Below are 230,686 nucleotides of genomic sequence, written 5' to 3' on the forward strand. Positions count from 1 at the left end.
CCCCCCATGCGTCGCCGCCGCCCCGCCAAGGGCGCCTACGGCGAGGACTACACCGGCCCCAACGCGGATGGTGGCACCGGCCGCTGAGGCGGCCCCACCGCTCCGCTCCCGAGAGCGCCTCAACGCCCGGCCACCGCAGCCGGTTTCCCGAAGGACGAGGGGAACACCGCGACGACGGCCGGGCGTTCGGCGTCCATGGCCACCCCGGCCTCCCCCCGAGTCGCACCGTGTGGCAGCATGCTGGCCACCCCACCGGCACGCCCTCACAGGAGAGGCTCCTCGTGCAGCACCCCGTCGTTCCGGAGCTCGCGCACGCCCGCCCTCGCGCCTTCCACTGGGTCGTCACCGCCACGGCCGTCGCCGCTGTGGTGGCCCTCTCCTCCCTGCTCCGGCCCGACGCCGTGACGACCGCGCACGCGGCCGACCGCGCGCCCCGGGGCGAGGCGGGAGCCCCCGATCCGGCCGCGGTCGACTTCCCGCTGGACTGCGGCCCGGTCGAGGTGGCGGTGGTGCGGAAGGCCGTCGGAGACATCGACGGCGACGGGCACCCCGAGACCGCGGCCGTCGTCCACTGCGACGCTCCCATGGGCACGCCACCGCAGGGTCTGTACGTCCTCGCCGAGGGCGCCGGCGGGCCCCGGACCGTCGCCACCCTCGTGGACCCCGCCGAGCTTCGAACCGTCTCCGAGCTGACCATCCGCGGGGGGGACGTCACCGCGACGCTCCTCGGCTATTCATCGGCCGACGTGCCCCGTTGCTGTCCCGACACCGAGGACGAGCTGAACTGGCGTTGGGAGGGCGGCGCGTTCGTGCGCACCGCGGCCGGGCCTTCCCCGGTTCTCCGCACCGTGGTGTCCTGACGATCCGAGCCGAGAGTGAACGACACGACCGAGATTGGTCACTCAAAGTGAGCGAATGGCGGTTTTTCGGTCACTCCGAGTTCGGGGCGGACGTACCGGCGCTGTCCTGAAAGCGACCCGCGGTCCGGAGCGCTCGTGTCGACGGCTCGGCGCGAGGAGCCACCCGGACGGCGCGGAGAGGGAGCGGTTCGACGTGCGCCGCGGGCGTCCGACGTCCGTGTCCCGTCGCTCCGACCTGGGCTGGGCCACCCCCGTCGGTTCGGACGGCCGCGCGCCGGCGGGTCGCCGACTCCGGGACCCGGTGGTCCACTCGGGATGTCGCCGGACTCGTCCCGCCTCCCGGAATCCGGCCGGATCGGGCGGGTGTTGAACGGATCCGCCCGTCCCCGGCCGGGGTTCCCGGCAATTTCCCTGGGTATTTCCCTGGCGTGAGGGAGAGCGCAAGGGTGAAGATCGGACACACCCCGACCGTCTTTGTGATCTAGGGGTTTCAATCGACACCCGCCCAGGTAGGGTCTGGAAGCGTCCAGCTCCCCTTGGAGGAGGTGAGGACCGTGGCAGCCCACGACGACGACATGAACCGCGGCATCCGCCCGGGACACGGGTCCGACGACCCGACCGGGCAGATCGCCTACCTTGAGCAGGAGATCGCCGTCCTGCGGCGCAAGCTCGCCGACTCTCCGCGACACACGAGAATCCTCGAAGAGCGGATCGTCGAGTTGCAGACCAACCTGGCCGGCGTGTCCGCCCAGAACGAGCGGCTCGCCAACACACTCCGTGAGGCCCGCGATCAGATCGTGGCGCTCAAGGAGGAGGTCGACCGTCTCGCCCAGCCTCCGGCCGGCTTCGGCGTCTTCCTCGAAGCCGCCCAGGACGGCACCGCCGACATCTTCACCGGCGGTCGCAAACTCCGAGTCAACGTGAGCCCCGGGGTGGACACGGCCGAGCTACGGCGGGGGCAGGAGGTGATGCTCAACGAAGCGCTCAACGTGGTCGAGGCCATGGAATTCGAGCGGATCGGCGAGATCGTCACGCTCAAGGAGATCCTCGAGGACGGCCAGCGGGCCCTCGTCCTCGGGCACACGGACGAGGAGCGGGTGGTGCGCCTCGCGGAGCCGCTCCTGGACGTCACCATCCGTGCCGGCGACGCCCTGCTGCTGGAGCCGCGCTCCGGGTACGTCTACGAGGTGGTGCCCAAGAGCGAGGTCGAGGAACTCGTTCTCGAAGAGGTCCCCGACATCGGATACGAGCAGATCGGTGGTCTGGGAAACCAGATCGAGATGATCCGCGACGCCGTCGAGCTTCCCTACCTCTATCCGGACCTGTTCAAGGAGCACGAGCTGCGCCCGCCCAAGGGCGTCCTGCTCTACGGCCCCCCCGGGTGCGGCAAGACTCTCATCGCCAAGGCCGTCGCCAACTCCCTGGCGAAGAAGGTCGCCGAGGTCACCGGCCAGGCCGCCGGCAAGAGCTTCTTCCTCAACATCAAGGGTCCCGAGCTGCTCAACAAGTACGTGGGCGAGACCGAGCGCCAGATTCGCCTGGTCTTCCAGCGGGCCCGTGAGAAGGCGGGGGAGGGCACGCCGGTCATCGTTTTCTTCGACGAGATGGAGTCGCTCTTCCGTACCCGGGGATCCGGGGTCAGCTCGGATGTGGAGAACACCATCGTCCCGCAGCTTCTCGCCGAGATCGACGGGGTCGAGGGGCTGGAGAACGTGGTCGTGATCGGTGCCTCCAACCGCGAGGACATGATCGACCCGGCGATCCTGCGGCCCGGTCGCCTCGATGTGAAGATCAAGATCGAGCGTCCGGACGCGGAGGCGGCCCAGGACATCTTCGGCAAGTACCTCACCGAGCGTCTCCCGCTGCACGAGGACGACCTCAAGGAACACGCCGGAGACAAGGGATCCACCGTTCAGCGGATGATCCAGACGGCGGTGGAACAAATGTACGCCGAGAGCGAGGAGAACCGCTTCCTCGAGGTCACCTACGCCAACGGCGACAAGGAAGTCCTGTACTTCAAGGACTTCAATTCCGGCGCTATGATCGAGAACATCGTCGGGCGCGCCAAGAAGATGGCGATCAAGGACTTCCTGGAAAAGAATCAGAAGGGCCTTCGCGTCTCCCATCTCCTCCAGGCATGCGTGGACGAGTTCAAGGAGAACGAGGACCTGCCCAACACCACCAACCCGGACGACTGGGCCCGGATCTCCGGAAAGAAGGGCGAGCGGATCGTCTACATCCGTACGCTCGTCACCGGAAAGCAGGGCGCGGACACGGGGCGCTCCATCGACACGGTGGCGAACACCGGTCAGTACCTGTAAACGGCAGGTGGCTGCGGGTGCCCCCGGCGGGTACCCGCAGTCGGCGTTTTCAGGGCACGGTTGGAGCAAGGCAATGACGCAAATGATCTCCCCACCGGCGCAGCGGCGTTCTAGGCTCTTCGGTACCGCCGAGTCGCGCAGTGCGGGGACGGGCACCGCACACGCAACCGAGCGCCAGCGGTACTTGAGCGGCGTCCACGACCGAGGTCGCCGCCGGGCAAGGAGGGCCGCATGACCGTACGCCGAGTGATGGGCATCGAGACGGAGTACGGGATCTCCGTCCCCGGTCACCCGAACGCCAATGCCATGCTCACCTCGTCCCAGATCGTCAACGCCTACGCGGCGGCGATGCACCGGGCCCGCCGGGCCCGCTGGGACTTCGAGGAGGAGAATCCGCTGAGGGACGCGCGCGGCTTCGACCTCGCACGCGAGGCCGCCGACGCGACTCAGCTGACCGACGAGGACATCGGGCTGGCCAACGTCATCCTCACCAACGGCGCGCGGCTCTACGTCGACCACGCGCATCCCGAGTACAGCGCCCCGGAGGTCACCAACCCGAGGGACGCGGTGCTCTGGGACAAGGCCGGCGAGCGGATCATGGCGGAGGCCGCCGACCGGGCGGGCCGGCTGCCCGGCGCGCAGCCGATCCACCTCTACAAGAACAACACCGACAACAAGGGCGCCTCGTACGGCACGCACGAGAACTACCTGATGCGACGGGAGACCCCGTTCTCCGACATCGTGCGGCACCTGACCCCGTTCTTCGTGTCGCGCCAGGTCTTCGCCGGTGCCGGGCGGGTCGGTGTCGGTCAGGACGGTCGCGAGAACGGATTCCAGCTCAGCCAGCGTGCCGACTACTTCGAGGTCGAGGTCGGGCTGGAGACCACTCTCAAGCGCCCCATCATCAACACCCGGGACGAGCCGCACGCCGACGCCGAGAAGTACCGACGACTTCATGTGATCATCGGCGACGCCAATCTCTCCGAGATCTCGACCTACCTCAAGCTGGGCACCACCGCCCTCGTCCTCTCCATGATCGAGGACGGCTTCATCGCCGTGGACCTCGCGGTGGACCAGCCGGTGCGCACCCTCCACCGCGTCTCCCACGACCCCACGCTCCGACGACTGGTCACCCTGCGCAGTGGCCGCACGCTCACCGCCGTCCAGCTCCAGATGGAGTACTACGAGCTGTCGCGCAAGTACGTCGAGGACCGGTTCGGTGCCGACGCCGACGACCAGACCAAGGACGTGCTGACCCGCTGGGAGGACACCCTCAACCGACTGGAGAACGACCCCATGAGCCTGGCGGGCGAGCTCGACTGGGTCGCCAAGCGGGAACTCCTGGAGGGATACCGGCGCCGCGACGGGCTCGACTGGGACGCCCCGCGCCTCCATCTCGTGGACCTTCAGTACGCCGACGTCCGTCCCGACAAGGGCCTCTACAACCGTCTGGCGTCCCGAGGACGGATCCGGCGCATCCTGGAGGAGTCGGAGGTGGAGCGGGCTCGCACCCGGCCTCCCGAGGACACCCGGGCCTACTTCCGAGGTCGATGCCTCGACCAGTACGCGGACGACGTCGCGGCGGCATCCTGGGACTCCGTGATCTTCGACCTGCCGGGTCGGGACTCGCTCCAGAGGGTCCCCACCCTGGAGCCCCTGCGCGGGACACGCGAGCACGTCAAGACGCTCCTGGACCGGTGCCGTACCGCGGAGGACCTGGTCAAGGTGTTGTCGGGGAACTGAGGTCCCCGGGTCCGCGGGCGGCCGGGTGACGGACGTCGTGGGCGGGAATCATGGAGACGGTCCCCGTGCGTCGGAGCGACAGCGGGGCCATCGTCGGATCGGACGAGTAGGGTCTGATCTCGACCTAGCAAGTGTGTGTCGGGCGAACCGAGCGGGGTGAGGGTGATGGCGACCAAGGACACCGGCGGCGGCCAGCAGAAGGCGACGCGTTCCACCGAGGAGGTCGAGGAGCAGGCCCAGGAGGCGCAGGCCGCGGAGGACCTCAAGGAGCGCCAGGAGAAGCTCAGCGACGACGTGGACTCCGTCCTGGACGAGATCGACGACGTGCTGGAGGAGAACGCGGAGGACTTCGTGCGGAGCTTTGTCCAGAAGGGCGGAGAGTAGCGCTCATCGAGCGTCGGGGCGGGGCTCGCGCGACCCCACCCCGACCCGTCCGTCCCCCGGGCCCGCGCCCCGGGGGAGATCCGGGGCGCGGGCGGGGCGTCTTCGGGAGCCCCGACACCCACGACCTCGTGCCCGAGGTCACCGGCCGATGCCCGGGTCCTCTCCCGTGGATCACGGTCTTCGGGCGGGTAGGGTCCCACACAGCAGCGTGCCGCACCGGCGCCCCGGCGTCCGGGGTGTCGGTCGGCGGAGACCAGGCCCCGACGCAGCCGATCCGGCTGCCGACCCTTCGGAAGGAAACTCGTGGAAGCCGACACTCGTAGCTCCGGGCGGCTGCCGACCGCCTTCCTGGCGCCGGGCTCCTCCTCCTTCATGGACTTCCTCGGGGAACACCGCCCGGGGTTGCTCCCCGGGAACCGGCCACTGCCCCCGACGCGCGGAGCCGTCGAGGCCCCGCACGGGACGACGATCCTGGCGGTCACCTTTCCCGGAGGCGTGGTGCTCGCCGGAGACCGTCGGGCCACCATGGGCAACATCATCGCCCAGCGCGACATGGAGAAGGTGTTCCCGGCGGACGAGTACTCCGCGGTGGGCATCGCCGGCACGGCGGGGCTGGCCGTGGAGATGGTCAAGCTCTTCCAGTTGGAGCTGGAACACTTCGAGAAGGTCGAGGGGGCCCAGCTCTCCCTGGAGGGCAAGGCGAACCGTCTGTCGACGATGATCCGGTCGAACCTCGGCATGGCGATGCAGGGGCTCGCGGTGGTCCCGCTCTTCGCGGGATACGACCTCGACCGGGACCGGGGTCGCATCTTCTCGTACGACGTGACGGGGGGCCGCTCGGAGGAGCACAGCTTCGCGGCGACCGGCTCCGGTTCGCTGTTCGCGCGTGGCGCGATGAAGAAGCTGTTCCGCGAGGACCTGAGCGAGCAACAGGCGACCACGCTGGTCGTCCAGGCCCTCTACGACGCGGCCGACGACGACTCGGCCACCGGCGGGCCCGACGTCGCGCGGCGGATCTACCCCGTCATCACCGTGATCACCGACGAGGGGGTCCGGCGGCTGACGGAGGAGGAGTCGTCACGCCTGGCCAGGGAGGTGCTGGAGCGCAGGCTCCGGGAGCCGGACGGCCCGCGGGCGGCGCTCCTCTAGCGGCGAAGGCCGTGATTGTCTTGTCAGGTGGTCCAATCGTTCCGACGGAAAAGGACGGGTAACCGGTGTCGACGCCGTTCTATGTCTCACCTCAGCAGGCGATGGCCGATCGCGCGGAGTACGCGAGAAAGGGCATCGCACGGGGGCGCAGCCTGGTAGTGATGCAGTACGCCGACGGCATCGTGTTCGTCGGGGAGAACCCGTCCCGCGCACTGCACAAGTTCAGCGAGATCTACGACCGGATCGGCTTCGCCGCCGCCGGCAAGTACAACGAGTACGAGAACCTGCGCATCGGTGGCGTCCGCTACGCCGACCTGCGGGGGTACACGTACGACCGGGAGGACGTGACCGCCCGCGGGCTGGCCAACGTCTACGCCCAGACGCTGGGCACGATCTTCTCCAGCGCCGGCGAGAAGCCCTACGAGGTGGAACTGGTCGTCGCCGAGGTGGGGGAGACCCCCGAGGGCGATCAGATCTACCGTCTGCCCCACGACGGGTCGATCGTGGACGAGCACGGCTCGGTGGCCGTGGGGGGCAACGCCGAGCAGATCAGCGGGTTCCTGGACCAGCGCCACCAGGACGGCATGACGCTGGCCGAGGCGCTTCGGCTGGCCGTGCAGGCGTTGTCGCGGGACACCAACGGCGGGCAGCGGGACATCCCGGCGGAGCGACTGGAAGTCGCCGTCCTGGACCGGACGCGGCCCCGCAAGCGGAAGTTCAAGCGGATCGTGGGGCCCCGGTTGTCGAGGTTGCTGTCCTCCGACACGACCGCGGACTCCACTCCGGGCGGCGACGCCGACGACGCCGAGTCCCCGGAGGACTGACGCACCCCCGGTCGCCCGATGGCGACCGGGGCCCGCGCGCGCCGGGCCGCCGACGCGCACGGGCCCACCCGACGCCGGCCCCCGCGCGGCCGGGGCGCGCCATCACGCCGCCGCGCCCCGCGGGGGGCCGGTCGAACCTCGGACGACCAGCTCGACCGGGATGTCCCCACCCTCGGGGACACGGCCGTTCAGGACCGCCAGGAGAGCCTCCATGCCTCGCTCCCCGAACGACTCCGCGTCCAGCCGGACGGTGGTCAGCTCGGGGTCCAGGGCGGTCGCCAGAGCGAGATCGTCCAGTCCGCTGACCGAGACGTCGTCGGGGACGCGCAGGCCGTGGCGCCGCAGGGCCTTGTAGGCCCCCGCGGCGAGCTTGTCGTCGTCGCAGATCACCGCCGTGGGCGGCGGCGCGGGCTCGGCCAACGCGCGTTCCACGGCCCGGCGGGCGCCGTCCATCGAGATGGGGGCGTGCGCGGTGCGCAGCTCGGTTCCCGCCACCCCGGCCAGACGGGCGGACAGCTCGCGGGCACGGATCTCGAAGGTCCATGAGGCCACGTCGGCCGCGAGGTGAAGGAACCGCCGGTGGCCCAGGTCCAGCAGGTGGTCCGCGACCTGCCGGATCCCGTCCGAGATGTCCAGGTTCACGGTGGCCGCCCCCGGACTCCCGCGTGGGTCGCTGTCGAGCATGACGAGCGGGAGCTGGTCGCCCCGGATCGCGGTGAGCGCGTCGGCGGCCATGGAGGAGGCGATGACACCGTCCAGCGCGGCGCGGGCGGAGTGGAAGGGGTCCCGGGCGGGCCCGATGCCTTCCGGTGACGGATAGAGGACCACGCCGAAGCCGTGCTCGGCCGCGACGCGCGCGGCGCCGGTGTACACGCCCGCGAAGAACTCCGTCGTCAGGGCGGGGACGACGAGCAGGACGGTACGGGTGCGACCCAGGCGCAGGTTCCGGGCCGCCAGGTTGGGCCGATAGGCGAGATCCTCCGCGGCCTGGCGCACCCGTCGTGCCGTGGCCTCGGAGACCCGTCCGCGCCACTTGTCGCCGAGGACGAGGGAGACCGCCGTCTGCGACACCCCGGCCGCCTGGGCGACGTCTCGACTCGTCGGGCGTGTGCTGCCGTGTGTCAACGTGGGGAAACTCCTTCGTCTGGACTGCCGAACAGCGGACATGGTACGTATGAGCCCGGAAGTAATACGTATAACGCATGGTCGACGACAGGAGTGCCGCGTGGTCACGGGGTATCTGGAGATCCTCCGGGCGCGGCACGCCGCCAGGCTGCTCGTCGGGACACTGGTGGGGCGGCTGCCGAACGCCACCGCCGCCATCGCCCTGGTGCTGTTCGTGCGGGCGGAGGGCGGGTCCTACAGTCTCGCCGGTGCGCTGGCGGCCGTGTACGGCGTCGCCAACGCCGTGGGGCAGCCGGTCCTCGGGCGCGCCGTCGACCTCCTCGGTCAGCCCCGCGTGCAACTCCCCGCGGCCGTCGTCTCGGCCATGGGCATGTCCGCCTTCGCGCTCCTCGGGATCGGCGACCTCGGCGCGGCCTACGCGTCGGTCACCTTGGCCGGACTGGCGACCCCGCCGCTGGAGGGGGGGCTGCGGGCCCTGTGGCCCAGCGTGCTGCGGCGTGAGGACCAGGTGCACACCGCCTACGCGATGGACGCGGTGGCGCAGGAGGTCATGTACACGGTCGGGCCGTTGTTGGTGACGGTGTGCGTGTCCCTGTGGTCGCCGCAGTCCGCGCTGCTCGTGCTGAGCGCCCTCGGGGTCGTCGGCGCGCTGTCCGTCGTCGTCTCCGCGCCCTCGCGCGCCTGGCGCTCGGCGCCGCGCGAGGCGCACTGGCTCGGTGCGTTGCGTTCCCCCGGTCTGGTGGCCCTGCTGGTGGCGTTCCTCTTCGTGGGCAGCGCCCTGGGGGCCATGACCGTCGCCGCGCTCTCCTACGCGGAGGACCGCGGGGGCGACGTGGTGTACGGCTGGCTCATGGCGGCCGTGGGGCTGGGCGCGCTGCTGGGCGGCCTGGTGTACGGTGCGCGGCCCCGGCTCGGCGAGCCCGCCCGGCGACTGCGCCTGCTGGTGGCGCTGCTGGCGGCCTGTCACCTTCCGCTCGTCCTCGTCCCGGACGTGGTGCCCATGGTGCTGTCCACGGTGCTGGCGGGGGTGTTCCTGGCGCCGGCGATCGCCTGCGCGTTCGTCCTGGTGGACCGGCACGCCCCGGCGGGCACCGTCACGGAGGCGTTCTCCTGGCTGGTGACGACGTTCACCGTGGGCGCCTCGCTGGGCACCGGGCTGGCCGGTCCGGTCGTCGAGGCGGGTGGCGCGCCCTGGGGGTTCGCGCTGCCGGCCGCCGCGGGCGCGGTCTCCTTGCTCGTGCTCGTCGGCACCCGTGGGGTGCTCACGGTCCCGGTCGGACCGGTCCCGTCGGTGCCCCTGCCGGAAAATGATCCGAACCAGGCCCTCGAACCCCGTTTCAGTTCGGTGGATCGGGCGTAATGTTCCTTCATGGACCGCCGCATTTTCGGGCTGGAGAACGAGTACGGCGTCACGTGCACGTTCAGGGGACAGCGCCGCCTGTCGCCTGACGAGGTGGCGCGGTACCTCTTCCGTCGTGTCGTGTCATGGGGCCGCAGCAGCAATGTCTTCCTGCGCAACGGCGCCCGCCTCTACCTGGACGTGGGATCCCACCCGGAGTACGCCACACCGGAGTGCGACAACGTGATCGAGTTGGTCACGCACGACAAGGCCGGCGAGCGCATCCTGGAGGGTCTCCTCGTCGACGCCGAGCGGCGCCTCCACGAGGAGGGAATCGCCGGCGACGTCTACCTCTTCAAGAACAACACCGACTCCGCGGGGAACTCCTACGGCTGCCACGAGAACTACCTCGTCGCCCGCCACGGGGAGTTCTCGCGCCTCGCGGACATCCTCATCCCGTTCCTGGTGACCCGGCAGTTGCTGTGCGGCGCGGGCAAGGTGCTGCAGACACCACGGGGAGCGGTGTACTGCGTCAGCCAGCGAGCCGAGCACATCTGGGAGGGCGTCTCCTCGGCCACCACCCGATCCCGTCCGATCATCAACACCAGGGACGAGCCGCACGCCGACGCCGAGCGCTACCGTCGGCTCCACGTGATCGTGGGCGACTCGAACATGTCGGAGACGACCATGCTCCTCAAGGTCGGTGCCACCGACCTGGTGCTCCGCATGATCGAGGCCGGCACGGTGATGCGCGACCTCACCCTGGAGAATCCGATCCGCGCCATTCGCGAGGTCAGCCACGACATCACCGGGCGTCGCCGGGTGAGGCTCGCCAGTGGTCGCGAGGCCTCGGCGCTGGAGGTGCAGCGCGAGTACTACGAGAAGGCCGTGGACTTCTGCGAGCGGCGCGGCATCCGCACCGGCACCGTGGAGCGTGTGCTGGAGCTGTGGGGGCGCACGCTGGACGCCGTGGAGACGGAGGACCTGGACCGGATCGACACCGAGATCGACTGGGTCATGAAGTACAAGCTGCTGGAGCGCTACCGTGCCAAGCACGACCTGACCATGTCGCACCCGCGGGTCGCCCAGATAGACCTCGCCTACCACGACATCCACCGCCGGCGCGGCCTCTACTACCTCCTGGAACGGAAGGGCCAGGCCGTGCGGGTGTGCGACGACCTGAAGATCTTCGAGGGCAAGTCCGTGCCGCCCCAGACCACTCGGGCCAGGCTCCGCGGCGACTTCATTCGGCGGGCCCAGGAACAGCGCCGCGACTTCACGGTCGACTGGGTGCACCTCAAGCTCAACGACCAGGCGCAGCGGACGGTGCTCTGCAAGGACCCGTTCCGCGCGGTGGACGATCGGGTGGAGAAACTCATCGCCGGCATGTGAGTTCGCGCCAGGCGGGGTGGACGCCTGTTCGGCGAACGCGGGTCCGGATCATCACACGGGCGCCGTACGCGTGCCGTGCGGTGCCCGCACGCGTCGTAGAGTTGCGCGGACACCGTCTCCCCGCACCGATCGATTACGAGGCCTCCACCGTGCGCCGACGCTCACTCCTCATCGCCGTTCCCGCCGGATTGATCACACTCGCCGCCTGCGGGGACGACGGGAACGCGGACACCGCCGGGGACAATCCCTCGCCCTCCGCCCCGGCGACCTCGTCGCCGCCCGCCCCGGAGATCGTGGACGGTCCGCTGCCCGCCATCACCGCGGGCACGGACTTCGGCCAGAAGCCCACGGTGGCCAAGGGCAGCGGGGACCCCTCCGATCGGCTCGCGGTGCGGACGGTCATCGCGGGCAACGGCCGCACGGTCGCCGAGAACGACTACATTCTGGCCGACTACCTGGGACAGGTCTGGTCCACCGCCGAGGTGTTCGACAACTCCTACGACCGCGGCGCGCCGATCGCCATCCAACTGAGTGCCGGCAGCGTCATCGACGGTTGGCGTTACGCGCTCAGCGGCAAGAAGGTCGACAGTCGGGTGGAGTTCTCCGTTCCGCCCACGTGGGGCTACGGTGACCAGGGCAACGAGAACGCGGGCATCGCCGGAGACGACACGCTGGTGTTCGTCGTGGACTTGGTGGACGCCTTCGACGCCGAGAGTTCCGCCGAGGGTACCGAGGTCCCCCAGGACGACGCGGCCCTGCCGCGGGTAGGGACCAACACCGACGGCAAGGCGCCGGCCATCCAAGTCCCGGATGTGGCGCCTCCCGAGGATCTGGTGGCCGACTACATCCTGGAGGGCGACGGGCCCGAGGTCGGCGCCGACGACAACGTGCTGGTCCAGTACGAGGGTGTCCTCTGGGACGGCGGTGAGGTGTTCGACTCGACCTACTCGCGGGGCCAGTTGGCGTCCTTCTCGCTGCAGCAGGTCGTGAAGGGCTGGTCGCAGGGGCTGACGGGCAAGAAGGTCGGCAGTCGGGTCCTCGTCGTCGTGCCGCCCGACCTCGGCTACGGGGACGACCCGCCGCAGGGAAGCGCCATCCAGAAGGACTCCACCCTGGTCTTCTCCGTCGACATCCTGGCGAAGATGTGACGCCCCCGGGATGAAAGACTGGCCGGCGTTGCCCTTCCACAGACGAGCAGGAGCTGAAGACGTGAGCATCGACAAGCCCGAGGTCGACTTCCCTGGTGGCGAGCCCCCGGCGGATCTGGAGATCAAGGACATCTGGGAGGGCGACGGCGAGGTGGCGCGGGCCGGACAGACGGTCACCGTCCACTACGTGGGTGTCGCCTTCAGCACCGGCGAGGAGTTCGACGCCAGTTGGAACCGCGGTACGCCGTTCCGCTTCCCGCTGGGTGGCGGTCGGGTCATCGCGGGCTGGGACCGAGGCGTGCAGGGCATGAGGGTCGGTGGCCGGCGTCAGCTGACCATCCCGGCCCACCTGGCCTACGGTGACCAGAGCCCCACTCCGGCGATCAAGCCCGGAGAGACGTTGATCTTCGTGGTGGACCTTCTGGGCGTCTGATCCGATCCGACGAGAACCATCGGTCGAGGGCTCGTCCCTGTCCGGGTGCGAGCCCTCGACCGGGTCCGGACGGGCCGGAGCGAGCCGGTCGCCGGTGAGGCGGGCGGCGAAGGTCCCACGTTCGAGACGAACCGACCGTGGTCAGCAACACAGGGAGCAGGGTGTCGATGGCGATCGCCAAGGCCGAGCGACTGATGAGCCTGGCGCTGTGCCTGCTCGGGACGCGGCGACCGCTCAGCAAGCACGAGCTTCGCGAGTCCCTGGAGGCCTATCGGGCGGCGGGGTCGGACGAGGGTTTCAACCGGATGTTCGAGCGCGACAAAGACGATCTGCGCGAACTCGGCCTCGTCATCGAGACCGTCGAGAGCCCGGACGGCGACATCGGCTACCTCGCCCGCCGCGACAGCAACCGGCTGCCCCCCATCACCCTGGACGCCGAGGAGGCCGCCGCGCTGGGCCTGGCCGCGAAGGTCTGGCAGCACGCCCGGCTCGCGGGAGCCGCGAGCGGCGCGCTGCAGAAGCTGCGCGCCGCGGGCCTGCCCGAGGGCGTGGACCCCTACGAGCCCCACGGCGCCCTGGAGCCGCGCATCCCCGTGCACGAGGCCGCCTTCGAACCCCTGATGCTCGCCTGCCGGGACCGGCGCCCCGTGGTCTTCGCCTACCGAAAGGCCACCGCCTCGCGCCCGGAGACCCGGCACGTCGAACCCTGGGCTCTGGAGTGCTGGCGCGGTCACTGGTATCTCGCGGGTTTCGACCGGGACCGCGGCGCCGAGCGGGTGTTCCGCCTGTCCCGCATCACCGGGCGGGTGCGCTCACCGGGTGGGCGGTTCGCGGCGTCCGTGCCCGACGTGGTCGCCATCCGCGACACGGTCGAGCGGTGGGCGGGCGAGACGGCGGACCGTTCCGCGGTGATCCGCCTGCGCTCGGGGGCGGGGTACCCGCTGCGTTCCAGGGCCACCCGGGTGCGGGAACTCGACGCGGGATGGGACGAGTTGGAGATCCCGTACGGGCACGGCCTGGACGCCTGGTTGGTGGAGTTCGGTCCGGACGTGGTGGTCCTGGCACCCCCGGAGCTACGGGCCGACGTGACGAACCGGCTGCGTGCCGTGGCCGAGGGCTGAGGGGGAAGGCGGACAGGGTGGCAGGCGGACCGAGCAAGGCGCCGGGCAAGGCGCCGAGCGCCATCGACCAGACCCGGCGGATGCTCTCGCTGGTGACGTACCTCCGGGAACGCCCCGGCGCGCGGATCGAGGACGTGGCACGCGCCTTCGGGATCACGGAGGAGGAACTCGTCTCCGACCTGGACGTGCTGCCGATGTGCGGCACCAGCTTCCGGGGCGGCGACCTGCTCGACATCGACACCGACGGCGAGCGCATCTGGTGGCACAACCCGGCAGCCCTCGGGGCGGACGCGGCCGAGCCCCTTCGTCTCGCCGCCGACGAGGCCACCGCGTTGCTCGTGGCGGCCAGGGCCGTGGCCACGCTCCCCGGCCTGCGTGAGAGCGACCGACAGGCCCTGCTGCGCGCCACCGCCAAGGTCGAGGCGGCGGCGGGGGAGGCGGCCGAGGCGAGCGCGAGGCTCTCCGTCACCTTCGAGTCGGAGGGCGGAGTGTTCGCCGACGTCGACCGGGCGATCTCCGAGCGTCGTCGGCTGTGGATCCGCTACTACTCCCCGGCTCGCGACGAGGTGACCGAGCGGGAGATCGACCCGATCAGGCTGGTGAGCGTGGGCCACACATACGTCGAGGCGTGGTGCCGCCGCTCCGAGGCGCGGCGTACTTTCCGACTGGATCGGGTCGCCGAGATCAAGATCCTGGACGAGCCCTCGGACCCGCCGGCCGTCGAACCGCGCGACCTCTCGGGTGGACTGGTGCAGCCCGCGGCCGAGGATCCGGAGGTCGTGGTCGAGGTGGGGCCCGGCGGCAGGTGGGTCGCCGAGTACTACCCGCACGACAGCGCCGAGGAGCTGTCCGACGGGGGCCTGCGGATCACGCTGAGGGCCCCCGACCCGGCCTCGCTGGGGCGGCTGGCGCTCCGGCTCGGCCGGGACGGCCGGATCGTCGCGCCGACGGCCCTCGCCGACGGGGCGCGGGCCGCCGCGCGCGAGGCCCTCGTGGCCTACGGCGTCGCGGGTTCCCCGTCGCGGGCGACGACAGAAGCGGAGCGGGACGAGGCGGAGGGGCGGGAAGGGTGAGCGGAGGTATGGGGTCCGGGGGGCCGCGCACGGCCGTGGAGACGGCGTTCGCCGGGATGAGGCAGGTCACACCGGTGGTGTTCAAGGCGGGGTGTCCCGACTGCCGGGGACGTTTCGAGTTGGCCGCGAGCGCCCTGCTCCTGGCCGTCGGTGCCAGCAGCCGCACCACGTTCTACTCGTTCACCTGTCCCGAGTGCGGTGCCGCCGTGCGCAAGCCCGCCGGTGAGCGGATCGTCGAACTGCTGACCGGGGGCGGGGTCCGGACCCTCCGGCTGCACTCCGCCCGGTAGGGGCCGATGCCGGGGTGTCCCGGAGGCGCGCGCCCGGGGTGCGACCTCGGCCCCTGGGTCGCGTTCCCGTCCGACGGTCGCGCGGGCCCCGACGCCTCCGTGGGCCTACGGGGCAGGGCGCACCCCGTTCGCCGCGGCACTAGGCTCAAGGCCATGTTCTGGCCGATGTTCGCGGTTTTCCTGGGGTTCGCGGGTCTCGTCGTCGTCGCGGTGCCCGCGGTGGCGGTGTACCTGGCGGTCCGACGGTTGGGAGAGCAGGTGGCCGAGTCCGCGCGCCGTGTCGAGCGAGCCTCGGCGGATCTGGAGCGGGCGGCCTCGGGGGTCGCCCGCTCGGCTCGGGGCGGGTGAGAGCGCCGCCGGTCCGCGCCCGGCTGCCCCCGGGCGCCGCCGGGTACGCTGCTGTCGCGGCCCGAAGCGAGGCCCGGTCGCGGCGAGAGCGGATGCGCGCGTACGCCAGGGGATTGCCTGACGTTTACCCCTTAGCGTTACGATCGCTGCACAACCGGATTGATCGGACGTATGTCCGAGGTCCGGACAGGACTCCACCAGTCGCCTCGGTGAGAAGGAAAAGACCTATGCTCTTCGGAAGGCTCGGACCTGCCGAGATCATTCTCATTCTCGTCGTCATCATTCTGTTGTTCGGCGCCAAGAAGCTTCCGGACATGGCCCGGTCGCTCGGCAAGTCCGCTCGGATTCTCAAGAGCGAGGCCAAGGCGATGAAGGAGGACGGCAAGGCCTCCGCGCCGGCGGACCCGCCGAACCCCGGCGAGCAGCCCCCGGCCCAGCGCACCATCCAGGCGGCCCCCGGGGACGTCACCAGCGCCCGGCCCGTCGCCGAGCCGACGGACACGACGAAGCGCTGACGCCGGGCCGGGTGACCTCCGGCCCGCCGCACGAGATGGGAACGTGGGTTGCTGAAGCCTGCCCGCAACAAGGAGAAGGATCCGCAGGGGCGGATGCCGCTGGCGGAGCACCTCAGAGAGCTGCGCAACCGGCTGGCGAAGGCCCTGCTCGGGGTCGTGGTCGTCGCGGTGGCCGCCGCCTTCTTCTACAACGACATCATCAACTTCATCACCGAGCCGATCCTCGACTCGGTGGGCTGCCGGGAGTCCTTCGCGGAACTGGCCAGGACCGCCGACGAGAAGAGCTGCGCGCAGATCACGATCAATGGTCTGTTGACGCCCTTCACCCTGGCCCTGAAGGTCTCCCTGATGGCCGGTGTGGTGCTGGCCTCGCCGGTCTGGCTCTACCAGCTCTGGGCCTTCGTCGCGCCCGGGCTGCACCGTCACGAACGCAAGTACGCCTACGCCTTCGTCGGCACCGGAGTGCCGCTGTTCCTCGCCGGCGCCTACTTCGCCTACTCGGTGCTGCCGACGACGGCCAAGGTGCTGATCGAGTTCACCCCGTTCGGCGTGGACAACCTCCTCCCGTTGGACGACCTGCTCGACCTCGTGACGCGCATGGTCGTGGTGTTCGGCCTCTCCTTCGAACTGCCGCTGCTGCTGGTGATGCTCAACTTCACCGGGGTCCTCAGCGGACGCCGGATGCTCGGTTGGTGGCGCGGGATGATCCTGGGCATCACCTTGTTCTCGGCCTTCGCCACTCCCAGCACCGACCCGGTGACCATGTTGGCCCTCGCCGTGCCGATCTGGCTCCTGTTCTTCGGGGCCGTCGTCGTGGCGCTCCTCAACGATCGGCGCAGAAAGCGCCGGGAGGAAGCCGGGCCCTCCGACGACGAGGCCTCCGACCTGGATCTCACGCCCGCGCCCATCGGGGAGGTCGAGCCCGCCGCCACCAGGGCCGCGCCCGAGCGGAACGGGAACGACCGGGTCAACGGCTACGACGACGTGACCTGACGCCGACGCGGGCCGGGCAGCCGGCCCGCGTCCGCGCCGTCCGACCGAGCCCCCGTACCACCCGGATATCGATCGTCCGCTGTCGGCCCGGCCCGGTACGCTCGAAGGCACGATGACAGAGGATCTCTCTCCGGCCCAGCGGTACGCGGCGGCCCGCAGGCACACGGCCGAGCGGGCCACCGCCCTCGCCTCCTTCCGCGAGTTGTACGACTTCGAGCTCGATCCCTTCCAGATCGAGGCCTGCCGGGCACTGGAGGCGGGCAAGGGCGTCCTGGTCGCGGCCCCCACAGGTTCGGGCAAGACGATCGTCGGCGAGTTCGCCGTGCACCTCGCCCTTCTCCAGGGCAGGAAGTGCTTCTACACGACGCCGATCAAGGCACTGTCCAACCAGAAGTACGCGGATCTGTGCCGCCGCTACGGAAACGACCGGGTCGGTCTGCTCACCGGCGACAACTCCGTGAACCCAGAGGCCCCGGTGATCGTGATGACCACCGAGGTCCTGCGCAACATGCTCTACGCGGGATCGCGCGCCCTGCTCGGTCTCGGGCACGTCGTGATGGACGAGGTGCACTACCTCTCCGACCGGTTCCGCGGCGCCGTCTGGGAGGAGGTGATCATCCACCTCCCGGAGTCGGTCACCCTGGTCTCGCTCTCGGCGACGGTCTCCAACGCGGAGGAGTTCGGCGACTGGCTCGACACGGTTCGTGGCGACACGGAGGTGGTCGTCTCCGAGCACCGTCCCGTTCCGCTCTTCCAGCACGTCCTGGCCGGACGCCGGATGTACGACCTGTTCGAGGAGGGCGAGGGGCGACGGCGGGCCGTCAACCCGGACCTGACACGCATGGCCCGCCTGGAGGCGAGTCGCCCGTCCTACCAGGACCGTAGGCGGGGCCGGTCCTCGCGCGAGGCCGACCGGGAGCGGGAGCGCAGACAGCGCTCCCGCGTCTGGACTCCGAGCCGACCCGAGGTCGTCGCGCGTCTGGACGGCGAGGGGCTGCTTCCCGCGATCACCTTCATCTTCAGCCGGGCGGGCTGCGAGACGGCCGTCCAGCAGTGTCTGCGTGCCGGGCTGAGACTCAACGACCAGGCCGAGCGCGAGCGGGTCCGCGCTCTGGTGGAGGAGCGCACGGCCACGCTGCCCTCCGAGGACCTGCACGTCCTGGGGTACTACGAGTGGCTGGAGGGCCTCGAACGCGGTCTGGCGGCGCACCACGCCGGCATGTTGCCGACCTTCAAGGAGGTCGTCGAGGAACTGTTCGTCCGAGGTCTGGTCAAGGCGGTCTTCGCCACCGAGACGCTCGCCCTCGGCATCAACATGCCCGCCCGCTCGGTGGTCCTGGAGAAGCTCGTCAAGTGGAACGGCGAGCAGCACGCCGACATCACCCCGGGGGAGTTCACCCAGCTGACCGGCCGGGCCGGCCGTCGGGGCATCGACGTGGAGGGCCACGCCGTGGTGCTGTGGCAGCGCGGCATGAACCCCGAGCACCTCGCGGGTCTGGCCGGGACCCGCACGTATCCGCTGCGTTCCAGCTTCCGCCCCTCGTACAACATGGCGGTCAATCTGGTCTCGCAGTTCGGCCGGCACCGTTCCCGGGAACTCCTGGAGACCTCCTTCGCGCAGTTCCAGGCGGACCGTTCGGTGGTCGGCATCTCCCGGAAGGTCCAACGCAACGAGGAGGGGCTGGAGGGCTACCGGGCGTCCATGACCTGCCACCTCGGTGATTTCGAGGAGTACGCGGGCCTGCGCCGTGAGTTGAAGGACCGCGAGGCGGAGTTGGCCCGCCGGGGCGTCGCGCACCGGCGGGTCGAGGCGACCACCTCGCTGGAGCGGCTCAGGCCCGGCGACGTCATCCACGTCCCCGCCGGCAAGTACGCCGGTCTCGCTCTGGTGTTGGACCCGGGTTTCCCGGCGGGGCGGTCCAACGGCCACCGAGGCCACGAGCACCACGACGGCCCGCGCCCCCTGGTGCTGACCGCCGAGCGTCAGGTCAAGCGGCTCGCGGCGATGGACTTCCCGGTGCCCGTGGAGCCGTTGGAGCGCATGCGGATCCCGAAGGCCTTCAACCCGCGCTCTCCGCAATCGCGCAGGGACCTGGCGTCCGCGTTGCGAGCCAAGGCCGGACACGTCCCGCCCGAGCGACACCGCAAGAGGCGCTCCGAGGCGGCCGACGATCAGGAGATCACCCGCCTGCGGAAGGCACTGCGCGCGCATCCCTGCCACGGGTGCGACGATCGCGAGGACCATGCCCGTTGGGCGGAGCGCTACCATCGCCTGCTCAGGGACACCTCGCAACTGGAGCGCCGGATCGAGGGCAGGACCAACACCGTCGCCCGCACCTTCGACCGGGTGGTCGGCCTCCTGACGGAGCTGGACTACCTCCGTGAGGACGAGGTCACCGAGCACGGTCGACGACTCGCGCGTCTCTACGGAGAGTTGGACCTGTTGGCGAGCGAGTGCCTGCGCGAGCGCGTGTGGGAGGGGCTCGGCCCCGCCGAACTCGCCGCCTGCGTGTCGGCGTTGGTATACGAGTCGCGGGTCTCCGACGACGCGGCGCCGCCCAGGCTCCCCTCCGGGCGGGCGAAGGCGGCGCTCGGCGAGACCGTCCGCATCTGGGGACGGCTGGACGCCTTGGAAGAGGACTTCCGGATCACCCAGAGCGAGGGCGTCGGCCAGCGCGAACCCGACCTCGGCTTCGCATGGGCGGCCTACATGTGGGCGTCGGGCCGAGGCCTGGACGAGGTCCTGCGCGAGGTGGAGATGCCCGCCGGGGACTTCGTCCGCTGGTGCAAGCAGGTCATCGACGTGCTGGGGCAGATCGCCGCCGCGCCCGCCGAGGACTCGACCGTCCCCCGCAGTGCCCGGAGGGCGATCGACGGTCTGCTCCGGGGCGTGGTGGCCTACTCCTCCGTCGCCTAGGGCGGCGCTGGGACCGTCGGGGACAGAGACGGGGCGGTCCGCGATCCCTCGACGTGGGCCCGGGGTGACCGCGTGGTCGTCGGCGGTCCGGGCGGAAGGAGAGCGGCGCGCCGGTCGTACCCCGCGTCGATCCGGGTGAGGCGGTGCCGAGTGCCGCAGGGCGGCGGCGCCGCCATTCCTTTCGGATCCGCGACGCGTGTTCGAGGGGCGTGTGGTGGGGGGACGCGACGAGAATACCGCTGCCGCGCGCCCCGATTCAGGCGGTTCGGCAACATGACGTGCCGATGATCCGCTCGGACTAGGCTCGCCCGCGGCGCGGCGAGTCGCGGTGAATCCGTGTACTTGCTCGCAGGTGTGCCGCGGAGTCCGATCCGTCCTCGGGACACCCCGCCGCGAGCTCCGCCACCCCGGTCGAGCCGTCCCCGCCGATCCGTACGCAGAGGGCCCCATGGTGAGTGTTGCCTCCCCCGCACGCAGCCGCGAACTCCCCTACACGAGAGTGCTCCTGCCCCCCGCGATACTGATGGGGGCCGCGACCGGGGCGGCCGTGGCGGTGGTGGCCGAACCGGCGAGGATCGCCGTGGGTGTCCTCGGCGCTCTCGCCACCCTCCTGGTCACCGTCACGGTCGCCGACGCGGCCCGTCGCGTTCGTGCGCTCCGGATCGGCCAGGCCGCGCGAACCCGCCACGTCGCCGACCTCGAACGCCGGATCTCCCGGAACGACGCGGACCTGTCACGCCTCGGCCGCGAGATCCTCCCCGCGGCCGTCGCCTACCTGCGACAGGGCAACGCGCCACGCGACGTGCTGGCCCGACTGGGCGATCTCGACCCCTCCTACGGCGCGCTCGGCGAGCCTCAGCGCGCCTTGCTCCGCTCCGTCCTCGAACTCGTCGACCTGGAGGACACCGCCTGGGAGGCCTCCCAACGCTCCTTCGTCGACATCGCGCGCCGGGTGCAGGCCATCGTCCACCAGCAGGCCAACGAGCTGCGCGAGATGGAGGAGGACCACGGCCGCAACCCCGAGGTCTTCCACGACCTGCTGCGCATCGACCACGGCAACGCCCTCATCGGTCGGCTCGCCGACTCCATCGCCGTCATCGGCGGCGGCCGGCCCGGCCGGCAGTGGCCCGCTCCGGTCGCGCTGTACAGCGTGCTGCGCGGCGCGATGTCCCGCATCCTGGAGTACCGCCGCATCGATCTGTCCTCCATCGCCAAGATCAGCGTTCGCGGCACCGCCGTCGAACCCGTGATCCATGCCGCGGCCGAGCTGCTCGACAACGCCACCCGCTACTCGCCGCCCAACACCGACGTCCACGTCACGGCCACCGAGGTGCAGACGGGTGTGGCCATCGAGATCGAGGACGCCGGTGTCAACCTGAGCGAGGACGCGCGCACGCGGATCGAGGGAATGCTGGAGAGCGCTCGGCAGGGCACCGACCTGGCGGACATCGCCGGCAACCCGCGCCTCGGCCTCGCCGTCGTCGGCCGGTTGTGCGCCGCGTTCGACATGCGCGTCTCCCTGCGCGCCTCCGCCTACGGCGGTGTGCGCGCCATCCTGGTCGTCCCCCGGGACATGCTCACCGACGACCCCGGCGTGGGCCTCGCGCACGGGATCGGAGCGGCCTCGCTGCCCGCCCAGGGCCCCGACGCGTTGCCGGGCCCACGACGTCGTCCCAAGAAGCGACGACCCACCAGCCCACCCTCCGGGGCTCCGACGCGGGTCTCCGACGACGTCCCCGAGGTCACCGAGTGGACGGCTGGAGGACTTCCCCAACGGCGCAGCAGAGTGCGGACCCCGCTCAGTCGACGGATCGCCGAACAGGCCGCCGACGAGAGGGAGCACGCCCGGCGGGAGGCGCTCACGGACTCCGGTCCGCCCCGCGTCGTCGGTGCGACGACCGACGGCCGAGCGGGCGAGGGGGCGCAGGAGGACCCGCCGGGACTTTGGGTCGAGGCCTTCTGGGAGGGCCTGAAGGGAGAGCCCGATCCGACCGCCTTCACCCAGCCGCCCAATGAGACCCGTGACCGGGCCGACGACGAGGGGGACCCCCAGTGATCCAGCAGCAGGGCCAGTTCGACTGGATGTTGAAGCAGCTCCACGACGGTGTCCCGGGCATCGAGATGATCGTGGTGCTGTCCGCGGACGGTCTTCGGATCGCGCGCTACGCGGGCGATCCGGACGCGGCCGACCGGGTGGCGGCGGCCTGTGCGGGCCTGCAGAGCCTCGCCGGCGCCGTGGCCGAGGAGATCCCCGCGAGCGAGGGCAGGATGAAGCTCGTCATCATCGAGATCGACGGCGGCTACTTCTATCTGATGGCCGCCGGCGCCAACGCCTATCTCGCCGTACTCTCCGACGTCCGCTGCGAGCCGGGCATGATGAGCAACCGCATGCGCGACCTGGTGGCCCGGATCGGCCCGCATCTCACCAGCCCGGCCCGCCGGGAAGGGCAGCCCCGGTGACGCCGTCCCGACGTCGGCGACGACCGGACGGCCCGGAACCCCCTCCCTCGCCCCCCGCCACGTCCTCCGCGGACGTCGCGGCCACGGAGGCCGAGGACACGCGGAACCCGGAGCGTCTCTACGTGATCGGCGACGGGGACGGCGAGCGTACCGGGATCGACCTGGTCACGCTCATCGTGGCGCTTCGCGACACGCCTCCCGCGTCCGCCACGCCCGAGCAAGCGGCTCTGCTCCGCCTCTGCGTCGCGCCGCTCTCCGTCGCGGAGTTGTCGGCCTACCTGGGCCTGCCCTTCGGCGTCGTGACGGTGTTGCTCTCCGACCTGCTCGCGGCGGAGCTGGTACAGGCGCGCTCCCCGGTCGTCCGCCGACAGGTCGCCGACCGATCCCTTCTCGAAGCGGTGATGCATGGACTTCAGAAACTCTGACCCCGTCCCCGGACCTCGCGGACGGGACCGGCTCCCCCCCTCGGCCGAGGCGGCGGTGAAGCTCGTGGTCGTGGGCGGTTTCGGGGTCGGAAAGACCACCATGGTCGGTTCGGTCAGCGAAATCAGGCCGCTGACCACCGAGGAGACCATGACCGAGGCCGGGATCGGGGTCGACGACGACTTCGGCTCCGCGTCCAAGACCGCCACCACGGTCGCCATGGACTTCGGTCGGATCAGCATCACCGACCGGCTGGTGCTGTACCTCTTCGGCACCCCCGGGCAGGAGCGCTTCTGGTTCCTCTGGAACGGGCTGTTCGAAGGCGCGCTCGGCGCCGTGGTGCTGGTGGACACGCGCAGACTGGAGGTCAGTTTCGACGTGATGGGCCGGCTCGAAGAGCGGGGAGTGCCCTTCGTCGTGGCCGTCAACTCCTTTCCCGACGCGCCGTGCTACCCGCTCGCCGAGTTGCGCGCCGCTCTCGACCTGGCCGAGGAGATCCCGATCGTCGAGTGCGACGTGCGCCGCCGGACCTCCAGTCGCGATGTCCTGATGACGCTGATGACCTTCCTTTACTCCCTGGCTTCGACGGGGGTGCCGCGCTGACCGCGCCCCCCGCCCGCGGCTCCCGACCCCGACGCGCCGCCCCCCGGCGGCCGTGTCCGCCGCACCCGCCACCGGCGCGCGAGTCCCCGGGCCGCTCCGGAACGGGGCGGGCGCCCGTCCCCGACCGGCCCGGTAGCCGCGCGCACGGCCTGGCACGACACCAGCGGGGGGCCGGCGAGACCCTCCGCACGACGAAGGACCCCACCCCGTGAACAACGAACCCATCGAGTCGGCGCCCGGTGCCGCCGCGACCGACGCGTCCGTCCGGGACCAGGAGGACACGGGCGCGGCCCCCCGCCGCCCGACCGGGCAGGGACCGGTCCCCACCCCGCCGCCCGGCTGCCCCGCCGGCGGACCAGGGGCGGCGGGGCCGCGCCGGCTGCACGAGGCCGCCGAGCCAAACGACCTCTACGTGGAACTGCGGGCGGAGCACGGTCCCGTGGCCCCCGTCCTCATCCACGACGACGTGCCGGTCTGGGTGGTGCTGGGGCACGCCGAGAACCTCCGACTCGTCTCCACCCCCGCCGTGTTCAGCCGCGACAGCCGGATCTGGACGCCACTCGCCGAGGGGATGGTCAAGCCCGACCACCCGCTCATGCCGCACATCGCCTGGCAACCCATCGCCTCGCACGCCGAGGGCGAGGAACACAAGCGGCTGCGCGCCGCCGTCGCGGGCGCCATGGCCACCATCGACTATCGCGGTCTGCGCCGCTACGTCCGCCGACACAGCAGGATCCTGGTCAACCGCTTCTGCGAACGCGGGCGCGCCGATCTCGTCGGCGGATTCGCCGAGCATCTGCCGATGGCCGTGCTCTGCGAGATCTTCGGCATGCCCGAGGAGTACGGCGACCGGCTGGTCGGCGCCGCCCGCGACGCGCTCAAGGGCACCGACACGGCGATCGAGAGCCACGCCCACGTCATGGAGATCCTGGAGCGACACACCGCGCGGCGCCGCGCTCAGCCCGCCGAGGACTTCACCTCCCACCTGGTCGACCATCCCGCGCGGCTCACCGACGACGAGGTCCGAGAGCACCTGCGGCTGGTCCTGTTCGCGGCCTACGAGGCCACGGTCAACCTCATCTCCAACGTTCTGCGGGTGGTGCTCACCGACCCTCGATTCCGGGCCCGCCTGAGCGGCGGCGAGATGACCGTGCCGGAGGCGGTGGAGCAGTCCCTCTGGGACGAGCCGCCGTTCAGCACCGTCTTCGCGTACTTCGCCAAGCAGGACACCGAGTTGGGGGGACGGCGCATCCGTCGGGGCGACGGCCTGCTGTTCGGCATCGCCCCCGGCAACGTGGACCCGCGCATCCGTCCCGATCTCAGTGCCGGGATGCGCGGCAACCGATCCCACCTCGCCTTCGGGGGAGGCCCGCACGAGTGCCCCGGTCAGGACATCGGCCGGGTCATCGCCGACGCGGGGGTGGACGCCCTGCTGATGCGGCTCCCCGACGTTCGACTCGACTGCCCCGAGGAGGTGCTGCGTTGGCGGTCCTCGATCGCCTCGCGGCAACTGGTCTCCCTGCCTGTGCGGTTCGAGCCCAGGCAGCCGGAACCGGTCTCGACACCGCCCGGCCGATCCCCGGTGCCCAGAGGAGAGGGACTCTGGCACCGCGGCGAGCGCCCGGCCGCCGATCCGACCGAGCGGGTCTTCGTGTCGCCCGCGGAGACGGGCGACGACCTCCTGCGCCCGCCCTCGAAGGACCCGGAGGACGCCGTCCCGCCACGCGGCGTCTGGCACCGTCTCCTGCGCTGGTGGCGGGGCTACGAATGATCCCGACCGGGGTCGCCCCACCCTCGGGCGGAAGCGCCCCGGCAGGTATCCCGACACGTCACGCGCGGGCGGAGTCCCGCGAACCGTCCCCGGCCGACCCGCCGCGCGCCGCCAGGACCTCGGGTGGCCGCCGCCACCGGAAGGAGTCAGTCGGAAGCGCACCACGTCCCGTACGAGGACCACGCCTCCAACGTCCGCCCGGTCCGGAAACGATGCCGTCGCCCGCTCCACGGATCGGTGAACGCGAGGCCGGTCGCCAGCAGTTGCAGAGGACGGCGGAAGTCGCCCGGTGGTGCCGGGTCGGTCACCACGGGGTAGAGCGGATCCCCCAGGATCGGCACGCCCAACCCGCTCAGATGCACCCGGAGTTGATGCGTGCGACCGGTCGTGGGGAGCAGGCGATAGCGACCGAGATCCACCGCCCCCGCCCGCCGCTCCACCAACTCGACCCGGCTCTCGGCGTTGGGGGTCCCCGGCTCCTGCCGGGCGGCCGGCACGCCCCTTTCCTTCACGATGCGACCGCGGACCGTGCGGGGCAGGTCCAGTTCCGGATCGTAGGGGGCGACGGCCTCGTACTCCTTGCGTACCAGCCGGTCGCGGAACAGGGTCTGGTACGCGCCGCGCTCCTCCGGCCGGACGGTGAACAGCACCAGACCGGCCGTGAGCCGGTCCAGACGGTGCGCCGCCGTGAGCGTCGGGATGCCCAGGTCGCGGCGGAGACGGGTCAGCGCCGTCTCGACCACGTGTCCACCGCGTGGTGTGGTGGCCAGGAAGTGGGGCTTGTCGGCGACGACGATGTGCGCGTCCCGGTAGACCACGTCGAGGGCGAAGGGCACCGGGTGCTCGGCGGGCCGCTCCCGGTGGAACCACACGTACGCCCCCGGTCGAAAGGGGTCCCGGGCCGTCACCGCCCGCCCGTCGGCGTCCACCACGAGGCCGTCGTCCATCAGCGTGGCCACCGCCCCGGCGGGCGCTCCGGACAGCCGCCACACCAGGTAGTCGCGTACCGTCGACCACGGCCCGGTGACGGGCAGCCGGACCCTGACCGGGTCCACTCCGTCGCGCTGAGGCAGCGGTGCCGGTGGCGGGGGGGTGCGTCGACGTCTCATCGCCGGCAGCCTACGCGGCCTAGCCGGTTGGCCCACACCGATACCGAGCACAGGAAAGCGGCCACGACGGCACGGGGCGGGCCGGTCGCCGCCCCACCCGAGGGCGCCGCGTGGTGCGCGTGATCGGTCCGCTAGGCCGCCGACACCTTGGCGCGGCGCTCCTGCTCCGCCTCGATCCGGGCGTTCCACTCCGGCTTGCACGCCTGCCAGCCGTCCTCGTCGCAGCCCAGGCGCCAGTAGCCGGAGATCGAGAGGGCTTCGCGGGGCAGCCCGTGCTCGACCCGCAGCAGCTTGCGCAGCTCCTTCACCCAGCCTGCCTCGCCGTGGACGAAGGCGTGGACCCGCCCCTCCGGGAAGTCCAGCCCCCGCACCGCCTCGACCACCGCCTCGCCGACCGGACGACTTCCCCGGTGCAGCCAGACGATCTCCGCGTCGGAGTCGACCTTCTGCTCCTCCTCCGGGCCCGCCACCTCCACGAAGGCGTGGACCCGGGTGCCGCGCGGCATGGCCTCCAGCGACCGGGCGATGGCGGGCAGCGCGCTCTCGTCGCCGGCGAGGAGGTGCCAGTCGGCGGTGGGATCCGGGGCGTAGGCGCCGCCCGGCCCCAGGAAGTGCACGGTCTCCCCCGGCCGGGCGCGCACCGCCCACGGACCCGCGAGGCCCTCGTCTCCGTGCACCACGAAGTCCAGGGTCAGTTCGAGGTGCTCGGGATCCCAACGGCGCACCGTGTAGGTACGGGTCACCGGCCACTGCTCACGGGGGAACTCCGCCCGGATGCGATCCATGTCGAACGGTTCCGGATAGCGGGCGCCCCCGGAGGGGAACAGGAGCTTGACGTAGTGGTCGGTGCAGGTGTCCGCCGCCAACCCCGCGAGGGTGTCGCCGCCCAGGACCACGCGCTGCATGTGCGGCGTCAGTCGCTCGGTGTGGATCACCCGGGCCGAGCGCGGCGTGCGCGTCGGCTTGCGTCCCCGTCGGTCTGCCATCACGGCCTCCCTGGTCCTGTGGTCAGGATTCCCTGAGTTAGGTTTACCTAAGCTAACATCTCCCGCTCTTGTGACGCCCCACGCGCACGAACGAATCCGCCACGGCGCGCCGCCCGCGTCCGCCCCGTGGGCCCCTCGCGCGGCGGAGGCCACCGACGGGCGGGTCGGCCCGCCACCCCGTGCGCCCCCGGCGGGCCCGTGTCCCCCGGGTGCCCGAGGCCGGCCCTCCGACGCGTCGCTCGATCGACGGGCACACCCCGCCGCGACCACCACCGGACGACACCCCGTCACTCCCGCAGCGTGCCGAGCAGCCGCTCCAGCGACCCACCCAGACCCCAGCGGGTCGCCAGCGCCGCCAGTGTCGCGGGATCGCGCGGGGAGCGCGGCAGCGTCGTGTCGACGGCCGGCAGGGGAAGGTCCGCCGCCACCCGCACCACCTTCGGCGCCACCTGCAGATACGGCCGGGCCTCGGTCAGCCGGCGGCGCTGGGTGGCGGTGAGCCGCGCCCCCGGATCGTCCGCGGCGGCCAGGATGCCCGCCAGGTCCCCGAAGTCGGCGAGCAGTTTCGCCGCCGTCTTCTCCCCGACCCCGGGCACGCCCGGCAGGCCGTCGCTGGGGTCGCCGCGCAGCAGGGCCAGATCCGCGTATCCCGCGCCGCCGACACCGTACTTCTCCCGCAGTACCGCCTCGTCGGTGACCTGAAGCGTGCCCACTCCCTTGATCGGGTACAGGACCCGGACGTCGCGGGCGTCGTCGACGAGCTGGTACAGGTCCCGGTCCCCGGTCACGATGTCGACGGGCCCGGTGCCTCGTGCCGCGTACCCGCCGATGACGTCGTCCGCCTCGTAGCCCGGCACGCCCACCCTGGCGATCCCCAGCGCGTCGAGCACGGCCTCGATCACCGGCACTTGCGGGGTCAGGGTGTCCGGGACCTCCTCCTCGTCCGGACCGGCCTCCACCTCCCGGGCGACGCGGTGTGCCTTGTACGACGGGATCAGCTCGACGCGCCACTGCGGGCGCCAGTCCGCGTCCACGCACGCCACGAGGTGCGTCGGCCGGTGATCCCGGACCAGGCGGTCGACGAAGTCGAGGAGGCCCCGCACCGCGTTCACCGGCGTGCCGTCGGGAGCGCGCACGGACTCCGGGACGCCGAAGTAGGCGCGAAAGTAGAGGGAGGCGGTGTCGAGGAGCATCAGTCGTCCGGTCACGTCCCGCATCATGCCGCAGTCCCCGCGGTATCCGGGGGGTCGGCTCGTGGCACGTTCGGCACCGCGAGAGGTCGTCGGCCGGTCCGCGCGTGTCCCCCGGGAGACGAGGGGCGACGGTATGGATCCGGACAACCACGGAGCGCGACACCGGGGGTCCCTCTCCGCTCCGTTCGGGCACATCGGCGGGGAACGGGGCACTCGGGCGGGGTCCCGGGAGCGCCCCGTGCTCGCGGGTGCGCGACCCTGGGAGTGGCGTGAAGTACGACATCGGTGCCGGCGCGGACGCGGGCGCACGGGACACGCGCGGGGTTCGGCGCGCCGAACCTGCGTAGGCTGCGGAGAAAGCGGAGAGTCCGCGCGCGGTCCGGGGCGGACTCGGGACGGCGCGGTCGACGGAGAAGGAGGGAGCCGGAGCGATGGGCGACCACAAGGAACGGCCTCTCCGGGTCGGCGCGGCCGTGCGCCGCCGGCGTCGGGCCCTCGACCTCACCCTCGCCGTCGTGGCCGAGCGGAGCGGGCTGTCCGTTCCCTTCCTCAGCCAGGTCGAGAACGACCGGGCCCGGCCCAGTCCCGGCTCCCTGGAGAAGATGGCCGACGCGCTGCGCACCACCGCCGTGGAGCTCCTGGCGGCGGCCGACCCCGCCTGCAGCGTCGACGTGGTCCGGGCCGAGGAGGACGGTGCGGGCGACGAGGCGCGGGTACGGTCGCTGGTCCGCGGTCACCACCAGATGCACGCGTCGGAGTTCGTGGGCGACCACGACGTGGGCCGGGAGCTCCGCCACCGCAACGACCAGCTAATGTACGTGGTCGAGGGCGCGGTGGAGATCGAGGCGGAGGGCCGCGCCCACAGGTTGGGGCGTGGCGACACCATGTACCTGACCGGCGGGGTACGGCACCGCTGGCGGGCGACGGAGCCGGACACCCGGTTCCTCGTCGTCACCGTGGCCGAGCACATCGAGGCTGTCGGCGACCGGCGGCGGCGGGGGTGAGCGGCCCGGTCCGGGTGGTGTCCCTCGTGCCGTCGCTCACCGAGTCCGTGGCCCTCACGGTGCCCGACGCCCTGGTCGGCGTCACCGACTGGTGCACCCATCCCGCCGGGCTCGACGCCGTCCGCGTGGGCGGGACCAAGAACCCCGACGTCGCGAGGATCCTCGCGCTCGGCCCCGATGTGGTGATCGCCAACGAGGAGGAGAACCGCGAGGCGGATCTCGCCGCGCTGCGTGCGGCGGGTATCGAGGTCCTGGTCACCGAGGTGCGGACCGTTTCCGCGGCCTTCGACGGGCTGGCCTCGGTTCTGGAGGCGTGCGGGGCGCGAACCCGGCCCCGCTGGCTGGACGAGGCCGAGGCGGCCTGGTCCACGCGGCCGGTGCCGGATCGGCGGCTCACGGCGGCCGTCGCGATCTGGCGGCGGCCGTGGATGTTCCTGGGCAGGGACACCTTCGCCGGCGACGTGCTCGCCCGGCTCGGCGTGGACCACCTGTGGACGGGGCACGCCGAGCGGTATCCGAGGATTCCCGTCGAGGAGGTGCGCGCCGAGCGTCCGGACGCGGTCGTCCTCCCGGACGAGCCGTACCGGTTCACCGCCGACGACGGCCCGGAGGCGTTCCCCGGCCTGACGTCCGTCCTGGTCAGCGGGCGCCACCTGACCTGGTACGGACCGTCGCTCGCCTCGGCGCCCCGAGTGCTCGACACCGCGCTGCGGACCGTGCGCGGCTGAAGGCCGGATCGCGGTGCGGCGGGGCCGACACGCCGCCCACCGGCCCGACCGGGAGGCCCGCCCGCTCGCCCGGGGGCCCGCTCAGAGGAACGCCCGGCCCTCGCCCCGATACGTCGGCACCACCCCCGTCACCACGTCGCCCCTCACCAGGTGCAGCGTGTCGAAGCGTTCGCACAACTCGCCGGCCTTGGCGTGGCGGAACCAGACGCGGTCGCCCAGCCGCAAGGCGGCGGCGGCCGGACCCCGCAGCGGGGTCTGCACCTCGCCCGCGCCTTCCAGCGGCAGGTACCGCAGCCCCGCCGGGAGCCAGGGGACGGGCAGCCGGTCCGTGCCCGGGGGGCCGGACGCGGGGTAGCCTCCGCCCAGCACGGTCACCGAGTCGACACCGGGGCGGCGCACCACGGGCAGGGCGAACAGGGCGGCGGGGCGACCCCGGAACGACGTGTAGTGGTCGAACAGCCGCGGGAGGTAGAGGCCCGAGCCCGCGGTCACCTCCGTCACGGCCCCCTCCGCGGCGGTGTGCGGCAGACTCCCCGTGCCGCCGCCGTTGACGAACTCCAGGGCGGGCGCCACCGCCCGAACCGCGCGCACGACTCGGGCCCGACGCTCCGTCAGATCCCTACGGGCCAGGTCCTGCGCGGCTCGGATCGCCCGCGACCGGAGCGGGTGGCCCGCCACCGCGTCCCCGACACCGGCCAGGTGACTCTCGTACGCCATGAGCCCCACGAGCCGGAACCCCGGGCGACGGTCCACCGATCGGGCCAGGCCGGTGAGGTCCGCGGGGGAGCGCAGCGGAGACCGTCGTGCGCCGATCCGTATCCGCCCGCCGAGCAGCCACGGCGACGTGTCCCAGTCGAGGCAGACCCGGACGACCTCCCGACCGCCGCCGCGGGCCCCCTCGATCAGGCGCAGTTGCGCGGGATCGTCGACCATGACCGTGACGGCGGCGGCGAGCAGCGGGTCCGCGGCCAGCTCGGCGAAGCCGGCCCGATCCGCGGACGGGTACGCCAGCAGCACGTCCGCCACCCCGGAACGGGCCAGCCACAGGGATTCCGCGAGCGTGAAGGACAGGACGCCCGCGAAACCCTCCCGGGCCAGGGCGCGCTCGATCAGACCCCGGCAGCGAAGTGACTTGCTGGCGACCCGGATCGGCTTGCCAGAGGCCGCGCGTGTCAGGGTGTCCGCGTTGGAGTCGAAGGCGTCCAGATCCACGATCGCCAGCGGCGCTTCCACGCCGGCGGTCGCTCGGTCGTATCGGGCACGGTCCCGGGCGCGCGCGGTCATGGCGGGAGCCTGGCAGACGCGGACGCCGCCGGGTAGGGGACGTTTCCGGCCCAATACCCCGCGGGCGCGGACCGAGTCCCCCCGCCGACCGGGCACGTCGTAAAGTGACGCCGACGGACGACGGAACGGTCCGGTCGCGTCGGCACCGGGATGGCGGGACGTCCACGCTGGTCGACCCGCCCCGGCGGCGAGTGCGCGGCGGTCCGACGGGATCGGGGCACGGGAATTGGGGGCGCATGGGCACGGAAGCGTCGCGCGGCCCCGTGCCCCCTCCTCCCAGGACACCTCACGGGTTCCCGGCGTCCGCGCCGGCACGGCACGTCGAACACGCGCCGGGGCGCGCCGCTCCCGTTCCGTTCGAAGTCCTCGGGCGGGGGTCCTCGGGGGCGACCGACGGGGCGTCGGAGCCGTTCCACCCCTGGTACGACCTTCCCACGCCGCCCGACGGGCCGACGGCCGACGGTCTTCCGCCACCGCCGACTGTCTCCTCCGGCGGGCGCTTCCGCGGCCGGGCCGTGGCCGCCGGCGTCTGCCTCGTCCTCGGTCTCGGCCTGATCGGTGGCGCGGTCGCCGGCGGTTGGTACGGCCGAGGCGCGCACGAGGCGGCGAGCCCCGACGCCTTCTCCGCCGCTCGGGGCCTGTGGCACACGGTGCCGGTCGACGACTTGTTCCCGCCCGTCGTCCAGGGGGGCGGCGCCGGTCCCGGGGGCGCCGACCGCACCTGGGTCAGAGTCGGCGTCGCGCCGGACGACGACTGCGCGGGCGCCTTCGACCCGTTGCTGGCCAGGGCTCTCGCTCCCGTCGGTTGTGCCCGCCTGTTGAGGGCCACCTACACCGACGTCACCCGGAGCCATGTCACCACGGTCGGGCTCGTGTTCACGGAGGCGGACCGGGCGGCGACCGACGCGCTGGCCACCAGGTTCGACGCGGAGGGGCTGGGGATGCGCGCGGATCTCATGCCGTTGCCCTACGCGGTGGCGGACACGGTGGCGGCCGGGTTCGGAGCCGCGCAGCGGGCGACTTGGACGGTGTCCGTGCTGACCGACGCCCCGGTGGTCGTCTACTCCGTCACCGGATGGGCGGACGGCCGGATCGTGGCGGATCCGACGCCCGCGGAGGAGGACGCGGAGTCCGAGGCGACCGCCGCTCCCGCCCAGGCCGGCCTCGGCCACGACGCGCGAGGACTGGCCGACCGGCTGGAGCGCGGCGTGCGCCGCGCCGTCGGAGAGCCGCCCGCGACGAGGGCTTCGTCGTGACCGCCGCCCGGGTCGGTCGGGGTCTGTCTCGGGCCCTCCCGCTCGCCCTCGCCCTGACGTTCCTCTCCCCGTCCGCCGCTCACGCCGACGGCATCCGGGACCGGCAGTGGTCCCTGGACGCCCTCCGCCTCGAAGACGCCTGGCGGACCAGCCGCGGCGCGGGAGTCACCGTGGCCGTGTTGGACACCGGGGTCGACGCCGACCATCCCGACCTCGTCGGCAACGTCCTCGACGGGCGGGACCTGATCGGCTTCGGTGCCGCCGAGGGCGACCGTGCCTGGGCGCGGCACGGCACCGCCATGGCGGGGATCATCGCCGCCCACGGGCACGGTCCCGATCGGGGCGACGGGGTCGTGGGGGTCGCTCCCGAGGCGGGCATCCTGCCCGTGCGAGTCATCCTGGAGGACGGCGACCCCGCGCGCGCCAAGGCCCGGAAGGCGCGTGCCGACGCCCTCGCCCAGGGCATCCGGTGGGCCGTCGACAACGGGGCCGACGTCATCAATCTCTCCCTCGGCGACGACTCGGCCTCGGCCCATCCCGAGGCCGCCGAGGACGAGGCGATCCAGTACGCGCTCGGCGAGGGAGTCGTGGTCGTCGCCTCCGCCGGAAACGGCGGCGAGAAGGGCGACCGCGTCTCCTACCCGGCCGCCTACCCCGGCGTCATCGCCGCGACCGCCGTCGACCGCTACGGCACCCGGGCCCCGTTCTCCACACGACGCTGGTACGCGACGGTGAGCGCCCCGGGTGTGGACGTGATCATCATCGATCCCGACCGCACCTACTACGAGGGGTGGGGCACCAGCGCGGCGGCGGCCTTCGTCTCCGGGGTCGTCGCGCTGCTCAGGTCCGCGCACCCGGACCTCACTCCGGCGCAGGTGAAGCGGGTCCTGGAGGACACCGCGCGCAACACGCCCGAGGGCGGCCGGGACGACTCCCGAGGCGCCGGTTTCGTCGACCCCGGCGCCGCGCTGGCGGCGGCGGGGAGCCTCCGGGACGAGGACCCGAAACCGACGGGAGACGGGGAGCGGTTCTTCGGCCCCGGGCCGGGCCCCGGCGAGGGCACGAACGTCGACACCGCATGGGCCGCCCCGCTCGCCGTGGGCGCCGGCTCCGTGCTGCTGGTCGGCTCCCTCGCGCTCTGGCGTGGCCGCTCCGGCCGCGCCGGCCGCTGCGATCACCCCGGGTGAGCACCGAACGGCCGAGGGGCGGGGAGACCGGCCGGGCCCGGCCGATGGGGGTGGCGCGATCGGCGCCACCGCTCGGCGGGCCGCTCGCGACCCGGCCCCGGGCGGCTCATCCGTGACGGGGCCGTCCGGGGCGGTCGGTGCCCGCGGAGGTCCCCGGCCTCCGGGGACGACCGCCCCACCGCTCTCGCCAGGGCCCCGGATAGGGTCGGGGCCGTGGCGAACAAGAACATCCCCGACCCCGGTTTCCGCGACGACGACGGTTCCGCCGACCCGAGGGTCAGCGCGGCGTTGGCGGCCTGGGCGGACGACCGCACCGCCGTGGGGCCGGTGCTGACGGCGCTGCGTGACGCCCGGTTGCTGGTCCCCGTGGTCGCCGTGCTGGGCGAGGTCACCGAGGAACCGGGCGGAGTGCGCCGGGAGAAGACCAGCGACATGGCGGTGCCCACGCTCAAGGCCGGGGGCCGCACCGCCCTCCCGGCGTTCACCTCCACCGACGCGCTGGCACGGTGGGACCCGACCGCCCGTCCCGTGGCCGTCCCGCTCCGGCAGGCCCTGCGGGCGGCTGCCCACGAAAAGGCCGACACCGTCGTGCTGGATCTCGCCGGTCCGGTGCCCTTCGAGCTGACGGGGCCGACCCTGTTGGCGCTCGCCGAGGGCCGGACCAGCACGGAGCCGCTCGCCGACCCGGCCGTCACGGAGGCGCTGCGGGGTGCCCTGGCCGACGAGCCGGCGGTGCTCCGCGCCCACCTGGGGCCGGGGCGCGCCGACGGCACGCTGGCGTTGGTGTTGGCGGCCGACGCGGCGGCCGGTCAGGTGATTCGCGCCGTCGCCGAGCGCCTGGCGGCCGACGAGACGCTGAGGGCGCGCCTGGTGCGCGGGCTCGATCTGGCGGTGCTTCCGGCCGACGCGACACCGCCGGGGGAGCCCGTCTACGTCCGTTGAGCCTCCGGGAGCAGGCGCTCCCGGCCCCCGGCGACCGGACGGCCGCCGCGGACACGCGCGTGGGCGAGTCCGGCGGTCATCCGGGCGAGCGGGCCGGGCGGGTGTCCGCCGGTCGATCAGCCGAAGACGGGCCCGGTGTACTTCTCACCGGGCCCCTGGCCCGGATCGTCCGCGACGAGGGACGCCTCGCGGAAGGCCAGCTGGAGCGACTTCAGACCGTCCCGCAGGGGTGCGGCGTGGAAGGAGCTGATCTCCGTGGCGCCGGCGTCCAGCAGCCCGGCCAGCGCGTGCACCAGCTTGCGGGCCTCGTCCAGGTCCTTGTGTCGGTCACCCTCCTCGGTGAGGCCGAGCTTCACGGCTGCGGCGCTCATCAGGTTGACCGCGACGGTCACGATCACCTCCACCGCCGGCACCTCGGCGATGTCGCGGGTCATGGTGTCGAAGTCGGGGGACTCGGCGGGGGTCTCACTCATGTCGGACACGATAGGCGCCCGCGGTGGCGCGGCCGTACCCGGTCGCGCGTTGGCTCCCCGTCCGGCGAGCTGTTAAAGTGGGCGAACGACCGGTCGGACACGTCTGCCTCATGGTAGCGAGTGCGACCCACGAAGTGGAGGCTGTCGAACTCCCACCTGGCCGTTCCCCGAGGACGGCGGGTCACCGGTCTGGCCGTATCGCCCCCGTGGCGATGATCGGCCCGAAATCGCGCCCCGCGTTCACGGCGGCGGTGCTCCGGTAGTAGTTCGAGGAGCCCCGCTGGTGATCGTCCGGGGCGTTTCGTGTGTCTCGGCGCGGTCAGGTCCAACGGACACAGACGTTACGCGGCTGTCGGCCAGACCGTCGCGTGGTGCTTATCGAGGAGGATCCATCAGCGCCGAGCCCCGCATCAACGACCGGATTCGCGTTCCCGAGGTGCGACTTGTCGGTCCCAGCGGCGAGCAGGTCGGGATTGTCCCGCTTGCCAAGGCCCTGGAGCTTGCGCAGGAGTACGACCTCGACCTCGTCGAGGTCGCGGCGAACGCCCGTCCGCCCGTGTGCAAGCTCATGGACTACGGGAAGTTCAAGTACGAGTCGGCCATGAAGGCCCGTGAGGCGCGCAAGAACCAGGCGCACACGGTCATCAAGGAGATGAAGCTCCGGCCGAAGATCGATCCGCACGACTACGACACCAAGAAGGGTCACGTCGTCCGGTTCCTCAAGCAGGGCGACAAGGTCAAGATCACGATCATGTTCCGCGGTCGCGAGCAGTCCCGGCCCGAGCTGGGCTACCGGCTGTTGCAGCGCCTCGCGGAGGACGTCCAGGACCTGGGCTTCGTGGAGTCCAATCCGAAGCAGGACGGCCGGAACATGATCATGGTTCTCGGTCCGCACAAGAAGAAGACCGAGGCGATGGCCGAGGCCCGTCAGGCCCAGGAGGCCCGCAAGGCGTCCGCGAAGGCCAACCCCGGTCGGTCGCAGAACCCCGCGGACGCCGAGGAGCCCGCCGAGGCGTGATCACGTGGGATCGCGGTCCCGCGCAGTGAAGGAAACACGAGCGACGCTTCACCGTGCCCGGTCTCACGGCCGGGCGCCGGAGCGCCACCCAGAGGAGAGAACGGCGCTATGCCGAAGAACAAGACGCACAGCGGTGCCAGCAAGCGTTTCAAGATCACCGGCTCCGGCAAGGTGCTCCGGGAGCGTTCCGGCAAGCGCCACCTGCTCGAGCACAAGTCGTCCCGTGTGACGCGTCGCCTCACCGGCAACGCCGAGATGGCCCCGGGCGACGCCAAGAAGATCAAGAAGCTTCTCGGCAAGTGACGCGCGGCGTGACGTGATCGACCGATCATCTCGCGCCCCACGTCGACACCGGGACCCAATCGTTTTCCGGGCCGTGTGAGGACACCACGGCCCCGCTACAAGGAGTCAACAAGTGGCACGCGTCAAGCGGGCGGTCAACGCCCACAAGAAGCGCCGGGCGATCCTCGAGCAGGCCTCCGGCTACCGCGGTCAGCGCTCGCGCCTGTACCGCAAGGCCAAGGAGCAGGTCACCCACTCCCTGGTCTACAACTACAACGACCGCAAGAAGCGCAAGGGCGACTTCCGTCAGCTCTGGATCCAGCGCATCAACGCCGCCGCCCGCGCCAACGGCATCACCTACAACCGCTTCATCCAGGGCCTCAAGGCGGCCAACGTCGAGGTGGACCGCAAGATCCTCGCCGAGCTGGCGGTCAACGACCCGACCGCGTTCGCCGCGCTCGTCGAGGTCGCCCAGAAGGCGCTCCCGAGCGACGTGAACGCGCCGAAGGCCGCGTGAGACCACACCGGTCGTGAGCCCGGCGCGCGGACCCGTGGGCACGCCCCACGGGTCCGCCGTGCCGTGCGCGTGCGCGGCCCTCGTCGGCCCGCCTCGAATCGCGCCGGGCGTTCGGACGGCGCCCCTCCTTGGAAAGTGACCCCGCATGCCCGCCGCCGAGTCGATCTCCCCTCGCTCCCCCCGGGTCGCCGCGGCCCGAAGGCTGGCCAGGCGGAGCCTCCGCGCCAGGGAGCGGCTCTTCCTGGCCGAGGGGCCGCAGGCCGTACGCGAGGCCGCGGAGCATCGGAGCGACGGCACGGCGACGCTGGTCGAGTTGTTCGTCACCGAGGAGGCCGCCGACCGCCACGCGGACATCGTGGGCGCCGCCCGCTCGGCGGGCGCCCGCGTCCACCTGGCCTCCGAGCAGGTGGTCGCCGACATCTCCACCACCGTCACCCCCCAGGGCCTGGTCGGCGTCTGCCGCTTCCTCGACACGGCGTTCGAAGAGGTCATGGCCGCCCGGCCGAGGCTGGTGGCGGTCCTGGCGCACGTCCGCGACCCGGGCAACGCCGGCACGGTGTTGCGCTGCGCCGATGCCGCGGGAGCCGACGCCGTCGTCCTCACCGACGCCTCGGTCGACCTGTACAACCCCAAGGCCGTGCGGGCGTCCGTCGGTTCCCTTTTCCATCTTCCGGTGGCCGTGGGAGTCCCGGTCGAGCACGCGGTGGACCGACTGCGGGCGGCCGGCGTCCGCGTCCTCGCCGCCGACGGCGCGGGCGAGCACGACCTCGACGCCGAACTCGACGCGGGAAGCATGGGCGGCCCCACCGCGTGGGTCTTCGGCAACGAGGCGTGGGGCCTTCCACCCGAGACTCTCTCCCTCGCCGACGCCGCGGTCCGGGTCCCGATCCACGGCAGGGCCGAGAGCCTGAACCTCGCCACCGCCGCGGCCGTATGTCTCTACGCGTCGGCGCGTGCACAGCGCGCCGCCACGGGGTGCCGCTCCGTCACCGACAGCTAGTAGGGTGACCTGCTCGGGGCCCCCGGCACGGTCGAGAGGTGGGGTACGGCGATGAGTGTCGGCACGAGCAGCGCGCCGGGAGCACACGGGGCACGCCGTGCTGCCGCGGGCCTGTCCGACCCCGTGGACGCGCACACCGGCGTCCACCCCGACGAACTCCCGGACGGCCTCGTCGTCGCCGACGCGCGCGGGCGTGTCATCTGCTTCAACACCGCCGCCGCGCGGATCACCACCCGCGAGCCCGCCGAGGTCGTCGGCCTCCCTCTCGACACCGCGCTGCCGCTTGAGGACCTGGAGGGCAGGCGCTGGTGGCAGCTGACCGATCCCTACGGGGGGCTGGCGATCCGGCGTCGACAGCCGGAACGCAACCTCCTGCTGCCCGGGGGGCGCGAGGTCCTGGTCTCCGCCCGCTACGTCCGCGCGCGCCCCGCCGGCCCCCTCCACCGCCTCGTCGTCACACTCCGCGACACGGAGGCACGCCGCCGCACGGAGCGAGGTCACGCCGAGCTGATCGCCACCGTCGCCCACGAGCTGCGGTCCCCGCTGACCTCGGTCAAGGGGTTCACCGCCACGCTCCTCGCCAAGTGGGAGAGGTTCACCGACGATCAGAAGCGGCTGATGCTGGAGACGGTCGACGCCGACGCGGACCGGGTCACCCGCCTCATCGCCGAGTTGCTCGACATCTCCCGCATCGACTCGGGCCGGCTGGAGGTCCGCCGGCAGCCGGTGGACATCGGCGCCGCGGTCGGACGGCACATCCAGGCGCACGTCGCCGCCGGACTCCCGGCCGACCGGTTCCTCCTCCGCCTCGCCCAGCCCCTGCCCCCGCTCTGGGCGGACCCGGACAAGATCGACCAGGTGCTCGGCAACCTCGTCGAAAACGCGGTGCGCCACGGCGAGGGAACCGTCACCATCGATGTCACGGCCGCCGCCTCCCCCCGCGAGGGCGAGGACACCGGTACGTCGGTCACGGTGAGCGACGAGGGGCCCGGCATTCCGGAGGAGTCCATGAATCGCGTCTTCACCCGCTTCTGGCGGGGCAGCAGGCGAGGCGGCACCGGGCTGGGGCTGTACATCGTCAAGGGCATCGTCGAGGCCCACGGTGGCGCGATCACGGTCGGCAGGGCAGGCGGGGGCGGCGCGGAGTTCCGATTCACCCTGCCCGTGGCGGCACCGGCCTATCTCGATTGAGAGCCGGCGGCCCCCGCGGGCGCCTCCGCCTTCGCCCGCCCCGCTAGACTCGACCCCTGGCACCTTCGTGGCCCGAGCCCGGCCCGCGCCAGCGCGGCTCGTCGTGCGGGGACCATCAGCCAGCCAATCGGAAGCACGGGAAGAGATGTCGGCACCCAATAAGTCCTACGACCCTGTCGAGGTCGAGTCCTTGAAACCGGAAGAGATCGAGCGCGTGCGGGACGAGGCGCTCGCCGCGTTCGCCGCCGCGGACTCCCTCGACGCACTCCAGGAGGCCAAGGTCGCCCACTCCGGGGGCACGTCCCCGCTGGCCCTGGCCAACCGCGAGATCGGTGCCCTGCCGCCGCAGGCCAAGGCGGAGGCGGGCAAACGGGTCGGTCGGGCCAGGGGCGAGGTGAACAAGGCTCTCGCCGCCCGGCAGGCCGAGCTGGAGGAGGAGCGGGACGCCCGGGTGCTGGTCGAGGAGGCGGTCGACGTCACGCTGCCCTACGACCGCGTGCCGGCCGGCGCGCGGCACCCGCTCACCACCCTCTCGGAGCGGATCGAGGACGTCTTCACGTCCATGGGCTACGCCGTCGCCGAAGGCCCCGAGGTGGAGGCCGAGTGGTTCAACTTCGACGCTCTCAACATCGGACCGGACCATCCCGCCCGGGGTGAGGCCGACACCTTCTTCGTCGAGCGTCCCGACGGATCGGGCGACTCCGGTGTGGTCCTGCGCACCCACACCTCTCCCGTGCAGATCCGCTCGCTGCTGGACCGGGAGCCGCCGGTCTACGTCATCTGCCCCGGTCGTGTGTACCGCACCGACGAACTGGACGCCACCCACACGCCCGTCTTCCACCAGGTCGAGCTGCTCGCCGTGGACGAGGGGCTGACCATGGCCGATCTGAAGGGCACACTGGATCACCTGGTGCAGTCGCTGTTCGGCCCGGACATGACGACGCGCCTGCGGCCGAACTTCTTCCCCTTCACCGAGCCCTCGGCCGAGATGGACATGGTCTGCTACGTCTGCCGAGGCGCGTCGGTCGGCGACCCCGACCGGCCTTGTCGCACCTGTTCCTCCGAGGGGTGGATCGAGCTGGGCGGGTGCGGCATGGTCAACCCGCGCGTCCTGCGGGCCTGCGGGGTCGACCCCGAGAGGTACAGCGGCTTCGCCTTCGGTTTCGGTATCGAACGGATGCTGATGTTCCGCCACAACGTGAGAGACATGCGAGACATGGTCGAGGGTGACGTGCGGTTCACCCGGCCGTTCGGGATGGAGATCTGATGCGGGTCCCGCTTTCCTGGCTTCGGGAGTACGTCGACCTGCCGGAGACCGAGACCGGCCGCGACGTCCAGGCCAAGCTGATCTCGGCCGGTCTGGAGGTCGACACCGTCGAACGCCTCGGCGCCGACCTCAAGGGGCCGTTGGTCGTCGGACGGGTGCTGAGCATCGAGGAGCTGGAGGGCTTCAAGAAGCCCATCCGCTTCTGCACCGTGGACGTGGGTCGGGCCAACGGCACGGGTGAGCCACAGGAGATCGTCTGCGGCGCGCGAAACTTCGCCGTCGGCGACAAGGTCGTCGTGGTCCTCCCCGGTGCCACTCTCCCGGGTGGCTTCTCGATCTCGGCGCGCAAGACCTACGGCAAGGTCTCGCACGGCATGATCTGCTCCTCCGACGAGTTGGGGATGGGCGACGACGGAGGGCACGGCATCATCGTGCTCCCCCCGGAGACCGAGGTCGGTCGGGACGCCGTCGAACTGCTGGAGCTGGTCGACGAGGTGCTGGACATCGCCGTCACGGCCAACCGCGGCGACTGCCTCTCCCTGAGAGGTGTCGCCCGGGAGACGGCGATCGCCTACGGCCTGCCCCTGCGGGACCCGGCGCTGCTCGACGTGCCGACGCCGAACGGCCACGGCCACCCGGTGAAGGTCGGCGACCCGGCCGGCTGCGACCGTTTCACGGCGCGGACGGTGACCGGTCTCGATCCCGAGGCCCGCTCGCCGATCTGGCTGCGGCGCCGGCTGCAGAAGGTCGGTGTCCGGCCGGTCTCCCTCGCCGTCGACGTCACCAATTACGTGATGATGGAACTGGGCCAGCCGCTCCACGCCTACGACCGCGGCAGGGTGCGCGGTGCCATCGGCGTGCGCCGCGCCCGGGAGGGCGAGCGCGTCGTCACCTTGGACGGTGTCGAGCGGAAGCCGCACGCCGAGGATCTGGTCATCGCCGACGAGCGCGGGCCGATTGGCCTGGCCGGTGTCATGGGCGGCGAGGACACCGAGATCGCCGACCATCCGGCGGGTCCCGAGGGGGGGACCGCCACCACGGACGTGGTCGTGGAGGCCGCGCACTTCGACCCGGTCGCCATCGCCCGGACCGCGCGCCGTCACAAGCTGTCCACCGAGGCGTCCCGCCGCTTCGAGCGCGGCGTCGATCCGCAGGCCGCGTCCGCCGCGGCGCAGCGCACCGTCGATCTCCTGGTGCTGCTCGCGGGCGGCACCGCCGAGGCGGGGGTGACCGAGGTCAGCGCCCCACCGGTGCCGCGCACCGTCACGCTCGCCGCCGACCACCCGGACCGCGTGGCGGGGGTGCGCTACGGGCGCGAGGTCGTCGTGCGGCGTTTGCAGCAGGTCGGCTGCGACGTGTACGGGCAGGACGAGCTGATCGTCACCGTGCCCTCCTGGCGTCCCGACCTGACCGATCCGAACGACCTCGCCGAGGAGGTCATTCGCCTGGAGGGGTACGAGAACCTCCCGGCGACGCTGCCGAGGCCGCCGGCAGGGCGGGGCACGACCCCCCGGCAACGGCTGCACCGCAGGGTCGGTCGCGCGCTGGCCGGCTCCGGCTACGTCGAGGCGCCGAACTATCCGTTCCTGGACGAGCGGGTTCTGGACCGGCTCGGGCTGGCGCCCGACGATCCGGCGCGGCGTGTCGTGAGGTTGGTCAACCCGCTCAGCGACGAGGAGCCCGCGCTCCGGACAACCTTGCTGCCGGGCCTGCTCGGCGCGCTGCGTCGCAACGTGGGCCGCGGCGGCCAGGACCTCGCGCTCTTCGAGACCGGGCTGGTCTTCCACCCGCGCCGGACATCCGAGGCCGCCGTGCGGCCGTCCGTCGACCGGCGCCCCGGAGAGGACGAACTGGCCGCGCTGAACCGGTCGCTGCCCGACCAGCCGCGCCACGTGGCGGTCGTGCTGGCCGGTGCCCGCGAGCAGGCCGGTTGGTGGGGCGGGGGACGGCCCGCGGACTGGGCCGACGCCGTGCAGGCGGCTCGGGTCGTGGCCCGCGAGGCGGGTGCCGAACTCATCGTCCGCAAGGGGCAGTACGGGCCGTGGCATCCGGGCCGCTGCGCCGAACTCGTCGTCCGGGTCGACGGGGAGCCGAGAGTCGTCGGCCACGCCGGCGAGTTGCACCCGCGCGTGCTGAAGGCGCTCGGGCTGCCCGCCCGCTGTTGCGCGATGGAGCTGGACCTCGACGGGGTGGAGCGCGCCGGCGACATCACCCCGCAGGCGCCGGACATCTCGTCCTTCCCGGTCGCCACCCAGGATGTCGCCCTGGTCGTCGAGGCGTCGATCGCCGCGGCGGAGGTCGAGGAGGCGTTGCGGGAAGGCGCGGGCGAGCTGCTGGAGGCGATCCGGCTCTTCGATGTGTACGAGAACGCCGAGCAACTGGGGGAGGGACGCAAGTCCCTCGCCTACGCGCTGCGCTTCCGGGCCGACGACCGGACGCTCACGGCGGACGAGGCGTCCGCCGCGCGCGACGCCGCGGTGGCCCTCGCGGGGGAGCGCACCGGGGCGGTGTTGCGCGGCTAGGGCGTGCGCCCTCCGGTGCCCGGTCGTCCGACGTGATGCCGGGCCCGCCGGGGACGCGGGCCCTCCGCCCCCGCTTCCCGGCGGCGGATCCCCGGCGTGTCACTCGTACGAGTGGCGATACTGGGCGATCCGGACGTTACCGGCCTTCTTGTGGACAGAATCGGACCGGCCCCTGGGGGCCGGTCCGATTCTGTCTGGGCCCGACGGGGGGTCACCGGCATGATCCACATCAAGGCGCCGCCTCGCGGCACGCTTCCTCTCGGGGTGCCCGCGCTGTTGGGCGCCACGGCCGCGACCTACCGGCTGACCTGTCCCATCGCACGGCAGGAGGGGCCTGGCGCCCGCGTCGTGACCGGCGGCGTCCTCGTCGCCGTCGGCACCGGCCTGGTGCTGCACGTAGGGCGCACACTGCTACGAGACCTGCGCGGGGCGCGTCGCGCGGCGGAGGCGGCGCAGCGAGCCCTGCTACGACCACCGCCGCCCCGGGTCGGCGGCCTCCGCGTGGCCGCGGCCCAGCTCTCCGCCGACCACGGTGCCCGGATCGGGGGCGACCTGTACGACGTCGCCCGCACCGAGCACGGTGTCCGCGTGGTGATGGGGGATGCCCGGGGCCACGGACTGGCCGCGCTCGCGACCGCCGCCGCGGTCCTCGGCTGCTTCCGCGAGGCCGTGCACGACGAACGGGCCCTCGGTGACGTGTTGCGTCGACTGGACCGGTCGCTCGCACGGCACCTGCGGAACGGCGAGGGAGGAGCGGCGGCCGAGGAGTTCGTGACGGTCCTCTTGCTGGAGATCCACGCCGACGGCAGTGTGCTGGCGCTCAACTGTGGCCATCCCTGGCCCCACCTGATACGCGACGGCACGGTGGAGCAGGTGGCCCGGGAGGCGCCCATGCCGCCGATGGGCCCCTTCCCCCTGCCCGGCGACCTGACCGCACGGGCCTGCGCGCGGCTGGGGCCGGGAGAGATGCTCGTCCTGCACACCGACGGCGCCGAAGACGCCCGTGACCGACGCGGCAGGACCTTCCCGTTGCCCGAGGCGCTGGCCGAAGCCGGCCGCGCCGAGCCGGCCGACCCCGCCGAGGTGCTGCGGCGGACGCTCACGTCACTCGCGCAACACGCGCGTGGCACCTCCCGCGACGACATCGCCCTGCTTGTGCTGCGCAGGGACGGGGACGGGGAAGACGGCGCCCCCGGCGTGTCCGGCGGGTGGGAAGCGCCCCCCGTCGGTTCCCGGCGTGGGACGCCGGGAACCGGCCCCACCACGACCTGAGGCGCGGACCGGGAGCCACCACCGCCACCCGCCGGGGCCGCTCGCCCCTCCCGGCTCAGGCGTAGGCGTAGAAGCCCGAACCGCTCTTGGGGCCTGGGCGAAACGGTCGCCGCGGCTCTGCCCGCCCTGACCCACCTGGCGGAACTCGGGGTCGAGGCCAGACGGCAAGGCCCAGTCCAGACCGCCCGCCGGTCGGCGCTTCTCCCGCGCCACCGTCTACCGCCACCTCAGGGCGAAGTCCCCAGCCGGTCCCAGAGCACCGTGTAGCGCGCATCACCGAGGCCCAGGGGCTGCTTTGTTGGTTCTTGGGCGAGTGCTACCGGAACCCCGTCGAGTGCGGGTGGGAACGCGAGGTCGGATTCCCGCCAGACGGGTGGGACTCAGGGAGCTTTGATTGACGCAATGACTCTGCTGCGCAATTGGGCGGGCGGCCACGCGCCGCGTTCGAGGGCCCTACCTCCGCCCGGTATGCCCGCTTGTGCGGTGCGCTCCGAACGCTGGATCGGCACGGTTACGTCACGCTCGGCAATTGCGCAGCAGAGTCCGCAGTCAATCGATGCGGGAGGAACGGCATGGACGGTAACGCAGTGGTGCTGGTGACCGGTGGGAGCCGTGGGATCGGGGCGGCGGTCGCGCTGCAGCTCGCCGAGGACGGTTTCGACATCGCGTTCACTTATGTGCGCGGCGAGGAGGCTGCGGCCTCGGTGGCGGGGAAGGTGGAGGCGCTGGGAAGGCGGGCTCTGGCCGTGCGGGCTGACTCCGCGGATCCGGCGGCTGCCGGCGCGGCGGTGGAACGGACCGTGCGGGAGTTCGGGCGGCTCGACGTGCTGGTCAACAATGCCGGTGTGGGGGTACTCGGGCCGCTGGAGGCACTGACCGCAGCTGATGTGGAGCACGTCCTCGCGGTCAACGCGCGCGGAGTATTCCTCACGACACGGGCAGCGGCCCCGCACCTGGGCCCCGGTGGACGAATCATCACCATCGGCAGTTGTGTGACCCAGCGGGCGTCGACCCCGGGCGGGACGCTCTACGCGATGAGCAAGTCGGCGCTGATCGGGCTGAACAAGGCGTTGGCCTGGGAGCTGGGCGGGCGCGGAATCACCGCGAACATCGTCCACCCGGGTCCCGTGGACACCGACATGAACCCCGCCGACGGGCCGTACGCCGGGCCACAGGCCGCGATGACGGCCCTAGGGCGGTTCGGCGCACCTCGGGAGGTGGCGTCCCTGGTGGCCTTCCTTGCGGGACCGGAGGCCGCATACGTCACGGGCGCCGAGTTCGCCGTGGACGGCGGGCACTCCGCTTAGCCCTCCGGCCGGGCGTGATCATCGGGCAGGACACAGGCGTCCCCGGCTGACCACCGAGGCATCCGGTCGGCGTCCCAGTGAGCAGGATCCCGGCCCCCGACTCAGTCAGTGCGCTCCGCGACGTGAGGCCACCCAGTCCGATGATCTTCGCCATGGACAGCCTCCCCGCACCTGGCCGAGTCTCCCGACGCCTACGTATACCAGACCGACTGCCTCGCACTTACCACCAAGCACCCTGCGCAGTGAGGCTTTCTCAACGGTGATCACTTCCAGATTCCGTTGAGGACGAGGGCCGCGCGCGCCACTAGCGCCGCCTGTCTGAACGGGTCCAGCGCGCGAGAGCCCTTCGGTGTGCCGATCCGCTGCCGCTGGGAGGCCGGCGGCCGGGCCAGGAACTCGACGACGTGGTGCGGGACGTCGAGCGTGGCAACAAGGTGACCAATGTGGAGCCTCTGGTGGCTATGGACATGGTCTTGTGGTGAGACCTGTCCTACCAGGGGCTTCACGCTTGTCCGCGACCAGAGCCCGCCTGCCTGATTCACGCCGAAACGGCAGTTCGCTCAACTTCGCGAAGATCATTTCCGGGAGGGAGCCTCAGTGGCGTATCCGAAGCCTGGCGGGTCAGGTGCTGAGAGTGTGTCCGGTTGTCGAGTCGACGTGCCCTGGGATCTCGTCGTGGCGATCGCCCACGGTCGGTGTCCCGGTGGGCTCGAACATGAGGATTGCGGCGCCGGACGGAGAGTGCGGCTTGTGCTCTGTGCCTCGGGGCACGGTGAAGACCGCCCCCTGCGGGAGTAGGACCGTGCGTTCCCCGTCGGGCTCGCGCAGGGAGATGCGCAACTCGCCGTCGAGCACCAGGAAGAACTCGTCAGTATCATTGTGTACATGCCAGATGTGATCGCCCTCGACTTTGGCGATGCGGACGTCGTAGTCGTTGACGCGCGTGACGATGCGGGGGCTCCACAAGGCATCGAAGGTGGTCAGGGCCTTGCTGAGGGGGATGGGTTCGCTGCTCATGTGCTCATCCTGAGCCGTTTCGCCCGACCGGGTGAGTGCTACAAATTGCATATGGCGAAAGAATCCTCGCACGCAGCTCACGCGGCGGGCGCACACAGGGTTGTCGTGATCGTGGACGAGAACTCGAACCCCTTCGAGCTCGGCTGCGCGACCGAGGTCTTCGGTCTGCGCAGACCGGAGATCGGCCGTGATCTGTACGACTTCAGGCTCTGTTCGCCCGAGCCCCGCACCCTGATGCGAGACGGATTCTTCACCCTCACGGGCGTCGCCGACCTGGAAGCGGCCGACACGGCGGACACCTTGATCGTCCCCAACCGTCCGGACGTCGAAGTGCCCCGCCGTCCCGACGTGCTCGATGCCGTTCGCCGGGCACGCGCCCGCAGTGCGCGCCTGGTCGGCTTCTGCAGCGGCGCCTTCACGCTGGCCGAGGCCGGCGTCCTCGACGGGCGGCGGGCCACCGCGCACTGGCAGTGGGCGGATTCCTTCCGGGCCCGCTTCCCCTCTGTCCGGCTGGAAGCAGACGTGCTGTTCGTGGACGACGGTGACATCCTCACCGCGGCAGGCAGTGCAGCTGCGCTCGATCTTGGGCTGCATGTGGTCCGCCGCGACTACGGCGCCGAGGTCGCCAACTCCGTGAGCCGGCGGCTGGTCTTCGCGGCGCACCGGGACGGCGGGCAGCGTCAGTTCGTGGAGCGCCCCATCCCTGACCTGCCTGACGAGTCCTTGGCACCTGTCCTGTCCTGGGCCCAGGAGCGGCTGGACTCACCGCTCACCGTGTCCGGCCTAGCGGCGCGTGCGGCGGTCAGTCCGGCGACTCTGCATCGCCGCTTCCAGGCGCAGCTGGGCACGACGCCACTGGCGTGGCTGACGGGGGAACGGCTTGCTCTGGCGTGCCGGTTGATCGAGCGAGGTGAGTCCCGCTTCGAGGTCGTGGCGCGACGCAGCGGGCTCGGCACCGCTGCCAATCTGCGTACGCTGATGCGCCGCGAAACCGGTATCACACCATCGGCGTACAAGCGCCGGTTCGGGCCGGAGACGAACTGACGGTGGGCATGCCCTGCCTACGAACCACGTGTGCTTCATCGTCCACTACTGAGCATCCCCTGACGTGCCGACCTCCCACCGAACCCCCCATAGCCCCTCGACTCCAGAATGATCACTGAAGGCCGCTCACCGGGGCGTCGGAGAGCGGCCTTCAGTGTTGTGCGGAGAACTGCTCTGTTCTTCGGTGAGCAGTACGTTTGCCCAGGTCAGGCGTAGGCGTAGAAGCCCGAACCGCTCTTGCGGCCCAGGCGTCCCGCGTCGACCATGCGCTGCAGCAGCGGCGGAGCCGCGTACAGCGGCTCCTTGTACTCCTCGTACATGGAATAGGCGACCGAGGAGACGGTGTCCAGGCCGATCAGGTCCGCCAGCTTCAGCGGTCCCATCGGATGGGCGCACCCCATCTCCATGCCGTTGTCGATGTCCTCGCGGCTTGCGATCCCCGACTCGAACATCCTGATCGCGGACAGCAAGTACGGGATGAGCAGCGCGTTGACCACGAATCCCGAACGGTCCTGGGCCTGGATGGCGTGCTTGCCGAGCACCTTCTCCGCGAAGAGCCGGGTCCGTCCCAGGGTGCCCTCGGAGGTGGTGAGAGCCGGGATCAACTCGACCAGCTTCTGCACCGGGGCCGGATTGAAGAAGTGGATGCCAATGACATGGTCCGGCCGCGAGGTGGCGACCGCCAGCTTCACCAGAGGGATGGAGGACGTGTTGGACGCCAGGATCGCGTCCGGTCGGCTCACGATCTGGTCGAGCACCTGGAAAATCTCGGTCTTCACCTGCTCGTTCTCCACGACGGCCTCGATCACCAGATCACGGTTCGCGAACTCGCCGAGGTCCGTGGTGAAGCCGAGCCGAGCCTGTGCGGAGTCCCGCTGCTCCTCGGTGATCTTCCCGCGCTCGGCCGCCTTGGCGAGCGAGTTGAACAGACGGGTCCGACCGATCTCCAGGGCCTCGCCGGTGGTCTCGGCGACCATGACCTCCAGGCCGGCGCGGGCGCACACCTCGGCGATTCCCGCGCCCATCTGCCCGCAGCCGACCACACCGACGCGCGTGATATCTCCCGAGATGCCGGTCACATCGTCCCTTTCGCTGTACTCCGTCGGCGGCGACCCCCGGGGTCGCCGATGGGCCGCCTAGACCGAGCAGGTTACCCCCGGGTCGCCAGGGCACGGGTCGCCGGGTCGGGTCGCCGGCGCCTGGGGGCCCGGGCGTGCCTTGTCACCGCCCGGGGCCCCGGGCGCCCCCTCGTGGACGGCGACACGTCCGGCGGGTCGTGGGGCGCCGAGCCACGGAACGGGTCGTGGGGCGGCGCGTCCCTGAGTTTCCCGTCGCCCCGGGGCGGGGGTTCCCCGCTGGAAAGGGCTCCGGGAGCGGCGGAGGACGTGCCATGGAGGAGCCGAGACGGGAGCGGCGGCGGAGACGAGTGACCACGAGACCCGGGGCAGGGGAAAAGGCCCACGACGTGGCGTCGGGCACAAGGGCCCTCTCCGGGGGAAAGCCGGGGGAGTCGCCCGCGCGGTGTTCGGGCGGGCAGGGGGTCGTCGGGCCCGGGCGCGGCGGACCGGCCGCCTCACCCGGGCGCGGCGCGCCTACCGCTCGGTCGTCTCGCGGTGCCGGATCTCCGAGTCCGGCCCCGGGGAGCAGACGGCCTCGTGCCCATCCTCGAAGCGCACGCGGTAGGGCGGGTTGCCCTCCTCGCCCATCACCTCGACGATCTCGGCGACCTTGTCCTGTTGCCCGACCACGCGACCGTGCTGCACCAGCCGGTCGCCCTTGGTTGCGCGCATCTGCGGGGGCCTCCTCACCCTGTACGGAGCGGTGGTGTCCATGGCCGGGGGTCGCGGCACCGGGGACCGGGGTGTCCCGGCGGGCGTGCCACGGCCCGACCCGCCGGGCGGTGGCGGCGGATGTGCCACCAGGGTCCGCGACGGGAGACCATCGCCGGAGCCGTTCGCGAGTGACCCCGACCACACCAGTGTGGGCAGCGTCCGATCCGGGTGCAAGCGACTCCGTCGCCCAAGGCCGCTGCTTCAGGCCCCGGCTGCGGGCTCCGTCGCCTCGCGCCCGCGATGCCCGCGCCGGGTGCCCATGACGAGGGTGGGGTCAGCGGTCCCGGGTGTACTCGGTGGTGAGCGACAGGTCCTTGGCGGGGCCCCGGACCCTCCACACGGCGCGCCACCGGTCCGCGTCCAACACGGTGAACTCGCCCCGGTAGTGGTCGGCGGCGCAGGGGTGTTCCGCCCGGTGTAGTCCACTTCGCAGGTCGAGGTCGTGGAAGGGACGGCCGTCGGCGAAGAACACCTCGGCGGCGCCGGGGTCGGCGGCGGGACGGAACCACAGTGTCCGCTCGGCCCGGCGAGTCGTGCCCCGCCAGGCGAATCGGCCGGTCTCGCGGTACAGCAACCCGGCGCTTGCGTCGGCGGGAGGCGAGAGCAGTGCCGTCCCCTCGAATCGGCCGGTGATGTCGGCGGCGACGTCCCGGACGTGCCGTTCGGCCCGCCAGCGGCCGGTCAGGTACTCCAGAGTGTCGGGTATCGGTCCGATCTCGGGCATGTGTCCTCCTCCCGTCCGCCGTCCTCGGCAGCGGAGCGCGCACCTCACGAGGGACCCTCGTGCGAACCCTGCCATGCCGTGTCGTCGGCCGTCCGGCCGGGGCGCGGCTCGGGCACGAGCCCCGGCGGAAGGGGCCCACCTCCAGGCCCCGGCCTCGCGCGCCGTCGGCCTGCCGCGAAGGGTCGTGCCGAACGGCGGGCCCGAGCGTCGCGGCCTCGGGCGGGGTGGGTCAGATGCCGTCCCGTCCGAGGTCCGCGACGAATCCGGCCCACGCAGCGTGGGTGAAGGCGAGCTGCGGACCGGTGCCCTGTTCCTTGGTGTCCCGTACGCGTACGGCGGCCCGGTCGGCGGCGATCTCGACACACTCCCCGCCTTCACCGCTGCTGTACGTACTCTTGAACCAGATGAGGCGCATGGGCTGTTTGGTGATCATAGATCTCCCAGCAACCTTTCGATAAGGGCCAGGGACTCTCGCGGAGTGAGGGCCTGGGCGCGGATGCTGCCGTAGCGCGCCGCAAGCATACGGACCTCCTCGGCATCGGTCACCAGCCTGCTGACGTTCTGCACTTCCAGGTAGCCGACTTGAGGCCTCCCCTTTGGAGTGAGCAGTGTGAACGGGCCGCCCAGACTCGGGTGGTCCGAACGGTCGGTCGGCATCACCTGAAGCTCCACGTTCCGCAGTGGGGCGACCTCCAGCAGGTGCTTCAACTGCACCCGATGCACCTCCCGGCTGCCGATCGGCCGTTGCAGGACGGACTGCTCCACGGTGAACGTCACGAGAGGCGGCGGCCACCGCGTCAGGAGCTCCTGTCGAGCCAGCCGGGCAATCAACCGCTGTCCGATTGTCTCCTCGTCGAGCAGGGGCCTGCGCGCGGTGAAGACGGCGCGGGCGTGCCCCTCGGTCTGAAGCAGGCCGGGCAGCGACAGTGCGCCGTAGTAGTGGAGTTCAACCGCCTCCCCCTCCAGCCGTGCGTAGTCGCGAAACCACTCCGGATGCCGCACCCTCCTGCGTGTTCGCGCCCGCCGCACGTCGTCGGCGGCCGAGGCCAGCAGGCCACCGCACTCCAGCAGTTCATCGACCGCGAGCAGTAGTTCGGGCTGCGGGGTTCGGCGTCCCCGTTCCACGGACGAGATGGTCTCCTCCCCGTAGCCGAGTCGGTCGCCCAACTCCTTCTGGCTCATCCCGGCTCGTACTCGCGCGACCTTGATCTGTCGTCCGAGTGCACGGAAGAGGTCGGCGACCTCGTCGGTGCCGTCCGCCTCACCGCCGGTGGGAGTCCCCGAACCGCTCGCCTGTGCCACCATCCCGTACCACCACCCAGTTCCGTCGTACCAGGGGCTAACCGCTGGACGTCCGGCCAGGTCACGGCCGTACGCCCGGACAGCCCGGCCTTCGCGCCGGGACAGTCGTCCGCCGTACTGTCTCGCGTTCTCCACACGGTAGAGCCATTCCGTCACCCTCGGTGAGGTGATCCAACGAACCGTCACCGGCACCGGTGAACCGCCCGCCACCATCCGTCACTTCCGTCTCGCGTTCCCCACCAGCAGACGCGGCGCCCACATCGCCCGCCACGCCGCCGAACGCTGGCTCGTCGACCAGCGGGACCGCCCGGAGGCCGTGGCCGCGACCGAAGACCCGGACACGGCCTCCCTTCTCATCGCGGAACTCACCGCCAACGCCGTCCTGCACGGCCGCGTACGGGGCCGTGCCGCCCGCCTCGCCCTGACCCTCGCGGGCGGCACCCTGCGCATCGAGGTCACGGACGCCCGGGGTGACCGCCTGCCCGAACCGGCATCGGGCGGATGCGGTGACGAGGACAGGGGCGGGGAGTCCGGGCGCGGTCTGCTCCTCGTCGCCTCACTCGCCGATGCCTGGGGCTGCGAACCCCACCATCCCGGCGGCAAAACGGTCTGGGCCGAGTGCGTCCGGCGGTCGATCGCGACCGGTCGGCCGTCCGGGACCTCGCCCGCGGCGAAGCCCGACATCGGGCGGTAGGTGTTCGCTCCCATCAGATGGGTGGCCTTGGGCTGCTCGCCGAGCCATGCGAGGTACTCCGGGCCCCGGGGCTTGGGCGTGTTCCGGGGTCGGGCGGTTGGTCGGGCCGTGGCTGCTTGGGGTGCATCGCAGAGCAGGCGCGGGCTTCGTGATCATTGGAGACCTGCGTGGCGCAGCACGGCGTGCCGCTTCCGCTGCCGGCCAAGCTGCGGTCGTCGCACACGTCGCCGCCCACGAACTGGGCGCGGCTGCCTATGCGATCAAGGCCGCGCGTGCCGCCGCGCAGGAAGACGAGGGCGAAGCGTCCGGGCGACTTGAGAGTGCGGAACGTAAGCTCTTGTCCGTTTCGTGATTGAGGGTTGGGGAAGGACCGCTGGTCGTGGGTTCGGGGTGGCCTTCAGGTCTCGGGGCGGGTGAACAAGCCGGGTTCAGGTTCGACGAGGATGCCGCGGCTGACCAGGCGTTTCAGTTTGGAGCGGATGCCTTCGGTGTTCTTCGGGAGGGTCGGCAGGTCGAGGGCCTGGCAGAGGTCGCGGGCGCGCATCGGTCGGCCCTCGTCGGCCAGGGCGGTGAGGATCTGCTGGTAGGCGGGGTGGTCCGGGATGTCGGGGCGGTCCGGCTCAGTGGCGGGTGTGGGCAGTGGGAGAGCGAGGAGGGTCTTGCGGGTGATGCGCAGGTTCTCGCTCTCCGCGTCGATCTCGCCGAGCCGCACTCTGAGCTCCTCGATGCGGTCCCGGAACTGCCCGGCCTGGTCGGCTAGTTCACGCTCGCGGGTTTCGATGTGTTCCAGGATGGCTTTGACCTGTGGGTTCTCGCTCACGTGGTCCTCCAGGAAGCGAGGGTGGCTCCGGTGAGTCGGCGGCTCATCACGGAGGTCATCGCCCAGAAGACGCGGGATCGGGAGGAGGCGGGCCGGTGTTCGTAGTCGCGTACGAGACGGCGGTAGAACATCAGGATCCCGTTCGTCTGCTCCACGATCCACCGCTTGGCCTGCACGACGAAGCCCTTGCCGGCCGGGTTGCGCTCGACGATCTCGACGTCGATGCCCACGTTCTTGCCGTGATCGACGACCTTCTTCTTGAAGCCCTGGTCGACCAGGGCTTTGGCCACGGTGTCGCACTGCCCGGCGACACCGTCCAGCAGGGCGATGCCGGCGGTGTTCTCGTGCGCGGAGGCGGGCAGGACGACGCAGTCCACGACCAGGCCCAGTACGTCCACGGCCAGGCATCTCTTCCTCCCCGGCACCCTTTTCGCGGCACCCTTCTCGCGGCGTCCTTGCCGGTCGTCGTGGCCGGGACACCGACTGCGGCGTGGATGCTCTGCGTGTCCAGGATCACCAGGCTCGGGTCGGCTAATCGTTTCCGCTTCTCTCGCAGATGCCAGCGCAGCAGGTCGTGAATGTCCTGGTCGGTGCCCTCGTCGCGCCAGAGGTAGAAGTAGTACTTCACCGCTCCGGGCGGGGGCATGTCGTGGGGCAGGAACTCCCACTGACACCCCGTGCGATTCTGGTAGAGGATGGCGTTCACGATCTCCCGCATCGCGTACTTCCCCTGATGCCCGCTGACCGACGGATGCCGGGCCTTCCACGCCGTGATCACGGGTTCGACGAGCTCCCACTGCTCATCGGTGAGATCACTCGGGTACGGCTTGCGCATGCTCATGCCACAACCCAAGCGAACCCCGAACGCCTGACCGGCAACGATGCCCCAACGTCACACCATCGAGCGACGACAAGACCGACAGAACGCCACATACCGCACTCTGAGATCGTGGACGCGCTCACCCAGGTGACCGCCGGTACAGGTGCGGCCTTCAAGACCGCACCGAGCCGCTACCCCCACATGTCGCTCGCCTACGCTTCGGACGGGGCTCAGCAAGTCGATGCGGTCCCTCTCCGGGCCGCCCTGGCGGCCATCGAGCAGCCGTTGTCCGGGACCGTAGTCGTGGACCGCCTACACCTTGTCGAGCAGTGGCACGACGGCGCGCACATCATGTGGCGGCCGATCGCTGAAGTTCCTCTGGCGGGGGTGGAGGCGTGACCTCGTTCCCCGGGCCCCGGCCGATGCATGGTGACCTTGTTAAGATCACCACCGGCGCCACCTCAATGATCCTCACCGGAAGCATCACGTCCCAGGGCGTTCTGCGCGACGGTCGCGGGTTCGTTGAACTCACCTTGCCGGATGCCGATCCGCAGCAGCGGCGAGACCTGGAGCGGGCCCAGCGGTACGCACCGTCGGCAGCCTGGAACGATTACGCAGGGCGGGGTACAACGCCGGACTGCAGGCGCTGGACCTGTGGGACGCCGTACGGGGCAGGGAGCACCCGCTGCTGCCGCCCCGACGCTACCGCCGCTTCATCGGCAACGGTGATTTCCTCGAAGTGGGCCGCCGGATCACCGCGTACGTGCGGGACGAACTCGGCATGGGACCCGGTCACGATGTACTGGACGCGGGATGCGGCGCGGGGCGCATCGCGGTGCCGCTCACGGACGTGCTCACCGAGGGCTCCTACCTCGGCTTCGACATCGTGCCGCACGCCATCGAATGGTGCTCCCGCACGATCACTCCCCGCCATCCGACCTTCCGTTTCGCCCACGTCGACATCCGCCAGGAGATCTACAACCCGGAAGGGACGCTCTCTGCGGCCGACTGCCGGTTCCTGGCCGGTGACGCGGCCTTCGACATCGCCGCGCTGGTGGGGCTCATCAGCCATCTACGCCCGGCCGAGATGGAGAACTACCTCGCGGAGTCCTCCCGGGTCCTGCGGCCCGGGGGGCAGTGTTTCGACACGGCCTATCTGGTGGACGACGCGGTCGCCGCGAACATCGCGCGCGGAGCGACCGCCTTCAGTTTCACGCAGGATCACGGGGGCTACTACGTGCACTCCGCCTGGATCCACCGCGTGAATTCTCGTCTCCGGTATCCGGCGGGCTCGGGGTGATCTTTCGGGGTGCGGGCAGCACGATGGGCCGGGTGGCCGTCCGGTGCGGGGTCTCCGAGGTTTTTCAGGTCGTGGGTGGTCAGGTCGGCTGCGTGGTTCAGGTGAGCATGCGCTGGCCGGTGGCGGTCCACAGGTCGGTGAAGTCGTCACACCAGCGCCAGCGTTCGGGCAGGTGGAGGGTGAGGCGGCGGGCTCCGGTGGCGATCCGGGCGGGGATGTTGATGAGGTGGCGGCGGATGGTGCCGGTCCTCGCCTTGGCGTGGAAGGCGGAGGCGAGGTGGCCGCTCGCACGGGTGAGGTTGTAGGCGGTGGCGGCCAGGGTCAACCAGGCGGCGTTCGCGGTGAACTTCCCCGAGGGCAGGTGGGCGAGGGCGGAGTCTTCCAGGTCGGCGAAGACCTGCTCGATGACGGCGTGTTCGCGGTGCATCGGCTCGGCCTGAGCGAGGACGAAGGGGCTGTCGGTGAAGATCACATGGTGGCGCCAGACCCCGAACAGTTCGGCCTGGCCGGCGGGCACGCCGGTGGGGTTCAGCCGCTTCACGCGGCGCACGATGAGCCGTGCGGTGGTGTGGAACGCCTTCTTCTTGCTGGTGAACGCGGTGAAGGGGATCTCGGTGATCTCGGCGTCGGAGATCCAGCGTTCCTCCTCGGCGTCCCAGACGGCGCTGGCGTACTTGATCGGCGTCCAAGCGTCCTCGGGGATGCCCGCGATGGCCTCGCGGATGGTCTTCTTGACCGCGACGGCCAGAGAGAACGCGGCGCCGGCCTTGCGGCACACATCGACGACCTTGTGGGAGAAGTACGCCGAGTCCGCGCGGACGACGACTTGGGCGGTGATGCCCATGGCCCGGACCGTGGCCAGTGCCTCGCGCAGCAGACTCGCCGCGCCCTTGCCGGAGCCTGCCGAACCCTTGCGCAGCCTGGTGGCCACGATCACGGGGGCGCAGGTGGACGTCTTCACGGTGACGATCTGGAAGTGCAGCCCGCGCTGCTTGGTGTAGCCGAAGGAGGCGCCCTGCTTGGCAGGGCCGTAGACCTGCTTGACCTTGGAGTCGATGTCCACGAACACCACCTCGTCCCGCTTCGGGATGAGGCCGGTGTGCGCGGCCAGGCGGCAGGTGAACGCCCGTGCAGCGGACTCCAGTTGGCGCACATGCCCCCAGGTGAAGGCACGCAGGAAACTGCCCAGCGTGGAGGGCGCCCGCACCCCGCCGAACAGGCGCGGCAGCCCGCCGTGACGCAGTATGTCCAGGTCGTCGATGCTGTCCGCCCCGGCGACCATGCCGCCCACGATCGACATCGCTTTCGCGTCGGCGGCCGTACCGGCCCCGTTCTTCGCAGTGGTCAGGTGGACCTTCTCGGCCACCAGAGCGGGCAGACCGCACCGCTCGGCCAGCCGGAACGTCGGGACCAGCCCGGCGTGCGCGATCAGGTCAGGGTCGTCGAACGCGGCGAAGAGCTCCGCGGGCCTGTGGGAGACTTTCACTTACGAGGTGCCTTGCTTCGTGGGACTGGTGTGGGCGTAGGAACTCCCATCGTCCCAGGTCAGCAGGCACCTCTTCTCTTTTCATCGCCCGCAGGCCGAGTATCACGCGGTGGATCCAGGCTCCGAGGAGGAGCCCACGTACGCCATCGCCTACCGGTTGGAGTACCTCCTGTCGGTGGCGGCACGGCACGGTCTGCGTATGCGCCGGGATCCCCAACCGGGTACCTGGGGCGTTTCCACGCGGCGTCCGGCTTCGATGGACCTGGTGGTCCTCGAACGCGCCTGAAGGCGGCCGACGTCGCCCGGGCTGCCGCACGCGGTGTCCATGTCCACGCACAAGAGAGGAATCCCGCCCGTCCATGACCGACACAACCAGTCCCGCCTCCGTCCCCGGTGACGAAACCCCCGGCGTCATCGTCATCTCGGGTATTTCCGCCGCGGGCAAGTCCACCGTCGCGCAGGCCCTCGCCGAGCGCCTGCCCCGTTCGGCACACGTGCGGGGCGACACGTTCCGCCGCATGATCGTCAACGGCCAGGCGCACATGACCGCCGAGGCTCCGCCGGAGGCCGTCGCGCAACTCCGTCTGCGGCACCGTTTGGCCGCGGCGTCCGCGGACGCCTACGCCGAAGCGGGTTTCACAGCCGTCCTGCAGGACATCCTTCTCGGCGAGCACCTGGCGGAGATCACCGAGATGATCCGGAGCCGTCCGCTGGCCGTGGTGGTGCTGGCACCCGACCCGGACGTCGTGGCCCGCCTGGAGGAGAAGCGCTCCAAGACCGGCTACGGCCCCGACTGGCAGCCCAAGGACCTGGACAAGGTACTCAAGGACGACACGCCCCGCATCGGGCTGTGGCTCGACACCTCGCACCAGACGGTCGACGAGACCGTCGACGAGATCCTCAAGCGCGCCTGGACCGAAGGCGCCGTCTCCTGACCGTGCCGAGGGGCTCCCGGGGCTGTGTCCCGGGAGCCCGGTCCGGCCCGTGACCGCCCGCCCGACACCCGAGGAAGGACAGCACACGTTGCGTACCCTACGGATCGGTCCCGAAGGCGCTCCGGTGGGAATCGTCGGCTTGGGCTGCATGGGCATGTCCTACGCCTACGACCCCGGCGGTCGCGACGACGACGCCTCGGCCGCCGTGCTCCACCGCGCTCTCGACCTCGGCGCCGATCTCATCGACACCGCCGACGTCTACGGCCCCCACACCAACGAGGAGCTGGTGGGCCGGGCACTCGCCGACCGCCGTGAGGAGGCGTTCCTCGCCACGAAGGTGGGATTCGTCACCGGTGAGACGCGCCTGCGCCGCGACGGCCGGCCCGAGCACATCCGCGCCGCCATCGACGCGAGTCTGCGCCGGCTGCGCACCGACCACGTGGCCCTCTGCCAGCTGCACCGGGTCGATCCCGAGGTGCCGCTGGAGGAGACCTGGGGTGCCATGGCGGAGACCGTGAAAGCCGGCAAGGCCCGGATGCTCGGGCTGTCCGACGTGACCGTCCAACAGATACACGTCGCCCAGAGCGTGCATCCCGTGGCCGCCGTCCAGGCGGAACTGTCGCTGTGGACCCGGGGCGCCACGGCGGAACTGCTGCCCTTCACCGCACGGGAGGGCATCGCGCTCATCGCCTACTCGCCACTCGGCCGCGGCTTCCTGGCAGGCCGCTTCGACTCCCCCGACGACGTGCCGGACGGCGACTACCGGCGCCACAACCCGCGCTTCCGGGAGGAGAACTTCGCGGCCAACCTCCGCCTCCTGGAAGGCGTCCGCACCGTGGCTCCCCGGCCGAAGCGCCGCACTTTCAGCCCCGAGTACAAGCTGCGGATCGTGGCCGAGTACGACGCCGCGCCCAAGAACGAGAAGGGCGCAATCCTGCGCCGCGAGCGGCTGTACCACTCGCACGTCAAGGAATGGCGGGCCGCGCGGGATGCCGGGGCTCTGGAGAAGCTGGTCGACAAGCGCACCAGCCCGGCGAGGCCGAAGAAGTCTGCTGCCGAGGCGGAGAACGAGAGACTGCGCCGCCAGGTGGAACGGCTGGAGAAGGAACTGGCCCGCAACAAGGCCGCGTTGGAGGAAATGGGAAAAGCTTCCGCGCTCTTGGAAATGATCTCCGAGGGCGCGGACTGAAGGCTGCAGCCGACCCGGTGGTCGACGACGCGTTCACCGGCGTCGAGGGCAGGCTGGGCGTGACGGCCGCGTGCCGGCTGACCGGCCGATCGAGGGCCACCCACTACCGCCGGCTGCAGCCCCCGCCACCGCGCAGGCCTCGCTCGCCGCGGGTCCAGCCCGCGGCTCTGACGGCCGAAGAGCGGGCTGCGGTACTGGAGTTGATGAACCGCGACGAATACGCCGAGCTGCCGCCCGCGCAGATCTGGGCCCGCGAGCTGGATGCCGGGCGCTATCAGAGTGCGGGATGTGGCGCTCTGTCGGTCTTGTCGTCGCTCGATGGTGTGACGTTGGGGCATCGTTGCCGGTCAGGCGTTCGGGGTTCGCTTGGGTTGTGGCATGAGCATGCGCAAGCCGTACCCGAGTGATCTCACCGATGAGCAGTGGGAGCTCGTCGAACCCGTGATCACGGCGTGGAAGGCCCGGCATCCGTCGGTCAGCGGGCATCAGGGGAAGTACGCGATGCGGGAGATCGTGAACGCCATCCTCTACCAGAATCGCACGGGGTGTCAGTGGGAGTTCCTGCCCCACGACATGCCCCCGCCCGGAGCGGTGAAGTACTACTTCTACCTCTGGCGCGACGAGGGCACCGACCAGGACATTCACGACCTGCTGCGCTGGCAGCTGCGAGAGAAGCGGAAACGATTAGCCGACCCGAGCCTGGTGATCCTGGACACGCAGAGCATCCACGCCGCAGTCGGTGTCCCCAGGGCCCCGGCGAGTGCCTGGATCGTCCGGTTTGATCATGTGATGCCGTAGAGGGCGAGGACGCGGGGGCGTTCGGTGTGGGCTCGTCGTCCGGCGGCGGTGTTGACATAGCCGGCGAGCTTGAGCGCGCTGCGGATCAGGTCGCGCAGGGCAGCGAGTACGGCGGGTGTGTTGTGGGTCCTGACCTGGGACTTGTCCTCGTTGAAGGTGACATCTCGGCACCAGTGGACGGTGTTTTCCACCGTCCAGTGCCCGCGAGCCCAGGACGCGATCTCGGCTGCGTTCGCTTCCTCGGCGGGCAGGTCGGTGATGGCGTAGACGGTCTCGCTGGACCACTTCTTGGCCCCGTAGAGACGGCGACGGCGCTGGATCCGCAGGACCTGGGCCGCGTGGGGGAAGAGCAGGCCGTTGACGGTGACGACCTGGACGAGACGCTGTTCGTGACGGCCGTGGCCGCGGGCGTCGTCGCGGTGGATGACGGGGATCTCCTTCCAGGGCAGGGCGTGGAGTTGACGGGCCTGGCCGCGCTGGTTGTTCTTGATGGTCAGCAGGTAGTGAGCGCCGCGTTCGTGCAGGTAGGTGGCGTGGTCGCGCTGGGCGTGGAGGGCATCGGCGGTCACGACCACCCCCGCGAGATCCGCGTCGTCGATTCTGTCGAGCAAGGGCTGGAACTCGGGGATTTCGTTGGTCTTCGCGCCGATCTCGCGGGAGGCGAGCGTGACACCGTCGCCGTGGCGGACGGCGGACAGGGCGAAGACCCGGCTGCCGTCCGGGCGCCTGGCGCCCCGCAGGCACTTGCCGTCCACCGCGATCGCCCGGCGCCGGATCCGTACCGGCCCGGCATGGGCGGCCGCCCGGTGGGCCCGGCGCTGTTAACGCTCGGTGCCACCGTCGGGCATGACCGGCTCCGGCCGGCGGGGCTGTGCGGACAGCAAGGGCCGCAGGTAGTCGTAAGCCGCCGCACAGATCTCACCGTGATCCAGGCGTCCCAGGACGCTGCGGAGGGTCTTCTCGCTCGGCACCCGGTAGCGGCCGAGGAGCGGGTGGTAGGGCAGGCCGAAGGCGGCCAGTTCCTCCGGCGTCGCACGTCGGCACCACTCCGCCGCCGCGGTGATCGAGTCGTGGCCGGACGGGGTCATCGCGCAGACCATCAGGGCCAGCAGTGAGGAGAGCCGGTAGCGCACCCCGCAAGTCCCTCTCGGGTCGGTGACCGACTCGAACTCGGCGACCAGGCGGCGGACTTGGTCCTTGGCGGCCCCCTCGCCAAGGGCTTCCAGGCGGGGCACCGCGCAAGCGGGGGCAGCGACAGGGGATGATGGAGGAACGAACACGGCACCTTCGTGGATCTTGAAGCGTAGAGAACTCCATGATCCACAGGTGCCGTGTTCGCCTGCTTCCGGGGCCCACCACCGAGATCAACACCCCAAGCTGGGGCAATTCAGGCACTCGCCGGGGCCCTGTCGGTGTCCCGGCCACGACGACCGGCAAGGACGCCGCGAGAAGGGTGCCGCGAAAAGGGTGCCGGGGAGGAAGAGATGCCTGGCCGTGGACGTACTGGGCCTGGTCGTGGACTGCGTCGTCCTGCCCGCCTCCGCGCACGAGAACACCGCCGGCATCGCCCTGCTGGACGGTGTCGCCGGGCAGTGCGACACCGTGGCCAAAGCCCTGGTCGACCAGGGCTTCAAGAAGAAGGTCGTCGATCACGGCAAGAACGTGGGCATCGACGTCGAGATCGTCGAGCGCAACCCGGCCGGCAAGGGCTTCGTCGTGCAGGCCAAGCGGTGGATCGTGGAGCAGACGAACGGGATCCTGATGTTCTACCGCCGTCTCGTACGCGACTACGAACACCGGCCCGCCTCCTCCCGATCCCGCGTCTTCTGGGCGATGACCTCCGTGATGAGCCGCCGACTCACCGGAGCCACCCTCGCTTCCTGGAGGACCACGTGAGCGAGAACCCACAGGTCAAAGCCATCCTGGAACACATCGAAACCCGCGAGCGTGAACTAGCCGACCAGGCCGGGCAGTTCCGGGACCGCATCGAGGAGCTCAGAGTGCGGCTCGGCGAGATCGACGCGGAGAGCGAGAACCTGCGCATCACCCGCAAGACCCTTTCCTCGCTCTCCCACTGCCCTCACCCGCCACTGAGCCGGACCGCCCCGACATCCCGGACCACCCCGCCTACCAGCAGATCCTCACCGCCCTGGCCTACGAGGGCCGACCGATGCGCGCCCGCGACCTCTGCCAGGCCCTCGACCTGCCGACCCTCCCGAAGAACACCGAAGGCATCCGCTCCAAACTGAAACGCCTGGTCAGCCGCGGCATCCTCGTCGAACCTGAACCCGGCTTGTTCACCCGCCCCGAGACCTGAAGGCCACCCCGAACCCACGACCAGCGGTCCTTCCCCAACCCTCAATCACGAAACGGACAAGAGCTCACGTTCCGCACTCTGAGTGCCAGTGGCAGCGTGACCAGCTCCCGGAAGCGATCCGCGAGCTCGTACTTGACGATCAGCGATTGCGGAACGACATCTGCTGGTCGGTGTTCGTCTGCTGAGCGTGAGCCGGGGCGCCAGCTACCCCGGCATCTTCCGCTACTACCTCTTCACCGGCTGCTTCGAGCGTCAGCGGTGGACCTCCACGAACCCGTGCGCTGATTCGCGGGCCACCCTGTGACCGAGAATTTTAGTTGGCGGATCATGATCTGAACCGTGCAGGTCAGGAGTGCCTGGAGGATTCTTGTTGGCGGATCTTGAGGGTGATAGTTGGCGGATCATGGCGATGGACGTTCACTGTGCGTGAAGTCCTCTCAGTAACGTGACGAATACGATGCGTAACGACCCGTCAGTGGGTGTGACTGAGCACTTGAACTGGCGGGTAGTCAAGGCGCTCCCCGGCGGGACAGCCCGTTAGCTGTCTGTGCACGAGGGCCAGTGGTCTACCGCCCACTCCGTCCAGCCTGGCCAGCCCGTCGGCGGGGCGGGGATCTCGCCCCCGGCGAGTTCGGCGGCGTCAGGCACCTGGAACTGCTCCCGCCATTGGTCCACGTCGGTCTCGCTCATGGGAAACGTCTGATGCGGTGTCGTCGCCTGGCGGTGCGCGATGCGGGCGAGCTGGACGTCCTTGTCCACGGGCACGTAGACCACCTGACACACTGCCCCGGCCGAGCGTGCCAGCCAGCGCAGTGCCGACCGTTCATCGCGGCCCCAGAGCCCGTAGTCGAGCACGACGCTGGTCCCCAGCCGCAGAGCCTGGAGGGCGACCGAGATGAGCCGACCTTCGAGCACCCAGCGCTTTCCGTCTGCCATCGAATCGCCGAACAGCGGGATCATCCAGTGGTCTGGGGTCAGCCGCAGTGCCCGGTGTGTGGCGGCGAGCTCTCTGGCCCGGGTGGTTTTCCCGGCTCCGGGGAGTCCGACCATCAGGAACAGGGTGGCGACAGGTGGGTCCTGCGCGACGATGGTGCTGGCTCCATGCGGGCAAGGGGACGGGGTTTCGTGCTGTGAATCGAAGCGTTGCGACATGACTTCCCTGATCAGGCAGGATGGCCCGGCAGCACAGCAATAAGGGAGTGGCTGCCAGCAGGACACTGATCCGGCGGTATGTCGTGGCACTGGCCCCGGCCGGGGCCAGCAACGAGGCCGCGGTTATGGGCAACCGCGGATACCGCCGCTAAGCGGCGGTACGGGTAGTCATGGCGGCGCAGCAGCACATGCCTGCACCATAGCTCACCCGGACGGCGAACCGTCAGCCACATACTCGCAAGCGCACCGGGCTCAGTCCTGAAGCGCCCTGAACGTAGCTCCGCCAACTCAAACGCTCACTTGAGCGGTTCCCCGCTATCGATGTTCCGGGCCAGCTGGGTTGCGTACTCGGTGAGAACCTTCCGTAGGTCGGCGTAGTGAGGGGCGGCATCGGGACGGGTCAGCTGGCACCACGTCGTGTTGCGCCTGAGTGCCCACCTGCGTTGGATGGCCGGTGTCTGCGCAGCCTCAATCGGTCTCGGGGCGAAGACGTGCTCGCCTCGGGTCACTTGAGCCCAGACAAAGACAGACGCTGCTTGCCGCTTGCGGTCGTCAAGCGCTGGCGGGGGCGAGGTGGTTGGGGTGGGCGCCAGCCGCTCGATGATGTTCTCCCAGCCGACTTGATCAAGTGCCCAATCCTGAAGGATCTCTCGACGTCGGCAGTAGTCGACTGGAGATGGCGTTGAGCAAATTTCGCCGACGATACCTTCAAGTGCCTTGTGGAACTCATATGGATCGACCCGACTGGTGACTACTCCTGTATAGAATTTCGCTCCACGACTGGGAATTCCCAAATATGCCGCTGAATCCCCCATGGAACCTCCCATCACCCACTGCACCAGACGAACCGCCGCTGTCCTGCGTAAAAGCTTTGGTGACGCGTCATGAACATCGGGAAGATAGCGCTCGCACCAGTCTTCCTCTAAAAATGCAGGGATTTGCTCGGGCCGGTAGTCATTCCGCGTGGCCGAGCGGATGCTGGAAGCACCTTTAGTCATCCGAAATGCTCGCGTCAGAGGTTCGATAGTGGTTCGTAATCTCTGGGAACAAGTTTCCTCATGCCGGGATACGAGTCCGTTCCAAGATGCCCGGCCAGCCTTGTCCCTGAACCCTTCACGAATAAGGGGGGCCAGGCTTTCGCGAAGATCTTTGGCGTCGAGGAGCGAACGCGATGCCGACAAGAGTGCCGCGCTTGCGACAGTGTCACGAGGGAGCGCATCAACAACCTGGTATTTGCGCATCCCGCCTCCGCCTGTTCGCCGGTAGTCAGTCTGGCCCGAGACGTAAGCGTCAACACTGTCTCTGTATTCAGACTCGATAAGGTGACTGCTTTCTGGCCACGACGCACTGAGGGCAGCGACCACGAGTCGGAGGTCGGTGAAGAAGGACGCGGCATGCTGCTGTGGGACTGTGCCGGTGAGAGCGTTGATGATCTCTTGTTGCAGGGCGAGTAGGGGAGCGGTCGGCTCCAGCTCGTGCGCCGCAGCTTTGAGTTCGTCGAGTCGGTAGCCGCATGCCTGACGCATCCGTTTCCGGACGCCGGGATTCTCAACGGTCCATCGGCATTGCGCGGGATGCAGTGTGTGGTCGTTCGGTCGCGGCATCAGCAGGGCGCTGTCTTGGGCAGGCTGATCACAGCGAGGGCATTTGTGGCCCAAGAATACGCGGTGTTCCGTGCAGGCGAAGACAACAGGGAGGTGCCACTCTTTCTTCCACGGGCCTCCGTGGGGCACTTGCATATTTGCGTTGTCGCTCGCGAGGCACTGCGGGCAGAAGCGAGGAGTGACGAGGAGCCAACTATCCTGACGGAAGGGCTGTGCGGGCCCCGGGAGGGAACGAAGAATTGGAGGATACCGATACTTCCAGGACGACAGTGTGAGTGAACTGACCTCTTCTAGGGTAAGTCGTGTCGCCTGACCAAAAACGACGGTGGTTTCTCTGTCGAGCTCCATCAACGCATGGCGACCCATGCGATTCCGCTGACGGTCGATATCGTGCAGGCCTGTGAGGGTTGCCAGATGTAATGGAGAGATCCCAAGGCGATATGAGAGCCTCCGCAAGTAGCTCCCCACTGATTCATTACGGATCGGGTCCAGGCTGCGGGGCAATGAATGCACGGCTTGTTTCAGCTCCCCGTTGCGCCAGCAGGGCCGTGATCGTCGAAAACGGTGTTCCTGGGCCGTTTTGCCGAACGTCTCTTCTTGCCTGTGGCCGGCGGATTAGCCGGGATCGGGGGCTCGTCGGGTGATTGCTGGGGTTCGTCCCGCCGGAGCACGATCTCGTCCAGCAGACCCTCGTCGATCAGTTCCTTCCCGGACTCCATTGCCTCATGGGCGCCGTCCTCGAGCAGGCGGCCCACCAGACCGACGACGCCACCGGTGCGACGCATCAAGTACTCCGGCATAGTGCCGCCGGTGAGCATGCCCTCCCTCGCGTTCAGCAGCCGCAGGTGCTGCTCGATTCCCTTCAGATGGCCGACGAAGGCCTGGATCTCTTCCGAGGTGGTGTAGCGGAAGCGGTCGATCTCGATGAGTTCGAAGCGGTGCTCCGTCTGGGTGATCTCCAGCCCGTGGATGCGAGTCGACTCCAGCGGTGGCATTTCCCACTGCCGGGTCTTCTTGTTCCATTTCGCCTCTCGCAGCAGCCCGATGCCGGAGATGTTGACGCCGGTGAGGATCAGAGTGACGTCCAGGCTCATGAGAGCCCGCATCAGGTCGAGGACGTCCTGGTCGTCGGCTCTGTGCATCCGCAGTCGGCTGATGTCGTCGAGAATCAGCGCCTTGACGCCGTGGTCTTGGAGGGAGTCGGCGACCTGCCGTACCAGTTCCGGCAGTGTGGCCGACGTGCGGATCGGGGCACGGAAGAAGCCCAGGATCGAGGCGCAAAGGCTCTTCGGGGTCGATGTCACCGGGGTCGAGACATAGACGACCGGCGCGTGGAGATCGCGTGTGCCCGGCAGAGCCCCGGGGTTGAGACATCTGTGCAGTTCCAGCCACTGGTCTTCGAAGACGGCCCCGGCTGAGATGACAGACGCGGTCTTGCCGTAGTTGCCCCAGCCGCTGATCATGACGCCGGCGCGCGTCGGGTCGTCCTTCTTCCTGGTGTTGCAGCTCAACCGGCGCCGGATCAGCTTGCCGACCTTGTCGTGCATCGGGGTGTCCTGCAACGGGAGGTTCGCGTTCGTCAGCTCTCGGTAGAGGTCGTAGTCGTACTGGCGGCTCTCAGGGAGCATCGACCACTGCTGCGGCGAGATGGTCGGGGCGGGGACGAGCAGGCCGCAGTGGGTGCGGTGGTGCTGCCAGCCGACGTAGGTATCGAGGGGCGGGCGGCTGCCCAGGATCAACTCGGCGATCCTGGCCCGTGAAGGCAGGCCCTCCAGCGGATCATCGTGAGAGAGGGCTTGGGTCACCTGTCGTCCTCCCGGACAGTTGTATCGGCATCGGAGCTGTCGTCGGGAGGCGGAAGCCGGAACATGGGGCGCCGGTTCAGGGCCTCGTGCAGTGTTGCCGGGGCGACGGGCCTGGTGCCGACGAGGGCTTCTTCGCGTCGCAGACGACGGTCGGTGTCGACCGCGCGGTCGATCGTGAGGGCGTGCTCGGCCCAGGCCGCGGGCATCTCGGCCGGAGTCGGCTTGTCTGCGGCTGCTGGTGCGGCGGGGCGGTCGGCTGCTGCGGCCTGGGCGCGGGTGATCTCGCGGGCCTTGGCGGCGCGTTGTTTCTTTCCGGCCTTCTTTTTGGCCTGGCTGGGCCACTGGTCGACGGGGGTGACAGAGCCGAGGATCTCCAGCAGATGTTCCAAGAGCTCGCTCTCGGAGTGGATTCTGATGTTGTTCGCCCTCACGTGTGCCAGGAGGGTGTCGGCGGTTTTGTCGGAGAAGGCGGGGATCTCGCCTTCGGGCGGCAGTCCGCGCCAGTGCAGGGTGTGCCAGGTCTCGTGGTCGGCAGGGTCCTGGAAGAACACCTGTCGGCGGTCCCTCCGGTCGCTGCGGATCACCCACTTGCCTGCGTGTTTCCCGCCTCGGGCAGAGGGCTGCAGGAAGCGCGGCTCGTCGAGGACGGGGTGGTGATACCAGAGTCCGAGGATCTTCACTCCGCGTCGCGGATGGACCTTCACGTGGTGCTTGCGCAGGACCTTGTAGTAGAAACTCGGCTCGGGGAAGTCCAGGTCGAAGCCGCCCTGTTCCATCGCCGCGGCGAACAGGGTGTTGGGGCTGTGGTCCTCACCAGGAGCCCAGCTAGGGGCGTATTCGCCTAGTTTGCGGTTCTGCCAGATCTGGACGATCCAAGTGGCGATGATGTGCTCGGCCTGTGCGAGCGTGAGGCTCGCGTCGCGTTCGGGGTCGGCCCCGCGGTCCGCGACGTCGCTGCCGGTGAAGCCCAGCAGGTGCTCGAAGAGCATGGTCTGGACGGTGAGGAACTGGCGCTCGACCGCGAATTTGTCGGTCTGGCGCAGGACGCGGGCGGGCAGGATCCGGCAGCCGATCTCCCGTTCGGCTTCCACCAGGTCGTGGTTCTTGTAGGGGCCGCCGTGGTCGGTGGTGACCGTCTCCGGGGCGAAGAACGGCAGAGCGGCGACCCGGTGCCCGGTGAACTCGGCGATCACGTCGGCCGGGACCCCGGCGTAGGGCCACTCCATGTCCTCGCCCCAGCCGTCCCGCATCGGAAGCGGCAGCATCACGTCCCGCAGCAGCATCGCGATGTCGACCGAGGTGTCGGACTGCAGCGTGAGCCGGAAGGCCGGCAGCCCGTGCGTGTAGAGATCGAGCGCAAGAGTCAGCGTTGCGGTGATCGCGTCACCGAACACGGTCTCGCGCAGCTTCACCGGCATCGGCGTCGAGTCCAGCACCAGAACCTGGCCCGGCCTGTAGACCACCACTCGGCCTGAGACCCCGGCCTCCGCGGCAGCCTCGGCCGTCCGCCCGTAACGCGGCCGGGCGCCGCCGGGCCCGAACCACTCCTCCCAGACGGCCGCGAACGTCCAGCGGGAAGGGATCTTCTCGGTCGGAAACGTCGGGAACCGCTCATGCATGTACTGGTGCATCAACCGGTGCCTGGCGGCCAGACTCACGCGGGCGCGTTCACGGCACTCGGCCTTGACTGCGAAGATCGCCTCACGGATCTCCTCGGTGATGCTGCGGTGCCCACTGCGTCGCCGTGTCCACCGCCCGTCCGCGCAGGCCAGCAGGAGACTCTCGCCTGACAGCCCCGACAAGCGCTCCAGCGTCCGGAAGCTCAGGTGCTGCAGACCGCACCGGATTGCCTCCGGACGGGGCATCGCCTCCATCTCCGCAGCCTTCGCGTACCGACGTTGGGTCAGCGTCGTGCGGTCCGGGTCGTAGGCCGGCCGGGGTTCACCTGGCAGGGCCCGGGCCGGGTGGCCCTCCCTGAACCCCGTCTCGGCTTCCAGCACGTGAGCAACCCGCAACCGGGCCCGCTCCAGCTGGTCCTCGGTCAGGTCAGCCACGGTCCTCGGCTGCCGGGCGACTGGCGACGGGCGCCCCGATGCTTCGACCGTCGGCAGAAGACGCAAGTCAGCATGGTTGATGAGCCAGCGGAACGAGCGGGTCTCCGTGCGGCCTTCGTCATCCGTGAGGACAAGCCGGCCGAGTTGGCCGTGGACCTCTTCGATCGTCCACTCGACGCCGTTGAGCGCGACCCGCCTGCCCGGCGCGATCTGCAAGAACCCCCTCGCTGCCATCACGCCGCCCAGATCAGCGAGCTGTCCCGCAGAGGACTGCCCAGGTCCACGCCGAGCTTGCGCTGCCAGAGCAGCCGGACGATGTTCGCCCGGCCAACGGAAGGCACGCTGGTCGCGTCCGCCAACTCGGCGAACGTCATCACCGGCCCCTGCTGCCCGCCGATGGCGGAGAGCAACTGGTCGCGCATGCCCAGCAGGTCCCTCGCCGGCCGCCGGCGCGAAGACATGTGATCAAGGAGGCTCCAGACATGCGGTCGCCAGCCGGCGACCACTGAGTACCGCCAGCCGCAGGCGGCCGCCACTTCCCTGGCCGCCGCGAACTTCAGCGCGTCCTCTTCCTTGATCAGATTCATTGGGCGGACGTCCAGCAGCCACATCCCGCCGCCGAACACGGCTAGGAAGTCCGGGATGTGCCAGGCATGTCCGCCCGCATGCTCGAAGTCCAGCCGGAACGGCTGCGACAGCACCTCCGATGCCCTCAAGAAGTCCAGCGCGACCAGCAGGCGCGTCTCCTCCAGGGACTCGAAGCCGTGCTGCCTGTCCGTTGAGGCCATCGCCTCCAGGCCGGGGCGGTGCCCCTGCTTCGCCCGCCATGTGAACCCCCGCATCGGGCGGGACGACATCACTGGCACCTGAGCCATGTCCCGGACCGGCCAGCAGGCATCGCCGTCGCCCACGTGCCATGTCGAGCTCCACCGACGTGCCCAGTCATCCCCGAGCCGCAGCCGATCCCGTACCCCGGCATCCCCGTCGTACACCGTGACGAGTTGGCCCAGATGACTTGAATCCGACGGGATCTTCGCGCTCGCTGCATCGCCCATGTACACACAGCAGCACCACCCGGCCGCCGCGGAGGACCAATCTTCGGAACTGATCGCAGCACAGCGTTACGGGATCAAGATCCGCCAACTAGCGCGCTCGTCCGCCAACTAAAATTCTCGGTCACAACACCCTGGGCCACGTGCCGTCGCTAGGCGTTGCATAAAACTGCAAGCATGCGTATAGTCATGCTGTCTCAGGAGGAGGGTTCCCCATGACGGTACGTGCGGCGGTCGCCGGAGCGAGCGGCTACGCGGGCGGAGAGTTGCTGCGTCTCCTGCTCGCCCACCCCGAGGTCGAGATCGGCGCGCTCACCGGCAACACCAACGCCGGGCAGCCGCTCGGCGGGCTCCAGCCGCACCTGATCCCGCTGGCTGAGAGGGTGCTGGAGCCGACCACCCCGGGCGTGCTCGCCGGTCACGACGTCGTCTTCCTGGCGCTGCCCCACGGGCAGTCCGCGGCCGTGGCCTCCGGGCTCGACGCGGCCACGCTGGTCGTCGACCTCGGTGCCGACTTCCGTCTCCGCGACGCCGGGGACTGGGAGGCCTACTACGGCTCCCCGCACGCCGGCACCTGGCCCTACGGCCTGCCCGAACTGCCGGGTGCCCGCGCGGCGCTGGCGGGCGCCAAGCGGGTCGCGGTGCCCGGTTGTTTCCCGACCGCGGTGTCCCTGGCGCTGGCGCCCGCCTACGCGGCGGGGCTGGTCCGGCCCGAGGCCGTGGTCGTCGCCTCCTCGGGCACGTCCGGCGCCGGCAAGGCGCTCAAGCCGGGTCTGCTGGGGAGCGAGGTGATGGGTTCCATGTCGCCCTACGGCGTCGGCGGCGTCCACCGCCACACCCCCGAGATGATCCAGAATCTCTCCGAGGCGGCCGGGGAGCGCGTCACGGTCTCCTTCACGCCCACCCTGGCCCCCATGTCGCGCGGCATCCTGGCGACCTGCAGTGCCGGGGCGACGAGCGGCGTCACGGCCGAGTCGCTGCGCGCGGCCTACCGTCGCGCCTACGCCGACGAGCCCTTCGTCCACCTGCTCCCCGAGGGGCGATGGCCCGCGACCGGGTCCGTCAACGGCTCCAATGCCGTCCAGGTGCAGGTCGTGCACGACGACTCGGCGGACCGCGTGGTCGCGATCTCCGCGATCGACAACCTCGCCAAGGGAACGGCGGGCGGAGCGGTCCAGAGCATGAACCTGGCCCTCGGTCTCGACGAGACCCTGGGGCTGACGACGATCGGAGTCGCGCCGTGAGTGTGACGGCCGCCAAGGGGTTCACGGCGACGGGCGTCGCCGCCGGGATCAAGGAGAGCGGCGACCTCGACCTGGCCCTCGTGGTCAACAACGGTCCTCTGCGGGCCGCGGCGGGTGTCTTCACCTCCAACCGGGTCAAGGCCGCGCCGGTCCTGTGGTCCCGGCAGGTCCTCGCCTCGGGGATGCTCTCCGCGGTCGTCCTCAACTCCGGAGGCGCCAACGCCTGCACGGGCCCGGGAGGGTTCCAGGACACCCACGCGACCGCCGAGCGGGCCGCCGACGTGCTCGATGTCGGCGCGGGCGAGATCGCCGTCTGCTCGACCGGCCTCATCGGTGTGCGCCTCCCCATGGAGCGGCTGCTCGCCGGTGTGGAGACCGCCGCGGCCAGGCTCTCCGAGCACGGCGGCGAAAGGGCCGCCCTGGCCATCAAGACCACCGACACCACGCACAAGACCGCCGTCGTCACCGGGGACGGCTGGACGGTCGGTGGCATGGCCAAGGGGGCGGGCATGCTCGCTCCCGGCCTGGCCACCATGCTCGTCGTCCTCACCACCGACGCCGACGTGTCGGCGGAGGAGCTCGACCGCGTCCTGCGGGACGCCACCAGGGTCACCTTCGACCGGGTCGACTCCGACGGGTGCATGTCCACCAACGACACGGTGCTCCTGCTCGCCTCGGGGTCCTCCGGCCGGACCCCCGTCCCCCGGGCCTTCGCCGAGGCCGTGCGGGCCGTGTGCGCCGATCTGGCCGGGCAGCTCGTCCGGGACGCGGAGGGGGCCGGCAAGGACATCCGGATCGACGTGGTGAACGCCGCCACCGAGGACGACGCCGTTCTGGTGGGCCGTGCCGTCGCCCGCAACAATCTCCTCAAGTGCGCCGTCCACGGCGAGGACCCGAACTGGGGGAGGGTCCTGTCGGCCGTCGGCACGACGACGGCCGCCTTCGAGCCCGACCGGCTGAACGTCGCCATCAACGACGTGTGGGTCTGCCGGAACGGCGGCGTCGGCGAGGACCGCGACCTGGTCGACATGCGCTACCGCGAGGTGCGCATCGTGGTCGACCTTGCCGCCGGCGACGAGTCCGCGACGATCTGGACCAACGACCTCACGGCGGACTACGTCCACGAGAACAGCGCCTACTCCACCTGACGGCCCCGGAGCCGCCCGGGGTACCCGTCCCGAGGTCCGCTCCGCCGACCTTTCCCGTCCCTCACGAGCGGCGGCCCACCGCCCATACCCTCCGAAAGACGGCCATGTCGCTTCCCCGACCGGACGAGTCCCCATCCGCCACCCGCCGACACACCGCCCTGCCCAAAGCACGCACCCTGGTCGAGGCGCTGCCCTGGCTCACCCGGCACCACGGCAAGACCGTCGTCGTCAAGTTCGGCGGCAACGCCATGGTGGACGAGGACCTCAAGGCGGCCTTCGCCCAGGACATCGTCTTCCTCCGACACGCCGGCCTGCGCCCCGTCGTCGTGCACGGCGGTGGCCCCCAGATCAGCAAGGCCCTCGAAACACACGGCATCGTCAGCGAGTTCAAGGCCGGTCTGAGAGTCACCACCGAGGAGGCCATGGACGTGGTGCGGATGGTGCTGGCCGGGCGGGTACAGCGCGAGTTGGTCGGGTTGCTGAACCGACACGGCCCGCTCGCCGTCGGCCTGACCGGCGAAGACGCGCACACGATGACCGCCACCCGGCACCGCCCCCGGGTCGACGGCGAACTCGTCGACATCGGCAGGGTCGGCGAGATCACCGAGATCGACACCGGCGCCGTCGAGGCCCTGCTCGCCGACGGCCGCATCCCGGTGGTCTCCTCCATCGCCCGCTCCCGCGACGACCACCACGTCTACAACGTCAACGCCGACACGGCCGCCGCCGCGCTCGCCGCGGCGCTGGGAGCCGAGACCCTCATGGTCCTCACCGACGTGGAGGGGCTCTACGAGAACTGGCCGAACAGCGACGAGGTGATCAGCCGTCTCACCGCCTCGCAGTTGGAACGGCTGCTGCCCGACCTGGCCAGCGGCATGGTGCCGAAGATGCGGGGGTGCCTGCACGCCGTGCGCAACGGTGTCACGACGGCCCGGGTCATCGACGGGCGCGTGGCCCACTCGATCCTGCTGGAGATCTTCACCGACGAGGGCATCGGCACCATGGTCGTGCCCGACGACCGACATGGAGGCACGGCGTGACGGCCAACCAGGAACTCACCGCCCGGTGGCGGGACGCGCTCATGGACAACTACGGCACGCCCCGGCTCGCGCTGGTGCGCGGCCTCGGGGACAGGGTCTGGGACGCCGACGGCGACGAGTACCTCGACTTCGTCGGCGGAATCGCGGTCAACGCGCTGGGCCATGCCCATCCCGCCGTCGTCTCCGCCGTCGGCCGGCAGATCGGCGAGTTGGGGCACGTGTCGAACCTGTTCGTCGCAGAGCCCGCCGTCGCCCTCGCCGAGCGACTGCTCGGGCTGTTCGAGCGTGAGGGCCGGGTGTACTTCTGCAATTCCGGGGCCGAGGCCAACGAGGCGGCCTTCAAGATCGGTCGGCTGACCGGCCGTACCCACATGGTCGCCACCTCCGGCGGCTTCCACGGACGCACCATGGGCGCCCTGGCCCTGACCGGTCAACCCGCCAAGCGGGAGCCTTTCGGCCCGCTCCCCGGCGATGTCACGCACGTCCCCTACGGCGACGCCCGGGCCCTGGCCGCGGCGGTCACCGAGGAGACGGCCCTGGTGATCATCGAACCGATCCAGGGCGAGAACGGCGTCGTCGTCCCTCCCCCCGGGTACCTCAAGGCCGCCCGGGCGATCACCGCCGCCACCGGGGCCCTGCTGGTGCTGGACGAGGTGCAGACCGGCGTCGGGCGCACCGGCCGGTGGTTCGCCTACCAGTCCCACGAGGGCGTGTTGCCCGACGTCGTCACCCTGGCCAAGGGCCTCGGCGGGGGTCTGCCGATCGGCGCCGCCGTCGCCTTCGGCCGGGCCGCCCACCTGCTCGGACCCGGTTCGCACGGCACCACCTTCGGCGGCAACCCGTTGGCCTGCGCCGCCGGCCTGGCCGTCCTCGACACCATCGAGAAGGACGGGCTGCTGGCCGAGGTCGAGCGGCTGGGGGCCCGCCTGCGGGAAGGGATCACGGCACTGGGGCACCCGTCGATCGTCGAGGTCCGCGGCGCGGGCCTGTTGCTGGGTATCGTGCTCACCGAGCCGCGGGCGCCTCGGGCGCAGCAGGCGGCCCAGGACGCCGGCTTCCTCGTGAACGTGCCCGCGCCCGACGTCGTGCGACTGATGCCGCCGCTGACGCTCGGGGACGCCGCGGTGGACGCCTTCCTGGGGGCACTTCCCGGCATCCTGGACCGAGCCGGCGCGGACGGACCGACCGGAGACTGAGACGACGATGAGCCAGGAGCAGGACCGTGAGGGCCCGGGAGGCCTCGGGCCCGCGGTGCCGCAGACCCGCACGGCGCGTCACCGACGCATCGTGGACATCCTCAACCGCAGGCCGGTGCGCTCGCAGAGCCAACTGGCCAAGGCCCTCGCCGACGACGGGCTGACCGTCACCCAGGCCACGCTCTCCCGGGACCTGGACGAGCTGAACGCGGTGAAGATCCGCAACACCGACGGCGACCTCATCTACGCCGTGCCCAGCGAGGGCGGGTTCCGCACCCCCCGAGCGCCCCTGGGAGAGTCGGCGAAGGAGGAGCGGATGCGCCGGCTCGCCGCCGAGCTGCTGATCTCGGCGGAGGCCTCCGCCAACCTCGTGGTGCTGCGTACCCCGCCGGGTGCCGCGCAGTTCCTCGCCTCCGCGATCGACCAGGCCGAGCTGCACGACATCCTGGGAACCATCGCCGGGGACGACACGCTGCTCCTCATCAGCCGTCGCCCCACGGGAGGCCAGGACCTGGCCGATCACCTGCTGCGGCTGGCGCAGAACGGCCCCTGAGGTCCCACGCGCGACACCGGGCGTCCCCCCGGGGCCCACCCTCCGGGGCGGACGCGAGTCGAGCCGGCCGCCGGCTCAGCCCAGCCAGGCGGCGAGCCCTCGCGTGCACCGTGTCTCGTCTCCCGAGGTGACCATCAGCCCCTCCACGCCGCCCAGCGAGTCCAGCCACGGCAGGCCCTCCCGCGACCCCATCGCCAAGGCCGCGGTGGCCCAGCAGTCCGCCCAGGTCAGCCGCGGGGCCACCACGGTGACCGAGACGAGGTCGGTGGCGGCCGGACGCCCGGTGCGGGGGTCGACGACGTGGGCCCCGCGCTCCGCCGTGCCGGAGGTGGCCACCGCCACGCCCTCCGTGCCGGCCGAGGAGATCACGGCGGCCAGGCCACCGGGTCGGAGGGGGTCCGCGACACCGACCCGCCAGGCTCGCCCCTCGCCCGGCGAGCCGAGCACCTGGACGTCCCCGCCTCCGTTGACGCTGACCCCGCTCGCACCCGCCGCGGCCACCCGCCGGGCCGCGCGCTCGACGGCCCAGCCCTTGACGATCCCGGTCGGATCGATCCGCCCCCCGTAGGACGCGCTGAACCAGCCGCCGCTCACCCGGGTCGCCGCGGTGGCGAGGTCCAGCACCCGCGCCACCTGGGGCGGGCACGCGCCGAGGGCCACCTCCCCCCGGGCCAGCCGACTGATCGGACTGTCGGCGCGAAAGGTGCTGAACATCGAGTCCGACCGGTGGAGTTCGGCCACCGCCTCGGCCACCGCCGCCCCGACGGTGTCGGGTTCGCCGCCGCGGACGTCGAAGGAGAAGACGGTGCCCATCGCCTCCACGGTGTGTCGGATCACCGACCCGCCCCCGACCGCGCCGACCGCCGTCAACCGGCCGCCCGGTCGAGGGCGGACTGCAGGGACTGCCGATACCCCGCGCTGGTGTAGGTGGCCCCGGACACGGCGTCGATGTCGGCGCCGCCCGCCGCCACCGCCGCGCGGTCGAGCCGGGGCACGGCGTCCGAGCTGATTCGGCCCGACTGGCCGCCCTCGGGCGCCTGGACCGCCTCGGAAGCGATGATCAGGCCGTCGCTCACGGTGATCCTCACCTGGACGGCGCCGAACCGGGTGTCGACGACGTCCCCGTCCACCGTGTCGGAGACCGCGTCACGGCCGCCCTGGGCGGACGGGGCGGCCGTCGCGGGCGGCGCCGCCTCGCCCGCCACCGCGGCACCGGGATCCGTCGTCGGTTTCAGCGACAGCAGCAGCACGATCCCGGTGACGGTCGCCGCGCCGGCCAACACCGCGCGGCGCAGGGGATGACTCTTCCTCATGGGCCCTCAGCTCCTGACTGTCGTTCACATCGCGAACGACTCGTGGTGGATGCGACGGGCCGGCACACCCGCCCCGCGCAACGCCTCGTACACCGACCGGGCGAAGCCGGGTGGTCCGCACATGAACACGTCGTGACGGTCGATGTCCGGGATCTTGCTGGTCAGGGTCTCCGCCGAGATGTCGGGGCGCTCCCCGTCCGGGCTGTTCACCGCGTACATCAGCCGGGCCCCCCGTTCGTCGGCGATCGCGGCCAGCTCGCTCCAGAGCGCCAGGTCCCGGGTGCTGTTGGCGCGGTAGAGCAGGGTGATGTCCCCGCCGGAACCCGGCAGCGTCTCGAAGAGGGCGCGCATCGGCGTGATCCCGACCCCGCCCGCCACCAGCAGCACCTTGCCGCGGCTGCGGCGCCGCGCGGTCAGCGCCCCGTAGGGTCCCTCCGCCCAGACCCGGGTGCCGGGCCTCAGCTCCCGCAGTCGCTCGCTGTGGTCGCCCATCGCCTTCACGGTGATCCTCAACGTGTCAGGCCGAGGAGGGGCCGACAGCGAGTACGGGTGCGAGCTGAACCGCATGCCCGGGGCCAGGAACCGCCAGCGGAAGAACTGCCCGGCCTCCGCCCCGATCCGGTGCAGCCGCCGCCCGCCGATCAACACCGACACGACGCCCGGCGCCTCCTCGACGACCGAGTCGACCCGGAGCCGGTGCCGCAGGTTCAGCCGCAGCGGCGTGAGGACGCGATACCAGACGACGAGCGCGGTCACCGACCCGTACAGCGCGTACCAGGCGGTGGTGGCCAGCGGCTCGACCGCGAAGTCGTAGCCTGTGGTCAGCTGGTGCCAGAAGGCCAGGAAGACCGCCGCGTAGGTCAGCAGGTGCAGGTGGTACCAGGCGTCGTAGGGGATCCTTCGGCGCACCGGGCCGGCGGAGGCCGACCCGATGACCGCCAGAAGCGCCGTGCCGACGGCGGCCTTGCCCATGTCGGGAAGTCCCTGGATCGATTCGACGGTCTGGGCGACGACGGTGCCGAGCCCTCCGCCGGCCTGGAGGGCGTACCCCCACATGGTGAGCAGGACGTGGGCGAGGGTGAGGCACAGGGTGTACCGGCCGGACATGGCGTGCCACCGGGCGACACGGTCGGAACCCACGCGGCGCTCCAGGGCGGGTACGCGGGCCATCTGCAGGACCACCAAGGCCATCAGGTAGCCGGCCAGCAGTCCGGTGATCCGGCCGGCGTTCAGGATCCGACCGGCGTCGTCGGAGATGGCGGGCGTGTTGCGCCACCACAGCCACAACACGCCCGCCGCGCCCGCCCACACGGCGAGCAGCAGGGGGACGGCCGGGGAACGTCGCGGCCGGATGCGGCGCATCGTCTGTCGTCGGGCGGCACGGCCGCCGGCGAGCGTGGTGGTCACGGTTTCCTCCGGGGGACAAGACCGTCGGCCCACGTGTACGTGCCGCGCTCCCCGGATGTTCAGTGGCGGACGATCGCGGTCGGGCCGTCCGCCGTGCCGATCGCGATGTGCGGCCGGTGCGCCGGGTCGACCCAGCCGAGGATCCTCCGCATCGCCTCGGCCGGGACCGACACGCATCCGGCGGTCGCGCCCTTCCCGTCCACGTGCAGGAAGATCCCGGCACCGCGTCCTCGCACCGGGCGGTCGTAGTTGAAGCCGACGACGAGGGCGTGGTCGTACTGAGGTCGGTAGGACGACAGGTGTTCGGCCCGGTCGGCGGCGCAGTCGGCGGCGAGCGGTTCGGTCCAGCGGTTGTAGGCGCGGGAGGTGTTGTCCTGGCACCACCAGGAGTTCTCGTGGACCGCCCGGTAGGGATGGCTCGTGCCCGGGGGCGCGGGAAGGGCGCCGAAGGCGTAGGGGAGGTCGTAGATCCCGGTGGGGGTGGTGGAGGTGCCCTGCCGGCGGGTCGTGCCCTCGGTCAGGCCGCGCGCGCCGAAGCGAGCGGGGGCCGAGCCGATCTCCCTCCACCGGCCGTCCTCCCGTTGCCACCAGGTGAGCGTGCCCGTCGTGGAAGCCGTGTCGGGGGCCACGGCGGTGAGGAGTTGCTCGCCGCCTCCGGTGTCGGCCATGCGGTCGGGGAGGAGCGGCGGGGGTTCCGCCCCCCGGGCGGGACCGACCGTGAGGGTGAGGAGGGCCACCGAGACGAGGGTGGCGCGTACGCATCGCATGGCTCGGACGGTAGCCGGCGGCGAGGGATCCGGCAGTCCTGGAAGGCGCGCGACCTTCCGAGGGCGGTGTGCGTCGTTCGGGTGAACCCCCCGGGCGGTCGGCCCGGACGGCCCGAGGCCCGGGCCTCGAAGGTGCTCGTCGGTCGGAGAGTGGGCCGGGGGAGTGGCGTGACCGCTTCGTCGCGCGTGGATCGCCGTTCGCCGGCGGACGGGGCCTCCGTGACGCCCTGGGCGCCTCGATTGACGAATCATGCGGAAGCCTGCATACTCATGCATGTCAAGTGATTGCACTGTGAGGAGAAGCCCGTGACCGAGCGCGTCGTACTCGCCTACTCCGGCGGTCTGGACACCTCCGTCGCCATCGGCTGGATCGCCGAGGAGACGGGCGCCGAGGTCATCGCCGTCGCCGTCGATGTCGGCCAGGGCGGCGAGGACCTGGACGTCATCCGCAAGCGCGCGCTCTCCTGTGGTGCGGTGGAGGCGGAGGTCGCGGACGCCAGGGACGAGTTCGCCGAGGAGTACTGCCTTCCGGCGATCAAGGCCAACGCCCTCTACATGGACCGCTACCCGCTGGTCTCCGCGCTGTCGCGGCCGACGATCGTCAAGCACCTGGTGGCCGCCGCGCGCAAGCACGGAGCCGACACCGTCGCGCACGGGTGCACCGGCAAGGGCAACGACCAGGTCCGGTTCGAGGCGGGCATCGTGGCTCTCGCCCCCGACCTGCGGTGTGTCGCCCCGGTACGGGACTACGCCATGACGCGGGACAAGGCCATCGCTTTCTGCGAGCAGAAGGGCCTGCCGATCGCGACGACCAAGAAGTCCCCGTACTCCATCGACCAGAACGTCTTCGGCCGGGCCATCGAGACCGGCTTCCTCGAGGACATCTGGAACGCCCCGATCGAGGACATCTACGAGTACACCCGGAACCCGGCCGAGTCCCGGGAGCCGGACGAGGTCGTGGTGAGCTTCGAGGCGGGCGTCCCGGTCGCCGTCGACGGCAAGCCGGTCACCGTGCTCCAGGCCGTCCAGCAGCTGAACGAGCGGGCGGGCGCCCAGGGCATCGGCCGCATCGACATGGTCGAGGACCGCCTGGTCGGCATCAAGTCCCGGGAGGTGTACGAGGCTCCCGGCGCCATGGCGCTGATCACCGCGCACCAGGAGTTGGAGAACGTCACCGTCGAGCGGGAGCTGGCCCGGTACAAGCGCGGTGTCGAGCAGCGCTGGAGCGAACTGGTCTACGACGGCCTGTGGTTCTCGCCGCTCAAGCGGGCCCTGGACGGATTCGTGGAGGAGGCCAACCGGCACGTCACCGGAGACGTCCGGATGACCCTGCACGGCGGTCGCGCGGTGGTCACCGGGCGGCGCTCGGAGAAGTCGCTGTACGACTTCAACCTCGCCACCTACGACACCGGCGACACCTACGACCAGTCGGCGGCCAAGGGTTTCATCGACATCTACGCTCTGTCCTCGAAGATCGCCGCCAAGCGCGACCTGGCCTAGCCGCCCCGCCTCCCCCGTCCCGGCGGGGAGGCGGCGCCACCGTCCCGGACCCCGGAATCGACAAGGAGCACAGCAGGTGAGCAACGACAGCGGTGACGTCCGGCTCTGGGGCGGGCGGTTCGCCGACGGCCCCGCCGAGGCGCTGGCGAAGCTGTCCGCGTCCGTCCACTTCGACTGGCGGCTCGCGCCGTACGACATCGCCGGGTCCCGCGCCCACGCCCGCGTGTTGCGCGCGGCAGGTCTGCTCACCGCCGACGAGCTGACCGGCATGCTCGCGGGCCTCGACCGGCTGGAGGCGGACGTGGCGTCGGGGGCCTTCCTCGGCACGGTCGCCGACGAGGACGTGCACACCGCCCTGGAGCGGGGCCTCCTGGAGCGGGTCGGCCCCGACCTCGGGGGCAAGCTTCGGGCCGGGCGCTCCCGGAACGACCAGGTCGCGACCCTGTTTCGGATGTACCTGCGGGACCACGCCCGGATCCTGGGCGGGCTCGTCGCCGACCTCCAGCAGACTCTGATCGGTCTCGCCGAGGCCCATCCGGACGTGGCCATGCCGGGCCGCACACACCTGCAACACGCCCAGCCGGTGCTCTTCGCGCACCACGTCCTCGCGCACGTCCAGGCTCTGTCCCGGGACGCCGAGCGGCTGCGCCAGTGGGACCACCGCACGGCGGTGTCGCCCTACGGCTCCGGGGCGCTCGCCGGTTCCTCCTTCGGCCTGGACCCCGAGGCCGTCGCCGAGGAGCTGGGCTTCGAGCGGGGCAGTTCGGGCAACTCCATCGACGGCACGGCCTCCCGGGACTTCGCCGCGGAGTTCGCCTTCGTGACCGCGATGATCGGGTTGGATCTCTCCCGTCTCGCCGAGGAGATCATCATCTGGAACACGAGGGAGTTCTCCTTCGTGACGCTCCACGATGCCTTCTCCACCGGCTCGTCGATCATGCCGCAGAAGAAGAATCCCGACATCGCCGAGCTGGCCCGGGGCAAGTCGGGGCGCCTGATCGGCAACCTCACGGGGCTGCTGGCCACGCTCAAGGCGCTCCCGCTCGCCTACAACCGCGATCTCCAGGAGGACAAGGAGCCGGTCTTCGACTCCGTCGACCAACTGGAGATCCTGCTCCCGGCCTTCACGGGGATGATGGCGACCCTCACCGTGCACCGGGAGCGTATGGAGGAGCTGGCGCCGGCCGGGTTCTCGCTCGCCACGGACATCGCCGACTGGCTGGTCCGCGACGGCGTGCCCTTCCGCGTCGCGCACGAGGTGGCCGGGGAATGCGTCAAGCTCGCCGAGTCCGAGGGGAAGGAGCTGGACCAGCTCACCGACGCGCAGTTCGCGGCGATCTCCCCCCGACTGACCCCCGAGGTCCGCTCCGTTCTCGACGTCCACGGTGCCATCGCCTCCCGCGGCGCTCGGGGAGGTACCGCGCCGAGCGCGGTGGCCGCCCAACTCGCCGAGGTCACGGCGGACCTGGCCGTTCAGCGGGACTGGGTGGACGCCGGGCGGTGACCCGGTCGCGCGGTCTCCCGTCGGCGACCTCCCGACGGGACGCCGCGCATGAGTCACACATGACCCAAATGAGACTTTCATGTGTCATATGGGCTATCGTCGTCCCATGGCCGTCGACCGTGACCACGTACTGCGCACCTCCGCCGCGCTCCTCTCCAGAAAGCCCACCGCGACGATGGACGAGGTGGCACGGGCCGCGGGGACCAGCCGCGCCACCCTCCACCGCCACTTCGCCGGACGTGACGCGCTCGTACGGGCCTTGGAGGAGCGGGGTATCGCCGAATGCGAGGCGGCGCTCGCGGCGGCCCGCCCCGACGAGGGCCCGGCGGCCGACGCGGTGCGTCGCCTCGTGCGCGAGATCGAGCCCGCCGCCGGACTGCTGGCCTTCCTCTACAGCGAGAACCAGCTCTACGAAGGCGAGGCTCAGAACGCGGGCTGGGCCCGCATGGACGCCCGACTGGCCGCCCTGTTCCGCCGAGGCCAGGAGAGCGGCGAGTTCCGGATCGAACTCACCCCGGTCTGGCTGACCGAGGCGTTGTACGGGCTGCTCGCCTCGGGAGCGTGGGCCGTCGCGGAGGGACGGGTCGCGCCCAAGGACTTCGTGCCCATGGTCACCGAGCTGCTGCTCGGCGGAGTCCGCCGCGGAGCGACCCCTTGAGCGGCGTCCTGCGGGCCGAACCGGCCGATCGGGGCGAACGCACCGCGCCCCCCGGCCGCTGGCCCGCGCTCGGCGTACTCGCCCTGGCCGTCCTGCTGGTGGCGGTCGACGCGACCGTCCTCGGCCTCGCCACCCCCTACATCAGCGAGGACCTGGCACCGTCCGCCACCCAACTGCTGTGGATCGGCGACGTCTACTCCTTCGTGATCGCCGGGCTGCTCGTCTCCATGGGCGGCCTCGGAGACCGCGTGGGCCGCAAACGCGTCCTCCTGGTCGGCGCCACCGCCTTCGGCGCGGTCTCGGTGCTCAACGCCTACGCGCACACGCCCGAGATGATGATCGCGGCCCGAGCCCTGCTCGGCGTGGCCGGAGCGACCCTCATGCCGGCCACGCTGGCCCTGATCCGCACCCTCTTCGACGACCCGCGCGAGCGCAGTCTCGCCATCGGCGTCTGGGGCGCCGCGGCGTCCGCCGGAACGGCCGTCGGCCCGATCGTCGGCGGCTTCCTGTTGGAGCACTTCTGGTGGGGGTCGGTCTTCCTGATCAACCTGCCGGTGATGGCCGTCCTGGTCCTGGTGGGCGGGCGACTGCTCCCCGAGTCACGCGACCCCGCCCCCGGCCCGTGGGACATGACCGGGGTGGCCTTGTCGCTGCTCGGCATGGTCGGCGTGGTGTACGCGGTCAAGGAGACCGCCGCGCACGGATGGGCCTGGCCCACCTCGCTCGCGGGCCTGCTGGGGGCCGCCGCCCTGTACGGCTTCGTGCGACGCCAGCTCACCCTGGCGGTCCCCCTGCTCGACATGCGCCTGTTCCGCGACCGCGGGTTCAGCGCCGCCGTCCTGGCCGACCTGCTGACCATCCTCGGTCTGTCCGGTCTGATCTTCTTCCTCTCCCAGTACCTGCAACTGGTACAAGGCAGAGGCCCGCTGGAGGCCGGACTGGCCGAGCTGCCGGCGGCGGCGGGAGCGGTGGCGGCCGGACTGGTCGCCGGACGGGCGGCCCGGCGCTTCTCGGTCCGATCGGTGGTCTCCGGGGGACTCGCCGCGGTGGGCCTCGCGCTCGCCGTCCTCACCTTCGTCGGCCAAGACACCGCCTACCCCATGCTCGGGGCCGTCCTCCTGGTCGTCGGCGTCGGCGCCGGGCTCTCCTTCACCGTCACCTCCGACGTCATCCTCTCCGGTGTTCCGGAGGAGAAGGCGGGCGCCGCCTCCGCGGTCTCCGAGACGGCCTACGAGTTGGGAGCCGCCTTGGGCATCGCCCTGCTCGGCTCCCTCGTGACCCGCGCCTACCGGGACTTCACCGGACCGCCGGGCACCCCGGACTCCGCGCACGACTCGCTGGGAGCCGCCGTCGAGGCGGCGTCCCACCTGCCCGCCGCTCGGGCGGCGGACCTGTTGGACGCGGCCCGGGGCGCGTTCGTCGAGGGATTGACCCTGGCCACCGGCGCCGGCGCCGCGGTGCTGATCGCCGCGTCCCTGGCCGCCTGGTTCCTCCTCGGCGGCCAGCGACTGGAGGACGGCGCCCGCTGACCGCCCCCGCGGAGACGGCCATCCACCCTCCCGGTCCGGACCCCCTACGGGGCGCGCGGTCCAGTCCGGAGGCCCTACGCGGCCTTCCGCGCCTTGGTGGCGTACATGTCCACGTACTCCTGCCCCGAGAGGCGCATGACCTCGGCCATGACGGAATCCGTCACCGCGCGCAGCACGTAGCGGTCCCGGTCCATCCCCTCGTACCGGGAGAACTCCATCGGCTGGCCGAAGCGGACGGTGACCCGCCCCGGGCGCGGAAGGCCCCTCCCTCCCGGCTGGACCTTGTCGGTGCCGACCATGGCGAACGGCACGACCGGCGCGCCGGTCATCAGCGTCAGTCGGGCGATCCCGGTGCGGCCGCGGTACAGGCGACCGTCGGGGGATCGGGTGCCCTCGGGGTAGATGCCGAACACCCGCCCCTCCCTCAGCACGCGACGGCCGGTCATGAGCGCCGCCACACCGCCGCCCGCGCCGTCCCGATCGACCGGGATCATGCCGACGCCGGTGAAGAACCAGGCCATCGCCCGCCCTTTGAGGCCCTTCCCGGTGACGTACTCGTCCTTGCCGATGAAGACCACCTGACGGCGTGTGACCAGCGGAAGGACGACGGAGTCGATGAAGGTCAGGTGGTTCCCGGCCAGGATCACCGGGCCGTCCGCGGGGATGTGCTCCACGCCCTCCACTCTCGGCCGGAACATCAGGCGCGTGATCGGACCGAGCACTGCCTTGATGAGCGCGAAACGGGACACGGGCCCTCCGATGCTGGTACGACACGGTGCGAGTGAGGACACTACTCCCGACCACTGACCGGGCGCACGCCGGGTCACCGGCCTCTCACCGGGCGTCGACGGGCCGCGCCGGCGCCTGCCTTCGTCGGTGACGGTCGTGGAGGACGCGACCGGACGGCACCTCGCGTCGTTCGTCGTCCGGACCCGCCCCTTCGAGGCGCCGCCGGCACCGGGTCGCTCTCCGAACTGATCGCGGCGGCCGGGCACCGGGTGACCGGGGTGGACTTGGCACCGCGGATGGTCGAGGCCGCCCGTGCCAAGCTGACGACCGCCGGTCTCGCGGGCCGTTTCCTGGTCGGGGACGCCGTCGCGCCGCCCACCGGGCAGGAGGAGTTCGACATCCTGCTCTGCCGTCACCTGGTGTGGACCTTGCCCGACCCGTATACGGCCCTGCGTGCGTGGACGGGGTGCCTGCGCCCGTCCACCACGAATATGACCGCAGGTCGCGCAGCCTGCTCCCCGCGCCCGCGGGGATCGCCCCCGCCTTGGGACGGCCCCCGCTTCACAGGTGGCCTGCTCCCGGAGCGGGGTCGACCGGGACCCCTGCGGCTGGTCTCGATCGACAGGCCGTCCATTCACGCGCCGGCCAAGGGGCCTGTGCGCCAACCGCTCGCCGGTCTGGGGCCTCGGCCGGGAAACCGCCGGCGGCGGCACGGTGCGGCCGGGCGGTGTGACGGGCGGTCCGGACCGCTCCGGCGGGAGATCCGTCGTCAAGGCGTCGGTGTCCCGTTACCCGTGCGTCACCTCGGCGTCCGTAGGATCGCCCCGCCATGGACGAGACGGTGTGGAGGCTACGTATGGGAACGCGCGGGACGGACGAGCGACCGGGTGTGGCGGGGCGGCGCGCCCTGCTCGGGGCGGCGATGCTGGGTGCGGGCGGGGCCGTGCTCGGTCTGCCGGGCACGGCCGCGGCGGCGGGTGCCCGTACCAGCGGCGGGCGGGGCCTGGACGGGCTGCCGACCCCGGCGATCATCGGCCACCGCGGTGCGAGCGGCTACCGACCCGAGCACACCATCGCCGCCTACCAACTGGCCCTGGACCTGGGCGCCGACATCGTCGAGGCGGGCGACCTCGTGCCCACAGCGGACGGTCACCTGGTCTGTCGTCACGAACCGGAGATCGGCGGGACCACCGACGTCGCCGACCACCCCGAGTTCGCGGACCGTCGGTGCACGAAGACGCTCGACGGCGAGTCCGTCACCGGTTGGTTCACCGAGGACTTCACACTCGCGGAGCTGAAGACGCTCCGCGCGACCGAGCGCATCCCGACCAACCGCCCGCACAACACGCTCTACGACGGCCGTTGGGAGATCCCCACCTTCGAGGAGGTGTTGCGCTGGCAGGACGAGCAGACCCGGATCCGGGGCAGGCAAGTGTGGATCTATCCGGAGTTGAAGCACCCCACCTACTTCCGCGGGCTCGGTCTCGATATGGAGGAACTCGTCGCACGGGTGCTCCGCCGCCACCGGCGGGACCGGCGCGACTCGCCGGTGATCCTGCAGTCCTTCGAGCCCACCAGCATCGAGAGGATGAGCGCCCTGGTGGACACCCCGTCGGTCGTGCTGTTGTGGACGGCGGACAGTCGCCCCTGGGACTTCGAGGAGTCCGGCGATCCGCGCACCGTCGCCGATCTCGTCACGCCCGAGGGGCTGGCCGAGATCGCCTCCTACGCCCGCGGCATCGGCCCGACGCTCGACCTGGTCATCCCCCGTGACTCGGCGGGGCGGCTGACCCGGCCCACCACGCTGGTGCGCGACGCCCACCGGGCGGGCCTGATCCTGCACCCCTACACCGTGCGCAACGAGAACCCCTTCCTCCCCGCCGACTTCCGCGAGGGCGACGCCCCCGACGGCTACGGAGACGTCTTCGGTGCCTACCGCGCGTACTTCGCCACCGGGATCGACGGTGTCTTCACCGACCAGCCGGACACCGGGGTGCTGGCCCGGGAGGACTTCGCGAACCGCTGAGTCGCCGGTGGGTCGCGCGGACGGGGCGGGTGCTCTCTCCTTCCCGTCCGCTCGACTCGGGGGATCGGCCGGGCGGGGGCGGTATGGCAGCGAAGGGCGGGGGAGTTGGGTATCTCACAGCGGCGCCTGGGGGTGGAATGCGTGTGATGTCCGAGATGCGCCCGTCGTCCGAGCGTGCCGGAGGTTGCGGCCGGTCGACGGCGGGGATAGGAGTGGGGGTGACCATAGCTGATCAGGTGAGCGGGAGGCATGCGCACATGGGCATGAGTGTGACCATCTCGGCGGCGAACCCCGAGGACGCGGAGCACATCTTCCGGCTGCAGTACCTCTGCTTCCAGGGTGAGGCCGAGCGCTACGGCAACTACCGCATCGATCCGCTGGTCCAGACGCTCGAATCGGTGCGCGCGGAGGTCGCCGCGGACTGTGTGTTCGTCGCGCGCCTCGGCGACGAGGTCGTCGGTTCGGTTCGCGGTCGTACGGACGAGGACGGCGCCGCCGCCATCGGCAAGCTGTGCGTCCACCCCCGACTTCAGGGGCATGGCATCGGCGCGCGACTGCTGCGCGCCGCGGAGTCCGAGCTGTCCGGGCGGCGCGGCGCCACCCGCTTCCGACTGCTCACCGGCAGTCGGGGCGAGCGTGGTCGGGGCCTTTACCGGCGGGTCGGTTACGAGGTGGTGGGAACCGCCCGAGGCGCGGACGGCGTCGAGATGGTCGTCCTGGAGAAGAGCGCGGGAGACTACGCCGCCACGGCCTGAGTCCCCGTGGCGCGGCGTCCTCGGGCCCGTCAGGAGCGTCGGGCCCTACGCAGCCAGTGGAGCGCGGTCAAGGGCAGCAGCAGAGGGATGAACAGATATCCCCTTCCGTACTCCGACCACACCGTCGCGTCCGGGAAGGCCGACGGATCCACCACCGTCCAGGTGCCGACGACCAGGACGCCGACCAGTTCGGCCGCACAGCAGGCCACCGCCGCCCGGCGGGCCCGCTCGCCACCACGCAGCAGCGTGTACGTGATGAAGCCGTAGACGACTCCGGCGACCGCCGAGAGCACGTAGGCGAGCGGAGCGCGATCGAACTCGGTGGCGAGTTGGTAGACGGATCGCGACACCGCGCCCACCACCATCACCCCGTACAGCCAGACCACGAGCACTCCGGGTCCCGCCACGAGGCGCCCCGCGTCCGCGTCTTCGGTCCGATCCGGCGTGGCCACCTCAGCCTCCCCAGATGTCGTGGAGGCGGACCTCCAGCACGGCCAGCACGAAACCGCCGGCAGCCACCGTCGCCGACCCCCAGCGGGTGCGCTCGGCCAGCGACAGCAACCCGGCCGCCGGCACGCAGGCGAGTGCGCCCAACAGGTACGCCACGAAGATCGTCGTCCCCTGCTCGGCCTGTCGACCCCGGGCGAGTTCCACCACGCCGACCACCAACTGCGCCAAGGCCAGCACGGTGACCACCGCCATGCCGATGAAGTGCCAGTCCTTGGTCGGCTGGTCGCGGTAGGCGGCCCAGCCGCACCAGGCGGCGAGCGACAGGGCGGCGACCCCGACCGTCACCATCAGCACAGCAAGCATGCCGGGGAGCCTATTACGGTCCGCGCGGGTGGCCGGAGGCGGCCCCTCGGGCCCGAGCCGCGCGTGGCATCCGTCACATCCGTGCTCGCCCCGGGCCGCGCCCCGGGTGCCTCGCGGGCCCGGCGCCGCCGGCCGAGGCGGGGAATCACGGGCGAGGACGGCCCTCGTGGGCCGGAAGCCGTCGATCGGCGCGCCGTCTTCGAGCTGTCCGGCATCCGGACGGCTTTGTCCGTTCGGGGGTACATGTCTGCTTTACTGGCCGCATGAGCACGACGAGCGACCGCACCCCCGCGACCGAGGCGATTCCGACGCCCGGTGTCCTTCGCGGCCGCGCCCGTCGAATGTGCGCCTGTTAGAGGGCCCCCGCATCGCCTGAGCCTCGCGCCCCGAAGCGAGCCGTCCTTCTCCACGCCTCCGCGCGCGACCCCAGCCCGGCCTCGTGGCCTCTCGCGTCGGCGTCACTCCCGCCCGCGGGCGTACCGCATCTCGTCCCCCGAACACACCCGTGCACGGGCTCGTGCCCGCGCACTCGACAGCGACGGAAATCCACGTGATCACCACCACGGGCCTCACCAAGGTCTACCGATCGCGCGGCCGTGAGGTCACCGCCCTCGCCGGTGTCGACCTGCACGTCCGCGAAGGCGAGGTGTTCGGCGTCATCGGCCAGTCCGGCGCCGGCAAGTCCTCGCTCATCCGCTGCGTCAACCTCCTGGAGCGCCCCACGTCCGGAACGGTCACCGTGGCCGGCAGGGACCTCACGGCCCTCGCCGGGCGTGGCCCCCGGGCCGGCCGCGAACTGCGCCGGGCGCGCGGCCGTATCGGCATGGTCTTCCAGCACTTCAACCTGCTGTCGTCGCGGACCGTACAGGAGAACGTCGAGCTTCCCCTGGAGATCCTGGGCGTCTCCGGACGGGAGAGGTCCCGCAGGGCCCTGGAACTGCTCGACCTGGTGGGCCTCGTGGACAAGGCGTCCGGGTACCCCGCACAGCTCTCCGGCGGACAGAAACAACGCGTCGGCATCGCGCGCGCCCTGGCGGGCGAACCCGACGTGCTCCTCTCCGACGAGGCGACCAGCGCGCTGGACCCCGAGACCACCCGATCCGTGCTGGAGCTGTTGCGCGACCTGAATCGGCGACTCGGGCTCACCGTGCTGTTGATCACCCACGAGATGGACGTGGTCAAGAGCGTCTGCGACTCGGCGGCGCTGATGGCCGAGGGGCGGATCGTCGAGTCCGGCACCGTCGCCGACCTGATGGCGACCCCGGGTTCCGAACTGGCCGCCGCGCTCTTCCCGGTGAGCGGTGAAGCCTCCTCCGACGAACGCACCGTCCTCGACGTCACCTTCCGCGGCGACTCCGCCGCGCAGCCGGTCATCTCCCGATTGGCGCGCACCTACAACATCGACATCTCCATCCTGGGCGCGGCCGTCGACACGGTCGCCGGTCTTCAGATCGGGCGCATGCGCATCGAACTGCCCGGCCGGTACACGGAGAACGTCGTCCCCGTCGGCTTCCTGCGGGAGCAGGGCCTCCAGGTGGACCCCGTGCACGGTGCCCCCGAGCCGGCTCTCGGGGGTGCCCGGTGACCTGGAGCGAGATGCAACCGCTGCTGACACAGGCCGGCGTGGAGACGCTGATCATGGTCGGCTGGTCCACGCTCGTCGCCGTCGTGGTCGGGCTGCCCGTCGGTGTCCTGCTCGTGCTGACGGGCCCGGGCGGACTGTTGCGCGTCCCCTTGGCCCATCGGGTGCTCGGACAACTCGTGAACGTCGGCAGGTCGATGCCGTTCATCATCCTGATGGTCGCCCTGATGGGCTTCACCCGCTGGCTCACCGGCACGACCATCGGCAGCACGGCCGCCATCGTGCCGCTCGCCATCGGTGGCATCCCCTTCTTCGCCCGGCTGGTCGAGACGGCCGTCGGCGAGGTGGACCACGGGCTGGTGGAGGCCGTCCAGTCGATGGGCGCCGGTACCTGGAGCGTGGTCCGCAAGGTCCTCGTCCCCGAGGCACTGCCCTCCCTCGTCGCCGCCACGACGACCACCGTCGTCGCCCTGATCGGCTACTCCGCCATGGCCGGCGCCGTGGGCGGCGGCGGCCTGGGCGACCTCGCCGTCCGCTACGGGTACCAGCGCTTCGAGACCGGGCTCATGTGGGTGACCGTCGCGATCCTCGCGGTCGCCATCTCCCTCGTCCAGTACGCCGGCGACCGGACCGCTCGCTCCCTCCGGGCCCGCGCCGCGCGCCCGAGCCCCCGGGTCGGACGGCGACGGGGGCGCCTCGTGTCCGTCGCGGGGGACGCCGACCCGATTCCCTGAACGCCCCCCAAGATCCCGCGGCATCCTCAACCAGGCCGCGCCCCACACCGGAAAGGGCACTTTTCGTGCGCCACACCACCAAGATCACCACGTCCGTCCTCGCCGCGGCGACCCTGGCCCTCGCGCTCACCGCCTGCGGAGCCGATCAGGACCCCACCACCGACACCTCCGGAGCGCTGGTCGTCGCCGCGAGCCCGGCGCCGCACGCCGAGATCCTCGACTTCGTCCGGGACAACCTCGCGAGCGAGGCGGGACTCGACCTGGAGGTCAAGGAGGTGACGGACTACGTCACCCCGAACACGGCCACCGAGGACGGTTCCGTCGACGCCAACTTCTTCCAGACCCGGCCCTATCTCGACGACTTCAACGAGAAGAACGGCACCCACATAGTCCCCGTGGTCGACGTCCACCTGGAGCCGCAAGGTCTGTACTCCAACACGGTGGAGAGCACAGCCGACCTGGACGAGGGCGCGACCGTCGCCATCCCCAACGACACCGTCAACGAGGGCCGGGCCCTGCACCTGCTCGCCGACGCCGGACTCATCACGCTCGCGGAGGAAGCGGGCACCGACGCCACCCCGTCGGACGTCGCCGACAACCCCAGGAAGCTCCGCTTCGAGGAACTGGAGGCCGCCTCGGTGCCGCGCTCCCTCGACGACGTCGACGCCGCCGTCGTCAACGGCAACTACGCCCTGGACGCCGACCTCACGCCGACCGAGGACGCGCTCTTCCTGGAGTCCGCCGAGGGCAACCCCCACACCAACCTCCTCGCCGTCAAGGAAGGCCGGGAGGACGACCCCCGAGTGGTGAAGCTCGCCGAACTGCTGACCTCCGAGGAGGTCCGCGGGTTCATCGCCGACCACTACGCCGGGGCCGTTATCCCCGCCTTCTGACCGCCCACGCGGGCACCCGCGGGGTCCGTGCCCACCACGGCGCGGACCCCGTGGTGCGTGGCGGTGGTTTCATGCTGCATGCTGGGCAGTTCAGCAGCGCCCGACGGTGTCGACCCCCTCGGGTGCCGACGAGTACCGACGGTATACGGAGCGGCGCATGACGAGCACCCTGCCCGACATCTCCATCAGCACGGAGCGGTTGGTGCTGCGCCCCCTCGACGAGGACGACGTGCCGGCGCTGACCGCGATGATGAACGACGAGCAGGTCACCACCTGGACAGACGTCCCGCGCCCCTTCACCGAGCGGAACGCCCGGACGTGGATCGGCGACGACGCCCCCGCCCTGCGGGCCTCCGGTCGGGGACTCGACCTCGGCGTGGCCGAGTTCCTCACCCAGCGGTTGGTCGGGATCGTCCGCCTGGGGCACGTCGACTGGCGGACCCGCTCCACCGAGCTGGGATACATCGTCGCCCCCTGGGCGCGAGGCGAGGGCTACGCGGCCGAGGCCGCCCTGGCCACAGCCCGATGGCTGTTCCAGGGCCAACGCTTCGAACGCGTCGAACTGCGCACCGCGGCCGGCAACACCGCCTCCCAGCAGGTCGCGCAGAAGATCGGGTGCGTCAGCGAAGGGGTCCTGCGCAACGCCTGTCTGGCACACGCCCGCGCCGAGGACGGCACCTGGAGCGAGTTGCGCACCGACTTCATCGTCTGGAGCCTGCTGCCGGAGGACCTGGACGGGGCGGCCGACCGACCGGTGGAGACCGACTTCGTCTCGTACGGCGACTGGAACTGACGAGGCGGGCGGCGCCCCTCGAACACACGCCGCCCGCACCGGGTACGCTCACCGTGCCGCCCTACCCGAAGGCGCCGACCACCGGCGAGGATCCTGGAGGCTGACGACGATGGCCGACCGGGTCACGGTGATCGGCTGGGACGGTTCGCCGTTGACCGCCTCGGCACGTTCCGCGCTGACCGCCGCCTCCCTCGTGGCCGGCGCGCCGCACCACCTGGCGCTCCCCGAGGTACCGGCCGGCGCGGAACGGGTCCCCCTGGGCAGTGCCACCCTCGCCGCCCGCAGGATCGCCCGGCACCGGGGCTCCGCCGTGGTCCTCGCCGACGGCGACCCCGGATTCTTCGGTGTCGTTCGAGCCCTGCGCGCACCCGAGTTCGGCCTGGAGGTCGAGGTCGTACCGGCCGTGTCGTCCGTCGCCGCCGCCTTCGCGCGGGCCGGCATGCCCTGGGACGACGCGCAGGTCACCGTCGCCCACCCGCGCACGCTGCGCCGGGCGGTCAACGTGTGCCGGGCACACCCCAAGGTCGCCGTCCTCACCACTCCGGGTGCCGGCCCCGCCGAACTCGGACTCCTCCTGGAGGGCGTCCACCGGACCTTCGTGATCTGCGAGGAACTCGGCACCGACCGCGAACGGGTCAGTGTCGTCACCTCCGACCGGGCCGCCGATCACACCTGGCGCGATCCCAACGTCGTCGTCGTGGTGGGCGGGTCGGTCGCCCCCGCCGCAACCGGCGCCTCCTGGATCGCCGGTCGTGACCCCGCCGTCGGCCCACGCGGCTGGACTCTCCCAGGCGAGGTCCACGGCGCTGATCCCGGAGAAGGGGAGACCGAGGTGCTCAGGACAGCTCAACTGGCCCGACTCGGGCCCCGCACCGGCGACCTGGTCTGGGACATCGGGTGTGGCACGGGAGCCTTCACGGTGGAGGCGGCCCGCGCGGGCGCGGCCGTCATCGCCGTCGACCGGTCCGCCGAGGCGTGCCGGCGGACCGCAGCCGCTGCGCGGGAGCGGGGCGTCCTCATCCAGGTCGTGCGGGGTGCCGCGCCCCACGTGTTGGAGGGGCTTCCCGAACCCGACGTCGTCCGGGTCGCGGGCGGGGGAGCGGGGGTGGTCTCGGCGGTCGCGGACCGCCGCCCCCAGCGGGTCGTGGCGCACGCCGTCACCCGCGACGGGGCGGAGGCGATCGGTCGCACGTTGGCCGAGCACGGCTACCGCGTCGCCTGCGAACTGCTCCAGTCCGTCGCCCTCGACACACGGGACTGGACGGAGGCGCGACGGAGCGTCGCGTTTCTGCTCTGCGGAGCCCTGCCTGCTCGTGCCCGATGATCCGGTCACCGCTGTCGGCGCGGTAGGCTGACCGATCGTCGTACCGCACTGCGCCGCGCGGTGTTCCTCGGCCGAGCGCCGCAGGACACCACCTCGTTTCGGCCGGTGCGGTAGGGCGGAACCCGGGGCGCGCGCAGGAGCACGCTCCCCGACGGGCCGACGCGGCCGAACCCCGCGGCGGACCGATGACCGCGAGAACGCCGCTCGACGAGGGCTCGTCCGCCTCTGCCGCGGGCGGTCGTGCCACCGGGCACGCGCGCTCGTTCTCCACCACGGAGGCGTCGGCGAGCCGTTCCGGCGAGCCGGTCGCGGCGGCACCGATCGATGGACGAGGGGTAGGCATGACCGACACCGGCCGGGTCCCGGGCGAGGGACAGCCGGAGAACGCAGGCATGGTCGAGCAGCGAGGCGCCCCCGCGCCCGACGCGTACCCCTACCTCTCCGAGAGCACATCCGAGGACGACGATCTGCTCCTGCTGCCCGGAGCGCGCGGAGCCTGGGGCAACGAGGTCGCGCCGCCCGCCCCCGAACCCGTCGTGGAGGTGCTGCCACCGCCCGCGCCCCGGCCCGCCGAGTCCGGAGCGCCACACGACACGGGCGCGAGCCGACCCGCCTCCCCCGACCCGGCGAACGTGACCCTCCGCCGCCCCCTGCATCTGGGACCCCTCATCCCGGACGCCTCCGCCAGCCCGGTCCGATCGCTCGCCGACCGCGGACCGGCCCGGCAGCCGATACGCGACACGCCGACGTCCGCCGAGCCCCCCACCGCTCCGGACGCCCCCCCCACGCCGCGGGATCCCGCGGAGCCCGGCCCGGATTCGCCCGAGCCCGGAGGACCGAAGGCCGTCGTGACGCGGCCCGAGCCCGTCCCCGGGCCGGTGCCGCCGGCCGCTTCGGGCGACGCGGCCCAGGCCGTCGTCGCGCGGGTGTCGACCGAGGCCGTCGCCGCGACCGGCGGCACGCTGACGGCGCTTCCCATGCCGCCCGGCGACACCTCCGCGCCCGCCGCCCCGGTACCCCAGGAGAAGACGGCCGACGGCGAGGAGGCGCCGCACGGAGCGGAACCTCCGGTACCGGAACGGTCCGCCCCCGCTGCCGCCGACGAGGAGGCGCGGCAGAGGGCGAACGCGGCGCCGCCGCCCGAGGACGTTCCGCCGCCCGAGGCCACGCGGACGGTGCCGGACCGCATGGCGGTCCGTGATCGAGCCCCCTTCGTCGACGTGCCCCCCGCCCTCGAAGCGACGACTCCGGCCAGCGCCCCGGTGGCCCCGCCGGCACCGGACACCGCCGCGCCCGAGGACTCGCGGACGGCGGTGGGTGGTCTCGCCACCCCCGGCACACCGGATGCCGACACCGGTGGCGACGACGCGGCGCCGGACACGGGCGCCGAAGAGCCGACCGGGACCGACGTGGGGGCCGGGGGGCCCGCGCTGCCTCCGGGCGCCGAGGTCCCGCCCGCACACCCCGATACCCGACCCCCCGATCCCGCCGACCCTCTCCCGGTGCCCTCGCGAGAGGAGCCCGAGCCCACCGGGCGCGCCGGGCGCGCCGGGGACACCGAGCGCGCGAGCGAGGCCGAGGAACCGCCGACCGACGAGCCGGCCTTGCCGGAGTCCGGGACGTTCCTCCAGAAGGCTCCCGCCCCGGAGCCCGCGGCGCACCCCGCACCGGGACCGGAGTCCACCTCCGTCCCGCTCGCCGAGACCGCGGCGGGACACGACTCGGGAGCCGATCGGGCCGGCGCGCCCATCGCCTCGACGGATCGGGACCCGGAGAGCCGGGGGGTCGTGCCTCTCGGCTCCAGCGCTTCGGTCGCCTCCCCGTCCTTCCCGGAACCGGCGGCACCCACCACCCTCCCGCAGGAGCAGGAGCAGGAGCAGGAGCAGGAGCACTCGGGCGACGCGGAGAGCGGGCAGGAGGCGCGGGCGCTTCCCGAAGCCGTCCGCGGCCCGGGCGCCGCCCCCGAGAGCGGTCGTCCCGACGACGCCCCACCCTCACCACCGACTTCGCCCGCCGCCCCCCTGCCGTCGGGGGAGCCGTCGTCCGACGCTCTCGACCGCGCCGACCTCCGGCCGCCCACCCCACCGGCCGACCGGACCGCCCCCGAGGGGCCCGATGCCCCGCCGGCCCGACCGGACCCGGAGAACCTCGCCGACCCCGAGGCACCGGATCGTGAGACGGCCTCGGGACCCCGAACCGGCGAGGAGTCGCCCGCCCCGGACGCGGCGGCCGACGATGTGCCGGCCGGTCCCTCCCGCGCCCCCGCCGCGCCCGGGTACGCCGATTCCGAACGCGAGGCGATCCTGCGCGTCATGCGGGAGCGCCGCGATATTCGCAACGGGTTCCGTGACGATCCCGTCCCCCACGAGGTGCTGCTCCGCGTTCTGGAGGCCGCCCACACCGCGCCGTCCGTCGGCCAGTCCCAGCCCTGGGACTTCGTCGTCATCCGATCGCCCGAGACCCGTCGCGCCATGCACGAGCTGGCGGAGCGTCAGCGGGAGGCGTACGCCACGTCCCTGCCCAAGGGGCGAGCCAAGCAGTTCCGGGAACTCAAGATCGAGGCCATCCTCGACACCCCGGTGAACATCGTCGTCACCGCCGATCCCACCCGGGGGGGCCGCCACACTCTGGGCAGGCACACCCAGCCGCAGATGGCCCCGTACTCGGCCGCGCTCGCCGTGGAGAACCTGTGGCTCGCCGCCCGTGCCGAGGGCCTGGGCGTGGGGTGGGTCAGCTTCTTCGACGAGCGCGAAATGGTCCGGGCACTCGATCTGCCCGAGCACCTGGAGGTCGTGGCCTACCTCTGCCTCGGCTATGTCGACGCCTTCCCGGACGAGCCCGAGCTGACGCGCGCGGGCTGGTCCAAGCGCCGACCTCTGTCGTGGGTGGTCCACGAGGAGTCCTACGGCCGCCGGGCGCTGCCCGGCGAGGACCCCCACGACCTCCTCGGCGAGACCGTGGCGCAGATCCGCCCGCTGGACGCGAAGGCGCTCGGCCAGGCGTGGGAGCGACAGAAGCGGATGACCAAGCCCGCCGGAGCCCTCGGCATGCTGGAGATCATCTCGGCCCAGCTCTCCGGGTTGTCCCGGCAGTGCCCGCCGCCGATTCCCGAGCCCGCCGCCGTGGCGATCTTCGCGGGGGACCACGGGGTGCACGCCCAGGGCGTCACACCGTGGGCGCAGGAGGTGACCGGCCAGATGGTCGCCAACTTCCTGAGTGGGGGAGCGGTGTGCAACGCCTTCGCCGCGCAGGTCGGCGCAGAGGTCTGCGTCGTGGACGTCGGTGTCGCCACCGACCTGCCCGCCACCCCCGGGCTGCTGCCCCGGAGGATCAGGCCCGCCACCTCCGACATGACGGCGGGGCCCGCGATGAGCCGCGAAGAGGCGAGGCAGGCGATCGAGATCGGCATCGAGACCGCCCGCGACCTGGTGTCCGCCGGCAACAAGGCGCTCCTGACCGGTGAGATGGGCATCGCCAACACCACCGCTTCCGCCGCTCTGATCGCGGTCTTCACCGGAGCCGACCCCTCGGAGGTGACCGGCCGGGGCACCGGGGTCAACGACGAGACCCTGGCCCGCAAGACCGAGGTGGTCCGGCGCGCGATCGAACTGCACCGTCCCGACCCGGCCGACCCGATCGGTGTGCTCGCGGCGATCGGCGGTTTCGAACACGCGGCCATCGTCGGGTTGTTGCTGGGCGGCGCGGCCTTGCGAACCCCGGTGATCCTGGACGGCGTCAGCGCCGGCGCGGCGGCCCTGGTCGCCCGCGCCATCGCCCCGGAGGTCCTCGCCGCCTGCATCGCCGGGCACCGCAGCGCCGAGCCAGGCCATGTCGCCGCGCTCAACAAGCTGGGGCTGCGACCTCTGGTCGATCTCGACCTCCGGCTCGGCGAGGGCACCGGGGCGCTCTTGGCACTGCCCTTGGTGCAGAGCACCGCGCGGGCCATGCACGAGGTGGCGACGTTCGACTCGGCCGGAGTCACCGAGAGTTGATCCATCCCCGGCCGGCCGGCCCGGTACGGGGCGTGCCCCTCCCCGGCGCGGGAGGGGCGGCGCGTCGGGGCGGTGACCGTCGGCGCGGAGACCCGCCCCTGCCGCGCCGGGGAGACCCGGCGTAAAATCCGCGGGTCAGGGTCGCTCCAGCGCCGTAGCGTCCGCCGCCACCGCTCGGATCAGGAGCAGTCCGCGTATGGCCGAACACCCCGCCTATCCCGTAGGTCTCCGCCTGGCCGGTCGCCGAGTGGTCGTGCTCGGTGGTGGGCAGGTGGCCCAGCGCCGTCTCCCCGCCCTCGTCGCGGCGGGCGCGGACATCCACCTGATCTCGCCGACGGCCACGCCGTCGGTCGAGGCCATGGCGGACGCCGGTGAGATCGTCTGGGAGCGACGGGGCTACCGGGACGGCGACCTCGCCGAGGCCTGGTACGTGCTCGTCGCCACCAGTGACCCGGAGGCCAACGTGGCGGCCTCCGCCGAGGCCGAGCGCCGGAGGGTGTGGTGCGTCCGCTCCGACGACGCCGATCAGGCCACCGCCTGGACCCCCGCGACCGGACACAGCGAGGGCGTCACGGTCGCCGTGCTGACGACCCGCGCGCGGGTTCGGGATCCTCGGCGCACGGCGGCCATCCGAGACGCCGTCGTCGAGGGGCTCCGGGACGGCACCCTCCTCGCGCCCCACCAGCGCGACCGGGCCCCGGGCGTGGCCTTGGTCGGCGGCGGCCCCGGCGACCCCGACCTGATCACCGTCCGCGGGAGGCGCCTGCTCGCGGAGGCCGACGTCGTCATCGCCGACCGTCTCGGTCCACGCGATCTCCTGGACGAACTGCCGGCACACGTCGAGGTGATCGACGCGGCGAAGATCCCCTACGGCCGGTTCATGGCCCAGGAGGCCATCAACGCCGCCCTGGTCGAGCACGCCAGGCGAGGCAGGTTCGTCGTCCGACTCAAGGGGGGCGACCCGTTCGTGTTCGGCCGGGGCATGGAGGAGGTCGAGGCGCTCGCCGCGGCCGGGATCCCGTGCACCGTGGTACCCGGCGTCTCCAGCGCGGTCTCCGTGCCGGGCGCCGCCGGGATCCCCGTGACCCATCGCGGTGTGGCCCACGAATTCACGGTCGTCAGCGGCCATGTCTCCCCCGACGACGAACGGTCCCTGGTGGACTGGCCCTCCATGGCGGGGCTGACCGGCACCCTGGTGATCCTGATGGGTGTCGACAAGATCGGCCGGATCGCGGAGACGCTCGTCGCGCACGGCAAGTCCCCCGACACCCCGGTGGCGTTCGTGCAGGAGGGGACCACGGCGGGGCAGCGCAGGGTCGACGCCACCCTGGGCACGGTCGCCGAGACGGTGCGCACCGCGAACGTGCGACCCCCCGCGGTGATCGTCGTCGGCGCGGTCGTCGAGGCCGGCCCCCCCTCCGGCGGCGCGCCGGCGCGACCTCCGCGACACTGACCGATCCGAGCCGATGGCTCCGTTCCAGGGACGAGGCAGCATCACCCCGTGGCCGATCTCATCACCGTCGACGACCCCGACGATCCACGCCTTTCCGACTACACCGGTCTGACCGACGTCGAGCTGCGTCGCAGACGCGAGCCGGCCGAAGGCCTGTTCATCGCCGAAGGCGAGAAGGTCATCCGACGGGCCGGGGCAGCCGGCTACGCGATGCGGTCGATGCTGCTCTCGGCCAAGTGGGTCGACGCGATGCGCGACGTGATCGACGAGGCTCCCGCGCCCGTCTACGCGGTCTCCCCGGAGCTCGCCGAGCGGGTCACCGGCTACCACGTGCATCGCGGCGCCCTCGCGTCCATGCGGCGCAAACCGTTGCCCGACCCATCCGATCTGCTGCGGACCGCGCGCCGAGTAGCCGTCATGGAGTCCGTCAACGACCACACCAACGTGGGGGCGATCTTCCGTTCGGCCGCGGCCCTCGGCATGGACGCGGTCCTCCTCTCCCCGAGCTGCGCGGACCCTCTGTACCGGCGCAGCCTCAAGGTCTCCATGGGCGCCGTCCTGTCCGTGCCGTACGCCCGCCTCGACATCTGGCCCAAGGGGCTGGAGTGGGTGCGCGCGGCCGGGTTCACGCTGTTGGCCCTCACTCCCGACGGAAAGGCCCGCACGCTCGACGAGGCCGCGCCCCACCACCTGGAGCGGGTGGCGCTGATGCTCGGCGCGGAGGGGGACGGGCTGTCCAGGCAAGCCCTGGTCGCGGCGGACGAGTGGGTCCGCGTGCCGATGGCCCACGGTGTCGACTCGCTCAACGTCGGAGCCGCCGCGGCCGTCGCCTTCTACGCGGTCACCGCGGGGCGCCCCACGGGCTGAAACGGCGCGGCGGGCCGTTCGACGCCGAGGCGGTCCTCGGTGACGATCCGAACCGCCGCCGGCCCGTCGGTTCGCTCCCCCTCCAGACTCCGGGCGTCGCGCCGGCAGCTCTGGGCCAGGGCGATCCCGAGCGCGACGAGAGCGGTCACCACCACGAAGACGAAGAGGCGTTGGCGCAGGAGCCGGGGGTTGGCCGGTCCACGCCACGCCCGCGTCGGGCGGGTCGCGCGGTTGCCCGGGGCACCGCCGCGCGAGGTGTGGCCGCCCAGGCCGGGTCGGGTGTTCCGTCCGGTGCCGCCGGGCGTGGAGCGGGGCGTCGCCGGCGTCGTCCCGTTGCCTCGGCGGCCGGCGCCGTCTTCGAGGGGGGTACTCCGCACGGGCGTGATCCGGCCGCCGCCTCGGGAAGAGCCTTCCCGGCGACGGGCACGCGGCGACGACGTGCCGGGCGGGCGCGTCCGCCCGGGTGTGGGGCGCGTGTCTCGGTCGCCGCGGGGTCCGGGGGTGCCACTCGTCGAGACTCGGACCGATGGCCGGTCGGCCTCCCGGCCACGCTGTGTGGGTGGACGCGCCTCCGTGATGCCCTGGGCCTCCCGTGCCGCGATCTCCTTCAACCGCAGGGACAGCTGAGGCGTGCCGGGCCGCTCCTGTGGGTCCTTGGCCAGGCAGGCGCGGACGAGGGGGGCCAGCGCGTCGGGCACCCCCCGCAGTTGCGGTTCCTCGTGCACCACGCGGTAGAGCATCACCTCCGAACTCCCGTGTCCGAAGGGAGAGTCGCCCATCGACGCGTAGGCGAGCGTGGCGCCCATCGAGAACACGTCCGTCGCGGGGGTGACGGCCGCCCCGCGGACCTGCTCGGGGGCCAGGAAACCGGGGGAGCCGACGGCGGTGCCGACGTGTGTGAGGGTCGAGGCGCCCGTGGCCCAGGCGATGCCGAAGTCGATGATCCTCGGCCCCTTGGGGGAGAGCAGGATGTTCGAGGGCTTCAGGTCCCGGTGGACGACTCCGGCCTCGTGCACGGCCACCAGTCCCTCGAACAGCGCGGCGCCGACCGCGGCGACGTCCGCCGCCGACAGCGGCCCCTCGTCGACCACCTGGTCGTGGAGGGAGGGGCCCGGGACGTACTGCGTCGCGAACCAGGGGCGGTCCGCCTCCAGGTCGGCGGCGACCAGGCGGGCGGTGCAGCCGCCCCGGATCCGTCGCGCGGCCGAGACCTCGCGGGCGAACCGTGAGCGGAATTCCTGATCCTCCGCCAGATCCGGGCGGATCACCTTCAGGGCCACCCGCTGCCCTCGCCTGTCCGAGCCGAGGTAGACCACCCCCATCCCGCCCGCGCCGAGGCGCCGGTGAAGCCTGAACGAGCCGACGACGCGCGGGTCCTCGCGCCTCAGGCGCATCATCGCCATGTCCATCCCCGCTGCCCGGTCCCTGTGACGTGGCACAGCTTACGTTTCCCGGGGCGTCGGCGCGCAGAGGCCGCGCCCGCTCGGTGCCGTCGCCCGCCGGGCGCGCCGCCGCCGCGCCGAGGGCACCGCCGGTGACCGAACGGCGGACGGCGGCGAGGAACGAGTCCCGGATCAACCCCGCGCGGGGGAAGGGTGATTGGTCGTGACGGAAGGCGACTCCGGCGGGTGGGCCCTCCCGCGCGCGGCCTCGACTCGTTCGAGACGGTAGGCGCGACCGTCTCGCGGCGTCGACCGGGCGCGAACCGTGAGGGAAGTCACCGATGTCAGGGTCGCGCCCGCCCGGCCTCCACCCTGGGGAGTACTCCCGGCGGCGCGACTCATCCTCCCGGAGGCCAGGGACGCGGTACGCGGGCATGACGCCCGACGTCTCGCGGCCCGACTAGATTCGGGATCGAGTGGCGGGCGCGCTCGGCCGGACGGTCGGCGCCCCGCCGCCGGCGGTGAGCGACTCGGTCCTACGCCGACCGAGTCCGAAGGAGCCGGACCGTACCGCGGTCATCGGCCCCGGGCCGCCGGCGGCCCCGCTCCCGTGTCGCGGCGACACGGGAGCGGCGGCCCGTGCGGGCGTCGTCCGCGAGTGTGGTGCCGGGGCGTCGAGCGGCGTCCCGGGCCCGGAAGAGCGGTCCGGGCGGAGCACCCACCCGAGAACCCCGTGGGGACGGGGGCGCGGCGGACGGCTCGGGTGCCGGCGTGGCTGGGGAGCCGCGCCGGCACCGCGATCCACCGGCACGACAGGGCTCCTGGAGTAAGACGCCCCTCGACAGCGGGAAACCCCCGGGTCGGTCACGACATCCGGGGGCCTCTCGAAGGGTGGACGATACTGGGATTGAACCAGTGACCTCTTCCGTGTCAGGGAAGCGCTCTCCCGCTGAGCTAATCGTCCTCGCGGCGCCGTCACTCACGGGAGTGGGGCGAGCACGTGGAGTGCGCGATACTGGGATTGAACCAGTGACCTCTTCCGTGTCAGGGAAGCGCTCTCCCGCTGAGCTAATCGCGCGGGGATCCTCGCGGATCAAGGCCCTGAGGGCCGGTGGACGATACTGGGATTGAACCAGTGACCTCTTCCGTGTCAGGGAAGCGCTCTCCCGCTGAGCTAATCGTCCTTGGAGGTGGAGACGGGATTTGAACCCGTGTAGACGGCTTTGCAGGCCGTTGCCTCGCCTCTCGGCCACTCCACCAGGAGCCGGTGAGCCGATGTGGCCCCCTGCTTCCTGGAGCGGACGACGAGGCTCGAACTCGCGACCTCAACCTTGGCAAGGTTGCGCTCTACCAACTGAGCTACGTCCGCCTGTCGTTTCGGTGCGCTCACGCGTCCCGGCGACGTGTTGAACTCTAGCGGATTCCGGGGCCAGGACAAAAACGCGTTCGCGCAGCGTGCTGCCCGCGGGCCGGTGCCCGACGGGACCGGACGGTCCGAGGAGGGACGGCCGGTTCGAGTCCTCGGGCCGGTCATAGACTCGACGACGTGCACGACCTCCCTCCTCTGGCCCGATTCGGCGACCGCCTCGCCACGGGTCTGCGCGACGTCACGAGCGACCCCATGGCCTTGGACTCCCGGGGCTTCTGGGCCGTCTCCCGCGATTTCGAGGGCGCCCTGACCTGCGCCCGCTTCGCCGATGTGCGACGGGAGCCGGTGCCGAGACCACGCCCCGGGGGCTGGATCGGGCCGCCCGTCGACGCCTGGACGTCCTCGCTCGACCGCGCTTCCTACACGAGAGCGGTCCGTCGCGTCCGGGAGCACATCGCGACCGGTGAGGTGTACCAGGCCAACGTCTGCCGGGTGCTGTCGGCGCCCGTCCCGGCGGACGCCGACGTGGACGCGCTGACGGCCCTCCTGGCCCGCGACAACCCGGCGCCCTACGCCGGAACGATCCGGCTTCCGGAGCACGGGGTCGAGACCGCGACGGCGTCGCCGGAGCTGTTCCTGCGCCGCGCCGGCCGCGTGGTGGAGTCCGGTCCCATCAAGGGGACGGGGAGGACCGAGGACGACCTGCTGGAGAAGGACCACGCCGAGAACGTGATGATCGTGGACCTCGTCCGCAACGACCTGGGGCGCGTCTGTGCCACCGGCAGCGTGAGCGTGCCCGAGCTGTGCGTGGTCGAGACCCATCCCGGCCTGGTCCACCTGGTCTCGACCGTGCGCGGCGAGCTGCGCGCCGACGCCACCTGGGGCGACCTGCTGGCCGCGACGTTTCCGCCCGGTTCCGTCACCGGGGCGCCCAAGTCCAGCGCCCTGCGGATCATCGAGGCCCTGGAGACGGCGCCCCGAGGCCCCTACTGCGGCGCGCTCGGCTGGGTCGACGCGGACCGAGGGGTCGGCGAACTGGCCGTGGGCATCCGTACCTTCTGGATCGACCGCTCCGGTGACGGGGGCGCGGTCCTGCGGTTCGGAACCGGCGCGGGCATCACCTGGGGATCGGACCCCGAGGGCGAGTGGCGCGAGACCGAACTGAAGGCGGCCCGGCTGCTCGCGGTAGCGTCGGGTGCGTACGCGGAGCGCGCCACGACGGCCCCGCCGCCCGCAGGTGTGGCGACCGGGTTCCCCGGTCACCGGCGCGAGACGTCCGACGGAACGACGTGAGGTGACGAACGGTGAAACTCTGGCTCGACGGCGCGCTGCGGGATCCCCAGGCCGCCCGCGTCTCGGCTCTCGACCACGGACTGACCGTCGGAGACGGGGTATTCGAGACCGTGAAGTCGGTCGATGGGCGGCCCTTCGCCCTGACCCGGCACCTGGATCGGCTGACCCGCTCCGCCCGCGGCCTCGGGTTGCCGGAGCCCGACACGGACGAGGTCCGTCGTGCCTGCGCCGCCGTGCTCGCGGCCAACCCGATGCCGCTCGGCAGGCTCCGCATCACGTACACCGGTGGGCTGGGACCGCTCGGGTCCGACCGCGGCGAGGACGGTCCGACACTGGTCGTCGCCCTGGGCGAGACGGTGCGTCGCCCGGACGCGACAGCGGTGATCACCGTGCCCTGGACCAGGAACGAACGCGGCGCCCTGACCGGGCTGAAGACCACGTCCTACGCCGAGAACGTCGTCGCCCTCGCCCGGGCGCGGGAGCTGGGGGCCTCGGAGGCGCTGTTCGGCAACACCCTGGGGCGGCTCTGTGAGGGGACCGGGTCGAACGTCTTCGTCGTTCTCGGCGGAGCGGTTCACACACCCCCGCTCGCCTCGGGATGCCTCGCGGGTGTGACCCGCGCCCTCACCGTCGAGTGGACCGGGGCCACGGAGACCGACCTTCCGCTGGAGGTCCTCAGGGAGGCCGACGAGATCTTCCTCACCTCGACTCTGCGCGACGTGCAGGCCGTGCGTCGGGCGGACGCCCGGGAGCTGCCGGGCCCCGGCCCCGTCACCACGAAGGTCGTGCGGATCTTCGAGGAGCGGGCCGCCGGTGACCTCGACCCCTGATCGGGCCCGCGACGACATCGCCGACGCCCGGTGGAAGCGGCAGGAATCGGGTCGTCCGCGCGCGGGTAGAAGCTCCGGGTGACCACCACCCTGCGACCGACCGAGCCGTTGTCGCGCACCGCCGACGGAGGACGCTCCCGTCGCTACCGGATCTGCGTCGACGGTCGCCCCGTGGGCTCGCTCCACCTCGTCACCTCCGCGTCGATCTCCCAAGCCGCCCGGATCGCCTCCCTGAGCGTCGACGCACCCGAGCGCCGGCGCGGCAGGGCCACCGTCGCCGCCCTCGCCGCCGAGGAGGTGACGCGGGAGTGGGGCTGCCGGGTCATCGAGGCGAGCGTCCCCGCGGAGGCAGGGGCGGCGCTTCGCCTGGCCGGCGCCCTCGGCTACACGCCCCGGGCGCGCCGGATGCGCAAACGCCTGGGCGAGACTCCGCCGCCCCTGCCGTCCGGCGTGGAGGGTCGGCCCATGACGGCGCCCGAGTTCGGCCCGTGGCTCGACCGGGCGATGGAGCGCTACACGCGTGCCCTGACGGACCAGGGCATGTCCCCGGCGGAGGCGTCCGCCAAGTCCGCCCTGGACCACGCGGCCCCGCGGGAGCACGGAACGCAGGCCGAGGGCATGCGCTTCGGCGTTCTGGAGAGCGAGGGCGACAGGGTCGCCACGCTCTGGTTGGGGCTTCGGCGGGACGCCGCCTACGTCTTCGACGTTCGGGTGGAGGACGGCCGACGCGGTCGGGGGCACGGGCGGGCCACGATGCTCCTCGCCGAACGTCTGGCCGTCAGCGCCGGCCGCAAGGCCCTCGAACTCAACGTGTTCGCGGGCAACACGCCGGCCGAGCGGCTCTACGACTCCCTCGGGTACGAGCCCGTCACGATCCACCTCGCCAAGCCCTTGGCCTAGCGACCGCGCGGTTCATCGGCGCGCCGGCGGCAACCGTCCTGTCGAGGTGTCAGGCGCTCGGGTCGACCGGCCCGGACGCCGCCGCCCGCGGCAGGCGGTCCGCGATCTCCTCGATCCGGCCCCGGAGACCGTCCTGGCTCCGGCCGCCGTCGAGGCGCTCCCCGCCGATCACGTAGGTGGGGGTACCGGTGACCCCGATCGCCCGGCCCTCCGCGTGGTCCGCGTCGACGATCAGGATGTGCCGCCCGTCGATCAGGGCCGTGTCGAACTCCTCCGTGTCCAGGCCCAGTTCGCCGGCGATCTCCACCAGCACGCGTTCCCCTCCGCGACTCAGCTCCTCGACGCGTGCGAGTACGGCCTCCACGTATTCCCATCCCCGGCCCTGCGCGGCGGCCTCCTCGGCCGCCTGCGCCGCGGCGAAGGCGTGCCGGTGCTTTTCCAGGGGGAAGTGCCGCAGCCGGGGTACCAGTCGGTCGCCGTAGCGGGCGCGCAGCGCCCGGAGGTCGTCCAGCGCGGTCCGGCAGTCCGGGCACTGCAGTTCGCACCAGACGTCCAGCACGATCGGGGCGGGGGTGGGGGAGTCCTTCATGGGGCCAGTCTCCCAGCCGCGTTTCCGGCGGCCGAACCGGTGTCCCGGCCGCCCTCGCCTCCACCGCCCCACGCCTTGGGCGCGTTCCGCGGTGGAGCGATCGCGAAGGGCCGGAACCCGGAGACGCCCCTGATCCCTCGCCGCCGGCGTGGCCCCGAGAGGTCCGGACGGTGCAGGATGGAGGGGACGGGGTGACCGTTCCCGCCATTCGCAGCCTGGAGGACCGGATGATCGCCGAGACCGTGTGTTCCGCCCTGGCCGCCGCGGGCCTGGGCATCGCGGCCGTCACGGCCTATCGCAGACGCTTCCGGGCGGCCACCCGCATCGCGGCCTACGCGCTGATCCCTCTGGGTCTGGTGATGACCGGCGTCGTCGACTGGCTCGCCGGCACCGCCTTCAGCCCCGTCGCCTGGGCCGGCTTCGCGGTGCTGGGCGTTTCCTGGCTGCTGTTCGTGACGCTCCGCCGGTCCGAGCGGCGGAGCGAGACCAGCGGGGCGAGCGGGCGGACGCGCGCTGGGGCTCGGGGCGACACGGTGGCTCCGGGGTCCTCCGCCCCCGCCGTGACACCCGGCGACCGGGGCCGGGCGGCCCCCGACACCGGCGCGTCCGGCGACGACGACTTCGGCGACATCGAGGCGATCCTGAAGAAGCACGGCATCTGACGTCGCCCGCGCCGTGCGGGCGAGTGGTCCGACGCGAGGACAGAGAAGGTCGCCGGCCGGTACGGAAACGATCGCAACCCGAACCGAACAGCGCTGTCGCGTCGAAGTCCGGTATTTTCCGGCTGTGCTGATCGCGCCGGAGGCGTCCGTTGCGCCATCATCACCCGCGAGATGCTGGATACGACACAGCCGAACACGGATGAGAGCCACGCCGCGCCGCAGCGTCACGAGTCGCGCGGCTGTCTCTTCGCCCTCTCCCAACCACCGTTGATGATCTTCCTTGCGGTGATCGGGAGCCTGCTGCTCATGGCTTCGTTGCACGATCTGCTGTTGCTGTGAGCCGTTCCCGCGTGCCCCGGCGACACCCGCCGGGGTCCGTCGGGCGGAGCCGGGAGACCCCCTGGCGCGTCACCCCGTGGCCCCTCTGCGGCGAGCGCGGTACGCCGCGACGTGCAGACGGTTGCCGCAGGTGCGGCTGTCGCAGTAGCGCCGCGAACGGTTTCGCGAGAGATCGACGAAGGCGCGCCGGCAGTCCGGTGCCTCGCAACGCCTCAGTCGCTCCCGCTCGCCCGCGACGAGGAAGAACGCCAAGGCCATCCCGCCGTCGGCGGCCAGATGGTCGGCGATCGAAGCCCCCGGGGCGAAGTAGTGCAGGTGCCAGTCGTACCCGTCGTGGTCGGTCAGCCGGGGAGTGGTGCCGGCGGCGGCCACGAGCCCGTTGACCACCTCGGCGGCGGCGCGTGTGTCGGTCGCCGCGAAGACGGTAGTGAACCGCTCCCGGATCCGACGCACCCCGGCGAGATCGTCTCCGTCCAGTTCGCTCACGTCGCTGATGGCGTGCGCTTCCACGAAGTCCCGCAACGCCGCGACGTCCGGCAGCCCCTCCGCGGGGGCCTCCTCCGGCGCCGTGTTCACCAGATCCACCACGGCGTCCAGCGCGCACCGGGTGTCGTGGGTGATCAGCAACTGTCGCTCCCTGGCCTCGGCCGGCTGGCACCGGCGGTCGCCGGTGGTGGCCGATGGTAATGGCTCCACGCCGCCGACAGCGCGATCCGGGAGGTTGCCGAGAAGGTCCCGCGAGGCCCGGTGGGGGAGCCGCGGGACCTTCTCGTGAGGGACCCCGCTCGCGAGGACGTCCCACGCCTCCTCGCGGAGGGCCCGCGAGGAGGCGTGGGGGACCTGTGCGGTTGTCCCTGCCCGAGCCGTCACCCCGAGTCGACGGCGTCGGGCCGGTCTGGGTGCTAGCTCTCGGCCAGGATGTGCGACAGCTCCTGATCGAGGTCGAAGTGCCGGTGCTCCGTGCCCGGGGGCACGGCGGCGTCGGTGCGCTTCAGGAAGGACTCCAGGGCCCGCGCGGGGGCCTCCAGCAGCGCCTCCCCTTCGGGGGAGCTCAGGGCGATGCAGACGACACCCTGACCGTGGCTGTGGGACGGCCAGACGCGGACGTCTCCGGTGCCGGTGGGGCGGTGGAGTCCCTCGGCGAGGAGGTCGCGGGCGAACACCCACTCGACGGTCTCCTCGGCTCCGGTGTGGAAGGTGGCGTGGACGGCGTAGGGGTCGGCCGTGTCGTACCGCAGGCCTGCGGGGACAGGCAGGGAGGACTCGCTCGAGACAACGAGGCGCAGGTGCAGCTCGCAGCTGACCGTGGTGTTCATAAGCGCCAGGGCCTTTCGCTCAGTGTGCGCTCGGGGATTCGCACGTCGGCGAAATCGACATGCCACCTACGGTGCCGTTGTAAACCCCTCTGAGTGTTTTGTGTGGGTTTACGTGACTCATCCGGCGGAGTGATCGTTGTCTGACCGCGGCCGATCCGGTGACTCGGAGGGCTCGGGTAAAGTTTGGCCGCATGAACACGGGGAGTAGCGAGCCGGGCGAGGTTGCCGTGCCGTGGGAACGCAGTGTGAGGGACCGGTCGGAGGGGGGTCGACCGCTGGGCTCGCGTGCGCCCGCCTTCGTCAAGGCGCACCGGCCCCTGCACGTCGCCTGGCAGGTCGGCGTCTTCGTCGTCGGTCTGGCCGTCGTCGTGACCGGGGTTCTCATGCTCCCCCTGCCGGGGCCGGGGTGGGTTGTGATCTTCTGCGGGATGGCGATCTGGGCGACGGAGTTCACCTGGGCCCAGCTCGTGCTGCGCTGGACGAAGCGCAAGGTGACCGAGGCCGCCCGACGGGCGCTCGACCCCAAGGTCCGCCGCCGGAACCTGATCATCACGGTGGTGTGCCTGGTGGTCGCGGGCGTACTGGCCGGCCTCTACCTCCGGGAGTTCGGTCTCGCGGCGCCGTGGGGGTCGCCCGGTCGGTGACTTGGTGCCTCGGTGTGGGCGTCCCCCATGGTCATCGGAGCCTCTGACATGGGGTAATGTTCTCCCCGTGCCCGGGCGATTAGCTCAGTGGGAGAGCGCTTCGTTCACACCGAAGAGGTCACTGGTTCGAACCCAGTATCGCCCACCGGATCACACGGCGGCCCACCCCGAACCGGGGTGGGCCGCCGCGCGTGTCGTGGATGCGACGCTTGCGCGGAACCCGGGATCGGGGCCGGTGCCGGATCCGTCGGGGGCGGTTTGAACTCCGCCCGCCGGGGCCTGTAATGTTCGGCGCGTGCCCGGGCGATTAGCTCAGTGGGAGAGCGCTTCGTTCACACCGAAGAGGTCACTGGTTCGAACCCAGTATCGCCCACCCCGGAGAGGCCGGACCGTTCCCGACGGTCCGGCCTTCGTGTGTTCCCCATCCCGTGGGCCGCGACGCGGCGAGAGGCGTGGTCGGCCCCGACCTCGTCCCTCCTGGCGTGGTCGACGCGTCGTCCGTCGCCGCGGCCCGGGGGGTTTCCACCCGCGCGGGCGGAGTCCAAGTGACGCCGGTCGCCGCCTGGCCGGCGCGGGACCGCCCGAAGCCTGTGACTCCGGTGCCGGGTCGCGGTGTCGAGGCGCGGCGTGGAGAGGTCCGCCCGGTCCTCCGCGGCGGGGGCGGTCGGTCCGGTGGCCGGGGCGAACCGTTTGGCCGTCGACGGACCCGGGTCGGTACGATCCTGTGCATGCGCGCGCCCCGGTACGGTGCCGCGGCCCCACTTCAGTCAGGAGAGACCGGTGTCAGACGTCCGTGTGATCATCCAACGCGATTCCGAGCGGGAAGAGCGCGTGGTGACGACGGGCACCACGGCCGCCGACCTCTTCACCGGCGAGCGCGCGATCATCGCCGCGCGTGTGGCGGGCGACCTCAAGGACTTGGCGTACGAGGTGACGGACGGCGACGTCGTCGAGGGTGTGGAGATCTCCTCGGCGGACGGCCTGGACATCCTGCGCCACTCCACCGCGCACGTCATGGCCCAGGCGGTGCAGGAACTGTTCCCCGAGGCCAAGCTGGGCATCGGTCCACCCGTCCGGGACGGCTTCTACTACGACTTCGACGTGGCCAGGCCGTTCCACCCTGACGACCTCAAGGCCATCGAGAAGAAGATGCAGGAGATCCAGAAACGCGGCCAGCGCTTCGCGCGCCGTGTCGTCACCGACCAGCAAGCGCGGGAGGAACTGGCCGAGGAGCCCTACAAGTTGGAGCTCATCGGCCTCAAGGGCGCCGCGTCCCACGACGACGGCGCCGACGTCGAGGTCGGCGCGGGCGAGCTGACGATCTACGACAACGTCGATCCCAGGACCGGCGAGGTCTGCTGGAAGGACCTGTGTCGCGGTCCCCACCTGCCCAGCACGCGGAACATCCCCGCGTTCAAGCTGATGCGCAACGCCGCCGCGTACTGGCGCGGCAGCGAGAAGAACCCCATGCTCCAGCGGCTCTACGGCACCGCCTGGCCGTCGAAGGACGAGCTGAAGGCGCACCTGGAGTTCCTCGCCGAGGCCGAGAAGAGGGATCACCGCAGACTGGGCCACGAACTCGACCTGTTCTCCGTGCCCGAGCAGATCGGCTCCGGGCTCGCGGTCTTCCATCCCAAGGGCGGCATCGTGCGTCGGGTCATGGAGGACTACTCCCGCCGTCGCCACGAGGAGGAGGGGTACGAGTTCGTCTACACCCCACACGCGACGAAGGGGCAGCTCTTCGAGACCTCGGGGCACCTCGACTGGTACGCGGACGGGATGTACCCGCCCATGCAGCTCGACGAGGGCGTGGACTACTACCTGAAGCCGATGAACTGCCCGATGCACAATCTGATCTTCGACGCTCGGGGTCGGTCGTACCGGGAACTCCCGCTGAGATTCTTCGAGTTCGGCACCGTCTACCGCTACGAGAAGTCGGGGGTCGTCCACGGCCTGACACGGGCGCGGGGCTTCACCCAGGACGACGCGCACATCTACTGCACCAAGGGCCAGATGGCCGAGGAGCTGGACAGGACGCTGACGTTCGTCCTGAACCTGCTCCGCGACTACGGCCTGGAGGACTTCTACCTGGAGCTGTCGACGAAGGACGAGACGAAGTTCGTCGGCTCCGACGAGGCGTGGGAGGAGGCGACCGCGGTGCTCCGGCAGGTGGCGGAGAAGCAGGGGCTGCCGCTGGTCCCCGATCCCGGTGGCGCCGCCTTCTACGGGCCGAAGATCTCCGTCCAGGCCCGCGACGCCATCGGCCGGACGTGGCAGATGTCGACGGTGCAGCTCGACTTCAACCTGCCGGAGCGCTTCGATCTCGAGTACACCGGTCCGGACGGCGGCAAGCAGCGACCCGTCATGATCCACCGGGCGCTCTTCGGCAGCATCGAGCGCTTCTTCGCCGTGCTCCTGGAGCACTACGCGGGGGCGATGCCGCCCTGGCTCGCCCCGGTGCAGGCGGTCGGCATCCCGGTCGGCGACACGCACGTCGAGTATCTGCGCGGGTTCGCCGCCGAGGCCAAGAGCCGCGGACTGCGGGTCGAGGTCGACGCCTCATCGGACCGGATGCAGAAGAAGATCAGGAATCACCAGAAGCAGAAGGTCCCCTTCATGATCATTGTCGGTGACGACGACATGAACGCGGGCACGGTTTCCTTCCGGTACCGGGACGGCTCCCAGGAGAACGGGCTCGCGCGGGAGCACGCGCTGACCAAGCTCCTGGACGTCGTGGAGCGGCGCGTCCAGGTGTGAGACGAGGCCCCCGGCGCGCCGGGGGCCTTCGCCCGCCGATCGGGTGAAGCCATATGCTTCCCGCATGACGAGTGAGCCGGAGCAGCAGTGGGGAGTCGGAACCCAGGACGCGTTCCAGCGTCTGTGGACGCCCCATCGGATGGCCTACATCCAGGGCGAGGGCAAGCCGAGCGGTCCCGGGGCCGACGACGGATGCCCCTTCTGCTCCATCCCCGCCAAATCGGACGAGGACAGTCTGATCGTCCGACGCGGGGAGCACGCCTACGCGGTGCTCAACCTCTACCCGTACAACGGAGGGCATCTGATGACCGTGCCCTACCGTCACGTGGCCGACTTCACCGAGCTGACCACGGCGGAGACGATCGAGGTCGCGGAGTTGACCAAGCAGGCGATGACGGCTCTCCGCACGGCCTCCGGGGCCCACGGATTCAACATCGGCATGAACCAGGGGGCGGTGGCCGGCGCCGGTATCGCGGCCCATCTGCACCAGCACATCGTCCCCCGATGGGGCGGTGACACGAACTTCCTGCCGGTCGTGGCCCATACCAGGGTCCTGCCGCAGCTCTTGGGCGACACCCGCCGGATGCTCACGGAGGCGTGGCCGACACCATGACCGGGTAGGAGCGCGGGCGGTATCAGGCGTTGTAGACGTCCGCCTTCCTCGGTGACACCTCCTGTACCAGTCCGCTGAGCACCGAGGATCGGGTGCCGAACTTCTCCGTGTCGGCGCCGTTCTCCTCCAGGACACGCAGCGCGGCGGCGTGTACCACCCGGAGCACCGGTGTCGCCGTGCGCAGGGCGTCGTCCGTCATGAAGCGGTGCCGCCAGGGCTGGTCGGCCCACGCGTGCCGGAGCCCGAACGGCTCGGGCAGCGTGATACCGCCACCGAGCCAGTTCAGCAACGGCGGGTACCAGCTCAGCGGCGCCCGCACGGCGAGCCGCACCACCTCCGGGGCGGTGACGAGCGGCAGCATCACCTTGCGGTTCTCCCAGGGCTTGAACGACTTGGCGACCTCCTTGGACGGGGCCTCGGGCTTGCCGGTGAACAGCCCGTTCACCGGCCCCAGCGCGTGTCCGGTGACCTCGATCCGCAGGGTGGAGTGGAGTACTGTCACCGTGATCAACATGGTGACGACCAACTGCCCGTCCCACAGCGTCCACTGCACGCCCAGGTAGTGCCGGTCTCCGGCCCCGAACTGCTGCTTGTTGCAGATCTCCTGAACCGCGTGCGGCTTGACCTGGTAGGCCTCGACGTCCGTGCCCTCCGGGCGGGAGATCGCGGTGGCGTTCTCGCCGATCGGGGTGACGATCCAGTGGCGGACGGAAGGCTTGGGAAATCCTCCCGTGTTCAACGGGCCGCGCTCCAACATGGAGAGCTGGTCCTGGATGGCCCGTACCACGTCCCAGCTCCGGAAGGGATGGATCTCCCGGTCGGGGTCGGCGGGCACGAGGTCCTCGGCCAACTGCCAGTCGCACCAACGTGTGCCCATGCCCAGGATGCCCTTGGGCCCGGCGTAGAAGACCGAGTTGGACTGCTGTTCCGCCCCGAGCCGGGCCAGCGACTGTCGCAACTGCTCGGCAGCGGTCTCGTTCGGGTCGCTGGGCACCGCCTCCGGCACCTTGGCGCCCACGCTCCCGCCCGACAACAGGCCGTCCCAGCGATCCCGCAGATCCGCGGCGCTGCTCTCACAGATCCGCTTGGCCCAGTACCAGCCCACCACCGGCATCACCACCGCGGCGCGCACGTACCAGCCGGCGAGACCGACGAGGGGCAGCTTGAGCACGAACAGGACGGCCAACACCCCCAACCCGACCAGTACGGCCGTGGTCAGCGCCCCCGTCCGCCGGTCGTCGGTCCTGGACACCGTAGCGCGGAGCTGGAAGACCAACAGCCATACCAGTGTGCCCGGGAGAAACAGCAGCCCACAGAGCACGGCGACCCAGGTGAGACGGCGGTCCCGCTCCCGGCGGAGGTGTTGGGCCGCCAGGCAGTGCTCGACCACCACATGCGGCTCGGTGCCGAAGGACTGGACCAGCGGGTCGCGTCCGGCCCCGAGCATCCGGTCGATCACCGCACGGGAGAAGGCCTCGCCGAGGTTGGGCCGGCACAGGCTCGCCCAAGGGCGGCCGGGCTTGACCTTCGTCCGGTGCCACTCGTTGTCGGCCTTCGTGATGTCCTCGACCGGGTTGTCCCGGTAGGCCGCCGACGCAAGGGCGAAGGTGGCCGTCTGGCTCGTGTCGCCCGTGCGTGGCACCTGAGGACCGAAGAAGTCCGCGTAGCCGTTGTCCACGGTCAATCCCGCCCCCGATCGCAGCCGCACCCGCTCCTGCGGGCCTTCCCGATTTCCGCGCTCCGCACACCTGTTGATCAGGTCGACAGGGTATCGGGGACCGCGGGCGCGCGTCGGCCGTCGACCGAAGCCGGCCGTCCTCGCGCCACCCAGGCGGGCCCCGCGTGGCGCGCCACGCCCTCTCCCGCCCGGACCGGTGCTCCGAGGTCTCGGCGTGAGGCACCTCGGGCCCCGCCTGCTCGGACGGCCCCCGTTCCCGTCCCCGGGATCGACCGCCGCGTGGGCCCGGCCCCCGGAGCGGCGGGCGCCTGGCTACCATGGGCCAGCCGGGGGCCAGCAGGGGCCGCACGGCGAAACCGACCGTCGGGAAGGCCATGCTGAACAAGTACGCGCGTGCATTCTTCACGCGTGTCCTCACCCCGTTCGCCGCGTTCTTGGTCCGCCGGGGGGTGAGCCCGGACACGGTCACGCTGATCGGCACCGCCGGGGTGGTGGCGGGCGCGCTGGTCTTCTACCCCAGGGGGGAGTTCTTCTGGGGAACCGTGGTGATCACGCTCTTCGTCTTCTCCGACCTCGTCGACGGGAACATGGCCCGCCAACTGGGCCGGACCAGTCGCTGGGGCGCCTTCCTCGACTCCACGTTGGACCGGGTCGCCGACGGCGCGATCTTCGCCGGGTTCGCTCTGTGGTACGCCGGTCGCGGCGACGACCAGCTGCTGTGCGCCGTGTCGATCTTCTGCCTGGCCGGCGGACAGGTGGTCTCCTACACCAAGGCGCGGGGCGAGTCGATCGGACTGCCAGTCGCCGTGAACGGCCTGGTCGAGCGGGCGGAGCGGTTGGTGATCTCTCTGGTGGCCGCAGGACTCGCCGGGTTGGACGCCTTCGGGGTGCCCGGAATCCGGTACCTGCTGCCCGTCGCCCTGTGGATCGTGGCCATCGGGAGCGCCGTCACGCTGGTCCAACGCGTGGTCACCGTCCGGCGGGAGGCGGCGGAGGCCGAGCCGGCCGCCGGGCGGGAGCCCCGGGGGAGCGAGGCGGCGCAGTGAACGCCCGCGAACGACTGGCCGACGGACTCTACGGGGCCGGCTGGAGCACGGTCAGGCGGCTGCCCGAACCGGTCGCCGACCGGCTGGGACGCGGGGTCGCCGACCTCGCCTGGCGCCGCCGCGGGGCGGGGGTTCGCCGGCTGGAGCGCAACTACGCGCGAGTGCGCCCGGAGGCCGGACCGGAGTCGCTCGCTCGGCTCTCACGTGCCGGGATGCGTTCCTACCTGCGTTACTGGACGGAGTCCTTCCGCCTGCCCGCCTGGAGTGCCGAGCGGATCCGGCGGGGTTTCGCACCCGACGATCTGCACCACCTCACCGAAGGGATGGCCGAGGGCGGGGGCGTGATCCTGGCCCTGCCTCACCTCGCCAACTGGGATCTCGCGGGCGCGTGGGTCACCACGGAGTTGGGGATCCCCTTCACCACCGTCGCCGAGCGCCTCAAGCCGGAGAGCCTCTACGATCGCTTCGTCGCCTATCGCCAGGGGCTGGGGATGGAGGTCCTTCCGCACAGCGGCGGCAGTGCCTTCGGGACCCTGGCGCGGCGACTGCGCGGCGGCGGCCTGGTCTGCCTGGTGGCCGACCGTGATCTGTCCGCGTCCGGGGTGGAGGTCGACTTCTTCGGCTCCACGGCGCGGATGCCCGCCGGGCCGGCGCTGCTGGCCCAGCAGACCGGCGCGCGATTGCTGCCGGTGACGCTGTGGTACGACACCTCGCCCGTCATGCGAGGGCGTGTGCATCCCCCGGTCGAGGTGCCCCGGTCGGGCGGGCGCGTCGCGCGGACGGCGGCGATGACACAGGCCCTGGCCGACGCCTTCGCGACCGGGATCGCCGCGCACCCGGAGGACTGGCACATGCTGCAACGACTGTGGGTCGACGACCTCGACCCGGCCAAGGCGCCGCGGGCGTCCGCCGGGGCCCCCGCTCGGCCGGGGCGGGAGGAGGCGTGAGGATCGGCATCGTCTGCCCGTACTCCTGGGACGTACCGGGTGGGGTGCAGTTCCACATCCGCGATCTCGCCGAGTACTTCATCGGCCTCGGCCACGAGGTGTCCGTTCTCGCTCCGGCGGACGACGACACACCACTGCCGCCCTACGTGGTCTCGGCCGGTCGCGCGGTACCGGTGCCCTACAACGGCTCGGTGGCCCGGCTCAACTTCGGATTCCTCTCGGCGGCCCGGGTGCGCCGCTGGCTCCACGAAGGCGCCTTCGACGTCGTCCACATCCACGAGCCGACGTCACCGTCCCTGGGGCTGCTGACCTGTTGGGCGGCGCAGGGCCCGATCGTCGCCACCTTCCACACGTCCAATCCGCGCTCCCGGGCCATGATCGCCGCGTACTCCATCCTGCAGGCCGCGCTGGAGAAGATCAGCGCCCGCATCGCCGTCAGCGAGTACGCCCGGCGCACGCTCGTCGAACACCTGGGGGGCGACGCGGTGGTGATCCCCAACGGGGTCGACGTCGAGTTCTTCGCCGGTGCGGAACCCGACCCGGCGTGGCAGGGAGGGACCATCGGGTTCGTCGGCCGGATCGACGAACCCCGCAAGGGACTCCCGGTGCTGATGCGCGCACTGCCGAAGATCCTGGCCGACCGTCCGGACACCCGGCTCCTGGTCGCCGGTCGTGGCGACGAGGAGGAGGCGGTCCGGGCCCTGCCCGATGAGCACCGGTCCCGGGTGGAGTTCCTCGGCATGGTCGACGACGCCGACAAGGCCCGCCTCCTGCGCAGCGTGGACCTGTACGTGGCGCCCAACACGGGGGGCGAGAGCTTCGGCATCATCCTGGTCGAGGCCATGTCGGCGGGCGCCCCGGTGCTCGCCTCCGACCTGGACGCCTTCGCCCAGGTCCTGGACGGGGGCGCGGCGGGGGAGCTGTTCCGCGCGGAGGATCCCGAGGCGCTGGCCGTGGCCGCCGTGCGTCTGTTGGGGAGTCCCGGTCGGCGTGCCGAACTCCGTCGGCGGGCGCGTGCCCATGTGCGCCGCTTCGACTGGTCGACTGTCGGTGCGGACATCCTCTCGGTCTACGAGACGGTCACGGCGGGCGCCGCGGCGGTGGCCACGGACGACCGGACCACCGGGCTGCGCGCCCGTCTCGGCCGGGCGAAGGACCGCGACGGCGCCCAGACGGTCCGCGCGGCACCCTCCGTCGCCGAGGACGAGCCCGATCGGAAGGACGACTGAACCGGACAGGCCGGGGAGGGGCGGGGCCGGCCGAGACGCCCCGGTAGATTGCCGTGAGTGAGTGCCACTCTGGTATGGATCCTCGTCGCCCTCGTCGCCCTCGTCGCCGTCGCGCTCTATCTGAGTTGGACGGCCGGCCGGTTGGACCGGCTGCACGCCCGGATCGACGCAGCCCGGGCGGCCCTGGACGCCCAACTGCTGCGGCGCGCCTCCGTCGCGCAGGAACTGGCGACGGCGGGTGTGCTCGATCCGGCCGCCTCGATCGTGTTGTACGGGGCGGCGCACGCCGCGCGGCAGGCCGAGGAGGAGGGGCGCGAGGTCGCCGAGAGCGAGCTGAGCCAGGCGCTGAGGGCGGTCTTCGCTGACCCGCGCCAACTGGAGGCGGTCAGGGCGGAACCGGGAGGGGACGAGGCGGCCGGCGAACTGGCCCAGGCCGTCCGGCGGGTGCCGATGGCCCGGCGGTTCCACAACGACGCGGTGGGAGCCGCCCGGCGGTTGCGGGCGCACCGCAAGGTGCGTTGGTTCCGGCTGGCCGGACACGCGCCCACGCCTCTCGCCTTCGAGATGGACGACGAGCCGCCGGCGGGGCTCGCGGACCGCACCGCGCCGCGATAGACCGGTGGAGGACCGGGGCACCTCACCGGCCGCCTCCGCGCCGTCGCCTGCCATGCCCACGCCGTCCGACGCGACCGGGGCGGGCCTCCGGCTCCACTCTGGCCGCAGGACCCGGGAAAACGGTCCACCGGTCGCGCATTGGCTCTTGCGGTGGCCCGCGTCCCTGGCGTTGTCTCGGTGCTGCAGGAGTCCGTCTTCCCCCCAGTGAGGTCATCCGTGTCCAGCACGCTCTCCGAGAACCAGGCCCCCGAGACCGGCACCGCGCGAGTCAAGCGCGGTATGGCCGAGCAGCTCAAGGGTGGCGTGATCATGGACGTCGTCACACCCGAGCAGGCGAAGATAGCCGAGGACGCGGGCGCCGTGGCCGTGATGGCCCTGGAGCGCGTGCCCGCCGACATCCGCAAGGACGGCGGGGTCGCCCGGATGTCCGATCCGGACATGATCGAGGGGATCATCGGCGCCGTGTCGATCCCGGTGATGGCCAAGTCGCGCATCGGACACTTCGTCGAGGCCCAGGTGCTGCAGGCGCTCGGCGTCGACTACATCGACGAGTCCGAGGTGCTCACCCCGGCCGACGAGGTCAACCACTCCGACAAGTGGGCCTTCACCACGCCCTTCGTCTGCGGCGCGACCAACCTGGGCGAGGCTCTTCGGCGGATCGCCGAGGGAGCGGCCATGATCCGTTCCAAGGGCGAGGCGGGCACCGGCAACGTCGTCGAGGCCGTACGCCACATGCGGCAGATCAAGAACGAGATCGCCCGACTGCGCGGCTTCGACAACCACGAGCTGTACGCCGCGGCCAAGGAACTGCGCGCCCCCTACGAGCTGGTCAAGGAGGTCGCGGAGCTGGGCAAGCTGCCCGTCGTGCTGTTCTCCGCCGGGGGCGTGGCCACCCCGGCCGACGCGGCCCTCATGCGACAGCTTGGCGCCGAGGGCGTGTTCGTCGGCTCCGGCATCTTCAAGTCCGGTGACCCGGCCAAGCGGGCGGCGGCCATCGTGAAGGCCACCACCTTCTTCGACGACCCGAGCGTCGTCGCGGACGCGTCCCGCGACCTCGGCGAGGCGATGGTCGGCATCAACTGCGACACGCTGCCGGAAACCGAGCGCTACGCCCAGCGCGGTTGGTAGTCGGCCGATGGTGAAGGAAAGCCCGCTGATCGGCGTCCTGGCTCTCCAGGGCGACGTGCGCGAGCACGTCGCCGCCCTGACCGCGGCCGGCGCCGCGGCCGGGGCGGTGCGGCGCCCCGCCGAGCTGTCCGAGGTGGACGCCCTGGTCGTCCCGGGCGGCGAGTCCACCACCATCTCGAAACTGGCCGACCTCTTCGGGCTGATGGACCCCCTCCGGCGGCGGATCCGCGAGGGGATGCCCGTGTACGGCACCTGCGCGGGCATGATCATGTTGGCCGACAAGATCCTCGATCCGCGCTCGGGTCAGGAGACGTTCGGCGGCATCGACATGATCGTGCGCCGTAACGCCTTCGGGCGTCAGAACGAGTCCTTCGAGGCGGCGGTGGACGTCCGGGAGATCGCCGGGGAACCCGTGGACGGCGTGTTCATCCGCGCTCCCTGGGTCGAGTCGGTCGGGGCGGAGGTGGAGGTGCTCGCGGAGCACGACGGCCACGTCGTCGCGGTACGGCAGGGCGGCGCCCTGGCCACCTCGTTCCACCCCGAGTTGACCGGGGACCACCGCGTCCACCGCCTTTTCGTGGACATGGTGCGCGCCGGCCGGGCCCCGCGATCCTTGTAGGATTCTGGAGTTCGTACGGAGATGGGTAACGCGAAGGAGACACGCAGATGTCCGGCCACTCCAAATGGGCCACGACGAAGCACAAGAAGGCCGTGATCGACGCCAAACGCGGCAAGCTCTTCGCGAAACTGATCAAGAACATCGAGGTCGCGGCGCGTATGGGCGGCGCCGACCCGGACGGCAACCCGACGCTGTACGACGCCATCCAGAAGGCCAAGAAGCAGTCGGTCCCCAACAAGAACATCGACTCCGCGGTGAAGCGGGGGGCCGGCCTGGAGGCCGGCGGGGCCGATTACGAGACCATCATGTACGAGGGATACGGCCCGAACGGCGTGGCGGTGCTGATCGAGTGCCTCACCGACAACCGCAACCGCGCCGCCTCGGACGTCCGGGTCGCCATGACCCGCAACGGCGGGTCCATGGCCGACCCCGGATCGGTCTCCTACCTCTTCCACCGCAAGGGCGTGGTGATCGTCCCGAAGGGCGAGCTGACCGAGGACGACGTGCTGGCCGCCGTCCTCGACGCCGGTGCCGAGGAGGTGAACGACCTGGGCGAGTCCTTCGAGGTGCTCAGCGAGGCCACCGACCTGGTAGCCGTACGCACCGCCCTTCAGGACGCCGGTGTCGACTACGAGTCGGCGGACGCCAACTTCGTGCCGACCATGCAGGTCGAGCTCGACGAGGAGGGCGCGAGGAAGATCTTCAAGCTGATCGACGCCTTGGAGGACAGCGACGACGTGCAGAACGTCTTCGCCAACTTCGACGTCTCCGACGACGTCATGGAGCGGATCGACGCGTGAGGTGAGGCGATCCGCTCGGGCGGCGGGCCGGTGGGACACGAATCCACCGGCCCGCCGCCGTTGTCGGCGCGGCCCGATAGCCTGTTCCAGGTCGAAGATCGTCGTCGTGTGTTCGGTGTTGGCGAACACGGCTCCGGGCCCGGCCGCGTGGACCGGGCGGTCGGGTCCGAGGGAGCGGCGGCCCGGCCGTCGAGAGGGGAGTGGTCGGTCGTGCGTGTGCTGGGTGTGGACCCGGGGCTGACCCGTTGCGGAGTCGGTGTCGTGGAGGGCGTCGCCGGCCGCCCCCTCGCGATGCTGGGCGTCGGCGTGGTCCGCACCCCCGCCGACGCGGACCTGGGGGCGCGTCTCCTGGCCGTCGAGGACGGCGTGGAGCGGTGGCTCGACGAGCACCGCCCGGAGTGCGTCGCCGTGGAGCGGGTCTTCAGCCAGCACAACGTCCGCACGGTGATGGGCACCGCCCAGGCGGCGGCCGTCGCCGTGCTCTGCGCCACCCGGCGCGGCCTTCCCGTCACCCTGCACACCCCCAGTGAGGTCAAGGCCGCGGTCACCGGCAGCGGCCGGGCCGACAAGGCACAGGTCGGCGCCATGGTCACCCGCCTGTTGCGGCTCACCGGCCCTCCGAGACCGGCCGACGCCGCCGACGCCCTAGCCCTCGCCATCTGCCACATCTGGCGGGCTCCCGCCCAGAACCGACTGCGGCAGGCAGCCGCCCGCCTCTCGTCGAAAGGCCTCACCGCATGATCGCATCCGTCAGCGGCACGGTCGCCGCCCTCGCCCCCGGCTCCGCCGTGGTGGAGGTGGGCGGTGTCGGAGTGGCGGTCCAGTGCGCCCCGGACACGCTGGCCGGTCTCCGGGTCGGCGGCCCCGCGCGCCTGGCCACCTCCCTCGTCGTGCGCGAGGACTCGCTCACCCTCTACGGGTTCGCCGACGACGACGCGCGTCAGGTGTTCGAGCTGCTGCAGACCGCCAGCGGGGTCGGCCCCCGCCTCGCCCAGGCCATGCTCGCCGTGCACAGCCCCGACGACCTGCGCAGAGCCGTCGCCACCGCCGACGAGAAGGCCCTCACCGCCGTGCCCGGCATCGGTAAGAAGGGGGCGCAGAAACTCCTTCTGGAGCTGCGCGACCGGCTCGGCGAGCCCCTCTCCCCGCCCTCCTCCACACTCCGCCCGGCCTCTGCCCGGGCCGACACCGGCTGGCGTGACCAGTTGCACACGGCGCTCGTCGGCCTGGGGTACGCCGCCCGTGAGGCCGACGAGGCCGTGGAGGCGGTGGCGCCGAGAGCGGAGTCCGATGGCACCCCTCAGGTGGGTCCGCTGCTCAAGGCGGCCCTGCAGACGCTGAACCGCGCCCGCTAGCGGGCTTCGGCCCCGCGCGACGAAGCCGGTGCCCGGGCGCCCCCCGCGCACGCCGAGACCAGCAGCCCGCATTCCGGAACCGAGGCACCACGACATGACACGCGACGACACCACCGACACGGACGTCCCCGGCGAGCGGCTCGTCGGTGCCTCCGCCGACCACGAGGACCAGGCCGTCGAGGCCGCGCTGCGCCCGAAGGACCTGGGCGAGTTCATCGGACAACGGAAGGTCCGCGAACAACTCGACCTGGTGTTGCGCGCCGCTCGGGCACGCGGCGCCACCGCCGACCACGTGCTGCTCTCCGGGGCGCCCGGTCTCGGCAAGACCACCCTGTCCATGATCATCGCGGCCGAGATGGGCGCCCCCATCCGGATCACCTCCGGGCCGGCCATCCAGCACGCGGGCGACCTCGCGGCGATCCTCTCCTCCCTCCAGGAGGGTGAGGTCCTCTTCCTCGACGAGATCCACCGCATGTCGCGGCCCGCCGAGGAGATGCTCTACATGGCGATGGAGGACTTCCGGGTCGACGTCATCGTGGGCAAGGGGCCGGGAGCCACCGCCATCCCGCTGGAACTCCCCCCCTTCACCCTGGTCGGCGCCACCACCCGGGCCGGCCTCCTGCCGCCTCCGCTGCGCGACCGGTTCGGCTTCACCGGACACATGGAGTTCTACGAACCGGCCGAACTGGAGCGTGTCGTCCACCGCTCGGCCGCACTCCTCGACGTCGAGATCGACCCGGCGGGGGCCGCCGAGGTGGCCGCGCGCTCCCGAGGCACCCCCCGCATCGCCAACCGGCTGCTCCGGCGCGTTCGCGACTACGCGCAGGTGAAGGCCGACGGAGTGATCACCCGGGAGATCGCGGCGGCGGCGCTGGCGGTGTACGAGGTGGACGCCCGCGGGCTGGACCGGCTGGACCGGGCCGTCCTGGAGGCGCTGCTGAAGCTCTTCGGCGGGGGCCCCGTCGGCCTGTCCACCCTGGCGGTCGCCGTCGGCGAGGAACGCGAGACCGTCGAGGAGGTGGCCGAGCCCTTCCTGGTGCGGGAGGGGATGCTGGCGCGTACCCCACGTGGGCGGGTCGGCACCCCCGCTGCCTGGGCCCACCTGGGTCTGACCCCTCCCGCCCCCGCCGGCGCGCCCGACGGTCAAGGAGATCTGTTCGAGGGGTGATGGCGCCGCCACGGTCGACGTGTCGGCCGGAGCAGGAACCCAGGTGCCATGCTGGGCGTTGTTCCTGCGTGCGGACTCGCCTAGACTCCGCCGACGTCGCCCTTCCTACGGCGTACGACGTCCCCCCCGACCATCAGGCCGCTCACCACCGCGGTCGTGTGAAGGAAGTACCCGCCCGTGAGTATCGTGACCCTCCTCCCGTTCATCGTGCTCATCGGGGCCATGGTCCTGATGACGCGGTCGGCGAAGAAGAAGCAGCAGCAGGCCGTCGAAATGCGGAACCAGATGCAGCCGGGTTCCGGCGTCCGCACCATCGGGGGCATGTACGCCACGGTCAAGGAGGTCGGCGAGGACACGGTCCTGCTGGACGCCGGGCCGGGCGTCGAACTCCTCTTCGCCAAGAACGCGATCGCCGCCGTGCTCCCCGACGAGGAGTACAACAGCATCGTCCACGGTGTCGAACACGACGCGAAGGTCGACGCGGAGGTCGTCCCCGACGACGCCTCCTCCCTCACCGAAGTCGATCTCGCCAAGACCGACTCCCCGGACCCCGAGGCCGTCGACCTCGTCAAGAAGGCCACCGACGCCGAACCGGCCCGTGCCGCCGCCGACGAGGGGTCGAAGCAGCGCGACGGCGAGGCCGAGGCCAAGTAGCCGCGGCTCCGGGCGCGCGGGCCGGGGCCGTGTGACCACGGCCACACGCGGCCGTCGCGGAAGCCCGACACCATGTCATGGCCGTACCTCCGTCGAACCGGCGCGAGGTGGCCCGAGAGGGAGTACGAGAAGGTGGCAGCACCCAAGAAGGGCCGGAAGCCGAGCGCCCAGAGCAAGCCGTGGCGCGCGCTGGTCCTGATTCTGATCGCCCTCGTGGCGCTCACCGGGGGCATGTTCGCCTCCGGGCAGACCACTCCGCGTCTCGGTATCGACCTCGCCGGAGGCACCAGCATCACGCTCCGCGCGGTCTCCGACCCCGGCGAGGAATCCGCGATCAATCCCACCAACATGGCCACCGCCGTCCAGATCATGGAGCGCCGCGTCAACGGTCTCGGCGTGCAGGAGGCCGAGGTCCAGAGCCAGGGCGATCGGAACATCATCGTCAACGTCCCGAAGGGGACGAACTCGCAAGAGGCCCGCGAGCAGGTCGGCACCACGGCCAAGCTCTACTTCCGACCGGTGCTCGCCACCGAGTACTCGGGGCCGGCGGCGGACGACGCCTCCCCGGCACCTTCCGAGAGCGCGGGCGGGGACGCCACCGCCGAGCCGAGCGGGGACGCCTCGGGCGCGGCGGACCAGCAGGAGGCGGTGGATCCGTCCGCCTCGGCCGAGCCGACGGCGAGCGCGACCACCCAGGGGCGGGCGGTGACGGGTGCGCTGGAGGCCGACCCCAGCCCTTCGGCCTCGACCGACGCCACGCCCGCCGCCGAGGCCTCGCCCACGGCCGACACCGGCGACGCCACGAGCGACGACGACGCCGCGCTCCAGGAGGCGTACGCCCGGCTCGACTGCACCGACGACGCCGCGCGCGCCGAGGCGGGAACCGGCGTCAAGCCCGAGGAGTCAACGGTGGCCTGCGGCGAGACCTCGCCTGGCCAGTGGCAGAAGTACCTGCTCGGCCCGGCCGAGGTCGACGGCACCGACGTCGACGAGGCCCAGGCCGTGCTCAACACCCAGACGGCCGCCGGCTGGACCGTGACGATGGACTTCACGGACAAGGGATCCGACAAGTTCGCGAGCATCACGGGCAAGCTGGCCCAGAACCAGTCCCCCCAGGACCAGTTCGCCATCGTCCTCGACAACGAGGTCGTCTCCAGCCCGTACGTCAGCCAGGCGCTGACCGGTGGCAAGGCCGAAATCTCCGGCAGCTTCACCCAGGAAGAGGCCCAGAGCCTGGCCAACATGCTCTCCTACGGCGCGTTGCCGCTGAGCTTCCAGGAGGACAGCGTGACCACGGTCACGCCCGCCCTCGGCGGCGACCAGCTCAGGGCCGGATTGATCGCCGGCGCCATCGGCCTCGCCCTGGTCGTGCTCTACCTGCTGGTCTACTACCGAGGCCTGTCGTTCATCGCGATCCTGTCGTTGCTGGTGTCGGCCGCGCTCACCTACACGATCATGTCGTTGCTCGGTCCCGGCATCGGCTTCGCGCTCAACCTTCCGGCCGTGTGCGGTGCCATCGTGGCCATCGGCATCACGGCGGACTCGTTCATCGTGTACTTCGAACGTGTCCGGGACGAGATCCGCGAAGGGCGCTCACTGCGCCCGGCCGTCGAGCGGGCGTGGCCCCGCGCCCGGCGCACGATCCTGGTCTCCGACTTCGTCTCGTTCCTCGCCGCCGCGGTGCTGTTCGTCGTCACGGTCGGCAAGGTCCAGGGCTTCGCCTTCACTCTGGGGCTCACCACCCTGCTCGACGTCGTCGTCGTCTTCCTCTTCACCAAGCCGCTGCTGACCCTGATGGCCCGCCGCAAGTTCTTCGCGAGCGGTCACAAGTGGTCCGGACTCGACCCGAAGAGCCTGGGCGCCAAGCCGCCGCTGCGACGCACCCGTCGCCCCGCCCGCCCGGCCGCCGGCCCCGTCGAGACCAAGGAGGCATGAGAATGTCGAAGCTCGGCACCATCGGCGCCCGACTCCACCACGGCGAGATCGGCTACGACTTCGTCAAGAACCGCAAGCTCTGGTACGGAATCTCCATCCTGATCACCATCACGGCGATCGTCGGCCTCGCGGTGCGCGGCCTGCACATGGGCATCGAGTTCGAGGGCGGGGCGGTCTTCACGACCCCGAAGAACGTCGCCGCCTCGGTCTCGCAGGCCGAGGAGTACGCCGAGGAGGCGTCCGGACACGACGCGATCGTCCAGCAACTCGGTGACGGCAGTCTGCGCATCCAGGTCGCGGGCACCGGCACCCAGCAGTCGGACCGGATCAAGGAGTCGCTCGCCGAGGACCTCGGCGTCGACGCGGAGAGCATCAACGCCGAGCTGGTCGGTCCCAGTTGGGGGGATCAGATCGCCAACAAGGCATGGCAGGGTCTCGGGATCTTCCTCGTCCTGGTGGTGATCTATCTCGCCATCGCCTTCGAGTGGCGCATGGCGGTGGCCGCCTTCATCGCCCTCATCCACGACATCACGATCACCGTCGGGGTCTACGCGCTCGTCGGCTTCGAGGTGACGCCCGGCACCGTGATCGGCTTGCTCACCATCCTCGGGTACTCGCTCTACGACACGGTCGTCGTCTTCGACAGCCTCAAGGAGCAGACCCGGGGCATCACCAAGCAGAGCCGCTGGACCTACGGCGAGATCGCGAACCGGTCCATCAACAGCACGCTGGTCCGTTCCGTCAACACGACGGTGGTCGCCCTGTTGCCGGTGGCGGGCCTGCTCTTCATCGGCGGGGGCGTGCTGGGCGCCGGCATGCTGAACGACATCTCCCTGTCGCTCTTCGTCGGCCTCGCCGCCGGCGCGTACTCCTCGATCTTCATCGCCACCCCGCTGGTGGCGGACCTCAAGGAGCGTGAGCCGGAGATGAAGGCCCTCAGGAGGCGGGTGCTGGCCAAGCGAGCCCAGGCCGCCGCCCGAGGAGACGCCGAGGACCCCCCGTACGCGGAGGAAGCGAGCGGTCGCACGGCGGAGACGGCCGCCGCGGCGGCCGTCTCCCCGGCGTCGGCCGCGCGGACCGCTGACGGTGCCGCGGAGGACACACGGTGATCGCCGCCGACCTGCGCGAGATGCTCCAGTCCCGCATCCGTGACATCGCCGACCATCCCGAGCCCGGGGTGATGTTCAAGGACATCACCCCGCTCCTCGCCGACCCCGCCGCCTTCGCCGCCCTCACCGACGCGCTGGCGAGGACGGCGGACCGGACGGGTGCCACCAAGATCGTGGGACTGGAGGCACGGGGCTTCATCCTCGGGGCCCCGGTCGCCGTCCGCGCCGGACTGGGTTTCGTCCCGATGCGCAAGGCGGGCAAGCTACCCGGAGCCACGTTGGGCCAGGTCTACGACCTGGAGTACGGTTCGGCCGAGATCGAGGTGCACGCCGAGGACCTGACCCCGGACGACCGCGTCCTGGTGGTGGACGACGTCCTTGCCACCGGCGGGACGGCCGAGGCGTCGGTCCGGCTCGTCCACCGGGCCGGGGCCCGGGTCGCGGGCCTGTCGGTGCTGATGGAGCTGGGCTTCCTCGGGGGGCGCGCCCGTCTCGCGCCGATCCTCGGCGGCGCTCCGCTGGAGGCGGTCCTGACCCTTCCCTAGCCCGCCAGGGCACCCGGTGTCGACGGGGCGGGTCCGGAGAGGAATCCCGGCGCCCGCCCCACGCGTTTCCGCCGGTGACCGTCGCCCCGGCCGTCCGCCGGCGAATCCGGACCGCGGGATCGCTACCATGGGACCTCCGGAGCCTGACCGGGGCGCCCGGATCGCGCACGAGGAGTCCTCTTGCCAGACGAGGCCCACCCACTGACCGCAGCGAAGCCCGAGTCGGCCTCGGCCGCCGCGGCGAAGCCCGCGCCCGCGGTGACCCACGCCAAGAACGACGCCCGCGCACCGGTCGACCGGGGCCGGCCCGCACCCGTCGGCAAGCCCGCCGACCAGTCGCGGCCCAAGCCCGCGCCCCCGGAGCGCCCGCAGAACCCCCCCGCGGTCAGGGCGCCGGTCGGCCAGGCGCCCCGCTCGGGCTCCTCCAACCGGGTGCGTGCCCGTCTCGCGCGACTCGGCGTCCAGCGCGCCAACCCCTACAACCCGGTGCTGGAGCCACTGCTCCGGATAGTCCGCGGCAACGACCCCAAGATCGAGACCGCCACGCTGCGCCAGATCGAGAAGGCCTACCAGGTCGCGGAGCGCTGGCACCGGGGCCAGAAGCGCAAGAGCGGCGATCCGTACATCACCCACCCGCTCGCCGTGACCACGATCCTCGCCGAGTTGGGCATGGATCCGGCCACCCTCATGGCGGGGCTGCTGCACGACACCGTCGAGGACACCGAGTACGGCCTGGAAGACCTCCGTCGCGACTTCGGAGACGTCGTCGCCCTCCTGGTCGACGGCGTCACCAAGCTGGACAAGGTCAAGTTCGGCGAGGCCGCGCAGGCGGAGACCGTGCGCAAGATGGTGGTCGCCATGGCCAAGGACCCCCGAGTCCTGGTCATCAAGCTCGCGGACCGACTGCACAACATGCGCACCATGCGCTACCTCAAGCGGGAGAAGCAGGAGAAGAAGGCGCGGGAGACCCTGGAGATCTACGCGCCGCTCGCCCATCGCCTGGGTATGAACACCATCAAGTGGGAGCTGGAGGACCTCGCCTTCGCGATCCTCTACCCCAAGATGTACGACGAGATCGTCCGCCTGGTCGCGGAGCGCGCCCCGAAGCGGGACGAGTACCTGGCCGTCGTCACCGACGAGGTGCAGCAGGATCTGCGCGCGGCCCGGATCAAGGCGACCGTCACCGGCCGCCCCAAGCACTACTACAGCGTCTACCAGAAGATGATCGTCAGGGGTCGCGACTTCGCGGAGATCTACGACCTGGTGGGCATCCGGGTCCTGGTGGACACCGTCCGGGACTGCTACGCGGCGCTCGGCACGGTGCACGCGCGGTGGAACCCGGTGCCGGGCCGGTTCAAGGACTACATCGCGATGCCCAAGTTCAACATGTACCAGTCCCTGCACACCACGGTCATCGGTCCCAGCGGGAAGCCGGTCGAACTGCAGATCCGCACCTTCGACATGCACCGACGCGCCGAGTACGGCATCGCGGCGCACTGGAAGTACAAGCAGGAGGCCGTCGCCGGGGCCTCCAAGGTCCGTACCGACGTCCCTCGGGGCGCCGGGAAGGACAAGGACGCCGTCAACGACATGGCGTGGCTCCGACAGCTGCTGGACTGGCAGAAGGAGACCGAGGACCCCGGCGAGTTCCTGGAGTCGCTGCGCTTCGACCTGTCGCGGAACGAGGTCTTCGTCTTCACGCCAAAGGGCGACGTCATAGCGTTGCCTGCCGGTGCGACCCCGGTGGACTTCGCCTACGCCGTCCACACGGAGGTCGGCCACCGCACCATAGGAGCCCGGGTCAACGGTCGTCTGGTTCCGCTGGAGTCCACCCTGGACAACGGCGACCTGGTCGAGGTCTTCACCTCCAAGGCAGCCGGAGCGGGCCCCTCGCGGGACTGGCTCGGATTCGTCAAGTCACCCCGCGCGCGCAACAAGATCCGTTCCTGGTTCTCCAAGGAACGTCGCGACGAGGCGATCGAACAGGGCAAGGACGCCATTGTCCGCGCGATGCGCAAGCAGAACCTGCCGATCCAGCGGATCCTCACCGGCGACTCGCTGGTCACCCTGGCCCACGAGATGCGCTACTCCGACATCTCCGCGCTGTACGCGGCGATCGGCGAGGGGCACGTCTCCGCGCAGAACATCGTGCAGAAGCTCGTCCAGGGCCTCGGAGGCGAGGAGGCCGCGACCGAGGACATCGACGAGGCCGTTCCGCCCGCCCGCGGCCGCGGCCGCAAGCGGCGCGGCGCCAACGACCCTGGCGTCGTCGTCAAGGGCGTCGACGACGTGTGGGTGAAGCTCGCCCGCTGCTGCACCCCCGTCCCGGGCGACCCCGTCATCGGCTTCGTCACCCGAGGCAACGGAGTCTCGGTGCATCGCAGCGACTGTGTGAACGTGGACTCGCTGTCCCGCGAGCCCGAGCGCATCCTGGACGTCGAGTGGGCGCCCACTCAGTCCTCGGTCTTCCTCGTCGCGATCCAGGTCGAGGCGCTGGACCGCTCCCGGCTCCTGTCGGACGTCACCCGCGTCCTGTCCGACCAGCACGTCAACATCCTGTCGGCGGCCGTGCAGACCTCACGCGACCGGGTCGCCGTCTCCCGATTCACCTTCGAGATGGGCGACCCCAAACACCTCGGCCACGTCCTGAAGGCCGTCCGCGGGGTGGAGGGCGTGTACGACGTCTACCGCGTCACCTCGGCGCGCCGACCGTCCTAGCGGCGGCCGGAGCCGCCGAACTCGTCCCGGCCCCACGCGCCGAGGGGTCGAAGGTCGTGGGGCGACGCGCGCGGGTGGGCGTAGCCGCCCAGGCGAAGGGCCCGACGTCGCCGCCGGGCCCTTCTCGCGTGTCCGGTCGCCGCCGGCGAGTCCGATCTAGCCGCCGAACTCCCGCAGCCCCTTGAGCGCCTGGTCCAGCAGCGCTCGCCGACCCTCCAGCTCGCGCTCCAGCTTCTCCGCCCGAGCCGTGTTGCCCTGGGCACGAGCCTGCGCCAGTCGGCCTTCCAGGGCGTCCACGGCGGCCTGGAGCTGGCCGGTCAGCCCCTCGGCGCGGGCGCGCGCCTCGGGGTTGGTGCGGCGCCACTCCACCTCTTCGGCCTCTTGGACGGCCCGTTCGACCGCGTGCAGCCGACCCTCGATCTTCGCCCGGGCGTCCCTCGGCACGTGACCGATCGCCTCCCACCGCTGATTGATCGACCGGAGCCCGGCTCGGGCCGACCGCAGGTCGGAGACCGGAAGCAGCTTCTCGGCCTCCCCCACCAGTTCCTCCTTGAGCTTGAGGTTCTCGGCCTGCTCGGCGTCCCGCTCGGCGAAGACAGCGCTGCGGGCGCCGAAGAAGACGTCCTGGGCGCCGCGGAAACGGTTCCACAGATCGTCCTCGTGCTCGCGCTGAGCGCGGCCCGCGGCCTTCCACTCGGTCATCAGATCCCGGTAACGGGCGGCCGTCGCACCCCAGTCCGTCGAGCCCGACAGCGCCTCGGCCTCGCCGACCAGCCGTTCCTTGGTCCGTCGGGCCTCCTCGCGCTGAGCGTCCAACTGCGCGAAGTGCTGCTTGCGCCGCTTGGAGAACGCCGAACGCGCATGCGAGAAGCGATGCCAGAGCTCGTCGTCCGACTTGCGGTCCAGCCTCGGCAACGCCTTCCAGGAGTCCACCAGGGCGCGGAGCCGCTCGCCCGCCACGCGCCACTGGTCGGATCGGGCCAGTTCCTCGGCTTCGGCGACCAGCTCCTCCTTGGCTCGGCGGGCCTCGTCGGACTGCTTGGCCCGCTGTGCCCTGCGTTCCTCGCGGCGCTCCCGCACCAGCGCGACCAGCTTGTCCAGCCGGGCTCGCAGCGCGTCCAGGTCGCCCACCGCGTGATGCGCGTCCACCTGCTCGCGCAGATGGTCGATCGCGGCCTGGGCGTCCTTCGCCGAGAGGTCGGTGGTCCCCACCCGCTTTTCGAGGAGGCCGATCTCGACCACCAGGCCCTCGTACTTGCGCTCGAAGTAGGCCAGCGCCTCCTCGGGGGAGCCGGCCTGCCAGGAACCGACGACCTGCTCGCCCTCGGCCGTACGCACGTACACGGTCCCCGTCTCGTCGACGCGGCCCCACGGGTCGCTGCTCACAGCGCCTCCTCCACATGATGCCCGCGGAGGCCTGCGCACCCCCGGGCATCGTCCACAGTTTCGTCTCCGCCAACATAGGCGACCGGCGGGCGGCGTGTCCGCTTCCCGCGCGACCGAAATCACGCGACGGACATCAGGATTCGGTGACGGTCGCCTTGTCGATGACCACGGTCGCGTTGGGGGCGCCGTCACCGACTCCGGTGGTCTCGCCGGCGTCGGCGATCTTCTTCAGCACCTTCATGCCGGCGTCCGAGACCGTCCCGAACGGCGTGTAGCTGGGCGGGAGCGGACTGTCCTCGTACACCAGGAAGAACTGGCTGCCGCCGGAGTCGGGCTGACCGGTGTTGGCCATCGCTACCGTGCCCGCCGGGTAGACGTCCCCCTTCAGGTCGGCGTCCTCCAGGTTCTCGTCCGGGATCGTGTAGCCGGGCCCGCCGTTGCCCTGCCCGGTCGGGTCGCCGCACTGCAGGACGTAGATGCCGTTGGTCGTCAGCCGGTGACACGGCGTGTGGTCGAAGTAGCCCTCGTCCGCGAGGAAGGCGAAGGAGTTCACGGTGTGCGGGGCCGCCGACGCCTTGAGCGCGACGTCCACGGTTCCGCAGGTGGTGGCCAACTCCATCGTGTACTTCGCGGACTCGTCGATGGTCATCGCCGGTTCCTCGTCCCACGTCTCCGTCGCGGGCTCACCCGCCGCGGGCTTGTCGCAGGGGTCGGGGGCCTTCTCGGACGGGGTGGCGCTCGCCGCGACGTCCTTGCTCGCGTCGTCCTTCCCGCCGTCCTCGAAGGGCTTGGTCACGTACAACGCCACGCTGCCGATCACGACCACACCGAGCACCGAGGCGACCACGGCGTTGCGCACGCGGGTCCTCCGGCGTGCGGCGGTGCGCCGCTGCTGCTGGCGCAAGAACTTCTCCCGGGCGAGCTGACGCCGCCGCTGCTCCTGGCTGACCACCGGGTTCTTCTCCTCATGCGTCTTCGGGCGACTGGTTGCGTCGGTGCGATCCGTCTTCGTAGCCCCGTACCGTATATGGGTTGGCTGAGGAATCGGCACCGCCGGTAGGCTCTGACCTGCGCGCGCCACCACCGCGAGCCCACCCGAACCACCACGAACGAAGGACGATCGTGCTCATTGCCGGGTTCCCCGCCGGAGCCTGGGGGACGAACTGCTACCTCGTCGCCCCGGCCGCCGGTGAGGAGTGCGTGATCATCGACCCTGGCCATCAGGCCGCCCCCGGAGTCGAGGCGGCGATCGCCGAGCATCGCCTCAAGCCGGTCGCCGTCGTCCTGACGCACGGCCATATCGACCACGTCGCTTCCGTCGTGCCGGTCTGCGGCGCGCACGGCGTCCCCGCGTGGATCCATCCCGCCGACCGGTACATGATGAGCGATCCCGAGAAGGCCCTCGGCCGCTCCATCGGCATGCCCCTGATGGGAGAGCTGGCCGTGGGCGAGCCGGACGACGTGCGGGAGATGACCGACGGCGCGCGGCTGTCGCTGGCCGGTCTGGAGCTGACGGTCGCGCACGCGCCCGGCCACACGAAGGGGTCGGTGACCTTCGCCCTGCCCGAGGCGGCGGACGTGCCGCCGGTGCTGTTCTCGGGTGACCTCCTGTTCGCCGGTTCGGTCGGGCGTACCGACCTGCCCGGGGGCGACCCGGCCGAGTTGCTCGCGTCGCTGGCCAGGGTGTGCCTGCCGCTCCAGGACTCCACCGTGGTGCTGGCCGGGCACGGCCCCCAAACGACCATCGGCCGAGAGCGCGCCGGCAACCCCTACCTTCGGCAGGTGGCCGAGGGCCGGGAACAGCGTGTCGATCTCCCCCGACGAGGAATGTGACGAGAGACCTTCCGTGACCATCTTCACCGCCCCCAAGGGCACCTACGATCTGCTCCCGCCGGACAGCGCGACCTACCTGGCCGTCCGCGAGGCGATCGCCGCGCCGCTGCGCCAATCCGGATACGGCTACATCGAGACTCCCGGTTTCGAGAACGTGGAACTCTTCGCCCGCGGCGTCGGCGAGTCCACCGACATCGTCACCAAGGAGATGTACGTCTTCGAGACCAAGGGCGGCGACCGTCTCGCACTGCGTCCCGAGACCACGGCCCCGGTGTTGCGGGCCGTGCTGGAATCCAACCTGCACAGGTCGGGAAACCTGCCGGTCAAGGTCTGGTACTCGGGCTCGCAGTACCGCTACGAGCGGCCTCAGAAGGGTCGCTATCGCCACTTCTCACAGGTCGGTGCCGAGGCCATCGGAGTCGAGGATCCGGCGTTGGACGCCGAGATGATCATTCTCGCGGACCAGGCGTACCGCTCTCTGGGCCTGCGGGAGTTCCGCATCCTGCTCAACAGCCTCGGCGACCGCGAGTGCCGCCCCGTCTACCGGGCGGCGTTGCGGGACTTCCTGGGCGGACTCGACCTGGACGAGGACACGGTCCGACGTGCCGAGCTGAACCCGCTCCGGGTGCTGGACGACAAGCGTGAGGAGGTCCGGCGACAGCTGGCGTCGGCCCCGCTGCTGCGCGACTACCTCTGCGACGCCTGCAAGGCCTTCCACGAGGAGGTCCGGGAACTGGTCTCCGCCGCCGGGGTGCGGTACGAGGACGACGCCCGCCTGGTTCGGGGCCTGGACTACTACACGCGGACCACCTTCGAGTTCGTCCACGACGGCCTGGGATCGCAGTCGGCGGTCGGCGGAGGCGGGAGGTACGACGGTCTCTCCGAGATGATCGGCGGGCCCGCGCTGCCCTCGGTGGGGTGGGCGCTCGGCGTCGACCGCACCGTCCTGGCCCTGCGGGCGGAGGGTGTCCGGCCGGCGCTCCCCGCGGCCACGTCGGTCTTCGCCGTGCCGCTGGGGGACGAGGCCCGACGGGTCCTCTTCGGCAAGGTCGGCGAGCTGCGGAAGAACGGCATCGCCGCAGACTTCTGCTACGGCGGCAAGGGCCTGAAGGGGGCGATGAAGAACGCCGACCGCAGCGGCGCCCGCTTCACCCTGGTCGCGGGTGATCGTGATCTGGCCGAGGGTGTGGTCCAGTTGAAGGACATGAGGTCGGGAGAGCAGACGGCGATCGGCGTCCACGAGATCGTGGCCGAGCTGGAGGCGCGGATCGGGTGATCGCGCGCGTCGTCGTACGCGCGTGCGGTGCCCCCGCGGGTGTCCGGAAACCCGTACCCGGAGCGGGGGTCCCCGGTCCGGAGGCGGGTGACAACGCGGGGCCGTGAGGCACAATGGCCGTGCCGGAAGCAGGCCCCCTCACATGACGGAATCGGCGTGATGATCAAGACGACAGCCAAGGACGTCTCCACCGTGACCGACTCGGAGCCGCCGCGTCCCGAGGTCGGACCCGCTCGGGTCGGGTCGGGTCGGGCACTCGCCCTGCTGTTGGTGATCACGGGCGCGGCGGGGGTGCTCGCCTCCTGGATCATCACTCTCGACAAGTTCAAGATCCTCGAATACCAGGTCGACGGGAAGCAGTACAACCCCAGCTGCGGGATCAATCCCGTCGTCTCCTGTGGCAACGTCATGGAGAGCGCTCAGGCGTCCGTCTTCGGATTCCCCAACCCGATGCTGGGGTTGGTGACCTTCGGCATCGTGGTCTGTGTGGGCGTGAGCCTGCTCGCCGGGGCCCGCTTCCCCCGCTGGTACTGGCTCACGCTCAACGCCGGGACCTTGTTCGGCGTGGTCTTCTGTGCCTGGTTGCAGTTCCAGTCGCTTTACCGGATCAACGCACTCTGCCTGTGGTGCTGCCTGGCCTGGGTCGCAACGATCGTCATGTTCTGGTACGTGACCTCGTTCAACCTGCGCAACGGGAACCTGCCTGCCCCCGCCCCCCTGAAGCGCTTCCTCGCGGAGTTCACCTGGGTCCTGCCGGTCGTGCACACCGGGATCATCGTGATGCTGATCCTGACCCGCTGGGGCGCCAAGCTCTGGGCCTGACCCACCCCGAGGACCGATGTCGGAGCGGTGCCCTAGGGTTGCCGTGTGGAGCCCGACCTGTTCACCGCGGCGGCGGAGGAACGCCAGGAGAAGGACCCCGCCGGCGCCCCCTTGGCCGTGCGGATGCGCCCGCGCACCCTCGACGAGGTCGTGGGGCAGCGCCACCTCCTCGTGCCCGGATCGCCGCTCCGCCGGCTGGTGGGGGAGGGGCCTGCGGGGCCTGTGGGCCCTTCCTCGGTGATCCTCTGGGGGCCGCCAGGCACAGGCAAGACCACCCTCGCGAACGTGGTCTCCCGGGCCGGAGGCAAGCGCTTCGTGGAGCTGTCCGCGATCACCGCGGGGGTCAAGGAGGTCCGGGCCGTCATCGACGGCGCCCGTAGGGCCGTCGGCGGATACGGCAAGGAGACGGTCCTCTTCCTCGACGAGATCCACCGCTTCAGCAAGGCACAGCAGGACTCCCTGCTGCCCGCCGTGGAGAACCGCTGGGTCACCTTGATCGCCGCGACCACCGAGAACCCGTCCTTCTCGGTGATCTCGCCGCTGTCGTCCCGCTCCTTGTTGCTGACCCTGGAGCCCCTCACCGGCGACGACGTCCGTGACCTGCTCCGTCGCGCGCTGACCGACCCGCGAGGGCTCGACGGGCTCGTCGGGCTGCCCCCCGAGTCGGAGGAGCACCTGCTGCGGATCGCCGGGGGAGACGCCCGCCGAGCCCTCACGGCGCTGGAGGCCGCGGCGGGCGCGGCCTTGGCCAAGGGGGAGGCCGAGATCGGCCTGTCGACACTGGAGGAGACCGTCGACCGGGCCGCCGTGGCCTACGACCGGGACGGCGACCAGCACTACGACGTGGCCAGTGCTCTGATCAAGTCCATTCGCGGCTCCGACGTGGACGCCGCCCTGCACTACCTGGCTCGCATGGTCGACGCCGGCGAGGATCCCCGCTTCATCGCCCGCCGGCTGATGATCTCCGCGAGCGAGGACATCGGCCTGGCCGACCCGAACGCCCTGTCGATCGCGGTGGCCGCCGCCCAGGCCGTCGCCATGATCGGTTTCCCGGAGGCCGCGTTGACCCTCGGCCACGCCACCATCGCCCTGGCGCTGGCCCCCAAGTCCAACGCGGCGACGGTCGCCATCGGCGCGGCCCTCGACGACGTGCGTCGCGGCCGGACCGGCCCCGTCCCGCGACACCTGCGCGACGGCCACTACCAGGGCGCCCAGGCGCTGGGTCACGGACACGGCTACGTCTACCCGCACGACCTCCCCGAGGGGATCGCCGAGCAGCAGTACGCGCCCGAGGCGCTCCGGGATCGCGAGTACTACGCTCCCACCCGGCACGGTGCGGAGGCACGATACGCGGACGCCGTCGAGTGGACCCGACGGCACCTCGGTCGTGGCCGGGACTGAGCACCCTGTAGACTTCCCGAGCGCCGGCTCCCGCGCGGTCAGAGTGGGAGGCCCGGCCGGAACCCCCAGGGGTTCCAGGAGCGTCGCGCACCGGCGAACGGTGTCGCGGGCAGCCCATCACCATCCGCGCACCGCGCGGCGTGGTCGGTGGGCCGCCGGCGTGCTGCACGATGTGCCCAGACCAGGGAGCGGCTGCCCTTCGGCCCGACGGACGAGGGGATTCCCCGGCTGCGGATGCGACCTCCCACCCGCCTGGCAAGCCGAATCCCAGAAGAGAGACACAGACAGTGGCGAATCAGTCCCGCCCCAAGGTCAAGAAGTCGCGTGCGCTCGGCATCGCGCTGACCCCCAAGGCCGTCAAGTACTTCGAGGCGCGCCCCTACCCGCCGGGCGAGCACGGCCGCGGTCGCAAGCAGAACTCGGACTACAAGGTCCGACTGCTGGAGAAGCAGCGCCTCCGCGCCCAGTACGACATCTCCGAGCGCCAGCTGGTGCGCGCCTACGACCGCGCTTCCAAGGTCCAGGGCAAGACCGGCGAGGCGCTGATCGTGGAGCTGGAGAAGCGTCTCGACGCCCTCGTGCTGCGTTCGGGCATCGCCCGCACCATCTACCAGGCGCGTCAGATGGTCGTCCACGGCCACATCCAGGTCAACGGCAAGAAGGTCGACAAGCCGTCCTTCGTCGTGCGCCCGGACGACGTCGTGCAGGTGCGTGACCGTTCCAAGGACAAGACGCTCTTCACCATCGCCCGGGAGGGTGGCTTCGCCCCCGACGGCGAGACTCCCCGCTACCTTCAGGTGAACCTCAAGGCCCTGGCGTTCCGCCTGGACCGGGAGCCCAACCGCAAGGAGATCCCGGTGATCTGCGACGAGCAGCTCGTCGTCGAGTACTACGCCCGCTGACCCTTCGGGCAGGCGTCCTCGGAGCCGTACCAGGCCCGTCGTCCCCACGGTCCTTCCGGCCGGGCGGGGCGGCGGGCCTCTCCGTCGGCCCGCCACGCCGTTCTGCCGACGCGTGGTCGGCGAAATCCCGTTACGGGACGCGGCCTCGGGCGCGATAGGCTCGGGCACGACCTTCTCGTCGTCCTCGAACCTCGACGTCCGTGACGTCCGCGAGGTCTTCCGAGTACAGACACGGATCAGGGAGCGGGTGCACGGTGTCCGGAGGAGAGCTGGCCGGGGTTCTGGTGGCGGTCTTCTGGGCGATCCTCGTCGCTTTCCTGGCCGTCGCCCTGGCCGCGTTGGCCCGTGCCCTCACGGCCACGACCCGACTCGTGGCGGACGTGACCGACAGGGCCGTGCCGCTGCTGACCGACGCGTCCGCGGCGGTGCGCTCCGCACACGCCCAGATCGATCGTGTCGACGCCATCGCCTCCGACGTCCAGGAAGTCGCCTCCAACGCCTCGGCGCTCTCCGGCACCGTCGCGTCCGCCTTCGGCGGTCCGCTGGTCAAGGTGGCGGCCTTCGGCTATGGAGTGCGTCGCGCGATCGCCGGCCGGGGGGAGATCCGGTCGACTCGCCGGTCGAGACGTACCGTGATCGCGGGGGTCCCGACCGCGCGTCGGCCGCAGCGGAAGAAGGACTGAGAGCGATGTTCCGCCGTACGTTCTGGTTCGCCTCCGGCGTAGCCGCCGGGGTGTGGGCCACCACCAAGGTCAACCGAGGACTGAGGCGCCTCGCCCCGGACAGTCTCGCCGCGACGGCGGCCGACCGGGCCGTCACGGTGGGCGGACGACTGCGGGACCGGGCCGTCCTCTTCGCCGGCGACGTGCGGGAGAACATGGTCCACCGTGAGGCTCAGCTCGGCGAGGCGCTCGGGTTGACGGCCCCCGTCGACCCCGATCTCCCGGCACCCCGGCGGTACACCGCCATCGAGAACCGCAACGACCCGGCGCGCGTCGACCGGACGACGCGCCCGCACAACCGGAATGAGGACCACTGATGGAGTCGGCCGAGATCCGCCGCCGCTGGCTGAGCTTCTTCGAGGAGCGGGGCCACACTGTCCTCCCCTCGGCGTCGCTCATCGCGGACGACCCGACTCTTCTGCTGGTCAACGCCGGCATGGTGCCGTTCAAGCCGTACTTCCTCGGCGAGGCCACGCCTCCCTACCAGCGGGCCACCAGCGTGCAGAAGTGCGTGCGCACACCGGACATCGAGGAGGTCGGCAAGACCACCCGGCACGGCACCTTCTTTCAGATGTGCGGGAACTTCTCCTTCGGTGACTACTTCAAGGAGGGCGCCTGCGCGCTCGCCTGGGAGCTGCTCACCGGTGCCCGGGACGAGGGCGGGTACGGACTCGACCCGGAGCGTCTCTGGATCACGGTCTACGAGGACGACGACGAGGCGGAGCGCATCTGGCGTGAGGTCGTCGGCGTTCCCGCCGAACGCATCCAGCGGTTGGGCAAGAAGGACAACTTCTGGTCCATGGGTGTTCCCGGTCCGTGCGGACCCTGCTCCGAGGTCAACTACGACCGCGGTCCGGAGTTCGGCGTCGAGGGCGGCCCGGCCGTCAACGACGAGCGGTACGTGGAGATCTGGAACCTCGTCTTCATGCAGTTCGAACGGGGTGAGGGCACTTCCAAGGAGGACTTCGAGATCCTCGGTGACCTCCCCGCCAGGAACATCGACACGGGCCTCGGCCTCGAGCGGCTGGCGATGATCCTTCAGGACGTGCGGAACCTGTACGAGATCGACACCTCGATGGCCGTGATCGACAAGGCCACCGAACTGACCGGGGTGGCCTACGGAGACGCCGAGGCGTCGGACGTTTCCCTGCGGGTGGTCACCGATCACGTCCGCACCGCCGTGATGCTCATCGGCGACGGCGTCACCCCGGGCAACGAGGGCCGCGGCTACGTCCTGCGTCGCATCATGCGGCGCGCCATCCGCAACATGAGGCTGCTCGGTGCCACCGGACCGGTGGTCGCCGAACTGGTCGACGTGGTCATCGGGATGATGGGGCAGCAGTACCCGGAGCTGATCTCGGAGCGGGAGCGGATCGAGAGGGTCGCCCTGGCCGAGGAGCAGGCCTTCCTCAAGACGCTGAAGGCCGGTACCAACATCCTGGACACCGCCGTCGCGGACACCAGGGCCGCGGGTGGCTCCGTCCTCGCCGGCGACAAGGCGTTCCTGCTCCACGACACGTGGGGATTCCCCATCGACCTCACCCTGGAGATGGCGGCAGAACAGGGCCTCTCCGTGGACGAGGACGGCTTCCGGCGCCTGATGAGGGAGCAGCGCGAGCGCGCCAAGGCCGACGCCCGCGCCAAGAAGACAGGCCACGCCGACCTCGGTGCCTACCGGGAGATCGCCGATCGGGCCGGTGCCACCGACTTCATCGGCTATGGCGAGACCGGCGGGGAGTCCACGATCGTCGGTCTCCTCGTGGACGGCGCCTCCTCCCCGGCCGCGACGGAGGGCGACGACGTCGAGGTCGTGCTGGACCGTACCCCCTTCTATGCCGAGGGCGGTGGGCAGATCGGCGACACCGGCAGGATCAGGACCGACACCGGGGCCGTGATCGAGGTGCGCGACTGCCAAAAGCCGGTCCCCGGGGTCTACGTCCACAAGGGCGTCGTGCAGGTCGGCGAGGTCACGGTGGGGGCCAAGGCGTACTCCGCCATCGACGCCCCGCGCCGCCAGGCCATCGCGCGCGCCCACTCGGCCACCCACCTGACTCACCAGGCGCTGCGCGACGCGCTGGGACCGACGGCCGCCCAGGCCGGCTCGGAGAACCAGCCGGGTCGGTTCCGATTCGACTTCGGCTCGCCCTCCGCCGTGCCGACGGCCGTGCTGACGGACGTCGAGCAGAAGATCAACGAGGTGCTCTCGCGCGATCTCGACGTGCACGCCGAGGTCATGGGCATCGACGAGGCGAAGAAGCAGGGCGCCATCGCCGAGTTCGGGGAGAAGTACGGCGATCGCGTCCGGGTCGTCACCATCGGGGACTTCTCCAAGGAACTGTGCGGCGGTACCCATGTGCACAACACCGCCCAGCTCGGCCTGGTCAAGCTGCTCGGCGAGTCCTCCATCGGCTCCGGCGTCCGCCGGATCGAGGCGCTGGTCGGGGTCGACGCCTACCGCTTCCTCGCCCGGGAGCACACCGTCGTCGCCCAACTCCAGGAGCTGGTCAAGGGCCGTCCCGAAGAACTCCCGGAGAAGGTCTCCGCCATGCTGGGCAGGCTGAGAGAGGCCGAGAAGGAGATCGAGCGATTCCGGGCCGAGAAGGTCCTCCAGGCCGCCGCCGGTCTGGCGGAGTCCGCTCGGGACGTCCACGGCGTCGCGCTCGTGGCGGGCCGGGTGCCGGACGGTACCACCGCCGACGACCTGCGCAAGCTGGTTCTCGATGTGCGCGGGCGAATCCGGGGCGGTCGGGCGGCCGTGGTCGCTCTGTTCAGCCTGGTGGGGGACAGGCCGCTGACGGTCATCGCCACCAACGAGGCCGCGCGCGAGCGCGGGCTCAAGGCGGGCGACCTGGTCCGGGCCGCCGCCAAGACGTTGGGCGGCGGGGGCGGCGGCAAGCCGGACGTGGCCCAGGGAGGCGGCCAGGACCCGCAGGCCGTCGGCGAGGCCGTCGAGGCCGTCGAGCGTCTCGTGGCGGAGACGGTCAGGTGATCGACTCGTGAGGAGGGGGCGACGCCTGGGGATCGACGTCGGGGACGCCCGGATCGGGGTGGCGTCCTGCGACCCGGACGGGATCTTGGCCACACCGGTGGAGACCGTGCCCGGTCGGGACCTTCCCGCGGCGCATCGGCGCCTGCGGGCTCTGGTGGAGGAGTACGAACCGGTGGAGGTAGTCGTCGGTCTTCCTCGCTCCCTGAAGGGGGGCGAGGGACCGGCGGCGGGGAAGGTGCGCGGCTTCGCCCGGGAGCTGGCCCAGGGCATCGCCCCTGTCCCGGTCCGTCTGATCGACGAGCGGATGACCACCGTCACGGCCGGCCAGGGGTTGCGCGCCTCCGGGGTGGGCTCCCGGAAGGGGCGTTCCGTGATCGACCAGGCCGCCGCAGTGATCATCCTTCAGCAGGCGCTCGAATCCGAACGGGTGTCAGGCAAGCCACCCGGCGAGGGCGTCGAAGTGGTCATCTGATCGCGATACGGTAACGTTCCGCGAGACGCGGCGGTGGTCGAGCAGCCGCCGCGCCGCCAGAGGCGGAACGGAAGTCGGTCGCGCCGGCCGGTGCGCACGCCCGTCTCGCGTCGCTAGGGGATCGATGACTGAGTATGGCCGGGGCTCAGGCTCCGCACCGTGGCATCCGCAGGACCCGTCGTACGGGAACGGCGGATGGGACGGCCGGTCCACCGAGGCCGATCCGGCCCCCTTCGGAGGCTCGACGACCTACCCCGGGCAGCCCCCCCGCGCACCCTACGACGAGGGTTGGCAGGAGACCCCGTACGCCGACGGCGGACAGGCCGAACCGTGGCGGCTCGCCGAGGACGGCGGGCGCCGGGATCGGCGATACGCGGCGGCGGACCCCGGCGCGAGCCTCCCCGGCGACGAGGAGGGCCGGCCGGATTTCCGTTACCCCGACCCGACCGATCCCTACGGCGGAGGGGGCGATCCGGCCGACCACGGATACGACACCGGGTATCACGACCCCTACAACACGGGGGGCGCCTACCCTCCGCCGGCCCCGCCCGGCCGCCGCGGTCCCTCGCCGCGAGAAGAGGAGGACACACCCTCGGGAGTCGGAGCGCGTGGCCGGCCCGGAGGCGGCTCGCCGCGTCGCGTGGACGCCGGGCGGGCGCGTCGCCGGGCCCCTCGGGGAGGAGGCAGATCCAAGAAGAACCGCACGCCTCTCGCCTGCCTCGTGGTCTGCCTGGTCCTGGGGGGCGGGGCCTTGGGCGTCACCTACTTCGGCTACCAGTTCTACCAGGAGAGGTTCGGTTCGGCACCGGATTTCGAAGGCGACGGCAACGGCGAACCGGTCAGCGTCACGATCCCGGAAGGCGCCGGAGGTTCCGTCATCGGACAGGAGCTGAAGCGCCAGGGCGTGGTCAAGAGCATCGATGCCTTCGTGGCCGCCCTTCAGAGCCACCCCGAGGGCAAGAGCATCCAGGACGGCGTGTACACCCTGGAGAAGGAGATGTCGGCCCAGGCCGCCATCGAACTGATGCTCAGCCCCGAGAGCCGTGACAATCTGATCATCGCCGAGGGGCGACGGAACGCGGAGATCTACCGACTCATCGACGAGCGGCTCGAGGTGGCGGAGGGCACCACCGCGAAGGCCGCGGAGAACGGATATCGCGACTTCGGCCTGCCGGACTGGGCACTCGACCACGAGGACGTCAAGGACCCGCTGGAGGGGTTCCTTTTCCCGTCCAGCTACGCCGTCTCCAAGGGACAGCGACCCGAGGACGTGCTGAAGCAGATGGTGCGGCGGGCCGACGAGAGCTATCGGACCCTGGGCCTGGAGGACAAGGCCGAGGGGCTCGGTCTGGACGACCCCTGGCAGCTGCTCACCGTCGCCAGCCTGGTGCAGGCGGAAGGGCGCAGCCATGACGACTTCCGCAAGATGGCCGAGGTCATCTACAACCGGCGCGAGCCGAACCCGCAGACCAACGGCATGCTGGAATTCGACTCCACCTACAACTACATCAAGAACCAGAGCGAGATCGATCTCACTCTGAAGGAACTCCGCACCTTCGACAACCCCTACAACACCTACTTCTACAAGGGCCTGCCTCCCGGGCCGATCAGCAATCCGGGGGAAGAGGCGTTGCGCGGGGCGCTCTCGCCGACGAACGACGGCTGGTACTACTTCATCTCCCTCGACGGTGACACGAGCCGGTTCACCCGGACCAACGCCGAGCACGAGAAACTGGTCCAGGAATTCAACGAGTCGAGGAAACAGTGATGCCCGCACGTCGCCGAGCGGCGGTCCTCGGCTCGCCGATCGCCCACTCCCTCTCCCCGGTGTTGCACCGCGCCGCCTACGCCGCGCTCGGGCTGGAGGACTGGACCTACGACCGGTTCGAGGTCGACGAGAAGGCGTTGCCCGGCTTTCTCCGGGGCCTGGGCCCCGAGTGGGCGGGCCTGTCGCTGACGATGCCCCTGAAACGGGCCGTCCTCCCGCTGCTCGACGAGATCAGCTCCACCGCGGCCGCGGTGGAGGCGGTGAACACCGTCGTCCTCGCCGAGGGAGGGCGCGCCGTCGGCGACAACACCGATATTCCGGGCATGGTGGCCGCGCTGCGGGAGCACGGTGTGGAGCGAGTGGAGGAGGCGGCGATCCTGGGCGCGGGCGCCACGGCCTCCTCCGCGCTGGCGGCGCTGGCGAGGATCTGCTCCGGGCCGGTCACCGTCTACGCCCGCGGCGAGACGCGAGCGGCCGAGATGCTCCGGTGGGCCGAGCGGTTGGGGGTGGAGGCGCGGATCGCCGACTGGACGGACGCGGCGCGAGCGTTGCGCGCCCCGCTCGTCGTGGCCACGACACCGTCGGGTTCCACCGACTTCCTGGCGGACGAGGTGTCCGCCCCTCCCGGCACCCTGTTCGACGTGCTCTACGACCCCTGGCCGACTCGGCTGGCCGCGCGTTGGTCGGCCGCGGGCGGTTCCGTCGTCGGCGGTCTCGACCTCCTGGTCCACCAGGCCGTGCTCCAGGTGGAGCTGATGACGGGCCGCGCGCCGGCCCCACCGGCCGCCATGCGGGCCGCGGGCGAACGGGCGCTCGCCGCGCGCCGACCCCGGGCCTCGTAGGCGCCTCGACTCCGGGGAGGACCGGGAGGCCCGTGGGAGACCGGGACGTGGGAGGATCGTAGCCGGCGGGCCGGGGCCGCGCACCCGGTCGCGTCGCGATCCCGGAATGGCGCGAGCACTGAGGAGCACCGTTGAGCAGGTTGCGCTGGCTGACCGCGGGGGAGTCCCATGGTCCGGCACTCGTGGCGACGCTGGAGGGGCTGCCCGCGGGTGTGCCGGTCACCACGGAGTTGGTGGCGGACCATCTGGCGAGACGACGGCTGGGCTACGGCCGCGGCGCCCGGATGAAGTTCGAGCGGGACGAGGTCACCTTCCTCGGTGGTGTCCGGCACGGACTGACGCTGGGGTCTCCGGTCGCCGTCATGGTGGGCAACACCGAGTGGCCGAAGTGGGAACAGGTGATGGCCGCCGATCCGGTCGACCCGGAGGTGCTGGCCGATCTGGCCCGCAGCGCGCCCCTGACCCGACCCCGCCCCGGCCACGCCGACCTGGCGGGGATGCAGAAGTACGGATTCGACGAGGCCCGTCCGGTACTGGAGCGCGCGTCGGCGCGCGAGACCGCCGCGCGGGTGGCGCTCGGCGCGGTGGCGCGATCCTTCCTGAAGGAGGCCGCCGGGATCGAGATCGTCTCCCACGTGGTGGAACTCGCGGCGGCCAAGGCGCCCTACGGAGTGGTTCCCACGCCGGCCGACGTGGCGCGGCTGGACGCCGACCCGGTTCGCTGCCTGGACGAAGAGGCCTCCGCGGCGATGGTGGCGCAGATCGACCAGGCCCACAAGGACGGCGACACCCTCGGTGGTGTCGTGGAGGTGCTGGCCTACGGGGTGCCCGTCGGGCTCGGCTCCCACGTCCACTGGGACCGGAGGCTGGACGCCCGTCTGGCCGCGGCGCTGATGGGCGTGCAGGCCATCAAGGGCGTGGAGCTCGGAGACGGGTTCGACCTCGCCCGTGTGCCCGGCTCTCGGGCGCACGACGAGATCGTGGCCACGACGGAAGGGATCCGCCGCGCCACGGGGCGCTCCGGTGGCACGGAGGGCGGGCTGTCGACGGGCGAGCCGCTTCGGGTGCGGGCGGCGATGAAGCCGATCGCGACCGTACCGAGGGCGCTGCGCACCGTGGACGTCGCCACGGGGGAGCCCGCCCAGGCGCATCACCAGCGCAGTGACGTGTGCGCCGTCCCGGCGGCCGGGATCGTGGCGGAGGCGATGGTCGCGCTGGTCCTCGCGGACGCGGTCACCGAGAAGTTCGGCGGCGACAGTGTCTCCGAGACCCGTCGGAACGTGCGGTCCTTCCTCGACTCGCTGGCGATTCGGTGAGCCGTCCGGTGCTGGTGCTGGTCGGACCGATGGGGGTGGGCAAGTCCACCGTCGGGCAGTCGCTCGCCGAGCGGCTCGGCGTGGCCTACCGTGACACTGACGCCGACGTGGTCGCCGGCGACGGACGTTCCATCTCGGAGATCTTCGTGGAGGAGGGGGAGCCCGCCTTCCGCGCCCTGGAGAAGCGCGCGGTGCGCACCGCTCTGGACGAGCACAAAGGAGTCCTCGCCCTCGGGGGCGGGGCGGTGCTCGACCAGGAGACCAGGGAGTCGTTGGCCCGGCAGCGGGTCGTGTACCTGTCCATGGGCGTCGAGGAGGCCGTGCGGCGCACCGGTCTGAACGTCGCCCGACCGCTCCTGGCGGTCAATCCACGCAAGCAGTGGCGCGAGCTGATGGAGGCCCGCCGCCCCCTGTACGAGGAGGTCGCCACCGCGGTCGTGCCGACCGACGGGCGCACCCCCGGGGAAGTCACCCGGGCCGTACTCGACGCACTGGAGTTGAGGGACGCATGAGCGAGGCTGTCACCCGCATCGGCATCGGAGGCACCGAGGGAGTCGAGCCGTACGATGTCCTGGTCGGCCGGCGGCTCTTGGGCGAGCTGGCCGGTCTGGTCGGCGAGCGGGCCGCTCGGGTCGCCGTGATCCACCCCGAGGCGTTGGCGGAGACGGGCGAGGCGCTGCGGGCCGACCTGATGGGGCAGGGCTACGAGGCCGTCGCCGTCCAGGTGCCGAACGCGGAGGAGGCCAAGACCGCCGAGGTGGCCGCCTACTGCTGGAAGGCACTGGGCACCTCCGGGTTCACCCGCACCGATGTGGTCGTCGGCGTCGGCGGAGGGGCCACGACCGATCTGGCCGGCTTCGTGGCCGCCACGTGGCTCCGCGGCGTGCGATGGATCGCGATCCCCACCACCGTGTTGGCCATGGTGGACGCGGCGGTCGGCGGCAAGACCGGGATCAACACGGCGGAGGGGAAGAACCTCGTCGGCTCCTTCCACCCACCGGCCGGCGTGTTGTGCGACCTCGCGGCCCTGGAGTCGTTGCCCGTCAACGACTACGTGTCGGGCCTGGCGGAGGTCGTCAAGGCCGGTTTCATCGCCGACCCGCGGATCCTGGAGCTGATCGAGGCGGATCCCCGGGGCGCCCGAGGCCCGGACGGGCCGCACACGGCCGAACTGATCGAGAGGTCGATCCGAGTCAAGGCCGACGTCGTCTCGGCCGATCCGAGGGAGTCCGGGCGGAGGGAGATCCTCAATTACGGCCACACCCTCGGCCACGCGATCGAGAAGAACGAGCGGTACACCTGGCGGCACGGGGCGGCTGTCGCCGTCGGCATGCACTTCGCGGCCGAGCTCGGGCGTCTGGCGGGCCGGCTGGACGACGCGACCGCCGACCGGCACCGCAGCGTGCTCGAAGCGGTCGGATTGCCGCTGCACTACCGACACGACCAGTGGCCCCGACTGCTGGAGACGATGAAGGTGGACAAGAAGTCGCGAGGGCACCTGCTGCGTTTCATCGTCCTGGACGGACTGGCCAAACCCGTCGTGCTGGAAGGCCCCGACCCGGCGGTCCTCCTCGCCGCCTACGGCGAGGTCGGCCGGTAGGGCATCGCGGCATCCGGCCGCGGACCTCCCCGCCGTCGACCCGCCGGGGGCGAGGCGGTACGGTTCCCGCCGGGCGGATCCGCGACGTGGAGCCGCCGAGCGAGCCGAGGAGTGGAACCGGATGGAGCACGCGGTGGGGGGTCCGCTGCCGCCACCCCACCGGCATGGACCCGATCCGATCGGTGGTCGGCCCGCTCGGACGGCGGAGGTCTCGCCCACCCCGACGCCTCGGACGCCGGAAGCCGGCGGGGCGCTGCCACGACCACCCCCCGGGACACGACGCCCCGTACCGTCCCCCGACGTCGGGCCCGCGCGGCGCCTCCCGGGGCGCAGGCCGCCTGCGCCGCGCCCCGCCGCCGGCCCTCTAGCGGTCCTCCTCATCGGCCCCGCCGGCGCCGGCAAGACCAGCGTCGCCCGGTACTGGGCCGACCACCGACCGACGCCCACCGCCCACGTCAGTCTCGACGACGTCCGGGAGTGGGTTCGCTCCGGTTTCGCGGACCCCCGGTCCGGCTGGGGCCCGGATTCCGAGACCCAGTACCGACTGGCCCGCCGCACCTGCGGCTTCGCCGCGCGGAACTTCCTCGCCAACGGCGTCTCCTGCGTGCTCGACGACGCTGTCTTCCCCGACCGTCCCACGGTCGGCCTCGGCGGTTGGAGGCGTCATGTCGGTCCCGGCCTGCTGCCCGTCGTCCTGCTGCCGGGCCTCGACGTCGTCCTCGACCGGAACGCCCGCCGCTCGGGCACCCGACGACTCGACGACGAGGACATCGCCAGGATCCACGGCCGCATGGCCGGTTGGTACGGTTCCGGACTGCCGATCATCGACAACTCCCGCCTCGACGTGCCGGGCACCGCGCGGATGCTCGACGAGGTGCTCGCCGGCAGCGGGGCTCCAGCCCGGTGCTGATGCCGCCGGCGGCGGAGGGCCGCCGCGATGCCGGCCCCGGCACCGCACGCCGGCGGACCGTGTGGTCGTGGCATGGGCGTCGGCCGCTCACTCGGCCTTCTCGAACGGCGCCCCCTCCCGACTGCGCATACGCTCGGCACATGGCAGAGGTGTACGCGGCCCGCCGGGCCCGCCTGCGCGACCACTGCACCGCCGGTGGCGGCGCGGCGGCACTGATCTCCCGCCCCGCCAACGTGCGCTATCTCGCGGGCGGTGCGCCGGGACACGCCGTGCTGCTGGTCGGTCGGAGCGAGGGGCAGGACCTGCTCCTCTGCCCGGAGTCGGCGGAGGACCGCCTCGCCCGGGAGCGCACCGACGAGCGGCTCCGGGTGCGCCCGCTCGACCTGTCCGCCCGGGATCCGGTGGTAGCCGCCGCCGAGACGGTCGCGGCGTCCGGCACGGACACCCTCGCGGTGGAGGAACACCATCTCACCGTCGCCCGGCACCAGGCCTTGCGTGGGGCCGCCCCGGGGCTGCGCCTGACGGACCTCGGCCGCGCGGTCGAACAGCACCGGGTGGTCAAGGACGAGGAGGAGATCTCGTGCCTGCGCATCGGCGCCGAGATCGCCGACCAGGCCCTCGGCGAGCTGCTCGAATCCATCCTGGTCGGTCGCACCGAGCGGCACCTGGCCCTGGAGCTGGAGCGGCGACTGATCGACCACGGCGCCGACGGCCCGGCCTTCCCCACCTCGGTCGCGGCGGGCCCCCACGCCGGCCGCGCCGGTCATCGCCCCACCGACCGGCGAGTGGAGGAGGGGGACTTCCTGTCCGTCTGCCTCGGAGCCACCTACCGCGGCTACCGTTGCGAGATCGGCCGCACCTTCGTCATCGGCACCTCGCCCGCCGACTGGCAGATCGAACTCTACGATCTCGTCTTCGCGGCCCAGCGCGCGGGCCGCGAAGCGCTGCTGCCCGGCGTCTCCTGCCGTGACGTGGACCGCGCCGCGCGGCAGGTGCTGGACGCGGCCGGTCACGCGGAGCGCCTGACCTCGGCCACGGGACACGGTGTCGGAATCGAAATCGCGGAGGACCCTCGGCTGACCCCGACGGCCATGGGTAAACTGGACGCTTGCGTGCCGGTCACCGTCGAGCCGGGGGTCCACCTCCCGGGACGGGGCGGTGTCCGGATCGACGACACGCTCGTCGTGCGCCCCGAGGCGGACGGCGGACCCGAGCTACTCACCATCACGACCAAGGAACTGCTCGCGCTCTAGCCCGCTGCTGTGCGCGTCAGGGCCCCGCGGTCGTCCACACGTCCAGTCCAGGAGATTCCGCAACCGTGGCTTCCACGAACGACCTCAAGAACGGCCTGGTGCTCAAGCTCGAAGGCGGCCAGCTCTGGTCCGTCGTCGAGTTCCAGCACGTCAAGCCCGGCAAGGGCCCGGCATTCGTGCGCACCAAGCTCAAGAACGTGCTGTCCGGCAAGGTCGTCGACAAGACCTTCAACGCCGGAGTCAAGGTCGAAACGGCCACCGTCGACAAGCGCGACATGCAGTTCTCCTACATGGACGGCGACTACTTCGTCTTCATGGACATGCAGACCTACGACCAGCTGCACATCGACCGCAAGGTGGTCGGGGACGCGGCGAACTTCCTGGTAGAGGGGTTCGAGGCGACGGTCGCCCAGCACGAGGGGGAGGTGCTCTTCGTCGAGCTTCCCGCCGCCGTCGAACTGACCGTCCAGGAGACCGAACCGGGCGTCCAGGGCGACCGCTCCACCGGCGGCACCAAGCCCGCGACGCTGGAGACCGGGCACCAGATCCAGGTGCCGCTCTTCATCACCACCGGTGAGAAGATCAAGGTCGACACCCGCACCAGCGACTACCTCGGCCGGGTGAACAGCTAGCCGTGGCCGCCCGCAACACGGCCCGCAAGCGGGCCTTCCAGATCCTCTTCGAGGCGGACCAGCGCGGGGCCGACGTCCTGACGGTGCTCGCGGACTGGATCCGGCACTCTCGCACCGACACCCGACAGCCCCCCGTGAGCGAGTACACGATGGAGCTGGTCGAGGGATACGCGGAGCACGCGACCCGGATCGACGAACTCGTCGACCAGTACGCGGTGGGGTGGACGCTCGACCGAATGCCGGTCGTCGACCGGAACATCCTGCGTCTCGGGGCCTTCGAGCTGATCTGGGCGGACGAGACCCCGGACGCCGTCGTGCTGGACGAGATGGTGCGGCTGGCGAAGGAGTTCTCCACCGACGAGTCGCCGTCGTTCGTGAACGGTCTGCTGGGCCGGCTGAAGGACATGAAGTCCTCGCTGCGCCGCGAGGGGGCCTGACGGCGACGTGGGGCTCCGCCCCGGGTGAGGGGTCCGCGGCGCGCGCCGCGGACCCCTCCGTCGTCGGGAGGCTCCTCGGGTCCGGGATGAGCGGCCGGCCCGGCCGCGGCGCCGCTCGAGTCGGCCAACGGGGTCGGGTGGGCGACCACGCGGCCCCGGGAGCGACATCGCCGGGGCGGCCGTGACCGAATGGTCCGGCCACCCCGGCGGCACTTCTCCGGGACGTGGATGGCGATCCTCGGCCCGCTCTCGGGAGGGCGGGTTCTCAGACCTCCTCGTGGGCCGCCACGGCCCGCCGCGCGTCCGCGTCCAGCACGCCCCAGCTGATCAACTGCTCGGTGAGTACCGAAGGCGACTGATCGTAGATGACGGCGAGGGTGCGCAGGTCGTCCTGGCGGATGGAGAGCACCTTGCCGTTGTAGTCGCCGCGCTGGGACTGGATGGTGGCCGCGTAGCGCTGCAGCGGACCGGCCTTCTCCGCCGGGACCGTGGCGAGCCGCTCCAGGTCCAGGACCAGCTTCGGCGGGGGCTCGGCGGCGCCACCGGGCGTGGTTCCCGGCAGCAGTTCCTGGACGGGAACACCGTAGAAGTCCGCCAGCTCGGCGAGGCGCTGAACGGTCACGGCACGGTCCCCGCGCTCGTACGAGCCGACCACCACGGCCTTCCAGCGCCCCTGGGACTTCTCCTCGACACCGTGAAGGGACAGGCCCTGCTGGGTGCGGATCGCCCGAAGCTTGGCCCCGAGCTGCTTGGCGTATTCGCTGGACATAAGGCTCCCCGGACACTGGGTCGACGCGGCCGGTTCCTGTCCATGCCGCGCGGTCGGTAACTCACTGTGAGGTTACGCAGCGTTACTCTCCCCCGTCAAGCCGAATGGTCCGCACCGGCTGTTCCGCGGCGGCGGGACGGGGTTGCGCCACCCGAGTGACGGAGGAGGGCGTGGAGGAGGAGGGGGCGGGTGAAGGGCGGGCACGATCCGGCCTGCTACCGTTGACGACGCAACTTCCGGCGTCCTTTAACGTCCGTCCAGAGAGGCGGAGAAGGAGGTCCGTTCCGTATGGACGATCAGGACACGCGGGCCGAGGCGCGAGCCGTGCTCGAGGCCCCCGACATCACGCGGGTGTTGACCCGCATCGCCCACGAGATCGTCGAGCGCGCCAAGGGCGCCGACGACGTGGTCCTCCTCGGCATCCCGACGAGGGGTGTCTTCCTCGCCCGCCGGCTCGCTGCCAAGCTGACCCGGATCACCGAGCGCGAGACCCCGGTGGGCTCACTCGACATCACGATGTACCGCGACGATCTGCGCATGCACCCGCCGCGTGCGCTGGCCCGCACCGAGATCCCCGCCGACGGCCTCGACGGCCGACTCGTCGTCCTCGTCGACGACGTGCTGTTCTCCGGCCGTACCATCCGCGCCGCCCTCGACGCGCTGAACGACATCGGACGCCCCAGAGCGGTGCAGCTCGCGGTCCTCGTCGACCGCGGACACCGCGAACTGCCCATCCGTGCCGACTATGTCGGAAAGAACCTCCCGACGTCGCTGCGGGAGACGGTCAGGGTGCGGCTCTCCGAAGAGGACGGGCGGGACACGGTGCTGCTGGGCGCCGGTCCCGTGCACCCCCGCGCGCACCTCTAGAGCCCCGGGCCGAGCCCCCGCCGGTGGCCGAAGTGCCCTCGCACGCCCGAATTCTCCTGAATGAACAGCCCTACGGAGCCTGACAGATGCAGCGCCATCTCATCTCGGCCGCCGACCTCACCCTCGACGACGCCGTCCTGATCCTCGACACCGCCGAGGAGATGGCACGCGTCGCCGACCGGCCCATCAAGAAGCTGCCCACCCTGCGCGGTCGCACCGTCGTCAATCTCTTCTTCGAGGATTCCACCCGGACCAGGATCTCTTTCGAGGCAGCGGAGAAACGGCTCTCCGCCGACGTCATCAACTTCTCCGCCAAGGGCTCCAGCGTCTCCAAGGGCGAGTCGTTGAAGGACACCGCCCGGACGCTGGAGGCCATGGGCGTCGACGCGGTCGTCATCCGGCACGGCGCCTCCGGCGCCCCCTACCGGCTCGCCGAGTCGGGCTGGATCGACGCCGCGGTGATCAACGCGGGGGACGGCACCCACCAGCACCCGACGCAGTCGCTGCTGGACGCCTTCACCATGCGGCGGCGCCTGATCGGCCCCGACGTCGGGCTCGGCCGGGACCTCGCGGGGCGACGGGTCACCATCGTCGGCGACATCCTGCACAGCAGGGTCGCCCGGTCGAACGTGGACCTGCTGCACACGCTCGGCGCCGAGGTGACCCTCGTGGCCCCGCCGACGCTGTTGCCGGTCGGGGTGGAGAGCTGGCCGTGCCTGGTCTCCTACGACCTCGACGCCGCCCTTTCCGAGGCCGACGCCGTGATGATGCTGCGGGTCCAGCGGGAACGGATGAACGCCGCGTTCTTCCCGACCGAGCGCGAGTACGCGCGCCGCTACGGACTCGACGCACACCGCATGGCCCGGATGCCGGCGCACGCGATCGTCATGCATCCCGGGCCCATGGTCCGCGGTATGGAGATCACCGCCGAGGTCGCCGATTCCGCCCGCTGCACCGTGGTGGAGCAGGTCGCCAACGGCGTCTCCGTTCGCATGGCCGTGCTCTACCTGTTGCTCGGCGGCAACGAGCCCGCCGTCGCCCCCGCCCGAACCACCGAGGAGAAGTGAGACCATGAGCAAGACCCTGATCCGCGGTGCGCGGGTGCTGGGCGGAGACCCGGGGGACGTCCTCGTCGCGGACGGGACGATCGCGGCCGTCGGACCCGACCTCTCGTCCGACGGGGCCGAGGTCGTCGAGGCCTCCGGTCGAGTCCTGCTGCCCGGTCTCGTCGACCTCCACACGCACCTTCGCGAGCCGGGGCGCGAGGACTCCGAGACGGTGCTCACCGGCACGAGGGCGGCGGCGACCGGCGGATACACCACCGTCTTCGCCATGGCCAACACCTTCCCGGTCGCCGACACGGCCGGCGTCGTCGAACAGGTCTGGCGACTCGGGAGGGAGTCCGGATACTGCGATGTGCGGCCGGTGGGTGCGGTCACGGTCGGTCTGGAGGGCGCCAAACTCGCGGAGCTGGGTGCGATGCACGAGTCTGCGGCGGGCGTCACGGTCTTCTCCGACGACGGCAAGTGCGTTCACGACGCCGTGATCATGCGCCGGGCTCTGGAGTACGTCAAGGCCTTCGACGGCGTCGTGGCCCAGCACGCCCAAGAGCCCCGCCTGACCGAGGGCGCGCAGATGAACGAGGGGATCGTCTCGGCGGAACTGGGGCTCGGCGGCTGGCCTGCCGTGGCCGAGGAGTCGATCATCGCCCGGGACGTCCTGCTCGCCGAGCACGTGGGATCCCGCGTGCACATCTGCCACCTGTCGACCGCCGGATCCGTGGAGATCGTCCGCTGGGCGAAGTCGCGCGGCATCCGGGTCACCGCCGAGGTCACCCCGCATCACCTCCTCCTCACCGACGAGATGGTCCGCACCTACGACCCGAGGTACAAGGTCAACCCGCCGCTGCGCACCGAGCGCGACGTCACGGCGCTGCGCGAGGCGCTCGCCGACGGCACCATCGACATCGTCGCCACCGACCACGCCCCCCACCCCCGGGAGGACAAGGACTGCGAATGGGCCGCCGCCGCCATGGGCATGGTCGGTCTGGAGACGGCCCTGTCGGTGGTCCAGGAGACGATGGTCGAGACGGGTCTGCTCGACTGGGCCGCCGTCGCCGACCGGATGTCCGCGACCCCCGCACGGATCGGGGGGGCCGAGGGTCAGGGACGCCCCGTCGTGGCGGGCGAGCCGGCCAACCTCACTCTGGTCGACCCCGCCCACCGTGGGCCCGTGGACCCGGCGGGCTTCGCCTCCCGCAGCCGCAACACGCCCTACGAGGGGCGCACACTGCCGGGCCGTGTCACCCACACCTGGCTGCGTGGCAAGGCCACGCTCGTCGACGGGAGGCTCACATGACATCGCTCCTGCTGGCCGTCGAGAAGCAGTCGGCGGAGGTGACCGACTGGGCGGCGAGGATCGGCTGGGTGGTCGGCCTGGGCCTGTTCGTCGCCCTCGTCTACTGGCTGATGCGCGAGGGCTGGAAGTGGCGGGGCACGCTCCAGGGAGACCTCCCGGCGCTGCCCGTCGCGCCCGAGAGGAAGGGAGCGGTCAGACTGGTCATGAGCGGCCGATACCACGGCTCCACCACCGCCGGTCACTGGCTGGACCGCATCGTGGCGCACGGTCTGGGCACTCGCAGTCGGGTCGAGCTCACCCTGACGGACGCGGGGCTCCACGTCGTACGCCCCGGCGCGGCGGACTTCTTCGTCCCGGTGTCCGCGCTGCGCGGGGCCCGGCTCGACAAGGGCATCGCGGGCAAGGTCCTCACCGAGGGCGGGCTGCTCGTGGTGACCTGGGCACACGGCGGGACACCGATCGACTCCGGCTTCCGCTCCGACCGCGCGGCGGAGCACGCCGAGTGGGTCGACACCCTGAACCACATGATCGACACGAAGGAAACGGAAGGCGCGCGATGACGACCTCCACCCGGGGAGTCCCCAGGACTCCCGCCGTACTCGTCCTGGAGGACGGCAGGACCTTCCGCGGCCGTGCCTACGGGGCCGTGGGGTCCACCTTCGGCGAAGCCGTGTTCTCCACCGGCATGACCGGCTACCAGGAGACCCTCACCGACCCGTCCTACCACCGACAGGTCGTCGTGATGACCGCGCCGCACGTCGGCAACACGGGCGTCAACGACGAGGACGCCGAGTCCCGGCGGATCTGGGTCGCCGGCTACGTGGTGCGCGACCCCGCCCGGCTCCCCTCCAACTGGCGCTCGCGCCGTTCCTTGGACGAGGAACTGCGTGGGCAGGGTGTCGTCGGCATCTCCGGGGTCGACACCCGGGCCCTCACCCGGCACCTGCGCGAGCGGGGAGCCATGCGCGTCGGGATCTTCTCCGGCGACAGGCTGCCGGACGACGGGACGATGCTGGCCGAGGTCCGGCGGACCCCGGAGATGGTCGGTGCGGACCTCGCGGCGGAAGTGGCCACCGCGGATCCGTATGTCGTCCAGGCCAGGGGCTCCGACGGCACGGAACTGCCGATCGGCGCGGCCCGGTTCCGTGTCGCCGCGGTGGACCTCGGGATCAAGGGGATGACCCCCTGTCGGATGGCCGAACGCGGCGTCGAGGTCCACGTGCTGCCGGCGACGGCCACGCTCGACGACGTCTACGCCGTCCGACCCGACGGGGTGTTCTTCTCCAACGGCCCCGGCGACCCCGCCACGGCCGACCATCCCGTCTCCCTGATGCGGGGCGTGCTGGAACGCGGCACGCCTCTGTTCGGCATCTGCTTCGGCAACCAGATCCTGGGCCGCGCCCTCGGCTTCGGCACCTTCAAGCTCAAGTACGGACACCGGGGCATCAACCAGCCGGTGCGGGACCGCGTGACCGGCAAGGTCGAGGTCACCGCCCACAACCACGGCTTCGCCGTGGACGCGCCGCTGGACCGGGTCTGCGACACCCCCTACGGGCGCGCCGAGGTGTCCCACGTCTGCCTCAACGACGACGTGGTGGAGGGTCTCCGGTTGCTCGACCGGCCGGCGTTCAGCGTCCAGTACCACCCCGAGGCGGCGGCCGGCCCCCACGACGCCGCCTACCTGTTCGACCGCTTCGTCTCCCTGATGGAGGGCCAGCGTGCCTAAGCGCTCCGATATCCGGTCCGTCCTGGTCATCGGCTCCGGCCCGATCGTCATCGGACAGGCCGCCGAGTTCGACTACTCCGGAACCCAGGCGTGCCGGGTCCTCAAAGCGGAGGGACTCAGGGTCGTCCTGGTCAACTCCAACCCGGCGACGATCATGACCGACCCGGAGATCGCCGACGCCACCTACGTCGAGCCGATCACCCCGGAGTTCGTCGAGAAGATCATCCAGAAGGAACGCCCCGACGCGCTGCTCCCCACCCTCGGTGGTCAGACGGCGCTCAACACCGCCATCGCGCTGCACGACAGTGGGGTCCTGGACAAGCACGGCGTGGAGCTGATCGGGGCCAACGTCGAGGCGATCCACAAGGGCGAGGACCGCGACCGTTTCAAGGAGGTCGTCGAGGCGGTCCGGCGCGAGATCGGGCACGGCGAGTCCGCGCGCTCGGTCATCTGCCACTCCATGGCCGACGTCCTCGAAGGCGTGGAGACGCTCGGCGGGTACCCGGTCGTGGTCCGTCCCTCCTTCACCATGGGCGGTGCCGGCTCCGGCTTCGCCCACGACGAGGAGGAACTGCGTCGCATCGCCGGGCAGGGCCTCACGCTCTCGCCCACCAGCGAAGTGCTCCTGGAGGAGTCCATCCTCGGCTGGAAGGAGTACGAGCTGGAGCTGATGCGAGACAAGCACGACAACGTCGTGGTGGTCTGCTCCATCGAGAACTTCGATCCGATGGGCGTGCACACGGGCGACTCGATCACCGTCGCTCCGGCGATGACGCTGACCGATCGCGAATACCAGATCCTCCGCGACATCGGCATCGCGGTGATCCGCGAGGTCGGTGTGGACACCGGCGGCTGCAACATCCAGTTCGCGGTCGACCCCGCGGACGGCAGGGTCATCGTCATCGAGATGAACCCGCGGGTCTCGCGATCCTCCGCGCTCGCCTCCAAGGCGACCGGGTTCCCGATCGCGAAGATTGCCGCCAAGCTCGCCGTGGGGTACACCCTCGACGAGATCCCCAACGACATCACGGCAGAAACGCCCGCGTCCTTCGAGCCGACGCTGGACTACGTGGTAGTGAAGGCGCCGCGCTTCGCCTTCGAGAAGTTCCCGGGCGCCGACTCCACTCTCACCACCACGATGAAGTCCGTCGGTGAGGCCATGGCGATCGGGAGGAACTTCACCGAGGCGCTCCAGAAGGCGCTGCGCTCACTGGAGAAGCAGGGCAGCCAGTTCGAGTTCGTCGGCGACCCGGGTGACAGGGAGGAACTCCTCCGCGAGGCCGGACGCCCGACGGACGGTCGGATCAACACGGTGATGCGGGCCGTGCGCGCCGGGGCCTCCCGGGAGGAGGTCTTCGCCGCGACCCGCATCGACCCGTGGTTCGTCGATCAGCTGTTCCTGATCAAGGAGATCGCCGACGAGCTGACCGAGGCTCCCGAGCTGACGGCGGAGCTGCTGGGCGAGGCCAAGCGGCACGGCTTCTCCGACCATCAGATCGGCCTGATCCGGGGGTTGCCGGAAGCCGTCGTCCGCGAGGTCCGGCACGCGCTGGGGTTGCGTCCGGTCTACAAGACCGTCGACACCTGCGCGGCGGAGTTCGCGGCCCGCACGCCCTACTTCTACTCCTCCTACGACGAGGAGAGCGAGGTCGCCCCCCGGGAGAAGCCGGCCGTGGTCATCCTCGGCTCGGGGCCCAACCGCATCGGTCAGGGAATCGAGTTCGACTACTCCTGCGTCCACGCCTCCTTCGCGCTGGGCGAGGCCGGGTACGAGACCGTGATGGTCAACTGCAATCCGGAGACCGTCTCCACCGACTACGACACCTCGGACCGGCTCTACTTCGAGCCGCTCACTCTCGAGGACGTACTGGAGATCGTGCACGCCGAGGCGCAGGCCGGTCCGATCGCGGGCGTGGTCGTCCAACTCGGCGGTCAGACCCCGCTCGGCCTGTCGCAGGCGTTGAAGGACAACGGCGTGCCCATCGTGGGGACGCCGCCCGAGGCCATCCACGCGGCCGAGGACCGCGGGGCCTTCGGCCGGGTCCTCGCGGAGGCCGGGCTCCCCGCACCCAAGCACGGGACCGCCACGGCCTTCGCCGAGGCCAAGGCCATCGCCGACGAGATCGGTTACCCCGTCCTCGTCCGCCCCTCGTACGTCCTCGGCGGGCGGGGGATGGAGATCGTCTACGACGAGACGCGGCTCGCGACCTACATCGCCGAGTCGACCGAGATCGGCCCCTCGCGCCCGGTGCTGGTCGACCGCTTCCTCGACGACGCGATCGAGATCGACGTGGACGCCCTCTACGACGGGCACGAGTTGTACCTCGGCGGGGTGATGGAGCACATCGAGGAGGCCGGAATCCATTCGGGCGACTCCGCCTGCGCGCTCCCCCCGATCACCCTCGGCGGATTCGACATCAAGCGGCTTCGTGCGTCGACCGAGGCCATCGCGGAGGGCGTCGGGGTCCGCGGACTGATCAACATCCAGTTCGCCATGGCCGGCGACGTTCTCTACGTCCTGGAGGCCAATCCCCGGGCCTCGCGCACCGTGCCCTTCACCTCGAAGGCGACCGCGGTTCCGTTGGCCAAGGCCGCCGCGCGGATCTCGCTGGGCGCCACCATCGCCGGGCTCAGGGCCGAGGGACTGCTCCCGGCCTCGGGGGACGGCGGCGAACTGCCGCTCGACGCGCCGATCTCCGTCAAGGAGGCGGTTCTGCCCTGGTCCCGCTTCCGGGACATCCAGGGGCGCGGCGTGGACACCGTCCTGGGCCCGGAGATGCGTTCGACCGGCGAGGTCATGGGCATCGACTCGGTCTTCGGCACCGCCTACGCCAAGTCCCAGGCCGGTGCGTACGGTCCGCTGCCGACCAAGGGGCGGGCGTTCATCTCGGTGGCGAACCGGGACAAGCGGTCCATGATCTTCCCGGCGCGCGAACTGGTCGCCCACGGCTTCGAGCTGCTCGCCACCTCGGGCACGGCGGAGGTCCTCAAGCGCAACGGCATCCACGCGACCGTGGTCAGGAAGCAGTCGGAGGGCACCGGTCCCGACGGTGAGCGGACCATCGTGGGGTTGATCCACGACGGCGAGGTCGACCTGATCGTCAACACTCCCTACGGCACTGGGGGCCGACTCGACGGCTACGACATCCGGACGGCGGCGGTGGCGCGCGGTGTGCCCTGCCTGACGACGGTCCAGGCCCTCGCGGCGGCCGTGCAGGGCATCGACGCGCTGAACCAGGGGGACGTGGGCGTCCGCTCGCTGCAGGAGCACGCCCGGTTCCTGACCGCGGCGCGAGACTGACGTCGTCGCCGGGCACCGCCTCCCGTCGGGGAGCCGTGCCCGGCGAGGGCTTCGCCGCCAGGAGCGACACCACCGACGACGGCGTACCTCGCCACCCGAGGCCTCACGAGGACACATGTACAAAACCTTCTTTCGACTCGTTTTCTGCCGCGTGGACCCCGAGCGGGCCCACGGGTGGGCTTTCCGCTGGATCGGGTGGGCGTCCCGGGTCCCGGTGCTTCGCACCTTCGTGGCCGCCGTACTGGCCCCGCGCCACGAGGAGCTGCGGGTCGAGGCGCTCGGTCTGCGCATGCACGGCCCCGTCGGGCTCGCCGCCGGATTCGACAAGAACGCCGTGGCCATCGACGGCATGGCCATGCTCGGCTTCGACCACGTCGAGGTCGGCACCGTCACCGGCGAGCCTCAGCCGGGCAACCCCCGCAAGCGGTTGTTCCGGCTGGTCCGGGACCGGGCCCTGATCAATCGGATGGGCTTCAACAACGAGGGCTCCCGGGCGGTCGCGGCCCGTCTCGCCGCCCGGACCCCGGTCTTCCGCCCGGTCGTCGGCGTCAACATCGGCAAGACCAAGGCCGTCCAGGAGGAGGAGGCGGTCGGGGACTACGTCCGCTCGACCGAGCGACTGGCCCCGTACGCGGACTACCTGGTCGTGAACGTCTCCTCCCCGAACACGCCGGGGCTGCGCGGCCTGCAGGAGGTGGAGCGGCTGAGGCCGCTGCTCCGCGCCGTCCGGGAGGCCGCCGACCGGGCCGTCCCCGCCCGGCGGGTTCCCCTGCTCGTCAAGATCGCTCCGGACCTCTCGGACGAGGACGTGGACGCGGTGGCCGACCTGGCCGTCGCGCTCGGGCTGGACGGCATCATCGCCACCAACACCACCGTCGCCCGCGAGTCGCTCGGGCTGACCTCGTCGCCCGCCCTCGTCCGGGAGGGCGGTGGCCTCTCGGGGGCTCCGCTGAAGGAGCGCTCCCTGGAGGTGTTGCGGAGACTGTACGCCCGGGTGGGTGATCGGATCGTCCTCGTGGGGGTCGGAGGTGTCGAGTCCGCGGAGGACGCCTGGCGGCGCGTCCTGGCGGGAGCGACTCTCGTCCAGGGCTACAGCGCGTTCGTCTACGAGGGCCCGACGTGGGCCCGGTCCCTGCACCGGGGGCTCGCCGAGCGGCTCCGTCGCAGCCCGTACGCCACGCTCGCCGACGCCGTCGGCGCCGACGTCAGGAAGGCACCTCGTGACTGACCCCTTCGGCGCGCGGTTGCGCCGGGCCATGGACCGGCGCGGCCCCCTGTGCGTCGGCATCGATCCACACGCCTCGCTCCTCGCCGACTGGGGTCTGGACGACACCGTCGAGGGTCTGGAACGGTTCAGCCGCACGGTGGTCGAGGCGGTCGCCGACCGGGTGGCCGTCCTCAAGCCGCAGAGCGCCTTTTTCGAGCGGTTCGGCGCGCGGGGCGTGGCGGTCCTGGAACGGACGGTGCGGGAGGCGCGGGAGGCTGGCGCGCTCGTGGTCATGGACGCCAAGCGCGGCGACATCGGCTCGACGATGGCCGCCTACGCCGAGGCGTTCCTGCACCGCGACGCGCCGCTCCGCTCGGACGCGCTGACGGTCTCGCCCTACCTGGGGTACGGCTCGCTGCGGTCCGCCGTCGAGACGGCGCGCGAGCACGGTGCGGGACTGTTCGTCCTGGCCCTGACCTCCAATCCGGAGGGGGCCGAGGTGCAGCACGCCACCGGACCGGACGGACGGGCCGTGGGCGCCGCGGTCCTGGCGCACCTGGCGGCCGAGAACGCGGGCGAGCGGCCCCTGGGGTCCTTCGGAGCGGTGGTGGGCGCGACGCTGGGCGATCTCTCCCGCTACGACCTGGACGTCAACGGGCCGCTGCTGGCGCCCGGCATCGGTGCTCAGGGGGCCACCCCGGCGGACCTGCCCAGGGTCTTCGGGGCGCAGATCCGTCAGGTGGTGCCCAACGTCAGCAGGGGCCTGCTGAGGCACGGTCCCGATGTCGGGGCGCTGCGGGGGGCCGCGACGCGGTTCGCGAAGGAGATCGCCGCGGCGGTGGCGCGACCTTGAGTCCGCCGTGTGGGGAGTAGACTCCGAGCTTGCCCCAGAACCAGCGTGAAATGTCCGAATGGTCGGCCGAGGTTCAAGGCTGACCAGGACTTTTCCTCTGTTCTCGCTGACTCTCGCGTTTCCGACCGCTAGTCTCCGACGAGTGGGGCCCCCTCCCGCGCCCCGCGAGGCGGCGGGGAGAAGGGGCGAGCGTGTTGCTCGTGGTTCCCCTGGTGTGGGGCGACTAGGTTCCTCACCGGTCCGTATCCGACAGTTCGACATCCGAGGTGACGTAGGCGTGGCTCTTCCGCCCCTTACCCCCGAACAGCGCGCAGCCGCGCTCGAGAAGGCCGCCGCGGCTCGCCGGGAGCGGGCCGAGGTCAAGAATCGACTCAAGCACTCCGGCGCCTCCCTCCACGAGGTCATCAAGCAGGGGCAGGAGAACGACGTCATCGGCAAGATGAAGGTCTCCGCCCTCCTGGAGTCGATGCCGGGCGTGGGCAAGGTCCGCGCCAAGCAGATCATGGAGCGGCTCGGCATCTCCGAGAGCCGCCGGGTCCGCGGCCTCGGTTCCAACCAGATCGCCTCCCTGGAGCGCGAGTTCGGCAGCACCGGCGGTTGAGTCCGGACCACTCCGGGTTTGCTGGAATAATCGGGGCATGACTGAACGTCCGCGACTGACCGTGCTCTCCGGCCCTTCGGGGGTCGGCAAGAGCACGGTCGTCGCCCACATGCGCAAGGAACACCCCGAGGTCTGGCTCTCGGTGTCGGCCACGACCCGCGCGCCACGCCCAGGTGAGCGGCACGGGGTCCACTATTTCTTCGTCACCGACGAGGAAATGGACAAGCTGATCGCCAATGGGGAACTTCTTGAGTGGGCGGAGTTCGCCGGCAACCGCTACGGCACGCCGCGCGCGGCCGTGACGGAGCGGCTGGAAGCGGCCGAGCCCGTGCTGCTGGAGATCGATCTTCAGGGGGCGCGCCAGGTCCGGGAGTCCCTGCCCGACGCCCGACTGGTGTTTCTTGCCCCTCCCTCCTGGGAAGAGCTGGTGCGCCGGCTCACCGGTCGGGGCACGGAGGCGCCGGAAGTGGTGGAGCGCCGGCTGGAGGCCGCGAAGACCGAACTGGCGGCCGAGCCGGAGTTCGACCTGACCCTGGTCAACACCTCCGTCGAGGACGTCGCGCGCGAGCTGCTAACCTTGGTGAACGTCGTGTGATCGCGACCGGCACCTGGGTGGTCGGGTCGAGGCGCTTCGGCGGACTTCGGCGCGAGCGGCCGGTGTCCGGCCGCAGACCGTGACCGATCGTCCGGACCGAGATTTCTTTCCCCACCATCGGAAGGTAGAGCGTGTCCTCTTCCATCTCCGCGCCCGAGGGCATCATCAACCCCCCGATCGACGAGCTCCTCGAGGCGACCGACTCGAAGTACAGCCTCGTGATCTACGCGGCCAAGCGCGCCCGCCAGATCAACGCGTACTACTCGCAGCTGGGCGAGGGTCTCCTCGAGTACGTCGGTCCGCTCGTCGACACCCACGTCCACGAGAAGCCGCTCTCGATCTCTCTGCGCGAGATCAACGCCGGGCTCCTGACCTCCGAGGCCATCGAAGGCCCGGCGTAGCGACGGAAGACCCTTGGCGATCAGTTCGTAGTATCGTCAGCGGGACGCTGACTTTTCCACAGGCCCGGCAGCACACCGCCGGGCCTGTGGTGTGTGATGAGGGCGTAGCCCTTCCGAGCCGCGGGGAGAGACGGTGGCAAAGCCCGAGATCGTTCTGGGAGTCAGTGGCGGTATCGCCGCCTACAAGGCGTGCGAGATCCTGCGTCGCTTCACTGAGTCCGGCCACGAGGTCCGGGTCGTCCCCACCGCCTCGGCGCTCCGGTTCGTCGGAGCGGCGACGTGGTCGGCGCTCTCCGGCAACCCGGTCGCCACCGAGGTGTGGGACGACGTACACCAGGTCCCGCACGTCCGTATCGGGCAGCGGGCCGATCTGGTCGTGGTCGCCCCGGCGACGGCCGACGTGCTCGCCCGCGCGGCGCACGGTCTGGCGGACGATCTTCTGACCAACACCCTGCTCACCGCGCGCTGCCCGGTGGTGTTCGCGCCGGCGATGCACACCGAGATGTGGGAGCACCCGGCCACCCGCGAGAACGTGGCCACTCTCCGGCGCCGAGGCGCCATCGTCATCGAGCCCGCCGTGGGGCGGCTCACCGGGAAGGACACCGGTCCGGGCCGGCTGCCTGAGCCCGCCGAGATCCACGCGGCGTGCCGGCTGATCCTGGCGCGCGGTACGGCCGTGCCGGACCTCGCCGGACGCCATGTGGTGATCAGTGCCGGAGGGACCCGGGAGCCTCTGGACCCGGTCCGCTTCCTCGGCAACCGCTCCTCGGGCAAGCAGGGGTACGCCCTGGCCCGGACGGCGGTGGCCCGAGGCGCTCGGGTCACGCTGATCGCGGCCAACGTGGCGCTGCCCGATCCCGCGGGGGTGGAGGTGGTCGCGGTGGGCACGGCGACCGAGCTAGGAGAAGCGGTGCGGGCGGCGGCGGGGGAGGCGGACGCCGTCGTGATGGCCGCCGCCGTCGCGGACTTCCGCCCGGCGGTCTACGCGCCTGGCAAGATCAAGAAGCGTGAGGGGCGGGACCCCGAGCCGATCGCCCTCGTACGCAACCCGGACGTTCTCGCCGAGCTGGCCGCGGAGCGCTCCCGCCCGGGGCAGGTGGTCGTGGGCTTCGCGGCCGAGACCGAGGAACCCCTGGTCAACGGCCGGGCCAAGCTCGCGCGCAAGGGATGCGACCTTCTCGTGGTCAACGAGGTGGGCGAGGACAGGACCTTCGGCGCGGAGGAGAACGAGGCCGTGGTGCTGGGCGCCGACGGCAGTCGGACGCCGGTCCCGCATGGTCCGAAGGAGGACCTGGCGCACACCGTCTGGGACCTCGTGGTGGAGCGCCTCGGGTGAGATCGGCATCGTACCGCCGGGGCATCGGCGACACATTGGGGTGTGGCGACCCTGGCCAAGGTCGCTTCCGATTGGGCAGAATGCCCGTGCCGCAGGTCATCGCGTTCCCGAGAGCCGAGACGGGTGGGGCCACGGCCAGGTGCGACCGATAAACTGTTCGCAGGATGTCGCCGGGTGCAGCTCCCCGCGTCGTCCGTCATTGATCAGACAGCAGCCGCTGCAACCACAGGGAGCGTTGTGTCCCGTCGCCTGTTCACCTCGGAGTCCGTGACCGAGGGTCACCCCGACAAGATCGCTGACCAGATCAGCGACACGATTCTGGACGCGCTTCTGCGCGAGGACCCGGCCTCCCGGGTCGCCGTCGAGACGCTGATCACCACCGGCCTGGTGCACGTGGCCGGAGAGGTCACCACCAAGGCCTACGCGGACATCGCCACGCTGGTCCGGGGCAAGATCCTGGAGATCGGCTACGACTCTTCCAAGAAGGGCTTCGACGGCGCTTCGTGCGGTGTCTCGGTCTCCATCGGCGCCCAGTCCCCGGACATCGCCCAGGGAGTCGACACCGCCTACGAGAACCGGGTCGAGGGCGACGAGGACGAGTTGGACCGGCAGGGCGCCGGCGATCAGGGTTTGATGTTCGGCTACGCCTCCGACGAGACCCCGACGCTGATGCCTCTCCCCGTCTTCCTGGCGCACCGGCTGTCCAAGCGCCTCTCGGACGTCCGCAAGAACGGCACCATCCCCTACCTGCGTCCCGACGGCAAGACGCAGGTCACCATCGAATACGACGGCGACAAGGCCGTGCGCCTCGACACCGTCGTCGTCTCCTCGCAACACGCCAGTGACATCGACCTCGACTCGCTGCTGGCGCCCGACATCCGCGAGTTCGTCGTCGAGCCGGAGCTCAAGGCCCTGCTCGACGAGGGCATCAAGCTCGACACGGAGAACTACCGCCTCCTGGTCAACCCCACCGGCCGGTTCGAGATCGGTGGCCCGATGGGGGACGCCGGACTGACCGGCCGCAAGATCATCATCGACACCTACGGAGGCATGGCCCGCCACGGTGGCGGCGCCTTCTCCGGCAAGGACCCGTCCAAGGTCGACCGCTCCGCCGCGTACGCCATGCGCTGGGTCGCCAAGAACGTGGTGGCCGCGGGCCTCGCGTCCCGCTGCGAGGTGCAGGTCGCCTACGCCATCGGCAAGGCCGAACCGGTCGGCCTCTTCGTCGAGACCTTCGGCACCGCGAAGATCGACCCGGACAAGATCGAGCGCGCCATCGAGGAGGTCTTCGACCTGCGCCCGGCCGCCATCATCCGCGATTTGGACCTGCTGCGCCCGATCTACGCGAGGACCGCCGCGTACGGGCACTTCGGTCGCGAACTGCCCGAGTTCACCTGGGAGCGCACCGACCGGGTGGACGCACTGCGCGCCGCCGTCGACCGCTAGGCCCGAACCCGGCACACACACGGCACGCGGGCGACGGCCCGTGGGTCCGGCCTTTTCGGAATGAGCCGGGCCCACGGGCCTCGGCGTGCGCGGCCTCGATCCGGCCGCTGTCGGCGGGCTTTGGTAGGAATGCAGGGTGAACACCGCAGACCGGCCGGGGGAGGGCGGCGGACGGACCCCGCCGCCGGAGCAGCTGGCTCTCATCCGGGAGGCCGTGCGCGAGGCACCCGCTCCGCGCGCCCGGCCGCGCACCTGGCGGGGCGCGAATCTCGCAGAGCACCTTCCCATCGCCCGGGTACTCGTCGACCGGGGCCCCCTCCACCTCGACCGGTTCTTCGACTACGCCGTCCCCGCGGAACTCGACGCCACCGCGCTGCCCGGGGTCCGGGTCCGGGTCCGTTTCGGCGCGGGTACCCACCAGGTGCGCCACGGCCGACGCGAAGGCGGTGGCCTGCGGGACGGCTTCATCGTGGAGCGGCTGGCCGAGAGCGACTACGACGGCCCTCTCGCGGCACTGGCCCAGGTGCTGTCGCCCGAGCCCGTGCTCGACCCGGACCTGCTGGCGATCACCCGTGCGGTGGCCGATCGCTACGCGGGGAGCCTCGCCGACGTCCTGAGGATGGCCGTCCCACCGAGACACGCCCGCGCCGAGCTTCGCACGCCGTCTCCGCCGCCGCCCCCACCCTCCCCACCCGGCCCGGGGACGTGGCTCCGCTACCGACACGGACCCGAGTTTCTCTCCGCCCTGGCCGAGGGCAAGGCCCCCCGGGCGGTCTGGAACGCGCTGCCGGGTCCCGAGTGGGCCGCGGAGATCGCCGCGGCGGTCCGGGCCACCCTGGCATCCGACCGCGGGGCCGTGGTGGTGGTGCCGACCGGTCGACACGCCGCGCGGGTCGACACCGCCTTGCGGGAGACGCTCGGCCCCGGGGGGCACGCGCTGCTGACCGCGGAGGCGGGCCGCGAGCGCCGCTACCGCGAGTGGCTCGCGGTGCGTCGGGGATCGGTCCGCGCGGTCGTGGGGACCCGCGCGGCCATGTTCGCGCCGGTGCGGGATCTCGGCCTGGTGGCGTTGTGGGACGACGGCGACGCGGCGCACGGCGCCGAGGGCGCCCCGTTCCCGCACGCCCGTGAGGTGCTGGAGTTGCGAGCGGCGCGCGGCGGCTGTGGCTTCCTCCTGGGGGGCTGGAGCTGCACGGCGGAAGCGGCCCAACTGGTCGGCAGCGGCTGGGCCATCCCCGTCGCCGCGGATCGGGAGAGGGTGAGGGCGACCGCTCCTCGGGTGCGGGCCGTCGACGAGGGTGACCTCGCTCGGGACGGCGCGGCGCGCAGCGCCAGACTGCCGTCCGTGGCCTGGGAGACCGCGCGGGACGGGCTGCGCCGAGGGCCGGTCCTGGTACAGGTCCCTCGGCGGGGATACGCGCCGCGGCTCGCCTGCGCGCGCTGCCGCGAGCCCGCCAGATGCGCCGGTTGCGCCGGGCCGCTGGAGGCCAGGGAGCGCGATGGGGCCCTGCACTGCTCCTGGTGCGGTCGGGAGGACGACACGTGGCAGTGCGACCGCTGCGGCGGGGCGCGGCTGCGCGCGCGGATCGTGGGAGCCCGGCGCACCGCCGAGGAACTCGGCAGGGCGTTCCCCGCCGTGCCGGTGCGGACCTCCGGGCGGGAGCAGGTCCTGGACACCGTCCCCGACAGCCCCGCGCTGGTGGTCAGCACACCCGGTGCCGAACCCGTCGCGGAGGGTGGCTACGCCGCGGCGCTCCTCCTGGACGGCTGGGCGATGTTGGCGCGCCCGGATCTGAGGTCCGCGGAGGACGCCCTGCGCCGTTGGATCGCGGCGGCTTCCCTGGTGCGACCCCGGGAGAGCGGGGGCAGTGTGGTGATCGTCGCCGAGGCGTCGCTGCGCCCCGTCCAGGCCCTGGTGCGCTGGGATCCGTTGGGACACGCCAGGCGAGAACTGGCCGAGCGGGCGGAACTGGGGTTCCCGCCGGCGTGCCGAATGGCCTCGGTGACCGGTACACCGGATGCTCTCGCCGGTTTCCTCGGGGAGGTCGCCTTGCCCGCGGACGCGGAGGTCCTGGGACCCGTCCCGCTGCCCGAGCTGCGGACGGGGCGCGGTACCGAGCGGAGTGCGGGCCCGAGGGCGCGGGCGCTCGTCAGGGTGCCGCCAGGCAGCGGCTCGGCCCTGGCCGCGGCCCTCAAGACGGCTCAGGCACGGCGACAGGCCCGGGGCGAGGGGGAGCGAGTGGCCGTGAGGATCGACCCGTCCGACATCGGCTGAACGCGCCGGACGGGGAGTGGCCGGGGGCGGAGCCGGGGTGAGGCCGGCCGCCGGCGCCCTGGGAGGCCGGCGGCCGGGCGGAGACGATCAGGCGTTGCGCGGCCCGGGAAAGGCGGTCGCCCTCGTCTCCTCACGGAGGGGCGCTCCTGTGGTGGGCGTCGGTTGTGGGGGCATGGCGCGAGCCGCGGGCACGGCGGCCGCGCTCGTGCCGACGCCCACCGTCCTGGCGCCGGGTGTCTCGGGGGCGAGGTCGACAGGCTCGACACCCGCGCTCTGCGCCGCCGACCGCCGGGCGCCGTAGCGCCGGTGGACCGCCTGTTTGGTGACGCCGAGTGCCGAACCGACCGCGTCCCAGGAGAACCCGAGAGAGCGATCGAAGTCCACCGCGTCGGTGACCAGGCTCTCGACGCTGTCCCTGAGCTCCTGGGCGAGACGAACGGTGGGAGCGGGTGCCCGACCGTAGACGACGAATCCCGTCGAGGAGCCGGAGCGGCGCGGGCGGTAGACGTTGCCCAACTGGGCCGTGAGCGTGCGCAGTGCGTCCACCTGCCGGCGGACCCGCTCGATGTCCCGCACCAGGAGGTGAAGGCTGGCCCGGGCGTGGGCGTCGGGGGTTGCGTGGTCGGCCATGAACAAGCCTCTCGAACCGGCGTTGAAAGGAATCGGGTCGCCGGAGCGGCCCGTTGGTCAACTCTTTCTTGACCAACGCGGGACGGCTTCACTGGTCACGGTGTACGGCGCGGCGGCATATGCGCGCGCCGCTTGCCCGGACATCGTGGGAGGGAACCAGGCGCTCGCTCCCCGCCGGCTCGTCGCCCCTCGCGGAACCCCCCGCCGGGAGAGGGGCGCCCCCGTTATGTTTTCTGCGGTTCCGCAATGGGGCCGCCGGCCTCCGGGCCCGGTATGACTGTGTCCCCCTGTCGATGGCATGACCTGGGGGGTGGTGTCGCCGCGGTCCGGGGGTGTTCGTCGGAGACGCTGATCAGAGGTCCGGCCACCGTCCGGTCCGGCGCAATGCCGGGCAGTTCGCGGGCGGCAGGTCTGCATAACGTGGATGCGCGAGCACGACGCCCGAGCCGAGGCCGGCACCGCCAACACCCCCTGGGAAGGGGCACGATGTTCGAGATCGAAGACGTGGGCGTGTTCCTGGGCCTGGACGTCGGCAAGACCGCTCACCACGGCCACGGACTCACCCCGGGCGGGAAGAAGGTCTTCGACAAGCCCCTGCCCAACAGCGAGCCCAGGCTGCGGGCCGTCTTCGACAAGCTGCGCGAGAAGTTCGGCACCGTCCTGGTGATCGTCGATCAGCCCGCCTCGATCGGTGCCCTGCCGCTGACCGTGGCCCGCGATGCCGGCTGCAAGGTCGCCTACCTGCCCGGACTTGCCATGCGCCGGATCGCCGACCTCTACCCGGGCGAGGCCAAGACCGACGCGAAGGACGCCGCCGTGATCGCGGACGCGGCCCGCACCATGCCGCACACCCTGCGCTCCCTGGAACTGACCGACGAGATCACCGCCGAGCTCACGGTCCTCGTGGGTTTCGACCAGGATCTCGCGGCCGAGGCCACCCGCACCAGCAACCGGATACGCGGCCTGCTCACCCAGTTCCACCCCAGCCTCGAACGCGTCCTGGGCCCGCGTCTGGACCACCAGGCCGTGACCTGGCTGCTGGAGCGCTACGGATCCCCGGCCGCCCTGCGCAAGGCAGGCCGCCGCAGACTCGTCGAGCTGATCCGCCCGAAGGCCCCGCGCATGGCCACCCGGCTGATCGACGACGTCTTCGACGCCCTCGACGAACAGACCGTCATCGTCCCCGGCACCGGCACCCTGGACATCGTCATCCCCTCCCTGGCCGCCTCGCTCGCCGCCGTCCACGCCCAGCGCCGGGCGATGGAAGCCCAGATCAACGCCCTGCTGGAGGCTCACCCTCTTTCCCCGGTCCTGACGTCGATGCCCGGCGTCGGCGTCAGGACCGCCGCCGTCCTGCTGGTCACCGTTGGCGACGGCACCAGCTTCCCCACCGCCGCCCACCTCGCCTCCTACGCGGGACTCGCCCCGACAACGAAGTCTTCCGGGACCTCGATCCACGGTGAGCACGCACCCCGAGGCGGAAACCGGCAGCTCAAACGGGCGATGTTCCTGTCCGCCTTCGCCTGCATGAACGCCGACCCGGCCTCCCGCGCCTACTACGACAAGCAACGCGCCCGCGGCAAGACCCACACCCAGGCCCTCCTCCGCCTCGCCCGTCAACGCATCAGCGTCCTGTTCGCCATGCTCCGCGACGGCACCTTCTACGAATCCCGGACACCGACGGACATCGAGCTCGCCGCATAGCTTCAGCAAGCCCGAACCACCCGAAGACAGAGATGCCTTGACGAAAGACATAGAGGCACCCCCCCGGGTCCGCCACGGGCACGAAGTCGCCCCCCGAGCACGGGACGCGGGGCGGGCGGAAGCGCCGCGGTACCGTCGGCCCCGGAGGCCTCTCGGGACACGCCCTAGACTGGTGCGTCGCCCCGTCTCCCCTGTCCGAGAGGCCCTTCCCCGCCATGAAGCTCGTCTTCGCCGGTACCCCCGAGGTGGCCGTGCCCGCCTTGGACGCCCTGATCTCATCCGATCGGCACGAGGTGGCCGCGGTCGTGACCCGCCCGGACGCCCCGGCGGGGCGAGGGCGTCGGTTCGTCGCCTCGCCGGTCGCCGAGCGGGCCGCGGAGGTCGGGATCGAGGTCCTCAAGCCCCGCCGCCCGGGTGACGCCGAGTTCCTCGACCGGCTTCGGGAGATCGGGCCGGACTGCTGCCCGGTCGTCGCCTACGGGGCGCTGTTGCCGCGCGTGGCGCTCGACGTCCCTCCCCGCGGTTGGGTCAACCTGCACTTCTCCCTGCTCCCCGCCTGGCGCGGTGCCGCCCCCGTGCAGCACGCCCTGATGGCGGGTGACGAGATCACCGGTGCCTCGACCTTCCTGATCGAGGAGGGCCTCGACTCCGGGCCCGTCTATGGGACGGTCACCGAGGAGGTCCGCCCCACCGACACCACCGGAGATCTGCTGACCCGTCTGGCCTTCGCCGGAGCCGGGCTGCTCGCCGCCACCATGGACGGCATCGAGGACGGCAGGCTGACCGCGGTGCCCCAGCCGAGCGAGGGCGTCAGCCACGCGCCGAAGGTCGCGCCCGAGGACGCCCGGGTCGACTGGAGCACCCCCGCCCTGCGCGTGGACCGACTGGTCAGGGGCTGCACCCCGGCCCCCGGGGCGTGGACCACCTTCCGGGGCGAGCGGTTGAAGCTCGTCCAGGTGCGGCCGGCGCCGGACCGGACGGATCTCGACCCCGGCCGGCCGGCCGCCGGGAAGCACAGCGTCCATGTCGGGACCGGCTCCCACGCGGTGGAACTGCTCTGGGTCCAGGCTCAGGGGAAGAAGCCGATGCGGGCCGCCGACTGGGCCCGAGGTGTGCGGATCGCCGGTTCGGAGCTGTTGGGCGACTGACGCGCGGCGAGGCCCCGGTCCCAGGACGCGTAGGCTGTGCGGGCCTCTCGTCCCAGATCCGGAGCACCTTTCGTGACTGACCAGCCCCGTCGTCCCCGCAGACCCGCCAAGCCCTACCGCCGTCCGACGAAGGACCCCGTCCGGATCCTCGCCTTCGAGGCGTTGCGGGCCGTGGACGAGCGGGACGCCTACGCCAACCTCGTCCTCCCGCCGCTGTTGCGCAAGGCGCGGGAGAACGCGGGGCCCGAGGGTTTCGACGCCCGGGACGCGGCCCTCGCCACCGAGCTGGTGTACGGAACCCTGCGCCGTCAGGGGACCTACGACGCCGTCGTCGCGGCCTGTGTGGACCGGCCGTTGGGCGAGGTGGACCCGCCCGTGCTCGACGTCCTGGCCCTCGGCGCCCATCAGTTGCTGGGCACGCGCATCCCGACCCACGCGGCCGTGTCCGCTTCGGTCGAGCTGGCCAGGGTGGTCCTCGGCGACGGGCGGGCCAAGTTCGTCAACGCCGTCCTGCGCAAGGTCGCGCGGCACGATCTCGACGCGTGGCTTGAGCGGGTCGCCCCGCCGTATGACGCGGACCCCGAGGACCACCTGGCCGTCGTGCACGCGCATCCGCGGTGGGTGGTCTCCGCCCTGTGGGACTCGCTCGGCGGTGGTCGGGCGGGGATCGAGGAACTCCTCGCCGCCGACAACGAGCGCCCCGAGGTCACCCTTGTCGCCCGGCCCGGCCGGGCCGACCCCGAGGAGTTGCTCGAAGAGCCCGCGGCGGTGCCGGGCCGGTGGTCGCCTTGGGCGGTGCGGCTGACGGAGGGTGGCGAGCCCGGTGCCGTGGAGGCCGTCCGGGAGGGCCGGGCCGGAGTGCAGGACGAGGGCAGCCAACTCGTCGCCCTGGCCTTGGCCGACGCCCCGCTGGACGGCCCGGACAGGCTCTGGCTGGACGGCTGCGCGGGTCCGGGCGGCAAGGCGGCGCTCTTGGGAGCGCTGGCCGCCCGAAGGGGGGCCGCGCTGATCGCCTCGGAGAAGCAGCCGCACCGCGCGGGGCTCGTGGCCCGGTCCCTGGCCGGAAACCCCGGCCCTCACCAGGTGATCGCCGCCGACGCGACCCGTCCCGCGTGGCGGCCCGGCACCTTCGACCGGGTGTTGGTCGACGTCCCCTGCACCGGACTCGGCGCGCTGCGACGCCGCCCCGAGGCCCGCTGGCGGCGTCGCCCGGACGATCTGGACGCGTTCGCTCCGCTGCAGCGCGCGCTGCTCGCCGGAGCCCTGGAGTCCGTCCGGGTCGGCGGCGTCGTCGGCTATGCCACCTGCTCCCCGCACCTCGCGGAGACCCGGGCCGTCGTCTCCGACGTGCTGCGACGGCATCCGGACGCCGAGCTCCTCGACGCCCGGGCGTCGCTGCCCGAGATGCCGCACCTGGGCGAGGGTCCGGACGTCCAGCTCTGGCCCCACCTGCACGGTACGGACGCCATGTACCTGGCGCTCATCCGTCGCACGGGGTGAGGCCCCCGGCGCTCCGTCGCCACCGGGGGCCGGGCAAGCGGTCGGCTCGCGGACGCGGTCCGCCTCGTCGCGGACCCCGGGCGGCAGGGAGGCGACGCCCGGATTCCGGCGAGAGGCGCGCGGTGTGGTGCCGGTGACCCGCCGGCTCCCCGCGCATGGCACGCTTGGACCATGCCCGCGCAGATCAGCCCCAGCATCCTGTCCGCCGACTTCGCCCGCCTCGCCGACGAGGCCGAGGCGGTGGAAGGGGCCGACTGGCTCCACGTCGACGTGATGGACAACCACTTCGTGCCCAACCTCACGCTCGGCGTGCCGGTCGTCGAGTCCCTCGCGCGGGCCACGGACATCCCGCTGGACTGCCACCTGATGATCGATGCCCCCGACCGCTGGGCGCCGCGCTACGTCGAGGCGGGGGCCGGTTCGGTCACCTTCCACGTGGAGGCGGCCACCGCCCCGGTGCGGCTCGCCCGCGAGATCCGGGCGAAGGGCGCTCGGGCCTCGATGGCCCTTCGACCGGCCACGCCGATCGAACCGTACGAGGACCTCCTCCCCGAACTCGACATGCTGTTGATCATGACGGTCGAGCCTGGCTTCGGGGGACAGGCGTTCCTCGACATCATGCTGCCCAAAATCCGCCGGACGCGTGACCTGATCGACAAGCACGGTCTGGAGCTGTGGCTTCAAGTGGACGGCGGGGTCTCGGAGACCACCATCGAACGCTGCGCGGAAGCGGGCGCCGACGTCTTCGTGGCGGGTTCCGCGGTGTACGGCGCCGCGGAACCCGCCCGTGCGGTGAGTGCCCTGCGTGAGCGGGCCGAGAGGGCGATGGCCGAGACCTCCCGCGTGTGCGGCCACCGAGAGGCGAGAACGTGAACGAGAACCGTCCGGGCTGAGCACGGGCACCGGATCTGCGAGGATGAGCGGCGAATCCGGATTGTGAACGACGCAGTGTGTGAACAGCAGTGAGGAGAACGCCGTGTCGGGTATGTCGGCGGGCCGGTCGGCCATGCGGATGGGGCCCGCCGAGTTGGTGCAGGCGGCGGCCATGGCGCGTCGCTTCTACCTGGAGGGCAAATCCAAGATCCAGATCGCCGAGGAGTTCGGCGTGAGCCGCTTCAAGGTGGCCCGGGTCCTGGAGACGGCCCTGGAGCGGGACTTGGTCCGCATCGAGATCCGCGTGCCGGCCGAACTGGACGCCGAACGCTCGGACGCGCTGCGGGCGCGCTACGGCCTGAGGCACGCCGTCGTCGTGGAGTCCCCGGCGGACGCCGAGGAAACCCCCGACCCGGAGAACCTGGGCGAGGTGGCCGCCGATCTGCTCGGAGAACTGGTCGACGAGGGGGATGTGCTGGGCCTTGCCTGGGGCCGGTCCACCATCCACATGGCCGCCGCCCTCAACCGGCTCCCGCCCTGCACCGTGGTGCAACTGACCGGGGTGTACGACGCCGGCACGGCCGAACGCGGCTCCGTGGAGGCGGTGCGCCGCGCCGCACAGGTGTCCGGTGGCGACGCCCACCCCATCTACGCGCCGATGCTGCTGCCGGACGCCGCCACCGCCGCCGCGCTCCGTCACCAGACGGGCATCGCGCGGGCCTTCGAGTACTTCGACAAGGTCACCGTGGCCTGTGTGTCCATCGGCTCTTGGGAACCGGGAATCTCCACGGTCCACGACATGCTCAGCGACCGGGAGCGCGCCCACTACGCCTCGCTCGGCGTCGCCGCCGAGATGTCCGCCCACCTCTTCGACAGCGACGGACGCCGGGTGGGCCGGGACCTGCAGGAGCGGTGCATCACCGTCAAGGCGGACCAACTGCGCAGGATTCCCGAGGTCGTCGCCATAGCGGGTGGGCAGCGCAAGGCACCCGCCATCGACGCCGTGCTGCGCTCCGGACTCGTCACCAGCCTGGTGACCGACACCTCGGCGGCCGACTACCTCCTGGCCGCGGGCCCGGCCCCCAGACCGGCGCGGGGGCGCACGGACCCGGACACCGCCTGAGCCTCCAGGGAAGGGGACACGCCCACCGGTACGCCCCGGTCGAGCCCGCGCCCATTCGGAGGACCGGCCGAACCTCGCCCCCGGCGGTCGGTCGATCCTCCGAGGCCGCCCCGCTCCCGGGGCGTGGGAGAATGAGGTACGTGCTCTTTCCCCCTGGCTGACCTGTCCGGGGGCCGCCGATGATCGACTGGGATGTGCAGCACGTGCGTTTCCTCAATGACCTCCAGCCCTCGTACGACCTGACGTACGACGACGTCTTCATGGTGCCGAGCCGTTCCGCCGTGGGCTCGCGACAGGGCGTGGACCTGGCCTCGCCCGACGGCACGGGCACCACCATCCCGCTGGTGGTGGCCAACATGACCGCGGTGGCCGGACGCCGCATGGCGGAGACGGTCGCCCGGCGCGGCGGACTGGTGGTGATCCCCCAGGACATCCCCATCGAGGTCGTCGCCGAGGTGGTCTCCTGGGTCAAGGGCCGCCATCATGTCCTCGACACCCCGATCGTGCTCGCTCCCCACCAGACCGTCGCGGACGCGCTGGCCCTGCTGCCCAAGCGGGCGCACAACGCCGGCGTGGTGGTGGACGAGCGACACCGGCCCGTCGGCGTGGTCACCGACGCCGACCTCACCGGGGTGGACCGCTTCACCCAGCTCGACGTGGTGATGTCCAAGGACCTGCTGCTCATCGACGCCGGTCTCGATCCGCGTGAGGCGTTCAACACCCTGGACAACGCCAACCGGCGCTACGCCCCGGCCGTCGCCGAGGACGGCACCCTGGCGGGCATCCTCACCCGCAAGGGTGCCCTGCGCGCCACGCTGTACCGGCCCGCCACCGACGCCCGGGGGAGGCTGCGGATCGCCGCCGCCGTCGGGATCAACGGCGACGTCGCGGGCAAGGCCCGACAACTCCTCGACGCCGGGGTCGACGCGCTCGTCATCGACACCGCCCACGGCCACCAGGAATCCATGGTCGGCGCGGTGCGGCGCGTCCGTGCCCTCGACCCGGAGGTGCCGGTGGTGGCGGGCAACGTCGTGGCCGCCGCGGGCGTCCGCGACCTGATCGAGGCCGGGGCCGACATCGTCAAGGTGGGCGTCGGCCCGGGGGCCATGTGCACCACCCGGATGATGACCGGTGTCGGCCGACCCCAGTTCTCCGCCGTCCTGGAGTGCGCGGCCGAGGCGCGCAAGCACGGCAAGCACGTCTGGGCCGACGGTGGAATCCGGCACCCCCGCGACGTGGCGATGGCGTTGGCCGCGGGTGCCTCCAACGTGATGGTCGGCTCCTGGTTCGCCGGTACCTTCGAGTCCCCGGGCGACCTGCAGCAGGACGCCGACGGGCGTCTGTACAAGGAGTCGTTCGGCATGGCCTCCGCCCGCGCGGTGCGCAACCGCACCTCGGAGGAGTCGGCGTACGACCGTGCTCGCAAGGCGCTCTTCGAGGAGGGCATCTCCACCTCGCGGATGTACCTCGACCCGGTCCGCCCCGGGGTGGAGGACCTCATCGACGCGATCATCGCGGGTGTCCGCTCCTCCTGCACCTACGCCGGTGCCGGGTCCCTCGCGGAGTTCGCCGAGAAGGCCGTCGTCGGCGTCCAGAGCGCCGCCGGCTACGCGGAGGGCAAGCCGCTCCACTCCAGTTGGAACTGACGACCCGAGCGCGCCCGCACGGTCGCCCGGCCGAGGGAGGCGCGCCCCCGCCGTCGCCGGTCCGGCGTTCCGGGCGGGCGTCGCCGACGTGGTCTACTGCGGGGGTCGCCGCGGCCGCGTGACCGCCGTCCCGAGACCGCCCCTTCAGAAGCGAAGTGACCATCCGCCCGTGCTGAACGAACTCGACGCGCGCATCGTGCGCGCCCTCGCCGAGGACGCCCGCCGCTCCTACGCGACCATCGGAAGCATGGTCGGCCTCTCCGCGCCGGCGGTGAAGAGACGCGTGGACCGGCTCCGTGCAACCGGGGCCATCACCGGATTCACGGTGCGAGTCGACCCGGCGGCTCTCGGCTGGGAGACGGAGGGACTCGTCGAGATCTTCTGCCGTCGCAGCACGTCCCCCGAGACGATCAGGCGGGGCCTGGAGCGCTACCAGGAGGTCGTCTCGGCCTCCACGGTGACCGGCGAGGCGGACGCCGTCGCCCAGGTCATCGCCTCGGACATGCGCCACTTCGAGCGAGTGCTGGAGCGGATCGCGGGGGAGTCCTTCGTGGAGCGCACCAGGTCCGTACTGGTCCTCTCCCCGCTGTTGCGCCGGTTCACCTCGGCGTGACCCAACGGCGCCGCGAAGCCGCTCGGCCCACCACCGCCGGGCGGTCCGCCACCACGAGGACGGGGAGGGCACGGCGCGCGTCCGCCCCTCGCCGTCGCACCCCTGGCCCGGTGGGCCGGAGTCCGCGCGCGAAGGCCGCTCCCGAGACGGCGTATCCGCCGCACGCCCCCGCACGCCCTCCCGGAGTCGGGAGCGGGGCCGCCGCCGGTGCCGCCGAGAAGTCCCTTTCCCCTCCGGCCCCCTCCTCCTAGGATGGGGCGCATGAACTGGCGACATTGACCCACCAGTAGAGCCACCCGAGGGCCACCCCGGGCCCCCTGAGCCCGGTGTCCGCGTCCAGCTCTCGGGAAGGCCTCATGACCCTCTCCACCGAGCGCGCCTCGATGCCCGCCGCTTCTCTCCGGCGGCTGACGCGCGTTCTCCACGTCTACGTGTTCTGCGGGGAGTTCGTCCTCCTCTACCCCCTCTACGCCCTGTTCTTCCAGGACACCGGACTGTCCGTCTGGCAGATCAGCAGCTTGTTCGCCCTGTGGTCCGGCACCGTCGTGGTCCTGGAGGTGCCGTCCGGCGTGTGGGCCGACGCCGTCTCCCGGCGCGCCTCGCTGGTGCTCGGTCCCCTGTCGACGGCCGCCGGATTCGCCTCGTGGGTGCTGGTGCCCTCCTACGGTGCCTTCGCCCTCGGCTTCGTGCTGTGGGGCGTGGGCGGGGCCCTGTGCTCGGGTGCGCTGCAGGCTCTCGTCCACGACGAACTGGACCACGCGGGCGCGGCCGACCGGTACGCCCGCGTGATGGGGCGTGCCCGTTCGGTCGGTCTGATGGCCGTGATGGCCGCCATGGCCTTGGCCGGCCCCGTCTTCTCCTGGGGCGGCTACCCGGCGGTCGGGGCCGCGAGCGTACTGGTCTGTCTCGTCGGAGCCGCTGTCGCCACGTTGTTCCCGGAGCACCGGCGTCCGTCCCCCGAGGCCGCGCGAGGCTGGGTCGGACCCCTGCGCGCCGGGTTCGCCGAGGCCCGCTCCGACCGGTCGGTCCGGGCCGCGCTGCTGTTGGTGCCGGCGGTCGGGGCGATCTGGGGAGCCCTGGACGAGTACACCCCGCTGCTGGCCGGCGAGACCGGCGTGGCGCACGCGGACGTCCCCTGGGTGCTGCTGGTGGTCTGGGCCGGAGCCGCGGTCGGAGGCCTGCTGGCCGGATCGGCCGAACGGATGGGTCCGAAGGGGCTGGCGGGGCTGTTGGTCGGGTCGGCCCTCGCCCTCGCCGCCGGCGGAGCGGCGGGCACCCCGGGCGCGCTGGTGCTGGTCGCCGTGGCGTTCGGTGGCTTCCAACTGGCGGAGGTGCTCGCCGACGCCCGTCTGCAGAGCCGGATCGAGGACACCGGGCGCGCCACCCTCACCTCGGTGGCGGGGCTCGGCACCCAGGTGGCCACGCTGGCCGTCTTCGCCGCGTACGCGGCGACGGCCGCGACGACCGGGCACGGCTCGGCGTTCGCCTGGGCGGCCCTGCCCTACCTGCTGGTGGCGATGTTGCCGGTCGTCGACGCGCGGAGGGACGGGCCCGGTCGGGTCGGTCCGGACCGTTCCGCACCCTGACGCCGAGGCGGGTGCCGGTTCCCGGCGGCAGCCGAGGCGGGAAGCCCGAGGGGCACGCAACGAATCGCCGTTCCCATCCTGTCTCGCGCAACGAACCACGCCAAAGAGCGCAACGGCGGCTTCTTGTCGCCGGCGGAATCGCCACCGTAGCGTCTATCCGGCCCCGCCCCACCAGCCCCTTCCGAGGATCCCCATGCGCACCGCCCTGCTCCAGCACTCCGGCCGCCCCGGCTCGCCCGTCGAGAACCTCTCGGTCCTCGACGAGGCGGCCGGCCGGGCCGCCGAGGCGGGGGCGAGGTTGCTCGTCACCTCGGAGTTGTTCCTGTCCGGCTACGCGATCGGCGCGGAGCTGGCCCGGCTGGCCGAGCCCGTGCGGGGTCCCTCGGCCGAGGCCGTCGCGGAGATCGCCGCGCGTCGCGGTCTGGCCATCGCCTACGGATGCCCGGAGCGGGCCGGGGCGAGGGTCTTCAACACCGTGCAGCTCATCTCCGCCGAGGGCGATCGGCTGGCCGGGTACCGCAAGACGCACCTGTTCGGCGCGTACGAGCGGGAGCACTTCGCCCCGGGGCGAAGTGCGGTGGTCCAGGCTTCGCTCCACGGCCTGACCGTCGGCCTGTTGGTCTGCTACGACGTGGAGTTCCCCGAAGTCGTGCGCGCCCACGCGCTCGCCGGCACCGATCTGCTGGTCGTGCCGACGGCACAGGCCCACCCGTTCGAGTTCGTCGCCGAGCAGCTTGTGCCGGTGCGCGCCTTCGAGAGCCAGATGTACGTCGCGTACGTCAACCGAGTGGGCCGGGAGGGCGCGCACGAGTTCGTGGGGCTGTCCGTGCTCGCCGGGCCGGACGGCCTGGCCCGGGCCCGCGCGGGACGGTCCGAGGAGCTGATCGTCGCCGACGCCGATCCGGCGATCCTCGCCGCCTCCCGCGCGGCCAACCCGTATCTGGTCGACCGCCGGCCCGGCCTGTACGGATCCCTCGCCTGACCGGCCGACCGCCGGTCCGCACCACCCGCACCACCGTTCGCGCAAGGAGTCCTCGCCCCATGACGTCCACCGTGCCCAACGCCGTCGAGCAGCCCGCCGGGGCGCAGCCGCCCATCACCATGTTCGGGCCGGACTTTCCCTACGGCTACGACGACTTCCTCGCGCATCCGGCGGGGTTGGGCCAGGTCCCCGCGACCGAGCACGGCACGGAGGTGGCCGTCGTCGGAGGGGGGCTGTCCGGTGTGGTGGCCGCCTACGAGTTGATGAAGATGGGGCTGAGGCCCGTGGTGTACGAGGCCGATCGGATCGGCGGACGGCTGCGCACCGTGGGCTTCGACGGCTGTGACGAGACCTTGACCGCCGAGCTCGGCGCGATGCGATTCCCGCCGTCCTCGACCGCCCTGCGGCACTACGTCGACCTCGTGGGGCTTCGCACGGAGCCGTTTCCCAACCCCCTGGCCGACGCCACCCCGTCCACGGTGGTCGACCTCAAGGGGGAGACCCACTACGCCGAGACCATCGCCGATCTGCCCCAGGTCTACCGGGACGTGGCGGACGCGTGGAACCGCTGTCTCGAGGAGGGCGCCGACTTCTCCGACATGAACCGCGCCATGCGCGAACGCGACGTCCCGCGCATCCGCGAGATATGGTCGCGCCTGGTCCGTGAGTTGGACGACCAGACCTTCTACGGCTTCCTGTGCGACTCCGAGGCCTTCCGCTCATTCCGGCACCGGGAGATCTTCGGCCAGGTCGGTTTCGGCACGGGCGGCTGGGACACGGACTTCCCCAACTCCATCCTGGAGATCCTCAGGGTCGTCTACAGCGAGGCCGACGATCATCATCAGGGCATCGTGGGGGGCTCGCAGCAGCTGCCGCTGCGGCTCTGGGAGCGGGAGCCGGGGAAGATCGTCCACTGGCCACAGGGCACCTCCCTCGCCTCTCTGCACCAGGGCGGCGAACCACGCCCCGCGGTCACCCGGCTGCGCCGCGTCGAGGGCGACCGCGTCGCGGTGACCGACGCCGCCGGCGACACCCGGACCTACCGTGCCGCGATCTTCACCGCCCAGTCGTGGATGCTGCTGTCCAAGATCGCATGTGACGACGCGCTCTTCCCCATCGACCACTGGACCGCCATCGAGCGCACCCACTACATGGAGAGTTCGAAGCTCTTCGTCCCCGTCGACCGGCCGTTCTGGCTGGACAAGGACGCGCGCACCGGGCGGGACAGGATGTCGATGACCCTCACCGATCGGATGACCCGAGGCACCTACCTGCTCGACAACGGTCCGGACCGACCCGCCGTGATCTGTCTCTCCTACACCTGGTGCGACGACAGCCTGAAGTGGCTGCCGCTCTCAGCCGAAGAGCGCATGGAGGTCATGCTCGCGTCGCTCGGCGAGATCTATCCCGGGGTGGACATCCGTCGGCACGTCATCGGGGATCCGGTGACGGTCTCCTGGGAGAACGAGCCGTACTTCATGGGGGCGTTCAAGGCGAACCTGCCCGGACACTACCGCTACCAGCGGCGGTTGTTCACCCACTTCATGCAGGACCGCCTGCCGGCGGACAAGCGAGGGCTGTTCCTGGCCGGCGACGACATCTCCTGGACCGCCGGGTGGGCGGAGGGTGCCGTGCAGACGGCGCTCAACGCCGTATGGGGCGTCATGCACCATCTGGGCGGTGCCACCGACGCCGCCAATCCCGGCCCCGGGGACGTGTACGACGCCATCGCGCCGCTCGAACTCCCCGAGGACTGAGGAGGTCTCCGCCCCGGCCGGACGGCTCACGCCCGGTGCGCGCCGAGGGCCTGCCCGACACGCGGTCGCGAGTGGGCGCCGTCGAGGCCGTCCGGCAAGGGGGTGAGCAGCAGCCGGGTCGCCAGCCCGACCCCCGCGTCCAGCCTGGCGGCGAAGTCCCGCGCCACCTCGGGCCGGCGGTCGAGCGACCACAGAGCCCGGGCCGAGGCCCAGGCCGTCTCCCGCGCCCGGTCGAGCCGCCAGGCGTCCAGGAGGTGCGCCAGGGGATCGGTGACACGGAGCACCTCCGGGCCCGGTACCAACTCGTCGTGGACCCGCTCCTCCAGCACCGTGAGCAGGTCGCCCACCCGATCGAAGTCGTCCTCCATGTCCGCAGGTTCGCAGTCGAGGGTACGGCAGGCGTCCACGACGGCGAGCGTGAGATCGTGGCCGACGTGCGCGTTGATCGCGGCGAGCGCGAACTGCGCGGGGCGTACTCCGGCGTGCCGGCGGAGCCGCAGGAGGGGTCGCCACGCGGCCGGCGGCACGTGGCCGGCGTCCATGGTGCCCACGGCGCCGAGGTAGCGGGCCGCCAGCCGCTCCACCAGCACGATCGTGGCCCGGACCTGCGGAAACCCGCCGCCGGTCGGCTTCGCGGCGACCGCCTCCGCCACCGTCAGGTAGACACGGTTGAAGACGGCGACCCCGTCCCGTGGAGGGAGGGCGGAGTCGAGTTCCCGCATCCGGCCCCGGGCGGAAACCATCGGACCGACCGCGGTGGTGAGTTGCTCGCACTGGGCCATGACGGCAGCGTGGCAGCCCTAGGGTGGCGCGAGTGCCGGCGGGCCCGGTGCTTCCCCGGAACGAGGGAACGTGCCCGCCGTGTGGGAGAGGGGGAAGGGACATGTCGGACCTCCGCGCTCGGCGCGGACGGGTCATCGGGCGGGACGCGATGGTCGCCGCCGCGTCGATCGTGGTCGCCGTGGCCACGGCGACCGGGGTGCTCGCCTCGCCGAGAGAGGGCGGGGGAGGCGACGGGGTCGACCCCGAGGCCGCTCGGTCGTCGCCGACGGTGATCGCCGACGAGCGGCCTCCGGCGCCGAACCCGGTGCGGCCGGTCTCCCGTCACACCGAACCCTCGTCGGCGCCGTCCGCGGCGCCCCGCCCGGCCACACCCTTCACGCCTCCCGACCCTCCCGCGAGCGGCCGGGAACCGGCGGAGGCGGAGGAGACGCCGAAAACCGCGGGGCTGTACCGTCACCCCGATTCCCGGGTTCTCGACTGGGTTCGGGAGAACCCGGACGACCCGCGGCTTCCCAGGATCGTCTCCGAGATTGCCGACCGACCCGCGGCCGTGTGGTTCGCCGACTACACGCCGGACACCATCACCGAGCGGGTGCGGGCGGTGACCTCGGGCGGGGAGGCCGAGGGACGAGTGCCGGTCGTCGTGCCCTACGCCATCCCGGACCGGGACTGCGGCGGCCACTCGCTCGGCGGCGCCCCCGATCTCGCGGCCTACGACGACTGGATCGACCTGTTCGCCGCCGGCCTGGGAAGCGCCGAGGTCATCGTGGTACTGGAGCCCGACGCCGTCGCCCAGGCCGAGTGCCTGACCCAGGTGGCGCGTGACGGACGGTTCGCCTCCCTGGCCCGTGCCGGACGCGTGTTCAAGGAGGCCAATCCCCGGGCCAGGGTCTACTTCGACGCCGGTCACTCCGGTTGGCACGCGCCGGACGTCCAGGCCGCCTGGCTTCGGGGGGCCGGCGCGGCCTCACCCGAAGCCTCCGACGGTGTCTTCACCAACGTGTCCAACTTCCACACCACCGCGGACGAGGTGGGATACGCCCGGGAGGTGTTGGAGGCGCTCGGCGGTCCCGAGTCGCTGGGAGCGGTGGTGGACACCAGCCGCAACGGCAACGGGCCCCCGGCGGACGGTGCCTGGTGCGATCCCGAGGGGCGTGCCCTTGGTCGCCCCCCGACGCTGACCACCGGCGAGGATCGTGTGGACGCCTACCTGTGGATCAAGCTGCCGGGCGAGTCCGACGGGTGCCTGGCCAGGCCCGGCACGTTCAGCCCGGAGTACGCCAGCGAGCTGGCGGGCTGACTCGGGCGTCCCGTTGGCCCCGAGCGATCCGACGGCCCGGAGGGGTGAAGGATGTGATCCACCCCACATCCTTCACCCGCATGGCCTCCTGTCGAGCGTGGCAGACTGGCCCCGTACCAGAAGCAGCGCACTCCGGGGTCGGTGAAAGTCCGAGCCGGCGGTTACAGTCCGCGACCCGGCCGCTTCCAGCGGCCGGTTGACCAGGTGGAATTCCTGGACCGACGGTGAAAGTCCGGATGGGAGGCAGTGCGCGGCGGGCGGGCCTCCGTGCGCGCCGCCGTACCGTCCGTCCACGGGTCGTACCCGGGGCCGGTCTAGGTCCGGTGCCGCTTCGAGGGGTTCCCGACCGCTTCATACGTCGCTCGTCGACATCCCCGGAGTCCGCGCCCGATGAGGCAGGAGGGCCCGGGCAGTGTTCACCGGAATCGTCGAAGAGCTGGGCGAGGTAGCCGCCGTCGAGATCCTCCGCGACGCCCGCCGCTTTCGACTGCGCGGCGCCATCGTCACCGAGGGTGTGAGCCACGGCGACTCCATCGCCGTCAACGGCGTGTGCCTCACGGTCGTCGCACACGAGGGCGACGAGTTCACCGCCGACGTCATGGCGGAGACCCTTGACCGCTCCGGCCTGGGTTCCCTGTCGGTCGGCTCCCCGGTCAACCTGGAGCGGCCCACCGCCGTCGGCGACCGCCTCGGCGGACACATCGTGCAGGGCCATGTGGACGGGACGGGCCGAGTCGTGGAGCGCACGCCGTCCGACCACTGGGAGATCGTCAGGATCTCGCTCCCCGCCACCCTGGCCCGCTACGTCGTGGAGAAGGGCTCCGTGGCCGTCGACGGCGTCAGCCTGACCGTCGTCGACGTCGGGGCCGACTTCTTCACCGTCAGTCTGATCCCCACGACGCTGGAGCTGACCACGCTCGGCGCCAAGCGGATCGGCGACCCGGTCAACCTGGAGGTGGACGTGGTCGCCAAGTACGTCGAGCGCCTCATGTCCCTTCCCGCCGCGGAGAACCACCGGTGAACTGGCTCAACGCGGAGGCGTTCACTGTTCTCGACCAGCACATCAAGTGGTCGGACATGATCGGCAACGTCATCGGGCTGACGGCCCTGGCCCTGGGATGGCGCCGCTCGATCTGGACGTGGCCGGCGCAGTTCGTCTCCGGTCTCGTCCTGTTCGCGGCCTTCGCGACCGCCCACCTCTCCGGCAGCGCGGGCAAGCAGATCGTCGTCATGGTGGTCGCCTGTTACGGCTTCCACCAGTGGACCCGCGGCCGGCGGCGGGAGCGGGACGGCTCGATCGCCGTACGCTTCGCCACCTGGCGGGAGCGAGGGGTCCTGGCGGGGTCGGCGCTCGCCGGCACGCTGGTCGTGGGCGGACTGTTCACCGCCTTCCCCACCCTGTCCTGGGACCCCTGGCCGGACGCCTATCTCTTCGTCGGGACCGTGGTCGCCATGTACGCCCAGGCGCGTGGCATGGTCGAGTTCTGGCTCGCGTGGTTGCTCGTCGACCTGGTCGGTGTCCCGTTGAACTTCGCCAACGGATTCGCCTTTTCCGGTTTCGTCTACATCGTCTACGGCGCGCTCGTCCTGTGGGGTCTGCGCGACTGGTGGCTGCGCTCGCGCGGGGCCGCGCCGACCGTCCCGGAAGGAACCCCCGCATGACCGTGGCAACCGTCCTCAGCCCTCCCGCGGAAACCGAGGATCTCGCGCTGGACCCCGTCGAACGCGCGGTGGCGGACATCGCCGCGGGGCGCCCCGTCGTCGTCGTCGACGACGAGGGGCGGGAGAACGAGGGGGATCTCGTCGTGGCCGCCGAGCTGGTCACCGAGGAGATCGTCGCCTTCATGATGAGCGAGTGCCGCGGCCTGATCTGCGCGCCCATGGAGGGCGACGAACTGGACCGACTGCGGCTCCCGCAGATGGTCCGGGACAACACCGAGGCCCTGCGCACCGCGTTCACCGTCTCGGTGGACGCGTCCGGCGCGCACGGGGTGACCACCGGCATCTCCGCCGCCGACCGGGCCAGGACGCTCCGACTGCTCGCCGGCGGCACGGCGACGCCCGGCGACCTGGTCCGGCCGGGGCACGTCTTTCCCCTGCGCGCGCGCCCCGGCGGGGTCCTGGCCCGCGACGGCCACACCGAGGCCGCCGTGGACCTCGCCCGGATGGCGGGGCTGCGGCCCGCGGGGGCCATCGTGGAGATCGCCGGGGAGGACGGGCGCATGCTGCGGCTCCCCGAGCTCGTCCCGTTCGCCCGGAAGCACCATCTGACGATCATCTCCATCGAGGACCTGATCGCCTATCGGAGGCGGGCCGAGCCGTCGGTGCGGCGTGAGGTGTCGGTCCCCCTGCCCACCCGGCACGGGGCCTTCACGGCGCACGGCTACCTCTCCGCCGACGGCGTCGAGCACGTCGCCCTGGTCCACGGGGACCTCGGCGACGGCGCGGACGTCCTGGTCCGCCTGCACTCGGAGTGCCTGACCGGTGACGTCTTCGGTTCCCTGCGCTGCGACTGCGGCCCCCAACTGGACGCGGCCATGGACCGCGTCCGCGCCGAGGGTCGCGGAGTGGTCGTCTATCTGCGGGGCCACGAGGGCCGGGGCATCGGACTGATGTCCAAGCTGCGCGCCTACGAACTCCAGGAGCGGGGCCGCGACACCCTCGACGCCAACCTGGAACTCGGCCTGCCCGCCGACGCCCGCGACTACCGCGCGGGCGCGGAGATCCTGGCGGATCTGGGGGTGAGCGGGGTGCGACTGATGACCAACAACCCGGAGAAGGCCGACGCCCTCGCACGACACGGCATCCGCCCGGTCCGCCGCGAGCCGATGCCCGTCCAGGCCGGCGAGCACAACCTGCGGTACCTGCGCACCAAGCGCGATCGGATGGGGCACGACCTGCCCTGGCTCGACACCCCGGTGGGGTCCGGCCACCGGGAGGAGTAGCCGAGCGGGACCCGACAAGACAGACGAGACAGACGAGACACGAGGAGAGAACATGAGTGGCAAGGGCGCGCCCGAGCTGTTCGTCAGCGGAGTGGGGGACCTCAGGGTGGCCGTCGTCGCGGCGCGGTGGCACGAGAAGGTGATGGACGGACTCGTCGACGGCGCGCTCCGTGCTCTGCGCGATCTGGGCATCGACGAGCCCACCTTGCTGCGGGTCCCCGGGAGCTGGGAGCTTCCGGTCGTGGCCAAGGCCCTGGCCGATCGGGGCTACGACGCGATCGTCGCGCTCGGGGTCGTCGTGCGCGGTGGGACTCCCCATTTCGAGTACGTGTGCCAAGGTGTCACGGAGGGACTGACCCGGGTGTCGGTCGACACCGGGGTCCCGGTCGGGTTCGGGGTGCTCACGTGCGACACCGAGGACCAGGCCGTGGACCGGGCGGGTCTGCCGGGGTCGGCCGAGGACAAGGGGCACGAGGCGGTCACCGCCGCCGTGGCCACGGCGGCCACCCTCCGGTCGCTCTCGGAACCCTGGCGCTGAGCACCCGGGCGAAGCGCGTAGGGTTGGGGTCACCATGTCCAAGAAGACGTTCGAGGAGCTGTTCAGCGAGCTCCAGCACAAGGCCGCACACGGTGACCCCGCCACCTCCCGCACCGCCGAGCTGGTGGACAGTGGGGTTCACGCCATCGGCAAGAAGGTCGTCGAGGAGGCCGCGGAGGTCTGGATGGCCGCCGAGTACGAGGCCAAGGAGGCCACGGCCGAGGAGATCTCCCAGCTGCTCTACCACGTCCAGGTGATGATGGTGGCCCGAGGCATCACCCTCGACGACGTGTACGCCCACCTCTAGACCACACCTCGTGCAGAACCCTCTCACGCAAAGGAAGCCGACTCCATGCTGCGCATCGCCGTCCCCAACAAGGGTTCACTCGCCGGCCCTGCGGCGGAGATGCTCCACGAGGCCGGCTACCAGCAGCGCCGCGAGTCGAAGGAACTGCGCGTCGTCGATCCGGTGAACGAGGTCGAGTTCTTCTATCTCCGCCCTCGGGACATCGCGATCTACGTCTCCTCCGGCCGGCTGGACATCGGCGTCACCGGACGGGACCTGCTGGTCGACTCCGGCGCCGAGGCCGAGGAGATCCTCCCGCTGGGCTTCGCCAGGTCCACCTTCCGCTTCGCGGCCAAGCCGGGAGCGGCGCGCGACCTCTCGGACCTGGCGGGCAACACCGTCGCCACCTCCTACGAGGGCATCGTGGCCAGGCACCTTGCCGACCGGGGGATCGACGCGTCCGTCGTCCACCTCGACGGGGCCGTCGAGACCGCCGTCGAACTGGGTGTGGCCCAGGTCATCGCCGACGTCGTGGAGACGGGCACCTCGCTGCGCAACGCCGGGCTGGAGGTCTTCGGCGATCCCATCATGACCTCGGAGGCCATCGTCGTCCGCCGTGTCGGCGCGGATCCGGCGGAAGCCAAGGTGCAGCAGTTCCTGCGCCGTCTCCAAGGCGTCCTGGTGGCCCGGACGTACGTGATGATGGACTACGACTGCCGGGTGGAGCAGTTGGAGAAGGCGGTCTCCCTCACCCCGGGGCTGGAGTCGCCGACCGTCTCGCCGCTGCACAACGAGGGCTGGGTCGCGGTGCGGGCCATGGTCCCCTCCAAGGAGGCCCAACAGATCATGGACGGCCTCTACCAGATCGGTGCTCGCGCCATCCTGACCACGGCCATCCACGCCTGCCGTCTCTGACCGCCCCACCGGGGCGCCGCGGCGGACCCGAGACGAGAGGTGGACCGCGTGACGTCCGACCCGCCCGCATTGCCCGTCACCTTCCGGCCGGGCCGGACCCGTGCCGTGCTGTACTCTGCCGCCGTCGCCTGTTTCGCGGCCATCACCGCGGTCGCCCTGCTGTTGGAGCGGCTCGGCCCCGGGGAGCGGCTGAGCTTCGTGGCGACCGCCCTGCTGCTGGACGCGGTGCTCGTCGTGCTCGCGCGCCCCAAGGTGGTGGCGGAGGAGTCGGGCGTCACCGTGGTCAATCTCGTGAGCGTTCGCCGGTTGGAGTGGGCCGAGATCGTCCGGGTCAACCTCCGGCAGGGTGACCCGTGGGTGTTCCTGGACCTGAGCGACGGGACGAGCCTGCCGGTACTCGGCATCCAGCCGGGTATCGCCAGGGAACGGGCCGTCGCCGACGCCCGGGCCCTGAGGGCGCTGGTCGAAGCGCGCTCCGTCCCCGGCCCCGATCCACGGCAGGCCTGACCGGCCGGCGGCCCGGTGCGCGGGGCGGGCCGGCCGGAGCGGCGGGCATCCGGTGCCCGCTCACTCCGGAGCCGTCCCCGGCCCACGCCCGGAGAGGACCTCGCCGTACGCCTGGATAAGATCGGGAAGCCGGAGCGTGGCCAGGTCCTCACGGGTGGGCGTGTCCGGACAACAGGACAGTCGCAGGTCCCGGTAGGCGCAGCTCTTCTCGTACAGCGTGCGCAGGAAGCGGCCGTTGCCCAACTCGTCGATCCAGCCCTGCTCGACGACGTGACCGGCGATCGAGAGCAACTCCTGTCGGGCCTCCTCGTCCCAGGAGTCACCGTGTTCCGCGGCGAGCACCTCGCCGATCTCCGTCAGTTCCCCCGGGCGGTAGGACGGGAAGTCCACCCGGGTGGTGAAGCGGGACGACAGTCCGGGGTTGGCGGCCAGCAGTCGGTCCATGCCCTCGGGGTGGCCGGCGAGTATCACCACCAGGTGGTCGCGGTTGTCCTCCGCGCGCTTGAGCAGCACCTGAAGGGCCTCGTCGCCGTAGGCGTCGCCCCTGCCGTAGCCGGAGTTCGACAGGGAGTAGGCCTCGTCGACGAAGAGGACCCCACCGAGCGCCGAGTCGATCAACTCGTTGGCCTTCACCGCGGTCTGGCCCAGGTACTCGCCCACCAGGTCCGCTCGCTGGGCCTCCACCAGGTGGTCGCCGCCGAGAAGTCCGAGTGCGTAGAAGACCCGGCCGAGTATGCGCGCGACGGTGGTCTTCCCGGTGCCCGAGGGACCGGAGAAGACGAAGTGGCGCTTTGGCGGCTGCACCGGCAGGCCCTGATCGGCTCGCAGCCGGGCCATCCCCAACTGAGCCGAGAGGGCCTTCACCTGGCGCTTCACCGGCTCCAACCCCACCATGCGTTCGAGTTCGGCCAGCGCCTCCTCCAGGAGCAGTGGGTCGGCGGGCTCGGTCGGCGGTTCGGAGTCCCGCGCCACCGGCCCGTATCGGGCCGACCTTCCCGAGGTCGCCACCGTCGTGGTGGGCGCCGGTGGGTCCGGCGGCCGCAGGTCCCGTGCCTCGGTGCCGAACAGGGGGTCGAGCGTGTCCGGGAGGCAGTCCCGCTCCTCCTGTTCCACCTCGGCCAAGGCGAGCGTCACCAGATCACCGGCCTCCTCGTGGCCGTCGGCCTCGTGGATCGCGGCGAGTCGCGCCGAGGTGTCCATGAAGGCCGGATCGACGCGGTGCACCGCCCGGTACAGGGGCAGAGCGGCGGCGCTGCGGCCGGTCCCCTCGTGGGCCCGCGCCAACCAGTAGCGCAACTCCTTGCGTTGCGGCTGCTCGCTCCGACAGCGCATCAGCGCCGCCGACAGCAGAGGCTCGGCCTGGCCGTACATCTCCATGCGCACGCGGGCCATGCCGCCGAACAGGCCGGCCTCGACGCCCAGCACGGGATCCCCGAGAAGGGGGTCGGTGTGCCGGACGAGCCGGTCCCAGTCCTTCACCAGGTAGGCACGGCAGGCGTGCAGGAAGCGCACCTGAGGGTCGCCGTCGACCGGCGGGAGGCCGGCCAGGGCGCGGTCCAGTTCCGCCACGTGGCGCCCGTCCAGCCAGTGGGACGCGTACGCCAACGCCAGGTCCCGCGGGCGTTCGAGGACCGGCTGTACCCACCAACCCAACCAGTACCAGGAGTTGAGGGTGCGCCGGTGGCGTGCCCGCTGCTCGCCGAAGCGGTCCCGATGCCGGAACATCCGCAGCAGCGCGGTCGTGGTGTCCACCCGCAACGCGTGCAGCCCCAGCCAGCCGTCGGCCATCCCCGGGTCCACCCGCACGGCGGTCCGGAATTCCTCCTCGGCCTGCGGGTACGCGCCCAGGGTGTAGGCGTCCACACCGCGCAGCCAGGCGAGGTCGGCCGGGGCGGGCGGGCTCTGCGTGCCGAAGTCCATCAGGTCCCCCCACAAAGCGTGCCCCCGTCGGTGGTCCGACGGGTCCGACCCGCCGGTGTCCTCGATCCAACCGCGCCGGCGCGGACCGGAGTTGCCGGGTGCGCGCGGTGCTCCCCCCGGTCGCACCGAGGGCATCGTACCCGCGTGGGCGACCGCCCGAAGGAGATGGCGGCCCGCCGCTGGGCGGATCGGAGGCCGCCAGGGAGCGCGAAGCGACTTCACGGACAGTGAGTGAGTGGGGCGCCCATGGGGCAGAGCGAAGCCCCCGATCACGGGGGAACAATCGGGGGCTTCGCGTCAGGGGGCGACCCGAAGGTCGCGCATGCAGAACGTAGGACCTGGACTGCCTTGGGGTCAAGCGGAGTTGGGGGCGAGGCGATGAGAAATCGAAGATCCCCGCAGTAGCGGCGCCATGCCTCCGAATGATCACCCTCTGTGACGATCGCTCCATGAGCGAGGCCGGGCCCCGGGTCCGTCCAGCAACCGATACCCCTCGCGCCCCGGCCGAACCAGCAGATCCGCGAAGGGGCGCGAGGGATCTTCGGCGAAGTGCTCCCGCTCGGCGGGCTCCCAACGGTCCCAGAACTCGCGCTGGGCATCGCCGTCCCGCGCCCGGCCTCGGGCCCACGCCTGAGAGGCCGACAGATCCATCCACAGCGAAGCCGCCAGGAGCGGCCGCAGCGCGCGCCGACCCGCCCCGACCCCCTCGATCAGCACGACCGGAGCGGGCGGCAACTCGCGTGGAGGCCCGAACCGACGCGACGCCCAGTCGTAGGCGGAGTAGACGGCCGTCTCGCCCCGGGCCAGCGGCTCCAGGACCCGCCGGGACAGGCGATCGGTCCAGTCGAAGAGCCGGTCGTGGTCGGCGATGTCGTCCAGACACAGGACCGGGGGGCCGCCGAGTCGCTCGGCCAGCAGGCGCGTGAACGTGGACTTGCCCGAGCCCGCGTGCCCGTCCACCCCGATCAGTCGGACGGGCCCGCAGGTCGGCGGCAGGTCGCGGAGCCTGGTGGTGAGTGGAGGAATGGGTGCTCCCGGAGGCGACGAGGGTCGGGGGACCGCGCCACCGTAGTGGCTGTCGGCGCCCGTGGCGAGCCCGGGGCGGGTGGATGGTCCACCCAGGTTGTCCCGGCGTGACGCGGGTCGGGACGCTGGCCGAGGACCGGGGTGGCGGCGATAGTGGCCCCAGCACGCGAGATCCCGGCCACGACCGGGCCATTCGGGAGGCGACCCACCATGAGCAGAGGCCGACCACCGTCCCGCCGTTCCGTACTGTTCGCCGTGGCCGCCACGGCCGCGGCCGGCGGCTCCGTCGCCTCGGCGTCCCCCGGAGCGTCCGCCGCCCGGCCGGGCCCAGGACGCCGAGTGGACTTCCTGAGCTGGTCCTCGACCGCCGACTGGAGCTCGGGGACGGCCCAGGGCGTTCGCGTCGACCGCGGCCGTGATCCCGCGATCGCCCTGAGCTCTCCCCTCGGCGTCCGACGCCACCGCGATCCGCACACCGGCACCACCGAGCCGTGGGAGTACGGCGTCTGGACGTCGACGGAGCGCCCTCTCGCGGTGCCGGCGACCGAGATCATCGCCTCCTGGAACGCGCACACCCCGGCGGGCACGTGGATCCAGGTCGACCTGTCCGCCACGTACGCCGACGGGACCCGCACGCCCTGGTACGTCATGGGCCGCTGGGCCGCGGGTGACGAGGACATCCGCCGCCACTCGGTCGACGGGCAGGGCGACGGCAGGAGCACCGTCCACACAGACGTCCTGGCCATGGACGACACGGCGACCGGATCCCGTCTGACCGCCGTCCGCCTGCGGGTGCTCCTGCACCGCCGTCCCGGGACCGCCGCGACGCCCCTCCTGTGGCGGCTGGGCGCGGCAGGCTCCGATGTGCCCGACCGTTTCACCGTCCCGCCCTCCCCGCCCGCGGGCGCCTCGGAACTGGCCGTCCCGCGCTATTCGCAGGAGATCCACCGGGGTCGGTACCCCGAGTACGACGACGGGGGCGAGGCCTGGTGCAGCCCCGCCTCCTCGCAGATGGTCGTCGAGTACTGGGGCGGTCGAGTCGACGAGGAGGCCCTGTCCTGGGTCGACCCGACCTACACCGATCCCCAGGTCTGCCACGCCGCCCGGCACACCTACGACCACCAGTACGGCGGCTGTGGCAACTGGCCCTTCAACGCCGCCTACGCGGCCGGGTTTCCCGGTCTGCGCGCCGTGGTGACCAGGCTGGAGTCGCTGGCCGACCTCGAACGGCTGGTCGCCGCGGGCATCCCGGTGATCACGTCACAGTCCTTCTCGGCCGAGGAGCTGACCGGTGCGGGGTACGGCACGTCGGGCCACCTGATGGTGGTGGTCGGATTCACCCGTGACGGCGACGTGATCGCGAACGATCCGGCCGCGCCGACCAACGTCGAGGTCCGCCGTGTCTACCGTCGCCGCGAGTGGGAGAACGTCTGGCTGCGCACCAGGCGACGGGACGCCGCCGGACGCGTGCTGTCCGGGACGGGAGGGGTGTGCTACCTCTACTTCCCGACGGACCCCGGTCCGCGCCGGACCCTCGCGCTCGCGGCGGTGGGCGTCCACTGAGGAAGTCGGGTCACCACGCCGGCTCGGCCGGGGACGGTTGCGGCGCCCCGGTCGCGCGGCCAGGGCGCGCGTCTGCCGAGCGGGACGCCGCTCACGAGTGACAGGCCATGATCGATCGGGCATACTCACAGCGCACAGCCGCTGGTCAGCGGCTTCCGTGACCCGGAGGCCCCGTCCGGCCAGGCCCGGAACGACCCGGCGGAGCCGCCCACCCGCGGCGCCCTTCCGCCGAGCCCCGACAGGGAGGAGAGCGTCGCATGCCCGACCGCGCCCCGCAGCCGGTGGACCGGCAACTGCCCACGGAGGAGGCACGGGACCTCATCTCGCTCGTCCGAGACATCGCCGAGCGAGAGATCGCCCCGAGCGCGGCCGAGGAGGAGGAAGCGGGTCTCTTCCCGCGCCGGGTCTTCACCCTGCTCTCCGAGGCGGGCCTGTTGGGCCTGCCCTACGACTCCGCCCACGGCGGCGGCGAGCAGCCGTACGAGGTGTACCTCCAGGTGCTCGAGGAGCTGTCCGCCGCGCGACTGACCGTGGGCCTCGGGGTCAGTGTGCACACCCTGGCCTCCTACGCGCTCGCCACCCACGGCACGAAGGAGCAGCGGGCCGAGCACCTCCCGACGATGCTCGGCGGGGGCACCCTCGGCGGGTACTGCCTCTCCGAGCCCGCCTCCGGCTCCGACGCGGCCTCCCTGCGCACCAGGGCCGTGAGGGAGGGGGAGGACTGGCTGATCACCGGCACCAAGGCGTGGATCACCCACGGTGGTGTCGCCGACTTCTACACCGTGATGGCACGTACCGGCGACGACGGCCCCCGGGGGATCACCGCCTTCCTGGTGCCCGGTGACGCGCCCGGACTGAACGCCGCCGCGCCCGAGAAGAAGATGGGGATGAAGGGGTCACCCACGGCCCAGGTCCACCTCGACGGCGTCCGTGTCCCGGACTCCCGGCGCCTCGGTGAGGAGGGCGGCGGGTTCGCCATCGCACTGTCCGCGCTGGACTCGGGGCGTCTCGGCATCGCGGCCTGTGCGATCGGCGTGGCGCAGGCCGCACTCGACGAGGCGCTCGCCTATGCCGGTGACCGCCGGCAGTTCGGTCGGCGGATCGTCGACTTCCAGGGCCTGCGCTTCATGCTCGCGGACATGGCCACCCGGATCGAGGCCGGTCGCGCGCTGTACCTCGCGGCGGCCCGGCTGCGGGACACGGGCCGACCGTTCGCCAAACAGGCCGCCATGGCCAAGCTTTACTGCACCGACGCGGCGATGCGGGTCACCACCGACGCCGTGCAGGTCCTCGGTGGCTACGGCTACACCTCGGACTTCCCGGCCGAGCGCTACATGCGGGAGGCGAAGGTCCTGCAGATCGTCGAAGGGACCAACCAGATCCAGCGGATGGTCATCGCCCGACACCTCGCGGGCCCCGAGGAGCGCTGACACCGGGGTGCCCGCACCGGAGGCCGGCGTCCCCGACGCGGACGGGCGCGGGCACCCCCGTCCGTGTCGGGGAGCATCGGCGGCGGGTGCCCGCTCAGGCCGCGCGGCCACCCAGCAGCGGTCGGCGCATCGGGCGTGATCCGGGGCCGCCCACGTGCGAGAAGGGCTGGGTGCGCCAGTCCAACCCCTGCGGAAGTGTCAACACCCGGGCCGTCTCGCCCTCCCGGGGTGCGTACGACTCGTCCGCCGGGCGGGCCTCGGCGGCGTCGCGGCCGGTCCCGGCGCACACCGTGAGGCCGAACGGGTTCCAAGGGGAGGCACAGAGCGCGTGCTCCGGCAGTGTCTCCTCGTCGGCGAGCAGGGCGATGGGCTGCCGGCAGTCCGGGCACACCACGCGGTACGTCTCGAAGGTGTCGTGGAGGTCGTGGTCTCCCTCGACGGGCGCTTCGAGTTCGCGATCCACCGGCTCGGGCTCGGCGGTCGGTCGCCGGTGCTTGAGCGCGGGGCGACCGGGGCGTTGAAGGCTGTGCATGGATTCTCCCCCTAGAGCTGGGCCGTGACGGCACTGCGGCCTCGACCACAGCAAGCACTTCCCGTCCGCCCTCGGCGGTAATCACGAGAACATCACGGAGACCGCGCACGTCTTGTGATGTTCGTCACGTATCGGTGTCCGGTCGCGTGCGGGAACGTCGGAATCCCACCGCGCGCACGCGGCGCACACACGCGCAGGGTAGGTTCTTGGGCCATGGAGGAGCTGGACCGGCGGATCGTGCGGTTGCTCGTCGAGGACGGGCGGATGAGCTACACCGACCTGGGGAAGGCCACGGGGCTGTCCACCTCGGCGGCGCACCAGCGGGTGCGCCGTCTGGAGCAACGGGGGGTCATCCGAGGCTACGCGGCCGTCGTCGATCCGGACGCCGTCGGCCTGCCGATGACTGCCTTCATCTCCGTGAAGCCCTTCGATCCCAGCGCGCCGGACGACATCGCGGAACGGCTGGCCGGAATGCCGGAGATCGAAGCCTGCCACAGCGTGGCCGGCGAGGAGAACTACATCCTGAAGGTGCGCGTCGCCAGCCCCCACGAACTGGAGGAACTGCTCGCCCGGGTCCGTTCGCTGGCCGGAGCGTCCACGCGGACGACCGTGGTTCTCTCGACGCCCTACGAGGCCCGACCGCCGCGTTTTTGACCCCGGCCCCGGCTCTCGCCGCACCGCCTCCGCGGCCGGGCGGCGAGAGCCGCCCACCCCCGTACGAGACCCGCCCCGGCAGGGGCGAGACTGGTGCCATGAACGATCCCACCACCGCGAACGACACCGTCCTGCTGCGCCGCGGCGAGATCCACAGTCCCGCCGATCCCTTCGCGACGGCCATGGTCGTCGAACGGGGTCGGGTGGCCTGGGTGGGCTCGGAGGGCGCGGCCGACGGATTCGCGGACGGTGTGGACGACGTGATCGATCTGGCCGGGGCGCTCGTCACCCCGGCCTTCACCGACGCCCACGTCCACACCACGGCCACCGGCCTGGCCCTGACCGGGCTGGACCTCTCCTCGGCGGTCTCGCGTGAGGACGCGTTGGCGCGCGTGCGCGCGTACGCCCTCGCCCACCCGGACGACCGGGTGCTGCTGGGCCACGGCTGGGACGACGCCCGGTGGCCGGACGGACGTCCGCCGTCCCGCTCCGAGCTCGACGAGGCCGCCGGGGGCCGCCCGCTGTACCTCGGCCGCGTCGACGCGCACTCCGCGGTCGTCACCACGGCGCTGCTCGACCTGGCACCGCGAGCGACTCGGCGGACCGATGGTCCGCTGACGGCCGACGAGCACCACGCGGTGCGCTCGGCGGCGCTCGGCGCGATCTCGGCGCGCGGGCGGACGGCCGCTCAGCGCGCCGCGCTCGACCACGCGGCCTCCCTGGGCATCGGAACGGTCCACGAGTGCGCGGGGCCGGAGATCTCCTCCGAGGACGACCTCACCGGGCTTCTGGCGCTGGCCGCCGAGCGACCGGGCCCCCGGGTCGTCGGCTACTGGGCGGAGCGGGACGTCGACCGCGCGCGGGAGCTCGGCGCCGCCGGCGCCGCCGGCGATCTGTTCGTCGACGGCGCGCTGGGCTCGCGCACGGCCTGCCTGAGCCGGCCCTACGCCGACGCCGACCACGGCGGAATCGCCTACTTGGACGCGGGCGAGGTCGCCTCGCACGTCGTGGCCTGTACCGAGGCCGGCCTGCGGGCCGGGTTCCACGCCATCGGAGACGCCGCCCTCACTCGCGTCGCCCAAGGGCTGCGGGCCGCCGCCGACCGGCTCGGCGCCGCCCGGGTCCGCGCGGCGCGGCACCGGGTGGAGCACGTCGAGATGATCGGGGAGGGAGCCATCGCGACCTTCGCCGACCTGGGCGTCACCGCCTCCGTCCAGCCCGCCTTCGACAGCCGTTGGGGAGGGACCGAGGGCATGTACGCCCGTCGCCTCGGAAGCGACCGGGCCCGCACCCTCAACCCCTTCGCGGCCTTGCTGAGGGCGGGTGTCCCGCTCGCTCTGGGTTCGGACAGCCCGGTCACCCCCCTGGACCCGTGGGGCGCGGTGCGCGCCGCGGCGTTCCACCGCACGCCGGAACACCGCGTGTCGGTGCGTGCGGCCTTCACCGCCCACACCCGCGGCGGCAGCCGCGCCGAGGGCAGGGACGAGGCGGGGGTGCTGGTCCCCGGTGCCCCGGCCGACTACGCCGTCTGGCGCACCGGAGACCTGGTCGTCCAGGCCCCCGACGACCGGGTGGCCCGCTGGTCGACCGACCCTCGCTCCGGCACGCCCGGTCTGCCCGACCTGACCCCCGGACGGGACCTTCCGACCTGCCTGCGCACCGTGGTCGGCGGTCGCACGATCTTCGTACGGCCGGGCGAGTGATCGACGCGTCCGACGGGGCGACGATCCCCCGGCCCCGCTGTGTCGCTCGCCACGAACCAGCCAGGCCCTGACCAGGCAGGCGCCACTCGATCCGCAGGTCGAGTGGCGGTTGACAGGCGGGCGTCGGAGGCCGGTAGGTTCGGCCGGGTCCACCACCGGACGTCCGGCCGGGGAACGGGCGCGCGCCGTCGCGGCGCGGCTGGGTCACGGGCGGCGCGCGTGTCGCGGGTCGTCCATCGGGAGCCAGGTCCAGCGCTCGCCGCGACGGGGGGACGCCGCGACGGTCGGGAGGTGTGACCCGGTGGGGCCCGGGCGCTCAGTAGACAACGGTCCCGGTCGATCCGCAGCCGGCGGGTCCCGGGGTCGGCCCGAAGGGCGCCGGGCCCCCACCCGCACTGTCCGTTCGCGGGTCGCTCGTGTCGGTACGCGGCGCCGTGGAGACGGCGGACGCTCGGGGCGAGAGCCCGTCCGACGACACCGCCGTGCGGACGTCCCGTCAGGTCGGCTCGGCGGCGGGCCATTATGGTGGTCCCCTGCGCATTGCCCTATCCCGTGCCCCGCTCCGCGGGAGCTTCGATTCCTCCCCGGCCCGCGGGCCGGAGCATCCTCGTAAGGAGACAAGGTGAACGACGGTGACGGGGAGCGCGAGAGGCCGGACCACGGGAGAAGGTTCGGACCGCTCGGCACGGTTCTGGTGATCATCCCGACGTACGACGAGGCGGACAACATCGCGGCCGTGGTGAGGCGGGTACGCGAGGCCGTTCCCGACGCGCACGTGCTCGTGGCCGACGACAACAGCCCCGACGGTACGGGCGCGATCGCCGACGATCTCGCCGCCGCCGACGGCCGGGTCCACGTGCTGCACCGCCAGGGCAAGGAAGGGCTCGGCGCCGCCTACCTCGCCGGCTTCCGATGGGGGCTGGAGCGCGACTACGGCGTCCTGGTCGAGATGGACGCCGACGGTTCGCACCAGCCGGAGGAACTCCCCCGGCTGCTCACCGCGCTGAAGGGCGCTGACCTGGTCCTCGGTTCGCGCTGGGTGCCCGGGGGGCGGGTGGTGAACTGGCCCCGTTCCCGCGAGGCCATCTCCCGGGGAGGAAGCCTCTACTCCAGGCTGGCACTGGACCTGCCGCTGCGGGACGTCACCGGTGGCTACCGCGCCTTCCGACGGGAGACCCTCGACGGCCTGGGGCTGGGCGATGTCGCCTCCCAGGGCTACTGCTTCCAGGTCGACCTGGCCCGCCGGGCGGTCAAGGCCGGCTACCACGTCGTCGAGGTGCCTATCACCTTCGTCGAGCGGGAGTTCGGGGATTCCAAGATGAGTCGGGACATCCTGGTGGAGGCACTCTGGCGGGTGACCGCCTGGGGGGCGGGGGAGTGGTTCGGCAAGGTGCGCGACCGTGATCGCTCCGGGCGGGAGACGTCCGGGGGAGAGAACGCCGTCGAGCGTCGCGCGCCGTCGCCGTACCGTTCCGGCCGGCCCTGACCGCCCGGCCGTCCGGGCCGGGGCGAGACCAGGCACAATGGGAGCATGACGACAGGCACCCGGCCCCTCGGGAACTCGGCCGCCCGACCTCGGCGCTCCCGGTTGCGTGCGCTGCTCCCCCTGACGGTGGCCGCGTGGCTGGTGGTGGAGATCTGGCTGCTGACGGTGATCGCGTCCGCGAGCAGCGGGTGGGTCGTGCTGCTGATCCTTCTGGCGGGTCTCTTCCTCGGTTCGGTGGTCGTGAAGCGTGCGGGGCGCCGCGCCTTCCGCGCGCTGTCGGAGAGCCTGCGCAAGCGTGAGTCCGGCCAGGAGCTCCCGGGGCGAGCGGAGAGCGAGGGCAACGGACTGACCGTGCTCGGCGGTCTCTTGTTGATCATGCCGGGGGTGTTGTCGGACGGCCTTGGCCTGCTGCTCCTGGTGCCGCCCGTCCAGCGGTGGGTGGTCCGTCTCGCCCGGCGCGCGGTGGAGCGGGGGCTGAGCCGGGCCCGGCCCGGCACGCTGGGGGACGCCGTGCGGCAGGCGCGGATGCACCGGCCCGACGGCAAGGTCGTCCCGGGAGAGGTCGTCCGGGATCCCGGACCGGACCACGCCCCGGACGACGGGCGCCCGCCGCTCGCACGCTGAACGGTCGCTCGGCTTCCCACGAGATCGCGACCCTCGAAGGCGCGCCGGGGTGAGCGAGGCCGGACACGCCGAAACCGCGTAGGTCGCACCCTGCGGTGTGACCTACGCGGTTCCCGACGCCCGGTACGGACCAGGCGGGCCGGAGCCGGGCGTGACGAGCGTGCGCTAGGCGGACTTGCGGCTGTCCCTCGGGTGTACCGCGATGTTCATCGCTCCCGAGCGCAGCACGGCCAGCCGCTCTTCCAGGACCTCTTCGAGCTCCTCGCGCGTGCGTCGCTCCATGAGCATGTCCCAGTGCGTGCGAGCGGGCTTGCCCTTCTTCTCCTCCGGACCGTCGCCGTCCACGAGGAGTGCCTGCGCACCGCAGACCTTGCACTCCCACTCCGGCGGGATCTCCGCCTCGACCGAGAAGGGCATCTCGAACCGGTGCCCCTTCTCGCATGCGTACTCCACGGCCTGGCGCGGGGCCAAGTCGATGCCGCGGTCCGTCTCGTAGCTGGTCACCACGAGGCGCGTGCCGCGAAGAGCTCGCTCACTCATGAATCGTGCCTCCCGGGCTTGTCGCCCACAGGACAGGTGTCGCTGTCGTCGTCATCCGGTCAACGTCCGGTCGGCGTTGAAGATTCCCGTCCCGAGTGCCGTTCCGGGTGTGTGTCGCCGTCGTAGCCGCAGCCCTTGTCAACCAGTGCAGTACCCACCGACGTCCGATTCGTCACATCCGCCGGTATATGTCACCCGGCATATCGGAACCTTCGGTGCGCAGGAACGGTCCGCCTGGCAGGCCGAACGCGTACACTACAGCGCTTTCGCGCCGAGTGCTAAATCCTTTCCGGCACCGGATTGCCCGCGTCGTGGATGGCGCGCCGCACCGGGACCCGCGCCAAGAGAGCGAACCCGAGCACGAAGAACGCCACCAGCGAGAGGATCGCGTCCCGGTAGCTTCCCGTGAGCTGGTAGGTCAGACCGAACAGCAGGGGCCCCAACCAGCTCATGCCCCGGTCGCTCAGTTCGTAGGCGGAGAAGTACTCGGCTTCCTTCCCGGGCGGGACGAGGTGGGAGAAGAGCGAGCGGGACAGCGCCTGGCTGCCGCCGAGCACCAACCCGATGCCGGCGGCGAGGACGAAGAACCACATCGGCGCCCCGGCCGGCAGGAAGTAGCCGGCGCCCAGGGTGAGCGTCCAGGCGACCAGCGACCCCAGGATCGTGCGCTTGGCGCCGTGTGTCCTCGCCAGCCTCCCCATAAGGAGGGCGCCCGCCACCGCCAGGACCTGTACCAGGAGAACGGCCGCGATCAGCGTGGACTGGCCGAGGCCGAGTTCCTCCGAGCCGTACACCGATGCCTGGGAGATCACCGTCTGGATCCCGTCGTTGTAGACCAGGTAGGCCAGGAGGAAGGCCAGCGTCAGGGGGTGTCGGCGCATGTCCCGCACGGTGGCGGCGAGCTGCCGCCAGCCGGGGAGCGCCGCTTCGCGGGCGGGGGCGCGCCGGTCCCGCAGCCGACGCAGAGGGATCAGCGCGAACGCCCCCCACCACAGTCCCGCGGAGGCCAGACAGACGCGGACCGCGGCGCTCTCGGACAGTCCGAACGACTCGTGGGCGCTGTAGAGGATCAGGTTGGCGACGAGCACGAGCGAGCCGGCGGCGTAGCCGAAGGCCCAGCCGCGCGAGGAGACCGTGTCGCGTTCCTCGGGATCGGCGATCTGCGGGAGGTAGGAGTTGTAGAGCATCATCGCCACGGACTGCGCGGCGTTCGCCACGATGAGCAGGAAGCCGCCCAGCAGATAGCGGTCGCCGTCCAGGAAGAACATCCCGCAGGTGGCGGCTGCCCCGGTGTACGCGGCGACGCCGAGCAGGCGCTTCTTGTGGCCCGACCGGTCGGCCGCCGCCCCCACCAGGGGCATCAGGAGCACCGCCACGATCACCGACAGGGATATCGCGTAGGCGAAGAAGGACCCGGCCCGTACCGGTATGCCGAGCGGGTGCACGAAGCCGTCGGCGTCCGCCGCCGCCCTGGCCACCGCCGTCAGATAGGGGCCGAGGAACACGGTGACCACGCTGGTCGAGTAAACCGAGCACGCCCAGTCGTACCAGTACCAGGCCCGCTGCTCGCGTCGTCGTTCGGCGGACCGGCCGCTCGCGTCCTGACGCACGGTGTCGATTCCCACCCGTGCCCTCGCTTCCGTGAACGCGCGACGTCCGGGCCCGGCCCCGGGTCAGCCCCAGACGCCGCGGTCCTCCATGACCTTGCGCAACGTGTCGATGTGATCGGTCATGATGCCATCCACTCCCAGGTCCAGGAGCCGGTGCATCCGCCGGGGATCGTTCACCGTCCACACGTGCACCTGGGTGCCGTGGGCGTGCGCGGCGCGCACGAAGCGTTCGTCCACCACCCGGAGACCGGACCTGCTCTCGGGGACCTGGGCCGCCACGGCCCGGCGGCGCGGGCCGGTGGGGATTCCCCACGAGCGCAGCCGCAGCCCGAACACGCCCCGCACGCCGTAGGAGGTGGCCAGCCTCGGCCCGGCCAGCCGCTGGGCCCGGGCCACCCGAGCCTCGGAGAACGCCCCCACGCAGATCCGGTCCCAGGCCTCCGCCCGTCCCACCAGGTCCAACAGGGGCGCGAGCGCGGCCTCGGTCTTGACGTCGACGTTCCACCGCACCTCGGGGAAGTCCCGGAGCAGCTCCTCGAAGAGCGGCACCGGCTCCACGCCGCCCACCCGGGCTCGTCGCACCTCTGCCCAGGGCAGCTCGGCGATCCTGCCGGTCCCGTCGGTCACCCGGTCCAGGGTCGAGTCGTGGAAGGCCACGACCCTGCCGTCCCGGGTCGTGTGCACGTCGGTCTCGATGTAGTGGTACCCGGCGTCGACCGCCCGCCTGAACTGCCGCGCGGTGTTCTCCATGCCGTCCGCGTCCCCGCCCCGGTGGGCGAACGCGAGGGGGGTGGGTCGATCCAGGAAGGGGTGCGGGGAAGGGGGGCTCACCCTCGGAGTATCGCCCGACGCGACCGCGCGGTGGCAACCCCCGGATCGGGTCCGGATGCGGCGGGCAGGGCGAAGACCCGCAGGAAGAGCTGCGCCAGCGGCCCGATGGACACCGCGTACAGCAGGGTCCCGGCACCGACCGTGCCGCCGAGGGCGAACCCGGAGGCCGTCACCGTCGCCTCGATGACCGTCCGCACCAGGCGCACCGAGTGTCCCGTCCGCACGTGGAGCCCCGTCATGAGCCCGTCGCGCGGTCCCGGGCCGAAGCGTGCCGCGATGTACAGCCCGGTGGCCGCGCCGTTCAGCACGATGCCACTCGCCATCAGCGGCACCCTGACGGCGAGCGATCCCGCCTCGGGGACGAGGGCCAGGGTCGCGTCCATGGTCGCCCCGATCACCAGGACGTTGGAGACCGTGCCGAGGCCCGGACGCTGGCGCAGAGGAATCCACGACAACAGCACGAACGCGCCGGCGACGGTGATGACCAGCCCCATCGACAGCCCGGTCAGGTCGGCGAGGCCCTCGTGCAGCACGTTCCAGGGCTCCAACCCGAGACCCGAGCGGACCAGCAGGGCCGAGCTCGACCCGTACAGCGCGAGCCCGCCGTACAGCTGGGCCAGTCGACGAGTCAGGTGGCCGTCGACGGGACGGTCGCGGCGGGGGCGGGACTCCTGGGACACGTGTGCCCTCCTGTGGTGCCAGTGGACTGATGCGTGACACTGTGTGGCGTGAAGGCACGCACCAGCCATGGCCAATCACGGGAAGGTGGACTGATCTTCATGCCTCAGTGGACCTCTGTTGTGGGGGCCGCGCAGGTGGCCCGTCTGCTCGGTTCGCAGCGGGAGCGCCCGGCAGGACCCGGCACACGCCGCCCGCCGGCCTACCGGTCGCTCGCCGACGGCATCAGACTGCTGGTGCTGGAGGGCAGGGTCCCCGTCGCGGCTCGCCTGCCCGCCGAGCGCGAACTGGCCCTCGCCCTGCGCGTGAGTCGCACCACGGTCGCCGCCGCGTACGAGGCGCTGCGCTCCGAGGGGTTCCTGGAGTCCCGTCGTGGCGCCGGCAGCTGGACGGCGGTGCCGGCCGGGAACCCCTTGCCCGCCCGCGGGCTCGAACCCCTGCCGCCCGAGGCGCTCGGCTCGATGATCGACCTCGGCTGCGCGGCGCTCCCGGCCCCGGAGCCGTGGCTGACGCGAGCCGTGCGGGGAGCGTTGGAGGAACTGCCGCCCTACGCCCATACCCACGGCGACTACCCGGCCGGTCTTCCCGCCCTGCGGGCCACGATCGCGGATCGTTACTCGGCCCGGGGCATTCCGACCATGCCCGAGCAGATCATGGTCACCACGGGGGCCATGGGGGCCATCGACGCGATCTGTCATCTGTTCGCCCCTCGGGGGGAACGCGTGGCCGTGGAGTCCCCGTCCTACGCCAACATCCTCCAGTTGATGCGCGAGGCGGGCGCGCGGCTCGTGCCGGTGGCGATGGGCGAGGGCCTGTCCGGATGGGACATGGACCGGTGGCGCCAGGTGCTGCGGGAGGCCGCGCCGCGCCTGGCCTACGTGGTGGCGGACTTCCACAACCCCACCGGAGCGCTGGCCGACGAGGACCGGCGACGCGCGCTGGTGGACGCCGCGCGGTCGGCGGGAACCGTACTGGTGGCCGACGAGACCATGAGCGAGTTGTGGCTCGACGAGGGGGCCCGCCTGCCCCGGCCGGTCTGCGCCTTCGACCCGGCGGGGTCCACGGTCGTCACGGTGGGATCCGCCAGCAAGGCGTTCTGGGCCGGGATGCGGATCGGATGGGTGCGGGCCGCCCCGGACGTGATCCGCAGTCTGGTCGCCGCACGGGCCTACGCCGACCTGGGCACGCCCGTGGTGGAGCAACTCGGCGTCGACTGGCTGTTCCGCACGGGCGGCTGGGAGCGCGCGGTGGCCCTGCGACGAGCGCAGGCCAGGGAGAACCGGGACGCGCTGGTCGCGGCGGTGCGACGGGAGCTGCCCAGCTGGGAGTTCGAGGTGCCGGACGGCGGGCTGACCCTCTGGGTCCGCGGCGGTGGGCTCTCCGGCTCCCGCCTCGCCGAGGCGGGAGAACGCGTGGGGGTGCGCGTCCCCTCGGGGCCGAGGTTCGGCGTCGACGGCGCCTTCGAGGGGTACCTTCGGCTGCCGTTCACCGTGTCCGGCGCCGTGGCCGAGGAGGCCGCGGTGCGTCTCGCGGCGGCGGCGCGCCTGGTGGAGAGGGGCGGCGCCGGCGGAGCGGAGGCCCCGCGCCCCTTCGTCGCCTGAGCGCGGCACGCCCGCCCGAGCGCCGGCCGGGTTCCGCGTTCCCGGGGAGGGCGCGGTTCGGTCGCGCCGCCTGGTGAGGCGGGGCTAGTGCTTGCTCAGGGCACCCGAGGGTTCGGGCTCCGGGCGCGCGTGCCCGCCCTCGGCAGGCGGGGCGGTCGGTCCTCCGGCGCGGGTGTCCTCGCCGCGCTCGGGCCGGTGGGATTCCCCGACGAGCGGCGCGAAGGTCGGCGAGGCCGGGCCGAGGACCGCCGTCGCCTCCGTGTCCGCCTCGCCGGAGCGACGCTCGTCGCCGGTGGACGTCTCGGGGAAGGGCGGCAGCAGGGCCAGGACCGCCTGACGTTCGGCGTCGCCCGTCGCCTCGTCGTACGGGTCGGGAGTGGCCGGCACCTGGAGTCGCAGCACCGCTTGTGTGCCCAGGCGCGCGTAGCCGCGTCCCGGCGGGACGTCGTCGACCAAGGTGGTGCCGGGCGGGACCCCGAGCACGGCGGCGAGCTGGTCAGCGGTGGCGGGGCCGAGCACCACACGGGCGTGGGTGTGCCGCCACACCGCGTCCTCGATGGTGTCGACGCAGTCCAACTGGTCGGCCACGACGACCGTGACCCGGGCGGCCCTGCCGTGCCGCAGTGCCGCCTGCAGGAACGACTGGGGGTCGCGGCGCCCTTCCGCGGCGGCGAGGTGGGAGAACGTGCCAGGTCGATCCAGCAGCACCCACAGGGGCCGCCCGGTGTCCTCGGGCGGCCGGCGACCTTCCTGGCGGGCCCGGTCGAGGGAGAGCAGGCGACGTTCCGTCTCCTGGGCCGCCCACCGCAGGACCGTGAGCGCCCCCGACAGTCCGCACTCGACGGCCAGCACCCCTTCGCGTCCTCGTAGACAGGCGTACTCGCCGGTGCCGCCCCCGTCGACGACGATCAGGTCGCCTCCGTCGCGCAGAGCCTGAAGCGCGATCAAGCGAAGCAGAGTCGAGGTGCCCGAGCCCGGGCGTCCCAGGGCCAGCAGGTGCGGCTCGGTGGAGCGCGCGCCGGTGCGCCAGACCACCGGCGGAACGTCTCGCCGGGCGTCGCCCCGGCCCAGGGGCAGGGTGCGACGCACCCGTGTGGGGTCGGTGAAGCCCAGTACCGTCTCGCCCGGAGCGGTGACGAAGTGCTGCGCGGTGATGTCCGCTGGAAGCGGCGGCAGCACGGTCAGCGTGAGGTGGTTGGCCTCCTCGTCCCAGACGTAGTGGTACTCGCGCCCGCGCCCGGCCTTGGCCGTCAGCAGGTACTCGATCCTGAGCCGGGCCGCGGCCTCCCCGTCGGTGAAATACGCCGGGTAGCGGACGACCAGATGAGAGAAGCGGCCGGATTCGTCGAATTCGTACGCCGGGAACGCCTTGTGCCAGTCTCCCCCGTGGCGGTAGAGCGGATCCGGATCCTCCGGGAGGGCGAAGTACGGCACCAGCGCCTCGTAGAGGGCCGCCAGCCGCGCGCCTCGGGCGGTGTCGGGGCCCTCCGGGGAGGCAGGCCGCGCCGTGTCCCGTCCGCGACGGGCCGCCGCCGCCATCAGGCCGAGGCCCGCCAGGTGGGGACCGTACGGAGTCAGCGCCACGACCAGGATCACCGAGGCCACCAGGAACAGCAGCGGTCCGCGACGGTCCCTCGGCGTCTCCGTCCATTTGCGTCGGGCCGCGGCCGTCAGCAGGCGCAGCCCGCGGACGATCGTGACCAGCGGACGCAGGGCCTCGACGAGGCCGTCGACCGCCGTCCGGGCCGGCTCCCGGCTCCTGGCGAGTCGGGCCGCGCCGTCGCCGAGAACGCGGGGGAGGGGGCGCCGGGTCAATGCTGCCTCCTGGTGAGTCCGTACGGGTGAGGGAAGGCGGTCAGAACTTGATCCCGCCGAGGAGGCTCGCGAGGCTCTCGCCGCCCGCTCGGATGCTCGGCGCGATGGCGGTGCTGGCCAGGTAGAAGCCGAACAGCATCGCCACCAGGGCGTGCGAGGCCTTCAGGCCGTCCTTGCGGCAGAGGATGAAGAGCACGATGCCGAGCAGGACCACGCTTGAGATCGGGAGGATCATGTGAGTTCTCCTGAGTGCCGACGTTCACCATGGGTGCTTCTCGGCTCACAGAATGTGTCCATGTGATAAAAGGTGCAACTGGACCCGAAACGCCCCCTCGCGATCGGTCGAGGTCGCGACCGCCCGGCCCACGAGGCGTCGCGCGAGCCGGCGTGCTCCGCCCGGCCGCGGTCCGGACCCCGGCCGGGCGTTCCGGAGTCGCGAGAGCCAGTACGCTGGCGTTTCACTCGGACGGCCCCGCCCCCCGAGGTCCCCGCACCCCAGCCCCACGTTCCCAGTTCCCGCGAGAGGCGGTCCGGAGATGAGCGAAGCCCCCGACCCCGAGGTCGTCGAGCTGGCGACCAAGATCTTCGACCTGGCCAGGCGTGGGCGCGCCGACGCCCTGGTCGCGTACGTCGACGCCGGTGTCCCCGTCGGCCTCGCCAACGACCGCGGGGACTCCCTCCTCATGCTCGCCGCCTACCACGGCCACGCCGAGGCCGTGCGGGCGCTCCTGGCGCGTGGTGCCGAGCCCGACCGAGCCAACGACCGAGGTCAGACCCCCCTGGCCGGAGCCGTCTTCAAGGGCGAGGCCGAGGTTATCCGAGTGCTTCTCGCCGGCGGCGCCGACCCCGACGCCGGCACCCCCTCCGCCCTCGACACCGCTCGGATGTTCGGCCGGTCCGAACTCGTGGAGCTCTTCGAGCGGGGCTGAGCCCCGCCCTCCGCGACCGGGGAGGGCGGGTCGGCGCCGCGGCGGGGAAGGCGAGCGCGCCCCGGGGGGGGTGAATTTCGGTCGCGGCGGCCGGGACCGCCGGGTCATCATGGCGACGTGGTTCACGGACACGACGGCTGGGCAGGTGTTGCCGCACCACGTGGGCCGTGTCACGGCTCACGGGGGCCACCGACGAAAGGCAGAGGAAGATGGTCTTCTACAAGCAGCAGACGGCGGGCGCTCCGACGTGAACTCGCGCGGCCAGGAAGCTCCACCCCCCGGTTGCGTCGACGCTTGATGTGAGGCTGTTTCCCATGTTCGATCCGGTCATAGCGCCCAGCGGCACCCTGCTGGGCCTTCTCCAGCGTGGGCGTGGCGACGGCACGCTGCACGCGCTCACCGCCCCCCGTCCGGATGCGCTCGCGGCGCTCAACCACTGCGTCCTGCGCGACCCCCGCCACGACTGGCAGCTGGAGAACCGCTCCCTGTACTACGCCCGGCTCTTCCTCGACCTCGACGGCGAACTCGACGCGATCGAGGCTCATCTCTTCTCCGCCGAGGACACCCTCGACACGGACGAGTCCCGAACCGGTCTCGCGTTGGCCGTGCTCGGTCACCTGGCCTCCTACGGCAGGCGCGACGCCCTGGAGATGCTCCGCCGGTACGCCGCCGACGGCAGCAACTGGGCTTGGGCGCTGGACGAGTTGGCGCTCCGGGACGACGACGCGGGACTGCGCGCGCTCGCCGCTCCGGTGCTGGCCCGCTTCCCCCGCGACCCCGGTGGAGACGCCGAGCTGGCCGCTGCCGTGCGCGACGCCTTCGAGCCCCGCCCCTGGCGACTCTGGGCCGAGGACCCCCTCCCGGCGACCGCCGCTCGCGTGCGTGCCGCCCAGGAGGCCGGTTCCTTCGACACCTGGGGACGGCAGCTGGCCCCGGCCGGACCGCGACCCGCCTGGAGCGTGGGAGCCGTGCTCGCCTGGGCCCAGGAGGGGGCGGACCGCGGCGTCCCCCGACATGTCCCCGCCGCCCGCTGCCTGTCCGCCGTCGCCGGCCCCGACGACCGTTCCGTGATCGTCGAGGCGGCCCGTACCGGCGGCGAGGGAGCCCGCTGCACCGCGCTGCGCTACCTCGCGGGGCGCGGGGACGGGGAGGCGCTCGACCTGATCGAGGACGCCTACTCCGGTGGTTCGGATGCCGTCCGGCGGGCCGCCCTGGACGCTTTCGAACGGATGGGCGGCGACGTCGCGGTGGACCGCGCCCGGTGCTGGGCCCCTCGCCCCGACGCGTTGGGAGCCGCCGCCTGCCGGGTCCTCGCCTGCCGAGGCGGCGCCGTCGATCGGGAAGCGGTGCTGGCCGCGCTGCGCGAGGCCGTGCGGGGGGAGGGTCCCGACGCCCCGACCCTGTGGACGCTCGTCGATGGCACCGGTCGGCTCGGCATCGCCTGCGCGGCCCCGGTGCTCCGCCACGTCTACCGCGAGACGACCTCCTCCCACCTGAGGGGCAGGGCGGCGCGCGCGCTCGCCGTCACCGACCCGTCCTTCGCCGCGGGCTTCGCCGTGGAGTGCCTGTGGGACTGCGAGGAGTCCACCCGGGAGGTCGCCGCCCGCCATGCCGGCACCGGCGACGCCCGCGTCGTCGAGCGCCTGCGCCGACTCGCGGCGGACCCGGCCGAGGAAGCCGAGGTGCAGACCGTCGTGAGGAGCCGGATCCCGCCGGACGCCCGTCGGGTGACGCAATGAACCACGAACCACCGGGGGCCGGCACGGGAGCGCGGACGCGAGGTCGGCGTCGGCCGCGCGCCGGGCCTCCCGGGCTCACCGGGTGGCCCGGCTCACCGGCCGTTCCCCCGTCCGCGCGACGGCCGGCGGGGCGGCCCGCCGACCCCGACGAAGCGCACGGGCGTGCCGGGGGCCGCTTGCGCGGCGGCGGGGAGGTCGCTGCCGCGGACCACTCCGATCACGGGGTAGCCGCCCGTGGTGGGGTGGTCGGCCAGGAACACCACCGGACAGCCGTCGGGCGGCACTTGGACCGCGCCCAGCACCATCCCCTCGCTGGGCAGCTCACCTGGTGCGGAGCGCTCCAGAACGGGGCCCGTCAGACGCAACCCGATCCGGTTGCCGGAAGAGGCCACCCGGTAGGGGCGTGAGACGAGGACGCGGACGGCCTCGGCGGTGAACCAGTCCTCTCGCGGGCCCGGTGTCACCCGCAACACCAACTCCACCGGCGGTGCCGGGTACGGGGCCGCGTCCGCCGGAGCGGGAGGCGGCCCCGGGCTTCCGACGGGCAGCACCGTCCCCTCGACCAACGGTGGCGGGCCCAGGCCGGACAGCAGATCGGTGGACCGGCTGCCGAGCACCGGCGCCACGGCCACGCCGCCGGCCACCGCCAGGTAGCTGCGGACCCCGCGGACCGCCTCGCCGATCTCCAGCACCGCGCCCGCCGGCACCCGGACGGCGGCCCCCCACGCCGCGGGTCGGCCGTCCACGCCGACCGGGCACGGCGCTCCGCCCACCGCGACGGTGACGGGGGTGGTGGGGCGCAGGGAACAGCCGTCGAGGGTGGTCTCCAACACGGCCGCGTCCACGGCGTTGCCGACCAGCCGGTTGGCCAGACTCGCGGCCGGTGGGTCGAGGACACCGGAACGTGGCACTCCGAGGTGTGCGTGGCCCGGACGACCCCGGTCCTGGACGGTCGTCAGGAGCCCCGCCCTGACGACCACGAGTTCGCTCACGACGCCCGTTCCTCTCCGGGGTGCCCCACCGGTGCGAAACGTACCCGGGTCCCGGGCGCCAGCAGGGCCGCCGGGGACCGCGAGGGATCCCACAGCACCGCGTCCGTCACGCCGATCAACCGCCAGCCGCCCGGAGACGACCCCGGATACACGCCCGTGTAGGGCCCCGCCAACCCCACGGAACCCGCCGGCACGATCCGACGCGGTGTGGACAGACGCGGCACGTGGTAGCGCTCCGGCAGGCCGGTCAGATAGCCGAAGCCGGGCGCGAAGCCGCAGAACGCGACGTGGAACTCGGTCGCCGCGTGGATGCGTGCCACCTCCTCCACGCCAACGCCCCAGAGGTCCGCGACGCGCCGCAGGTCGGCTCCGGTGTAGCGCACCGGCAGGACGACCTCCTCCGACGCGGGCGGTCGTGCCGGTGGCACCGGGGCGGAGGCCAACTCGGCGGCCACGCGCACCGGGTCGACCAAGCCGTCGAGGAGAACCGTCCGGGCCGCCGGCACGATCTCCCGCACGGTGAGCGAACCCGCCTCCCGGCGGAGGACCAGCGCGGCGTGCAGAGCCCGCGCCTCCTCGCTCGTGGAGAGCTCCACGAGCAACGCCTCCTCGCCCACCGTCAGCACCCTCACGTGAAGGGCTCCACCCGGATCCCCTCCGCCTCCAGCCCAGCCCGGATCCGGTGCGCCAGTTCCACGGCGCCGGGCGTGTCGCCGTGCAGGCACAGCGACCGCGCCCTGACCCGGATCCGGGCCCCTGTGTGCGATGTGATCCTGCCGTGGGACGCCAGGCCCACCGACCGTTCGACCACCTCGTCCGGGTCGACGACCACGGCGCCGTCGGTCCCGCGGGGCACCAGCGCCCCCCGCTCGGTGTAGGCGCGGTCGGCGAAGGCCTCGGCGACGGTCGACAGGCCGGCGCTCGCCGCGAGGCCCAGCAGGGCCGAGTCGGGCAGCCCCAACACCGGGAGGCCGCCGGCGAGGAGCACGCCCTCCACGACCGCGCCGGCCTGGTCCTCGTCGTGGGCCACCCGATGGTAGAGCGCGCCGTGGGGTTTGACGTACGCCACCGCGGTCCCGGCGGCACGGGCGAAGATCTCCAGTGCCCCGATCTGGTAGGCCACCTCCGCCGCCAACTCCGCGGCCGGCACGTCCATCGCCCGTCGGCCGAAGCCGGCGAGGTCGCGGTAGGAGACCTGAGCCCCGATCCGCACGCCGCGCTCGGCCGCCAGTTCGCAGACCCGCCGCATGGTGGCCGCGTCCCCGGCGTGGAAGCCGCAGGCGACGTTGGCGCTGGTGACCACTGACAGCAACGCCACGTCGTCGGTGAGGTGCCAGCGGCCGAATCCCTCGCCGAGGTCGGCGTTCAGGTCGATCGGGTCCATGCTCGCATTATCTCCTCGCGGGCGCCCCGCGGACGAGCGGGCCGCCGCCGGTGTGGGCCTCGCGACGGCGCCGAGGCCGACGGTCGGGCCCGGTCCCGCCCTCGGCGACGGGCCCTTCGACCGCGACGCCCCGCGGGGCCCTCGGACGCGTCGTGCCGCTCCGCCGCGGGTGCCGTCCGGCCGCCTCGCCCGTCGCGGAAGCGCTGGTTGGGATGTTCTCCGACGGAGGACCTACTCTGTGCACCGTGATCTCGCCAGCACCGCCGCACGGCGCCCCGCAGTCGCCCCCCGCCGGGGCTCGCCCCGCCACCGGGCCGGCGGCCGACGAGGGGCTGGCGCGCAGGTTGCGCGCCCTCGCCTGCACGGCGCCCCTGCACGACCTGGACGTCCGCAAGGTCAACCTGGCGGGCGAGTACGCGGTCTACGGCATGGCGGAGGTCGCTCTCGCGGCGATCGACCTCGTCACCCTGCACATGGACTTCGACACCGGTGCCGACCACGACAGGGTCGTGGCCCGCCTCGTCCCCCGCGTCGCCGCCCAGGCACCCCACCGACCCGGTGTCGAACACGAACGGGTGGCCCGCTGGGTCCTGGAGAACCTGATCAACGTGGGAAGCGTCGACCGCGGCTTCCGCGCCGTGTACGGCACCTTCGGCCCCGACGGCGACTACACGCGGCGGGACTACGACTTCAAGCTCGTCGAGGAGGTCCCGGGACCGGGCGGCACGGTCTACCTGCGGACCACCGACGAGGCCGTCAACGTCCTGGTCGGGGCCCTGGACACCGACGTCACCAGCGCGCAGATCGCCGCCGAGGTGAAGCTGGAGGTGCTGATCAACCGAGGGAGGCTGGCCGATGCCCAACTCGCCGCGGAACAGGCCCGGTACCGCACCGTGCAGTACTCCGAGACGCTGCGCAGGACGCTCGACGCCACCCGCCGCGACGTGCGCGCGGTGGACTGGCTCGCCACCGTCCCGGACATGATCGCCGAGGCGCTGGACCACGTCGCCGACCGCTACCGCCACGAGAACGCCATCCTGACCAACATCCGCAAGGCCCGCGACGAGTCGGAGGACCCCGAACACAAGCGCCGCGCCGCCGAACTCGTCGACATCGTCAAGGACTGCATCCGGCGCCACACCCACCTGCAGTCCAGGTTGTTGGAGGCGGGTCCGCTCTTCCGCGCCGAGCAGGACCGGCAGTCCTTCGCCGCCCCCTCCACCACGGCGGGGATCGATCTCCACGGACACCTGCTCACCCCGATCCTCCCGTTGCCCGTGGAGCGGGCCCGTCGTGTCACCGACGCCTTCTTCGCCCGCGGAACCGGAGCGAGACCCCCCGCGTCCGTGCGCGTCGCCGACCTCGTCGACCTGTTGCTCTCGCCGCCGCTGGAACGCGAGCACCTCGGCGCCGAGATGCCCGAGGCCGACCTCGTCGCCACGCCCGACGACAGCCGGTTCGACGAGCGGCAACTCGCCATGGCCCGGGAACTGCTCCATCTGCCGCCCGACGCCCCCAGGCGGCTGTCCGGGCTGCTGGCCGAAGCACGTGCCCGAGACGCCGAACTGCCCTACCTGGTCGTCCTGCTGGCCGTCCACGCGGCCAGCCCTCCCATCGGCACCGCCCACCGGCAGGGCGATGGCGAATTGCTGTTCGCCGTGGACGACGGCACCGAACTGGACGACCCCGAGTTCGGCGGCGCCGACCTCCTCGTCGGCACCGCGATCCTGACCGAGACGACACCGGACGACCGCCGGGAGGCGGCGTGACCGACCCCCTGCGCGCCTCCCGCGCCCGTACGTCACCGCGCACCGAGGAACGACCCAAGTGACCGAGCACCTCGACCCGAGCGAGCCCGAGCGCGGTACACCCGCCCCGGCCGTCACACCCGCCGACGCCGCCGACGCGGCCCGGCTCGTCGCCTGCGGCCTGCAACCCAGGCTGCACCCCGCCCGCGACCAGGAGTACGCCACGCTGCTCCGTCGCCACCGCGAGGACCCGCCCTTCGCCCGGCTCGCCGACGCGGTCGCGGCCGGACTGGGTCTGGTCGTGCTGGAGGTGTCCGCCCGCGCCGGCATGGTGGTGACCGCCGCTGAGGACTCGGTCTTCGCCGTCCGCATGGGCGACTACGCGCGCAGAGCCGGGTCGGACTCCGCCGACCGGTTCCTGCACGGACTGGCTCATCTCGCCGCGGCCGCCATGGCCTTTCCTCGCCCCGAGGACCTCGCCGACGACGGCTACGTCGGACGTGTCACCGTCACCGGCGTCGACGCCTTCGTCCGCCAGGCATGCCGCCGCCTGGAGGAACGGGCCGCCGAACGGGGCGAGAACACCGACCCCGCCAGTGACGCCCCGGGGTTGGAGGCCGCCTGGCGGGTCTGGTCCAGACGCGGTGCGACCGGCGCCACCAAGGACGCCCGCCGCCTGCCCGGCTCCACCACCGGGATCATCGGCAAGGCCGTCACCTTCCTCACCGAGTCCGGGTTCCTCCAGCGCGCCGGAGACGACCACGGTGGCACCTACCGAACGACACCCCGTTACCAACTCCAAGTGCGTGACATGGCCGGCTCCGCCGCCCTGTCCGAGCTGCTGAGTCTGGGCGTCGTCCCGGTCGCGGACGGCAAGGCTACCCTGCTGCCGGCCCCGGAGGACGGGGACCACGCCCTCGCCCCGGGCGCCGCGCTGCCCTTCCACTCCCTGTGAACACGTCCCCGACCGACGCCCCCATCCACGCCTCCCCGGAAACCGACGAGAGCCCCCACCATGTACGAGCTGTCCCGGGTCCGCCTCTACTCCATCGGCCCCGCGGGCGCGCGCTACGCCGATACCGTGCTCGATCTGCGCGGCGTGGGCGAATCCGTGCCCGAACCCGCTCCCACCCAGGCGGAGTTCTTCGAGGAGGAGCCCCTCGGCCCCCCTCGGCGTCCCGCCCCCGCCGGAGTCCTCTTCCTGGAGAACGGCGGCGGTAAATCCGTCCTGCTCAAACTGATCTTCTCGGTGATGCTGCCCGGCCACCGCAACACCCTGGGCGGGGCCAGCTCCGGCGTCCTGCGCAAGTTCCTGCTCGCCGACGACTGCGGCCACGTCGCCCTGGAATGGCAGCACGTGCGGACCGGCGCCTGTGTCGTCGTGGGCAAGGTCAGCGAGTGGCGTGGACGTCAGGTCTCGCAGGATCCGAGGAAGTTCGCCGAGACCTGGTACTCCTTCCGCCCCGGCCCCGGCATGACGCTGGACGGCCTCCCCGTCGCGGAGGCCACCGCCGCGAGCGCGGCCTCGCAGGGTGCCTCCGGGGCCCGAGGACGGCGTCGCACCATGAAGGGCTTCCGGGACGCCCTGACCGAGGCCGGAAAGACCTACCCCCACCTCGACGTGCACTTCGAGGAGGTCCACGAACGATGGACCGAGCACCTCGGCGACCTCGGCCTCGACCCGGAACTCTTCCGCTACCAGCGAGAGATGAACGCCGACGAGGGAGAGGCCGCCGGCCTCTTCGCGGTGAAGAAGGACTCCGACTTCACCGACCTGCTGCTCCGTGCCGTCACCGACACCCGCGACACCGACGGACTGGCGGACCTGGTCAGCGGCTTCGGCGGCAAGCTGGGCAGACGGGCCGAGTTGATCGCCGAACGGGACTTCACGGCCGGCGCGGCGGACCTGCTCCACCGCGTCGTCGAGGGCACCGCGACCCGCTCTCGGGCCAGGGAGGTGCACACCGCGGCCGAGCGCCGCACCGGCACACTGGCACGTCGGCTCTCCCTGCGCGGGGCGACCGAGCGCGGCAGGGCCGCGGACCTCGCCGATCGACTGTCCACCGCCGCGACAGCCGTCACCGACGCCGAGACGGCCCGTGAGCAGGCCGCCCGCACGGTCGACGAACTCGCCTATCGGCACGCCTCCCTCGCGTTGGCCGCCGCCGAACGCGCCGCCGCCGCGCAGAAGCGCGAGCTCGCCGACGCCCGCACCCTCCACGCGGCGTGGCAGGCCGCGGAGTCGGTCCTGCGCCACCGCGCCTCCGCCGACCGGGTCGCCCGGGTCGCCGCCGCGATCCGCGAGGCCGAGCGGGACGCCGCGCCCGCTCTCGCGGCGCGCACCAGCGCCGCCGTCGCGCTCGTCCGCTCCCTGCACGCCGCCGCCGTCGACGCCGAGTCCCAGGCGGACACCGAGGAGCACCGGTCCGCCGCGCTCCAGGAGGCCGCCGACGCCGCCCACCGGGCCGCCACCACCGCCGCCACCGAGGCCGAGCGCGCCCGAAGCGAGATCGGGCACCTGGGCCAACGGCTGGCGGAGGTGGAGCGGGAGACCGCCGAGGCGGTCCGCGCCGGCTGGCTCGACGACAGCGCGCCGGACGCCGACCCGGCGCGGGCCGCCCTCGCCGCGAGCGACGCCGAGCGCGCCGCCCGGGCGGCCTGGGACACCGCTCGCGAGGCCGCCGAGGCCGCGGCCGGGCGGGCCCGCGAGGCGGCGGGCGCGGAGACCCGGGCCGAGCTGGCGGCCGCCCGCGCCGCCGACGCGGCCCGCTCCGCCGTCCGCGCGCACGAGGACGAGCGCGACACGGCGGCCACGCTGGCCGCGGAGGAACGCCTGGTCGAGTTGGTCGGTCCCGGCCACGACGCGTCGCGGACCGAGATCCCGCAACCGCGCCGGCCCGACGCGGTGGGTTCCTCGTCGGAGGAGTCGGGCCTCGCGTCGTCGGGGGCTGCCCTCACCCCCGAAGAGCTGGACCGCTGCGCAGACACCGTCCGCGACGTTCTGGAGGAGGCCGTCTCCGCGTCCGAACGGCAGCTGTTCGAGCTGCGCACCGCCGCGGTCGACGACTCCCGAATCCTCGGCGCGCTCGGCGATGGAGGGCTGCTCCCTCCCGGCCCCGACGTTCTGGCCACCGTCGAGTTCCTCGGAGAGCAGGGCATCCCGGCGCTCCCGGGCTGGCGCTACCTGGCGCAGGCCGTCGACCCCGCCGACCACGCCAGGGTTCTGACGACCCGTGCCCATCTCGTCGACGGCGTGATCATCACCGACCCGGCGGCCCACGCCAGGGCGCGGCGGGCACTCGACGAAGCCGCGCTGCTGCCCCGCAGCGCCGTAGCCGTCGGGACCGCCGAGGCGCTCCTGGCGCCGCCGGCATCCTCGGACGATCCCGACACGGGGGTGTTCCTCGTGCCCCCGAACCCAGCCATGCACGACGAACTCGCCGCCGATCAGGAGAGGCGGGAGCTGCGGGCCCGGACGGCCCGGCGGGACGAGGAGATCCGCGCCCTGGCCGCCCGGCTCTCCGTCGATCGTCGTCTCGCCGCCCGCCTCGCCTCCTGGCGCACCGCATGCCCGCCGGGCCGGCTGGCCGAACTGGCCGAGTCGGCGGAGCGGGCCCGTCGGAGCGCCGCCGAGAGCGAGGCGGCCCTGGCCCACGCCCGCTCGGAACGGGCCGAGGCGGAGGAGATCGCCCGGGAGACCTCCCGGACACGGGACGAGCGGCAGGAGGCCGCCCAGCGGGCCCGCAGGGCCGCGGACGCCCTCGCCGGCCTCGCCCACCGACTTCGCGAACGGGAGGCGTGGCGGACGCGGGCGCGTGAGGCGGCAGAGGAGGCCACCGAGGCGGAGCGCCGTGCCCGGTCCTGTCTGGAACGGGCACGCGCCGCGGACGAGGACCGCCGCGCCGCCCAGCGCGCCGCCGACGATGCCCGCCGCACCGCCCGCGCGTTGCGGGCGGAGCGCGCCGAGATCGCCGGAGCGCCCGACGACGTGCCCGAGGGCGACACGCCGAGGCCCGCCGGCGCGCTGCCCGCGTTGCGCGAGGCGTACCGCGCCGCTTCCCACCTGTACGAGAAGGTGGGTGTCGGAGCCGACCTCCGAGCCGAGCAGGCTCGCGCGGAGAGCGACGAGACGGCGGCCCGGGCGGAATCGGATCGCCTCTCCACCAAGGTCCGTACCCGGGCGGAGCGGCTGCTGGAGTCCCCGGAGGGGTCCGACGGACCCTCTCGACAGGCCGCGGCGGCCCGCGCCGAGGAGCTGGTGCACCTGCTGGAGGCCAGGATGTCCGGCGCCAGCGAGCGACTCGGCAGGCTGCGCGGCGACGCCGAACGGCTGGCACCCTCCGGCGGCGACGCCCACACCGAACTGCCCCAGGGGCTCGTCCCGCGCGACGCGGACCACGCGCGGACCCTGCTGCGGGGCGCCACGGCGGAACTCGCCTCGCGGGAAGCCGAGTCGGCCGAGGCTCACGAGGCGCACGTCGCGCTGGGTGACGCCCACCGCGCCGCCGAGGACGCCGCCGGCGGCTTCGAGGAGATCGCCGCCATGCTCCGTGACCTACTGCGTGATCACCCCGACCACGACGAGCGACCGGCCCCCGAGCCCTACCCCGACGGCATCGAGGAGGCGCGCCGCGCCGCGGCGGAGGCCCGCAGGGCGTTGCGGGGGTGCGCCGCCGACCTGTCCGCGGCCGACTCCGCGCTGCGTGACGCCTGCGACGTCCTCGTCCGGCATGCCAACTCCAGTCGATACGAGCAGGTCCGCACGCCGGCCAGGCAGCAGATCCGCGAGCTGCCGGCCGCCACGCTCCCCGACCACGCCCAGCCCTGGGCCGACGCCTTCGCCCCGCGCCTGCGGGTGCTCACGGACGAGTTGGCGCAACTGGACCGCAACCGCGAATCGATCGTGGACCGACTCAGGGGGCTCGTCGAGTCCGCCCTGGCCACGCTGCGCTCCGCGCAACGACTGTCCCGCCTGCCGGAGGGCCTCGGTGAGTGGTCCGGACAGGAGTTCCTCCGTGTCCGCTTCGAGGAGCCCGACCAGGCCACGCTCACCGAGCGGCTGGAAGAGGTCGTGGACGACGCGACACGTGCGGCCGTGCGCGCCAACTCGGACCTACGGCGTGACGGCATGTCCCTGTTGCTGCGCGGTGTCGCCGCCGCCCTGCGCCCCAAGGGCGTCGCCGTCGAGATCCTCAAACCGGACGCCGTGTTGCGCGCCGAGCGCGTCCCGGTGGGACAGATGGGCGACGTCTTCTCCGGCGGCCAACTGCTCACCGCGGCCATCGCCCTCTACTGCACGATGGCCGCGCTGCGCAGCAACGATCGGGGACGCGACCGACACCGCCACGCCGGCACGCTCTTCCTGGACAACCCGATCGGCCGGGCCAACGCCACCTACCTGTTGGAGCTCCAACGGGCCGTCGCCGACGCCCTGGGCGTCCAACTCCTCTACACCACCGGCCTCTTCGACACGACGGCGCTGGCCGAGTTCCCCCTGGTCATCAGGCTGCGCAACGACGCCGACCTGCGTGCGGGACTCAAGTACATTCAGGTGGAGGAGCACTTGCGACCGGGCCTGCCGAGCCAGGCCGACGGCGACGGCCGCACGACGCACGGCGAGATCACGGCGACCCGCGTGTTCAAGCGGCCCGGCTGATCCCGCCCAGGCCCGACGCCCGGGCGGCCCGGTGCCCGAGGGCGATCGCTCACCGGCGCGACAGCCGCTCGGCCCCGCCGCCGCGAGCGCCGCCCCGGACCCCTTCGCGGGCACCCGGCCCCGCTCCACGCCGCCCCCCGCGCGGTGGACGGGCGGTGCTGCTCGGCGCCGACACCACACCGTGGCGTTGCTTCCAGACCTGACGGGTCACCCACACGTCCAGGACGGCCCACGTCGCCACCACGGTGCCCACCACACCGAGGATCACGGCGGGGAAGGCCAGCCACGACCCGGCCAGGGCGCAGAACACCGCCACCATCGCCTGGACCAGACTCACGGCGACCACGAGCAGGGCCCGGACGGCGGCGTCGCGCACCGAGTCGGGAACCCGCGGTGCCCGCGCCGACTCCTCCGTCCACAGGAGCCGGTCGACCGCTCCTCCCCGCTCGGCCGCGAGCCGACCGCGCCCAGGAACCTCGCGGCCCTCCGGCGGGTGCGCCCCGCTCACCCGGCGCGCACCGGGCCGCTCCACCGCGTCCACATCCACGTCACTCCCCACCGCCGGCGGCTCCTCCGCCTCGTTCGGACCACCGTTTCGCGCGAGGTCGTCCGTCCCGTCGTACGCCCTCCGCGCGGAAGTCACCACCCCGCGATCCGGCGCGCTCCCGCCCCCGAAGGACGCCGGGTACTCCCCGCGGATTCCCGACACCTTCGGCCGGTGGGGCGTTTTCGGCCAACCCCGGACGGCGGACGCGCGTCGCTCGACCGCCCGCGCCGCCACGATACGGGGGCGATCGTCCCCGATGTCCGGCCGACCTGCCGCCCGGCGGGGCCGGATACGGCCGGCGACGGTTCCGCCCTGAGCCTTCGGGTCCCCGCCGGGCCGGTAGTAGGCTCGCGCCGTTTGCTGACGCACGTGCGTCCCCACGGGGCGCGAGGTGGGGGAGGCCATGCGCCTGCGCGGGAAGACCATCCGCCGGAAGTTGGTGGCCCTGCTTCTCGTGCCGCTCGCGTCCCTCGGCGCGGTGTGGGCCTTCGCCACCGTGCTCACCGGTCGCGAGGCGGCCCGGCTGGCCGACGTGTCCGCCGTCATGGAGCACCTCGGCGGGCCCGTCGAGGACACCGTCCGCGCGTTACAGGAGGAGCGCCGTCTGACCCTGACCCACCTCGCCGACCCACGCGCCTCCGACGGGCTCGCCGCGCTGCGCCGGAGCCGGTTCGAGACGGATGACGCCGTCGCCGTCCTGCGTGACGGTGCCGCCGCCCCGGACGTGCGGAGGGCCCTGGAACACGCGCAGGCGGAACGCCTGGCCGAGGCGCTGGACGCCCTCGACGGGGTGGACGCGCTGCGTCGCGGCGTCGAGGCCGGCACCATCGACCGGCACCGCGCCCTCGACCTCTACAACGGTCTCGTCGATCCCGGTCAGGCCCTCCTCGCCGACCTCCACGTCATCGACGACGTCGCCCTGGACACCGAGCACCACGCACTCGTCAACATCGCGCGAGCACGGGAACTCCTGTCACGCGAGGACGCCCTCCTGGGGTCCGCGCTGGTCGCGGGCCGCGTCACCCAGGCGGAGGTCCGGGCGGCGTCGGACCTCGTCGCCCAGCGCACGCTGTTGTACGACGTCAACCTCCCGATGCTCCCGGCCGCCGAACTGGGCCACTACGAGCGCTTCTGGGAGGAGGCGCCCTCCCTGTCGCTCCGAGAGGCCGAAGGGACCCTCCTGCTCTCCGCGCCGGGAACCCCGGACACTCCCGACGCGGCGGAATGGGAGGCCGTCGCGACCGACGTGCTCGACGGGCTGGCCTCCCTCGGCGAGGAGTCGGCGGCCCGCTACCGGGACCGGGTGAGCCCGGTGGCGACAGCCGTCGTCACGCGTGCCGCGGTGGCCGGGGTGCTCGGCCTCGCGGCCCTGTCGGTCTCGCTCCTGGTGTCGGTGCGCGTGGGGCGCGGCCTCGTCCGCGACCTGCGCCGGCTGGGCGCCGAGGCACACGAGGCCGCCCGGGTCCGCCTGCCCTCCGTGATGCGCCGCCTCGCCTCGGGGGATCGGGTCGACGTGGAGACCGAGGTCCCCCGCCTCGACTACGCTCGGGACGAGATCGGCGAGGTCGGCCGAGCCCTGAACACCCTTCAGCGGGCCGCCGTGCGAGCCGCGGTGCGGCAGGCCGAGATCCGGTCCGGTGTCTCGGACGTCCTCGTGAACCTGGCCCGTCGCAGTCAGGTGCTCCTGCACCGACAGCTCACCCTCCTGGACGCCATGGAGCGGCGCACCGAGGACCCCGGGGAACTCGCCGACCTGTTCCGACTCGACCACCTCACCACCCGGATGCGTCGTCACGCCGAGGGGTTGGTGATCCTCTCGGGCGCCGCGCCGTCCCGGCAGTGGCGCAGGCCGGTGCCGCTCATGGACGTGGTGCGGGCGGCCGTCGCCGAGGTCGAGGACTACGAACGCGTGGAGGTCAGACGGCTGCCCCGGATCGCCGTCACCGGGCCCGCCGTGGCCGACCTCACCCATCTCCTGGCCGAACTCGTCGAGAACGGCGCCGCGTTCTCCCCGCCGCACACCGCGGTCCAGGTGCGCGGGGAGCGTGTCGGCAACGGCTTCCTGCTGGAGATCCACGACCGCGGTCTCGGCATGACGGCGGACACCATGACCCAGGCCAACCTGAGACTGGCGGGGCACGCCGAGTTCGACCTCCGCGACAGCGATCGACTGGGCCTCTTCGTCGTCAGCCGACTCGCCCTGCGACGCGACGTCCAGGTCTCCGTACAGCCGTCACCGTACGGCGGCACCACAGCGGTGGTGCTGATCCCGGAGACCCTGCTGACCGCCGTCGAGGACGACGACACCGCCGGACCGGTCAACGGCCGTCCCCTCGACGAGCCGAGCCCGGCGACGGGAAGCCGCGCCCTCCGCCTCTCCCGCTCGGCGGCCCGCGCACCGGGGGCGGTGCCCCCCGGTCCGGTGGAACTGGAGCCGCCGGTGGAGCCAGAGCCCGTCGACGCGGCGCCCGAAGACCGAGAAGGCCCTCTCCCCGACGTCGGGCCGTGGGCGCCACGCTCGGACACCGGCCCGGAGGAGACGATCTCCGCCCCGGGTCCCTTCCACCGGGAGGCCGCGCGCCCTCGCTCGGCGGAGGAACGACGGCACCCGACGCCGCTGCCGCGCCGCACACCTCCCAGGCTCGTCAGCTCGCACGGCCGTCTTGTCGGTGGGGACGACGCCGGGCATCCCGCCACCCCCGCCACCAGGCGCCCGGCGCTCCCCGACGACACCTGCTCACCCGCCGGCGCACCCGATCCCGCCGAGGGGGAGTCACGGAAGAACCCCGGGGAGCCGGAGAGGCCGATGCCGCGCACGTCCGAACCGGTCGGACGCGCTCGCGTCGAGAGAGAGGAGAGCGGACAGGGCGGCCCCCCGGCGGGGTCCGGCGCTGTTCCCCACGTCGACCGCCCGGCTTTTGGGGGACGGGCGGGCCACCGGGAGCCCGACTCGGCGGTTCCCGGGCGCGCCTCCCTCCCACGACGGCTGTCGCGACCGGGACAGGACGGCGATCTCGGCGTGGATGGCGACAGCCTCACCCCGCAGAGGCGGCCCGGAGCCGAGAAGCGGGACGCCGAGGAGGTTCGCGGCCGGATGGCGGCCGTCCAACGCGGTTGGCGGCGAGGGCGCTCGGAGGCCGGGCGGAACGGCCGGGGCGCCCCGGGGCGAGCACCGGGTGGCGAGGGCGTTCCCGAACTCCCGGACGCGGAAGGGTCCTCCGCCCCCACGGCTCGTGCGCCGACCTCACTCCCACGGACCGAAGGGCGACGCCACGGGCCGGGGGGTCCGTCGGGCTCCGACGAGCGCGAGGGTCGTTGACCCCTCCCATGCCCGGTCGCCGCCCGGTCCCGTCCCGGGAACACCTCGGCCCGGAACGAACGAGCACGGCGGTCCACGCGGCGAACGCCGCGTCAACGGGTAGTCATGCGACATGAACACAGAAGGTCGGGGAAAGGACCATTGGTTCGACGCGGAGGCGGGCCCGGTCGTCCGGCCCTACGCCATGACGCGGGGGCGAACCGACGGCGCGCCCCCTCACCGACTCGACGCCGTCGCGATGGTGAGCACACGGGCAGGCGAAGACGCGCCGGAACCTGACACACTGCTGTCGCCCGAGCACGTCGACATACTGGACCGGTGCCGGCGGACCCCCCGGTCCGTGGCGGCCCTGGCCGCACGACTCGACCTGCCGCTGGGTGTCGTCCGCGTCCTCGTGGGCGACCTGCTGGCCGAGCGACTCGTCGAGGTGCGGCAACCCACGACCCCCGCCGAACGACCGGACACCAGGACACTGCGTCAGGTGATCGACGGCCTCCGGGACTGGTGAAGCACGGCGAAGCGCCGACCCCGCGACTCAGCGAGGCCCGGCCCCGGGAACCGGCCGCCGCGTACCCCATGTCGCCGGGAGAGCCGGTGTACCGGTCAGCGACTCCCAGCCGGCGGCCACGCGGGCCGGCGTCCCCACGATCACCCAACAGCGAAGCGGCCCCCCGGCCATCCGCAACACGCTGGATCCCCTGCGGTCGTGACCCGACCCCGCGCCCTCCACGCCCTCGCGCAACGTCATGACACCGTCCCCCCGGGCGTCGTGGAACGCGAGATGCGTGCCCGCGCCGGCCACCACCACCTGCGCCGCCGTCGCCACAGCGCACGGCTCGTCCCCCGGAGCCGGGCGGCCTCCCGGCGCGGAGCCGCCGAACCGGTACGTCCCGTCGCGCAACAGCGGTCCTCCGGCTCGAGCCCCCGGCGCGAAGAACCGCGCGTCCGCCGGCACCTCGGATCGCTGCATCCAGCGGCCGCCACCGCCCGACCCCGTTTCCCACCACCGAGGCGGCGGGTCCCGCCGCAGTGACACTCCACCCGGTGTCCTCACCTCGACGGCGCCGTCCCGGGAGACGACGACCGTGACCCGCTCCGCCACCACCCGCCGGCCGCCCAGCTTGTCGGGTTCCAGCACGGCCCGCGGGTCCGGCTCCGGGCCCGGCCCCGCCAACACCTCGGACGGCTCCGGGCCGGCGCCGTCCCAGCCCCAGAAGACCGCCCCGATCGTCGTGACCACCACCCGCAGTTCCGAGCGCGCGAAGCGCAGGACACCACCACCCCGCTCACACTCCACCGCCCTCAGCGACCCCGGGACCCGAGCCCGCTCCGCCACCGGCCGCTCCGTCGCGAACGCCTCGACCCGCCGTCGCCACGTCGTGTGCGCGCCGCGCCCTTCCCGCCACGTCCTCGACCAACCGAGCGCGCGCGCCGAGCGCACCGGATCACCTCCGTCCATGACCACGACCCTGCCGGCACCGTCCACTCGGCGAGGCCCTGTTCAACGACAGTTCACCCTCGCGCCCCGAACGTCCGGGACGACCGGTCGGGGCGCGGCCTGGTGTCCCCGTCGATCACATGGCATGGTCCCTGTCTGGGTCCTCGCGCACACCCGGCTCGTGCGAAGAGGACCACACCAGACGCACTGCCCCCGGGAGTCGACCATGCCGACCGAAGAACCCCAGCCGCTCTGGCGTCCCGATCCGCGGCATGTCGCCGCGGCCCGGATGACCGCGTTCCAGGCCTGGGCGGCCGACCACCACGGCGCCCCGGCCACCGGCGGCTACCCCACCCTGCACCGATGGTCCGTGGCGGATCCCGAGGCGTTCTGGAAGGCCGTCGTCGAGTGGTTCGACGTCCGCTTCTCCCACCCCTACGAGCGGGTCCTGGGCGACCCGGTGATGCCCGGTGCCCGGTGGTTCGAAGGGGCCACGCTCAACTACGCCGAACACGCCCTGCGTGCGGCGGCGGAGCGGTCGGAGGATCCCGCGCTCCTGCGGATCGACGAGACCCACCCGCCGACCCCCGTGACCTGGGGCGAGCTGCGCCGCCAGGTGGGCTCGCTCGCGGCCGCGCTGCGTGCCCGCGGGGTCCGGCCCGGTGATCGGGTCAGCGGCTACCTGCCCAACGTCCCGGAGGCGGTGGTGGCGTTCCTCGCCACTGCCGCCGTCGGCGCCGTCTGGACCTCCTGCGCGCCCGACTTCGGCGCTCGGAGTGTCCTCGACCGATTCCGGCAGGTCGAGCCGGTCGTCTTGTTCGCCGTCGACGGCTACCGCTACGGCGGCAAGGAACACGACCGTCGCGAGACCGTCGCCGAACTCCGTCGCGAGCTGCCGACCCTGCGCGCCGTGGTCCACGTCCCCCTCCTCGGGACGGACGCCCCGGAGGGGGCACTTCCGTGGTCCTCCCTGACAGCCGCCCAGGTCGAACCGGTCTTCGAGCAGGTGCCTTTCGACCACCCGCTCTGGGTGCTCTACTCCTCCGGCACCACCGGCCTGCCCAAGGCCATCGTCCAGTCCCAGGGGGGCATCCTGGTCGAGCACCTCAAACAACTCGGCCTGCACTGCGATCTGGGGCCCGACGACCGCTTCTTCTGGTACACGTCGACAGGGTGGATGATGTGGAACTTCCTCGTCTCCGGCCTGCTGACGGGCACCACCCTCGTCCTCTACGACGGCAGCCCCGGATTCCCGGACACCGGCGCCCAGTGGCGTGTCGTCGAGGAGACCCGCGCCACCTTCTACGGCACCTCCGCCGCCTACGTCACGGCCTGCGGCAAGGCCGACGTCCATCCGGGACGCGACCTGGACCTCTCGTCGGTGCGCTGCGTCGCCACCACCGGATCGCCGCTTCCGCCCGACGGCTTCCGCTGGCTCCACGACGAGGTCCGCGCCGACCTGTGGATCGCCTCGGTCAGCGGTGGCACCGACGTGTGTTCCTGCTTCGCCGGAGCCGTCCCCACCCTCCCCGTCCACCTCGGCGAGCTCCAGGCGCCCTGCCTCGGCACCGACCTGCAGGCCTGGGACCCGGCGGGGCGACCACTGGTCGACGAGGTCGGCGAGTTGGTCGTAGTCAACCCGATGCCCTCCATGCCGATCCGGTTCTGGAACGACCCCGACGGCACCCGATACCACGACAGCTACTTCGCCACCTACCCCGGCGTGTGGCGCCACGGCGACTGGATCACCCTCACCTCGCGCGGGACCGTCGTGGTGCACGGCCGCTCGGATTCCACGCTCAACCGCCAAGGCGTGCGCATGGGATCCGCCGACATCTACGAGGCCGTCGAGCGTCTCCCGGAGATCAAGGAATCCCTCGTCATCGGCGTGGAGCGGCCCGACGGCGGGTACTGGATGCCGCTCTTCGTGCACCTGACGCCGGGAGCCGTCCTCGACGGGGCGTTGACCGACAGAGTCAAGCGCACGATCCGGGAGAACCTCTCCCCACGCCACGTCCCGGACGAGATCATCGAGGTGCCCGCGATCCCGCACACGCTGACCGGCAAGCGCCTGGAGGTACCGGTCAAGCGCCTCCTCCAGGGAACGCCGCTGGATCGGGCCGTCAACCCTGGCTCCGTCGACGACCTCGACCTCCTCGGCTTCTACCTGGACCTCGCCCGCCGCGACGACTGACCGGCACCGGGTCGCCGTCTCCCGCGTCCTCGACCAGAGGCGGCGGGCGCGTCACGCCGGACCCCCGCTGTCGGAGCCTCCGACTACGGTGAGTGACTGTCACCGCACGGCGCACGGGGGAGAACACATGGCGCACACCGACCGATCCGACTCGACCGCCCGTCAGGTACTGCACCGCGAGATCGCCGGCACGATGGGCCTGCTCGCCGACGAACACGACTTCCACGCGATGCGGTACTACCGAAGCTTCACCTTTCGTGACCACGCCGCCTATCTGCGCCACGTCGAGGCGGTGCTCAAGGCACGGGCGGATCGCGGCGGCCACACGACGATCGCTCTGTTCGATCCCGTGGCGTACGCCGGATTCTGCGCCACCGTCGGCATCGACGCCGACACCGCCGCCGGCCGCTCGCGCTTCACGGCCGTGCTCGCGGCCCGAGGCACGACCGTGGCGTACGACGGGCGCCCCTTGGTCGACCTCCTGCCCTCCCTCCTCGACGCGGCGGTCCGCCGCGCGACCCGGGAGCACACCGCCACGATCCTGGCCGCGATCGGCCCGTGCGCCCTATGCGGAGAGGACATCGGGCGGGCCGCCCTCGCGCGCGCCGGCGAGTTGCTCACGCGCGTGCTCGACACCGCGCCGGACGACCATCTTCACCTGGTCTGCGCGGTCTCCGGTGTCCACGAGCGCCTCTCCGCGGTCCTGCGCGTCGGCCCCACCCGACGAAGGGACCGCCTACCGGACCACGCCGCCGTACCCGAGTTCACCGGCGTCCTCGCGGTGGGGCTCGCCACACGTGCCCCCGGCGGTCTGATCCTGCGGGCCGGCGCGCCCGGCCGCGTCTACGGCTGGCGTCTGCGGGAGTACGGCCTCGTGGCGCTCACGGCCGGGGAGGTCTTCGACGCCTACTGCCTCGACCCGCGGACCGGCGAGCCCATCTCCCCGGAACCCGGGGTGCGGTACAGCGAGCCGCCCGACCTCGGCGAGGATTCACCCGAGCGGGGCCACCACCACTGAAGCCGAGGTGTGTTCGGGGCGGGCCGCCGGCCCGCCCCGCGTCCCCTCGGTGTCCCGGAGCGATCGACTGCTACGCGTCCCGAAGGAGGATCTCGCGAGCCGCGTTCCGCGCGTCCTCGGCCCCGTCCGCCGCCCGCGCGGCGGAGGCGGCCCGCTCGCACCGCGCGAGTGTCACCCTCGACACAGACCGGCGCACCGAGGGGATCGCGGCGGGTCCCATCGAGAGCGAGGACACCCCCAGACCGACCAGGACACAGGCCAGGAGTGGGTCGGCGGCGGCCTCGCCGCACACGCCGCACCCCTTGGCCTGTGCCCGAGCCGCCCACGTAGCCGATGCCACCAGATCGAGCAGCGCGGGTTGCCACGGATCCTGGAACCGGGCCACGGCACCCACCTGGCGGTCGGCCGCGAAGGCGTACTGGGCCAGGTCGTTGGTCCCCAGGGAGAGGAAATCGACTTCGCGCAGCACCGCGCCCGCCCTCAGTGCGGCCGAGGGGACCTCCACCATCGCCCCGACATCCGACCGCAGCCCCGCCGCGCGGCAGGCGTCGGCGAACGCCTTGGCATCCGCCCGGTCGGCGACCATGGGCGCCATCACGTCGAGGGTGCCGGGTGAGGAGTCCGCGGCCTTGGACAACGCGCGCAGTTGCGCGGCCAGGATCTCCGGGTGGTCCAGCAGGGCGCGTAGTCCGCGGACGCCCAGTGCGGGGTTGGGCTCCTCGGCGGGGGAGAGGAAGCCCAGTGGCTTGTCCGCGCCGGCGTCGAGGACTCTGGCCACCACGCGTCCTTCGGGAAAGGCCTCGATCACCCGACGGTAGGCGGCGATCTGCCTTTGCTCCGACGGGGCGCTCTCGGCGTCGTCGAGGAAGAGGAACTCCGTACGGAACAGTCCCACGCCCTCCGCCCCGACCTCGACGGCCCCCGCCACGTCGGCCGGGCCTCCGATGTTGGCCAGGAGTGGGACGCGGTGGCCGTCGGCGGTGCGCCCGGGCTCGCGCGCCGAGGCTCTCGCCTCGCGCCGACCCACCCCTCTCCGCCGTGGCCCTCGCCGGTCGTCCGGGTCGACACGGACTTCTCCGGAGTCGCCGTCGAGAGCGATCACGGTCCCCTCCGGGAGTTCCCGGGCACCGGACAGGGCCACCACCGCCGGCACGCCGAGGGCGCGTGCCAGGATCGCCGTGTGGCTGGTCGGGCTGCCCTCCTCGGTCAGGAAGCCCAGGACCAGGGCGGGGTCCAGGAGCGCGGTGTCGGCGGGGGCCAGATCGCGCGCCACGAGAACGTAGGGGCTGTCGCTGTCCGGTACCCCCGGGATCGGCACGCCCAGCAGTCGGGCGACCATCCGATTGCGCACGTCGTCGAGGTCGGGGATCCGTGCCGCGTGGAGCTCGCCGGCCCCGGCCAGCAAGGACCGGTAGCCCGCGAAGGCGTCGTGGACGGCCCGTTCGGCGGTGCCACCCGACGCGACGCGTCGGCCGACCTCCGCCATCAGCTCGGGATCCCGCGCCATCAACGCCTGCGCCTCCAGCACCGCCCGCGCCTCGCCACCGGCCAGATGTCCCCGGGCCGTGAGATCCGCGGCGACGGCCTCCGCGGCGCGCCGGGCCCGGGCTCCCTCCCTTTCTCGCTCCGCCGCCGGTACCTGCCTCACCGGGGGTTCCAACACGGCGGCTCCCATGTGACGCACCGGACCGACGGCCACTCCGTGGCTCACGCCGACGCCTCGCAGAGTTGTCTCCATCCGCACCTCCCGGGAGGGTTCTCCGGCTCTCCGGTGGGGAGTCCGTCGGCCGAAGGACGATGGTGGCGTGTCAGGACCAGTCGAAGAGTCGCTCGCCGACTCGGACGGGGCCCTCCTCGCGCAGATCCATGAGGGCGTGGGCGTCCGCGTCCAACGCCACGACCGGGCAGAGCGGCGACTTGCCCGAGGCCTCCACCTCGGAGGGGTTCCAGCGGACGATCGCCTGTCCTCGTTCGACCGTGTCCCCCTTGTGAGCGAGGAGTTCGAACCCCTCGCCGTTGAGCTGCACGGTGTCGATGCCGAGGTGGGTCAGCACCCCCCTGCCGCCGTCCGTGACCACCACGAAGGCGTGGGGGTGCAGGGAGACGAGGACCCCACCCACCGGAGCGACGGCTTCGCAGGGTTCCCGCACGGGGTCGACGGCGGTGCCCGGACCCACCATGGCTTCGGAGAAGACCGGGTCGGGTACGGCTGTCAGCCCGACGGCGCGTCCCGTCTGCGGTGACGTCACGGTGGTCATGGAAGGGGCCTCCCGGGGGTGGAGAGATGCACACGCAGCATATGTCAGCTCACGTCCCGCTTCCGCCCGATGTTCCCGGCCAAAGCCTCGGACCCGTCCCAGAGGGTGGTTTGCGTGCGGCCTTGTGGGCCTGTACTGTTGTGGGTCCTGCCTCGGAGAGCGAGTGTGATTCCCGCTTCCTCCGGCAGGAATCCGACACACCGGTTGCCTGTTCGGCTTCTCTGCATTCCTCATGCCCGCGAGGGCGTGGGCGGAGAGGGCGAATTCATCTGGTAGAGTCGGTGAAACCGAAGGGAAACGCCCGGAGGAAAGCCGCGAGAGAGTGTGTTTCTCGGGTGAGTACGAAGAAAGTGTCCGTTCCTTGAGAACTCAACAGCGTGCCAAAAGTCAACGCCAGATATGTTGATACCCCGACGCCGGGATTGTTGTTCCGGTGGACGGGTTCCTTTGAAGTAGAACACAGCGAGGACGCTGTGGATCATCGGGTTATTCCTCCGGTGGTCCCGCTCCCGTGTTGTGTGCCGGGTGACCGGCAGAGCATTCA

At 71.9% G+C, this 230,686-nt stretch carries 204 protein-coding genes, 7 tRNA genes, 1 rRNA gene, 10 pseudogenes and 1 riboswitch (2 of these 223 only partly in view); of the genes and pseudogenes, 162 read left to right on the forward strand and 60 right to left on the reverse strand.

Annotation, left to right across the window (positions count from 1 at the left end; genetic code table 11):
• The 7 genes from JEK78_RS19470 to prcA form a co-directional block, all read left to right on the forward strand.
• Positions 1–87 carry the final stretch of a tRNA (adenine-N1)-methyltransferase gene (locus tag JEK78_RS19470; RefSeq protein WP_200261461.1) on the forward strand. 816 nt of this gene lie to the left of the window's left edge, so only the last 87 of its 903 coding nucleotides appear in the window; the start codon falls outside the window, past its left edge; the stop codon is at positions 85–87.
• Between the two features lie 194 nt (positions 88–281).
• Positions 282–860, forward strand: a complete 579-nt coding sequence (locus JEK78_RS19475; RefSeq protein WP_200261463.1) for a hypothetical protein — start codon at positions 282–284, stop codon at positions 858–860.
• Between the two features lie 554 nt (positions 861–1,414).
• The gene (gene arc / locus JEK78_RS19480) at positions 1,415–3,181 is read left to right on the forward strand and encodes a proteasome ATPase (RefSeq protein ID WP_200261465.1); all 1,767 of its coding nucleotides are present in this window, start codon (positions 1,415–1,417) and stop codon (positions 3,179–3,181) included.
• 231 nt (positions 3,182–3,412) lie between these two features.
• Complete coding sequence (dop, locus tag JEK78_RS19485) at positions 3,413–4,924, forward strand: depupylase/deamidase Dop (protein ID WP_347341192.1); 1,512 nt, start codon at positions 3,413–3,415, stop codon at positions 4,922–4,924.
• A gap of 165 nt (positions 4,925–5,089) precedes the next feature.
• Complete coding sequence (locus JEK78_RS19490; RefSeq protein ID WP_037777052.1) at positions 5,090–5,308, forward strand: ubiquitin-like protein Pup; 219 nt, start codon at positions 5,090–5,092, stop codon at positions 5,306–5,308.
• A gap of 303 nt (positions 5,309–5,611) precedes the next feature.
• On the forward strand, positions 5,612–6,457 hold the full coding sequence (prcB, locus tag JEK78_RS19495) for a proteasome subunit beta (protein WP_200261467.1): 846 nt from the start codon (positions 5,612–5,614) through the stop codon (positions 6,455–6,457).
• Positions 6,458–6,522: 65 nt separating this feature from the next.
• The gene (gene prcA / locus JEK78_RS19500; RefSeq protein WP_200261469.1) at positions 6,523–7,281 is read left to right on the forward strand and encodes a proteasome subunit alpha; all 759 of its coding nucleotides are present in this window, start codon (positions 6,523–6,525) and stop codon (positions 7,279–7,281) included.
• Between the two features lie 102 nt (positions 7,282–7,383).
• Here the strand turns inward: prcA and JEK78_RS19505 are convergent, their stop codons facing one another.
• Entirely contained in the window at positions 7,384–8,406 is a 1,023-nt protein-coding gene (locus tag JEK78_RS19505) for a LacI family DNA-binding transcriptional regulator (RefSeq protein ID WP_200261471.1), read from the reverse strand.
• Between the two features lie 100 nt (positions 8,407–8,506).
• Between JEK78_RS19505 and JEK78_RS19510 the strand changes: the two genes are divergently transcribed.
• The 16 genes from JEK78_RS19510 (at position 8,507) to JEK78_RS19585 (ending at position 25,232) form a co-directional block, all read left to right on the forward strand.
• Entirely contained in the window at positions 8,507–9,766 is a 1,260-nt protein-coding gene (locus JEK78_RS19510; RefSeq protein WP_200261473.1) for an MFS transporter, read from the forward strand.
• A gap of 9 nt (positions 9,767–9,775) precedes the next feature.
• On the forward strand, positions 9,776–11,137 hold the full coding sequence (gene pafA / locus JEK78_RS19515) for a Pup--protein ligase (RefSeq protein ID WP_200261475.1): 1,362 nt from the start codon (positions 9,776–9,778) through the stop codon (positions 11,135–11,137).
• A gap of 149 nt (positions 11,138–11,286) precedes the next feature.
• Positions 11,287–12,285 (forward strand): FKBP-type peptidyl-prolyl cis-trans isomerase, encoded by a 999-nt coding sequence (locus JEK78_RS19520; protein WP_200261477.1) that lies wholly within the window; start codon positions 11,287–11,289, stop codon positions 12,283–12,285.
• Positions 12,286–12,346: 61 nt separating this feature from the next.
• A complete protein-coding gene (locus tag JEK78_RS19525) occupies positions 12,347–12,718 on the forward strand; it encodes an FKBP-type peptidyl-prolyl cis-trans isomerase (protein ID WP_200261479.1) in 372 nt (123 codons plus the stop codon).
• 167 nt (positions 12,719–12,885) lie between these two features.
• Positions 12,886–13,839 carry a WYL domain-containing protein gene (locus JEK78_RS19530; protein WP_200264259.1) on the forward strand — a complete coding sequence of 318 codons (954 nt, stop codon included), beginning with the start codon at positions 12,886–12,888 and terminating at the stop codon, positions 13,837–13,839.
• Positions 13,840–13,919: 80 nt separating this feature from the next.
• Entirely contained in the window at positions 13,920–14,912 is a 993-nt protein-coding gene (locus JEK78_RS19535) for a WYL domain-containing protein (protein ID WP_200264260.1), read from the forward strand.
• 8 nt (positions 14,913–14,920) lie between these two features.
• Positions 14,921–15,202 carry a hypothetical protein gene (locus JEK78_RS19540; protein WP_200264261.1) on the forward strand — a complete coding sequence of 94 codons (282 nt, stop codon included), beginning with the start codon at positions 14,921–14,923 and terminating at the stop codon, positions 15,200–15,202.
• Between the two features lie 153 nt (positions 15,203–15,355).
• Positions 15,356–15,550 (forward strand): hypothetical protein, encoded by a 195-nt coding sequence (locus JEK78_RS19545; RefSeq protein WP_200261481.1) that lies wholly within the window; start codon positions 15,356–15,358, stop codon positions 15,548–15,550.
• Between the two features lie 227 nt (positions 15,551–15,777).
• Positions 15,778–16,065, forward strand: coding sequence for a Sec-independent protein translocase subunit TatA (tatA, locus tag JEK78_RS19550; protein WP_200261483.1), 288 nt, complete (start codon positions 15,778–15,780; stop codon positions 16,063–16,065).
• Positions 16,066–16,113: 48 nt separating this feature from the next.
• A complete protein-coding gene (gene tatC, locus JEK78_RS19555; RefSeq protein ID WP_200261485.1) occupies positions 16,114–17,058 on the forward strand; it encodes a twin-arginine translocase subunit TatC in 945 nt (314 codons plus the stop codon).
• A 112-nt stretch (positions 17,059–17,170) separates the two neighbouring features.
• Positions 17,171–19,975: a DEAD/DEAH box helicase gene (locus tag JEK78_RS19560; RefSeq protein WP_200261487.1), complete on the forward strand. Its 2,805-nt coding sequence runs from the start codon at positions 17,171–17,173 to the stop codon at positions 19,973–19,975.
• A gap of 448 nt (positions 19,976–20,423) precedes the next feature.
• On the forward strand, positions 20,424–22,031 hold the full coding sequence (locus JEK78_RS19565; RefSeq protein ID WP_200261489.1) for a sensor histidine kinase: 1,608 nt from the start codon (positions 20,424–20,426) through the stop codon (positions 22,029–22,031).
• Positions 22,028–22,435: a roadblock/LC7 domain-containing protein gene (locus tag JEK78_RS19570; protein WP_200261490.1), complete on the forward strand. Its 408-nt coding sequence runs from the start codon at positions 22,028–22,030 to the stop codon at positions 22,433–22,435. The genes JEK78_RS19565 and JEK78_RS19570 overlap by 4 nt, the downstream gene beginning before the upstream one ends.
• Complete coding sequence (locus tag JEK78_RS19575) at positions 22,432–22,860, forward strand: DUF742 domain-containing protein (protein WP_200261491.1); 429 nt, start codon at positions 22,432–22,434, stop codon at positions 22,858–22,860. Before JEK78_RS19570 ends, JEK78_RS19575 begins: the two co-directional genes overlap by 4 nt.
• Complete coding sequence (locus tag JEK78_RS19580) at positions 22,841–23,461, forward strand: ATP/GTP-binding protein (RefSeq protein ID WP_200261492.1); 621 nt, start codon at positions 22,841–22,843, stop codon at positions 23,459–23,461. Before JEK78_RS19575 ends, JEK78_RS19580 begins: the two co-directional genes overlap by 20 nt.
• A 379-nt stretch (positions 23,462–23,840) precedes the next feature.
• On the forward strand, positions 23,841–25,232 hold the full coding sequence (locus tag JEK78_RS19585) for a cytochrome P450 (protein ID WP_200264262.1): 1,392 nt from the start codon (positions 23,841–23,843) through the stop codon (positions 25,230–25,232).
• Between the two features lie 146 nt (positions 25,233–25,378).
• Here JEK78_RS19585 and JEK78_RS19590 read toward each other — a convergent pair whose 3' ends face one another.
• From JEK78_RS19590 to JEK78_RS19600, 3 genes are all read right to left on the reverse strand, one after another.
• A complete protein-coding gene (locus tag JEK78_RS19590) occupies positions 25,379–26,341 on the reverse strand; it encodes a pseudouridine synthase (protein WP_200261493.1) in 963 nt (320 codons plus the stop codon).
• A gap of 131 nt (positions 26,342–26,472) precedes the next feature.
• Positions 26,473–27,327, reverse strand: a complete 855-nt coding sequence (locus JEK78_RS19595; RefSeq protein ID WP_200261494.1) for a siderophore-interacting protein — start codon at positions 27,325–27,327, stop codon at positions 26,473–26,475.
• A gap of 287 nt (positions 27,328–27,614) precedes the next feature.
• Complete coding sequence (locus JEK78_RS19600; protein WP_242483432.1) at positions 27,615–28,544, reverse strand: 5'-3' exonuclease; 930 nt, start codon at positions 28,542–28,544, stop codon at positions 27,615–27,617.
• A 407-nt stretch (positions 28,545–28,951) separates the two neighbouring features.
• Here JEK78_RS19600 and JEK78_RS19605 point away from each other — a divergent pair, with 407 nt between their 5' ends.
• Together JEK78_RS19605 and JEK78_RS19610 are read left to right on the forward strand one after the other, a co-directional pair.
• Positions 28,952–29,524, forward strand: a complete 573-nt coding sequence (locus tag JEK78_RS19605) for an XRE family transcriptional regulator (protein ID WP_200261496.1) — start codon at positions 28,952–28,954, stop codon at positions 29,522–29,524.
• Positions 29,521–30,252, forward strand: coding sequence for a helical backbone metal receptor (locus JEK78_RS19610; protein WP_200261497.1), 732 nt, complete (start codon positions 29,521–29,523; stop codon positions 30,250–30,252). Before JEK78_RS19605 ends, JEK78_RS19610 begins: the two co-directional genes overlap by 4 nt.
• An 81-nt stretch (positions 30,253–30,333) precedes the next feature.
• On the opposite strand, the gene JEK78_RS19615 is transcribed toward JEK78_RS19610, so the two are convergent.
• The gene (locus JEK78_RS19615) at positions 30,334–31,536 is read right to left on the reverse strand and encodes an amino acid deaminase/aldolase (protein WP_200261498.1); all 1,203 of its coding nucleotides are present in this window, start codon (positions 31,534–31,536) and stop codon (positions 30,334–30,336) included.
• 515 nt (positions 31,537–32,051) lie between these two features.
• On the opposite strand from JEK78_RS19615, the gene JEK78_RS19620 reads away from it, so the two are divergent.
• The 3 genes from JEK78_RS19620 to JEK78_RS19630 all read left to right on the forward strand — a co-directional run bounded on the left by JEK78_RS19620 (position 32,052) and on the right by JEK78_RS19630 (position 34,921).
• Positions 32,052–32,792 (forward strand): hypothetical protein, encoded by a 741-nt coding sequence (locus JEK78_RS19620; protein WP_200261499.1) that lies wholly within the window; start codon positions 32,052–32,054, stop codon positions 32,790–32,792.
• A 23-nt stretch (positions 32,793–32,815) separates the two neighbouring features.
• The gene (gene mycP, locus JEK78_RS19625) at positions 32,816–33,979 is read left to right on the forward strand and encodes a type VII secretion-associated serine protease mycosin (RefSeq protein ID WP_242483433.1); all 1,164 of its coding nucleotides are present in this window, start codon (positions 32,816–32,818) and stop codon (positions 33,977–33,979) included.
• A 213-nt stretch (positions 33,980–34,192) separates the two neighbouring features.
• Complete coding sequence (locus JEK78_RS19630) at positions 34,193–34,921, forward strand: SseB family protein (protein ID WP_200261501.1); 729 nt, start codon at positions 34,193–34,195, stop codon at positions 34,919–34,921.
• A gap of 116 nt (positions 34,922–35,037) precedes the next feature.
• On the opposite strand, the gene JEK78_RS19635 is transcribed toward JEK78_RS19630, so the two are convergent.
• Positions 35,038–35,394 carry a DUF1844 domain-containing protein gene (locus JEK78_RS19635; protein WP_200261502.1) on the reverse strand — a complete coding sequence of 119 codons (357 nt, stop codon included), beginning with the start codon at positions 35,392–35,394 and terminating at the stop codon, positions 35,038–35,040.
• A gap of 391 nt (positions 35,395–35,785) precedes the next feature.
• On the opposite strand from JEK78_RS19635, the gene infC reads away from it, so the two are divergent.
• The 9 genes from infC (at position 35,786) to JEK78_RS19680 (ending at position 45,770) form a co-directional block, all read left to right on the forward strand.
• On the forward strand, positions 35,786–36,412 hold the full coding sequence (gene infC / locus JEK78_RS19640; RefSeq protein ID WP_200264263.1) for a translation initiation factor IF-3: 627 nt from the start codon (positions 35,786–35,788) through the stop codon (positions 36,410–36,412).
• A gap of 108 nt (positions 36,413–36,520) precedes the next feature.
• Positions 36,521–36,715: a 50S ribosomal protein L35 gene (rpmI, locus tag JEK78_RS19645; RefSeq protein ID WP_121888283.1), complete on the forward strand. Its 195-nt coding sequence runs from the start codon at positions 36,521–36,523 to the stop codon at positions 36,713–36,715.
• 112 nt (positions 36,716–36,827) lie between these two features.
• Positions 36,828–37,211 (forward strand): 50S ribosomal protein L20, encoded by a 384-nt coding sequence (gene rplT, locus JEK78_RS19650; protein ID WP_200261503.1) that lies wholly within the window; start codon positions 36,828–36,830, stop codon positions 37,209–37,211.
• A 145-nt stretch (positions 37,212–37,356) separates the two neighbouring features.
• Positions 37,357–38,211, forward strand: coding sequence for an RNA methyltransferase (locus JEK78_RS19655; protein WP_200261504.1), 855 nt, complete (start codon positions 37,357–37,359; stop codon positions 38,209–38,211).
• Between the two features lie 51 nt (positions 38,212–38,262).
• Positions 38,263–39,402, forward strand: coding sequence for an ATP-binding protein (locus tag JEK78_RS19660; RefSeq protein ID WP_200261505.1), 1,140 nt, complete (start codon positions 38,263–38,265; stop codon positions 39,400–39,402).
• Between the two features lie 145 nt (positions 39,403–39,547).
• Entirely contained in the window at positions 39,548–40,669 is a 1,122-nt protein-coding gene (gene pheS / locus JEK78_RS19665; protein ID WP_200261506.1) for a phenylalanine--tRNA ligase subunit alpha, read from the forward strand.
• Positions 40,669–43,191, forward strand: coding sequence for a phenylalanine--tRNA ligase subunit beta (pheT, locus tag JEK78_RS19670; RefSeq protein WP_200261507.1), 2,523 nt, complete (start codon positions 40,669–40,671; stop codon positions 43,189–43,191). Before pheS ends, pheT begins: the two co-directional genes overlap by 1 nt.
• A 219-nt stretch (positions 43,192–43,410) precedes the next feature.
• Positions 43,411–44,463: a PP2C family protein-serine/threonine phosphatase gene (locus tag JEK78_RS19675; protein ID WP_200261508.1), complete on the forward strand. Its 1,053-nt coding sequence runs from the start codon at positions 43,411–43,413 to the stop codon at positions 44,461–44,463.
• Positions 44,464–45,035: 572 nt separating this feature from the next.
• Positions 45,036–45,770 (forward strand): SDR family oxidoreductase, encoded by a 735-nt coding sequence (locus JEK78_RS19680; protein ID WP_200261509.1) that lies wholly within the window; start codon positions 45,036–45,038, stop codon positions 45,768–45,770.
• Positions 45,771–46,391: 621 nt separating this feature from the next.
• Here JEK78_RS19680 and JEK78_RS19685 read toward each other — a convergent pair.
• The gene (locus JEK78_RS19685; protein ID WP_200261510.1) at positions 46,392–46,787 is read right to left on the reverse strand and encodes a cupin domain-containing protein; all 396 of its coding nucleotides are present in this window, start codon (positions 46,785–46,787) and stop codon (positions 46,392–46,394) included.
• A 51-nt stretch (positions 46,788–46,838) separates the two neighbouring features.
• Here JEK78_RS19685 and JEK78_RS19690 point away from each other — a divergent pair, with 51 nt between their 5' ends.
• Positions 46,839–47,831, forward strand: a complete 993-nt coding sequence (locus JEK78_RS19690) for a helix-turn-helix domain-containing protein (protein WP_200264264.1) — start codon at positions 46,839–46,841, stop codon at positions 47,829–47,831.
• Between the two features lie 206 nt (positions 47,832–48,037).
• Here the strand turns inward: JEK78_RS19690 and JEK78_RS19695 are convergent, their stop codons facing one another.
• The 5 genes from JEK78_RS19695 to JEK78_RS19715 all read right to left on the reverse strand — a co-directional run bounded on the left by JEK78_RS19695 (position 48,038) and on the right by JEK78_RS19715 (position 51,692).
• Entirely contained in the window at positions 48,038–48,910 is an 873-nt protein-coding gene (locus JEK78_RS19695; protein ID WP_277953050.1) for a 3-hydroxybutyryl-CoA dehydrogenase, read from the reverse strand.
• Positions 48,911–49,423: 513 nt separating this feature from the next.
• Positions 49,424–49,621, reverse strand: a complete 198-nt coding sequence (locus JEK78_RS19700; protein ID WP_200261511.1) for a DUF1918 domain-containing protein — start codon at positions 49,619–49,621, stop codon at positions 49,424–49,426.
• Positions 49,622–49,937: 316 nt separating this feature from the next.
• Entirely contained in the window at positions 49,938–50,387 is a 450-nt protein-coding gene (locus JEK78_RS19705) for a DUF6314 family protein (RefSeq protein WP_200261512.1), read from the reverse strand.
• Between the two features lie 229 nt (positions 50,388–50,616).
• A complete protein-coding gene (locus JEK78_RS19710) occupies positions 50,617–50,820 on the reverse strand; it encodes a DUF397 domain-containing protein (RefSeq protein WP_200261513.1) in 204 nt (67 codons plus the stop codon).
• Complete coding sequence (locus JEK78_RS19715) at positions 50,817–51,692, reverse strand: helix-turn-helix transcriptional regulator (RefSeq protein WP_200261514.1); 876 nt, start codon at positions 51,690–51,692, stop codon at positions 50,817–50,819. Before JEK78_RS19715 ends, JEK78_RS19710 begins: the two co-directional genes overlap by 4 nt.
• A 163-nt stretch (positions 51,693–51,855) precedes the next feature.
• On the opposite strand from JEK78_RS19715, the gene JEK78_RS19720 reads away from it, so the two are divergent.
• The gene (locus JEK78_RS19720) at positions 51,856–52,383 is read left to right on the forward strand and encodes an ATP-binding protein (RefSeq protein ID WP_200261515.1); all 528 of its coding nucleotides are present in this window, start codon (positions 51,856–51,858) and stop codon (positions 52,381–52,383) included.
• On the opposite strand, the pseudogene JEK78_RS19725 reads toward JEK78_RS19720, so the two are convergent.
• A pseudogene (locus JEK78_RS19725) lies at positions 52,335–52,445 on the reverse strand (deaminase); the annotation flags it as partial. The gene JEK78_RS19720 and the pseudogene JEK78_RS19725 overlap by 49 nt on opposite strands.
• A 98-nt stretch (positions 52,446–52,543) precedes the next feature.
• Between JEK78_RS19725 and JEK78_RS19730 the strand changes: the two are divergent.
• Positions 52,544–52,702 (forward strand): annotated as a pseudogene (locus JEK78_RS19730) (putative immunity protein); the annotation flags it as partial.
• Between the two features lie 78 nt (positions 52,703–52,780).
• Here the strand turns inward: JEK78_RS19730 and JEK78_RS19735 are convergent.
• Positions 52,781–53,203: a hypothetical protein gene (locus JEK78_RS19735; RefSeq protein ID WP_200259772.1), complete on the reverse strand. Its 423-nt coding sequence runs from the start codon at positions 53,201–53,203 to the stop codon at positions 52,781–52,783.
• Positions 53,200–54,044, reverse strand: a pseudogene (locus JEK78_RS19740) (IS5 family transposase). Before JEK78_RS19740 ends, JEK78_RS19735 begins: the two are co-directional and overlap by 4 nt.
• Positions 54,045–54,152: 108 nt before the next feature.
• On the opposite strand from JEK78_RS19740, the gene JEK78_RS19745 reads away from it, so the two are divergent.
• Both JEK78_RS19745 and JEK78_RS19750 read left to right on the forward strand, forming a co-directional pair.
• Positions 54,153–54,422 (forward strand): hypothetical protein, encoded by a 270-nt coding sequence (locus JEK78_RS19745; protein ID WP_200261516.1) that lies wholly within the window; start codon positions 54,153–54,155, stop codon positions 54,420–54,422.
• A gap of 340 nt (positions 54,423–54,762) precedes the next feature.
• Positions 54,763–55,323, forward strand: a complete 561-nt coding sequence (locus JEK78_RS19750; protein WP_200261517.1) for a class I SAM-dependent methyltransferase — start codon at positions 54,763–54,765, stop codon at positions 55,321–55,323.
• A gap of 97 nt (positions 55,324–55,420) precedes the next feature.
• Here the strand turns inward: JEK78_RS19750 and JEK78_RS19755 are convergent, their stop codons facing one another.
• Positions 55,421–56,809: an IS1380 family transposase gene (locus JEK78_RS19755; RefSeq protein ID WP_200261518.1), complete on the reverse strand. Its 1,389-nt coding sequence runs from the start codon at positions 56,807–56,809 to the stop codon at positions 55,421–55,423.
• A gap of 109 nt (positions 56,810–56,918) precedes the next feature.
• On the opposite strand from JEK78_RS19755, the gene JEK78_RS19760 reads away from it, so the two are divergent.
• The 5 genes and pseudogenes from JEK78_RS19760 to JEK78_RS19780 all read left to right on the forward strand — a co-directional run.
• Complete coding sequence (locus JEK78_RS19760) at positions 56,919–57,095, forward strand: hypothetical protein (RefSeq protein ID WP_200261519.1); 177 nt, start codon at positions 56,919–56,921, stop codon at positions 57,093–57,095.
• Positions 57,096–57,168: 73 nt separating this feature from the next.
• Entirely contained in the window at positions 57,169–57,744 is a 576-nt protein-coding gene (locus JEK78_RS19765; RefSeq protein ID WP_200261520.1) for an AAA family ATPase, read from the forward strand.
• 124 nt (positions 57,745–57,868) lie between these two features.
• Entirely contained in the window at positions 57,869–58,933 is a 1,065-nt protein-coding gene (locus JEK78_RS19770) for an aldo/keto reductase (RefSeq protein WP_242483148.1), read from the forward strand.
• A 17-nt stretch (positions 58,934–58,950) separates the two neighbouring features.
• Complete coding sequence (locus tag JEK78_RS19775) at positions 58,951–59,340, forward strand: hypothetical protein (RefSeq protein WP_200261522.1); 390 nt, start codon at positions 58,951–58,953, stop codon at positions 59,338–59,340.
• Positions 59,312–59,686: pseudogene (locus JEK78_RS19780) on the forward strand (transposase); the annotation flags it as partial. The gene JEK78_RS19775 and the pseudogene JEK78_RS19780, both read left to right, overlap by 29 nt.
• A gap of 29 nt (positions 59,687–59,715) precedes the next feature.
• Here JEK78_RS19780 and JEK78_RS19785 read toward each other — a convergent pair.
• Positions 59,716–61,011 (reverse strand): annotated as a pseudogene (locus JEK78_RS19785) (ISAs1 family transposase).
• A 175-nt stretch (positions 61,012–61,186) separates the two neighbouring features.
• Between JEK78_RS19785 and JEK78_RS19790 the strand changes: the two are divergent.
• A pseudogene (locus JEK78_RS19790) lies at positions 61,187–61,627 on the forward strand (transposase); the annotation flags it as partial.
• Between the two features lie 274 nt (positions 61,628–61,901).
• Complete coding sequence (locus tag JEK78_RS23520) at positions 61,902–62,048, forward strand: hypothetical protein (protein ID WP_200262033.1); 147 nt, start codon at positions 61,902–61,904, stop codon at positions 62,046–62,048.
• A 537-nt stretch (positions 62,049–62,585) separates the two neighbouring features.
• On the opposite strand, the gene JEK78_RS19800 is transcribed toward JEK78_RS23520, so the two are convergent.
• Positions 62,586–63,200 carry an ATP-binding protein gene (locus JEK78_RS19800; RefSeq protein WP_200261523.1) on the reverse strand — a complete coding sequence of 205 codons (615 nt, stop codon included), beginning with the start codon at positions 63,198–63,200 and terminating at the stop codon, positions 62,586–62,588.
• A gap of 296 nt (positions 63,201–63,496) precedes the next feature.
• Complete coding sequence (locus JEK78_RS23525) at positions 63,497–64,441, reverse strand: hypothetical protein (RefSeq protein WP_242483149.1); 945 nt, start codon at positions 64,439–64,441, stop codon at positions 63,497–63,499.
• An 81-nt stretch (positions 64,442–64,522) separates the two neighbouring features.
• On the opposite strand from JEK78_RS23525, the gene JEK78_RS23715 reads away from it, so the two are divergent.
• The gene (locus tag JEK78_RS23715) at positions 64,523–64,654 is read left to right on the forward strand and encodes a hypothetical protein (protein ID WP_277953051.1); all 132 of its coding nucleotides are present in this window, start codon (positions 64,523–64,525) and stop codon (positions 64,652–64,654) included.
• Between the two features lie 671 nt (positions 64,655–65,325).
• Here the strand turns inward: JEK78_RS23715 and JEK78_RS19810 are convergent.
• The 3 genes from JEK78_RS19810 to JEK78_RS19820 all read right to left on the reverse strand — a co-directional run bounded on the left by JEK78_RS19810 (position 65,326) and on the right by JEK78_RS19820 (position 69,718).
• Positions 65,326–66,609 (reverse strand): TniB family NTP-binding protein, encoded by a 1,284-nt coding sequence (locus tag JEK78_RS19810; RefSeq protein ID WP_200261525.1) that lies wholly within the window; start codon positions 66,607–66,609, stop codon positions 65,326–65,328.
• A complete protein-coding gene (locus JEK78_RS19815; protein WP_242483150.1) occupies positions 66,606–68,663 on the reverse strand; it encodes a transposase in 2,058 nt (685 codons plus the stop codon). The genes JEK78_RS19810 and JEK78_RS19815 overlap by 4 nt, the downstream gene beginning before the upstream one ends.
• 233 nt (positions 68,664–68,896) lie before the next feature.
• Positions 68,897–69,718 (reverse strand): TnsA-like heteromeric transposase endonuclease subunit, encoded by an 822-nt coding sequence (locus JEK78_RS19820; protein WP_200261527.1) that lies wholly within the window; start codon positions 69,716–69,718, stop codon positions 68,897–68,899.
• Positions 69,719–69,930: 212 nt separating this feature from the next.
• Here JEK78_RS19820 and argC point away from each other — a divergent pair, with 212 nt between their 5' ends.
• The 5 genes from argC (at position 69,931) to JEK78_RS19845 (ending at position 74,896) form a co-directional block, all read left to right on the forward strand.
• Positions 69,931–70,959 (forward strand): N-acetyl-gamma-glutamyl-phosphate reductase, encoded by a 1,029-nt coding sequence (gene argC, locus JEK78_RS19825; RefSeq protein ID WP_200261528.1) that lies wholly within the window; start codon positions 69,931–69,933, stop codon positions 70,957–70,959.
• Positions 70,956–72,107, forward strand: a complete 1,152-nt coding sequence (gene argJ, locus JEK78_RS19830) for a bifunctional glutamate N-acetyltransferase/amino-acid acetyltransferase ArgJ (protein WP_200261529.1) — start codon at positions 70,956–70,958, stop codon at positions 72,105–72,107. The genes argC and argJ overlap by 4 nt, the downstream gene beginning before the upstream one ends.
• 104 nt (positions 72,108–72,211) lie before the next feature.
• Entirely contained in the window at positions 72,212–73,147 is a 936-nt protein-coding gene (argB, locus tag JEK78_RS19835) for an acetylglutamate kinase (RefSeq protein WP_200261530.1), read from the forward strand.
• A gap of 41 nt (positions 73,148–73,188) precedes the next feature.
• On the forward strand, positions 73,189–74,343 hold the full coding sequence (locus JEK78_RS19840; protein ID WP_200264266.1) for an acetylornithine transaminase: 1,155 nt from the start codon (positions 73,189–73,191) through the stop codon (positions 74,341–74,343).
• A gap of 7 nt (positions 74,344–74,350) precedes the next feature.
• On the forward strand, positions 74,351–74,896 hold the full coding sequence (locus tag JEK78_RS19845; protein ID WP_200261531.1) for an arginine repressor: 546 nt from the start codon (positions 74,351–74,353) through the stop codon (positions 74,894–74,896).
• Positions 74,897–74,971: 75 nt separating this feature from the next.
• Here the strand turns inward: JEK78_RS19845 and JEK78_RS19850 are convergent, their stop codons facing one another.
• Genes JEK78_RS19850 through JEK78_RS19865 form a run of 4 tightly spaced genes read right to left on the reverse strand, consistent with a single transcriptional unit; the run spans position 74,972 to position 78,383 of the window.
• On the reverse strand, positions 74,972–75,709 hold the full coding sequence (locus tag JEK78_RS19850) for an FAD:protein FMN transferase (RefSeq protein ID WP_200264267.1): 738 nt from the start codon (positions 75,707–75,709) through the stop codon (positions 74,972–74,974).
• A gap of 53 nt (positions 75,710–75,762) precedes the next feature.
• Entirely contained in the window at positions 75,763–76,209 is a 447-nt protein-coding gene (locus JEK78_RS19855; protein ID WP_200261532.1) for an FMN-binding protein, read from the reverse strand.
• A gap of 24 nt (positions 76,210–76,233) precedes the next feature.
• Positions 76,234–77,616: a ferredoxin reductase family protein gene (locus tag JEK78_RS19860; RefSeq protein ID WP_200261533.1), complete on the reverse strand. Its 1,383-nt coding sequence runs from the start codon at positions 77,614–77,616 to the stop codon at positions 76,234–76,236.
• A 59-nt stretch (positions 77,617–77,675) separates the two neighbouring features.
• Positions 77,676–78,383 carry a L,D-transpeptidase family protein gene (locus JEK78_RS19865; protein WP_200261534.1) on the reverse strand — a complete coding sequence of 236 codons (708 nt, stop codon included), beginning with the start codon at positions 78,381–78,383 and terminating at the stop codon, positions 77,676–77,678.
• A gap of 306 nt (positions 78,384–78,689) precedes the next feature.
• Between JEK78_RS19865 and JEK78_RS19870 the strand changes: the two genes are divergently transcribed.
• The 4 genes from JEK78_RS19870 (at position 78,690) to JEK78_RS19885 (ending at position 83,574) form a co-directional block, all read left to right on the forward strand.
• Positions 78,690–79,883: an argininosuccinate synthase gene (locus JEK78_RS19870; RefSeq protein WP_200261535.1), complete on the forward strand. Its 1,194-nt coding sequence runs from the start codon at positions 78,690–78,692 to the stop codon at positions 79,881–79,883.
• Between the two features lie 76 nt (positions 79,884–79,959).
• Positions 79,960–81,387, forward strand: coding sequence for an argininosuccinate lyase (gene argH, locus JEK78_RS19875; RefSeq protein ID WP_200261536.1), 1,428 nt, complete (start codon positions 79,960–79,962; stop codon positions 81,385–81,387).
• Between the two features lie 106 nt (positions 81,388–81,493).
• Positions 81,494–82,045 (forward strand): TetR/AcrR family transcriptional regulator, encoded by a 552-nt coding sequence (locus JEK78_RS19880; RefSeq protein WP_200261537.1) that lies wholly within the window; start codon positions 81,494–81,496, stop codon positions 82,043–82,045.
• Positions 82,042–83,574, forward strand: coding sequence for an MFS transporter (locus tag JEK78_RS19885; RefSeq protein ID WP_242483151.1), 1,533 nt, complete (start codon positions 82,042–82,044; stop codon positions 83,572–83,574). Before JEK78_RS19880 ends, JEK78_RS19885 begins: the two co-directional genes overlap by 4 nt.
• A 74-nt stretch (positions 83,575–83,648) precedes the next feature.
• Here the strand turns inward: JEK78_RS19885 and JEK78_RS19890 are convergent, their stop codons facing one another.
• Complete coding sequence (locus JEK78_RS19890) at positions 83,649–84,323, reverse strand: lysophospholipid acyltransferase family protein (RefSeq protein WP_200261538.1); 675 nt, start codon at positions 84,321–84,323, stop codon at positions 83,649–83,651.
• Between the two features lie 204 nt (positions 84,324–84,527).
• Here JEK78_RS19890 and JEK78_RS23530 point away from each other — a divergent pair.
• From JEK78_RS23530 to JEK78_RS19905, 3 genes and pseudogenes are all read left to right on the forward strand, one after another.
• Positions 84,528–84,782 (forward strand): annotated as a pseudogene (locus tag JEK78_RS23530) (class I SAM-dependent methyltransferase); the annotation flags it as partial.
• 377 nt (positions 84,783–85,159) lie between these two features.
• Positions 85,160–86,329, forward strand: a complete 1,170-nt coding sequence (locus JEK78_RS19900; RefSeq protein WP_200264269.1) for a glycerophosphodiester phosphodiesterase — start codon at positions 85,160–85,162, stop codon at positions 86,327–86,329.
• A gap of 257 nt (positions 86,330–86,586) precedes the next feature.
• Positions 86,587–87,084, forward strand: coding sequence for a GNAT family N-acetyltransferase (locus JEK78_RS19905; protein WP_200264270.1), 498 nt, complete (start codon positions 86,587–86,589; stop codon positions 87,082–87,084).
• Between the two features lie 29 nt (positions 87,085–87,113).
• On the opposite strand, the gene JEK78_RS19910 is transcribed toward JEK78_RS19905, so the two are convergent.
• Both JEK78_RS19910 and JEK78_RS19915 read right to left on the reverse strand, forming a co-directional pair.
• On the reverse strand, positions 87,114–87,536 hold the full coding sequence (locus JEK78_RS19910; RefSeq protein ID WP_200261539.1) for a hypothetical protein: 423 nt from the start codon (positions 87,534–87,536) through the stop codon (positions 87,114–87,116).
• A gap of 1 nt (position 87,537) precedes the next feature.
• Entirely contained in the window at positions 87,538–87,897 is a 360-nt protein-coding gene (locus JEK78_RS19915) for a hypothetical protein (RefSeq protein ID WP_200261540.1), read from the reverse strand.
• 550 nt (positions 87,898–88,447) lie between these two features.
• Between JEK78_RS19915 and JEK78_RS19920 the strand changes: the two genes are divergently transcribed.
• The 8 genes from JEK78_RS19920 to JEK78_RS19955 all read left to right on the forward strand — a co-directional run bounded on the left by JEK78_RS19920 (position 88,448) and on the right by JEK78_RS19955 (position 99,535).
• Positions 88,448–89,482, forward strand: a complete 1,035-nt coding sequence (locus JEK78_RS19920) for an ATP-binding cassette domain-containing protein (protein WP_200261541.1) — start codon at positions 88,448–88,450, stop codon at positions 89,480–89,482.
• On the forward strand, positions 89,479–90,213 hold the full coding sequence (locus tag JEK78_RS19925; protein ID WP_200261542.1) for a methionine ABC transporter permease: 735 nt from the start codon (positions 89,479–89,481) through the stop codon (positions 90,211–90,213). Before JEK78_RS19920 ends, JEK78_RS19925 begins: the two co-directional genes overlap by 4 nt.
• Before the next feature lie 65 nt (positions 90,214–90,278).
• Positions 90,279–91,106, forward strand: a complete 828-nt coding sequence (locus JEK78_RS19930) for a MetQ/NlpA family ABC transporter substrate-binding protein (RefSeq protein WP_200261543.1) — start codon at positions 90,279–90,281, stop codon at positions 91,104–91,106.
• A 157-nt stretch (positions 91,107–91,263) separates the two neighbouring features.
• The gene (locus JEK78_RS19935; protein WP_200261544.1) at positions 91,264–91,899 is read left to right on the forward strand and encodes a GNAT family N-acetyltransferase; all 636 of its coding nucleotides are present in this window, start codon (positions 91,264–91,266) and stop codon (positions 91,897–91,899) included.
• Between the two features lie 109 nt (positions 91,900–92,008).
• A complete protein-coding gene (gene cbiE / locus JEK78_RS19940; protein WP_200261545.1) occupies positions 92,009–93,223 on the forward strand; it encodes a precorrin-6y C5,15-methyltransferase (decarboxylating) subunit CbiE in 1,215 nt (404 codons plus the stop codon).
• 341 nt (positions 93,224–93,564) lie between these two features.
• Positions 93,565–97,215: a nicotinate-nucleotide--dimethylbenzimidazole phosphoribosyltransferase gene (gene cobT, locus JEK78_RS19945; protein ID WP_200261546.1), complete on the forward strand. Its 3,651-nt coding sequence runs from the start codon at positions 93,565–93,567 to the stop codon at positions 97,213–97,215.
• Between the two features lie 196 nt (positions 97,216–97,411).
• Complete coding sequence (gene cobA / locus JEK78_RS19950) at positions 97,412–98,668, forward strand: uroporphyrinogen-III C-methyltransferase (protein ID WP_200261547.1); 1,257 nt, start codon at positions 97,412–97,414, stop codon at positions 98,666–98,668.
• Positions 98,669–98,716: 48 nt separating this feature from the next.
• A complete protein-coding gene (locus JEK78_RS19955; protein ID WP_200261548.1) occupies positions 98,717–99,535 on the forward strand; it encodes an RNA methyltransferase in 819 nt (272 codons plus the stop codon).
• Here JEK78_RS19955 and JEK78_RS19960 read toward each other — a convergent pair.
• The 6 genes from JEK78_RS19960 to JEK78_RS19985 form a co-directional block, all read right to left on the reverse strand.
• Positions 99,502–100,944: a serine/threonine-protein kinase gene (locus JEK78_RS19960; RefSeq protein WP_200261549.1), complete on the reverse strand. Its 1,443-nt coding sequence runs from the start codon at positions 100,942–100,944 to the stop codon at positions 99,502–99,504. The two genes, JEK78_RS19955 and JEK78_RS19960, sit on opposite strands and share 34 nt — an antisense overlap.
• An 865-nt stretch (positions 100,945–101,809) precedes the next feature.
• Positions 101,810–101,881, reverse strand: a tRNA-Val gene (locus JEK78_RS19965).
• 42 nt (positions 101,882–101,923) lie between these two features.
• A tRNA-Val gene (locus JEK78_RS19970) sits at positions 101,924–101,995 on the reverse strand.
• A gap of 34 nt (positions 101,996–102,029) precedes the next feature.
• Positions 102,030–102,101, reverse strand: a tRNA-Val gene (locus tag JEK78_RS19975).
• A gap of 1 nt (position 102,102) precedes the next feature.
• A tRNA-Cys gene (locus JEK78_RS19980) sits at positions 102,103–102,176 on the reverse strand.
• Positions 102,177–102,210: 34 nt separating this feature from the next.
• Positions 102,211–102,286 (reverse strand) — tRNA-Gly (locus JEK78_RS19985).
• 177 nt (positions 102,287–102,463) lie between these two features.
• On the opposite strand from JEK78_RS19985, the gene JEK78_RS19990 reads away from it, so the two are divergent.
• From JEK78_RS19990 to JEK78_RS20000, 3 genes are all read left to right on the forward strand, one after another.
• On the forward strand, positions 102,464–103,579 hold the full coding sequence (locus JEK78_RS19990; protein ID WP_200261550.1) for a chorismate-binding protein: 1,116 nt from the start codon (positions 102,464–102,466) through the stop codon (positions 103,577–103,579).
• Between the two features lie 11 nt (positions 103,580–103,590).
• Positions 103,591–104,409: an aminodeoxychorismate lyase gene (locus tag JEK78_RS19995; protein ID WP_200261551.1), complete on the forward strand. Its 819-nt coding sequence runs from the start codon at positions 103,591–103,593 to the stop codon at positions 104,407–104,409.
• Between the two features lie 78 nt (positions 104,410–104,487).
• Positions 104,488–105,309, forward strand: a complete 822-nt coding sequence (locus JEK78_RS20000; protein WP_200261552.1) for a GNAT family N-acetyltransferase — start codon at positions 104,488–104,490, stop codon at positions 105,307–105,309.
• Between the two features lie 49 nt (positions 105,310–105,358).
• Here JEK78_RS20000 and JEK78_RS20005 read toward each other — a convergent pair whose 3' ends face one another.
• A complete protein-coding gene (locus tag JEK78_RS20005) occupies positions 105,359–105,898 on the reverse strand; it encodes a DsbA family protein (RefSeq protein WP_200261553.1) in 540 nt (179 codons plus the stop codon).
• 227 nt (positions 105,899–106,125) lie between these two features.
• Between JEK78_RS20005 and JEK78_RS20010 the strand changes: the two genes are divergently transcribed.
• The gene (locus JEK78_RS20010) at positions 106,126–106,560 is read left to right on the forward strand and encodes a hypothetical protein (protein ID WP_200264271.1); all 435 of its coding nucleotides are present in this window, start codon (positions 106,126–106,128) and stop codon (positions 106,558–106,560) included.
• A 171-nt stretch (positions 106,561–106,731) separates the two neighbouring features.
• A complete protein-coding gene (locus tag JEK78_RS20015) occupies positions 106,732–106,899 on the forward strand; it encodes a hypothetical protein (protein WP_200261554.1) in 168 nt (55 codons plus the stop codon).
• Positions 106,900–106,968: 69 nt separating this feature from the next.
• Here the strand turns inward: JEK78_RS20015 and JEK78_RS20020 are convergent, their stop codons facing one another.
• Together JEK78_RS20020 and JEK78_RS20025 are read right to left on the reverse strand one after the other, a co-directional pair.
• On the reverse strand, positions 106,969–107,526 hold the full coding sequence (locus JEK78_RS20020) for a CGNR zinc finger domain-containing protein (protein ID WP_200261555.1): 558 nt from the start codon (positions 107,524–107,526) through the stop codon (positions 106,969–106,971).
• Between the two features lie 275 nt (positions 107,527–107,801).
• The gene (locus tag JEK78_RS20025; protein ID WP_200261556.1) at positions 107,802–108,215 is read right to left on the reverse strand and encodes an SsgA family sporulation/cell division regulator; all 414 of its coding nucleotides are present in this window, start codon (positions 108,213–108,215) and stop codon (positions 107,802–107,804) included.
• 191 nt (positions 108,216–108,406) lie between these two features.
• Here JEK78_RS20025 and JEK78_RS20030 point away from each other — a divergent pair, with 191 nt between their 5' ends.
• The 5 genes from JEK78_RS20030 to JEK78_RS20050 all read left to right on the forward strand — a co-directional run bounded on the left by JEK78_RS20030 (position 108,407) and on the right by JEK78_RS20050 (position 112,229).
• A complete protein-coding gene (locus JEK78_RS20030; RefSeq protein ID WP_200261557.1) occupies positions 108,407–108,859 on the forward strand; it encodes a TIGR02611 family protein in 453 nt (150 codons plus the stop codon).
• A 73-nt stretch (positions 108,860–108,932) separates the two neighbouring features.
• A tRNA-Val gene (locus JEK78_RS20035) sits at positions 108,933–109,004 on the forward strand.
• A gap of 156 nt (positions 109,005–109,160) precedes the next feature.
• A tRNA-Val gene (locus tag JEK78_RS20040) sits at positions 109,161–109,232 on the forward strand.
• 407 nt (positions 109,233–109,639) lie between these two features.
• Complete coding sequence (gene thrS, locus JEK78_RS20045) at positions 109,640–111,616, forward strand: threonine--tRNA ligase (protein ID WP_200261558.1); 1,977 nt, start codon at positions 109,640–109,642, stop codon at positions 111,614–111,616.
• 64 nt (positions 111,617–111,680) lie between these two features.
• On the forward strand, positions 111,681–112,229 hold the full coding sequence (locus JEK78_RS20050; RefSeq protein WP_200261559.1) for an HIT domain-containing protein: 549 nt from the start codon (positions 111,681–111,683) through the stop codon (positions 112,227–112,229).
• Between the two features lie 22 nt (positions 112,230–112,251).
• On the opposite strand, the gene JEK78_RS20055 is transcribed toward JEK78_RS20050, so the two are convergent.
• A complete protein-coding gene (locus JEK78_RS20055) occupies positions 112,252–113,913 on the reverse strand; it encodes a hypothetical protein (RefSeq protein ID WP_200264272.1) in 1,662 nt (553 codons plus the stop codon).
• Positions 113,914–114,224: 311 nt separating this feature from the next.
• On the opposite strand from JEK78_RS20055, the gene pgsA reads away from it, so the two are divergent.
• From pgsA to JEK78_RS20130, 15 genes and pseudogenes are all read left to right on the forward strand, one after another.
• Positions 114,225–114,953 (forward strand): phosphatidylinositol phosphate synthase, encoded by a 729-nt coding sequence (pgsA, locus tag JEK78_RS20060; protein ID WP_200261560.1) that lies wholly within the window; start codon positions 114,225–114,227, stop codon positions 114,951–114,953.
• A complete protein-coding gene (locus JEK78_RS20065) occupies positions 114,950–115,900 on the forward strand; it encodes a phosphatidylinositol mannoside acyltransferase (protein WP_200261561.1) in 951 nt (316 codons plus the stop codon). Before pgsA ends, JEK78_RS20065 begins: the two co-directional genes overlap by 4 nt.
• Positions 115,897–117,057 (forward strand): annotated as a pseudogene (locus JEK78_RS20070) (glycosyltransferase family 4 protein); the annotation flags it as partial. The gene JEK78_RS20065 and the pseudogene JEK78_RS20070, both read left to right, overlap by 4 nt.
• 129 nt (positions 117,058–117,186) lie before the next feature.
• Entirely contained in the window at positions 117,187–117,744 is a 558-nt protein-coding gene (locus tag JEK78_RS20075; protein WP_200261562.1) for a hypothetical protein, read from the forward strand.
• Positions 117,745–117,960: 216 nt separating this feature from the next.
• Positions 117,961–118,872, forward strand: a complete 912-nt coding sequence (gene pdxS, locus JEK78_RS20080; protein ID WP_200261563.1) for a pyridoxal 5'-phosphate synthase lyase subunit PdxS — start codon at positions 117,961–117,963, stop codon at positions 118,870–118,872.
• A gap of 7 nt (positions 118,873–118,879) precedes the next feature.
• The gene (pdxT, locus tag JEK78_RS20085) at positions 118,880–119,491 is read left to right on the forward strand and encodes a pyridoxal 5'-phosphate synthase glutaminase subunit PdxT (protein ID WP_200261564.1); all 612 of its coding nucleotides are present in this window, start codon (positions 118,880–118,882) and stop codon (positions 119,489–119,491) included.
• Positions 119,492–119,538: 47 nt separating this feature from the next.
• Complete coding sequence (locus JEK78_RS20090) at positions 119,539–120,291, forward strand: YebC/PmpR family DNA-binding transcriptional regulator (protein ID WP_200261565.1); 753 nt, start codon at positions 119,539–119,541, stop codon at positions 120,289–120,291.
• A 210-nt stretch (positions 120,292–120,501) separates the two neighbouring features.
• Positions 120,502–121,032, forward strand: a complete 531-nt coding sequence (gene ruvC, locus JEK78_RS20095; RefSeq protein WP_200261566.1) for a crossover junction endodeoxyribonuclease RuvC — start codon at positions 120,502–120,504, stop codon at positions 121,030–121,032.
• Positions 121,029–121,646: a Holliday junction branch migration protein RuvA gene (gene ruvA, locus JEK78_RS20100; RefSeq protein ID WP_200261567.1), complete on the forward strand. Its 618-nt coding sequence runs from the start codon at positions 121,029–121,031 to the stop codon at positions 121,644–121,646. The genes ruvC and ruvA overlap by 4 nt, the downstream gene beginning before the upstream one ends.
• A 94-nt stretch (positions 121,647–121,740) precedes the next feature.
• Entirely contained in the window at positions 121,741–122,814 is a 1,074-nt protein-coding gene (gene ruvB / locus JEK78_RS20105) for a Holliday junction branch migration DNA helicase RuvB (RefSeq protein WP_200261568.1), read from the forward strand.
• A 177-nt stretch (positions 122,815–122,991) separates the two neighbouring features.
• The gene (gene yajC / locus JEK78_RS20110) at positions 122,992–123,468 is read left to right on the forward strand and encodes a preprotein translocase subunit YajC (RefSeq protein WP_200261569.1); all 477 of its coding nucleotides are present in this window, start codon (positions 122,992–122,994) and stop codon (positions 123,466–123,468) included.
• 132 nt (positions 123,469–123,600) lie between these two features.
• Complete coding sequence (secD, locus tag JEK78_RS20115; protein ID WP_200261570.1) at positions 123,601–125,403, forward strand: protein translocase subunit SecD; 1,803 nt, start codon at positions 123,601–123,603, stop codon at positions 125,401–125,403.
• Between the two features lie 2 nt (positions 125,404–125,405).
• Positions 125,406–126,392, forward strand: a pseudogene (gene secF / locus JEK78_RS20120) (protein translocase subunit SecF); the annotation flags it as partial.
• A 140-nt stretch (positions 126,393–126,532) separates the two neighbouring features.
• Positions 126,533–127,057 carry an adenine phosphoribosyltransferase gene (locus JEK78_RS20125; protein ID WP_200264274.1) on the forward strand — a complete coding sequence of 175 codons (525 nt, stop codon included), beginning with the start codon at positions 126,533–126,535 and terminating at the stop codon, positions 127,055–127,057.
• A 180-nt stretch (positions 127,058–127,237) separates the two neighbouring features.
• On the forward strand, positions 127,238–129,775 hold the full coding sequence (locus JEK78_RS20130; protein ID WP_200261571.1) for a bifunctional (p)ppGpp synthetase/guanosine-3',5'-bis(diphosphate) 3'-pyrophosphohydrolase: 2,538 nt from the start codon (positions 127,238–127,240) through the stop codon (positions 129,773–129,775).
• Positions 129,776–129,931: 156 nt separating this feature from the next.
• On the opposite strand, the gene JEK78_RS20135 is transcribed toward JEK78_RS20130, so the two are convergent.
• Both JEK78_RS20135 and JEK78_RS20140 read right to left on the reverse strand, forming a co-directional pair.
• Positions 129,932–131,161, reverse strand: a complete 1,230-nt coding sequence (locus JEK78_RS20135; protein WP_200261572.1) for a DUF349 domain-containing protein — start codon at positions 131,159–131,161, stop codon at positions 129,932–129,934.
• 133 nt (positions 131,162–131,294) lie between these two features.
• Positions 131,295–132,113 (reverse strand): peptidylprolyl isomerase, encoded by an 819-nt coding sequence (locus tag JEK78_RS20140; protein WP_200261573.1) that lies wholly within the window; start codon positions 132,111–132,113, stop codon positions 131,295–131,297.
• Between the two features lie 170 nt (positions 132,114–132,283).
• On the opposite strand from JEK78_RS20140, the gene JEK78_RS20145 reads away from it, so the two are divergent.
• The 18 genes from JEK78_RS20145 (at position 132,284) to nusB (ending at position 150,336) form a co-directional block, all read left to right on the forward strand.
• The gene (locus tag JEK78_RS20145) at positions 132,284–132,994 is read left to right on the forward strand and encodes an MBL fold metallo-hydrolase (RefSeq protein WP_200261574.1); all 711 of its coding nucleotides are present in this window, start codon (positions 132,284–132,286) and stop codon (positions 132,992–132,994) included.
• Between the two features lie 13 nt (positions 132,995–133,007).
• Positions 133,008–134,270: a histidine--tRNA ligase gene (gene hisS / locus JEK78_RS20150; RefSeq protein WP_200261575.1), complete on the forward strand. Its 1,263-nt coding sequence runs from the start codon at positions 133,008–133,010 to the stop codon at positions 134,268–134,270.
• A 159-nt stretch (positions 134,271–134,429) separates the two neighbouring features.
• Positions 134,430–135,092 (forward strand): vitamin K epoxide reductase family protein, encoded by a 663-nt coding sequence (locus JEK78_RS20155; protein ID WP_200261576.1) that lies wholly within the window; start codon positions 134,430–134,432, stop codon positions 135,090–135,092.
• A gap of 45 nt (positions 135,093–135,137) precedes the next feature.
• On the forward strand, positions 135,138–136,493 hold the full coding sequence (locus tag JEK78_RS20160; RefSeq protein ID WP_200261577.1) for a replication-associated recombination protein A: 1,356 nt from the start codon (positions 135,138–135,140) through the stop codon (positions 136,491–136,493).
• Between the two features lie 287 nt (positions 136,494–136,780).
• Entirely contained in the window at positions 136,781–137,395 is a 615-nt protein-coding gene (gene rpsD / locus JEK78_RS20165) for a 30S ribosomal protein S4 (protein WP_200261578.1), read from the forward strand.
• Positions 137,396–137,649: 254 nt separating this feature from the next.
• A complete protein-coding gene (locus JEK78_RS20170; protein WP_200261579.1) occupies positions 137,650–138,078 on the forward strand; it encodes a DUF948 domain-containing protein in 429 nt (142 codons plus the stop codon).
• Between the two features lie 5 nt (positions 138,079–138,083).
• A complete protein-coding gene (locus JEK78_RS20175) occupies positions 138,084–138,434 on the forward strand; it encodes a hypothetical protein (RefSeq protein WP_200261580.1) in 351 nt (116 codons plus the stop codon).
• Complete coding sequence (gene alaS, locus JEK78_RS20180; RefSeq protein WP_200261581.1) at positions 138,434–141,106, forward strand: alanine--tRNA ligase; 2,673 nt, start codon at positions 138,434–138,436, stop codon at positions 141,104–141,106. Before JEK78_RS20175 ends, alaS begins: the two co-directional genes overlap by 1 nt.
• Before the next feature lie 7 nt (positions 141,107–141,113).
• Positions 141,114–141,578, forward strand: coding sequence for a Holliday junction resolvase RuvX (ruvX, locus tag JEK78_RS20185; protein WP_200261582.1), 465 nt, complete (start codon positions 141,114–141,116; stop codon positions 141,576–141,578).
• 124 nt (positions 141,579–141,702) lie between these two features.
• A complete protein-coding gene (mltG, locus tag JEK78_RS20190) occupies positions 141,703–143,346 on the forward strand; it encodes an endolytic transglycosylase MltG (RefSeq protein ID WP_200261583.1) in 1,644 nt (547 codons plus the stop codon).
• The gene (locus JEK78_RS20195; RefSeq protein ID WP_200261584.1) at positions 143,346–144,188 is read left to right on the forward strand and encodes a shikimate dehydrogenase; all 843 of its coding nucleotides are present in this window, start codon (positions 143,346–143,348) and stop codon (positions 144,186–144,188) included. Before mltG ends, JEK78_RS20195 begins: the two co-directional genes overlap by 1 nt.
• Before the next feature lie 131 nt (positions 144,189–144,319).
• Positions 144,320–145,504 carry a chorismate synthase gene (aroC, locus tag JEK78_RS20200; RefSeq protein ID WP_200261585.1) on the forward strand — a complete coding sequence of 395 codons (1,185 nt, stop codon included), beginning with the start codon at positions 144,320–144,322 and terminating at the stop codon, positions 145,502–145,504.
• Positions 145,501–146,016 (forward strand): shikimate kinase, encoded by a 516-nt coding sequence (locus tag JEK78_RS20205; protein WP_200261586.1) that lies wholly within the window; start codon positions 145,501–145,503, stop codon positions 146,014–146,016. The genes aroC and JEK78_RS20205 overlap by 4 nt, the downstream gene beginning before the upstream one ends.
• Complete coding sequence (gene aroB / locus JEK78_RS20210) at positions 146,013–147,104, forward strand: 3-dehydroquinate synthase (protein ID WP_200261587.1); 1,092 nt, start codon at positions 146,013–146,015, stop codon at positions 147,102–147,104. The genes JEK78_RS20205 and aroB overlap by 4 nt, the downstream gene beginning before the upstream one ends.
• Before the next feature lie 121 nt (positions 147,105–147,225).
• On the forward strand, positions 147,226–148,014 hold the full coding sequence (locus JEK78_RS20215) for an AAA family ATPase (protein WP_200261588.1): 789 nt from the start codon (positions 147,226–147,228) through the stop codon (positions 148,012–148,014).
• Between the two features lie 140 nt (positions 148,015–148,154).
• Entirely contained in the window at positions 148,155–149,267 is a 1,113-nt protein-coding gene (locus JEK78_RS20220; RefSeq protein WP_200261589.1) for an aminopeptidase P family protein, read from the forward strand.
• Between the two features lie 65 nt (positions 149,268–149,332).
• On the forward strand, positions 149,333–149,899 hold the full coding sequence (efp, locus tag JEK78_RS20225; protein WP_200261590.1) for an elongation factor P: 567 nt from the start codon (positions 149,333–149,335) through the stop codon (positions 149,897–149,899).
• Between the two features lie 2 nt (positions 149,900–149,901).
• Positions 149,902–150,336, forward strand: a complete 435-nt coding sequence (nusB, locus tag JEK78_RS20230; protein WP_200261591.1) for a transcription antitermination factor NusB — start codon at positions 149,902–149,904, stop codon at positions 150,334–150,336.
• A 265-nt stretch (positions 150,337–150,601) separates the two neighbouring features.
• Here the strand turns inward: nusB and bldD are convergent, their stop codons facing one another.
• Positions 150,602–151,105, reverse strand: coding sequence for a transcriptional regulator BldD (gene bldD / locus JEK78_RS20235; protein ID WP_200261592.1), 504 nt, complete (start codon positions 151,103–151,105; stop codon positions 150,602–150,604).
• A gap of 288 nt (positions 151,106–151,393) precedes the next feature.
• Here bldD and pyrR point away from each other — a divergent pair, with 288 nt between their 5' ends.
• From pyrR to JEK78_RS20305, 14 genes are all read left to right on the forward strand, one after another.
• Positions 151,394–151,972, forward strand: coding sequence for a bifunctional pyr operon transcriptional regulator/uracil phosphoribosyltransferase PyrR (pyrR, locus tag JEK78_RS20240; RefSeq protein ID WP_200261593.1), 579 nt, complete (start codon positions 151,394–151,396; stop codon positions 151,970–151,972).
• An 86-nt stretch (positions 151,973–152,058) separates the two neighbouring features.
• The gene (locus tag JEK78_RS20245; RefSeq protein ID WP_200261594.1) at positions 152,059–153,039 is read left to right on the forward strand and encodes an aspartate carbamoyltransferase catalytic subunit; all 981 of its coding nucleotides are present in this window, start codon (positions 152,059–152,061) and stop codon (positions 153,037–153,039) included.
• Positions 153,040–153,043: 4 nt separating this feature from the next.
• Positions 153,044–154,330: a dihydroorotase gene (locus tag JEK78_RS20250; RefSeq protein WP_200261595.1), complete on the forward strand. Its 1,287-nt coding sequence runs from the start codon at positions 153,044–153,046 to the stop codon at positions 154,328–154,330.
• Positions 154,327–154,890 (forward strand): hypothetical protein, encoded by a 564-nt coding sequence (locus JEK78_RS20255; protein ID WP_200261596.1) that lies wholly within the window; start codon positions 154,327–154,329, stop codon positions 154,888–154,890. Before JEK78_RS20250 ends, JEK78_RS20255 begins: the two co-directional genes overlap by 4 nt.
• Positions 154,887–156,056 (forward strand): glutamine-hydrolyzing carbamoyl-phosphate synthase small subunit, encoded by a 1,170-nt coding sequence (gene carA, locus JEK78_RS20260; RefSeq protein WP_200261597.1) that lies wholly within the window; start codon positions 154,887–154,889, stop codon positions 156,054–156,056. The genes JEK78_RS20255 and carA overlap by 4 nt, the downstream gene beginning before the upstream one ends.
• Positions 156,049–159,357: a carbamoyl-phosphate synthase large subunit gene (gene carB, locus JEK78_RS20265; protein WP_200261598.1), complete on the forward strand. Its 3,309-nt coding sequence runs from the start codon at positions 156,049–156,051 to the stop codon at positions 159,355–159,357. The genes carA and carB overlap by 8 nt, the downstream gene beginning before the upstream one ends.
• Positions 159,358–159,472: 115 nt before the next feature.
• On the forward strand, positions 159,473–160,585 hold the full coding sequence (locus tag JEK78_RS20270; RefSeq protein WP_200261599.1) for a quinone-dependent dihydroorotate dehydrogenase: 1,113 nt from the start codon (positions 159,473–159,475) through the stop codon (positions 160,583–160,585).
• 28 nt (positions 160,586–160,613) lie between these two features.
• Positions 160,614–161,417 (forward strand): orotidine-5'-phosphate decarboxylase, encoded by an 804-nt coding sequence (gene pyrF, locus JEK78_RS20275; protein ID WP_242483436.1) that lies wholly within the window; start codon positions 160,614–160,616, stop codon positions 161,415–161,417.
• Positions 161,418–161,694: 277 nt separating this feature from the next.
• Positions 161,695–162,018, forward strand: a complete 324-nt coding sequence (locus JEK78_RS20280; protein ID WP_200261601.1) for an integration host factor, actinobacterial type — start codon at positions 161,695–161,697, stop codon at positions 162,016–162,018.
• Positions 162,019–162,055: 37 nt separating this feature from the next.
• Positions 162,056–162,613: a guanylate kinase gene (gene gmk / locus JEK78_RS20285; RefSeq protein ID WP_200261602.1), complete on the forward strand. Its 558-nt coding sequence runs from the start codon at positions 162,056–162,058 to the stop codon at positions 162,611–162,613.
• 131 nt (positions 162,614–162,744) lie between these two features.
• The gene (gene rpoZ / locus JEK78_RS20290; RefSeq protein ID WP_030785847.1) at positions 162,745–163,014 is read left to right on the forward strand and encodes a DNA-directed RNA polymerase subunit omega; all 270 of its coding nucleotides are present in this window, start codon (positions 162,745–162,747) and stop codon (positions 163,012–163,014) included.
• Positions 163,015–163,147: 133 nt separating this feature from the next.
• Positions 163,148–164,350, forward strand: a complete 1,203-nt coding sequence (gene coaBC / locus JEK78_RS20295) for a bifunctional phosphopantothenoylcysteine decarboxylase/phosphopantothenate--cysteine ligase CoaBC (RefSeq protein ID WP_200261603.1) — start codon at positions 163,148–163,150, stop codon at positions 164,348–164,350.
• A 237-nt stretch (positions 164,351–164,587) separates the two neighbouring features.
• Positions 164,588–165,796: a methionine adenosyltransferase gene (gene metK, locus JEK78_RS20300; protein WP_200261604.1), complete on the forward strand. Its 1,209-nt coding sequence runs from the start codon at positions 164,588–164,590 to the stop codon at positions 165,794–165,796.
• 136 nt (positions 165,797–165,932) lie between these two features.
• On the forward strand, positions 165,933–168,071 hold the full coding sequence (locus tag JEK78_RS20305) for a primosomal protein N' (protein ID WP_200261605.1): 2,139 nt from the start codon (positions 165,933–165,935) through the stop codon (positions 168,069–168,071).
• Between the two features lie 87 nt (positions 168,072–168,158).
• Here JEK78_RS20305 and JEK78_RS20310 read toward each other — a convergent pair whose 3' ends face one another.
• Positions 168,159–168,701, reverse strand: coding sequence for a hypothetical protein (locus tag JEK78_RS20310; protein WP_200261606.1), 543 nt, complete (start codon positions 168,699–168,701; stop codon positions 168,159–168,161).
• Between the two features lie 486 nt (positions 168,702–169,187).
• Between JEK78_RS20310 and JEK78_RS20315 the strand changes: the two genes are divergently transcribed.
• The 10 genes from JEK78_RS20315 to JEK78_RS20360 all read left to right on the forward strand — a co-directional run bounded on the left by JEK78_RS20315 (position 169,188) and on the right by JEK78_RS20360 (position 181,633).
• Positions 169,188–170,405 (forward strand): IS110 family transposase, encoded by a 1,218-nt coding sequence (locus JEK78_RS20315; protein ID WP_200261607.1) that lies wholly within the window; start codon positions 169,188–169,190, stop codon positions 170,403–170,405.
• Positions 170,406–170,620: 215 nt separating this feature from the next.
• Positions 170,621–171,553, forward strand: a complete 933-nt coding sequence (fmt, locus tag JEK78_RS20320) for a methionyl-tRNA formyltransferase (protein ID WP_200261608.1) — start codon at positions 170,621–170,623, stop codon at positions 171,551–171,553.
• A 72-nt stretch (positions 171,554–171,625) separates the two neighbouring features.
• Complete coding sequence (locus JEK78_RS20325) at positions 171,626–173,053, forward strand: transcription antitermination factor NusB (protein ID WP_200261609.1); 1,428 nt, start codon at positions 171,626–171,628, stop codon at positions 173,051–173,053.
• Between the two features lie 171 nt (positions 173,054–173,224).
• Entirely contained in the window at positions 173,225–173,926 is a 702-nt protein-coding gene (gene rpe / locus JEK78_RS20330; protein ID WP_200261610.1) for a ribulose-phosphate 3-epimerase, read from the forward strand.
• Between the two features lie 79 nt (positions 173,927–174,005).
• A complete protein-coding gene (locus tag JEK78_RS20335) occupies positions 174,006–175,049 on the forward strand; it encodes a sugar-binding domain-containing protein (protein WP_200261611.1) in 1,044 nt (347 codons plus the stop codon).
• A gap of 203 nt (positions 175,050–175,252) precedes the next feature.
• Positions 175,253–176,695: a GuaB1 family IMP dehydrogenase-related protein gene (locus JEK78_RS20340; protein WP_200264275.1), complete on the forward strand. Its 1,443-nt coding sequence runs from the start codon at positions 175,253–175,255 to the stop codon at positions 176,693–176,695.
• A 169-nt stretch (positions 176,696–176,864) separates the two neighbouring features.
• Positions 176,865–177,308: an Lrp/AsnC family transcriptional regulator gene (locus JEK78_RS20345; RefSeq protein WP_200261612.1), complete on the forward strand. Its 444-nt coding sequence runs from the start codon at positions 176,865–176,867 to the stop codon at positions 177,306–177,308.
• Between the two features lie 356 nt (positions 177,309–177,664).
• Positions 177,665–178,894, forward strand: a complete 1,230-nt coding sequence (locus tag JEK78_RS20350) for an MFS transporter (RefSeq protein WP_200261613.1) — start codon at positions 177,665–177,667, stop codon at positions 178,892–178,894.
• 193 nt (positions 178,895–179,087) lie between these two features.
• The gene (locus JEK78_RS20355) at positions 179,088–179,876 is read left to right on the forward strand and encodes a carbon-nitrogen hydrolase family protein (RefSeq protein WP_200261614.1); all 789 of its coding nucleotides are present in this window, start codon (positions 179,088–179,090) and stop codon (positions 179,874–179,876) included.
• A 59-nt stretch (positions 179,877–179,935) separates the two neighbouring features.
• Complete coding sequence (locus JEK78_RS20360) at positions 179,936–181,633, forward strand: NAD(P)/FAD-dependent oxidoreductase (RefSeq protein ID WP_200261615.1); 1,698 nt, start codon at positions 179,936–179,938, stop codon at positions 181,631–181,633.
• Between the two features lie 26 nt (positions 181,634–181,659).
• Here JEK78_RS20360 and JEK78_RS20365 read toward each other — a convergent pair whose 3' ends face one another.
• The gene (locus JEK78_RS20365; RefSeq protein ID WP_242483152.1) at positions 181,660–182,415 is read right to left on the reverse strand and encodes a DUF5995 family protein; all 756 of its coding nucleotides are present in this window, start codon (positions 182,413–182,415) and stop codon (positions 181,660–181,662) included.
• Positions 182,416–182,564: 149 nt separating this feature from the next.
• On the opposite strand from JEK78_RS20365, the gene JEK78_RS20370 reads away from it, so the two are divergent.
• From JEK78_RS20370 to JEK78_RS20405, 8 genes are all read left to right on the forward strand, one after another.
• Entirely contained in the window at positions 182,565–183,716 is a 1,152-nt protein-coding gene (locus tag JEK78_RS20370; RefSeq protein WP_200264276.1) for a glycoside hydrolase family 6 protein, read from the forward strand.
• Between the two features lie 123 nt (positions 183,717–183,839).
• A riboswitch (FMN riboswitch) is annotated at positions 183,840–183,970 on the forward strand.
• Between the two features lie 158 nt (positions 183,971–184,128).
• The gene (locus JEK78_RS20375; protein WP_200261616.1) at positions 184,129–184,737 is read left to right on the forward strand and encodes a riboflavin synthase; all 609 of its coding nucleotides are present in this window, start codon (positions 184,129–184,131) and stop codon (positions 184,735–184,737) included.
• A complete protein-coding gene (locus tag JEK78_RS20380) occupies positions 184,734–185,378 on the forward strand; it encodes a nicotinamide mononucleotide transporter family protein (RefSeq protein WP_200261617.1) in 645 nt (214 codons plus the stop codon). The genes JEK78_RS20375 and JEK78_RS20380 overlap by 4 nt, the downstream gene beginning before the upstream one ends.
• Positions 185,375–186,661 (forward strand): bifunctional 3,4-dihydroxy-2-butanone-4-phosphate synthase/GTP cyclohydrolase II, encoded by a 1,287-nt coding sequence (locus tag JEK78_RS20385; RefSeq protein ID WP_200261618.1) that lies wholly within the window; start codon positions 185,375–185,377, stop codon positions 186,659–186,661. Before JEK78_RS20380 ends, JEK78_RS20385 begins: the two co-directional genes overlap by 4 nt.
• Before the next feature lie 52 nt (positions 186,662–186,713).
• Positions 186,714–187,199, forward strand: a complete 486-nt coding sequence (gene ribH, locus JEK78_RS20390) for a 6,7-dimethyl-8-ribityllumazine synthase (protein WP_200261619.1) — start codon at positions 186,714–186,716, stop codon at positions 187,197–187,199.
• Between the two features lie 34 nt (positions 187,200–187,233).
• A complete protein-coding gene (locus JEK78_RS20395) occupies positions 187,234–187,506 on the forward strand; it encodes a phosphoribosyl-ATP diphosphatase (protein WP_200261620.1) in 273 nt (90 codons plus the stop codon).
• A gap of 45 nt (positions 187,507–187,551) precedes the next feature.
• Positions 187,552–188,400, forward strand: coding sequence for an ATP phosphoribosyltransferase (gene hisG, locus JEK78_RS20400; protein ID WP_200261621.1), 849 nt, complete (start codon positions 187,552–187,554; stop codon positions 188,398–188,400).
• Between the two features lie 48 nt (positions 188,401–188,448).
• Complete coding sequence (locus JEK78_RS20405; protein WP_200261622.1) at positions 188,449–188,907, forward strand: PH domain-containing protein; 459 nt, start codon at positions 188,449–188,451, stop codon at positions 188,905–188,907.
• A gap of 60 nt (positions 188,908–188,967) precedes the next feature.
• On the opposite strand, the gene JEK78_RS20410 is transcribed toward JEK78_RS20405, so the two are convergent.
• Entirely contained in the window at positions 188,968–190,827 is a 1,860-nt protein-coding gene (locus tag JEK78_RS20410) for an AAA family ATPase (RefSeq protein WP_200261623.1), read from the reverse strand.
• Between the two features lie 426 nt (positions 190,828–191,253).
• A complete protein-coding gene (locus tag JEK78_RS20415) occupies positions 191,254–191,853 on the reverse strand; it encodes a hypothetical protein (RefSeq protein ID WP_200264277.1) in 600 nt (199 codons plus the stop codon).
• A gap of 210 nt (positions 191,854–192,063) precedes the next feature.
• On the opposite strand from JEK78_RS20415, the gene JEK78_RS20420 reads away from it, so the two are divergent.
• Positions 192,064–193,416, forward strand: coding sequence for a peptidase C39 family protein (locus JEK78_RS20420; protein ID WP_200261624.1), 1,353 nt, complete (start codon positions 192,064–192,066; stop codon positions 193,414–193,416).
• A gap of 257 nt (positions 193,417–193,673) precedes the next feature.
• The gene (locus JEK78_RS20425) at positions 193,674–194,846 is read left to right on the forward strand and encodes an acyl-CoA dehydrogenase family protein (RefSeq protein ID WP_200261625.1); all 1,173 of its coding nucleotides are present in this window, start codon (positions 193,674–193,676) and stop codon (positions 194,844–194,846) included.
• A gap of 94 nt (positions 194,847–194,940) precedes the next feature.
• On the opposite strand, the gene JEK78_RS20430 is transcribed toward JEK78_RS20425, so the two are convergent.
• Complete coding sequence (locus tag JEK78_RS20430) at positions 194,941–195,378, reverse strand: hypothetical protein (protein ID WP_200261626.1); 438 nt, start codon at positions 195,376–195,378, stop codon at positions 194,941–194,943.
• A 213-nt stretch (positions 195,379–195,591) separates the two neighbouring features.
• Here JEK78_RS20430 and JEK78_RS20435 point away from each other — a divergent pair, with 213 nt between their 5' ends.
• From JEK78_RS20435 to fxsA, 4 genes are all read left to right on the forward strand, one after another.
• Positions 195,592–196,032 carry an Lrp/AsnC family transcriptional regulator gene (locus tag JEK78_RS20435; protein ID WP_200261627.1) on the forward strand — a complete coding sequence of 147 codons (441 nt, stop codon included), beginning with the start codon at positions 195,592–195,594 and terminating at the stop codon, positions 196,030–196,032.
• 98 nt (positions 196,033–196,130) lie between these two features.
• Positions 196,131–197,735 (forward strand): amidohydrolase, encoded by a 1,605-nt coding sequence (locus JEK78_RS20440; protein ID WP_200261628.1) that lies wholly within the window; start codon positions 196,131–196,133, stop codon positions 197,733–197,735.
• Positions 197,736–198,357: 622 nt separating this feature from the next.
• On the forward strand, positions 198,358–199,221 hold the full coding sequence (locus JEK78_RS20445) for a polyprenol monophosphomannose synthase (protein ID WP_200261629.1): 864 nt from the start codon (positions 198,358–198,360) through the stop codon (positions 199,219–199,221).
• Positions 199,222–199,266: 45 nt separating this feature from the next.
• Positions 199,267–199,845, forward strand: coding sequence for an FxsA family membrane protein (gene fxsA, locus JEK78_RS20450; protein WP_200261630.1), 579 nt, complete (start codon positions 199,267–199,269; stop codon positions 199,843–199,845).
• Positions 199,846–200,010: 165 nt separating this feature from the next.
• On the opposite strand, the gene JEK78_RS20455 is transcribed toward fxsA, so the two are convergent.
• The 4 genes from JEK78_RS20455 to JEK78_RS20470 form a co-directional block, all read right to left on the reverse strand.
• Positions 200,011–200,385 (reverse strand): RNA polymerase-binding protein RbpA, encoded by a 375-nt coding sequence (locus JEK78_RS20455; RefSeq protein WP_109379407.1) that lies wholly within the window; start codon positions 200,383–200,385, stop codon positions 200,011–200,013.
• A 278-nt stretch (positions 200,386–200,663) separates the two neighbouring features.
• The gene (locus tag JEK78_RS20460; RefSeq protein WP_200261631.1) at positions 200,664–202,010 is read right to left on the reverse strand and encodes an MFS transporter; all 1,347 of its coding nucleotides are present in this window, start codon (positions 202,008–202,010) and stop codon (positions 200,664–200,666) included.
• 48 nt (positions 202,011–202,058) lie between these two features.
• Positions 202,059–202,826: a glycerophosphodiester phosphodiesterase gene (locus JEK78_RS20465; protein ID WP_200261632.1), complete on the reverse strand. Its 768-nt coding sequence runs from the start codon at positions 202,824–202,826 to the stop codon at positions 202,059–202,061.
• The gene (locus tag JEK78_RS20470) at positions 202,823–203,506 is read right to left on the reverse strand and encodes a hypothetical protein (protein ID WP_200261633.1); all 684 of its coding nucleotides are present in this window, start codon (positions 203,504–203,506) and stop codon (positions 202,823–202,825) included. Before JEK78_RS20470 ends, JEK78_RS20465 begins: the two co-directional genes overlap by 4 nt.
• Before the next feature lie 99 nt (positions 203,507–203,605).
• Between JEK78_RS20470 and JEK78_RS20475 the strand changes: the two genes are divergently transcribed.
• Entirely contained in the window at positions 203,606–205,105 is a 1,500-nt protein-coding gene (locus tag JEK78_RS20475; RefSeq protein WP_200261634.1) for a PLP-dependent aminotransferase family protein, read from the forward strand.
• Positions 205,106–205,189: 84 nt separating this feature from the next.
• Here the strand turns inward: JEK78_RS20475 and JEK78_RS20480 are convergent, their stop codons facing one another.
• The gene (locus JEK78_RS20480; RefSeq protein ID WP_242483153.1) at positions 205,190–206,920 is read right to left on the reverse strand and encodes an ABC transporter ATP-binding protein; all 1,731 of its coding nucleotides are present in this window, start codon (positions 206,918–206,920) and stop codon (positions 205,190–205,192) included.
• A gap of 40 nt (positions 206,921–206,960) precedes the next feature.
• Entirely contained in the window at positions 206,961–207,155 is a 195-nt protein-coding gene (locus JEK78_RS20485; RefSeq protein WP_200261635.1) for a hypothetical protein, read from the reverse strand.
• 301 nt (positions 207,156–207,456) lie between these two features.
• On the opposite strand from JEK78_RS20485, the gene JEK78_RS20490 reads away from it, so the two are divergent.
• Both JEK78_RS20490 and JEK78_RS20495 read left to right on the forward strand, forming a co-directional pair.
• Positions 207,457–207,849, forward strand: a complete 393-nt coding sequence (locus tag JEK78_RS20490) for an ankyrin repeat domain-containing protein (protein WP_200261636.1) — start codon at positions 207,457–207,459, stop codon at positions 207,847–207,849.
• Between the two features lie 314 nt (positions 207,850–208,163).
• On the forward strand, positions 208,164–209,588 hold the full coding sequence (locus JEK78_RS20495) for a HEAT repeat domain-containing protein (protein WP_200261637.1): 1,425 nt from the start codon (positions 208,164–208,166) through the stop codon (positions 209,586–209,588).
• A 92-nt stretch (positions 209,589–209,680) separates the two neighbouring features.
• Here the strand turns inward: JEK78_RS20495 and JEK78_RS20500 are convergent, their stop codons facing one another.
• From JEK78_RS20500 to JEK78_RS20510, 3 genes are read right to left on the reverse strand one after another with little or no spacing between them, the layout of a single operon-like run.
• Positions 209,681–210,580 carry a biotin-dependent carboxyltransferase family protein gene (locus tag JEK78_RS20500; protein WP_200261638.1) on the reverse strand — a complete coding sequence of 300 codons (900 nt, stop codon included), beginning with the start codon at positions 210,578–210,580 and terminating at the stop codon, positions 209,681–209,683.
• On the reverse strand, positions 210,577–211,212 hold the full coding sequence (locus JEK78_RS20505) for an allophanate hydrolase subunit 1 (RefSeq protein WP_200261639.1): 636 nt from the start codon (positions 211,210–211,212) through the stop codon (positions 210,577–210,579). The genes JEK78_RS20500 and JEK78_RS20505 overlap by 4 nt, the downstream gene beginning before the upstream one ends.
• Positions 211,209–211,964, reverse strand: a complete 756-nt coding sequence (locus JEK78_RS20510) for a 5-oxoprolinase subunit PxpA (RefSeq protein WP_200261640.1) — start codon at positions 211,962–211,964, stop codon at positions 211,209–211,211. The genes JEK78_RS20505 and JEK78_RS20510 overlap by 4 nt, the downstream gene beginning before the upstream one ends.
• A 212-nt stretch (positions 211,965–212,176) precedes the next feature.
• Between JEK78_RS20510 and JEK78_RS20515 the strand changes: the two genes are divergently transcribed.
• From JEK78_RS20515 to JEK78_RS20525, 3 genes are read left to right on the forward strand one after another with little or no spacing between them, the layout of a single operon-like run.
• Entirely contained in the window at positions 212,177–213,733 is a 1,557-nt protein-coding gene (locus tag JEK78_RS20515) for a hypothetical protein (protein WP_242483154.1), read from the forward strand.
• Between the two features lie 58 nt (positions 213,734–213,791).
• On the forward strand, positions 213,792–214,667 hold the full coding sequence (locus tag JEK78_RS20520; protein WP_200261642.1) for a hypothetical protein: 876 nt from the start codon (positions 213,792–213,794) through the stop codon (positions 214,665–214,667).
• A 60-nt stretch (positions 214,668–214,727) separates the two neighbouring features.
• Positions 214,728–219,368, forward strand: coding sequence for a hypothetical protein (locus JEK78_RS20525; protein WP_200261643.1), 4,641 nt, complete (start codon positions 214,728–214,730; stop codon positions 219,366–219,368).
• 49 nt (positions 219,369–219,417) lie between these two features.
• On the opposite strand, the gene JEK78_RS20530 is transcribed toward JEK78_RS20525, so the two are convergent.
• Positions 219,418–219,927, reverse strand: coding sequence for a hypothetical protein (locus JEK78_RS20530; RefSeq protein WP_242483155.1), 510 nt, complete (start codon positions 219,925–219,927; stop codon positions 219,418–219,420).
• A gap of 391 nt (positions 219,928–220,318) precedes the next feature.
• Between JEK78_RS20530 and JEK78_RS20535 the strand changes: the two genes are divergently transcribed.
• Positions 220,319–223,234, forward strand: coding sequence for a nitrate- and nitrite sensing domain-containing protein (locus JEK78_RS20535; protein WP_200261644.1), 2,916 nt, complete (start codon positions 220,319–220,321; stop codon positions 223,232–223,234).
• Between the two features lie 112 nt (positions 223,235–223,346).
• On the forward strand, positions 223,347–223,742 hold the full coding sequence (locus tag JEK78_RS20540; protein ID WP_200261645.1) for a DUF742 domain-containing protein: 396 nt from the start codon (positions 223,347–223,349) through the stop codon (positions 223,740–223,742).
• Positions 223,743–223,817: 75 nt separating this feature from the next.
• Here JEK78_RS20540 and JEK78_RS20545 read toward each other — a convergent pair.
• Positions 223,818–224,693: pseudogene (locus tag JEK78_RS20545) on the reverse strand (glycosyl hydrolase); the annotation flags it as partial.
• 205 nt (positions 224,694–224,898) lie between these two features.
• Here JEK78_RS20545 and JEK78_RS20550 point away from each other — a divergent pair.
• A complete protein-coding gene (locus tag JEK78_RS20550) occupies positions 224,899–226,866 on the forward strand; it encodes an acetoacetate--CoA ligase (protein WP_200261647.1) in 1,968 nt (655 codons plus the stop codon).
• 127 nt (positions 226,867–226,993) lie between these two features.
• Entirely contained in the window at positions 226,994–227,884 is an 891-nt protein-coding gene (locus JEK78_RS20555) for a hypothetical protein (RefSeq protein ID WP_200261648.1), read from the forward strand.
• A 70-nt stretch (positions 227,885–227,954) separates the two neighbouring features.
• On the opposite strand, the gene ptsP is transcribed toward JEK78_RS20555, so the two are convergent.
• The gene (gene ptsP / locus JEK78_RS20560) at positions 227,955–229,622 is read right to left on the reverse strand and encodes a phosphoenolpyruvate--protein phosphotransferase (RefSeq protein ID WP_200261649.1); all 1,668 of its coding nucleotides are present in this window, start codon (positions 229,620–229,622) and stop codon (positions 227,955–227,957) included.
• Positions 229,623–229,692: 70 nt separating this feature from the next.
• Complete coding sequence (locus JEK78_RS20565; protein ID WP_200261650.1) at positions 229,693–230,142, reverse strand: PTS glucose transporter subunit IIA; 450 nt, start codon at positions 230,140–230,142, stop codon at positions 229,693–229,695.
• Positions 230,143–230,682: 540 nt separating this feature from the next.
• Between JEK78_RS20565 and JEK78_RS20570 the strand changes: the two genes are divergently transcribed.
• Positions 230,683–230,686: ribosomal RNA gene (locus tag JEK78_RS20570) — 16S ribosomal RNA — on the forward strand; it runs 1,521 nt beyond the window's last position.

Source organism: Streptomyces sp. HSG2 (assembly GCF_016598575.1).
Lineage (GTDB): Bacteria > Actinomycetota > Actinomycetes > Streptomycetales > Streptomycetaceae > Streptomyces.

Coding starts and splice junctions, on each gene's coding strand:
- JEK78_RS19680 (WP_200261509.1), top strand. CDS start 45,036: ATGGACGGTAACGCAGTGGTGCTGGTGACCGGTGGGAGCCGTGGGATC.
- argB (WP_200261530.1), top strand. CDS start 72,212: ATGTCGCTTCCCCGACCGGACGAGTCCCCATCCGCCACCCGCCGACAC.
- JEK78_RS19905 (WP_200264270.1), top strand. CDS start 86,587: ATGGGCATGAGTGTGACCATCTCGGCGGCGAACCCCGAGGACGCGGAG.
- JEK78_RS19765 (WP_200261520.1), top strand. CDS start 57,169: ATGACCGACACAACCAGTCCCGCCTCCGTCCCCGGTGACGAAACCCCC.
- JEK78_RS19880 (WP_200261537.1), top strand. CDS start 81,494: ATGGCCGTCGACCGTGACCACGTACTGCGCACCTCCGCCGCGCTCCTC.
- JEK78_RS20555 (WP_200261648.1), top strand. CDS start 226,994: ATGGCGCACACCGACCGATCCGACTCGACCGCCCGTCAGGTACTGCAC.
- JEK78_RS20155 (WP_200261576.1), top strand. CDS start 134,430: ATGATCAAGACGACAGCCAAGGACGTCTCCACCGTGACCGACTCGGAG.
- JEK78_RS20350 (WP_200261613.1), top strand. CDS start 177,665: ATGACCCTCTCCACCGAGCGCGCCTCGATGCCCGCCGCTTCTCTCCGG.
- JEK78_RS20565 (WP_200261650.1), bottom strand. CDS start 230,142: ATGACCACCGTGACGTCACCGCAGACGGGACGCGCCGTCGGGCTGACA.
- JEK78_RS20510 (WP_200261640.1), bottom strand. CDS start 211,964: ATGGACCCGATCGACCTGAACGCCGACCTCGGCGAGGGATTCGGCCGC.
- aroB (WP_200261587.1), top strand. CDS start 146,013: ATGAGCGAGGCTGTCACCCGCATCGGCATCGGAGGCACCGAGGGAGTC.
- JEK78_RS20485 (WP_200261635.1), bottom strand. CDS start 207,155: ATGATCCTCCCGATCTCAAGCGTGGTCCTGCTCGGCATCGTGCTCTTC.
- JEK78_RS20005 (WP_200261553.1), bottom strand. CDS start 105,898: ATGAAGGACTCCCCCACCCCCGCCCCGATCGTGCTGGACGTCTGGTGC.
- JEK78_RS19700 (WP_200261511.1), bottom strand. CDS start 49,621: ATGCGCGCAACCAAGGGCGACCGGCTGGTGCAGCACGGTCGCGTGGTC.
- JEK78_RS20250 (WP_200261595.1), top strand. CDS start 153,044: ATGAGCAAGACCCTGATCCGCGGTGCGCGGGTGCTGGGCGGAGACCCG.
- JEK78_RS20255 (WP_200261596.1), top strand. CDS start 154,327: ATGACATCGCTCCTGCTGGCCGTCGAGAAGCAGTCGGCGGAGGTGACC.
- JEK78_RS20310 (WP_200261606.1), bottom strand. CDS start 168,701: ATGGCCGACCACGCAACCCCCGACGCCCACGCCCGGGCCAGCCTTCAC.
- JEK78_RS20365 (WP_242483152.1), bottom strand. CDS start 182,415: ATGGCCCAGTGCGAGCAACTCACCACCGCGGTCGGTCCGATGGTTTCC.
- JEK78_RS20475 (WP_200261634.1), top strand. CDS start 203,606: ATGCCTCAGTGGACCTCTGTTGTGGGGGCCGCGCAGGTGGCCCGTCTG.
- JEK78_RS19690 (WP_200264264.1), top strand. CDS start 46,839: ATGGCGAAAGAATCCTCGCACGCAGCTCACGCGGCGGGCGCACACAGG.
- JEK78_RS20550 (WP_200261647.1), top strand. CDS start 224,899: ATGCCGACCGAAGAACCCCAGCCGCTCTGGCGTCCCGATCCGCGGCAT.
- JEK78_RS19710 (WP_200261513.1), bottom strand. CDS start 50,820: ATGATCACCAAACAGCCCATGCGCCTCATCTGGTTCAAGAGTACGTAC.
- JEK78_RS19935 (WP_200261544.1), top strand. CDS start 91,264: ATGACGAGCACCCTGCCCGACATCTCCATCAGCACGGAGCGGTTGGTG.
- JEK78_RS20430 (WP_200261626.1), bottom strand. CDS start 195,378: ATGCACAGCCTTCAACGCCCCGGTCGCCCCGCGCTCAAGCACCGGCGA.
- JEK78_RS19615 (WP_200261498.1), bottom strand. CDS start 31,536: ATGACCGCGCGCGCCCGGGACCGTGCCCGATACGACCGAGCGACCGCC.
- rpe (WP_200261610.1), top strand. CDS start 173,225: ATGCCCGCGCAGATCAGCCCCAGCATCCTGTCCGCCGACTTCGCCCGC.
- JEK78_RS20245 (WP_200261594.1), top strand. CDS start 152,059: ATGCAGCGCCATCTCATCTCGGCCGCCGACCTCACCCTCGACGACGCC.
- alaS (WP_200261581.1), top strand. CDS start 138,434: ATGGAGTCGGCCGAGATCCGCCGCCGCTGGCTGAGCTTCTTCGAGGAG.
- pyrF (WP_242483436.1), top strand. CDS start 160,614: ATGGACCGGCGCGGCCCCCTGTGCGTCGGCATCGATCCACACGCCTCG.
- JEK78_RS20425 (WP_200261625.1), top strand. CDS start 193,674: ATGCCCGACCGCGCCCCGCAGCCGGTGGACCGGCAACTGCCCACGGAG.
- JEK78_RS20395 (WP_200261620.1), top strand. CDS start 187,234: ATGTCCAAGAAGACGTTCGAGGAGCTGTTCAGCGAGCTCCAGCACAAG.
- JEK78_RS20125 (WP_200264274.1), top strand. CDS start 126,533: ATGCTCCAGTCCCGCATCCGTGACATCGCCGACCATCCCGAGCCCGGG.
- JEK78_RS20495 (WP_200261637.1), top strand. CDS start 208,164: ATGTTCGATCCGGTCATAGCGCCCAGCGGCACCCTGCTGGGCCTTCTC.
- JEK78_RS20440 (WP_200261628.1), top strand. CDS start 196,131: ATGAACGATCCCACCACCGCGAACGACACCGTCCTGCTGCGCCGCGGC.
- hisG (WP_200261621.1), top strand. CDS start 187,552: ATGCTGCGCATCGCCGTCCCCAACAAGGGTTCACTCGCCGGCCCTGCG.
- JEK78_RS20030 (WP_200261557.1), top strand. CDS start 108,407: ATGAACACGGGGAGTAGCGAGCCGGGCGAGGTTGCCGTGCCGTGGGAA.
- dop (WP_347341192.1), top strand. CDS start 3,413: ATGACCGTACGCCGAGTGATGGGCATCGAGACGGAGTACGGGATCTCC.
- JEK78_RS20525 (WP_200261643.1), top strand. CDS start 214,728: ATGTACGAGCTGTCCCGGGTCCGCCTCTACTCCATCGGCCCCGCGGGC.
- JEK78_RS19490 (WP_037777052.1), top strand. CDS start 5,090: ATGGCGACCAAGGACACCGGCGGCGGCCAGCAGAAGGCGACGCGTTCC.
- JEK78_RS19855 (WP_200261532.1), bottom strand. CDS start 76,209: ATGAGGAAGAGTCATCCCCTGCGCCGCGCGGTGTTGGCCGGCGCGGCG.
- JEK78_RS20515 (WP_242483154.1), top strand. CDS start 212,177: ATGTTCTCCGACGGAGGACCTACTCTGTGCACCGTGATCTCGCCAGCA.
- JEK78_RS19820 (WP_200261527.1), bottom strand. CDS start 69,718: ATGGGCGATGCAGCGAGCGCGAAGATCCCGTCGGATTCAAGTCATCTG.
- JEK78_RS19580 (WP_200261492.1), top strand. CDS start 22,841: ATGGACTTCAGAAACTCTGACCCCGTCCCCGGACCTCGCGGACGGGAC.
- JEK78_RS20455 (WP_109379407.1), bottom strand. CDS start 200,385: ATGAGTGAGCGAGCTCTTCGCGGCACGCGCCTCGTGGTGACCAGCTAC.
- JEK78_RS19675 (WP_200261508.1), top strand. CDS start 43,411: ATGATCCACATCAAGGCGCCGCCTCGCGGCACGCTTCCTCTCGGGGTG.
- pgsA (WP_200261560.1), top strand. CDS start 114,225: ATGGGCCAGCCGGGGGCCAGCAGGGGCCGCACGGCGAAACCGACCGTC.
- JEK78_RS19595 (WP_200261494.1), bottom strand. CDS start 27,327: ATGGCAGACCGACGGGGACGCAAGCCGACGCGCACGCCGCGCTCGGCC.
- JEK78_RS19705 (WP_200261512.1), bottom strand. CDS start 50,387: ATGCCCGAGATCGGACCGATACCCGACACTCTGGAGTACCTGACCGGC.
- JEK78_RS19635 (WP_200261502.1), bottom strand. CDS start 35,394: ATGAGTGAGACCCCCGCCGAGTCCCCCGACTTCGACACCATGACCCGC.
- JEK78_RS20050 (WP_200261559.1), top strand. CDS start 111,681: ATGACGAGTGAGCCGGAGCAGCAGTGGGGAGTCGGAACCCAGGACGCG.
- argC (WP_200261528.1), top strand. CDS start 69,931: ATGACGGTACGTGCGGCGGTCGCCGGAGCGAGCGGCTACGCGGGCGGA.
- JEK78_RS19715 (WP_200261514.1), bottom strand. CDS start 51,692: ATGGTGGCACAGGCGAGCGGTTCGGGGACTCCCACCGGCGGTGAGGCG.
- tatA (WP_200261483.1), top strand. CDS start 15,778: ATGCTCTTCGGAAGGCTCGGACCTGCCGAGATCATTCTCATTCTCGTC.
- JEK78_RS20090 (WP_200261565.1), top strand. CDS start 119,539: ATGTCCGGCCACTCCAAATGGGCCACGACGAAGCACAAGAAGGCCGTG.
- JEK78_RS20410 (WP_200261623.1), bottom strand. CDS start 190,827: ATGGACTTCGGCACGCAGAGCCCGCCCGCCCCGGCCGACCTCGCCTGG.
- pheS (WP_200261506.1), top strand. CDS start 39,548: ATGTCGGCACCCAATAAGTCCTACGACCCTGTCGAGGTCGAGTCCTTG.
- JEK78_RS20195 (WP_200261584.1), top strand. CDS start 143,346: ATGCCCGCACGTCGCCGAGCGGCGGTCCTCGGCTCGCCGATCGCCCAC.
- JEK78_RS20540 (WP_200261645.1), top strand. CDS start 223,347: ATGAACACAGAAGGTCGGGGAAAGGACCATTGGTTCGACGCGGAGGCG.
- fmt (WP_200261608.1), top strand. CDS start 170,621: ATGAAGCTCGTCTTCGCCGGTACCCCCGAGGTGGCCGTGCCCGCCTTG.
- JEK78_RS19660 (WP_200261505.1), top strand. CDS start 38,263: ATGAGTGTCGGCACGAGCAGCGCGCCGGGAGCACACGGGGCACGCCGT.
- JEK78_RS20360 (WP_200261615.1), top strand. CDS start 179,936: ATGACGTCCACCGTGCCCAACGCCGTCGAGCAGCCCGCCGGGGCGCAG.
- JEK78_RS20010 (WP_200264271.1), top strand. CDS start 106,126: ATGATCGCCGAGACCGTGTGTTCCGCCCTGGCCGCCGCGGGCCTGGGC.
- carA (WP_200261597.1), top strand. CDS start 154,887: ATGACGACCTCCACCCGGGGAGTCCCCAGGACTCCCGCCGTACTCGTC.
- JEK78_RS19900 (WP_200264269.1), top strand. CDS start 85,160: ATGGGAACGCGCGGGACGGACGAGCGACCGGGTGTGGCGGGGCGGCGC.
- JEK78_RS20315 (WP_200261607.1), top strand. CDS start 169,188: ATGTTCGAGATCGAAGACGTGGGCGTGTTCCTGGGCCTGGACGTCGGC.
- JEK78_RS19865 (WP_200261534.1), bottom strand. CDS start 78,383: ATGCGATGCGTACGCGCCACCCTCGTCTCGGTGGCCCTCCTCACCCTC.
- JEK78_RS20420 (WP_200261624.1), top strand. CDS start 192,064: ATGAGCAGAGGCCGACCACCGTCCCGCCGTTCCGTACTGTTCGCCGTG.
- ptsP (WP_200261649.1), bottom strand. CDS start 229,622: ATGGAGACAACTCTGCGAGGCGTCGGCGTGAGCCACGGAGTGGCCGTC.
- JEK78_RS19530 (WP_200264259.1), top strand. CDS start 12,886: ATGGCGATCGCCAAGGCCGAGCGACTGATGAGCCTGGCGCTGTGCCTG.
- JEK78_RS19535 (WP_200264260.1), top strand. CDS start 13,920: ATGCTCTCGCTGGTGACGTACCTCCGGGAACGCCCCGGCGCGCGGATC.
- JEK78_RS19840 (WP_200264266.1), top strand. CDS start 73,189: ATGGACAACTACGGCACGCCCCGGCTCGCGCTGGTGCGCGGCCTCGGG.
- JEK78_RS19605 (WP_200261496.1), top strand. CDS start 28,952: ATGGGCGACCACAAGGAACGGCCTCTCCGGGTCGGCGCGGCCGTGCGC.
- cbiE (WP_200261545.1), top strand. CDS start 92,009: ATGGCCGACCGGGTCACGGTGATCGGCTGGGACGGTTCGCCGTTGACC.
- cobA (WP_200261547.1), top strand. CDS start 97,412: ATGGCCGAACACCCCGCCTATCCCGTAGGTCTCCGCCTGGCCGGTCGC.
- gmk (WP_200261602.1), top strand. CDS start 162,056: ATGACTGAACGTCCGCGACTGACCGTGCTCTCCGGCCCTTCGGGGGTC.
- JEK78_RS20025 (WP_200261556.1), bottom strand. CDS start 108,215: ATGAACACCACGGTCAGCTGCGAGCTGCACCTGCGCCTCGTTGTCTCG.
- JEK78_RS20385 (WP_200261618.1), top strand. CDS start 185,375: ATGACCGTGGCAACCGTCCTCAGCCCTCCCGCGGAAACCGAGGATCTC.
- JEK78_RS20370 (WP_200264276.1), top strand. CDS start 182,565: ATGGTCGCCGCCGCGTCGATCGTGGTCGCCGTGGCCACGGCGACCGGG.
- JEK78_RS20015 (WP_200261554.1), top strand. CDS start 106,732: ATGCTGGATACGACACAGCCGAACACGGATGAGAGCCACGCCGCGCCG.
- JEK78_RS20490 (WP_200261636.1), top strand. CDS start 207,457: ATGAGCGAAGCCCCCGACCCCGAGGTCGTCGAGCTGGCGACCAAGATC.
- pdxT (WP_200261564.1), top strand. CDS start 118,880: ATGGTGAAGGAAAGCCCGCTGATCGGCGTCCTGGCTCTCCAGGGCGAC.
- JEK78_RS19560 (WP_200261487.1), top strand. CDS start 17,171: ATGACAGAGGATCTCTCTCCGGCCCAGCGGTACGCGGCGGCCCGCAGG.
- JEK78_RS20270 (WP_200261599.1), top strand. CDS start 159,473: ATGTACAAAACCTTCTTTCGACTCGTTTTCTGCCGCGTGGACCCCGAG.
- pheT (WP_200261507.1), top strand. CDS start 40,669: ATGCGGGTCCCGCTTTCCTGGCTTCGGGAGTACGTCGACCTGCCGGAG.
- pafA (WP_200261475.1), top strand. CDS start 9,776: ATGGACCGCCGCATTTTCGGGCTGGAGAACGAGTACGGCGTCACGTGC.
- pyrR (WP_200261593.1), top strand. CDS start 151,394: ATGGACGATCAGGACACGCGGGCCGAGGCGCGAGCCGTGCTCGAGGCC.
- JEK78_RS20435 (WP_200261627.1), top strand. CDS start 195,592: ATGGAGGAGCTGGACCGGCGGATCGTGCGGTTGCTCGTCGAGGACGGG.
- JEK78_RS23525 (WP_242483149.1), bottom strand. CDS start 64,441: ATGCGCAAATACCAGGTTGTTGATGCGCTCCCTCGTGACACTGTCGCA.
- ruvB (WP_200261568.1), top strand. CDS start 121,741: ATGACACGCGACGACACCACCGACACGGACGTCCCCGGCGAGCGGCTC.
- JEK78_RS19600 (WP_242483432.1), bottom strand. CDS start 28,544: ATGCGGGACGTGACCGGACGACTGATGCTCCTCGACACCGCCTCCCTC.
- fxsA (WP_200261630.1), top strand. CDS start 199,267: ATGACGACAGGCACCCGGCCCCTCGGGAACTCGGCCGCCCGACCTCGG.
- JEK78_RS19565 (WP_200261489.1), top strand. CDS start 20,424: ATGGTGAGTGTTGCCTCCCCCGCACGCAGCCGCGAACTCCCCTACACG.
- rpmI (WP_121888283.1), top strand. CDS start 36,521: ATGCCGAAGAACAAGACGCACAGCGGTGCCAGCAAGCGTTTCAAGATC.
- cobT (WP_200261546.1), top strand. CDS start 93,565: ATGACCGACACCGGCCGGGTCCCGGGCGAGGGACAGCCGGAGAACGCA.
- JEK78_RS23520 (WP_200262033.1), top strand. CDS start 61,902: ATGCGCGCCCGCGACCTCTGCCAGGCCCTCGACCTGCCGACCCTCCCG.
- JEK78_RS19685 (WP_200261510.1), bottom strand. CDS start 46,787: ATGAGCAGCGAACCCATCCCCCTCAGCAAGGCCCTGACCACCTTCGAT.
- mltG (WP_200261583.1), top strand. CDS start 141,703: ATGACTGAGTATGGCCGGGGCTCAGGCTCCGCACCGTGGCATCCGCAG.
- JEK78_RS20535 (WP_200261644.1), top strand. CDS start 220,319: ATGCGCCTGCGCGGGAAGACCATCCGCCGGAAGTTGGTGGCCCTGCTT.
- JEK78_RS19960 (WP_200261549.1), bottom strand. CDS start 100,944: ATGGACATGGCGATGATGCGCCTGAGGCGCGAGGACCCGCGCGTCGTC.
- JEK78_RS19850 (WP_200264267.1), bottom strand. CDS start 75,709: ATGGGCACCGTCTTCTCCTTCGACGTCCGCGGCGGCGAACCCGACACC.
- ruvA (WP_200261567.1), top strand. CDS start 121,029: ATGATCGCATCCGTCAGCGGCACGGTCGCCGCCCTCGCCCCCGGCTCC.
- ribH (WP_200261619.1), top strand. CDS start 186,714: ATGAGTGGCAAGGGCGCGCCCGAGCTGTTCGTCAGCGGAGTGGGGGAC.
- JEK78_RS19915 (WP_200261540.1), bottom strand. CDS start 87,897: ATGCTTGCTGTGCTGATGGTGACGGTCGGGGTCGCCGCCCTGTCGCTC.
- bldD (WP_200261592.1), bottom strand. CDS start 151,105: ATGTCCAGCGAATACGCCAAGCAGCTCGGGGCCAAGCTTCGGGCGATC.
- JEK78_RS19800 (WP_200261523.1), bottom strand. CDS start 63,200: ATGTCGCAACGCTTCGATTCACAGCACGAAACCCCGTCCCCTTGCCCG.
- JEK78_RS20220 (WP_200261589.1), top strand. CDS start 148,155: ATGGCAGAGGTGTACGCGGCCCGCCGGGCCCGCCTGCGCGACCACTGC.
- JEK78_RS19545 (WP_200261481.1), top strand. CDS start 15,356: ATGTTCTGGCCGATGTTCGCGGTTTTCCTGGGGTTCGCGGGTCTCGTC.
- JEK78_RS19655 (WP_200261504.1), top strand. CDS start 37,357: ATGCCCGCCGCCGAGTCGATCTCCCCTCGCTCCCCCCGGGTCGCCGCG.
- JEK78_RS19590 (WP_200261493.1), bottom strand. CDS start 26,341: ATGAGACGTCGACGCACCCCCCCGCCACCGGCACCGCTGCCTCAGCGC.
- JEK78_RS20215 (WP_200261588.1), top strand. CDS start 147,226: ATGGAGCACGCGGTGGGGGGTCCGCTGCCGCCACCCCACCGGCATGGA.
- JEK78_RS19845 (WP_200261531.1), top strand. CDS start 74,351: ATGAGCCAGGAGCAGGACCGTGAGGGCCCGGGAGGCCTCGGGCCCGCG.
- JEK78_RS20175 (WP_200261580.1), top strand. CDS start 138,084: ATGTTCCGCCGTACGTTCTGGTTCGCCTCCGGCGTAGCCGCCGGGGTG.
- JEK78_RS20355 (WP_200261614.1), top strand. CDS start 179,088: ATGCGCACCGCCCTGCTCCAGCACTCCGGCCGCCCCGGCTCGCCCGTC.
- JEK78_RS19540 (WP_200264261.1), top strand. CDS start 14,921: ATGGGGTCCGGGGGGCCGCGCACGGCCGTGGAGACGGCGTTCGCCGGG.